This window comes from Nocardia sp. NPDC050175, assembly GCF_044459885.1.
Classification (GTDB): domain Bacteria; phylum Actinomycetota; class Actinomycetes; order Mycobacteriales; family Mycobacteriaceae; genus Nocardia.
Genome location: NZ_JBITJI010000001.1, coordinates 518,037 through 704,879, shown reverse-complemented (window position 1 = coordinate 704,879; position 186,843 = coordinate 518,037). Strand labels below are relative to the sequence as shown.

At 65.6% G+C, this 186,843-nt stretch carries 199 protein-coding genes, 2 pseudogenes and 2 riboswitches (1 of these 203 cut by a window edge); of the genes and pseudogenes, 92 read left to right on the top strand and 109 right to left on the bottom strand.

Annotated elements, in window-relative coordinates; translation table 11 throughout:
• The first annotated feature begins 232 nt into the window (after positions 1 to 232).
• Positions 233 to 709, top strand: a complete 477-nt coding sequence (locus ACIBK2_RS03200) for a hypothetical protein (RefSeq protein ID WP_396963077.1) — start codon at positions 233 to 235, stop codon at positions 707 to 709.
• Here the strand turns inward: ACIBK2_RS03200 and ACIBK2_RS03195 are convergent.
• From ACIBK2_RS03195 to ACIBK2_RS03180, 4 genes are all read right to left on the bottom strand, one after another.
• Positions 700 to 2,058, bottom strand: coding sequence for a cytochrome P450 (locus ACIBK2_RS03195; protein WP_396963075.1), 1,359 nt, complete (start codon positions 2,056 to 2,058; stop codon positions 700 to 702). The two genes, ACIBK2_RS03200 and ACIBK2_RS03195, sit on opposite strands and share 10 nt — an antisense overlap.
• A 108-nt stretch (positions 2,059 to 2,166) precedes the next feature.
• Complete coding sequence (locus ACIBK2_RS03190; protein ID WP_396963073.1) at positions 2,167 to 3,009, bottom strand: ABC transporter permease; 843 nt, start codon at positions 3,007 to 3,009, stop codon at positions 2,167 to 2,169.
• Entirely contained in the window at positions 2,969 to 3,805 is an 837-nt protein-coding gene (locus ACIBK2_RS03185) for an ATP-binding cassette domain-containing protein (RefSeq protein ID WP_396963071.1), read from the bottom strand. The genes ACIBK2_RS03190 and ACIBK2_RS03185 overlap by 41 nt, the downstream gene beginning before the upstream one ends.
• Positions 3,802 to 4,284 (bottom strand): MarR family winged helix-turn-helix transcriptional regulator, encoded by a 483-nt coding sequence (locus ACIBK2_RS03180; protein WP_396963069.1) that lies wholly within the window; start codon positions 4,282 to 4,284, stop codon positions 3,802 to 3,804. The genes ACIBK2_RS03185 and ACIBK2_RS03180 overlap by 4 nt, the downstream gene beginning before the upstream one ends.
• A gap of 214 nt (positions 4,285 to 4,498) precedes the next feature.
• Here ACIBK2_RS03180 and ACIBK2_RS03175 point away from each other — a divergent pair, with 214 nt between their 5' ends.
• The 3 genes from ACIBK2_RS03175 to ACIBK2_RS03165 all read left to right on the top strand — a co-directional run bounded on the left by ACIBK2_RS03175 (position 4,499) and on the right by ACIBK2_RS03165 (position 6,619).
• Complete coding sequence (locus ACIBK2_RS03175) at positions 4,499 to 5,368, top strand: helix-turn-helix domain-containing protein (protein WP_396963067.1); 870 nt, start codon at positions 4,499 to 4,501, stop codon at positions 5,366 to 5,368.
• The gene (locus ACIBK2_RS03170) at positions 5,365 to 5,568 is read left to right on the top strand and encodes a hypothetical protein (RefSeq protein ID WP_396963065.1); all 204 of its coding nucleotides are present in this window, start codon (positions 5,365 to 5,367) and stop codon (positions 5,566 to 5,568) included. The genes ACIBK2_RS03175 and ACIBK2_RS03170 overlap by 4 nt, the downstream gene beginning before the upstream one ends.
• 511 nt (positions 5,569 to 6,079) lie before the next feature.
• Positions 6,080 to 6,619, top strand: coding sequence for a hypothetical protein (locus ACIBK2_RS03165; protein WP_396963063.1), 540 nt, complete (start codon positions 6,080 to 6,082; stop codon positions 6,617 to 6,619).
• A 77-nt stretch (positions 6,620 to 6,696) separates the two neighbouring features.
• Here ACIBK2_RS03165 and ACIBK2_RS03160 read toward each other — a convergent pair whose 3' ends face one another.
• A complete protein-coding gene (locus ACIBK2_RS03160; protein ID WP_396963061.1) occupies positions 6,697 to 7,299 on the bottom strand; it encodes a TetR/AcrR family transcriptional regulator in 603 nt (200 codons plus the stop codon).
• Between the two features lie 120 nt (positions 7,300 to 7,419).
• Here ACIBK2_RS03160 and ACIBK2_RS03155 point away from each other — a divergent pair, with 120 nt between their 5' ends.
• Positions 7,420 to 8,250 (top strand): SDR family NAD(P)-dependent oxidoreductase, encoded by an 831-nt coding sequence (locus ACIBK2_RS03155; protein WP_396963059.1) that lies wholly within the window; start codon positions 7,420 to 7,422, stop codon positions 8,248 to 8,250.
• 160 nt (positions 8,251 to 8,410) lie between these two features.
• On the opposite strand, the gene ACIBK2_RS03150 is transcribed toward ACIBK2_RS03155, so the two are convergent.
• The 5 genes from ACIBK2_RS03150 to ACIBK2_RS03130 form a co-directional block, all read right to left on the bottom strand.
• Positions 8,411 to 9,706, bottom strand: coding sequence for an NtaA/DmoA family FMN-dependent monooxygenase (locus tag ACIBK2_RS03150; RefSeq protein ID WP_396963056.1), 1,296 nt, complete (start codon positions 9,704 to 9,706; stop codon positions 8,411 to 8,413).
• 81 nt (positions 9,707 to 9,787) lie between these two features.
• Complete coding sequence (locus tag ACIBK2_RS03145) at positions 9,788 to 11,437, bottom strand: amidohydrolase (RefSeq protein ID WP_396963054.1); 1,650 nt, start codon at positions 11,435 to 11,437, stop codon at positions 9,788 to 9,790.
• Between the two features lie 196 nt (positions 11,438 to 11,633).
• Complete coding sequence (locus ACIBK2_RS03140) at positions 11,634 to 12,563, bottom strand: ketopantoate reductase family protein (protein WP_396963052.1); 930 nt, start codon at positions 12,561 to 12,563, stop codon at positions 11,634 to 11,636.
• Positions 12,560 to 13,828, bottom strand: a complete 1,269-nt coding sequence (locus tag ACIBK2_RS03135; protein WP_396963050.1) for a glutamate synthase-related protein — start codon at positions 13,826 to 13,828, stop codon at positions 12,560 to 12,562. The genes ACIBK2_RS03140 and ACIBK2_RS03135 overlap by 4 nt, the downstream gene beginning before the upstream one ends.
• Entirely contained in the window at positions 13,825 to 14,820 is a 996-nt protein-coding gene (locus ACIBK2_RS03130; RefSeq protein ID WP_396963048.1) for an asparagine synthetase A, read from the bottom strand. The genes ACIBK2_RS03135 and ACIBK2_RS03130 overlap by 4 nt, the downstream gene beginning before the upstream one ends.
• Positions 14,821 to 15,487: 667 nt before the next feature.
• Here ACIBK2_RS03130 and ACIBK2_RS03125 point away from each other — a divergent pair.
• The 11 genes from ACIBK2_RS03125 to ACIBK2_RS03075 all read left to right on the top strand — a co-directional run bounded on the left by ACIBK2_RS03125 (position 15,488) and on the right by ACIBK2_RS03075 (position 27,283).
• Complete coding sequence (locus ACIBK2_RS03125; RefSeq protein ID WP_396963046.1) at positions 15,488 to 16,600, top strand: LLM class flavin-dependent oxidoreductase; 1,113 nt, start codon at positions 15,488 to 15,490, stop codon at positions 16,598 to 16,600.
• The gene (locus tag ACIBK2_RS03120; RefSeq protein WP_396963044.1) at positions 16,597 to 17,910 is read left to right on the top strand and encodes an MFS transporter; all 1,314 of its coding nucleotides are present in this window, start codon (positions 16,597 to 16,599) and stop codon (positions 17,908 to 17,910) included. Before ACIBK2_RS03125 ends, ACIBK2_RS03120 begins: the two co-directional genes overlap by 4 nt.
• On the top strand, positions 17,907 to 18,395 hold the full coding sequence (locus tag ACIBK2_RS03115; RefSeq protein ID WP_396963042.1) for a cobalamin B12-binding domain-containing protein: 489 nt from the start codon (positions 17,907 to 17,909) through the stop codon (positions 18,393 to 18,395). Before ACIBK2_RS03120 ends, ACIBK2_RS03115 begins: the two co-directional genes overlap by 4 nt.
• Positions 18,395 to 19,633 carry an acetyl-CoA carboxylase biotin carboxylase subunit family protein gene (locus ACIBK2_RS03110; protein WP_396963040.1) on the top strand — a complete coding sequence of 413 codons (1,239 nt, stop codon included), beginning with the start codon at positions 18,395 to 18,397 and terminating at the stop codon, positions 19,631 to 19,633. Before ACIBK2_RS03115 ends, ACIBK2_RS03110 begins: the two co-directional genes overlap by 1 nt.
• On the top strand, positions 19,630 to 21,117 hold the full coding sequence (locus ACIBK2_RS03105) for a hypothetical protein (protein WP_396963038.1): 1,488 nt from the start codon (positions 19,630 to 19,632) through the stop codon (positions 21,115 to 21,117). The genes ACIBK2_RS03110 and ACIBK2_RS03105 overlap by 4 nt, the downstream gene beginning before the upstream one ends.
• Position 21,118: 1 nt before the next feature.
• Positions 21,119 to 22,366, top strand: a complete 1,248-nt coding sequence (locus ACIBK2_RS03100; protein ID WP_396963036.1) for a methylaspartate mutase — start codon at positions 21,119 to 21,121, stop codon at positions 22,364 to 22,366.
• Complete coding sequence (locus ACIBK2_RS03095; protein WP_396963034.1) at positions 22,363 to 23,628, top strand: ATP-grasp domain-containing protein; 1,266 nt, start codon at positions 22,363 to 22,365, stop codon at positions 23,626 to 23,628. Before ACIBK2_RS03100 ends, ACIBK2_RS03095 begins: the two co-directional genes overlap by 4 nt.
• A 27-nt stretch (positions 23,629 to 23,655) precedes the next feature.
• The gene (locus ACIBK2_RS03090) at positions 23,656 to 24,996 is read left to right on the top strand and encodes a cation:proton antiporter (protein WP_396963032.1); all 1,341 of its coding nucleotides are present in this window, start codon (positions 23,656 to 23,658) and stop codon (positions 24,994 to 24,996) included.
• Positions 24,997 to 25,090: 94 nt separating this feature from the next.
• The gene (locus ACIBK2_RS03085; RefSeq protein WP_396963030.1) at positions 25,091 to 25,957 is read left to right on the top strand and encodes an SAM-dependent methyltransferase; all 867 of its coding nucleotides are present in this window, start codon (positions 25,091 to 25,093) and stop codon (positions 25,955 to 25,957) included.
• Between the two features lie 51 nt (positions 25,958 to 26,008).
• A riboswitch (cobalamin riboswitch) is annotated at positions 26,009 to 26,143 on the top strand.
• A gap of 39 nt (positions 26,144 to 26,182) precedes the next feature.
• On the top strand, positions 26,183 to 26,398 hold the full coding sequence (locus tag ACIBK2_RS03080) for a CbtB domain-containing protein (protein ID WP_396963028.1): 216 nt from the start codon (positions 26,183 to 26,185) through the stop codon (positions 26,396 to 26,398).
• A gap of 30 nt (positions 26,399 to 26,428) precedes the next feature.
• Complete coding sequence (locus tag ACIBK2_RS03075) at positions 26,429 to 27,283, top strand: CbtA family protein (protein ID WP_396963026.1); 855 nt, start codon at positions 26,429 to 26,431, stop codon at positions 27,281 to 27,283.
• Between the two features lie 65 nt (positions 27,284 to 27,348).
• On the opposite strand, the gene ACIBK2_RS03070 is transcribed toward ACIBK2_RS03075, so the two are convergent.
• Positions 27,349 to 28,470 carry an FAD-dependent oxidoreductase gene (locus ACIBK2_RS03070; RefSeq protein ID WP_396963024.1) on the bottom strand — a complete coding sequence of 374 codons (1,122 nt, stop codon included), beginning with the start codon at positions 28,468 to 28,470 and terminating at the stop codon, positions 27,349 to 27,351.
• Positions 28,471 to 28,575: 105 nt separating this feature from the next.
• On the opposite strand from ACIBK2_RS03070, the gene ACIBK2_RS03065 reads away from it, so the two are divergent.
• The gene (locus tag ACIBK2_RS03065) at positions 28,576 to 29,277 is read left to right on the top strand and encodes a TetR/AcrR family transcriptional regulator (protein ID WP_396963022.1); all 702 of its coding nucleotides are present in this window, start codon (positions 28,576 to 28,578) and stop codon (positions 29,275 to 29,277) included.
• Positions 29,278 to 29,286: 9 nt separating this feature from the next.
• Here ACIBK2_RS03065 and ACIBK2_RS03060 read toward each other — a convergent pair whose 3' ends face one another.
• The gene (locus ACIBK2_RS03060; protein ID WP_396963020.1) at positions 29,287 to 29,751 is read right to left on the bottom strand and encodes a winged helix-turn-helix transcriptional regulator; all 465 of its coding nucleotides are present in this window, start codon (positions 29,749 to 29,751) and stop codon (positions 29,287 to 29,289) included.
• Positions 29,752 to 29,837: 86 nt separating this feature from the next.
• Between ACIBK2_RS03060 and ACIBK2_RS03055 the strand changes: the two genes are divergently transcribed.
• Both ACIBK2_RS03055 and ACIBK2_RS03050 read left to right on the top strand, forming a co-directional pair.
• On the top strand, positions 29,838 to 31,073 hold the full coding sequence (locus tag ACIBK2_RS03055) for an MFS transporter (protein WP_396963018.1): 1,236 nt from the start codon (positions 29,838 to 29,840) through the stop codon (positions 31,071 to 31,073).
• A 72-nt stretch (positions 31,074 to 31,145) separates the two neighbouring features.
• Positions 31,146 to 31,286, top strand: a complete 141-nt coding sequence (locus ACIBK2_RS03050; protein ID WP_396963016.1) for a hypothetical protein — start codon at positions 31,146 to 31,148, stop codon at positions 31,284 to 31,286.
• 10 nt (positions 31,287 to 31,296) lie between these two features.
• On the opposite strand, the gene ACIBK2_RS03045 is transcribed toward ACIBK2_RS03050, so the two are convergent.
• The 3 genes from ACIBK2_RS03045 to ACIBK2_RS03035 all read right to left on the bottom strand — a co-directional run bounded on the left by ACIBK2_RS03045 (position 31,297) and on the right by ACIBK2_RS03035 (position 35,322).
• Positions 31,297 to 33,411, bottom strand: coding sequence for a prolyl oligopeptidase family serine peptidase (locus tag ACIBK2_RS03045; protein ID WP_396963014.1), 2,115 nt, complete (start codon positions 33,409 to 33,411; stop codon positions 31,297 to 31,299).
• Between the two features lie 83 nt (positions 33,412 to 33,494).
• Positions 33,495 to 34,361 carry a GNAT family N-acetyltransferase gene (locus ACIBK2_RS03040; RefSeq protein WP_396963012.1) on the bottom strand — a complete coding sequence of 289 codons (867 nt, stop codon included), beginning with the start codon at positions 34,359 to 34,361 and terminating at the stop codon, positions 33,495 to 33,497.
• A 97-nt stretch (positions 34,362 to 34,458) separates the two neighbouring features.
• Positions 34,459 to 35,322: an MBL fold metallo-hydrolase gene (locus ACIBK2_RS03035; protein WP_396963009.1), complete on the bottom strand. Its 864-nt coding sequence runs from the start codon at positions 35,320 to 35,322 to the stop codon at positions 34,459 to 34,461.
• Positions 35,323 to 35,979: 657 nt separating this feature from the next.
• Between ACIBK2_RS03035 and ACIBK2_RS03030 the strand changes: the two genes are divergently transcribed.
• From ACIBK2_RS03030 to ACIBK2_RS03020, 3 genes are all read left to right on the top strand, one after another.
• Positions 35,980 to 37,296, top strand: a complete 1,317-nt coding sequence (locus ACIBK2_RS03030) for a sensor histidine kinase (RefSeq protein WP_396963007.1) — start codon at positions 35,980 to 35,982, stop codon at positions 37,294 to 37,296.
• Positions 37,293 to 38,747 carry a cytochrome P450 gene (locus ACIBK2_RS03025; RefSeq protein WP_396963005.1) on the top strand — a complete coding sequence of 485 codons (1,455 nt, stop codon included), beginning with the start codon at positions 37,293 to 37,295 and terminating at the stop codon, positions 38,745 to 38,747. The genes ACIBK2_RS03030 and ACIBK2_RS03025 overlap by 4 nt, the downstream gene beginning before the upstream one ends.
• A 66-nt stretch (positions 38,748 to 38,813) precedes the next feature.
• Entirely contained in the window at positions 38,814 to 39,353 is a 540-nt protein-coding gene (locus ACIBK2_RS03020) for an ester cyclase (protein ID WP_396963003.1), read from the top strand.
• Positions 39,354 to 39,514: 161 nt separating this feature from the next.
• Here ACIBK2_RS03020 and ACIBK2_RS03015 read toward each other — a convergent pair whose 3' ends face one another.
• Positions 39,515 to 40,069, bottom strand: a complete 555-nt coding sequence (locus tag ACIBK2_RS03015) for a TetR/AcrR family transcriptional regulator (RefSeq protein WP_396963001.1) — start codon at positions 40,067 to 40,069, stop codon at positions 39,515 to 39,517.
• Between the two features lie 217 nt (positions 40,070 to 40,286).
• On the opposite strand from ACIBK2_RS03015, the gene ACIBK2_RS03010 reads away from it, so the two are divergent.
• Positions 40,287 to 41,999, top strand: coding sequence for an alkaline phosphatase D family protein (locus ACIBK2_RS03010; protein ID WP_396962999.1), 1,713 nt, complete (start codon positions 40,287 to 40,289; stop codon positions 41,997 to 41,999).
• A gap of 407 nt (positions 42,000 to 42,406) precedes the next feature.
• Here the strand turns inward: ACIBK2_RS03010 and ACIBK2_RS03005 are convergent, their stop codons facing one another.
• Positions 42,407 to 42,826, bottom strand: coding sequence for a DUF2000 family protein (locus tag ACIBK2_RS03005; RefSeq protein ID WP_396962997.1), 420 nt, complete (start codon positions 42,824 to 42,826; stop codon positions 42,407 to 42,409).
• A 50-nt stretch (positions 42,827 to 42,876) separates the two neighbouring features.
• Between ACIBK2_RS03005 and ACIBK2_RS03000 the strand changes: the two genes are divergently transcribed.
• Entirely contained in the window at positions 42,877 to 43,683 is an 807-nt protein-coding gene (locus ACIBK2_RS03000; RefSeq protein WP_396962995.1) for an AraC family transcriptional regulator, read from the top strand.
• Positions 43,684 to 43,779: 96 nt separating this feature from the next.
• On the opposite strand, the gene ACIBK2_RS02995 is transcribed toward ACIBK2_RS03000, so the two are convergent.
• The 3 genes from ACIBK2_RS02995 to ACIBK2_RS02985 all read right to left on the bottom strand — a co-directional run bounded on the left by ACIBK2_RS02995 (position 43,780) and on the right by ACIBK2_RS02985 (position 47,070).
• Positions 43,780 to 44,445 (bottom strand): epimerase, encoded by a 666-nt coding sequence (locus tag ACIBK2_RS02995; protein ID WP_396962993.1) that lies wholly within the window; start codon positions 44,443 to 44,445, stop codon positions 43,780 to 43,782.
• Between the two features lie 61 nt (positions 44,446 to 44,506).
• On the bottom strand, positions 44,507 to 45,382 hold the full coding sequence (locus ACIBK2_RS02990) for an LLM class F420-dependent oxidoreductase (protein ID WP_396964016.1): 876 nt from the start codon (positions 45,380 to 45,382) through the stop codon (positions 44,507 to 44,509).
• Positions 45,383 to 45,795: 413 nt separating this feature from the next.
• Positions 45,796 to 47,070 (bottom strand): cytochrome P450, encoded by a 1,275-nt coding sequence (locus tag ACIBK2_RS02985; protein WP_396962991.1) that lies wholly within the window; start codon positions 47,068 to 47,070, stop codon positions 45,796 to 45,798.
• A gap of 199 nt (positions 47,071 to 47,269) precedes the next feature.
• Between ACIBK2_RS02985 and ACIBK2_RS02980 the strand changes: the two genes are divergently transcribed.
• Positions 47,270 to 47,347, top strand: a complete 78-nt coding sequence (locus ACIBK2_RS02980) for a tryptorubin family RiPP precursor (protein ID WP_218023992.1) — start codon at positions 47,270 to 47,272, stop codon at positions 47,345 to 47,347.
• Between the two features lie 81 nt (positions 47,348 to 47,428).
• The gene (locus ACIBK2_RS02975; RefSeq protein WP_396962988.1) at positions 47,429 to 48,490 is read left to right on the top strand and encodes a cytochrome P450; all 1,062 of its coding nucleotides are present in this window, start codon (positions 47,429 to 47,431) and stop codon (positions 48,488 to 48,490) included.
• A gap of 300 nt (positions 48,491 to 48,790) precedes the next feature.
• Here the strand turns inward: ACIBK2_RS02975 and ACIBK2_RS02970 are convergent, their stop codons facing one another.
• The 8 genes from ACIBK2_RS02970 to ACIBK2_RS02935 all read right to left on the bottom strand — a co-directional run bounded on the left by ACIBK2_RS02970 (position 48,791) and on the right by ACIBK2_RS02935 (position 54,770).
• Positions 48,791 to 50,020 carry an RNA polymerase sigma factor gene (locus tag ACIBK2_RS02970; protein WP_396962986.1) on the bottom strand — a complete coding sequence of 410 codons (1,230 nt, stop codon included), beginning with the start codon at positions 50,018 to 50,020 and terminating at the stop codon, positions 48,791 to 48,793.
• Complete coding sequence (locus ACIBK2_RS02965) at positions 50,017 to 50,409, bottom strand: YciI family protein (protein ID WP_396962984.1); 393 nt, start codon at positions 50,407 to 50,409, stop codon at positions 50,017 to 50,019. The genes ACIBK2_RS02970 and ACIBK2_RS02965 overlap by 4 nt, the downstream gene beginning before the upstream one ends.
• Positions 50,410 to 50,503: 94 nt before the next feature.
• Positions 50,504 to 51,403 carry an ATP-grasp domain-containing protein gene (locus ACIBK2_RS02960; protein WP_396962982.1) on the bottom strand — a complete coding sequence of 300 codons (900 nt, stop codon included), beginning with the start codon at positions 51,401 to 51,403 and terminating at the stop codon, positions 50,504 to 50,506.
• A gap of 110 nt (positions 51,404 to 51,513) precedes the next feature.
• Positions 51,514 to 52,638 (bottom strand): serine hydrolase domain-containing protein, encoded by a 1,125-nt coding sequence (locus tag ACIBK2_RS02955; RefSeq protein WP_396962980.1) that lies wholly within the window; start codon positions 52,636 to 52,638, stop codon positions 51,514 to 51,516.
• A 198-nt stretch (positions 52,639 to 52,836) separates the two neighbouring features.
• Positions 52,837 to 53,427, bottom strand: a complete 591-nt coding sequence (locus ACIBK2_RS02950) for a DUF1877 family protein (RefSeq protein ID WP_396962978.1) — start codon at positions 53,425 to 53,427, stop codon at positions 52,837 to 52,839.
• 18 nt (positions 53,428 to 53,445) lie between these two features.
• Complete coding sequence (locus ACIBK2_RS02945; protein ID WP_396962976.1) at positions 53,446 to 53,880, bottom strand: YdeI/OmpD-associated family protein; 435 nt, start codon at positions 53,878 to 53,880, stop codon at positions 53,446 to 53,448.
• Between the two features lie 30 nt (positions 53,881 to 53,910).
• Entirely contained in the window at positions 53,911 to 54,369 is a 459-nt protein-coding gene (locus tag ACIBK2_RS02940) for an iron chaperone (RefSeq protein ID WP_396962974.1), read from the bottom strand.
• A 44-nt stretch (positions 54,370 to 54,413) separates the two neighbouring features.
• On the bottom strand, positions 54,414 to 54,770 hold the full coding sequence (locus tag ACIBK2_RS02935) for a VOC family protein (RefSeq protein WP_396962972.1): 357 nt from the start codon (positions 54,768 to 54,770) through the stop codon (positions 54,414 to 54,416).
• Between the two features lie 150 nt (positions 54,771 to 54,920).
• On the opposite strand from ACIBK2_RS02935, the gene ACIBK2_RS02930 reads away from it, so the two are divergent.
• Positions 54,921 to 57,719, top strand: coding sequence for an ATP-binding protein (locus ACIBK2_RS02930; protein WP_396962970.1), 2,799 nt, complete (start codon positions 54,921 to 54,923; stop codon positions 57,717 to 57,719).
• A gap of 9 nt (positions 57,720 to 57,728) precedes the next feature.
• On the opposite strand, the gene ACIBK2_RS02925 is transcribed toward ACIBK2_RS02930, so the two are convergent.
• Both ACIBK2_RS02925 and ACIBK2_RS02920 read right to left on the bottom strand, forming a co-directional pair.
• Complete coding sequence (locus ACIBK2_RS02925; protein ID WP_396962968.1) at positions 57,729 to 58,358, bottom strand: glyoxalase; 630 nt, start codon at positions 58,356 to 58,358, stop codon at positions 57,729 to 57,731.
• A gap of 10 nt (positions 58,359 to 58,368) precedes the next feature.
• Positions 58,369 to 58,569, bottom strand: coding sequence for a hypothetical protein (locus tag ACIBK2_RS02920; RefSeq protein WP_396962966.1), 201 nt, complete (start codon positions 58,567 to 58,569; stop codon positions 58,369 to 58,371).
• 63 nt (positions 58,570 to 58,632) lie between these two features.
• Here ACIBK2_RS02920 and ACIBK2_RS02915 point away from each other — a divergent pair, with 63 nt between their 5' ends.
• On the top strand, positions 58,633 to 59,109 hold the full coding sequence (locus ACIBK2_RS02915; protein ID WP_396962964.1) for a YybH family protein: 477 nt from the start codon (positions 58,633 to 58,635) through the stop codon (positions 59,107 to 59,109).
• A 380-nt stretch (positions 59,110 to 59,489) separates the two neighbouring features.
• On the opposite strand, the gene ACIBK2_RS02910 is transcribed toward ACIBK2_RS02915, so the two are convergent.
• Positions 59,490 to 61,460 carry a S9 family peptidase gene (locus ACIBK2_RS02910; RefSeq protein WP_396962962.1) on the bottom strand — a complete coding sequence of 657 codons (1,971 nt, stop codon included), beginning with the start codon at positions 61,458 to 61,460 and terminating at the stop codon, positions 59,490 to 59,492.
• Positions 61,461 to 61,654: 194 nt separating this feature from the next.
• Here ACIBK2_RS02910 and ACIBK2_RS02905 point away from each other — a divergent pair, with 194 nt between their 5' ends.
• Positions 61,655 to 62,350, top strand: a complete 696-nt coding sequence (locus ACIBK2_RS02905; RefSeq protein ID WP_396962960.1) for a DUF2993 domain-containing protein — start codon at positions 61,655 to 61,657, stop codon at positions 62,348 to 62,350.
• A gap of 26 nt (positions 62,351 to 62,376) precedes the next feature.
• Here ACIBK2_RS02905 and ACIBK2_RS02900 read toward each other — a convergent pair whose 3' ends face one another.
• On the bottom strand, positions 62,377 to 63,258 hold the full coding sequence (locus ACIBK2_RS02900; RefSeq protein ID WP_396962958.1) for a helix-turn-helix domain-containing protein: 882 nt from the start codon (positions 63,256 to 63,258) through the stop codon (positions 62,377 to 62,379).
• Between the two features lie 102 nt (positions 63,259 to 63,360).
• Here ACIBK2_RS02900 and ACIBK2_RS02895 point away from each other — a divergent pair, with 102 nt between their 5' ends.
• The gene (locus ACIBK2_RS02895) at positions 63,361 to 64,266 is read left to right on the top strand and encodes an MBL fold metallo-hydrolase (RefSeq protein ID WP_396962956.1); all 906 of its coding nucleotides are present in this window, start codon (positions 63,361 to 63,363) and stop codon (positions 64,264 to 64,266) included.
• Between the two features lie 28 nt (positions 64,267 to 64,294).
• A complete protein-coding gene (locus ACIBK2_RS02890; protein ID WP_396962954.1) occupies positions 64,295 to 65,740 on the top strand; it encodes a carboxylesterase/lipase family protein in 1,446 nt (481 codons plus the stop codon).
• 6 nt (positions 65,741 to 65,746) lie between these two features.
• On the opposite strand, the gene ACIBK2_RS02885 is transcribed toward ACIBK2_RS02890, so the two are convergent.
• The 4 genes from ACIBK2_RS02885 to ACIBK2_RS02870 form a co-directional block, all read right to left on the bottom strand.
• The gene (locus ACIBK2_RS02885) at positions 65,747 to 66,256 is read right to left on the bottom strand and encodes a hypothetical protein (protein ID WP_396962952.1); all 510 of its coding nucleotides are present in this window, start codon (positions 66,254 to 66,256) and stop codon (positions 65,747 to 65,749) included.
• Between the two features lie 82 nt (positions 66,257 to 66,338).
• Positions 66,339 to 67,826, bottom strand: coding sequence for an MFS transporter (locus tag ACIBK2_RS02880; RefSeq protein WP_396962950.1), 1,488 nt, complete (start codon positions 67,824 to 67,826; stop codon positions 66,339 to 66,341).
• 341 nt (positions 67,827 to 68,167) lie between these two features.
• Complete coding sequence (locus ACIBK2_RS02875; protein ID WP_396962948.1) at positions 68,168 to 68,644, bottom strand: nitroreductase/quinone reductase family protein; 477 nt, start codon at positions 68,642 to 68,644, stop codon at positions 68,168 to 68,170.
• Entirely contained in the window at positions 68,641 to 69,420 is a 780-nt protein-coding gene (locus ACIBK2_RS02870) for an SDR family oxidoreductase (protein ID WP_396962946.1), read from the bottom strand. Before ACIBK2_RS02870 ends, ACIBK2_RS02875 begins: the two co-directional genes overlap by 4 nt.
• 144 nt (positions 69,421 to 69,564) lie before the next feature.
• On the opposite strand from ACIBK2_RS02870, the gene ACIBK2_RS02865 reads away from it, so the two are divergent.
• On the top strand, positions 69,565 to 70,209 hold the full coding sequence (locus ACIBK2_RS02865; protein ID WP_396962944.1) for a TetR/AcrR family transcriptional regulator: 645 nt from the start codon (positions 69,565 to 69,567) through the stop codon (positions 70,207 to 70,209).
• A 37-nt stretch (positions 70,210 to 70,246) separates the two neighbouring features.
• On the opposite strand, the gene ligA is transcribed toward ACIBK2_RS02865, so the two are convergent.
• Together ligA and ACIBK2_RS02855 are read right to left on the bottom strand one after the other, a co-directional pair.
• A complete protein-coding gene (gene ligA / locus ACIBK2_RS02860) occupies positions 70,247 to 72,238 on the bottom strand; it encodes an NAD-dependent DNA ligase LigA (RefSeq protein WP_396962942.1) in 1,992 nt (663 codons plus the stop codon).
• A gap of 68 nt (positions 72,239 to 72,306) precedes the next feature.
• Positions 72,307 to 72,708, bottom strand: a complete 402-nt coding sequence (locus tag ACIBK2_RS02855; RefSeq protein WP_396962940.1) for a MarR family winged helix-turn-helix transcriptional regulator — start codon at positions 72,706 to 72,708, stop codon at positions 72,307 to 72,309.
• Here ACIBK2_RS02855 and ACIBK2_RS02850 point away from each other — a divergent pair.
• The 3 genes from ACIBK2_RS02850 to ACIBK2_RS02840 all read left to right on the top strand — a co-directional run bounded on the left by ACIBK2_RS02850 (position 72,702) and on the right by ACIBK2_RS02840 (position 75,196).
• A complete protein-coding gene (locus ACIBK2_RS02850; RefSeq protein WP_396964013.1) occupies positions 72,702 to 73,379 on the top strand; it encodes an SDR family NAD(P)-dependent oxidoreductase in 678 nt (225 codons plus the stop codon). The two genes, ACIBK2_RS02855 and ACIBK2_RS02850, sit on opposite strands and share 7 nt — an antisense overlap.
• A 53-nt stretch (positions 73,380 to 73,432) precedes the next feature.
• The gene (locus ACIBK2_RS02845) at positions 73,433 to 74,182 is read left to right on the top strand and encodes a HEAT repeat domain-containing protein (protein WP_396962938.1); all 750 of its coding nucleotides are present in this window, start codon (positions 73,433 to 73,435) and stop codon (positions 74,180 to 74,182) included.
• Positions 74,183 to 74,242: 60 nt separating this feature from the next.
• A riboswitch (guanidine-III (ykkC-III) riboswitch) is annotated at positions 74,243 to 74,310 on the top strand.
• A 7-nt stretch (positions 74,311 to 74,317) separates the two neighbouring features.
• Positions 74,318 to 75,196, top strand: coding sequence for an MBL fold metallo-hydrolase (locus tag ACIBK2_RS02840; RefSeq protein WP_396962936.1), 879 nt, complete (start codon positions 74,318 to 74,320; stop codon positions 75,194 to 75,196).
• A 12-nt stretch (positions 75,197 to 75,208) separates the two neighbouring features.
• On the opposite strand, the gene ACIBK2_RS02835 is transcribed toward ACIBK2_RS02840, so the two are convergent.
• Entirely contained in the window at positions 75,209 to 76,111 is a 903-nt protein-coding gene (locus tag ACIBK2_RS02835) for a class I SAM-dependent methyltransferase (RefSeq protein WP_396962934.1), read from the bottom strand.
• A 200-nt stretch (positions 76,112 to 76,311) separates the two neighbouring features.
• Between ACIBK2_RS02835 and ACIBK2_RS02830 the strand changes: the two genes are divergently transcribed.
• On the top strand, positions 76,312 to 76,503 hold the full coding sequence (locus ACIBK2_RS02830) for a hypothetical protein (RefSeq protein ID WP_396962932.1): 192 nt from the start codon (positions 76,312 to 76,314) through the stop codon (positions 76,501 to 76,503).
• A gap of 37 nt (positions 76,504 to 76,540) precedes the next feature.
• On the opposite strand, the gene ACIBK2_RS02825 is transcribed toward ACIBK2_RS02830, so the two are convergent.
• The 6 genes from ACIBK2_RS02825 to ACIBK2_RS02800 form a co-directional block, all read right to left on the bottom strand.
• A complete protein-coding gene (locus ACIBK2_RS02825) occupies positions 76,541 to 77,299 on the bottom strand; it encodes a DUF2306 domain-containing protein (protein WP_396962930.1) in 759 nt (252 codons plus the stop codon).
• 100 nt (positions 77,300 to 77,399) lie between these two features.
• The gene (locus ACIBK2_RS02820) at positions 77,400 to 78,269 is read right to left on the bottom strand and encodes an STM4011 family radical SAM protein (RefSeq protein WP_396962928.1); all 870 of its coding nucleotides are present in this window, start codon (positions 78,267 to 78,269) and stop codon (positions 77,400 to 77,402) included.
• A 3-nt stretch (positions 78,270 to 78,272) separates the two neighbouring features.
• Entirely contained in the window at positions 78,273 to 79,613 is a 1,341-nt protein-coding gene (locus ACIBK2_RS02815; protein ID WP_396962926.1) for an STM4012 family radical SAM protein, read from the bottom strand.
• Positions 79,610 to 80,416, bottom strand: coding sequence for an STM4013/SEN3800 family hydrolase (locus tag ACIBK2_RS02810; protein ID WP_396962924.1), 807 nt, complete (start codon positions 80,414 to 80,416; stop codon positions 79,610 to 79,612). The genes ACIBK2_RS02815 and ACIBK2_RS02810 overlap by 4 nt, the downstream gene beginning before the upstream one ends.
• Position 80,417: 1 nt before the next feature.
• Positions 80,418 to 81,536, bottom strand: a complete 1,119-nt coding sequence (locus ACIBK2_RS02805) for an STM4014 family protein (RefSeq protein ID WP_396962922.1) — start codon at positions 81,534 to 81,536, stop codon at positions 80,418 to 80,420.
• Positions 81,537 to 81,546: 10 nt separating this feature from the next.
• Complete coding sequence (locus ACIBK2_RS02800) at positions 81,547 to 82,506, bottom strand: STM4015 family protein (protein WP_396962920.1); 960 nt, start codon at positions 82,504 to 82,506, stop codon at positions 81,547 to 81,549.
• 152 nt (positions 82,507 to 82,658) lie between these two features.
• Between ACIBK2_RS02800 and ACIBK2_RS02795 the strand changes: the two genes are divergently transcribed.
• From ACIBK2_RS02795 to ACIBK2_RS02785, 3 genes are all read left to right on the top strand, one after another.
• Positions 82,659 to 82,985 (top strand): hypothetical protein, encoded by a 327-nt coding sequence (locus ACIBK2_RS02795; protein WP_396962918.1) that lies wholly within the window; start codon positions 82,659 to 82,661, stop codon positions 82,983 to 82,985.
• A gap of 45 nt (positions 82,986 to 83,030) precedes the next feature.
• On the top strand, positions 83,031 to 84,041 hold the full coding sequence (locus ACIBK2_RS02790) for a DUF6745 domain-containing protein (protein ID WP_396962916.1): 1,011 nt from the start codon (positions 83,031 to 83,033) through the stop codon (positions 84,039 to 84,041).
• Between the two features lie 307 nt (positions 84,042 to 84,348).
• Complete coding sequence (locus tag ACIBK2_RS02785; RefSeq protein ID WP_396962914.1) at positions 84,349 to 84,717, top strand: hypothetical protein; 369 nt, start codon at positions 84,349 to 84,351, stop codon at positions 84,715 to 84,717.
• A gap of 24 nt (positions 84,718 to 84,741) precedes the next feature.
• Here ACIBK2_RS02785 and ACIBK2_RS02780 read toward each other — a convergent pair whose 3' ends face one another.
• The gene (locus ACIBK2_RS02780) at positions 84,742 to 85,941 is read right to left on the bottom strand and encodes an FAD-dependent oxidoreductase (RefSeq protein ID WP_396962912.1); all 1,200 of its coding nucleotides are present in this window, start codon (positions 85,939 to 85,941) and stop codon (positions 84,742 to 84,744) included.
• A 155-nt stretch (positions 85,942 to 86,096) separates the two neighbouring features.
• Here ACIBK2_RS02780 and ACIBK2_RS02775 point away from each other — a divergent pair, with 155 nt between their 5' ends.
• Together ACIBK2_RS02775 and ACIBK2_RS02770 are read left to right on the top strand one after the other, a co-directional pair.
• Entirely contained in the window at positions 86,097 to 86,702 is a 606-nt protein-coding gene (locus ACIBK2_RS02775) for a TetR/AcrR family transcriptional regulator (RefSeq protein WP_396962910.1), read from the top strand.
• Positions 86,703 to 86,808: 106 nt separating this feature from the next.
• Positions 86,809 to 87,093 (top strand): hypothetical protein, encoded by a 285-nt coding sequence (locus ACIBK2_RS02770; protein ID WP_396962908.1) that lies wholly within the window; start codon positions 86,809 to 86,811, stop codon positions 87,091 to 87,093.
• Positions 87,094 to 87,277: 184 nt separating this feature from the next.
• Here ACIBK2_RS02770 and ACIBK2_RS02765 read toward each other — a convergent pair whose 3' ends face one another.
• The 3 genes from ACIBK2_RS02765 to ACIBK2_RS02755 all read right to left on the bottom strand — a co-directional run bounded on the left by ACIBK2_RS02765 (position 87,278) and on the right by ACIBK2_RS02755 (position 90,250).
• Positions 87,278 to 88,480, bottom strand: a complete 1,203-nt coding sequence (locus tag ACIBK2_RS02765; RefSeq protein ID WP_396962906.1) for a glycoside hydrolase family 76 protein — start codon at positions 88,478 to 88,480, stop codon at positions 87,278 to 87,280.
• Positions 88,481 to 88,695: 215 nt separating this feature from the next.
• Positions 88,696 to 89,259 carry a dihydrofolate reductase family protein gene (locus ACIBK2_RS02760; protein WP_396962904.1) on the bottom strand — a complete coding sequence of 188 codons (564 nt, stop codon included), beginning with the start codon at positions 89,257 to 89,259 and terminating at the stop codon, positions 88,696 to 88,698.
• Positions 89,260 to 89,887: 628 nt separating this feature from the next.
• Positions 89,888 to 90,250 carry a hypothetical protein gene (locus ACIBK2_RS02755; protein ID WP_396962902.1) on the bottom strand — a complete coding sequence of 121 codons (363 nt, stop codon included), beginning with the start codon at positions 90,248 to 90,250 and terminating at the stop codon, positions 89,888 to 89,890.
• Positions 90,251 to 90,515: 265 nt separating this feature from the next.
• Here ACIBK2_RS02755 and ACIBK2_RS02750 point away from each other — a divergent pair, with 265 nt between their 5' ends.
• The gene (locus ACIBK2_RS02750) at positions 90,516 to 91,253 is read left to right on the top strand and encodes an alpha/beta hydrolase (protein WP_396962900.1); all 738 of its coding nucleotides are present in this window, start codon (positions 90,516 to 90,518) and stop codon (positions 91,251 to 91,253) included.
• A gap of 542 nt (positions 91,254 to 91,795) precedes the next feature.
• A complete protein-coding gene (locus ACIBK2_RS02745) occupies positions 91,796 to 92,620 on the top strand; it encodes a HEAT repeat domain-containing protein (RefSeq protein ID WP_396962898.1) in 825 nt (274 codons plus the stop codon).
• A 34-nt stretch (positions 92,621 to 92,654) separates the two neighbouring features.
• Here the strand turns inward: ACIBK2_RS02745 and ACIBK2_RS02740 are convergent, their stop codons facing one another.
• A complete protein-coding gene (locus tag ACIBK2_RS02740) occupies positions 92,655 to 93,962 on the bottom strand; it encodes a hypothetical protein (protein WP_396962896.1) in 1,308 nt (435 codons plus the stop codon).
• 108 nt (positions 93,963 to 94,070) lie between these two features.
• Here ACIBK2_RS02740 and ACIBK2_RS02735 point away from each other — a divergent pair, with 108 nt between their 5' ends.
• Positions 94,071 to 94,391, top strand: coding sequence for a hypothetical protein (locus ACIBK2_RS02735; RefSeq protein ID WP_396964011.1), 321 nt, complete (start codon positions 94,071 to 94,073; stop codon positions 94,389 to 94,391).
• 29 nt (positions 94,392 to 94,420) lie between these two features.
• Entirely contained in the window at positions 94,421 to 94,699 is a 279-nt protein-coding gene (locus tag ACIBK2_RS02730) for a hypothetical protein (protein WP_396962894.1), read from the top strand.
• A 389-nt stretch (positions 94,700 to 95,088) separates the two neighbouring features.
• Here the strand turns inward: ACIBK2_RS02730 and ACIBK2_RS02725 are convergent, their stop codons facing one another.
• Positions 95,089 to 95,826, bottom strand: a complete 738-nt coding sequence (locus ACIBK2_RS02725; RefSeq protein ID WP_396962892.1) for a hypothetical protein — start codon at positions 95,824 to 95,826, stop codon at positions 95,089 to 95,091.
• Positions 95,827 to 96,047: 221 nt separating this feature from the next.
• Complete coding sequence (locus ACIBK2_RS02720) at positions 96,048 to 96,533, bottom strand: hemerythrin domain-containing protein (protein ID WP_396962890.1); 486 nt, start codon at positions 96,531 to 96,533, stop codon at positions 96,048 to 96,050.
• A gap of 271 nt (positions 96,534 to 96,804) precedes the next feature.
• Here ACIBK2_RS02720 and ACIBK2_RS02715 point away from each other — a divergent pair, with 271 nt between their 5' ends.
• On the top strand, positions 96,805 to 97,230 hold the full coding sequence (locus ACIBK2_RS02715; RefSeq protein ID WP_396962888.1) for a hypothetical protein: 426 nt from the start codon (positions 96,805 to 96,807) through the stop codon (positions 97,228 to 97,230).
• A 71-nt stretch (positions 97,231 to 97,301) separates the two neighbouring features.
• On the opposite strand, the gene arfB is transcribed toward ACIBK2_RS02715, so the two are convergent.
• Both arfB and ACIBK2_RS02705 read right to left on the bottom strand, forming a co-directional pair.
• Positions 97,302 to 97,730: an alternative ribosome rescue aminoacyl-tRNA hydrolase ArfB gene (gene arfB, locus ACIBK2_RS02710; RefSeq protein WP_396962886.1), complete on the bottom strand. Its 429-nt coding sequence runs from the start codon at positions 97,728 to 97,730 to the stop codon at positions 97,302 to 97,304.
• A gap of 178 nt (positions 97,731 to 97,908) precedes the next feature.
• Positions 97,909 to 98,835, bottom strand: a complete 927-nt coding sequence (locus tag ACIBK2_RS02705; protein WP_396962884.1) for a LysR substrate-binding domain-containing protein — start codon at positions 98,833 to 98,835, stop codon at positions 97,909 to 97,911.
• Positions 98,836 to 98,928: 93 nt separating this feature from the next.
• Between ACIBK2_RS02705 and mqo the strand changes: the two genes are divergently transcribed.
• Entirely contained in the window at positions 98,929 to 100,425 is a 1,497-nt protein-coding gene (gene mqo / locus ACIBK2_RS02700; RefSeq protein ID WP_396962882.1) for a malate dehydrogenase (quinone), read from the top strand.
• 15 nt (positions 100,426 to 100,440) lie between these two features.
• Here the strand turns inward: mqo and ACIBK2_RS02695 are convergent, their stop codons facing one another.
• The gene (locus tag ACIBK2_RS02695; protein ID WP_396962880.1) at positions 100,441 to 104,313 is read right to left on the bottom strand and encodes a hypothetical protein; all 3,873 of its coding nucleotides are present in this window, start codon (positions 104,311 to 104,313) and stop codon (positions 100,441 to 100,443) included.
• A 135-nt stretch (positions 104,314 to 104,448) separates the two neighbouring features.
• Here ACIBK2_RS02695 and ACIBK2_RS02690 point away from each other — a divergent pair, with 135 nt between their 5' ends.
• A complete protein-coding gene (locus tag ACIBK2_RS02690; RefSeq protein WP_396962878.1) occupies positions 104,449 to 105,108 on the top strand; it encodes a hypothetical protein in 660 nt (219 codons plus the stop codon).
• A gap of 107 nt (positions 105,109 to 105,215) precedes the next feature.
• Here the strand turns inward: ACIBK2_RS02690 and ACIBK2_RS02685 are convergent, their stop codons facing one another.
• The 4 genes from ACIBK2_RS02685 to ACIBK2_RS02670 form a co-directional block, all read right to left on the bottom strand.
• Positions 105,216 to 105,809, bottom strand: a complete 594-nt coding sequence (locus ACIBK2_RS02685; protein ID WP_396962876.1) for a DUF998 domain-containing protein — start codon at positions 105,807 to 105,809, stop codon at positions 105,216 to 105,218.
• Positions 105,810 to 105,911: 102 nt separating this feature from the next.
• Entirely contained in the window at positions 105,912 to 107,486 is a 1,575-nt protein-coding gene (locus tag ACIBK2_RS02680) for an AMP-binding protein (protein ID WP_396962874.1), read from the bottom strand.
• Positions 107,487 to 107,604: 118 nt separating this feature from the next.
• Positions 107,605 to 108,459 carry an MBL fold metallo-hydrolase gene (locus ACIBK2_RS02675; RefSeq protein WP_396962872.1) on the bottom strand — a complete coding sequence of 285 codons (855 nt, stop codon included), beginning with the start codon at positions 108,457 to 108,459 and terminating at the stop codon, positions 107,605 to 107,607.
• Positions 108,460 to 108,463: 4 nt separating this feature from the next.
• Entirely contained in the window at positions 108,464 to 109,027 is a 564-nt protein-coding gene (locus ACIBK2_RS02670) for an ester cyclase (protein WP_396962870.1), read from the bottom strand.
• A gap of 115 nt (positions 109,028 to 109,142) precedes the next feature.
• Between ACIBK2_RS02670 and ACIBK2_RS02665 the strand changes: the two genes are divergently transcribed.
• Together ACIBK2_RS02665 and ACIBK2_RS02660 are read left to right on the top strand one after the other, a co-directional pair.
• The gene (locus ACIBK2_RS02665; RefSeq protein WP_396962868.1) at positions 109,143 to 109,835 is read left to right on the top strand and encodes a TetR/AcrR family transcriptional regulator; all 693 of its coding nucleotides are present in this window, start codon (positions 109,143 to 109,145) and stop codon (positions 109,833 to 109,835) included.
• A gap of 236 nt (positions 109,836 to 110,071) precedes the next feature.
• Positions 110,072 to 110,851: an alpha/beta fold hydrolase gene (locus ACIBK2_RS02660; protein WP_396962866.1), complete on the top strand. Its 780-nt coding sequence runs from the start codon at positions 110,072 to 110,074 to the stop codon at positions 110,849 to 110,851.
• Between the two features lie 94 nt (positions 110,852 to 110,945).
• On the opposite strand, the gene ACIBK2_RS02655 is transcribed toward ACIBK2_RS02660, so the two are convergent.
• The 3 genes from ACIBK2_RS02655 to ACIBK2_RS02645 form a co-directional block, all read right to left on the bottom strand.
• Positions 110,946 to 111,359, bottom strand: coding sequence for an SgcJ/EcaC family oxidoreductase (locus ACIBK2_RS02655; protein ID WP_396962864.1), 414 nt, complete (start codon positions 111,357 to 111,359; stop codon positions 110,946 to 110,948).
• A 107-nt stretch (positions 111,360 to 111,466) separates the two neighbouring features.
• A complete protein-coding gene (locus ACIBK2_RS02650) occupies positions 111,467 to 112,426 on the bottom strand; it encodes an RNA polymerase subunit sigma-70 (RefSeq protein ID WP_396962862.1) in 960 nt (319 codons plus the stop codon).
• 51 nt (positions 112,427 to 112,477) lie between these two features.
• A complete protein-coding gene (locus tag ACIBK2_RS02645) occupies positions 112,478 to 112,912 on the bottom strand; it encodes a MarR family winged helix-turn-helix transcriptional regulator (RefSeq protein WP_396962860.1) in 435 nt (144 codons plus the stop codon).
• A 104-nt stretch (positions 112,913 to 113,016) separates the two neighbouring features.
• On the opposite strand from ACIBK2_RS02645, the gene ACIBK2_RS02640 reads away from it, so the two are divergent.
• The gene (locus ACIBK2_RS02640; protein WP_396962858.1) at positions 113,017 to 114,582 is read left to right on the top strand and encodes a nitrilase-related carbon-nitrogen hydrolase; all 1,566 of its coding nucleotides are present in this window, start codon (positions 113,017 to 113,019) and stop codon (positions 114,580 to 114,582) included.
• Between the two features lie 185 nt (positions 114,583 to 114,767).
• Positions 114,768 to 115,631 carry a GIY-YIG nuclease family protein gene (locus ACIBK2_RS02635; protein WP_396962856.1) on the top strand — a complete coding sequence of 288 codons (864 nt, stop codon included), beginning with the start codon at positions 114,768 to 114,770 and terminating at the stop codon, positions 115,629 to 115,631.
• A 50-nt stretch (positions 115,632 to 115,681) separates the two neighbouring features.
• Here ACIBK2_RS02635 and ACIBK2_RS02630 read toward each other — a convergent pair whose 3' ends face one another.
• The gene (locus ACIBK2_RS02630; RefSeq protein ID WP_396962854.1) at positions 115,682 to 116,257 is read right to left on the bottom strand and encodes an HIT family protein; all 576 of its coding nucleotides are present in this window, start codon (positions 116,255 to 116,257) and stop codon (positions 115,682 to 115,684) included.
• Positions 116,258 to 116,628: 371 nt separating this feature from the next.
• Between ACIBK2_RS02630 and ACIBK2_RS02625 the strand changes: the two genes are divergently transcribed.
• Positions 116,629 to 116,976 carry a GntR family transcriptional regulator gene (locus ACIBK2_RS02625; protein ID WP_396962852.1) on the top strand — a complete coding sequence of 116 codons (348 nt, stop codon included), beginning with the start codon at positions 116,629 to 116,631 and terminating at the stop codon, positions 116,974 to 116,976.
• The gene (locus ACIBK2_RS02620; protein ID WP_396962850.1) at positions 116,976 to 117,434 is read left to right on the top strand and encodes a hypothetical protein; all 459 of its coding nucleotides are present in this window, start codon (positions 116,976 to 116,978) and stop codon (positions 117,432 to 117,434) included. Before ACIBK2_RS02625 ends, ACIBK2_RS02620 begins: the two co-directional genes overlap by 1 nt.
• 95 nt (positions 117,435 to 117,529) lie before the next feature.
• On the opposite strand, the gene ACIBK2_RS02615 is transcribed toward ACIBK2_RS02620, so the two are convergent.
• Positions 117,530 to 118,201, bottom strand: a complete 672-nt coding sequence (locus tag ACIBK2_RS02615) for a winged helix-turn-helix transcriptional regulator (protein ID WP_396962848.1) — start codon at positions 118,199 to 118,201, stop codon at positions 117,530 to 117,532.
• 117 nt (positions 118,202 to 118,318) lie between these two features.
• Between ACIBK2_RS02615 and ACIBK2_RS02610 the strand changes: the two genes are divergently transcribed.
• Positions 118,319 to 119,260 carry a PLP-dependent cysteine synthase family protein gene (locus tag ACIBK2_RS02610; RefSeq protein ID WP_396962846.1) on the top strand — a complete coding sequence of 314 codons (942 nt, stop codon included), beginning with the start codon at positions 118,319 to 118,321 and terminating at the stop codon, positions 119,258 to 119,260.
• A 56-nt stretch (positions 119,261 to 119,316) separates the two neighbouring features.
• On the opposite strand, the gene ACIBK2_RS02605 is transcribed toward ACIBK2_RS02610, so the two are convergent.
• The gene (locus tag ACIBK2_RS02605; protein WP_396962844.1) at positions 119,317 to 119,712 is read right to left on the bottom strand and encodes a nuclear transport factor 2 family protein; all 396 of its coding nucleotides are present in this window, start codon (positions 119,710 to 119,712) and stop codon (positions 119,317 to 119,319) included.
• Positions 119,713 to 119,796: 84 nt separating this feature from the next.
• On the opposite strand from ACIBK2_RS02605, the gene ACIBK2_RS02600 reads away from it, so the two are divergent.
• Together ACIBK2_RS02600 and ACIBK2_RS02595 are read left to right on the top strand one after the other, a co-directional pair.
• On the top strand, positions 119,797 to 120,243 hold the full coding sequence (locus tag ACIBK2_RS02600; RefSeq protein WP_396962842.1) for a MarR family winged helix-turn-helix transcriptional regulator: 447 nt from the start codon (positions 119,797 to 119,799) through the stop codon (positions 120,241 to 120,243).
• Between the two features lie 56 nt (positions 120,244 to 120,299).
• Entirely contained in the window at positions 120,300 to 120,734 is a 435-nt protein-coding gene (locus ACIBK2_RS02595) for a VOC family protein (protein ID WP_396962840.1), read from the top strand.
• Positions 120,735 to 120,749: 15 nt separating this feature from the next.
• Here the strand turns inward: ACIBK2_RS02595 and ACIBK2_RS02590 are convergent, their stop codons facing one another.
• Together ACIBK2_RS02590 and ACIBK2_RS02585 are read right to left on the bottom strand one after the other, a co-directional pair.
• On the bottom strand, positions 120,750 to 121,625 hold the full coding sequence (locus ACIBK2_RS02590) for a TIGR03621 family F420-dependent LLM class oxidoreductase (protein ID WP_396962838.1): 876 nt from the start codon (positions 121,623 to 121,625) through the stop codon (positions 120,750 to 120,752).
• A 157-nt stretch (positions 121,626 to 121,782) separates the two neighbouring features.
• Entirely contained in the window at positions 121,783 to 122,100 is a 318-nt protein-coding gene (locus ACIBK2_RS02585; protein ID WP_396962836.1) for a DUF222 domain-containing protein, read from the bottom strand.
• A 940-nt stretch (positions 122,101 to 123,040) separates the two neighbouring features.
• Between ACIBK2_RS02585 and ACIBK2_RS02580 the strand changes: the two genes are divergently transcribed.
• Positions 123,041 to 123,616 carry a hypothetical protein gene (locus tag ACIBK2_RS02580; RefSeq protein WP_396962834.1) on the top strand — a complete coding sequence of 192 codons (576 nt, stop codon included), beginning with the start codon at positions 123,041 to 123,043 and terminating at the stop codon, positions 123,614 to 123,616.
• Between the two features lie 428 nt (positions 123,617 to 124,044).
• On the opposite strand, the gene ACIBK2_RS02575 is transcribed toward ACIBK2_RS02580, so the two are convergent.
• The gene (locus tag ACIBK2_RS02575) at positions 124,045 to 124,623 is read right to left on the bottom strand and encodes a hypothetical protein (protein ID WP_396962832.1); all 579 of its coding nucleotides are present in this window, start codon (positions 124,621 to 124,623) and stop codon (positions 124,045 to 124,047) included.
• A gap of 1,130 nt (positions 124,624 to 125,753) precedes the next feature.
• Positions 125,754 to 126,077, bottom strand: coding sequence for a putative quinol monooxygenase (locus ACIBK2_RS02570; protein ID WP_396962830.1), 324 nt, complete (start codon positions 126,075 to 126,077; stop codon positions 125,754 to 125,756).
• A 232-nt stretch (positions 126,078 to 126,309) separates the two neighbouring features.
• On the opposite strand from ACIBK2_RS02570, the gene ACIBK2_RS02565 reads away from it, so the two are divergent.
• Positions 126,310 to 127,134, top strand: a complete 825-nt coding sequence (locus ACIBK2_RS02565; RefSeq protein ID WP_396962828.1) for a hypothetical protein — start codon at positions 126,310 to 126,312, stop codon at positions 127,132 to 127,134.
• A gap of 1 nt (position 127,135) precedes the next feature.
• On the opposite strand, the gene ACIBK2_RS02560 is transcribed toward ACIBK2_RS02565, so the two are convergent.
• The gene (locus ACIBK2_RS02560) at positions 127,136 to 128,164 is read right to left on the bottom strand and encodes a hypothetical protein (protein ID WP_396962826.1); all 1,029 of its coding nucleotides are present in this window, start codon (positions 128,162 to 128,164) and stop codon (positions 127,136 to 127,138) included.
• A gap of 69 nt (positions 128,165 to 128,233) precedes the next feature.
• Between ACIBK2_RS02560 and ACIBK2_RS02555 the strand changes: the two genes are divergently transcribed.
• The 3 genes from ACIBK2_RS02555 to ACIBK2_RS02545 all read left to right on the top strand — a co-directional run bounded on the left by ACIBK2_RS02555 (position 128,234) and on the right by ACIBK2_RS02545 (position 130,829).
• Entirely contained in the window at positions 128,234 to 128,806 is a 573-nt protein-coding gene (locus ACIBK2_RS02555) for a DUF6959 family protein (RefSeq protein ID WP_396962824.1), read from the top strand.
• Between the two features lie 105 nt (positions 128,807 to 128,911).
• Positions 128,912 to 130,237, top strand: a complete 1,326-nt coding sequence (locus ACIBK2_RS02550; RefSeq protein WP_396962822.1) for a DoxX family protein — start codon at positions 128,912 to 128,914, stop codon at positions 130,235 to 130,237.
• Positions 130,238 to 130,364: 127 nt separating this feature from the next.
• Entirely contained in the window at positions 130,365 to 130,829 is a 465-nt protein-coding gene (locus ACIBK2_RS02545; protein WP_396962820.1) for a thioesterase family protein, read from the top strand.
• Positions 130,830 to 130,895: 66 nt separating this feature from the next.
• Here ACIBK2_RS02545 and ACIBK2_RS02540 read toward each other — a convergent pair whose 3' ends face one another.
• Complete coding sequence (locus tag ACIBK2_RS02540; protein WP_396962818.1) at positions 130,896 to 131,555, bottom strand: O-methyltransferase; 660 nt, start codon at positions 131,553 to 131,555, stop codon at positions 130,896 to 130,898.
• Between the two features lie 78 nt (positions 131,556 to 131,633).
• On the opposite strand from ACIBK2_RS02540, the gene ACIBK2_RS02535 reads away from it, so the two are divergent.
• Positions 131,634 to 132,245, top strand: coding sequence for a TetR/AcrR family transcriptional regulator (locus ACIBK2_RS02535; protein ID WP_396962816.1), 612 nt, complete (start codon positions 131,634 to 131,636; stop codon positions 132,243 to 132,245).
• 126 nt (positions 132,246 to 132,371) lie between these two features.
• Here the strand turns inward: ACIBK2_RS02535 and ACIBK2_RS02530 are convergent, their stop codons facing one another.
• Positions 132,372 to 132,842, bottom strand: a complete 471-nt coding sequence (locus ACIBK2_RS02530; RefSeq protein WP_396962814.1) for a GNAT family N-acetyltransferase — start codon at positions 132,840 to 132,842, stop codon at positions 132,372 to 132,374.
• A 245-nt stretch (positions 132,843 to 133,087) separates the two neighbouring features.
• Between ACIBK2_RS02530 and ACIBK2_RS02525 the strand changes: the two genes are divergently transcribed.
• Genes ACIBK2_RS02525 through ACIBK2_RS02505 form a run of 5 tightly spaced genes read left to right on the top strand, consistent with a single transcriptional unit; the run spans position 133,088 to position 135,745 of the window.
• On the top strand, positions 133,088 to 133,249 hold the full coding sequence (locus ACIBK2_RS02525) for a hypothetical protein (protein WP_396962812.1): 162 nt from the start codon (positions 133,088 to 133,090) through the stop codon (positions 133,247 to 133,249).
• On the top strand, positions 133,246 to 133,533 hold the full coding sequence (locus tag ACIBK2_RS02520) for a hypothetical protein (RefSeq protein ID WP_396962810.1): 288 nt from the start codon (positions 133,246 to 133,248) through the stop codon (positions 133,531 to 133,533). The genes ACIBK2_RS02525 and ACIBK2_RS02520 overlap by 4 nt, the downstream gene beginning before the upstream one ends.
• Positions 133,530 to 134,927 carry a WXG100 family type VII secretion target gene (locus ACIBK2_RS02515; protein WP_396962808.1) on the top strand — a complete coding sequence of 466 codons (1,398 nt, stop codon included), beginning with the start codon at positions 133,530 to 133,532 and terminating at the stop codon, positions 134,925 to 134,927. Before ACIBK2_RS02520 ends, ACIBK2_RS02515 begins: the two co-directional genes overlap by 4 nt.
• On the top strand, positions 134,914 to 135,468 hold the full coding sequence (locus ACIBK2_RS02510) for a hypothetical protein (protein ID WP_396962806.1): 555 nt from the start codon (positions 134,914 to 134,916) through the stop codon (positions 135,466 to 135,468). The genes ACIBK2_RS02515 and ACIBK2_RS02510 overlap by 14 nt, the downstream gene beginning before the upstream one ends.
• 31 nt (positions 135,469 to 135,499) lie before the next feature.
• Positions 135,500 to 135,745: a hypothetical protein gene (locus tag ACIBK2_RS02505; protein ID WP_396962804.1), complete on the top strand. Its 246-nt coding sequence runs from the start codon at positions 135,500 to 135,502 to the stop codon at positions 135,743 to 135,745.
• Here the strand turns inward: ACIBK2_RS02505 and ACIBK2_RS02500 are convergent, their stop codons facing one another.
• On the bottom strand, positions 135,746 to 136,144 hold the full coding sequence (locus ACIBK2_RS02500) for a PPOX class F420-dependent oxidoreductase (protein ID WP_396962802.1): 399 nt from the start codon (positions 136,142 to 136,144) through the stop codon (positions 135,746 to 135,748).
• Between the two features lie 279 nt (positions 136,145 to 136,423).
• Here ACIBK2_RS02500 and ACIBK2_RS02495 point away from each other — a divergent pair, with 279 nt between their 5' ends.
• On the top strand, positions 136,424 to 136,843 hold the full coding sequence (locus ACIBK2_RS02495; RefSeq protein ID WP_396962800.1) for a Dabb family protein: 420 nt from the start codon (positions 136,424 to 136,426) through the stop codon (positions 136,841 to 136,843).
• A 72-nt stretch (positions 136,844 to 136,915) separates the two neighbouring features.
• On the opposite strand, the pseudogene ACIBK2_RS02490 reads toward ACIBK2_RS02495, so the two are convergent.
• Positions 136,916 to 137,125 (bottom strand): annotated as a pseudogene (locus ACIBK2_RS02490) (epoxide hydrolase); the annotation flags it as partial.
• A 13-nt stretch (positions 137,126 to 137,138) separates the two neighbouring features.
• Positions 137,139 to 137,891 (bottom strand): transporter substrate-binding domain-containing protein, encoded by a 753-nt coding sequence (locus ACIBK2_RS02485; protein WP_396962798.1) that lies wholly within the window; start codon positions 137,889 to 137,891, stop codon positions 137,139 to 137,141.
• A 248-nt stretch (positions 137,892 to 138,139) separates the two neighbouring features.
• Between ACIBK2_RS02485 and ACIBK2_RS02480 the strand changes: the two genes are divergently transcribed.
• Positions 138,140 to 138,382 (top strand): hypothetical protein, encoded by a 243-nt coding sequence (locus ACIBK2_RS02480; RefSeq protein WP_396962796.1) that lies wholly within the window; start codon positions 138,140 to 138,142, stop codon positions 138,380 to 138,382.
• 99 nt (positions 138,383 to 138,481) lie between these two features.
• The gene (locus ACIBK2_RS02475) at positions 138,482 to 139,744 is read left to right on the top strand and encodes an FAD-dependent monooxygenase (protein ID WP_396962794.1); all 1,263 of its coding nucleotides are present in this window, start codon (positions 138,482 to 138,484) and stop codon (positions 139,742 to 139,744) included.
• A gap of 7 nt (positions 139,745 to 139,751) precedes the next feature.
• Here the strand turns inward: ACIBK2_RS02475 and ACIBK2_RS02470 are convergent, their stop codons facing one another.
• From ACIBK2_RS02470 to ACIBK2_RS02460, 3 genes are read right to left on the bottom strand one after another with little or no spacing between them, the layout of a single operon-like run.
• A complete protein-coding gene (locus tag ACIBK2_RS02470) occupies positions 139,752 to 140,663 on the bottom strand; it encodes an NAD(P)H-binding protein (protein ID WP_396962792.1) in 912 nt (303 codons plus the stop codon).
• Positions 140,633 to 141,046 (bottom strand): hypothetical protein, encoded by a 414-nt coding sequence (locus tag ACIBK2_RS02465; RefSeq protein WP_396962790.1) that lies wholly within the window; start codon positions 141,044 to 141,046, stop codon positions 140,633 to 140,635. The genes ACIBK2_RS02470 and ACIBK2_RS02465 overlap by 31 nt, the downstream gene beginning before the upstream one ends.
• A 56-nt stretch (positions 141,047 to 141,102) precedes the next feature.
• Positions 141,103 to 141,627: a MarR family winged helix-turn-helix transcriptional regulator gene (locus ACIBK2_RS02460; RefSeq protein WP_396962788.1), complete on the bottom strand. Its 525-nt coding sequence runs from the start codon at positions 141,625 to 141,627 to the stop codon at positions 141,103 to 141,105.
• Positions 141,628 to 141,734: 107 nt separating this feature from the next.
• Here ACIBK2_RS02460 and ACIBK2_RS02455 point away from each other — a divergent pair, with 107 nt between their 5' ends.
• Positions 141,735 to 142,142 (top strand): hypothetical protein, encoded by a 408-nt coding sequence (locus ACIBK2_RS02455; protein ID WP_396962786.1) that lies wholly within the window; start codon positions 141,735 to 141,737, stop codon positions 142,140 to 142,142.
• Between the two features lie 579 nt (positions 142,143 to 142,721).
• Here the strand turns inward: ACIBK2_RS02455 and ACIBK2_RS02450 are convergent.
• Complete coding sequence (locus tag ACIBK2_RS02450) at positions 142,722 to 143,684, bottom strand: helix-turn-helix transcriptional regulator (RefSeq protein ID WP_396964009.1); 963 nt, start codon at positions 143,682 to 143,684, stop codon at positions 142,722 to 142,724.
• Positions 143,685 to 143,744: 60 nt separating this feature from the next.
• On the opposite strand from ACIBK2_RS02450, the gene ACIBK2_RS02445 reads away from it, so the two are divergent.
• From ACIBK2_RS02445 to ACIBK2_RS02435, 3 genes are all read left to right on the top strand, one after another.
• Complete coding sequence (locus ACIBK2_RS02445; protein WP_396962784.1) at positions 143,745 to 144,896, top strand: epoxide hydrolase family protein; 1,152 nt, start codon at positions 143,745 to 143,747, stop codon at positions 144,894 to 144,896.
• A 163-nt stretch (positions 144,897 to 145,059) separates the two neighbouring features.
• Positions 145,060 to 146,583 (top strand): FAD-dependent monooxygenase, encoded by a 1,524-nt coding sequence (locus tag ACIBK2_RS02440; protein ID WP_396962782.1) that lies wholly within the window; start codon positions 145,060 to 145,062, stop codon positions 146,581 to 146,583.
• A gap of 35 nt (positions 146,584 to 146,618) precedes the next feature.
• Positions 146,619 to 147,284 carry an SGNH/GDSL hydrolase family protein gene (locus ACIBK2_RS02435; protein ID WP_396962780.1) on the top strand — a complete coding sequence of 222 codons (666 nt, stop codon included), beginning with the start codon at positions 146,619 to 146,621 and terminating at the stop codon, positions 147,282 to 147,284.
• A 336-nt stretch (positions 147,285 to 147,620) separates the two neighbouring features.
• Here ACIBK2_RS02435 and ACIBK2_RS02430 read toward each other — a convergent pair whose 3' ends face one another.
• Positions 147,621 to 148,487, bottom strand: coding sequence for an oxidoreductase (locus tag ACIBK2_RS02430; RefSeq protein ID WP_396962778.1), 867 nt, complete (start codon positions 148,485 to 148,487; stop codon positions 147,621 to 147,623).
• Between the two features lie 75 nt (positions 148,488 to 148,562).
• Between ACIBK2_RS02430 and ACIBK2_RS02425 the strand changes: the two genes are divergently transcribed.
• Positions 148,563 to 149,207 carry a TetR/AcrR family transcriptional regulator gene (locus ACIBK2_RS02425; protein ID WP_396962776.1) on the top strand — a complete coding sequence of 215 codons (645 nt, stop codon included), beginning with the start codon at positions 148,563 to 148,565 and terminating at the stop codon, positions 149,205 to 149,207.
• Here the strand turns inward: ACIBK2_RS02425 and ACIBK2_RS02420 are convergent.
• The 3 genes from ACIBK2_RS02420 to ACIBK2_RS02410 all read right to left on the bottom strand — a co-directional run bounded on the left by ACIBK2_RS02420 (position 149,185) and on the right by ACIBK2_RS02410 (position 151,214).
• Positions 149,185 to 149,949, bottom strand: coding sequence for an SDR family oxidoreductase (locus ACIBK2_RS02420; protein ID WP_396962774.1), 765 nt, complete (start codon positions 149,947 to 149,949; stop codon positions 149,185 to 149,187). The two genes, ACIBK2_RS02425 and ACIBK2_RS02420, sit on opposite strands and share 23 nt — an antisense overlap.
• A gap of 2 nt (positions 149,950 to 149,951) precedes the next feature.
• Positions 149,952 to 150,587: an O-methyltransferase gene (locus tag ACIBK2_RS02415; RefSeq protein WP_396962772.1), complete on the bottom strand. Its 636-nt coding sequence runs from the start codon at positions 150,585 to 150,587 to the stop codon at positions 149,952 to 149,954.
• Between the two features lie 144 nt (positions 150,588 to 150,731).
• Complete coding sequence (locus ACIBK2_RS02410; protein ID WP_396962770.1) at positions 150,732 to 151,214, bottom strand: MarR family winged helix-turn-helix transcriptional regulator; 483 nt, start codon at positions 151,212 to 151,214, stop codon at positions 150,732 to 150,734.
• A gap of 103 nt (positions 151,215 to 151,317) precedes the next feature.
• On the opposite strand from ACIBK2_RS02410, the gene ACIBK2_RS02405 reads away from it, so the two are divergent.
• Together ACIBK2_RS02405 and ACIBK2_RS02400 are read left to right on the top strand one after the other, a co-directional pair.
• On the top strand, positions 151,318 to 151,662 hold the full coding sequence (locus ACIBK2_RS02405) for an EthD domain-containing protein (RefSeq protein WP_396962767.1): 345 nt from the start codon (positions 151,318 to 151,320) through the stop codon (positions 151,660 to 151,662).
• A gap of 71 nt (positions 151,663 to 151,733) precedes the next feature.
• The gene (locus ACIBK2_RS02400; RefSeq protein ID WP_396962765.1) at positions 151,734 to 152,588 is read left to right on the top strand and encodes a DODA-type extradiol aromatic ring-opening family dioxygenase; all 855 of its coding nucleotides are present in this window, start codon (positions 151,734 to 151,736) and stop codon (positions 152,586 to 152,588) included.
• A 7-nt stretch (positions 152,589 to 152,595) separates the two neighbouring features.
• On the opposite strand, the gene ACIBK2_RS02395 is transcribed toward ACIBK2_RS02400, so the two are convergent.
• The 4 genes from ACIBK2_RS02395 to ACIBK2_RS02380 form a co-directional block, all read right to left on the bottom strand.
• A complete protein-coding gene (locus ACIBK2_RS02395; RefSeq protein ID WP_396962763.1) occupies positions 152,596 to 153,348 on the bottom strand; it encodes a TIGR03084 family metal-binding protein in 753 nt (250 codons plus the stop codon).
• 188 nt (positions 153,349 to 153,536) lie between these two features.
• The gene (locus ACIBK2_RS02390; protein WP_396962761.1) at positions 153,537 to 155,021 is read right to left on the bottom strand and encodes an MFS transporter; all 1,485 of its coding nucleotides are present in this window, start codon (positions 155,019 to 155,021) and stop codon (positions 153,537 to 153,539) included.
• A gap of 115 nt (positions 155,022 to 155,136) precedes the next feature.
• Complete coding sequence (locus tag ACIBK2_RS02385) at positions 155,137 to 156,039, bottom strand: NADP-dependent oxidoreductase (RefSeq protein WP_396962759.1); 903 nt, start codon at positions 156,037 to 156,039, stop codon at positions 155,137 to 155,139.
• Positions 156,040 to 156,099: 60 nt separating this feature from the next.
• Positions 156,100 to 156,831 carry a TetR/AcrR family transcriptional regulator gene (locus ACIBK2_RS02380; RefSeq protein ID WP_396962757.1) on the bottom strand — a complete coding sequence of 244 codons (732 nt, stop codon included), beginning with the start codon at positions 156,829 to 156,831 and terminating at the stop codon, positions 156,100 to 156,102.
• Between the two features lie 201 nt (positions 156,832 to 157,032).
• On the opposite strand from ACIBK2_RS02380, the gene ACIBK2_RS02375 reads away from it, so the two are divergent.
• Positions 157,033 to 157,611, top strand: a complete 579-nt coding sequence (locus ACIBK2_RS02375) for a dihydrofolate reductase family protein (protein WP_396962755.1) — start codon at positions 157,033 to 157,035, stop codon at positions 157,609 to 157,611.
• Between the two features lie 228 nt (positions 157,612 to 157,839).
• Positions 157,840 to 158,019, top strand: a pseudogene (locus ACIBK2_RS02370) (cupin); the annotation flags it as partial.
• Between the two features lie 49 nt (positions 158,020 to 158,068).
• On the opposite strand, the gene ACIBK2_RS02365 reads toward ACIBK2_RS02370, so the two are convergent.
• Complete coding sequence (locus ACIBK2_RS02365) at positions 158,069 to 159,061, bottom strand: 4,5-dihydroxyphthalate decarboxylase (protein ID WP_396962753.1); 993 nt, start codon at positions 159,059 to 159,061, stop codon at positions 158,069 to 158,071.
• A gap of 118 nt (positions 159,062 to 159,179) precedes the next feature.
• Between ACIBK2_RS02365 and ACIBK2_RS02360 the strand changes: the two genes are divergently transcribed.
• Positions 159,180 to 159,821: a TetR/AcrR family transcriptional regulator gene (locus ACIBK2_RS02360; protein WP_396962751.1), complete on the top strand. Its 642-nt coding sequence runs from the start codon at positions 159,180 to 159,182 to the stop codon at positions 159,819 to 159,821.
• A 70-nt stretch (positions 159,822 to 159,891) separates the two neighbouring features.
• On the opposite strand, the gene ACIBK2_RS02355 is transcribed toward ACIBK2_RS02360, so the two are convergent.
• Positions 159,892 to 160,632: a VOC family protein gene (locus ACIBK2_RS02355; protein WP_396962749.1), complete on the bottom strand. Its 741-nt coding sequence runs from the start codon at positions 160,630 to 160,632 to the stop codon at positions 159,892 to 159,894.
• Positions 160,633 to 160,815: 183 nt separating this feature from the next.
• On the opposite strand from ACIBK2_RS02355, the gene ACIBK2_RS02350 reads away from it, so the two are divergent.
• Positions 160,816 to 161,250, top strand: coding sequence for a DUF4189 domain-containing protein (locus tag ACIBK2_RS02350; protein ID WP_396962747.1), 435 nt, complete (start codon positions 160,816 to 160,818; stop codon positions 161,248 to 161,250).
• A gap of 85 nt (positions 161,251 to 161,335) precedes the next feature.
• Here the strand turns inward: ACIBK2_RS02350 and ACIBK2_RS02345 are convergent, their stop codons facing one another.
• The 3 genes from ACIBK2_RS02345 to ACIBK2_RS02335 all read right to left on the bottom strand — a co-directional run bounded on the left by ACIBK2_RS02345 (position 161,336) and on the right by ACIBK2_RS02335 (position 163,825).
• Entirely contained in the window at positions 161,336 to 162,541 is a 1,206-nt protein-coding gene (locus tag ACIBK2_RS02345) for a lipase family protein (protein WP_396964007.1), read from the bottom strand.
• Positions 162,542 to 162,675: 134 nt separating this feature from the next.
• Entirely contained in the window at positions 162,676 to 163,461 is a 786-nt protein-coding gene (locus ACIBK2_RS02340) for a glycerophosphodiester phosphodiesterase (RefSeq protein ID WP_396962745.1), read from the bottom strand.
• Positions 163,454 to 163,825, bottom strand: a complete 372-nt coding sequence (locus ACIBK2_RS02335; RefSeq protein ID WP_396962743.1) for a hypothetical protein — start codon at positions 163,823 to 163,825, stop codon at positions 163,454 to 163,456. Before ACIBK2_RS02335 ends, ACIBK2_RS02340 begins: the two co-directional genes overlap by 8 nt.
• A 170-nt stretch (positions 163,826 to 163,995) precedes the next feature.
• On the opposite strand from ACIBK2_RS02335, the gene ACIBK2_RS02330 reads away from it, so the two are divergent.
• A complete protein-coding gene (locus ACIBK2_RS02330; protein ID WP_396962741.1) occupies positions 163,996 to 164,589 on the top strand; it encodes a DinB family protein in 594 nt (197 codons plus the stop codon).
• Positions 164,590 to 164,622: 33 nt separating this feature from the next.
• Here the strand turns inward: ACIBK2_RS02330 and ACIBK2_RS02325 are convergent, their stop codons facing one another.
• The 4 genes from ACIBK2_RS02325 to ACIBK2_RS02310 form a co-directional block, all read right to left on the bottom strand.
• Positions 164,623 to 164,802: a DUF6011 domain-containing protein gene (locus ACIBK2_RS02325; protein WP_396962739.1), complete on the bottom strand. Its 180-nt coding sequence runs from the start codon at positions 164,800 to 164,802 to the stop codon at positions 164,623 to 164,625.
• Positions 164,803 to 164,880: 78 nt separating this feature from the next.
• Positions 164,881 to 165,384 carry a GNAT family N-acetyltransferase gene (locus ACIBK2_RS02320; RefSeq protein ID WP_396964005.1) on the bottom strand — a complete coding sequence of 168 codons (504 nt, stop codon included), beginning with the start codon at positions 165,382 to 165,384 and terminating at the stop codon, positions 164,881 to 164,883.
• Positions 165,385 to 165,435: 51 nt separating this feature from the next.
• Positions 165,436 to 165,987, bottom strand: a complete 552-nt coding sequence (locus tag ACIBK2_RS02315; RefSeq protein ID WP_396962737.1) for a dihydrofolate reductase family protein — start codon at positions 165,985 to 165,987, stop codon at positions 165,436 to 165,438.
• Between the two features lie 163 nt (positions 165,988 to 166,150).
• Positions 166,151 to 167,125 carry a helix-turn-helix transcriptional regulator gene (locus ACIBK2_RS02310; RefSeq protein WP_396962735.1) on the bottom strand — a complete coding sequence of 325 codons (975 nt, stop codon included), beginning with the start codon at positions 167,123 to 167,125 and terminating at the stop codon, positions 166,151 to 166,153.
• A 63-nt stretch (positions 167,126 to 167,188) separates the two neighbouring features.
• Here ACIBK2_RS02310 and ACIBK2_RS02305 point away from each other — a divergent pair, with 63 nt between their 5' ends.
• The 3 genes from ACIBK2_RS02305 to ACIBK2_RS02295 all read left to right on the top strand — a co-directional run bounded on the left by ACIBK2_RS02305 (position 167,189) and on the right by ACIBK2_RS02295 (position 168,841).
• Complete coding sequence (locus tag ACIBK2_RS02305; protein WP_379292226.1) at positions 167,189 to 167,542, top strand: YybH family protein; 354 nt, start codon at positions 167,189 to 167,191, stop codon at positions 167,540 to 167,542.
• 19 nt (positions 167,543 to 167,561) lie between these two features.
• Positions 167,562 to 168,047: a DUF488 domain-containing protein gene (locus tag ACIBK2_RS02300; RefSeq protein WP_396962732.1), complete on the top strand. Its 486-nt coding sequence runs from the start codon at positions 167,562 to 167,564 to the stop codon at positions 168,045 to 168,047.
• Between the two features lie 206 nt (positions 168,048 to 168,253).
• Complete coding sequence (locus ACIBK2_RS02295; RefSeq protein WP_396962730.1) at positions 168,254 to 168,841, top strand: hemerythrin domain-containing protein; 588 nt, start codon at positions 168,254 to 168,256, stop codon at positions 168,839 to 168,841.
• On the opposite strand, the gene ACIBK2_RS02290 is transcribed toward ACIBK2_RS02295, so the two are convergent.
• A complete protein-coding gene (locus tag ACIBK2_RS02290) occupies positions 168,842 to 169,960 on the bottom strand; it encodes a serine hydrolase domain-containing protein (protein ID WP_396962728.1) in 1,119 nt (372 codons plus the stop codon).
• A 65-nt stretch (positions 169,961 to 170,025) separates the two neighbouring features.
• Positions 170,026 to 170,895 carry a helix-turn-helix domain-containing protein gene (locus tag ACIBK2_RS02285; RefSeq protein ID WP_396962726.1) on the bottom strand — a complete coding sequence of 290 codons (870 nt, stop codon included), beginning with the start codon at positions 170,893 to 170,895 and terminating at the stop codon, positions 170,026 to 170,028.
• Positions 170,896 to 170,938: 43 nt separating this feature from the next.
• Here ACIBK2_RS02285 and ACIBK2_RS02280 point away from each other — a divergent pair, with 43 nt between their 5' ends.
• Positions 170,939 to 171,901 (top strand): threonine/serine dehydratase, encoded by a 963-nt coding sequence (locus ACIBK2_RS02280; protein ID WP_396962724.1) that lies wholly within the window; start codon positions 170,939 to 170,941, stop codon positions 171,899 to 171,901.
• 47 nt (positions 171,902 to 171,948) lie between these two features.
• On the opposite strand, the gene ACIBK2_RS02275 is transcribed toward ACIBK2_RS02280, so the two are convergent.
• Positions 171,949 to 173,028: an ABC transporter substrate-binding protein gene (locus tag ACIBK2_RS02275; protein WP_396962722.1), complete on the bottom strand. Its 1,080-nt coding sequence runs from the start codon at positions 173,026 to 173,028 to the stop codon at positions 171,949 to 171,951.
• A 147-nt stretch (positions 173,029 to 173,175) separates the two neighbouring features.
• Here ACIBK2_RS02275 and ACIBK2_RS02270 point away from each other — a divergent pair, with 147 nt between their 5' ends.
• Both ACIBK2_RS02270 and ACIBK2_RS02265 read left to right on the top strand, forming a co-directional pair.
• Entirely contained in the window at positions 173,176 to 174,627 is a 1,452-nt protein-coding gene (locus ACIBK2_RS02270; protein ID WP_396962720.1) for an amidase, read from the top strand.
• A gap of 166 nt (positions 174,628 to 174,793) precedes the next feature.
• Positions 174,794 to 176,347, top strand: a complete 1,554-nt coding sequence (locus ACIBK2_RS02265; RefSeq protein ID WP_396962718.1) for an acyl-CoA carboxylase subunit beta — start codon at positions 174,794 to 174,796, stop codon at positions 176,345 to 176,347.
• Positions 176,348 to 176,418: 71 nt separating this feature from the next.
• Here ACIBK2_RS02265 and ACIBK2_RS02260 read toward each other — a convergent pair whose 3' ends face one another.
• A complete protein-coding gene (locus ACIBK2_RS02260; RefSeq protein WP_396962716.1) occupies positions 176,419 to 177,294 on the bottom strand; it encodes a helix-turn-helix domain-containing protein in 876 nt (291 codons plus the stop codon).
• A 105-nt stretch (positions 177,295 to 177,399) separates the two neighbouring features.
• On the opposite strand from ACIBK2_RS02260, the gene ACIBK2_RS02255 reads away from it, so the two are divergent.
• Complete coding sequence (locus ACIBK2_RS02255; protein ID WP_396962714.1) at positions 177,400 to 178,344, top strand: alpha/beta hydrolase; 945 nt, start codon at positions 177,400 to 177,402, stop codon at positions 178,342 to 178,344.
• Between the two features lie 3 nt (positions 178,345 to 178,347).
• On the opposite strand, the gene ACIBK2_RS02250 is transcribed toward ACIBK2_RS02255, so the two are convergent.
• The gene (locus ACIBK2_RS02250) at positions 178,348 to 178,515 is read right to left on the bottom strand and encodes a hypothetical protein (RefSeq protein WP_396962712.1); all 168 of its coding nucleotides are present in this window, start codon (positions 178,513 to 178,515) and stop codon (positions 178,348 to 178,350) included.
• Positions 178,516 to 178,730: 215 nt separating this feature from the next.
• Here ACIBK2_RS02250 and ACIBK2_RS02245 point away from each other — a divergent pair, with 215 nt between their 5' ends.
• Complete coding sequence (locus ACIBK2_RS02245; RefSeq protein ID WP_396962710.1) at positions 178,731 to 179,144, top strand: VOC family protein; 414 nt, start codon at positions 178,731 to 178,733, stop codon at positions 179,142 to 179,144.
• On the opposite strand, the gene ACIBK2_RS02240 is transcribed toward ACIBK2_RS02245, so the two are convergent.
• Entirely contained in the window at positions 179,145 to 179,915 is a 771-nt protein-coding gene (locus ACIBK2_RS02240) for a MerR family transcriptional regulator (protein WP_396962707.1), read from the bottom strand.
• The gene (locus ACIBK2_RS02235) at positions 179,909 to 180,730 is read right to left on the bottom strand and encodes an alpha/beta fold hydrolase (protein WP_396962705.1); all 822 of its coding nucleotides are present in this window, start codon (positions 180,728 to 180,730) and stop codon (positions 179,909 to 179,911) included. The genes ACIBK2_RS02240 and ACIBK2_RS02235 overlap by 7 nt, the downstream gene beginning before the upstream one ends.
• 231 nt (positions 180,731 to 180,961) lie before the next feature.
• Here ACIBK2_RS02235 and ACIBK2_RS02230 point away from each other — a divergent pair, with 231 nt between their 5' ends.
• Entirely contained in the window at positions 180,962 to 181,774 is an 813-nt protein-coding gene (locus tag ACIBK2_RS02230; RefSeq protein ID WP_396962703.1) for an SAM-dependent methyltransferase, read from the top strand.
• Between the two features lie 7 nt (positions 181,775 to 181,781).
• Here the strand turns inward: ACIBK2_RS02230 and paaK are convergent, their stop codons facing one another.
• The 6 genes in view from paaK to paaA are tightly spaced (at most 15 nt apart) and all read right to left on the bottom strand, a layout consistent with a single transcriptional unit that may run on beyond the window.
• Entirely contained in the window at positions 181,782 to 183,089 is a 1,308-nt protein-coding gene (paaK, locus tag ACIBK2_RS02225; RefSeq protein ID WP_396962701.1) for a phenylacetate--CoA ligase PaaK, read from the bottom strand.
• A gap of 15 nt (positions 183,090 to 183,104) precedes the next feature.
• Positions 183,105 to 184,184, bottom strand: coding sequence for a 1,2-phenylacetyl-CoA epoxidase subunit PaaE (paaE, locus tag ACIBK2_RS02220; protein WP_396962699.1), 1,080 nt, complete (start codon positions 184,182 to 184,184; stop codon positions 183,105 to 183,107).
• A 5-nt stretch (positions 184,185 to 184,189) separates the two neighbouring features.
• Positions 184,190 to 184,684 carry a 1,2-phenylacetyl-CoA epoxidase subunit PaaD gene (gene paaD, locus ACIBK2_RS02215; RefSeq protein WP_396962697.1) on the bottom strand — a complete coding sequence of 165 codons (495 nt, stop codon included), beginning with the start codon at positions 184,682 to 184,684 and terminating at the stop codon, positions 184,190 to 184,192.
• Positions 184,681 to 185,640 carry a 1,2-phenylacetyl-CoA epoxidase subunit PaaC gene (gene paaC / locus ACIBK2_RS02210; RefSeq protein ID WP_396962695.1) on the bottom strand — a complete coding sequence of 320 codons (960 nt, stop codon included), beginning with the start codon at positions 185,638 to 185,640 and terminating at the stop codon, positions 184,681 to 184,683. Before paaC ends, paaD begins: the two co-directional genes overlap by 4 nt.
• Before the next feature lie 11 nt (positions 185,641 to 185,651).
• Positions 185,652 to 185,954, bottom strand: coding sequence for a 1,2-phenylacetyl-CoA epoxidase subunit PaaB (gene paaB, locus ACIBK2_RS02205; protein WP_357383707.1), 303 nt, complete (start codon positions 185,952 to 185,954; stop codon positions 185,652 to 185,654).
• Positions 185,951 to 186,843 carry the 3' portion of a 1,2-phenylacetyl-CoA epoxidase subunit PaaA gene (gene paaA / locus ACIBK2_RS02200; protein WP_396962692.1) on the bottom strand. It continues 46 nt past the right edge of the window, so only the last 893 of its 939 coding nucleotides appear in the window; its start codon lies beyond the right edge, outside the window; it ends in the stop codon at positions 185,951 to 185,953. Before paaA ends, paaB begins: the two co-directional genes overlap by 4 nt.

Sequence of the window (186,843 nt, the reverse complement as noted above, 5' to 3'; positions counted from 1 at the left end):
CTATCGGCGGATGCAGTGGCCGTAAGGCGTGCGCTCGGTGCGCCTGCATCGGGTGCTGGGGTGCGGCGCGCACCGATTCTCTCGCCGCGTATGGAATTGCTGGCGGATTCGGGCGCACGGAGCGAAACCGTGCGCGGCATGGCTCGGGCGTCGCAGTGCTGCTGTACCTGCGCGAACGCACAGATACCTTGGCACATCGCTGGGCAGCGCTCGCGGGGGTGATGCTGTTCGGATGGGGGCTGCTCGCGGCGGGGTTGTTGATGTCGCGATTCACCCACGCGGACCCGAACATCGGCGCCGGGATCCTGCAGCTGGCAGGAGCCGCCACGCCGAGTGCCACCGGTGCGGGCAGCCCACCGACTTCTTCGAGGAGTACACCCCGCTGCGCATCATCACCGACACGATCTTCGCCCTCGGGCTCGGTCGCGACGGTGAGCTGCGGCAGTTGCAGAACCGCAGCGGCGGCATCCTGAACTTCCTGCTGCACGGCGACCGCTGGCAGAGCACGCCTTCGGCCAGGCGCAACCTCACCTTGCTCTCGGGTGACTCGCCCTTGCAGAACGCGGGCTACGGCGGCCTCCTCCCTGCCAACGCCAAAATCATTCCCGGCTACCGGCACTACGACGTGGTCACCGCCGCTGAACGACAGAACAACGGAATGCCGGAGATGGCAAGCACTCTCATCGCCAATTTCCGCACTCAGCCATGAGCTGAGCGTCGGCGGTAGCGGACGCGGCATGGCTGTTGCAGCTGCACCACCATCTTGGAGTGGTCGTTGCGGTAGGTGTCCGACGGCTGGGACAGCTCGAATTCCCAGTCCCGCAACAGGATCGAGAAGATCGCTTTGAGTTGCATGAGTGCGAACGGCGCGCCGACGCAACGGTGGCGGCCCGCACCGAAGGGAATCCAGGTCCAGCGGTTGATGATGTCTTCCTGTCGCGGATCGAGGTAGCGGCTCGGGTCGAACGTGTCCGGGTCGGGGAAGTCCTCAGGGATCCGGTTGGAGATCGCGGGCGTGGCCGCCACCATGTCGCCGGGTGCGATGCGGTGCCCGCACACCTCGAATTCGTCGCGGGCGATGCGCATCAGGATGATCAGCGGCGGGTGCAGGCGCAGTGATTCCTTCAGTGCTGCTTCGAGATTCGGGATCTGGCGTAATGCGTTGTGGCTGACTTCCGAACCGTCGGCGTACAACTCGTCGAGTTCGGTGATTACCGTGCGCAATACGTCGGGGTGTCGTAGTAGTTCGATGGTTGTCCATGCCGCGGTACCTGAGGTGGTGTGGTGTCCGGCGAACATCATCGAGATGAAGATGCCGGTGATCTCGCTCGCCGAGAAGCGTGGTGCGCCGTTCTCGTCGGGCACCGAGATCAGGATGTCGAGCATGTCGCGAGAGTCCTTGCCGGACGGCGGGTTTGCCGCGCGGCCCGCCATGATCGATTGCACCAGCTCGACGAGTTGCTCGCGGGCCTCGTCGCGGCGGCGGAAGCTCTCGATCGGCGCGTAGGGATCGACGTAGGCCAGCGCGTCGGTGCCCTGTTCGAGTTCATGGTAGAGCTGCGCGAATCGGGCGTCGAGCTCGTTGCGGAACTTCACGCCGATGAGGCAGGCCGAGGAGGTGTAGATGGTCAGCTCGGCGAAGAACTCGAGCAGGTCGATTTCGCCCTCGTCGTCCCAGGTGGCCAGCATTCGGTCCACCTCGGCGGCGATGGTCGCGGCGTGCCCGCGCATGGCGTCGGCGCGCAGAGCTTGGTTGTGCAGCATCTCTTTTCGGCGTTCCGGGCTCGCGTCGAAGACCACGCCCTCGCCGAAGATCGGTGTCATGAACGGGTAGGCCGCGGCCTGGTCGAGATCGTCGTCGCCAGCTCGGAAGAAGAATTCGTTCGCCTCCGCACCCGACAGCAGGACGACATCACGTCCGGCGAGCTCGAAGGTTCCGATGTCGCCGCATTCGGCTCGGACGCGCCGCATCAGCGCGATCGGATCGGTGCGGAACTCCTCGAGGTGTCCGTGCTCGTCTGCTCCGCCGGACACTCGCTGCGGCTTGACCAGTGTCATCAGGGAATTCCTCTCCGCAAGCCTGCCCAGATACCTGCTGGACATGTGTCTGGACAGTACTGCGAAGAGTCGTCCGGTACAAGACCGATTGAAGTGTCTGCCGGGCGGCTATCGAGTCAGTCGGCCGAGAAGTGCCGAGGCGCAGGCGATTCCGAGGACGGCGGCGAAGACGAGGACGCCCATGTCGGTCCAGAGGTGGTAGGTGCCGCCGACCAATAGTCCACGCAGGGCGTCGACTTCGTAGCTGAGTGGGTTGATGTGGCTGATGACGCGCAGCCAGCTGGGCATCAGGTCCAGTGGGTAGAGGGCGTTGGAGGCGAAGAACAGTGGCATGGTGATCGCTTGGCCGATGCCCATCAGGCGGTCTCGCTTCACGACCAAGCCCGCGATGGTCATCGACAGGCACGCGAAGAACGATGCGCCGAGTAGTACGGCGACTACCGCGGCGAATAGTTTCAGCGGGTTCATCGTCATGTGCACGCCCATGATCAAGGCCAGCACCACGATGATCAGGACCTGAGAAACCGCGCGGACCCCGGCGGCGAAGCATTTTCCGGTGATGAGCGCGGCTCGCGGCGTGGGGGTGACCATCAGTTTGTTGAGGATGCCCGCGTCGCGGTCCCAGATCAGCATGATGCCGTAGAAGATGGCGATGAACAGCGCCGACTGCGCGATGATGCCCGGGGCGAGGAAGTCCAGGTAGGGCATGTTCCCGGTGGGGATGGTGTGCAGGCGGGCGAAGGTGGTGCCGAAGATCAGCATCCAGAGCGCGGGTTGTACTGCGCGCGTGACGAGTTCGGTGCGGTCATGGCGGAGCTTCTGGAGTTCGACCAGTGCGAAGGTGTTGATCCGGGAGCCGAGGGTGAGCAGTCGGCCGAGGCCGTGCGGGGCCAGGCGCAGGGGCGGGTAGTCAGCCTGCACGTTGAGCGGTTCGACGGGTGCTTCGGACACCACGCAGCCCTCCTTCGGTGGTCGAGTCCTCGTCGAGGGCGGCGCCGTGATGGCGGAAGACGTCTTCGAGGGTGGCGTCGGGGCCGAGGGCGGCCTTGAGTTCGGTGGGGGAGCCGACCGTCTGCAGTTTTCCCTTGTGCAGCAGCGCGACTCGGTCACACAGCAGGTCGGCCTCGGCCATGTAGTGGGTGGTCAGCAGCACCGTGGTGCCGAAGCGGTGGCGCAGGTCGCGCACCCGGTCCCAGACGCTGTCGCGGGCAATGGGATCCAGGCCGACAGTCGGTTCGTCGAGAATCAGCAGGGCGGGCCGGTTGACCAGCGCCTGCGCCAGTTCCAGGCGGCGGACCATACCGCCGGAGTAGCTGGCGGCCAGTCGATCTGCCACGTCGAGCAGGTCCATGGCGGCCAGCACTTCCTCTACCCGCTTGGCGCGTTCGCGGCGAGGTACGTCGAACAGGCGCGCGAACCAGGTCACGTTCTGTCGGCCGGTGAGCGCGCCTTCGATCGAAAGTTGTTGTGGCACATAGCCGAGGTTGTAGCGGATATCGATATCGCGCCGCCCGACCTCGAACCCCAGTACCCGAACCGTGCCCTCCTGTACCGGCATCAGCGTGGTCAGCAGCCGGATCGTGGTGGTCTTGCCCGCGCCGTTGGGGCCGAGCAGACCGAAGACCTCGCCGCGTTCTATCCGCAGGTTCACATGGTCCACCACGATGTGCTCGCCATAGCGGTGGGTCAGGCCCGTGCATTCGACGGCAGGGCTGTTGTGCGGTGGAGCAAGGGAATTCGTTCTCATCGCCGTGTCCTCTGTTCATGCTCGTGCAGAATTCCGGTCAGTTTGCCAACGACCGCCAGTCCGCGGATCAGCTGTTCGCGCTCGTCGGCGGTCAGTTCGTCGAGTGCGGCGGCGACCAAGCCATGTCTGCGCCTGCGGGTTTCGTCGACCGTCCGCTGCACTGGTTTGGGCAGGCTCAGCCGGGTCGCGCGCCGGTCCGCCGGATCCGGTTCGCGCACCAGCAGTTCCGCCTTCACCAGCGCAGTGACAAACGTCGACACGCTATTAGGAGCCAACCCCATCTCGGTGGCCGCCGCCTTGACCGAGATATTCGGATTACGCCCCACCAGACGCAGGAACTCCGCCTGCGAGGCGCTGACCCCGGGCTGATCGAACGATCGGCCGACCAGCCGTGCGATCTGCCGGCGGAAGCGGCCGAAGGTGTTCAGTAGTCGCCCGACCAGTTCCATCTGTGCGGCGGTCTCCAGGGTCTCTTCCACGTCGCCATATTAGCTCTGACTCAGAGGTAATTCTAGATGGACGGCCGGTCATTGCCATATCGCATCGGTTTGATGCCCGAAACGCACGCACATTTGCACGCGCATCTGCAAGTACATTTCCGTCTCGAAGTGTCAGACTCGTTGCGTGAACGCAGATCGAGCCCATGAACATGACGAACCGCCCGGAGTCTGGAGCAGCCCGAGTATCGGAGATGTGCCCACGGTTTTTCGGCGGATGCTCGGCTCGCGACTCCAGCAGTTGCGGAAAGAGCGGGGGCTGACCCAGCAAGACGTCGGCCGTGGGGTTTTCGCCTCGGTATCGAAGATCAGTCGCATCGAGACCGGGATGGTCGGGCTCGACCGTCTCGACGTGATCAAACTGCTCCGGTACTACGGCGTCACCGAGCACGAGGAATACGAGAAATACCTGTCGCTGGTGCAGCTGGGAAACCGGCCCGGCTGGTGGCACCGGGACAGCGATTCGCTACCGAAGGGATTCGAGCTGCTGAACCTGGAGTCGGCCGCGCGAACGATTCGCTGCTACGAACCCGCCGTCGTTCCTGAGCTACTGCAAACCGCCGAATATGCCAGGGCCGCAATACGATTACGCTATCCGGAGTGGCCGGAGCATGAGATCGATCGCCTGCTCGAGGTGCGACTGCGTCGGCAGCGGATCCTCGACCGCGCCGATCCGCCCTATCTGTGGATTCTGGTCGAGGAGAGCGCGCTGCGCAGGCCGATCGGCGGTACCACGGTGTGGGGCAACCAGATCGATCGCCTCGGGCAGGCGATCCAGGCCGAGAACATCGTCGTACAGGTCGTCGGCGACAAGTTGTGTGGGCAAGCGGTCGCGGGCAGCGCTTTCCTCTATCTGCGCTTCATCGAAACCCAGCTACCCGCCGTCGTCTGCGTATCACAACCGACCAGCACGCTGTACTTGGAAAGCCTCGGCGATATCGACCGCTACCTGTACATCGCGAACCAACTCGCCATGCAGGCCGCCCGACCAAGCGAAACCGCGGCCTGGCTGCAATCCCTGGAGGCCGGCCCCGCCCTGCCGAAGAACGGAACACCCCCGGCATGAGTTCCACTCCACCCCAAGAGGATCCCACCCCCCAACCTCCGCAGTCCCGCCCGCCACGCCTGCCCTGGCAGGAGTTGACGGCCGCGGTGATCGTCGCACTCCCGGTGGGTTTCCTGACCGACTACCCGACCGCCGTGGAAGCACTACTCACCGTCTTCTCCGGCATGATCAGCGTCCGCAAGGTGTCAGACCGGAGGTAGAGGGACAGTATCGACTGGGTTTCTGTCTGCCATTGGGTGAAAAGGGCAAGTTGTGCGCGTCGCCGCCTACGGACGTCGACTCGTTTACCGATGCTGTGTTCGTCGCCGAGGGCATGGATCCGAATGAGGACAAGCGTCTTCGTGGGCTGGTCCGCCAGAAGGTGATGCGCGCGTTCCAGCAAAGGTAGGGACAACCCCCGCGCCTCGCTGGCGCTACTGGACGCGATGCGCGCCGCAGGGGTCGACAAGCTGGTGTCCTCCTACATCTCTACGAGTGGCAACTCGGTAAAACTCCACATGCCGGCCGCAAAGGCCCAACGTCCGTCATCAGCGTGATGGCGCTGTGGAGCGAGGTGGCACGTTGGGGACGTCGTTGTCGTCGACCCGATTTGTTCGTTCCCATCCCAGCGGCCGACGGTGACGAATATAGGTCGGCTGGTCCTGCCGTAGGCCGGGCACCTGCCGTTTTGCTCGATCGGATGCGTGCTGACATCGAAGAAGGGATCTGGACTTGTTCACGAAACGCAGCGCCGCGCTGGGCGCGCTCATCCTGATTGCCACAGTGATTTTCGGCGTAACGGCGAGCCCCGCGGTCGCGGAAACCGTCGACGAACGTGAAGAAAAAATCGCGACCGAAATAATCGGCGAGCTTTGCGCGGGCAATGGCGCAAAGGAGCGCAGCGCGAGATGGTACGGGGAGTACATCGATATCCAGCGCCGGGCTCCATATAACTGGCGGCCGGCAGACTATGATCCCATGCTCAACACCCTGAAAGACCTCTATGGCAAATATGCATTCAATCCCTATACCCGACACAAGATGTGCAACGACCTGAAAAATTACTCTGTGCACCTCAAGGAACTCGTCACCAATCACAAGGGCAAAATCAAGGACTGCTGTTCCACCGAGAAACTCTTGAACAATTTCTTCGAAACGAAGCTGGACGACTTGCAGAAGCTCAACGCGCGCGACAACGACAACGAACCCGGGTACAAGGATAAGTGGCGCTGCGATTACCGAGAACATGAGTGCCAGACAGGTAAGTACTGACCGTCGCGGCGTACTAGGCGGCGCCCGCTCCGCGCTCCGCGCGACTTCCGCTGTCGGCCGGGCGCGGAGTGCGGCAGCTAGGTGAGTGGATGTACCGACTGCATGACGGTGTCGAGGAGATCGGGGAGCTGCTGGCTGTTCTCCTCAGCGATCCAGCGCATTTGAACGCTGTGCAGACAGGCCAGGGCGGCGCCAGCGAGGGCGTCGGCGACCATTTCTCGCTCGCGTTCGTCGTCGATGTGAGTGAGACGGGCGGCCAGTGGTTCGGCGATTGCTTGCCGCCAGCTTGCTTGTTTTGCCTCGTGCGCAGCTTGCAGGGATGGGCTTTGCATCATCAGCTTCGTGGTCGCTATGGCTTGCTCGTCTTTGGACAGCTGTGCCAGCAGCGGGTCGAAGGCGCGTCGCAGTGCTTGCCAGGGCGTTTCGTCGTCGGGGCGGACGTGCAGGGTCGCGGCGATTTCTGCTCCGGTCGCGATCATTGCCTGCACCAGCAGGTCGTCCTTGGAGGCGAAGTAGCGGAAGAAGCTGCGGTAGGACAGTCCCGCCGCTTTGGCGATCTGCTCGATGGTGGTGCCGTCGTAACCCTGGGACAGGAACAACTCGATCGCCACGGCCACGATCTCGCCCTGCACCGCGCGGCGAGATCGTTCGCGTAATCCGGGGTCCTTGGCTCCACTCATGCACCGAATTCTACACAACCAGACATGTTTGACACACTGTGCCAACTTCGTCATGCTGGGTCATGAACGTTGAACCGGCGCATCGCGCGCCTGGCCAGCACCCCCAGCAGTAGGGCAGTGATGAGCGAGAAGGAGACCGTTCTGATCACCGGAGGCAGCGACGGCATCGGAGCCGCCGCGGCCCGCCACGCGGTAGACCGAGGCCATCGGGTGGTGATCGTCGGACGCAACCGTGCCAAGACCGTGGCGGTCGGCACCGAACTGGGAATCGACCACCATGTCGCCGATTACGCCGAGCTGGATCAGGTGCGCGCGCTCGGTGAGACCTTGCTCACGGCCTATCCGCGCATCGATGTGCTGGCCAACAACGCCGGTGGGTTGATGAGCGAGCGCGAACTCACCGTCGACGGCTACGAGAAGACCTTCCAGGTCAACCACCTGGGCGGATTCCTGCTCACCAACCTCCTGCTGCCTGCGCTACTGGCCGGCTCGGCCAAGGTGATCCAGACCTCGAGCGTCGGCGCGAAATTGTTCGGCAAGATCGACATCGACGATCTGCAGAACGAACGCAAATACTCATCGACGAAGGCCTACGGTGATTCGAAACTGGCGAACATCCTGTTCACCCGTGAACTCGATCGCCGATACCGTGACCAGGGCATCGCCGCGGCGGCATTCCACCCCGGCCCCGTCGGCAGCAGCTTCGGCAGCGACACCACCAGCACCGCGATCCGACTCATGTACAAGGCCCTGCGGTGGGCGCTGATCTCGCCGGCAAAGGGTGCCGACACCCTGAACTGGCTCATCGACGAACAACCCAACCGCACCTGGGAACCCGGGCTGTATTACGTGAAACGCAAGCCCGGCACGACCTCCCGCCAAGCCGACGACGCCGAACTCGCCGCCCAATTATGGGATCGCAGCACGAAATTGGCTGCCCTGGTCCACTGACCGCGAAGTCGAGAACACACCGCGCGGCTACTGGTCAGGCGATCATGGGGAACTGAGGTTGGCATCGCCCGAGGCGGGTTCAACAGCACCAGTTCCTCGTGAGCGCTTGTCCAGCTGAGCATCCCGGCCCGTGCCGGAGATGGTCAGCGCCCGCCAGGTGTCAGGCCGGGGGTAGGGGAGGGAGTTCGAGGTTGTCGCGGAAGGTGGGGCCGAGGTAGTCGGGGGCGATGATGTTGCGGCGGTGGAGTTCTGGGAGGAGGCCGTTGAGGAGGAAGTCGCGGGTGCGGGGGTCGGTTAGTCCGCCGAGGGTGATTACGTCTAGTACGCCTGCGTTGTAGCGTTCGGCGATTGCGTCGGCTAGTTGGTCGGGGGTGCCTGCGGCGGCCCAGTGGCCGGTGTCCTTGGCGGCGATGATCAACTCGCGGAGGGTTTTTCCGGAGCGGGCGAAGCTGCTGAAGATTTCGACTCGGCCGCGGCGCCGGTGGACTGAATGCACGTCGGGCAGTAGGTGTTCCGGGATCGGCTTGTCCAAGGAGAGTTCGGAGAGGTCGATGTTGCCGCCGAGCATGTCGGCGAGCTGGATGCGGCCCGCGTCGAAATCGGTGGCCTCATCGCGCTCGCGGACCAGTTGGTGGACTTCGGCTTCGGAGGCGCCGTAGGTGGCGTGGAACGAGCTCATGATCAGGGGGAGGCCGTCCGCGCGGCCCAATTCTGCTGCGCGGGTGCGGATTTTCTTGGTGTAGGTGATGGCGTCGTCGAGGGTTGGTAGGGAGGTGAAGACGACTTCGGCGAAGCGGGCGCCGAGTTCGAGGCCTGCCTCGGATTGACCGGCTTGGAACTGCACGGGGCGGCGCTGCGGGAGTGGCGGGATGTTCAAGGGGCCGCGGACCGTGAAGTGTTTGCCCGCGTAATCGATCGGGCGGACCAGGTCGGCGCTCAGGATCGCGCCGCCGTGTCCGTCGGGGGTCAGGGCGCCGGGCTGCCAGCTGTCGAACAGTGCGTTGACGACCTCGAGTGATTCTGTGGCGCGCTCGTATCGTTCCTCCGGCGACGGTAGGTCCTGGTCGCCGTAGTTCTCCTCACCCAGTGACGAGGTGACCGCGTTCCAGGCGGCGCGCCCGTTGCTGACGTGGTCGAGGGTGCCGAACAGCCGGGCCAGGTTGTATGGATGGTGGAAAGTCGTTGTCACCGTGGCGATCAGGCCGACGTGGGTGGTCACCGCGCTCAACGCGGACAAGAAGATCAGCGGCTCCTGCGCCCCGATCGCGCCCTGCGCCCCGAAGCTGAGCAGGTCCGCGGCGAACAGCGCGTCGAATCCGTTGGCTTCGGCGAGTTTCGCGATCTCGATGGCCGAGGTCACGGTGGATTGTCCGGGATCCACCGCGGCCCCGTAAACGTCGGCCGAACCACTCACTCCGGTAACGGTTTTCAACGGCCGCCGCCGTGTAGCACCCACCCCTCGACGCTATGGTCTCCGGCCGCGCATCACGATGGTTACCTTCTGCGTGAACGAAACCCACCGGACCGCTGTCCGGTGTCAGCTCCGTGCATAGACCTGGTTGCCGTTCATCCAGGTTTCCAGGACTGTGATGGCTTTGATCTGATCGGGTGGGACGGCGCGGGGGTCTTGGTCGAGGATGACGAAGTCGGCGTATTTGCCGACTTCGAGGCTGCCGACTTCATGTTCGGAGGAGAGCTGCCACGCCGCTTCGGAGGTCACGGCGCGGATTGCCGATTCCACCGAGATGCGCTCGTCGGGTGCCAGCACGTAGTCGGGTTCTTTCCAGGTACGCCGGGTGACGGCCATCTCGATCATGTGCAGTGGGTTGGGGTCGGTGACCATGAAGTCGGAGTGCAGCGTGAACCCGATTCCCGCTGCCTCCACGCTGCGGCATCGGTCGAGCAGCAAGGCCTTCTGCGCGCCGAAGACTGTGTCGCGCATCGCAATACCCCAGTAGTGGACATGCCCGATCAGGAAGCTGGCGGATACGCCCAGGTCTTTCATGCGGGTGATCTGTTCGTCGTGCAGGATCGAGCAGTGCTCGATCCGCACTCGGACAGCGCCCGGCTCGACCCCGGCATCGCGGATCGCGTCGCAGGCATCCAGGATGTTGTCGATACCGGCGTCGCCGTTGCCGTGGATCGCGAGTGACCAGCCCTTGGTCGCGCGGTCGGCCGCCTCCGCCGCGAGCACTTTGGGCTCCATGTACGCGATTCCGTAGTTGTCGGTATTGAGATACGGCTCGCGTTGCAGGCCGGTGAAGCCCTGGTTGGAGCCGTCGGCGACGAGTTTGTAGCCTGCGATACGCACCAACGCGTCGCCATCGCCCGGCCGCACCCCAGCGGCGTCCCAGGTGTCGGTCCCGAGGGTGTAGAAGGGGTAGGCGCGGATACGGGTCTCGAGCTTGCCGGTGCCTGCCGCCTGCCGCAGGACCGTGAGGTCGTCGGGTGTGTGGCTCAAGGTGCCCAAACCCAGTTCACTCACCGTGGTCAACCCGACCTGCCGCCAACTTTCGAGTAGGTCGATCAGCGCGTCGACCGGGTTCAATCCGGCAGCGGCGTCACATTTTCCGAGGACCTGGTTGTATGCGACACCGTTTTTCATTGTCCCGGTGAGCTTTCCGTCGGCATCGCGAACGAACTCGGCCCCTTCCGGATCCTCCACATCCTCCCCGATGCCTGCGACGGCGAACGCCGCGGAATTCGCGTAGGCAATGTGTCCGGAGGCGTTGAGGACGAACACCGGGTGCGTGGTCGACACCGCGTCGAGTTCGGCGAACGTCAGCGCCGCCAGGTCCGGCTGCACCGCCGGATCGAAATTGCGGGCGAGGATCCATTTGCCTTCGGGCGCTTGACTTGCCAGCTCTGTCAGATGATCGAGTACCTCTCGCGCGGTGGCGAAGCGCGCCATGCCGACGTACTCCATCAGCGCCGCCACCATGCTGCCGGTCAATACGTGGGTATGCGCATCGACGAAGCCCGGCAACATCGTCCGGCCCGCCAGATCGATCTCCGTGGCTCCCGCTCCCACGAGCTCGCGGACCGTCGCCTCCGCACCGACCGCGACGATCCGATCGCCCTGCACCGCGATGGCCTCGGTGACCGAGAATGCCCGGTCAACGGTCAATATCGTGCCGCCCGTGAACAAGTACAGCTGTTCGCCCTCGGGAATCCCTGAAGTGTCCATCGATGTCCCCTGTTCTGGTACCTCGACGACACCATCACCCCACGTACTGCGATCGACCCGCGATATCGGGTGACAGCTCGCCGCTGTGATGAACGTCGGTCGCGGCGAACAACATTCGACGCAGCCGGGGTCGCACAGTCATTGTCCGTGAAGTGCTGCGTGGCCCGCAGGCGAACTCGAACATGCGCTGCTGTCGTCAACGCCCCGATTCGGCCGTCGATCCGTTGATCAGTGGCGTCAGGGCGGTGACCAGACGTTCGGTCAGTGGCATCGGGACGGCGTGCTGCTGGGCGATACGCAGCAGTGCGCCGCCGATGGCGTCGAGTTCCAGGGGGCGACCGGCCTCGGCGTCGCGTTGCATCGAGGACTTGGCTTCCGGTGGGAAGGCGTCGTAGAAGCGAAGGGCCGCTTCGACGTCGGCGGGGACGCCTGCGGCGCTGCTGAGGGTGGCGATCTCCGTGACGAGGTCGACCAGCTCGGTGCGGCGCTCGGTGCGCAGGTCGCCGATGGGAACCTGATGGTGCGTGGTCAGTAAGGCGAAGGGGGCGAGGAAGAAGAGCTTGCCCCACAGCATGGCGGATTCGTTGCCGCGTGTTTTCGCCTGTATGCCAGCGTCATTGAGCATCGCGGCCAGTGCGTCGAGCTGGTCGGGAGGTGTGGTGGCGCTGGCCAGATCGATCTCGACGAACGGGCTGCCGTGTTCGATGGAGCCCGGTGCGACGCGGTTCGATGCGACCCGGATCACACCGGGCACAACGAGTTCCGGGCGGTATCGCTCGCGCAGGACCGCAGGATGTTCGATCCCGTTGAGCAGCGGTACGACCAAGCCGTCGCCCAGCGCGGCGGGAGGTACCCGGTCGACGGCCGCACCGAGGACGTTCTGCTTGACCGTCACCAGACACAGATCGACAGGTTCACGTAACTCGGTGTCCGCCTCCACTTTTACCGTGAACTCACCCAACATCCCACTGCGCACGTGCATTCCGTGCTCCTGCACGGTGCGCACCGTCTCCGGTCCACTGAGGAAGGTCACCCGGTGCCCGGCGCGGGCCAGCAGCGCGCCGATCAGTCCGCCGACACCGCCAGGGCCGAGTACTGCCACGCGCCACTGTCGCTCTGTAGTCATCTGGACCTTTCGTTGGTAGCAGGGAACCATATGTCCTCGGCGGCCAGATCCGCGATCCGGTACTTACCGAGCGCGCTGATCAGGAGCCGGAGCTCCAGTTCGAACGCGGCGAGCAGGTTCGTCAGTCCATGATCGGCGTTCTCGTCGGCGGCGACCAAGGCGGCCCGCCCAAGGCCGACGGCGGACGCGCCCAGAGCCAGGCACTTGACGACTCTGGTTCCCTCCCAACATCTTCCGGAGACCAGCAGGCTGTGGTCGTGTCGATCGCGGTCGGCGACCCGGCGCAGGCATTCGGCCAGCGGCAGGCCGACATGATCGAGGAATCCGTGCGGTGCCCAGCCGGTGCCTGCCTCGGCACCATCGATGGTCACCGCGTCGGCGCCCGCGGCCCACGCGACCTCGGCTGCGTCGGCGACGTCCCGGGCGGGCGGCAACTTCACCCAGATCCGGCAGCGCGGATAGTTGTTGCGCATCAACCGGATCTGTTGACGCAGGATCTCCGCGGTGAAGGTGCCGGGCGTGGCCGAGCGCAACACCGAGGCCTCGGTGGCGTCGTAGATGTCCAGGATGTCGTACTGCGCCGACAGATGCGCGGCCCGTTCGCGGGGGATGAGGGTCATCCCGCCGATGCCGGGTTTCGCGCCCTGTCCCACCTTCAGCTCGAAGGCCAGGCGGCCGCTGGCCAGCAGCGGCTCACTCGCCGGGTCGCTGTAGACCAGGTTCCAGACCTCGGCGTCGGCGTCCTCGGTGCTCTGCTGGACGATCACGCCGCCGAGATCGTCGGCGGCCATCTTGCTGTATTCGGTGAGCCGCCGCAGCAGCGAGCTCTGCTCCTCGTCCGCCATCCGGCCGTAACCCGATACGGGCACGATGTTTTCGCCGATCACCATCGGCACACCCGCGGCACCCGCCTGCCCGGCCACCGCGACACCGAGATCGCCGTTGGCCACGGCGGTGGAGCCGAACGCCGAAACGTACACCGGCAGCGTCGAACGCAGACCGCCGATGGTGGTGGTCAGGTCCACGTCACCCGCTAGGGGTTCCCGGCCGAGGTCGAACATCTTCTCCTCGCGCAGCGGCACGAACACAGGCGGGACCAGCCGGGCGTGGTCGATCGCGTCCATGGCGGGCACGTCCGCGTGCTGCCCCTGTCCGAACAGGGTCGAGCCGTAGCGCGCATTGTCCGGAAACACCGAACCCGCCGCGGTGCGCGCCCGCGCCCGCACCTCCCGCTCGGGAAATCCAGGAGCCGACAGCACACTCATGGACGTAGCTCCCCTGGGATCTTGGGGTAGGCGGTGGCCTGCCAGACCGCGGCGAGACCGCCGAGGAACCGGGTGAACCGCTCCACACCGAGGCCGAAACCCGCACTGGGCGAAAGCCCTTCGCGCGCCACGGTGAGATACCACTCGTATTTGGCCGGGTTCTCGCCGGTTTCGCGGATGCGAGTCAGCAGCGTGCGGTAATCCGACTCGCGCTCACTGCCACTCATCATTTCGCCGAACCCGCCGGGGAAGATCAGGTCGAAGTTGCGCAACATGCCCGGCTCGTCAGGGTTTTCGCTGTCGTAGAAACCGCGCGACCCCTTGGGATAGTCGGTGATGAAGAACGGGCGGGTGGCCGCCGCGGAGATGATTTCCTCACCCTGCCAGTCGATTTCGGTGTGCTCGCGCTGGTCGTAGCCGAGGTCGCGCAGCTCGGTCACCGCGGTGGTGTGCCGCTTGCGGTCGTAGGGACCGGCGAGGACCTGCTTCAACTGTTCGAGATCGCGGTCCAGGACTTCCAATTCGCGCTGGGCGCTGCTCAGCACGTATTCCACCGCGTACTTGGTCAGGCGCTCGGCCACGTCCATGGCGTCCTCGCGCGACCCGTTCGCGATCTCCACGTCGAGCTGGTGGAACTCCGCGAGATGCCGGTGTGTCACCGCGGTTTCCAGCGGCTCGAGCCGCACGTTCGGGGCCACGTGGAAGATCTTGTCGAAGGCGAGCAGCGAGGTCTGTTTGTAGAGAATGCCGCTGGTCATCAGCTTGTAGCGGTGCCCGTAGTAGTCGATGTCGACCTGTTTCGCGCCGCGCGCCCCCGGGTCGGTCACCGGACCGATGATGGGCGGCAACAGCTCGGTGAAACCCTCCGCGGTCAAGAACTCGCGCGCGGCGGCCAGAAATCGGGCCTGCAGGGTCAACGCCGCGATGGTGCGTTTCGACGTGAGATGCGCACGCGGTAGTGGCGGTGCGGTCGGTTCAGTCAATTCAGGCACAGTCCGATCCGTTCAATAGTCGTGCGGGGGAGCTCGTCGTTCATCGGTGCGATGTGCGTCGAAACCGTGAAATAACAAGACCGGACGCGTGTGGCGTCGGCGCTCCATCCCGTATATTCGCCATCTGAAAATATGTAGGCAAGCCGATGGTGTTAACAGATGCCCGAGGATCTCCCGTAGGCAATGCGGCAACTATCGGCTAACGTATATATCCGAGATTCTTTCCAGAATACTCGGTAACTGGTGGGAAACTATTGCTTGACGGTTTACGTCGAACCCCCCGTTCCTGTCGTAACATGGTGCTAACACACTGGTAGCGGCCCAATTCTCCCCTGTCTGGACGTCGCCGTCCACCCCCCGAATGGGGGGTTTTCCGCAGAAGATCGTTTGCTGAAAGCGACAGTGTTCCGCTGGGCCGAACAATTGTTCAACTGTAACGTTGCGGGCAGCTTATACTTCTTTGACAGTGACGAACAGTCGATGTAACTTTGCCTTAACAGGGCAGGGGAGTCGCCGTGGGGATGCGACTTCCTTTGGGAGCTTCTGGGGGTACAGCTCCGGACGCGTGCATTCTGAGAGGGTGGTCTTGGATCGGCTATTGTCTGAATTGGTGCCGAAACACCTTCTGCTGCCTCCGTTGCGATACCGGAAGTGAATCCCGATAACAATGAACTACGACCGTACGAACTTCGCCCCGCTGTCTCATACCCGAAACCCCGATCATGGGGAGTTGCGGTTCCACTGGTGCGCCCCGCTGGACAGCGGGCAGCAGAAGGCGACCGAGAAGTACCGAGTCGGTGAACTCGACTTCGAGGGGATGGTGGACTTCGTACAGGAGGCGGACGCGCTGGGCGTCGACTCCCTGCTGATGGGCATCGCCGACTACATGCCCGATCCGCTGCCGATGATCGGCGCGCTGGTCAGGGAGACCGAGAACGTCACCTTCATCCTCGCCTACCGGCCCGGCCTGCTCTCGCCGACGCTGTTCACCCAGGTGGTGAACACGATCTCCTGGATGTCCGACGGGCGCATCTCGTTGAATCTGGTCGCGGGCATCTCGCCCGCGGAGCAGGCGGGCTACGGCGATTTCGTCGCGCATGACGGACGGTATGCCCGCACTCAGGAATTCCTCGATATCTGCCACCGGTTTTGGAGCGGGCAGTCGCCGCTGTCGTATGAGGGCGAGCATTACGTCATCAAAGAGGCCGCGCTCGGCCTCGGCTACAAGGGCGGTGGTCGGCCCGAGATTTATCTGAGTGGCGCCTCGGAGATCGCGCAGGAGACGGCCGCGATGTACGGCGACTGTTGGCTGCGCTACGGCGATACGCCCGAGGGGATGGGCGCGGCGGCCCGGCCGGTGCTCGACAAGGGCGCTCGGGTCGGCACTCGAATGCATATCCTGGCCAGGGAAACTCGGGAGCAGGCGCTCACCGATCTTGCCGCTATGCAGGAAAACCCCGACGAAAAACATCGGGAGTGGGTCGCGCAGGTCGTGGCCGCCTCCGATTCGGTGGCCGTGAAGACATCGTTCCGGCTGGCCGAGCAGGCCGCCGACGACTGGCTGTCGCCGATGATCTACTCCGGCTTCGTGCCCTATCGCGGCGGACCGGCGCTGTGCGTGGTCGGCAGCTATCAAGAGGTCGCCGACTACCTCTACCAGTACAAGGCGGTCGGGGTCAGCGAATTCATCTTCTCCGGCTGGCCGACTCGCGACGAGATGCGCATCTTCTACACCCATGTGCTGCCGCTCATCCGTGAACACGAGAGACGGCTGGGATGAAGCAACGGGCTGTGCCCAGGCGCGCGGGGACGGCAGCCGGCGGGGCGGGTAAGCGCCCGGGGACGGCAGCCGGCGGGGCGGGTAGGCACAGCGCGCTGTTCGCCACTGGCGTTCTGCTCGGATTGGTTGCCGAACAAGTTGTGCTGTTCGCGGTGCCGCTGTTGATCTTTCACGACACCAAGCAGGTCTCGACCCTCGGTTTCGCGTTCGCATTGGAGTGGTTGCCCGCGCTGATCGCCTACCCGTTCGCGGGTCTGCTCGCGGACCGCGACGGTGGCGCAAGGCTGTTCACCCGGGTCGCGGTGATGCGTGCGGTCATCCTGGTCATCGTCGTGCTGGTCTGCCTCACCCGGCCGGGCTGGATGGTGCCCGCGTTGATGACCGGCGGTGCGTGCCTGTCGGTCTGCGTAGCACCCATCCGGATGTCGATCGAGCGGATGGTGCCGCAGATCGCCCGCGACTCGCAGATCGCCACGGTGCAGTCGCTGGTGCAGAACATGGAATTGCTCGCGATGGCGCTCGGACCCGCCCTGGCGATCCTGGCCGCGGCCTTCCTCGGCAAGCTGTGGCTGCTGCTCGTGGCCGCCGCCGCGTTCGCGATCAGCGCGGTCACCTGGCTGCCGCTGCCCCGACCGAAGGTGCGCGCCGCCGTCGGCTGGGCGGCCCGAGAAGTGTTGGCGGAGTTGGCGATCGGCTGGCAGCTCATGGTGCGCATCCGTCCGGTGCTGCTGCTCGGCATCCTCAACTTCACCATCAACCTGGTGGTCGGCGTGCTGATCGTCTCCAACGCCGCGCTGGTCACCGATGTCTTTCACGCGCCCGACTCCGCGTACGGCCTGCTCAACGCGGCCGTCGGTGTCACCGGGCTGCTGAACCTCCTCCTGATGCCCGCCCTGCTGCGGCGCTTCGGAGTCGAACCTATTGGGGCGATCGGCTTTTGGCTGATGTGCGGCACGGTACTGATAGCCGCCCTCGCACCCTCCTATTTGGTTTATGCCCCCGCTTTTGTCGTGATGCTGGTCGGCGATGCGCTCTACAACATCTACAACCGCACCCAGCGGGTGAAGGTGATTCCCCGCGAGCATCTCGGCAAGGTGATGGGTCCCTTCTATCTGCTCAACCTGTTGTCCTATCCGATCGCGGGCCTGCTGATCGGTGGTCTGGGCGCCGGCATCGGCGCACAACGACTCGCGCTGTGGCTGGGCGGCCTGCTCTGCCTGTTCGGCGCGGTTTTTCTGCCGTTGACGATGGCCAGTTTCCGAAAAGCCTTGCTGGCCCGCGAGAACGCTAACGTTGAGGTCGTGACATGAACGCTGGTTTCCGGTGCGTGCTGTGCACCGTTGAGTCCGATTCCCATCTATGGAACCTGGTCTATCTGCAGAAGCTGCTCGAGGAGCACGGCGCGACGGTGCACAACCTCGGTACTTGTACGCCGGTGCAACACGTGGCCGACGCGATTCGCGCGGACCGGCCCGACCTGCTGGTCGTGTCGAGTGTGAACGGTCACGGCTTCCACGGTGCGCAGGTGCTGCTGTCCGGCCTGCGGGAGCGCGGGCTCGAGGTGCCGTGCGCGATCGGCGGCAAGCTGACCACCGCGGTATCCGACGACGACCGGGTCCGCCGCGAACTGCTCGAACTGGGATACACCGACGTGTTCCTCGGCGACGACGCCATCGAGCGGTTCCGCGGTTTCCTGCGTTTCGGTCTGGCCCAAGGGTTTTCGGCTTGGCGCGCGGATCGGGCGCTCATCAGTCCCTGGGACAGCGAGGACGCGGCAACGCGAGAGGTGTTCTGATGCATATCGTCATCGTCAATCGGTGGCCGCGGTTCTTCGACGGGATCCGCTGGGACAACGAGCTCACTCGCTACGAGGAGTTCGTCGATCACGAGGCCAATCAGGTCAGTTACGTCGTGGACGGTCCCGGAGCCGATGGCGTGCTTGCGGATGCGGCGAAGATCGCCTGCCAGGTGCGGGTCGAGGACGTCAACGACGTGGCGGCGCTCGGTGCGGCCGTTCGGGAGATCATCGAGCGGGTCGGGCCGGTGGACGAGCTGATCGCGCTGTCGGAGTTCACGCTGGAGATCGCGGCCAAAGTTCGTGCAGAACTGGGGATTCCGGGCCCGACCGTCGACGAGGTCGCCGTGTACCGGGACAAAGTTCGGATGAAGCAGGTGCTGGACGAGGCGGGCATCCCGGTGCCCCGGTTCGCCGACTGTTCGAGCGTCGAGCAGGTGCGGGCTTTTGCCGAATCCTGCGGCTATCCACTGATTCTCAAGCCGCTCGGCGGTGCCGCCAGCATCGGGGTGCGGCGGGTGGACAACGCCGCGGAACTGGATGTCGCGCTGTCATCGATCGTGTTGGCGGACTACGAGATCGAGGAGTTCATCGCGGGGCAGATCTACCACGTGGACGGGTTCGCGGACGATGATGCCCGCGTCCCGTTCCAGGCGGTCTCCCGTTACATCAACGACTGTCTGTCCTTCGCGCACGGCACGCCGCTCGGCTCGGTGCTGATGGGGCCTTCACCGCAACGGACACTGATCGAGGACTTCTCGAAGCAGATCATCTCGGCACTCGGCTTGCGCCGCTTGCCCTTTCACCTCGAGGTGTTCATAACCCCCTCGGGTGATCCGGTGTTTCTGGAGATCGGTGGGCGAGTGGGTGGCGCCGAAGTGCCGCACCTGCTCTACCGGGTGTTCGGCGTCAACCTGTACGAGATGTTCCTGCGGGTGCTGTCGGGTGGTCCGGTCCCGCCGGTTCCCGAGGTGGTCGACTCCTCCGGGGGTTGGCTGATCATGCCCAAGTCCGCCGAGCACACCGAACGCGTGCTGCGGGTTTCGTCCATGCGGGACCAGGTGCCGATCGTCTGGCGTGAGCTGCTGCCCGCGCCGGGCGAGGTGCTGGCGCCGGGCGGCGCGTACGACGCGCTGCATCGCGGGCGCTTCATTGTGTTGCACGAGGATGAGCACGTCGTCGAGGCCGGCATCCGAAAGATCATCGAGAACTTCGACTTCGAGGCGGAATCGCTGTGAACACTGGACATGATGCCAAAGACGACCTAGAGCGCTACGAGCAGTTGATCGGCTTCCTTACCACGGACGAGCGCCGCGGGGTGGCGGCGGTCGGCGACAAGCTGATCGAGGACGCGGGCGGACTCACCAAGCTCGCCGACTACAAGGTCATGGTGGCCTACGGCGGCGGCAAGGACAGTACCTATGTCGTGGCCTTCGTGCGGGCCGTGCAGTTGCGTCTGCAACTCGCCTACGGCAGAACGTTTTTGATGCGGGTGGCGAACATGCGGCACGCGGGCGTGGTGAGCGCGGTGATGGAGAACATCGATCGGGTGTACTCGGCGCTGGGTCTGCTCGATGACGATCGGGCCGAGTTGCTCACCATCGATCACACCGAGATCCGCCGCTTTCGGGTCGATTTGCCGCTGCCGGACAAGCTGGTGGCGATCAACCGGCTCGACGTGTTGATGAACGGGCACCGCTCGGCCGGTGATGGACGACCCACCTTCTGCAACAGCTGCAACCTGGCGGTCGCCGACTTCTACGGTCGGGCCGCCTGGTGGCGTGGTGGTGTCGACGCGATCATGACCGGCGACTCCCGACGGGAACAGGCGCTCTATGCCGCGTGGATTCTGCGGCTGGCCAAGGGGATCGGCATCGACGTCCAGCGCAAGGGGATGACGTTCCAGGACCTGCTTGCCGCGTTGCGTGGTGTCGGCGACGCGTATTTCCGTGAGCTGTTCGGTGATGACGAGCACGAGCCCGCCGAACGCGAAGTGGCCGTTGGTGATCGGTCGGTGCAGCCCACCTTCGTTTCCATCTATGACCTGGTCAGCTATCGCGTGCACGATCATTGGGATCTGATCGTCGATTTCCTCGGCTTCCGGTTCGATGATCTGGCGTTCAGTTTCACCGAATCCGATTGCGCCAACCCGACTCTCATGGCGCACCTGCGCGGGCTCCGCGTCGAGTACGTCGAGGGTCGAACCTATCAGGCCGGGATCTCCGAGTATCTGGAGTTCGCCGAGACGATGATGCGCCGGAAGGAGATGCCGGACAGCCTCATCGCGCTCGCCCTCGGTCGCTACGAAACGCCGGAGAAGGTCGTCAAACAGCGTGACGTGGCGGCCACCTACGCCGAGAACGCGTTTGGGCTGGGCGAGGATGAGTTGGTCGCGATGGTCTTCTCGCCGTTCACCAATGAAGGTGCGCGACTGGCGGAATTCGTCGAACGGTGCCATCCCGAGCGGGTCGACGAGGTGCCGGCTTTGCACGCCGCGTTGCGTGGCGAGCCAGGGAGCGACAGCGCGGCCGGGTGGCTGGCGGAGGTGTCCGGACTGTCCATCACGCACCTGCGCACGCTGTATCGCAGTGCGCTGGTTGACTTCGCGGCCGGTGACACGGTGATGGCGAGGGTGCGCGCGGGCGATCCGCACAAATCCCAGGTGCACACCGTCGACGCGCGCTCGGGATTGCCGACGCTCGAGCTGATCTCGGGTCGGTGACGTGGCTGGGTTCTTCGACAGTTTCGTGGCGGACCGCGCCGCCGCCGGGCAGTTGGTGGTCCAGCCGCGGATGGGCATGGGCAGCTTGTCGGCGATGCGGTCCGGTCTCGCCCGGGTGGCCCACCTGGATTTTCCGGTGATCGGCACGCTCACGCTCGACAGCTACACCCGGGTCGGCGATTACCAGAGCCCACTGGAACGCCTCGCCGCAGGGGAGGAGCTGAACGGTTATCCGCTTGTCTCCCACTCGATCGAGGAGACCAAGAAGGTGCTCGCCGACCTGTACGGGCCGACGTTCCCGGTCCAGGTGCGACACGGTACTGCGTTGCCGCTGCGGGTCTTTCAGCGGTTGGTCGAGGTCGGCCTGGACGCGACGGAAGGTGGGCCGGTCTCGTACTGCCTGCCCTACAGCAGGCTGCCGCTGCGCGATGCGATCGAGGCGTGGGCGGAGAGCACCAGGTTTCTCGCCGACGCGGCTGAGTTCGGGCACATCGAGAGCTTCGGCGGCTGCATGCTCGGCCAGCTGTGTCCCCCGTCGCTGTTGGTGGCGATGGGGATTCTGGAGGGGTGTTTCTTCCGGCAGCACGGCCTGCGGTACATGTCGTTCAGTTACGCGCAAGGGACACTGGCCGAACAGGATCGGGGCGCGTTGCGGGCGTTGCGGACCCTGGCCGCCGAGTATCTGGGCGATGTGACCTGGCATGTCGTGTTCTACACGTACATGGGCCTTTTCCCGAGGACACCCGACGGCGCGACTCGACTGATCCGCGACAGTGCCCGGCTGGCCATGGCGACCGGGTGTGAACGGATGATCGTGAAGACGGTGTCGGAGGCGTGGCAGATTCCGTCTGTCGCGGAAAACATTGCGGCGCTGCGTATTGCGTCAGTAGAGGCGGACGGGCCACTGGATCCGGCGTCGCCGGCCGAGGCGCAGTACTTCGGTGAGGTGCTCGATGAGGCGCGGACCCTCATCGATACGGTGCTCAACCTCGACGCGGACGTCGGGGTGGCGCTACTGCAGGCCTTCACCGAAGGGCTGCTCGACGTCCCGTTCTGTCTGCACACCGACAACTTCGGGGCCACCACCTCCGTTATCGATGAGCAGGGCGCGCTGCGTTGGGGGAAATTGGGCCGACTTCCGTTGCCCGCCGGTGCCGGTCGCGAGGATCTTGCGCGGCTCGGCTCCGACGCGCTCTACGGGATGCTCGACCACGTGGCGAATAGTTATGACAGCAGGCTGATTCCATGACCGAACCAATGAGAGATGCCATGCCCGAGGATGATTCGTCCATTGTCGTACTGGTGGATGCGTTTTCCACGGGAGCGCTGCTCGCGCAGCAGGCGCGGCACCAGCACCGGCTGATCCATGTCCAGTCTCGTTCCCATCTGCCCGCGACCTTCTCCGCGAGCCTGCCCGCCGAGTTGTTCGCCGAGGACCTTTCCTACGCGGACCAGGCCGACGACGTCCTGCGCAGGCTTGGCGAACTGGGACCGGTCGCGGTCATCGCGGGCAGCGAATACGGCGTCGAGGTGGCCGACGAGATCGCCGCGAAACTTGGCCTGCGCGGTAATGATCCGGCGCTCTCGCACGTGCGGCGGGACAAGTTCTACATGCTGGAAGCGGTGGCCGGTGCCGGGCTGCGGACCGCACGGCAGCGGCGCGGCAGCGATGCGGCGCGGCTGTTGGAATGGCGGCGGGCTGAGGGGCTCGGGCGGGTGGTGGTCAAGCCGCTCGACAGTGCGGGATCCGATGACGTGTTCATCAGCGACTCCGAGGCGGAGGTTCAGGCCGCGGTCCAGGCGATCATCGGTAAGACGAACCTGATGCTGCGAACCAATGCGGCGGTGCTGGCGCAGGAGTACCTGGTCGGGGACGAGTTCATCGTCAATTCGGTCAGCCGGGACGGCAAGCACTGGTTCACCGACGCGTGGATCAGCCACAAGGTGACCGTGCGGGACAACCGTCGGATCTATGACTGCGAAGACCTGCTGTCGCAGGACGATCCGCGCTTCACCGACATCATCGACTACGTTTCGGGTGTGCTCGACGCGCTCGGCATCGCGAACGGGCCCGCGCACACCGAATTGATCTATACCGCAGCGGGTCCCGTGCTGCTGGAGACCGGGGCACGGCTCTCGGGGCTGGCCGATCCACGAGCGCTCGATCGCGGCACGGGCGTGAATCAGGTCGACCTGACGATGGACTGCTACCTCGGTGAGGGACGCGCGCTGGCGGCGCAGCCGTCGGTGTATTCGCGGCGGGAGCAGGCGCGCTGCGTGAATCTCATTGCCCACCGGGAGGTTCCGCTGCCTGCCCAGGCGTTGCGGGCGGAGCTCGAACGGCTGCCCGCTATCGAGAGTGTTCGGTTCCGGATCGCCGATCAGGCGATGACCAGGCCGACGGTCGATCTCAATTCGTCGCCGGGCGTGGTGTTTCTCGTGCATCAGGACGCCGCCGAGATCGAACGGTCGTACCGGACGCTGCGGCGGCTGGAGCACGAGCTCTTGTAGGCGCCGCCGGACAGACAGAGAGCATCGATGACGAATACGCAGCTGGGTCAAATCCTTCTCGCCATCCTGTTACTCCTGCTGGGGGCCAACCTGCTCGGTCAGCTGTTCCGCCGACTGCGTCAGCCCAAGGTCGTCGGCGAGATCCTGGCCGGAATTCTGGTCGGCCCAACGGTTCTCGGGAAGATCGCGCCCGGCTTCGCGGCTGAGATGTTCGGCGGCGACAAGGGTGATCCCAGCGCGGTGGTGCTCGGGTTCCTGTACAACCTCGGCCTGTTGATGCTGATGTTCGTGTCGGGCTGCGCCGCAAAGCACCTGTTGGGCAGGCAGAATCGCACGGCCACCGCGTGGATTCTGGGGATCGGCACGCCGCTGCCGTTCCTCATCGCCCTCTTTGCCGCGCCGCTGCTGCCGCTCGAGGATCTCACCGGTACCGCGGGGAGTGAGCAGGCCGTCGTGCTCGTCTTCGCGGCCGCCACGGCGGTGACCTCGATCCCGGTCATCACCAAGATCTTCTACGACCTCGGCATCCTGCACACCCGATTCGCCAGCCTGCAGCTGGGATCCGCTGTGCTGGAGGATATTGCGCTGTGGGGAGTGCTCTCCGTCGCCACCGCGATCGCGGGCGCCGCCCTCGGCGCGACCGGCGACGAGCTGACCGCGACCATCGGCGGGCACATCGCGGTCAACGCCGCCTACGTGATCGTCGCGCTCACCGTCATGCCTGCCGTGCTGCGCAAGCTGTCGCGGGCCGAATGGAATGTGGTGGCGCGCAATTCGCCTGTCGCGTGGATGCTCATCGTCTTCCTGGGTTATGTCTCACTGGCCGCCGCCCTTGACGTGACGCTGGCATTCGCCGCGTTGCTGGCCGGCTTCGGCGTGATGGGCGGCATGAAAGGCACTGAGCAGGAACGGTTCCGGGACCCGATGCAGTCCATCAGCGATGTCTCAGGGCACTTCTTCGTTCCGCTGTACTTCGCCATCGTCGGCTACCGGCTCGACCTTTCCAAGACGTTCGACCCACTCATGCTCGTGGGGTTCCTGGTCGGCACGTCGCTGGTGGTGTTCCTGTCCGTGGGGCTCGGCGCCAAGCTGGCCGGGATGAGCCGCCTCGACATCGTCAATCTCGCCATCACCCAGAATGCCCGCGGCGGGCCGGGCATCGTGATGGCCTCGGTGGCCTTCGACGCGGGCATCATCAACGCCATTTTCTACACAACCCTGGTACTCACCGCCGTGCTCACCTCCCAGGCCTGCGGCTGCTGGCTCGACTACGTCCTGCGCAAAGGATTGCCGCTGCTGTCCGGCGCCGACCTACGCCGCCGGGGCATCGAGCCAGCGCCCGAGGAACTGTCGCCGCAGCGGGGGTAACTCGACGCATTTTGGTCGCGCGCACGGCTGATGAGTCTCACGTGGTCGGAGGTGTGGGTTCGGGTGGAGTGGTTAACTCGTTAGGGAGACTTCGGTGTCGAGTGCGGAGGGTGTCATGGCGGAGGCGAACGGGATGACCGATCTGAAGCAGGGGCAGCCGCACAGCGCCCGTATTTATGACTATTTCTTGGGCGGCAAGGACAACTATGCGGCCGACCGGTTGGCTGCCGACAAGATCGAGCAGGCCATTCCCAATGTTCGACTGGTCGCGCGGGAGAATCGCGAGTTCATGCGTCGCGCGGTCGGCTACCTCGGCGAACAGGGCATCCGCCAGTTCGTCGATATCGGCACCGGCATCCCCACCGAACCCAATCTGCATCAGGTGGCCCAGGAGACGGCTTGCGATGCGCGGGTGGTGTATGTCGACAACGATCCGCTCGTGCTCGCCCATGCCCGCGCGCTGCTCATCGGGACGCCGGAGGGGCGAACTCGGTACATCGAGGCCGATGTCACCGAACCGGCGAAAATCCTTGGGGCGCCGCAACTTCGCGAGACCATCGACTTCGCCGAGCCGGTCGCGCTGAGTCTGATCGCGTTGTGCCACTTCGTGCCCGGCGAGCAGATGTACGAGATCATCGATACGTTGCTGGAACCGCTTGCGCCAGGCTCGTTTCTGGTGATGACGCACCTCACCGCCGACCTCGATCCCGAGGCGGTCCAGGGCACGGTGCGCGCCTACGAGGCGAGCGGTATCAGGATGGAAGCACGCACGTATGACGGGGTAGCCCGCTTCTTTTCGGGTTTGCAACTGATCGAACCGGGCATCGTGCCGATCGGCCGGTGGTACCCGGACGGCACCGCGCCGGATTCGACCGCCGTTGTCCCGCTGCCTGTCACGGATTTCGGCGCCGCGCCGAAACCGCCCGCTGCCGGATATGCCGCGGTCGGGCGTAAGCAATAAGGCGTTTCGGAACACGCTCGGGTAACGGCACTCGGCGATCCTTGACCGGTCGTTTCGGCCGCTTCTAGAGTTGACGTCTGCTGGGTATGAGGAATCTGGTGTAAATCCAGAGCGGTCGCGCCGCTGTGAACATGCTGTGAATAGCGGTGTGTGAGTCAGAAACTCGGCTCGGCAGGAGTTTTTATTCTGGACGTAGGGACGCGTAATCCCTGGAAGGAGTCCCTCATGGCCACTTATGTTCCGCATGCCGGTGTGACGGTTCGTCCGCTCAGTGCCTCGGTGTCGAGCACGCTCTGGTTGGTCGGCACGGTGCTCGGGGCACTGCTGATCTACTACTTCATCGGTATCGATCAGGGGGCGGTGTCGATTTTCGGCAGCGATACCCACGTCCACGAATTCGTGCACGACGCACGGCATTTCCTCGGCTTCCCGTGCCATTGAGTCGGCTCGGCCGGAGCGAGTGGTAGCGGTATGGAGAAGCAGATAATCGGTCGCGGCCTGCTGGCGGGCGCGATCGGTGGGTTGTTGGCGTTCGTGTTCGCGCGGATCTTCGCGGAGCCGGTGATCCAGCGGGCGATCGACTACGAAAGCGGTAGGGACGAGGCGCAGGAGGCGTTGGACAAGGCCGCTGGCCACCCGATGGGGGACATGGGCGCGGAGGTGTTCACTCGGTCGGTGCAATCCAATGTCGGGATCGGCCTAGGGATGATCCTGTTCGGTGTCGCCATGGGTGGACTGTTCGCGGTGGTCTTCGCGCTCAGCGTCGGCCGGGTCGGCAAGGTTTCGGCGCGTAACCTGGCGCTGCTGCTGGCCGGGGCGTTCTTCGCGGCGGTGTATCTGGTGCCGTTCCTGAAGTATCCGGCGAATCCGCCCTCGATCGGACACTCGGACACGATCAAGGACCGGACGGCGTTGTATCTGACGATGGTGGTGTTGTCGTCGCTGTTCCTGATCGGGGCGGTGCTGTTGGGTCGGAGACTGGCGGCACGCCTTGGTAATTGGACTGCTAGCCTGGTCGCGGCAGTTGCCTTCGTGGTGGCGATCGGTATCGTGATGCTGCTTTTGCCACAGCTGGGGCATCTTTCGGCGAATACCGCCGAGTTCGGCAGGCAAGCAACGGAAACGCCGCAGCCGCTGCGGGATTCGTCGGGTGCGATCGTCTATCCGGGATTCCCGGCCGATGATCTCTATCTGTTCCGGCTGTATTCGATTGGTGCGCAGGCGATCCTGTGGCTGGCCATCGGGCTGGTCTTCGCGACGTTGAGCGGGAAACTGTTCGAGCCGACGCGTAGATCAGCTGCTGCGGAAGCAGGTATCGCCAAATAGGAAGCGCCACAACGGCGTTGTGATTCTCGCCGGATCGGTGTTGATGCGCCGATCCGGCGGGTTTACTAGTGCCCGGTGAACATGGTGACCAGGCTGTGTGGTGCGTTGTCGCCGGACATGATCTCGTGCAGTTCGGCGCCGTCGAGGGCGATTTCGGCGCTGCGGGGGAACATGGCGAGCTCGTATTCGGTGATCGCGGCCTCGATGTCGTCGGGGTGGGCGGCGAGGGCTTTGCCGAGTTCGGCGCCGTCGAGCATCGCCAGGTTGGCGCCTTCGCCGTTCGGGGGCGCGAGGTGGGCGGCGTCGCCGACCAGGGTTACGCCGGGCACTCGGTCCCATTGGTGGTCGATCGGCAGGGTGTAGTGGGGGCGGAAGACCGGTGCGGTGTCGGCTTCGGTAATCAGTGCGGTGAGTTCTGGTGCCCAGCCGTCGAATTCGTGGACGATGCGCGCCCTGGTTGCGGCGGCATCGGTGAAATCGATTGCGGCGAACCAGTCCAGCGATCTGGTCAGCGACACATAGGTGTGCAGGGTGTCGCCACTTTCGCGGTGCGCCTGGATCCCCTTGCCCGGTGCGGGCGCGATCAGTGACCCTCCGCCGACTGCTTTCGCGGCGGCGGGGTGGCGGGTGTCGGCGTCATACAGGTAGGTCTCGATGTAGGAGATGCCGGTGTATTCGGGTGTGGCAGTGGACAATAGGGGCCGGACCTTTGACCACGCGCCGTCGGCGCCGACCAGCAGGCTCGTCGTGATGGTGCTGCCGTCGGTGAAGGTGACCTCGTGGCGGCCTTCGCCGAGTGCACGGGTACCGCTGACCTTGTGCCCCCATTGGATGGTGCTGGCGGGGAGCGAGTCGATCAGCATCTGTCGCATCTCGCCGCGCTGCACCTCGGGGCGGCCGCCGGTGCCGTCGTCGGGTTGGTCGAACAGGATGGATCCGTCGCGGTCGAGGACCCGTATCGCCTGACGGCCTTCCAAGATGAGGGTGCGGAACTCGTCCGACAGCCCGGCCGCTTCGATGGCGAGCTGTCCGTTGTAGTCGTGGATGTCGAGCATGCCGCCCTGCGCACGGGCCGTTGGTGAGGGCTCTGCCTCGTAGACCGTGACCGGGATGCCGTTGACCTGCAGGACGCTGGCGAGGGTGAGTCCGCCGAGTCCGGCGCCGATGATCGTGACTGGAGTGGGCATGGTGGGCTCCTTCGGGATCGAGGCCGGTGCGGTCCGGCGGCTATGGAATGCCGTTCCAATCTAACACAGGTTGGAACGGCGCTCCAGGCGTGCCAAGATGGCGGTATGGCATCGCGGGCGGGCAAGGAGAAGCGGCGGACGGACGCGCTGTCCCGGGAGCGGATCGTCGAGGCGGCCGTCGAGCTGCTCGACACGACCGGCGAGGGTGGGCTGACATTCCGGGCGCTGACCGAGCGTCTTGCCACCGGGCCGGGGGCGATCTACTGGCATGTGGCGAACAAGGGGGAGTTGCTCGCCGCCGCGACCGACGTCGTTGTCGCCGCGGCGCTGGCCGTCGAACCCGTCGAGTCCGCGGCTTCCCCGCAGGATGAGATCCGTGCTGTCGCGCTCGGACTGTTCGACGCGATCGACGAACACTCGTGGCTCGCCACGCAGCTCGCCGTGCAGTTCTCCCGCAGTCCATCGGGGTCGGTAGCGCCGCGGATCATCGAAAGCATCGGGCGACGGGTCCAAGCGCTCGGTGTCCCCGAGGGCAGCTGGTTCACCGCGACCTCGGCACTGGTGCACTACATCCTCGGCGCGACCAGTCAGTACGTCACGAACAGTCACGTTCTGGAGGCCGAATTGGATCGCGGCGAGTTCCTCGGCGACGTAGCGAAGGCGTGGGAGGAGCTCGACCCCGCCGACTATCCGTTCACCCGTGCGGTCGCGGGCCAGATGCGCGAACACGACGACCGGGAGCAGTTCCTCATCGGGATCGATCTCGTGCTCACCGGCATCGCCGGTCTCCACCGGACCAAGGGGTAGGCGTTCCGGTCACCGAGATGACTTGGGCACCTTGCGAACTCGGGTGGTCGCCGCGGTGACGCGGTTGCCCTCGTGGTCCTCGGTGCGTAGGCGGGCGACGGGTCGGCCGTCGTGGTCGACGAGGGTCGAGTGGGGTTCGTTGCCGGTGAAGGCGTGGCGTTCGCCCCATTGGCGCAAGGCCACGACAGTGGTGAAGAGGTCTTGGCCTGCGTCGGTGAGTTCGTAGCTGTGTCGCTTGCCGCCGGGGGCGGTGCTGGTGGTGAGGATGCCGTGGTCGACGAGCTTGCGCAGGCGGTCGGTGAGGATGTTGCGGGCTATGCCGAGGCGCTGCTGGAAGTCGGTGAAGGTCGCGGCGCCGTCCATGGCGTCGCGCACGATCAGCAGGCTCCAGCGGTCGCCGACGAGGTCGACGGTTCGCGCGACCGGGCAGGTGGGGTCGGTCCAGTCGCGGCCGGTGCCGGGTGTCGTGGTCATGCGCCTCCGTTCAATCAGTTGCACTTTGAAACCATTATGCCCTATCGTCAAATGGTTGCATTTTGCTACTAATTTCGGGAGGTGTTGTGGCCGTAGGAGTCACAAGGTCGCAGCGGTGGGTGCTGGCGCTGGTGTGCGCGGTGGCCGTGTCGACGATCTACGCGATCCAGCCGGTGTTGGAGACGGCGGGCACCGGGTTGGGGTTGGCGCGCGAATCGTTGGGCTGGCTGGTTGCTGCTGGGCAGGTTGGTTACTTTGTCGGTCTCGTCTTGCTGGTTCCGCTCGGTGACGTGCTGAATCGTCGTCGGCTCATCACTGTGCATCTGGTACTTACTGCCGTGGGGGCGGCGGTCGTGGCGGTTGCGCCTAACGGTGTCGTCGCGGTGGTGGGGCTGGCGGTCGCGGGTCTGTTCGCGGTAGTGGTTCAGGTGACGGTCGCCTATGTCGCCGCCGTTTCCGCACCAAGCGAGCGGGGTCGCAATATCGGTGCGGTCACCTCCGGTGTGGTGATCGGCATCCTCGGTGTCCGTGTTCTTGCGGGCGTCCTCGGTGACACGGTCGGCTGGCGTGCCGTGTACGCGCTGCTCGCCGTGTTGTGTGTGGTGCTGGCGTTCATCGTTCGCGCGACGCTCGACTCGGACGGCAGAACGCCCGGGGCGCGGTACGTACAGGTTTTGGCATCGATGGGGCGGCTCGTGCGCACGGATCGGCTCTTCCTCAGCCGAGGGCTGATCACCTTCTTCCTCTTCGCGTCCTTCGGAACCCTCTGGAGCGGGCTCGCCCTGCCGCTCGGCACCGATCCATGGAACTTCGGCACCACACAGATCGGCCTGTTCGGAGTGGTGGGCTTGGCCGGAGCGCTCGGTGCCGCCCGCGCGGGACGATGGGCCGATTCCGGCCGCGCGCAAGTGATTACGGGTTCCGCGCTGGTGTTGCTCACTGCCTCCTGGTCACTCATCGCCCGAACCGAATCAACCCTGTTGCCGCTCATCATCGGCATCGTCCTGCTCGACTTCGCCGTCCAGGCGGTACACGTCAGCAGCCAGCACCTGCTGACCGCAGCGCACCCGAACCGAGCCAGCAGCGTGATCGGCGCCTACATGGCCTTCTACTCCCTCGGATCAGCCCTCGGCGCGATCACCACCACCTGGGCCTACAGCACGTGGGGTTGGTCGGCCACCTGCTGGCTCGGTGCCGCCTACTCCCTCTCCGCACTGGTCTTGTGGGGACTGGCCCAGGTCACCGGCATCACCCGGCACCCTGCTGCGAGTTCGCCTGAGCCCCAACCGAAGTCGCGAGAAGCGGCAACGCTGCAATGCTGATCAGGGCTGAACAGCGCGAGCTGTCCCGGTGCGTCGCGCCGGTCGGCGCAATGGGCAAGACAGGCTGTCGTGGTGTTGTATGTGCTCGCGCTGGTCGCTGTTGTGGTTGGCGTGGATGTCCTGTTCTTCAGGCATCAGTTTTGGGCGCGGCTGATTGTGAACGTCGGAATCGTGTTGGTGTTCGCGGCGTTCTATTTGCGGTTTCCGAAATAGGTCTGCTCGGCTAGGAGAGAGAGCGTCGCAGGAATTCCAGTTGGAGGAGGAGTAGGTTTTCGGCGACCGACTCCTGGGGGGTCATGTGGGTGACGCCGGACAGGGGGAGCACTTCGTGTGGGCGGCCGGCGGCCAGTAGAGCCGAGGACAGGCGGAGGGAGTGGGCTACTACCACGTTGTCGTCGGCGAAGCCGTGGATGATCATCATCGGGCGGTGTGGGTCGGCTGCGTCGACCAGGCCTGCGTCGTCGATGAGTGAGTTGCGTCGATAGATTTCTGGCTGCTCGTCCGGGTGGCCGAGGTAGCGTTCCATGTAGTGGGTGTCGTAGAGGCGCAGGTCGATGACCGGCGCGCCCACCACGGCTGCGTGGAAGACGTCCGGGCGGCGGAGGGCTGCGAGCGCCGCGAGGTAACCGCCGAAGGACCAGCCGCGGATGGCGACTCGGTTCAGGTCGAGGGGGAAGTCGTCGGCGAGCGCCTGCAATGCGTCCACTTGGTCTTCGAGGACGACTTCCGCGAGGTCGTCGCGGATTTCTTTCTCCCAGGCGGGGGAGCGGCCGGGGGTGCCGCGGCCGTCGGCGACCACGACGGCGAAACCGTGGTCGGCGAACCACTGTGAGGTGAGATGCGGATTGTGCGCGGCGAGTACTCGCGGGCCGTGTGGTCCGCCGTAGGGATCCATGAGGACAGGGAGTGGGGTCGTGCCGTCGTAATCATGAGGGAGGAGGACGGCGCACGGGATGCGCCGTTTGCCTGCCTCGGTCAGGGTTACCCGTGGGGACAGGCCGGGATCGGCTGCGTACGAGGCGATCGTCGCCACCTGCGTCCCGTCGCGAAGCACCTGCACATCGGCGCCCGGACGGTCGAGCGTGGCGGATACCAGCACGGTGACGCTCCCGGCACGCACCGCCGAGTGCACGCCCGGCTCCTGCGAAACACGTTCCAGGCCAAGCTCGTTGACGCGATAGACGTGAACCTCGCCGGTTTCGGGCGCATCAGCCTCGGCGCCGGCCGACGCGGTGATCAGCACGTCGGCCGACCCGACGTCGAGTACCGCGCGGAGGTGCAACTGAGGACCGGTCAGCGCGCGTTCACCGACCGCGAGGACCCGTGCGTCGCCCTCGTCGGCAATCCGTACGAGCTGTCCTGCGGAGTTCCAGCAGGGCACGCCGGGGAAAAGATCGAGCCACACCGGATCTTCGTCGGTGTACACGGTCCGGGTCACGCCCGTCTCCGGCGACACCGCCAAGTACAGCTGGCTGCGCTGATCGCGTGCCTGTACGAGCAGCAGCGGAGCACCGGCAGCTGACCAATGCACCTGCGCGAGGTACGGATAACGCGCCCGGTCCCAGACGACCTCCGTGCGCGCCCCGTCCAGGCCGATCACGAACAGCTGTACATCCGCGTTGTCGGTGCCCGCCGCCGGGTAGGCGACCTGTCGTGGGGCATCCGCCGGCCGGGCCGGGTCCGCGATCCACCAGCGCTGTACCGGTGTGTCGTCCACGCGCGCGACCAGCAGCCGCTGCGAGTCCGGCGACCACCAGAAGCCTCGATAGCGGCTCATCTCCTCCGCCGCAATGAACTCGGCGAGACCGTAGGTGATGTTGGCCGACTCCGGCTCGGCGAGCGCGCGCTCGTCCTTGCCCTCGACACTCACGACCCGCAGCGCACCGTGCGCGACATAGGCGACGTGCCGACCGTCCGGGGATGGGCGTGGGTCGATCGCCGATCCGGCGGCCGGGAGTTCACGTGCCGTGCCAGCCTTCAGGTCGGCCACGAACAACCGGCCTGACAAAGCGAAAGCCGCCAAGTCCACGGCTGTGTCGGTGGCGTAGCCGACGATGCCTTCGCCGCCCTCGCGGCTGCGTTCGCGACGCGCGAGCTCTTCGGGCGGCAGGTCCTCGGTCGCGCCGCCCAGCAGGACGCGCGGATCGGCCGCCACTCGCTCCTCGCCCAGCGCCAGATCGAGGATCCACAGGGAGCTGGCCCGGTCCGTACCCGAGGTGGAGCGCAGGAATGCGACGCGCGTGCCGTCGGGTGCGACGGTGAAAGCACGCGGTGCGCCGAGCGTAAATCGCTGGGTGCGCGCACTTAGACGGGGGAAGGAGTCGGGCGTCGTCGACATGTCCCCGACCCTACTGGCCCTGCCGGAGGTACTTCCAACCGCACGGGAATTCTTCTGTCGGTGAGTGTTTCGGCGGAATCAAATCAGGCGCCCCGGCAGCGATCCCGGGTTTCGGGGAGTTGCTGAAAGCCGGCCGACTTGTACGTGGCGACGGCGCCGATATTGGCGCTCGGGGTGCCGACTAGCGCGCTCGACGCGCCGAGTTGCCGGAGTGCGGCCGCCGCGGCGAGGGTGATGGCCTTGCCGTAGCCGTGACCGCGATGTGCTCGATGCACGCCCATCGGCTCGAGCAATCCGGGCTTGTCCGGGCCGGCCGACCACACCGTTACCGCGGCCACCGCGTTGGCCTGATCGTCGTAGGCGACCAAACACCGGGCGTCGGCATAGGGCAATCCGGTCGCCATCGCGTGCCAGCGGTCGTCGGTGAACGTCGACCTGTCGAACGAGGCACGATGTACGGCGGTCCGCGTGTGCGCTTGCGCTGGCCCGATCACCTCGATTCGCACGCCTGGATCCGGCACCGGCTCCGCGAGGTCGCGGCGCAGCGGCGTCCACGCCTCACCGGTTTTCCAGCCGTGCTCGGACAACAAGTCTTGGACCAACGCGTCCATCGGCGTTTCGATGCACACCTTCCCGGTCATCAGTACGCCACGCTCAGCGTCGGTCACGTCCGCAACCAGCCGCTGTGCCAGCTCCTCGTCTCGCCGAACGTCTGGAGCGATCGTCAGCCGCAACAACTCAGGCCCATCCAGCAGTCCGACGGCGAGAAGCTGTCCGTCCCGGCTCCAGGTCCGGACCGCCGCGGCGGTCGCCTCCGCCCCGAAGCGCCAGAACCAGCCCAGATCGCCTGGATGCAGTTGCATCGGCGCGCCGTCGTACTGCCATTCCCGCAGTACGAGCACAGCGGCCCTCAGTCCGTCGACTCCTGGCGTGCTCAACACGATCGGCATACCTGTGATCACACACCACGCGCCGACCGTCCGCACTTGGTTCTCAGCGTGTGTCGCGTCGTTACGCGGTGCCCGAACTACTCGGCCGAGTGGCCGATCATGCAGGGGTGGCGGCCTTTTCCCGGGCGAACACTCTTCGCACGGACACTCGCAAGGCGTCGGGGTTGACGCGGTCGGGGTAGCGGGCGAGCATCGCATCGACGAGTTCGGCTGGGTCGCTGGCTTTGTCGAGCAGCAGGTCGAAATCGGTTATGTAGGAGCGCGTTTCGCCGATTGCCTGTGGTGAGTCCGGCGCGCCGGGTGCTTTGTGACCGGCGACCACTCGCCTCGGATGCAGGGCTTCGACCTGGTCGACTGCCGCGATCCATTGTTGCCGTGAGGCTTTGCTGGTTTGGGCGAGGTATTGGTGCACACCGTTGTAGATGATGTCGCCCGCGACGACGAGGTCGAGCGAGGGGACGTGCAGGAAGGTGGTGTCGTGGGTATCGCTGTAGCCTGCCTCGACGGCGCGTAGTTCGTGGCCTTCGAGGTCGATCACTCCGTCGGTCAGGGGCTGGGCCACCTGGAGGTCTTTCGGGAGTTGGCCGGGGAAGGTCGATCCCCAAAAGGATTGGAAGAACTCGGGTTCCAGCTCTTGGTGCATGTGCGCGATGGTGCCTGGGGTGGCGACGGCGCGGGCGCCGGGGAACCGCTGTAGCAGTGGCGTCATGCCGAAGAAGTGGTCGCCGTGGCCGTGGGTGAGGTAAATGGTGGTGAGGTTCTTTCCCGAAGCCTCGATCCAGTCGCCCAGGTCTCGGGCTTGATCCTCGGTCAGGAAGGCGTCGACGAGAACCGCGTCGCGCGTACCAGAAATCAACGTGGCCGACATGGGCGACCAGATCGACTTCTGGCCGGGGACGCCGGTCTCCGCCGGGATCGTCGGAGTAACGAAAACCTCTGCTGTCAAAGCGCTTTCAGACATGATCGAGCTCCTGTTCAGAAGTGGGGTCGATATCTCATCTCCGCGCGGCTGACCTGTTTCGATCTGTTCGCGACCTTCTCCTCTTCGGCCAGAGAGCCATGAGCCCGAAGTAGGTCGGATCGTTTGGTACAACTCCAGTCTATTGTCCCAATCGGTGGGTTCAATGTGTCGTGCGTCACTCGGAAACGGCTCAGTTCTACGCGCCCGGCCCTGGTCCCTACAAGCTGACGCCCGGTACGTCAATCGAAATCTTGGAGAAGCTATCCGCAGGGGAATTTCTTTACCAAATTTAAATGTCTTACCTCTTGCAATGTCCGCGATTCGGGATTTCGGTCAGTTGTCCAACTGTGATCTGATGGATAAATCGTTAACTGGCGGCGAATCGAACCCGTGGATCCGTGTGAAGCGCTCGTCAACGTGCGATAACATGACGAAGTTGGGCGTGTTCTCCCTGTTCGAGTGCACATCACGCCACCACCGTGGCACTGCAAGCGGTGTGGCGAAATTCATAGACAATAGCTATTGCCGCATTTTGGACATTGTTCTTTAATTAGGCAGCTACGGTCAGGCAAATAACATTGCATGCGGTTTTCATTTATCAAGTCTGCTCCGCATGCGCCCCTGGAGAGCGGTGCAGAAATGCAAAACTTGTCACAGATGTTGAAGTCGTCGAACGGCGAGTTCGAGGAGTACGCCAGGGCTGCGCGCGCGCTGTATCCGGCGGCGTTGGTGTGCGCTCTCGTGAGCATGGTTGTCGTAGTGGCCGCCGTGGCCACCGCGCCTGCGGCATTCCGGGTCCCGCTCGCGCTGGGCGCCACCGTGGTCTCGATAGTGCTGTGCGTCGCGGTGGCCGCTGCTGTGCACTACCGGCAGGCCGCCGCATCGTCGGCCACCGATGCGGCCGTCCGAATCGAGGCCGCGAACGCGGCTGCGGCCGGGTGGGCGCGGGAGTCGGCGGATAGTGAGGGCCGCCGGGTCGCGGCGATGGCCGCGTTCGCGGTCGTGGCGGGCCGCCTGCAGGCGATGACCACCGGCATGCTGGCGGAGCTGCGCGCGATGGAGGACCGGCACGACGATTCGCGTGTGCTTGCCGACCTGTTTCAGCTGGATCATCGCTCCGCGCAGGCGGGCAGGCTCGCCGACAGTCTCGCCGTGCTGAGCGGGGGTCGGTCAGGGCGTCGGTGGCCCAACCCGATTTCCGTCGAGTCGATCGTGCGTGGCGCCATGGGGCGCGTGGCGGGTTATCAGCGGGTTCGGCTGCGGACCGCGATCGATATCGCGATCGCCGGCCATGCGGCGGAGGGCGTGATGCACACCGTCGCCGAACTTCTCGACAATGCCTGCAACTTCTCCCCGCCCACCACCGAGGTCCAGGTGTATACGGCCGAGATTCCCGCCGGGCTGGTGATCACTATCGAGGACAGTGGATTGGTCATGAGCGAATCGGCGCTGCGGCGGGCCGAGCTGCTCGTATCAGGTTCGGACCCGGGGGACAGCAGGCACGGTGCCACCTCCGATCATTCCTCGTTGATCGGCACCCGGCTCGGTCTCGCGGTGGTGGGATCGCTGGTCCGCAAGCACGGACTCACCGTGTCGTTTCGCCCCTCCGCCATCGGTGGGACGGCAGCGGTTGTGCTGGTGCCGCGGGATCTGACCACCCCGGTGAATGGCTCGCCCGCGTCGATTCCCGCGGCCACCGCACGGGAGTCGCTGCCGTCGGTCATCCGGCCGCACGCGACTGCGCCGGAAGACGCACCAGACGTCACCGATTCGAGGCAGCCGCAACAGCGGGGGCGCACGCTGGTCGGGCTCCGGCCCGTATCCCCGGACGGCATGTCGATCCATGGGGCTTGGGCCCCCCGCCCGCGCGTGCCGGTCGGTCTCGAAACCGACAGCGCCCCTTCGTCTTCCGCGATGAACGACGACTACCTCGGGTCCTCGCCGCACGCCGGAAACGGGGAGGTGTCCCAATGACCGAACACGCGATCGGCACGGCCTTCGGGCCGTACGAAGACGAGCGTCCGCACGGCCGAGAGGTGAGCCGGACCGCCCGCGACGATGTCCAACGCGATGCCGCTGTGCAGCACCGGCCGTCGCGGGCTGATGACAGCACCGAACCCAGCGGTTGCCCGGTTCGCCCGGAGTCGACACTGGTGTCGTTGAGTGACAACGGTTTCCGCGCCGACCCGCACGAGCTGTATCGGACGATGCGCCACGAGCACGGGCCGGTGGTCGCCGTCGAACTGCCAGGCGGTGTTCCGGCGTGGCTGGTCATCGGCTACCTCGAATTGCATCAGGTCACCGGCGATCCCGTGTTGTTTCCCCGGGACAGCAGACTGTGGAACCAGCGGGCGAACATCCCCGCGGGGTGGCCGCTGCTTCCGATGATCGACCACCCGAATCCGTCCATTACGTCTACCGTGGGTGCGATTCATCGCAGTCGGGTCGCGATGGTGGAGCCCGCGCTGGAGTCGGTCGACCTCGTCGCCTTGCGGCGCACCTGCGAGCACCTGGCCGACCACCTCATCGATACCTTCTGCGGAAGGGGCACAGCCGATCTCGTCGCCGACTTCGCCGAACCGCTGCCGATGTCGGCGCTGGCCTGGCTCTTCGGCTTCACCGAGGAGGATGGGGCGCAGTTCATCGAGATGTTGAAGGCGCTGACCGACGGCGGTCCCGACGCGGGGTCGGTATACCCGCGCCTCGCCGAGCGGATGCAGCAGTTGCTCGCTGCCAAAAGAGCCAGGCCCGGTGCCGATCTGGTGTCGCGGATGCTGACCTATCCCGCGTCGTTCACCGATGCGGAATGTGCGCTGGATTTGCTGGCGGTCGTCGCCGCCGGGTATCTGCCGACCGTCGACTGGATCGGGAACTCGATCCGGCTGATGCGCACCGACGAGCGATTTGCCGGGGCACTCGGCGGCGGGCGGCACAGCGTGGAGCACGCGATGAACGAGGTGCTGTGGGAAGACACTCCGATCCAAATCTTCCCGGGTCGCTGGGCGGCTAGCGACACCAGGCTCGGCGACAAGGACATCCGAGCAGGGGACATGCTGCTGCTCGGATTGGCCGCCGCCAACGCCGACCCACACGTCGGCAGGCAGCTCACCGAGAACAGCGCAGCGGCCGGCACCGGAAACAGCGCACACTTCGCTTTCGGCCACGGGGAGTACCGGTGCCCGTTCGCGGCCCAGCAGATTGCCGAGATCATTGCGCAGACCGGCATCGAAGTGCTCCTGGACCGGCTGCCCGATCTCGATCTTGCCGTGCCCGCGGCGAACCTGGTCCGGCGTCCGTCGCCCTTTCTACGCGGAATCACGTCCCTGCCCGTCCGTTTCACACCCGTTCGCACGACCGGAACTCCCCCGTTGGCGGGCAATGCGCACACACCGGACCTCTGGCGATCGACCAACCTGCAGTATTAAACGAAGCGTTCGTTGCGGGCGATAGATAGTGGAGACAAGTTGCCTGTATTCGATTGCGAGGTCCTCATGGACAGCACTTCCCTGGCCGCGGCCGATATCGCGCGCACTGTGGCCATCCGCTCGGTGGAGATCATGGCCGACGGTGAGCTCGCCGATTTCGACGCGATAATCCACCCGGCGGCGACCAATCGGGAGGCCAAGGCCGAGCCGCCTGCCGCCCGGGGGCGCGGGGCCGCCGCGTATTACGCGACGGCGCTGTGGTTGCGCGCGGCGTACGCGGATCTGCACCACACGGTCGAGGCCGCGGTGGTGGACGGTGAACTGGTCGCGCTGCACACCACGATGCACGGGCGTCACGTCGGGCCGTTCGTGGCGTACGGCGAGGACGGGCAGGTGGATCAGGTGTTTCCGCCGACCGGTAAGACTTTCGCTGTCACACAGTCGCATTGGTTGCGGATCGTGGACGGCAAGGTGATCGAGCACTGGGCCAACCGGGACGATCTCGGGCAGGCGATGCAGTTGGGGTGGGTGCCGCCGACCCCGATCTATCTGCTGCGGATGGCGCGGGCCAAGCGTAAGGCTCAGCGGGAGAACGGGACTCGCTAGTCGAGGACGACGGCGTCGTTGAGGCCGGAGTTTCAGTGGTCGGTGCGCCGGTGGACTGTGGGGGCGAATGGCTCGGGCTCAGCCTGCGCTACTTCCTGGTGCACGGCCATCGACCCGTTGCGGCTGCCCCTCGACCCGGATCCGATGCGGCACGGGCGATATCAGATCCTTTGTGCCGCAGAATCTTCCGTAGCGTCCATGGGGTGCCAGCCGATGGTTGCGAAGGCGATACGCAGCATCGCGGCTTTGATTTCCTGACGTCGGCCGGGGTGCAGCCTGCACTCGACGCAGCCTGCCTGGAATGCGGCCAACGCCATGCTGATCAGCTCAGGTGCGGGGATGGCGCCGGGGGGTGCGGGGATCAGCGAGACCATCACGCCGGCGACCGTCGCGTTCGTCGGTGAGTGCAGCCCGGCACCGTGATAGACGAGTAGCGAGTCGCCTGCCGCGATGCCCCAGTCCAGGTAGGCGTCGATGGCTGCGGCGACCTTGTCGGGTAGATCGTCGTGCTTGCCGACGGCCCGTTCGATCCGCGCACGCAGTTGCTGGTTGCCGTCGGCGACGAGCTCATCCAAGGCGGCAGTGCTGTTGGGGAAGTACTTGTAGAAGGTTGGCTTCGAGACATCCGCGGTGTGCGCGATCCGCTCGGCGGTTAGTCCGGACTGGCCGTGGGTGGCGTACACCGATGCGGTGGCGTCGAGGAGTTTCCGGCGCATCTGCTCGCGCTGACCGGCCGATTTCGGCGGTCGGCCGCGTTTGCTAAGAAGTGGCCCATTGACATCCATCTATAAAAGTTTACATTTACGTAGTCGGAAACAAAAGTATCGAAGCCGGCCGCGGAGACGTTCCTCGACACGCCTGAGCGCGCCCAGGACGTCAACCGTCCGACCAGTACCGTCTATCGCAACAGTCCACTGCTCAGCGAGGAGTGCCTTGTCTACCGATGATCGTCGCGACCACTTCGACACTCCTCTCGCCCGCCGACTGTTCCTGACCGGCGCTGCCGCGATCGGCGCGACGGTCGCGATGCCCGGATTCTCGGCCGCCGCGCCTGGCGGTCCGATACTGCGTCAGGCTCCGGACGATCGGGGCAACCTGTTGCGAGATGTGGCGTTCGGCAACGGGGTGATGGCGGGCGTGCCACGCACCGACGGCGCCACCCTGTGGACCCGGGTTTCCGGCGGTCCGTTCGGTACCGGCAGCGCGGGCACGGGCGTGCCCGATACCGGCAGCGGCGGCTCCGGCAGTGGCACGGGCAGTGGAAGCGGTAGCGCGGGGTTGGACGGCAGGCTCGCGGTCATCGTGTCCCGCAACGAGAACCTGTCGAGCCCCGACATCGCCGAGCAGGTCACGGCGCGCGGAAATGCCGACGGGACAGTTCATTTCGATGCGACGGGCCTGCGGCCGGGCGAGCAGTACTTCTACCAGTTCCGCGCACAGGGCACCGAGTCGCCGGTCGGCCGGTTCAAGACGTTGCGGCCCGCGGACTCCAACGAGCCGGTGCGGATCGGCTGGTTCACCTGTCAGGGCTTCGAGGAGGGCTACTACGCAACGCATCGCCACCTCGCCGACGAGGACCTCGATTTCGTTGTGTGCCTTGGTGATTACGTCTACGAGTTCACCGCTCCCGGTGTTCGAGGTGTCGAAGTCAACGCCTACCCGCAGGTTTTGGAGCAGATGCGGGAGAAGTATCGGAAATACCGTTCCGACGCCGACCTGAAGCTGATGCACAGCAAGCACGCCTTCGTCCCGATCTGGGATGATCACGAATTCCGCAACAACTACACCAAGGTCGGCTGGACCTTTCCCCTTCTCGCGCAGGCGGATACGGCCGTCGGGTTCCAGCAGAAGAAGCAATGGGCGTGGCAGGCGTGGTTCGAGCACATGCCGGTGCCGCGGTTCGCCGGTGACCCGCTGCGCACGTATCGCACCGTGCGGGTCGGCAAAACCGTCGAACTGTTCGCGCAGGATGCACGGCAGTACCGCGACATTCAGGGCTGCGGCGACTCGCTCACCCCGATCGTGTGCGCGGATGCCGACGATCCCGCACGATCCATGCTCGGTTCGACGCAGAAGAAATGGCTACTCGACGGCATGGCCGGGTCCGACGCCACCTGGAAGGTGATGGCGAACGCGAACATGATGATGGGAATGGTCGTCGACGATCAGGGCAAGCGCGCATGGCTCGACACCTGGGACGGCTACGGCGCGGAACGGACCGACATCCTGTCGCGGGCCGCCAAGGACATCAAGAACATGGTCGTGGTCACCGGTGACGATCACGACGGGTACGCGGGCGAACTCTGGGATACCGGATTCGCGCCGGGCACGCCGAGCGCCGAGCAGGTCAACGCGCCCGGAACCGCCCGCGCCGGTGTGGAATTCGTCGTTCCGTCGGTCACCTCGCACAACACCGGCGACACCTCGGAGTCGGGCGCGCACACCGAGGAAGCCAATCGGCTGGACAAGAACCCGCACGTGAAACACATCGACATGGTCCGGCACGGATACGGCGTGCTCGAGGCGGTGTCGAGTGAGGTGCGATTCCATTTCCGCGACGTGGACAAGCTGAATCAGAACGCGGGTGTCAGTACGTCGAAGTCGCTGCGCGTGCCCTCGGGACAGGCGATCCTCGAAGAGACGTAACCTGCCGTCGGAGCTCGGCTACAAATCCGGGCGTAGCGCGCAATCTGCTGACGGAACCCCTGGTATCTCTGAGAAGATGGGGCGGTTGTAAAACAAATCGCAATAGCCCCGGGGGGATGCGCTCATGTCGCGCACAGAATCAATTGCCTTGCCATATGTTCGATGGAACAGACTTTCCTCGATCCTGACAACGGTGCTGGTCAGCGCTATCGTGGCCGCCGTAGTAGCGGGAGGCGTTACGCCACGCGTCGCCGACCCGGCTGTTTCGACGACCGGCAGCTCGTCGTGGCGCTGGCCATGGCGATGGTCTTGGACGTGGCGATGGTCGTGGGATTTCAAAGTGGTTGTGGGAGCGGCTGATACGAAGGACTCTTCTGCTTGAGCGATGCCGAGCTACGGGTTCGGTTTCACGGATGCATTCGCGCGCCTTTGAATATCTTGTCCACGACGTTGCGCGGTCCGTATACGGCGATACCGACGAGGTCCAGGTCGGCCGCGCCGACCGCTCGTACCGCGGCCCGGTTGTCATGGTCGTTTCCGGTGGTGAACAGGTCAGAGGTGAAGATCGCCGCCCGCAGTCTCCGTGTCAGCGCCTTGCTGTGCGCGCTGCGCAGTACCTCCTTGGTGCCCTCGAAGACGAGGACCGGCTGCCGGAACATCGGAAGGTAGCTTGTCGCGTCCGCGTCCTCGTATGGTTCGCCGATCACCTCCGGTTGTGCCGTGCCGAGGCCGCTGACCAGAAAGGCCGTCACGTTCAGCCGCTGCCAGGTCGGCAGGTCCTCGCGCAGCAGTACTGCGATCTTGGTGTCGAATCGTACGTTCTCCATGCCGATGACTCTGCCGCCGACCGGCCCGCCGAGGCTTGTACGATCCTGGCATGGTTGGCGGCGCGGTCGAGCAGGTCAGGGCCTGGCAGCCGCGGGTGCCGGGCATCGTCGAGGTCTTTCATGCCCGTTTCATCGGGCACGTCTACCCGATGCACGCCCACGACTCCTGGACGCTGCTGATCGTCGACGACGGCGCGGTCCGCTACGACCTCGACCGGCACGAACACGGAGCCCTCGGCTCGGTGGTCTCGCTGCTGCCGCCGCATGTTCCGCACAACGGCCAGGCCGCGACCGCGCACGGATTCCGCAAGCGGGTGCTGTACCTCGACGACGCCCATCTGCCCGAGGAGATGATCGGCCGAGCTGTCGACAGCCCTACCTTCACCGACCCGCTGCTGCACCGTCGCGTGCGCGAGTTGCACACGGCACTCGGCCACGTCGGCGACGAACTAGAGGCCGCCAGTCGCCTTGCGCTCATCCACGACCGGCTCGGCGACCTGCTGCGCGGCACCGAACCGCCGGCCCGGCGCGCCGAGCCCGGGTTGGCGCACCGACTGCGCGAACTGCTCGATTCCCGTACCGCGGAAGGTGTTTCGCTCACCGAGGCCGCGGCCGTGTTGCACGCCGACCCCACCCACCTCATTCGGGCGTTCAGCCGCGAGTTCGGCATGCCGCCGCACCAGTATCTGATCTCCCGTCGGGTCGATCATGCTCGCCCACTGTTGCTCGGCGGCATGTCTGCGCGAGATGTGGCCGCAGCCACCGGTTTTCATGACCAACCGCACTTGATCCGGCATTTCAAACGCATTCTGGGCACGACGCCCGGGCACTATGCGCGTAGTGCTGACCTGCGCTAGGGGCAGTGCCTGCAGTTCCACGTCCAGCGCGAGTCCGATGCCTCGGTGCCACGAAGGCGTAGCTCGTGTGGTGATCTCCCGCGGCGTACGGAGCTTCTAGGGCGTAGCGCGTGCGGTGATCTCTCGGGGCGTGACCACGCGAGTGTCGGATCCGGACGCTGCGACGGCGATCATGGCGCGACCGATCTCGCGGTTGTCGTTGACCACATTCGGTGCCAGCCGTTTGAGCAACGGGATCAGTGGGCCGGTGACGGCGTAGGCGGCGCGATACAGCGGGGTCTTGGAGACCACGCCGTCCATCGGCTGTACGAATCCGGGCCGGAACATGTACGCCTGGAAGGGAAGTGCCAGCAGATCGTTCTCGGTCTTTCCTTTTACTCGCTGCCACATGGTGCGGCTCCGCTCGGTGCTGTCGGTGCCCTGTCCGGAGACATAGATGAAGACCAGCGCCGGGTTGGCGGCCGCGAGTGTGCGGCCGACTGTCAAGGCCAGGTCGTAAGTGATCCGGCGGTAGTTCTCCTCTTTCATGCCGACGGAGGAGACGCCGAGGCAGAAGAAGCAGGCGTCGTATTCCGGCAGCTCGTCGGCGATCGCGGTGAGGTCGGTCGGATCGGACTGGACCAGCTCGCGCAGCTTGGGGTTGTCGATGCCCAGCGAGCTGCGCCCGACGGCGAGGACCTGCTCGACCCGCTCGTCCCGCAGGCACTCGTTGAGCACCCCTTGCCCGATCATGCCGGTCGCGCCGAAGAGGATTACCTTCATGTCTGGCATCTTGCCTGATGGCACGCGACATTGCGGGGATCCGCCGCTCCGACGTGGGGCGCTACCCGAGTTCGGTGAGCTGCGGGACGGCAGGTGCCATGCCATCGATCCACGCCGCCGGTGCGCCGCCCATCGGGATGACGAGGACTTCGTGTACGCCGAGTTTCGCGTAATCGGCCATCCCCCGGACGAATTCGTCGCGGGTGGCGGGGGTCGGGCGTGGGTTGCTGGCGACGATTGTGGTGCGGATTTCGTTGTAGTCCCTGCCGACGTCGTCGCAATGGCGGCGCAGGATGTCGAGCTTGTGTCCGACATCCTCGGGAGACGAGCCGACGAGGTTGCAGGCGTCACCGTATTGCGCGACCAGTCGTAGGGTCTTACGTTCGCCGCCACCGGCGATGAGGACCTTGGGCCGGTTGATCGGTTGTGGTGAGCAGAGGGTTTCGGCCAGTTGATAGTGCTTGCCTCGAAATGGCTTGTTGCTCTGTGGATCCCACATCTGTGCACAAATACGCAAGGTCTCTTCCAGTCGCTCGAACCGTTCCGCGACCGGCGGGAAGGGCACGCCGAGCCCGCGATGCTCGCGTTCGAACCAGGCGCAGCCGAGGCCGAGTATCGCCCGGCCGCCGGACAACACATCGAGGGTGGACACAATTTTGGCGAGCAGGCCGGGATGCCGATACGTCACGCCGGTGACGAGTAGGCCGAGGCCGATCGTCGAGGTGTGCGCGGCGAGATAACCGAGGGTGGTGTACCCCTCCAGCATGGCAGACTCCGCCGGCAGGCCGGTCAGCTCGATCTGGAAGTAATGGTCCATGAACGACAACCAGGTGGCGCCCGAGGCTTCTGCCGCCGCACCGACCCGGGCCAGTTCACCGGCGATAGCGGCAGTACCGCCGTCGATTTCGAAATCGGAAAGGTGAAAACCGAGATCCATGAAATCCCCCCGTGCATGGATGATCTGTACCGCCACGGTAGATCCTGTGGGCGTAATTCGCCATGCTTCGCGCAGGAACAGTCGAAACCGCACCTGCCGGTACCGGGTTGCGTGGCGGTCCGTCGCCCACTGATCCGGCGATGATCGAGAACTTTTGCGGTGCAAAGGCTTCGGCCTGCCGCGAACCTCGCGAAAGTTCAGCGCGTGGGCGGGTGGCCGGAGGACGACAGTCGTTGTGGGGGCCGCCCCGGCCGTCACGTTCGCACGCGGAGAACGGCCATAGGCGGTGCGGGTCGGTGGCCTCGCGCCGAGGAAGGGCGCGCATCATGGCTGCCGCGAAGGCATGTCAGGGGTAGTGAGCAGCCTTGCCCAGGATCCGCGTTCGAGCGCGCGGATCCTGGGCAGGTGCGGCGTCACCGTTCGGGCGCTGAGGCCTCCGGAACGGGTTCGACAGGTGCGCGGCGCGGTGCTTCGGTGCGCCCCAGTCGGACTGGCAGTTCGATGAGGGTGGCGAAGCCGAAGTTGTTGTGCCAGGCCAAGTCCGAGTAGGGGCAGGCCAGTCGCAGGTTCGGGAAGCGTTGGAGCAAGGCCGAGAAGGCGACTGTTGCTTCCATTCGCGCCAAGGGGGCACCCACGCAGAAGTGGGCGCCGTGACCGAAACCCAGGTGCTGGCCGGCATCGCGGCCGATATCGAGGCGATCGGGCTCGGGGAAAATTGCCGGGTCGTGGTTCGCGGCGGCGACGGCGATGTGCACGAATTCGCCGGCTGGGATTTCCGTATCCCCGATCAGTATCGGTTCCGCGGTGTAGCGGATTGTGGAGAAATGGATCGGGCCGTCGAACCGCAGGAATTCGTCGACGGCTGCGGGGAGCGCGGAAGGGTTGGCGCGCAACGTATGTGAGAGCGAATCGTCGCGCAATAGTGCGAGCGAACCGGTGGTCAACAGATCGACCGTCGTTCCGTGCCCGGACACCAGCAGCATGACGGCCATGTCCAACAGCTCGACTTCGGAGAGCGAGTCGCCGTTGTCGCGGGCGTGTATCAGCTTGGACAGCAGATCGACACCAGGGTGAGCTCGTTTTCGGGTCACCAATCCTCTTAGATACGAGCGCAACTCGCGGAAGGCCTCGGCGCGCTCGTCGCCGACGACCTGGAACAGCTCTCGTGCCCACTGCTCAAATCCTGGTACGTCGCTGCGCGGCACTCCGAGCATGTCGCAAATCATTCGGACCGGCAGCGGCAAAACGAATGCCGCGAGCAGGTCTACCTCGTCGTGTTCGGCCATCTCGTCGAGGAGCGACTGGGTGGTCTCCTCGATGTGTGGACGCAGCTCGGCGATGGCTCGGTGCGTGAAGGCTTTATTGACGAGCTTTCGCAGCCGGATGTGCTGGGGCGAGTCACTATTGGCCATGTTGTGATCGAGGTTGGCCAGCGGCGCATTCGCCGGTGCCGCCGGATACTTTTGGCGGAAGAGCTCTTCGATGCCGTCCGCGCTCTTGTGTAGTCGCGGATCTCGCAGTGCCGCGCGGGCTTCGGCGTAGCCGACGACCAGCCAGCTCACTACCCCCGAGGGTGCGTGGATGCGCAGTACGGGTCCCTGTTCGCGCCACCGGTGGTAGTACCGGTGCGGGTTGGCGTGAAAATCGTCGTCCAGCGTTTCGATCCGAGTCGAGGCCGCGAGATTCATAGTGCGCCTTCGTTATTCGCCGCGTATGCATTGGTCAATGTCCACGGTAAGTAGGACGCGTAATTTATGCGTCACAGGACCATCATTCGGTGCTAACTTCTCCGAAACGCACCTGAGCGCAACGTGTTTCGCTTACGCTCGATGAGTGCCTGCGATCCAGGCACATTCACCGGACACGCTCACAACCGGAGGTGGAGTCATGACTCTCGTACGTATGGTCAAACGGATGAAGCAGCAAAAGAGCCTGAAGAAGTACGCCTGGTACGGGTGGATCTGACGCTCCCAAGCAGTTGTTGCACTCGCGCCCGCTGGTTACCGTAGCGGGCGCGAGTCCCGTCCAGTCATCCGGGAGTTCGTCATGTCCATACGGCACAGTGCCGGAGATATCCGGACCGTTGTGTTTGCGCCGCGAATCGCCGAACTTTTCGAAAAGTACCGTGGCGAGGACCTTTTTCGCCTCGAGCCCGACACCATCGGCATTGCCGGAGCCGATCTGCTGGACGCGGTGCTCGGCGCCAGGCCCGCGCGGCACGACGAACGACCGACCTTCAAGCCCGTGCATCGACGGCTGGTCAGCCGGGCTGATTCCGCCGCATTCATGCAGGCCGTCGGCGCGGATGTGCGCTCTGCCTTGAAGGCTCCGCTCGAGGCCGATGGTCCGCTCGTCGGCATCTGGCCGCAGCGACCGCACGATTATGTTCGTGATCTCGTCTTCGGCGGTGAAGATCTCCGATTCCGGCTGCTGGTTGACCGCAGGCTCGAGTTGACGCCGAAGCTGACCTGGTCGGCGGTCACCTCAGGCGCCGCGCTGATCGGCCGGACCGGACAGCAGCGACCGCTGTCGAAGCTGGCGACACAGGTGTTCCAGGCCAATGGTTTTCGCGATCGCCGGTACGCCATGTACCTCTATCGCCGGGTCGCGGCGCCGGTGTGTTTCACGGTGGCCGCCCTGGTCACCAGCGCGCTCTGGCTGGCGTCGCCGCTGGATCCGGAAACCTCGAATCGCAACATTCTGCTCGAGACCCTGCGGTTGTTGCCGCCGTCCTGGAATATTCTGCGCCTCAAGGGATCTGAGTATCCGGCCGTCGACGCGCGGATCGGTGGGGGAGACGACCTGCTGTTGCTGCCCTTGCTCAGCCACCGCGACCCGCGGCTCTGGGCGGCGCCGGACGAATTCCGTCCCGAGCGATGGGACGGACTCGACCCCGAGAATCACCCCGGTTACCTCCCGTTCGGACCTGCGTCGGAACGATGCTGGGGGCGTCACATGGTTATGCCGCTGGCCGAACGCATCCTCGACCTCGCTCGCCGCGACGGGCTTCGGGTCGAGCCGGAGCAGACTGTCGGTAAGGTCGAACTCGACGGGTTACTCGAGATCGCTTCCGTGCGGGTGTGTGCTGGATCGACTGTGGGGCAGTAGGTTCCGAGTGTGCTGCGGCCGACCTGATTACGGTGTTTCGTATCGAGAACTGGCCGTGACTCCCGACTACCGGACAATTCGGGCTTAGGTTGTCGGATTTCACTGGTACGGTCTTGCGCGTGGGCCGGGGGCGGAGCATGTCGCCCCTGTATGGAAACAAGGGGTGGGACCTTGGTGGAGTTCGGGAAAAACGCAGGGGCCGGGGAGGATTCGGTGGGCTCTGCTGCGGAATGGAATCCGCCGGAGCGGGCGGCGGACGGCTCGTTTGTCGGGCATGTTCAAGCGGCCGCGGTGGGTGTACTAGGCCGGGTCGGTGAGGCGGCGGACGCGATCGTTGAGGTAACGCTGTTCGGGGACGCTCGCGGTGAGTTGTGCGGCGCGCCGGTAGCTTTCGATGGCACCGGCCTGGTCGCCGATCATCTCCAGTAGGTGTGCGCGTACCGCGTGGGTTCGGTGATGACGGCGCATGGCCGGGTTGTCGAGCAGGGGTGCGATCAGGTCCAAACCGTGCTTCGGGTCGTCCGCCATGCTGATGGCGACTGCTCGGTTGAGGGTCACGATCGGGCCGGGTGCGACTCGGTCGAGCATGTCGTAGAGCACGCTGATCTGCCGCCAATCGGTGCTCGCCCAGGTGGGTGACTCCGCGTGTACGGCGGCGATCGCCGCCTGCAACTGGAACCGGCCGACGTGGCCGCGGGGCAGGACTCGCTCCAGGATGCCGACGCCCTCCGCGATCAGATCGCGATCCCACCGGGAACGGTTCTGCTCGGCCAGCGGGATCAGGTTGCCGTTTTCGGTGCGGGTGGCGGCTCGGGAGTGGGTGAGCAGCATGAGCGCCAGTGCGCCCGCGACCTCGTCGTGATCCGGTATCGCGCAATGCAATTGGCGAGTCAGCCGGATCGCTTCGTCGGTCAGGTTCCCGTCCACCAGTGCGCCACCGGCGGAACGGGTGTGGCCCTCGGTGAACAGCAGATGGCATACATCGAGGACGGACGCGATGCGTGCGGGCAGGTCCGATCGGCTCGGCAGTTCGAACACCGCACCGGCCGTCCGCAAGGTCGACCGGGCTCGGGTGAGCCGTTGCGTCATGGTGCGTTGCGGAACGAGGTAGGCGGCGGCGATCTCGCCGACGCCAAGCCCGCCGACGGCGTGCAGGGTCAATGCGACCTGGGAGGAGCGGCTCAGGCTCGGATGGCAGCACAGCACGAACATCTGCAGCATGTCGTCGCCTGGTTCCGCCGACGGCACGAGATGTGCGTCGCTCGGCTGTGCGACGGCCACTGCCTCCTCGCGCCCGGCTCGTGCGCTGTCGGCTCGGAGCCGGTCGATCAATCGTCGCGACGCCACGGTGATCAGCCAGCCACGTGGATTCGCGGGCAACCCGTCGCGCGACCACTGCACCGTCGCCGCCTCGGCCGCCTCCTGAGCGGCGTCCTCGCAGTCACCGAGGTCGCCATGCCTGCGCAGCAGGGCGGCGAGGACATGCGGCGACTCGAGCCGCCACACGTCCTCCACCGCCCGATTACTCACTGATCGTCGCCGCCCGGCCACATCGTCGGCCGCAGTTCGACGGTTTCGCCAGGACCGGCGAACTGTGCGGCGATCTCCTCGGCGCGAGCGTGGTTTTCGACATCGATCAGGAAGAACCCGGCCAAATGTTCCTTGGCCTCCGAATACGGACCATCGGTGGCCAGCGGCTTCCCGTCAGCCCACCGGTACAGCCGCGACGACTCGGGTGCCCCGAGCGCCTCGCCCGTCACCAACTCACCCTTCTCCTGCATCTCACCCAGCAACTTCTCGAAATCGGCGGTCATCCGCTCCCGCTCTACCTGCGGCATCGCCTGGAACTCGGGCAGATAATCACCCGTCGGATGCCCCCAAGGCTGTGGGTTCGAGTGAATCAGGATCACGTACTTCATCGCAGCTCCTCGGCGATTACGGATGCGTCCGGCTGACCCATCCATACCCGAACGTCGGAGCCGCCGCCACGATGTCTACATTCTGGTGCGCATGTCAGTACTGGTTCGGGTCGTTGGGGTGCGGGGCATTGAGTAGTGCGGTGATGATGAGGTTGGGGTCGGTGTTTGTGGGGAGGTCTGAGACCTGGGCGTCGCCGACTTCGATTACCCGCCAGACGCCGTCGGTGCGTAGGGCGAGGTCTGTGGTGATGAAGCGTGCGGCGAGCTGTTTTACGTGATCGGCGATGTTGTCCAGTGCTGGGGTGGGGTGTTGGTCGGGGGTGTCGGGGTGGGCGCCGACCAGCAAGGGGGTTCCGTCGAGCCACCACACTCTGGCCTCGGCGGCCCTTTGGTCATCGGTGGTGAATGGCTCGAAGGTTCGTAGCACGATCCCGCCGGCCAGGTATGAGCCTTGTTCGGCGATGAAGGCGGCGACTATCTGGCGTAGGCGGGTGGTGTCGGCGAGATCGGGGATGTAGCAGGCGGTGTCCCAGGCGTGTTTGGCTGATTTGACGTAGTCCTTGACGATGCCGGGGCCGGGGCCGAGTGTGGCGGCGAGTGCCGAGAGCGTGGCGGTGTCCGGTACCTGGTCCGGCGAGTTGGGCTGCCAGCGGCTTGGCGGGGTCAGGGGTGCGAATGTGGGGTACCAGCCGGGTAATTCGTGTGCTGCCTGGTAGGACGCCGGGTCGACGATCAAGGGGGTGCCGCGGGCCGCGAGGGCGGTGGCGAGCGCTGCGTATGCGGTCGAGGGGATCATCCAGCCGCGATACCAGGCCGGTCCGCGATCGCGTGGCACGGAACGTACCGCCGCGGCGGCGTCGCCGGCCAGCAGCAGATCGTGGTCGATCAGCCCGATGTCCGCGCCGAGCGCTCGGGCGGCGGCTGTCTCGGCGGCGAAATGGGGATCGGTGCGGCGCTGGTTGAGCGGATCCATACACGAGAGCAGGGTGGGCATCGGATTATCATCCTGCGTTGGCTGTTTCGGACGCACCGCATTTCTTCAGTGGTCATGCCGATCCCTAAGGCCGGCGGAGTTTGTCTGCTGCCGAGACATCTTCGGGATGGTCACCCGCACAGTGCGTGGTCCAGCAAGCTGCCGATGTCCAGGGTCGTGGGTGTGCCGGTGAAGGAGATGGTGACCGCTCGGCTGGCTGCGGTGGCGCCGGTGATGGCGGTGAAACCGTGGACGCCACCGACATTGCCGACATATTGTGCGCCGCAAGGTAGTTGGGTGTATCCGATGCCGAGTCCGTAGGACATGCCGTCGCCGTTGCCCATGTCGCTGCCGTCGAGCATTTGCCGCAGTAGGGTCTGCGGTACTACCTGCCCGGCCAGCAGCGCGGTGAAGTATCGGTTCAGGTCTGCGCCGGTGCTGATCAGTGCGCCCGAGGCCCAGGGCAGCGAGGGTTCCATGAGCGTCTGGTCGGTGACGGTGCCGTCGACGGTGTCGTAGCCGGTCAGATGCGGGTCGCGCAAACCGGTTTCGCCGGTGTCCGGTAGGTAGGTGTGCGACAGGCCCAGCGGAGTGAGGATGCGGGTGCGCAGCTCATCGGTGTAGCGGTGTCCTGTCACCGCCTCGATCAGCATGCCGGCGACGATGTAGTTAGTGTTGGCGTATTGGAATCGGGTACCGGGGGCGAACTGCGCGGGATGTTGCAGGGCGAGGGCGATTTCCTTTGCGGGAGTGTAGGTTCGGCCGTCCTGTGCCGCGGTGTGCTCGTTCGTCGCTGGGGATTCGGCCGGTTCGGGCAGACCGCTGCGATGGCCCAGGATCTGGCGGACGGTGATGGTGCGTCCGTCGACGCCGTCACCGGTGAGCAGTCCGGGCAGATACGTGTCGATCGGTTGGTCGAGGTCGATTCGGTGTTCGGCCACCAGCTGCAGCGCGATCGCGGCGGTGAAGGTCTTGGTGATGCTGCCGATCCGGACATACTCGGGATGGTCGGTCGGGATCGGTGTTCCCGCAGTGATATCGGTGCGGCCGGCGGTCACGACGGTAGCGGTGCCGTTGTCGGTGAGGGTGGCGATGGCGCCGACCGCACCCGTCCCGATCAGCGCGTCGAGGTCGCCGCGCACCTTGTCCGCGCGGACGAGCGCAACCGAAGGGGCGGCGTCGGCCGGGTGCGTCGTGCAGGCGGACAGGAGCACCGCGGCCGTGCAGATCGGGAGAACGAAGGTGTGTAAACGCATGATCCGACGGTAGGAACGCAAGGACCGCAGACACATTGGACTGCGGTACTACCGCACATCAGACTCCGGTACCACGCACAATTACCAGGCGTCGTCGCTCAGAGCGGATATCCGACCAGACCATCCCCGATACGACACGCCGCGGCAGATGGTTCTCGGGGCGCATCGGGCTGCCGGGGCAAGGGCCGATCACCTGGTTCAGTCGAGTGTCACCAGCACGCATTCGTCCAGGTCGGCGGCAAGCCGATACAACTTCGCATACTCGGCCAGCAGATCAAGAAGGTATTCGCGCTTCTGCGCACCTTTATAGACACCGGACGCCACCATCGCGTCAGCGTCGAACAGATGAGCCGCGCTGTCCACACTGTTCTCCACATAGTCGGCGACGGTCCGCGCAGTGGTCGGGCGGACAAATCGGAGCGTAATCCCTTGCCCCGCAGTCGCACCCGACGCAAACGGTTCGGCCCCGAATACGGTGATCTCGGCCAGCCCGCTCGGATTCCGCTCGGCGCCCTCCCGCCGGTTCGGCGCAAGTAACCAATAGACGGCATCCCACGCCCGCGTCGAGAAGTTTCGATCGAGGATGCCGGGTCGCTCGCGCACTAGCTGCCGAGCGATGGGTGCCAGCTCCCGCCAGAGGGGATCGTCCCGGTATTGCGAATTGGCCAGATCCTCGGTTGCCAACCTGCTGAACAACACAATCGCATCCTCGGCCGCCGCACGATCGTGCATCGCACGTTCCAGCAGCGGATCGTAAGGAATCGCCTGATATCCAGCGTCGAGGCCCATCCGCAGACCATAGAACTTTCAGCCCCGCAGGGTGGCGATGGCCTTCTCGATCCGCCGTTGACGCGTGTCGGGCTTCTTCGCGCTCTCGATGGCGTGCACGTGCTCGCGCTTGCGGCTATGGGCGAGGTTGTCGTAGGCGGCGCGGGCGACGGGGTCGTCGTCCAGGGCCCGGGCGAAGTCCGGCGGCTCGACGACGACGCGCGGCTGCGTGTCGAGCTCCAGCTCGACCTCGATCTCGTCGCCGATCTCGACTCCCGCGGCCTGCCGGTTGGCGTGGCTGAGGCCGAGCAGGTGGCGGCCGCGCATGAGGGCGACCCGGCTCTGCCAGGAATGCCCGTTGATGGTGATCGTCACCGGTGGCCGCGCGCCCGCGCCGAGCGCTGCGACCACCTCGGGTGGAACTTCCAGACCGCGCATAGGTTCGGGCGGCTCGACGTGGGTGCGAAACTTCATGATCTTTCTCCTTATTGTTCGGCCGAGGGCTCAGCTCGCGGCTTTCGCCACCAGTGCACCGATCATCTGTTCGTCGGCGGGAGTGAGGCCGGTGAGGGCGAAGGAGGTGGGCCAGACGGTGCCCTCGTCGAGGGTGGCTTTGTCTTCGAAACCGAGGGTGGCGTAGCGGGATTTGAACTTCTCGGCGCACTTGAAGAAGCAGACGATCTTGCCGTCCTTGGCGTAGGCGGGCATGCCGTACCAGAGCTTGGGGGTGAGGTTCGGGGCGTGTTCGGTGACGATGGCGTGGATGCGTTCGGCCAGCGCGCGGTCGGAGTCGTTCATTTCGGCGATCTTGGCGAGGACGTCCGCGGTGCCGTCGGCCTTGGTGGCGCGGGCGCCGCGGCGGGCGGCGGTCCCGAGTTCCTGGGCGTGGTCCTTCATGGCGGCGAGCTCTTCGGCGGAGAAGCCGACGGTGGGCTTGTTCTTGGGGGCGGTGCGAGTGGTCATTGCTGTTTCCTCCGTGGGATTTTCGGGTCGGTTTCGGTGGGGGGTCAGCGATCTTGGAGCAGACCGATGACATTGCCGTCGGGGTCGATGACCTCGGCGACTCGGCGGCCTTGGCCGACATCGCGCAGGGCCTGCTGCACCGTCGCGCCGGCGGCGGTCAGTTCGGCCAGCTTGGTCTCGATATCGGGCACCTCCCAGTAGATGACCGGGGTGGTGATGGCCTGCGGGCCACCGTCCGGGACCAGGCCGATGTGGTGACCGTCGATCTCGAAGCCGACGTAGTAGGTGCCTTCGATCTGCGGCGGCACACCGAGCAGGGCGGTGTACACGGCCGTGGCCGTGGCCAGATCGGAGACGGGGTGCAGCACGGTCTTGATGCCCTTGGCTGCGGTGGCGGTCATGTTCACTCCTGTGTTTGTGCTGGTCGGTATGGGATATACGTTATTTCCGGCGAGACGGCGTGACATCCGTGGTGACCACGGAACGCACTACTGAGTGGCCCACCCGGGTGCTCCCGCGCGTGTGAAATGGCAGTACGTGAGAATGAGGGCGTGTCGAAGTCGAAGCTTGCCGCCGGGATCTCGGACCGTGAGGCCGAGGTGCTCGCCCTGGTGGGGCAACATCGCAGCAATGCCGAAATAGCTGCGCAGCTGTTCATTTCCGTGCGCACGGTGGAGACCCATGTGTCCTCGCTGCTGCGCAAGGTCGGTGTTGCGGACCGGCGGGCGCTGGCCGGCCGGGCGAGCGAGTTCGAGCAGGCGGCGGACAGTGGCGCGGCGGTCGCCGTGCTGCCCGCGCCGCTGACGTCGTTCGTCGGTCGCGAGCGGGAACGCGCCTCGCTGCGCGAGGCGGTGCGGACGCATCGCCAGGTGACCGCGCTGGGGCCCGGGGGAGTCGGCAAGACGCGGCTGGCCTTGGCTGTCGCCGCGGACGTTTCCAGCGAATTCACCGGCGGCGCATGGTTTGTGGACCTGGTGCCGGTGACCGACCCGGCGATGGCCGGGGCCGCGGTGGCGCGGGCGCTCGGGCTCGGCGAACAGCAGGGGCGCGGCCTCGACGACTCGGTGTCGGCCGCGCTGGGTGAGCGTCGGGTGCTGCTGGTGCTCGACAACTGTGAGCATTTGCTCGACGGGGTGGTGCCGTTCATCGAAGACCTGCTCGCGCATTGTGCGAACGTCACCGTGCTGGCCACCAGCCGTGCGCGGCTCATGGTGCCGTTCGAGCAGGTTTACCCGGTGCCGCCGCTGTCGCTCGGCGATGACGCCGAAGACGCCGTGGCCTTGTTTCTGGATCGGGCCGCGGCACTGGGCTGGTCGGTGGACGCCGAGCAGCTGGACCAGGTGCAGGAGATCTGCGGACGGCTCGACGGGCTGGCGTTGGCCATCGAACTCGCGGCCGCTCGGCTGCCCACCCTCGGACTCGACGGACTCGGCGCGAGCCTCGCGGATCCGTTGCGGCTGTTGGTCGGTGGCCGCCGCGCCGACGAACGGCATCAGTCCGTGCGGGCCACCCTGGATTGGAGCCAGGCGCTGCTGACCGCCGAGGATCGGTGCGTTTTGCGGCGGGTCGCGGTGTTCGTCGCGCCGTTCACCGCCGCCGACGCGATGGCGGTGGCGGGATCGCCGGAACTGGATCCGATCGCGGTCGCCGACGGGCTGGCTCGGCTCACCGAACAAAGCCTGCTCACCGTGGTGCGCGCCGCGCGCGGCACCCGGTACCGGGCATTGGAGACCATTCGCCAATACGAACGCGAAGAACTGGCCACCGCCGGTGAACTCGACGAAGTCCTTGCGCACCACCTGAATTGGTGCGCGGCGACCGCTGATAAGCTAGTCGCCGATCCCGCGCCGACCACCCGTGAATGGCGCTCCGCGTTCGATGCCGTCGCCGACGATATGCGCGCGGCATTGACCTGGGCGGCGGTGCTGCCCGAACGTCGGGCCGACGCGCACGCCCTGGCGATTTCCCTGGCGCAGTTGGCTTTCCGTCGAAATCTGATCGGTGAGTCCCAGCGACGCTACGAACAGGCGGCGGCGCTGACCGATGACCCGGTCGCCGCCGCTGCGGCGTTGCGGCGGGCCGCCGAGGTGGCCGGTTGCCGGATGCGCGGCGAGGACATGTACCGCCTCTATCGCGCCGCCGCCGAAACCATCGGCGGTGCAGGCGATTCCGCGGCGTCAGCCCGGGATCTGGCGACCGCCGCGATCACCGTTTATCGCATGTCCGACACCTTCGCGCAGCCGGTTGCGGCGGGCGAGGCCGCGGCGCTGCTGTCCGAGGCGCGCGAACTCGCCGGTGCGGACCCGGCCGCGGTTGCCGCCGTGGCCCTCGCCGAATGCGGTGTGCTCGTCGATCTCGCCGTCGCCGAGTCGAAAACCGTTGCGTCCGAGGCGATCCTATCCACCGATCTGTCAGAATCGGAAACGCTTGTCACCGTGGCGATCTCGCTCGCGCAACGGGCGGTCGAACTGGCCGATCACACCGGCGACCCGCTCGCCCGCAGCGCGGCGCTCGACGCCCTCGCCGCGGCCCAGTGCTGGGCCGGGGATGTCTTCGCCGCCGCCGAGACCACCCGTCGGCGGGTCGCCTTACTGGCCGCCTTGCCGGTGACGCCCGCCAGCGCCCTCGAACGCGTCAACGCGTTGTCCGAGTCGGCCGATATCGGTATCGGAGTCGGCGACCTTCGGGATGCCCGCCGCTGGGCCGAACAGCTGCGTGACCTGCCGTTGCTGGCCGAGCGCGGCGATTTCGCCGGCTCCGCGCTGCTGGTCGTGGACGCCCTGCTCGGTAATCTCGATGAAGTACTCACCGGCAGTGGACAATTCGTCGATTCCTGGGAGCTCTCCGGCCGCCCCCGCGTCCCCAGTCTCGCCCCGGCCGCCGCGGCCGTCGCGATGGCGCACGGTCTGCGCGGTGACGACGCCGCCCGCGCCGAGTGGCTGGCCATCGCGGATGCCCTCGGCGGTACGTCCGACCGTCAGGTCGCCTACCGCGCCGTGTTCGACGCGATCGTGCTGCTCGATCGTGGGCAACCCGAACGGGCACTGGCCGAACTGGCCACCGAGCCAGACGAATTGGACGAGCAAACCATTTGGATTTGGCGACACTGGTATGTCGCCCTTCGTGCCGAAGCCGCGGTCCTGGCCGGCCATCGGGATGCGCGCGGCTTCGTCGCCGCGGCTCGGACCACGGTGTCCGGCAACCCGATAGCCGGTCCGATCGTCGAACGGGCGGGTGCCCTACTCGATGATGACCGCGGCCGACTGCCCGCCCTCGCGGCGGAATTCGAACGCGCCGACTGCCCCTATCAGCAGGCGCGGAGCCTGTCCCTAGCAGCTGACGGGGCCTGATCGACCAGCTCAGGCGGTGGTATCCCACACGTACCCGTCCGCGTCGGTGAACGAGCCGAGGCCGCTGTCCATGACGAGGCGGTGCGATCCGCTGCCTTCCAGGGCGACTCCCGCCTCCTTGGCTGCAGCCTTGCGCGGGTACAACGCCAGGGTGACCGGTGAGCCCGGCTTCGCGAACTCGGCGTACTTGCCGCCGAAGCTCCTCGACGCGGTCAAGCCGCGATCGACATAGAACTGCTTGCTGGCCTTCACATCCGTCACACCCATCAGCAACACCATGTCGTCGATCTCGCGGGTGAACGGGCCCTCGTCCTTCTTCTTCGAGGTGGCGATCTTCCAGATCGTGCCTTCCGGCGCCTGCAGCACTGCGCCGTAGCCCCAGAGGCTTTTCTTCGCGGGCTTGAGGACGGTGAACCCGGCGTCGACCGCGGTGCCGAGGAGGCTGTCGACGGTGGAGGGCTGCGACACCACCAGGGACAAGATGAAGCCGCGGAAGCCGGTCGTCGGTGCCTGTGCAGCCCGGAACCCGAGCCGGTCACCGAGTCCGAACGCGGCGTCGTAGATCGCGGCGGCGGCCTGGGGGTCGGCCACCTCGAGGTGAATGTTGATGTCGGTGCTGATGTTTGCGTTGATTTCCATGCTCATAAAGTTAGATTCGGGCCGCCACGGTCACATCCGTGCCGACCACGGAACACACCACTGAGTTGAGACCGAGGGAGTACGGACAGCCCGCCGCCCCGACGTACGACGCTGTGGCGATCGGGAGCTTGCCTGCCTCGTGATCCGTGGGTAGGTGCTCCACTACCAGGAGGCGCGCGGCCTGGTGGTCCGGCTGTTCGCTGCCGATCATCGACGGATGAGACGAGCAGCGAATGATGCAGAAGACCGGGTCTATGCCGACGGTGTCCGCGCTGTGACCGCCGTGGAAACCGTTGCGGCGGCCCATCTGCGGTGGCTGTGGGGCTGGGACCGCAAGCAGGGTGACCCGCCGTTCGACTTCCGTGTAGTCCAGGGCGAGTTCTACGACTGGGAAGCCGAGGACGTTCTGCTCTATGACGACGCCGACCCTGAGCACCGCGTGGCGCGCAGTACCGAGGAATACCGGTCACTGTGGGAGCCGGTCTTCGAGCAGCTGGTGGTGGCGGACCATCGACTCGCCGACGGTCCGCACGTGCTGGTGTCCGGCGACCTCGCCGCCTCGCGGTTGGTCTTCATCGCGCGGCTCGTGTCCGCCGACGGCACCGAGACCGGCTTGCGCGCAACCAGCTCACTGACCTGGCGGCGCGCGACCGCAGGCTGGCGGATCGTATGGGACCACACCTCTTCCGTCACCGTGGATAGGAAAACCCTTGCAGCCCTGATGGACTCGTTACCTGGCTCGGATCGCTAGCCCAACGACCCGCGTGATGTCGTATGCTCCTCTGTTCTTTTGTTGCGACTCTGGAGGTTCGGTGCTCATCTACGGCTGGCAGCGGCAGGTTTATACGCTCGCCACACTCACGGTCTACTGCGGCACTTGCCGGTGTAGTGGGCCGCACGGGTTGCGCAAGTTCGTCACCAAATTCACGTTGTTCTTCGTTCCGCTCTTTTCCGTGAGTGCCGATCATTATCTGGAATGTCCAGTGTGTGGGGTGCGGTCGACCGTCCCACCTCGTGATATTCCAAATCTGGTGGCGCAGGACAACATCCAGCCCCCGCCCGGCGAGATGATCCGAACCATGTCGCATTCCGGGGAGCCGGCCTGGCCTCCGCTGCCATAGTCGGTGGGTGTCAGGTGAGGTTTTCTACGGTTACCGGGTCGATGTTTTCGGCCGGGGGTGGCTTGAATCCGAAGACCTGGGCGTAGAAGCTCAGTTCGGCGTCTAGGGCGCGGCGGATGTTCTCGGCGCGGCGGAAGCCGTGTTGCTCGCCTTCGAAGACGAGGAAGGCCACCGGGATTCGTCGTTCTCGTAGGGCTTCGACGATCATTTGTGACTGGTTGAGTGGGACTATCGGGTCGTCGCTGCCCTGCAAGACGATCAGGGGTTTGCGGAGTTGGTCTACGTGGTGGATGGGGGATCGGTCGCGGTAGATGTCGCGGTGGGCAGGGTATTGGCCGATGAGGCCGTCGAGGTATCGGCTTTCGAATTTGTGGGTGTCGGCGGCGAGGGCTTCGAGGTCGGCGACTCCGTAATGGTCTGCGCCTGCGGCGAAGGGGGTGTCCGGGCGGGCGAGGGCGGCGAGCGTCGTGTAGCCGCCTGCCGAGCCGCCGCGGATGGCGAGCCGTTGTGGGTCGACTCGGCCGTGCTCGCCGAGCCAGCTGGCCGCGGCGATGCAGTCGGCTACGTCGACGATGCCCCACGCGTCTTTGAGCAGGTCGCGGTACTCGCGGCCGTATCCGGTTGAGCCGCCGTAGTTTACGTCGACGACGGCGAATCCTCGGCTGGTCCAGTATTGGGTGCCCAGCGACAGCGTGGGCAGCGCGGAAGCCGTTGGGCCGCCGTGGATTATGACCAACAATGGTGGCAGTTCCCCTGCCGGGCCGCCGTATTGGTTGCTCGCGGGTGGGTAGAACAGTGCGTGCGCGGTCCGTGGTGCGCCGGTGCGGTCCGTCGAGGGGAAGGAGATCGGCTCGGGCACCGAGATCGCTGCGGGGTCGAGGCCGAGCTCGCGTGGCGGGCGGAGGGGTTCGACCTGTGGTGTGCCAGCGCCGAATTCGACGCGGTAGACGCCGAATTCGGTAGTCGGCGTGGCCGCCACGACGACAACGGCGTTCGCATCGGCACGCGCGATCGCGGTGATCGTGGAGAAGGGCAGGTCCAGGTCGGCCACCGCGCCATCCGGGTGGCGTACTCCGAGGCCGTCATAGCCGTCGCGCCAGCGGGCGAAGACGATGCTGCCGTCGTCGAGGACGGTGTAGCGGGACGAGCCCAATTGCCAAGCGGGCATACCGATCTCGGCATCGAGCTCGATCACGCGGGTGACGGTGCCGCCGGGTGTCCAGCGGTAGAGATTCCACCAGCCACTGCGGTCGGCGAGGAACAGCAGCGAGCCGTCGGGCTGCCAGCGCGGTTCCATCACCGATTCGCCCGGCCCGCCCGCGATGACGGTGTCGGTGCCGGTTGCGAGATCACGCACCCGCAGTACGGTGTCGTCCCACGGCATGGACGGGTGATCCCACGACACCAGTGCGAGCGAACCCCCATCCGGACTCAGCCGGGGTGCGACGACGAAATCCGGTCCGGTCACCAAGACTTCCGGCTGCGACTCGCGGTCCGCGGCCAGGCGCACGATCTCGTTGCGAACATCGATCGCGCCGCGTCCATCGGCCGGATGGCTTTCGCGGACGGCCAGGACGGTACTGCCATCAGGGGCGAGCTCGCCGTCGCCGTATCGGTCGCCGCGGGGCGTGGCGGGGACCGGGGTGAGCGGCACGGGCACATCGCCGGGCTCGAGCCGGTACAACCGCTGGTCGGCCCAGTTGGTGAACCAGAGCACGCCGTCACGCACGAACCACGCCGCGCCGCCGTATTCGTGGACCGCGGTGCGCGCGTCCATGCCCTCGGGCAGCAGGTCGGTGACGGTACCGTCGGCGCTGCGGCGCACGATCTGGGTCCGGCCGCCCTCGGCCGGACGGCCCTCCGACCAATAGACATCGGTCCCGTCCGCCCGTACCTCCCACAGCCGCACCGCGGCCGTGACGACAAATTCGGAGGTGATAGCGGTCGGCCATGACCCGAAGGGCAGCTCTGTATCAGTCACCGGGCCCAGGCTAGTCGTGGGCAGTGAGGTCAGCGTCCGGCGCCGAATATCTCTCACTGTCCACGACAACGGTCCCTGGATCACCCCAGCTCTTCGGGCCGATCCGGCCGATCGTGTCCATCGACACCCCCGCCGGAGCGGAGATGTACTCGACCGGGCAAGCATGATGGTGGGATGACCGAGCCGGTGAGCGCATGCGCGCATTTCTGATATTGATCATTGTGCTGGCGATCGCGCTGGTCGTCGGCGACCGGGTCACGGTCGTGCTGGCGCAGAACGAGATCGGCCGCAAGATCGCGGCAGACTACAAGCTTCCGCAGCAACCGAGCGTCGATATTCGCGGCGTTCCCTTCCTGACCCAGGCGCTGGACGGCAAGTATCACGACATCGGCATCCGGGTGGGCGACTGGAGCGAGCAGAACCTCTCCGTGCGCAACCTCGATGTCACGCTGACCGACGTGGCCGCGCCGCTGACCGACCTGCTCAACAACCGGACAGCCAATCTTGTTGCGGCGACGGCGATGGCGACGGCCGTGGTTCCCTACGACACCGTAAAGGGTTACGCGCCAAAGGGAGTGGAGTCGATGTCCGACAGCCCGGACGGGCTGCGGGTCACCGGGACCTTCTCGGTGGAAGGTATCCCGGTGCCCGCGACGATCGTCGTCACCGTCGCGCCGACCGACGACGGGATCGAGGTCACGCCGGTGTCGGTGCAGTCGGCGGCAGGTGGACCAGCGATGCCCCTGGCGATGCTGCGCCGAACCCTCACCTTCGTTGTGCCGCTACAGAAGCTGCCGCTCGGCGCGAAGCTGACGGCCATTCAGCCGGGCCCCAACGGGCTTCAGGTGACCGCCGTAGCGCACGACGTGCACTTCTCCGACCTGCCATAAACATCCAAACCGCTTGCAGCGCTGCGTTATACAGTCGCTGACGTCGTCCGGGTAACGCTCTCGCTCGCCTGTCGGAGCAATGCGAGGGCTTCCTCGGCGGGCGAACCCGCGGGGGTCGTGCACACGATCAGCGCCTGGTCGGGGGCGCGGGCGATCGAGAGGGTCTGCTGCGTCACCGTCATGGTGCCGACGACGGGATGGTGCAGTTCGTAAGACGCCGCGTCGCAGGGTGTCACGCGGTGATCGCCCCAAAGTGCCACGAACTCCGGGCTTTTCATCGTCAGCTCGCCGATCAGTTCCGCGAGCAGCGGGTCGTCCGGGTGCTTGCCGACGGCGATGCGCAGGTTGCCTACTACCGCGCGCGCCTTGCGTTTCCAGTCCGCGTACAGCTCGCGGCAGTGCGGGTCCAGGAAGACGATCCGGCTCATGTTCGGCCGCCGCGCCGGGTCGTCCGGGCTGTGGAAGTCCAGATGTCCGGCGAGCAGGGCGTGTCCGAGGGCGTTCCACGCGAGCACGTCCGTGCGTCGGCCGAGCACCAGCGCCGGGACGCCGTCGACGGCGCGCAGCAGGTCGCGCGTCTCGTCGACGAGTTTCTCGGGCCGTGGTCGGCGCACCCGGGGGGTATGGCGCGCGGCGTCGGCGAGGCGGTCGAGGTGTTCGCGCTCGTGGTCGTCGAGCAGCAGCGCGCGGGCGACCGCGTCGAGTACCTCGGCCGAGGCCCCGCGCGACATCCCCTGTTCCAGCCGTGCGTAATACGAGACGCTGACCCCTGCCAACTGGGCCAGTTCTTCGCGGCGCAGACCGCTCACCCGCCTGCGGGGTCCGGTTTCGCGCAATCCGACGTCCTCCGGCCGCAGCCTCGCCCGTCGGGCTTGGAGGAAGTCGCCGAGTGGTCCGGGTCCGTCCATTTCTCCAGTATCCCGGGACGGGTCGGGGCGCAGCCACACCCTGCCAGTGGTAGGACAAAGCGGGAGTGGTTGGTCCGCGTCCCGATGTCCAGGCTTGACCACATGGAACAGATCACGCTTGGTGACGTCACCGTCACCCGCATCAAGGAGTTTTACGGCACGGTCGAGATGGGCCCCGACCAGTTCTTCCCGGACAGCCCCGAGGGCTCGTGGGAGGAGCACCGCGACGAACTCGCACCCGACTTCTGGAACCTGGAGACGGGCGAGTGCCACTCGGCGCTGCAGACCTGGCTGCTGCGCAGCGAGGGGCGCACGATCCTCGTCGACACCGGCGTCGGCAACCACAAGGACCGGCCGTACGCACCCGTGTGGAGCCGCCTCGACACGAACTACCTCGACAACCTCGCCGCCGCCGGGGTGCGCCCCGAGGATGTCGACGTTGTCATCAACACCCACCTGCACATCGACCACGTCGGCTGGAACACCCGCCTCGACGGCCGGACCTGGGTACCTACCTTCCCGAACGCCACCTACCTGATGCCGTTGCGGGACTTCGAGTTCTGGAACCCGGTCAACGAGTCCGACACCGTGTTCGGCCGCGGTAACCAGAACGTCTTCGAGGACAGTGTCACGCCGATCCACCAGGCGGGGCTGGCCCACCTGTGGGACGGGTCGTACCGGATCGACAAGAACCTGCGGCTCGATCTCGCGCCCGGCCACACGCCGGGTTCGTCCGTGCTCACCCTGGAGTCGGGCACCGACCGGGCGCTGTTCGTCGGGGACCTGATGCACACCCCGCTGCAGATCGTGGAGCCGGACATCAACTCCTGCTTCTGCGAGGACCCTGCCGAAGCCGGCGCCACCCGGCACAAGCTGCTCGGCAATGCCGCCGAGACCAACGCGCTGGTCTTCCCCGCGCACTTCGGCGGCCAAGGTGCGGCGACGGTCGAGCGCACCGGGTCGAAGTTCTCGATCAAAGAGTGGGCGGGCTTCTCCCGCATCTCCTGAACTCTCCCCGATTAGGAAGTGTTTCCCGATGCCTTCATATCCAGACCCGGTCGTCGAAACCCCGGCAGGCGCCGTGCGTGGCGGGCGCGACGAGTCCGGTGAGTTCTTCCGTGCCATTCCCTATGCTGCGGCCCCGGCCGGAACCCGTCGTTTCGCACCGCCCGCGCCGCATCCGGGCTGGTCCTATGTCCGCGACGGCACTCAGTCCGGGCCGACGGCTCCCCAGCCCGCCCGCGATTTCGGCAAGCTCGACATGATTCCCTACTTCGGACCGGGCTGGGTGCGGGGCGCGGAGTACCTGACCGTCGATGTCCGCACGCCTGCCGCCGACAGCGGCAAACGACCCGTCATGGTTTTCGTGCACGGCGGCGGGTTCGTCACCGGCTCGACCCGGGCCGCGCTCTACGACGGCAGCGCCTTCGCTCGCGACGGCGTTGTCCTCGTGACGGTGAATTACCGCCTCGGCGTTCCTGGTTTCCTCGACCTGGAAGGTGCTCCGGCCAACCGTGGGTTGCTCGATGTGGTTGCCGCGCTCGGCTGGGTGCGCGACACGATCGCTACGTTCGGCGGTGACCCGGAGAACGTCACGGTGTTCGGTCAGTCCGCGGGTGCGACGATCGTCGGCGCTCTGCTCGCGGCACCGGAGGCGAAGGGTCTGTTTCGTCGGGCGATCATCCAAAGTGGTAATGGCACTGGTGCTTTCACGCCGGAGCAGGCGCGGCGGGTTACCTCGGCGGCGGCCGCCGCGCTGGGTGTCGCACCGACTGCCGAGGCGTTCGCCGCGATTCCGGACGAGCGTTTCCTGGCGATACTGCCTGCCTTGGGCGGCTTGGACCTGCGCACCGACACCGCCACGGACCCGTTGGTCGGTCTCAGCCCGTTCAGTCTGGTGCTTCCGGTTCAGCCTGCCGACGGTCTGGCCGATGGCCCGGCCGGTGACGTCGATCTGCTGATCGGCACCAACACCGAGGAGGGGCGCTTATATGTCGTGCCCGCAGGCAATTTGGAGTCCTCGACCGAGGCCGATCTGCTCGCTGTCGCCGCTCGCGTGTATCCGGACCCGGATGCGGCGGTTGCCGAGTTCCGTGCGGAACGGCCGGATGCGACACCGGGCGAGCTGCGTTCCGCAGTGCTCGGGGATGCCCTGTTCGAGACCGGGACGGCGCGAATGGTGCAGGCGCACACGCGGATTGCGGCTGGTCGGACACACGTCTACTCGTTCGGGTTCCGGTCGACGGCTCTGGACGGGCGGCTCGGCGCTACTCACACCGTCGAGCTGCCGTTCGTGTTCGACACGGTCGACGAGCCGTGGCTGCGCGGGGACACCGGCCTGCTCGGTCCCGGTGACGTGCCGGTCGGCCTCGCGGCCCAGATGCATTCCGCCTGGGTCGCTTTCGCGAAAACCGGGAACCCCGGCTGGGTCGCATACGACCCGCAACGACCAGTCGTGCAGATATTCGCCGACGCACGCTGACGCCGCCTATCGCCCGCCGTCCGGGGTGAGTCCGACCGGGCGGGGTGCGGCGGCGCGGCTGCTGGTCGCCGCATAGACGATCGACGCGACGAACAAGGCAACGAACGCAATCCCCAACGCGGGCATAGCGAGCGCTTGCGCTTGGTTCAGGTACTCCGGCGTGCGGCTGTTGTACCCATCCACCCCCAGCAGCCGCCCGGCGGGGGACTGCCAATCATCGGCGTCCCCGCCGTCGGACATAAACCAGCAGAAGATCGTCAGCCCGACCAGATACACCCACAGCAGCGTCAACACGACTATCCGAGGGAACTTCGCCGCACCCGCGAAAGCGCCAGTGGCTGAGAACATTCCGTGCGCCATCCAGCCGAGAACGGCGAAACTCAGCAGCCAGACCGGTCCGCCGAAGACGAACAGAAAGGCGAAAATCCAACCGGGAGCCACCAGGAGCCGCGCCGCCAGATCCAGCACCTGAACCGCGAGAATCGCGGCCGCGGTAACCACGGTCCACTTCCGCATTCCACTCATTACCGCAGCCCTTTCCCTGTCTTGCTTGCGGTTTCGAGTGTTCAGGGAATCCCAGATCGGATCATGAGTATTCCTACTGGGCAGTGAGCGGTGCTTCCACCCCCACGCGTTTGGGCAGAAGGAACATCAAGGCCCACATGACGATCAAGACGCCGCCGACCCACCACAGCACACCGGTGAACGCGTCGCGGTTGGGCGCACTCGCGGACGAGCCGCCGGTGACGGCGAAGAACACGAGCCCGGTCAGGGCGACGCCGAAGGCTGCGCCCAGCTGTAAGGCGGTGTTGAACAGGCCAGAGGCCGAACCGGCGCTGTCGTGCGGAACCTTCGCCAGCGTCAGGTCGGCGATCGGTCCGCCGATCATGCCGAGACCGAACCCGAGCAGCAGCACGGGGACCGCCATCGCGAGCAAGGTCAGATCGGACCGCCCGCCGCTGATCTGGATCCCGTAGGCCGTCACCGCGGCGAGGGCGATCAGCGCGCCGGTCTGAGGCAGGCGGCGTGCGAAGCGACCGGCGGTCTTCGTCGCGGTCATCGCACCGGCCAGCTCGCCGAGCGAGAGCAGCACGAACGCCATGGCGGCCATCAGCGGGCTCATGCCCAGGCCGCGCTGCAGGTACAGCGTCCAAGTCATGAAGAACAGGCCGCACAGCAGACCCACCATCAGCTGCGCGGACAAACCACCGGAGAACTGCTTGCCCTTGAACAGCGACAGCGCCACCAGCGGGGCATCGTCCTTATGGCGCTGCTGGTGACGCAGGAAGACACCGAGCACGAGCAGGCCGCCGACGAACATGGCGAAGCACCACAGCGGCCAGCCGTGGGCGTGGCCCTCGGTGAGCGGGAACACGATCAGCACCATCGCGATCGCGGACAGCAGCACGCCAGCGAGGTCGAGGCGGTCGGCCTTCGCCGCGGTCGACTCGGTGATGAACTTGCGTCCGAGGACGATCACGGCAAGGCCGACGGGCACGTTGATCAAGAAGATCGGCCGCCAGGACAGCCCGAACAGGTCGGCCTCGGTGAGCACGCCGCCCAGCACCGGACCCGCGACGTTGGCCATCGCCAGGACCGCTCCGAAGAGGCCGAAGGCCCTGCTGCGGTTCGCGCCGTCGAAAGTGACGTGAAAGGTTGCCAAGACCTGCGGGATCATCACGGCGGCCGCACCGCCTTGGAGCACCCGGGCGGCGATCAGCAGGCCGGGGCCGGCCGCGAGGCCGCACAGCAGTGAGGCGAGGGTGAACCCGACGGTGCCGAGCAGGAAGATCTTGCGTCGGCCGAAGATGTCGCCGAGCCTGCCACCGGTGATCAGTCCGAGAGCGAAGGTCAACGCGTAGCCCGCGGTAACCCACTGCACCGCGCCCGATCCGGCGCCGAGCGACTGTTGCAGGCTAGGGATGGCCGTCAAGACGACCGAATCGTCGAGGATGTTCATGAGTTCGCCGGTCAGCAAGACCGCGAGGGCGATCTTGGCGACGGTCGGCATCTTCGACGACGCCTCGGATGGGATATGAGCCGACGGCTCAGGGGTTTGCTCGTCGTCGAGCGCGCGGGAATTCACGGTAGGACTCCTGGTTCAGGAATCGGGGAACTCGCCGTCCGCCGCACGAAAACACGAAACTCGGGGCAGTCGGCAGAGCTGCACCCGGAAATGAAAAGGCAGGGATGGGTGACGGCAACTCAGGCCAGCGCGACGTCCGCCCCGAACACGTCAGAAATCAGGACGTGGGGGTACACGGACGGTTACATGGCCTGGGATATAAGTCACCACCTCGAATCCTCTACAGAATGAACAGGAGTCCGAACCGCCGCCGAAGGATTCTTCGGGGCGGGGACTCAGCCACGATACGGCACCCGCCGGGCCGCGCGCACGCGAGATATGTCCGACCTAGAGTTCCGCGATCACGGCCGATGGCGGAAGCTGATGCGCATCAGCCGACTGTCAGCCCAGTCTTCGAGCCGAGTCGGCCGAATGGTGCCGGGGTCGTGGGGCTGATTGAGATCCGCGACGATCTCCGCCAGCACGGCCTGACGTTCAGCTGGGTCGGTGACAGGCGTGGCCCGCGCCGGCAGATCTGCACGGATCCCGTGCTCGAGGTGGAACGTGAAGGTGGGATTGGCGAGAAGGTTCGCATACCAGTCGGTCGCGCCACCGCCGGCGCCGCTACACAGGTAGGTGGTGCCCGCAGCTCGGTAGAAGAAGATCTCGATGCGGCGTGCTCGGCCGGTGCGGCGCCCCAGCGTCGTGATGTCGATGATCCGTTCGCCGGTGCCCGCGGCGGGGGTGATCTCGATGGCTCGTCGGATGTGGTTGGGCAGGTGGGATAGAGACGCGTCCCGTCCGGAGTCGTTCGACCCGGTCGTGTCTGGAGTGCTCATGCGGTCTCGGCCTGAAGGGCGGGGCCGAGGAGGAGTCCACCGTCGATGACGTACTCCGAACCCGTGATGAACGATGCGTCTGATGACGTGAGGAACAGGAGAAGACGGGTGACGTCGGTCGGCTCCCCGAGTCGGGGGATGGCGAACGGCTCGGGTGAGTAGAAGTCGGCGATTGCCGCGGTGGCGCCGGCTGCTGGTTCGAGGATGAAGGGGGTCGCGATCACGCCGGGGTGGATGGTGTTCACCCGGATGTGGTCGCGGCCGAGCTCGAGTGCTGCCGTTCGGGTGAGGCCGCGCACGGCCCACTTGCTGGCGATGTACGGCGCGTAGTGCGCCGTGCCGCCCAGGCCCATGATCGAGGCGATGTTGACGATGGCTCCCCCTGCTGCGCGGCGCAGAGCGGGGGCTGCGACCTTGATGCCGAGGAAGGTCCCGGTGAGGTTGACGTCGAGGATGCGCGACCACGTGGCCTGGTCCGTGTTTTCGATTGTTGCAGGCGGATTCTGCACGCCCGCGTTGTTGACGAGCACGTTCAGCGCGCCGAAGGCCTCCTCGGCGGCTAGCACAGCGGCGGACCACGAGCTCTCGTCGGTGACGTCGAGGCGGGCGAAACGAGCGCGGGTCCCGAGCTCGTCGGCGAGAGTGGCGCCGCGTTCGGCGTCGATACCGCCGATCACCACGTTGGCTCCCTCCGCGTGAAAGGCGCGCACGTGGCTCGAGCCCTGGCCGCCGGTCCCACCGGTCACGAGCACGGTCTGGTTGTCGAAGCGGGGCATCAGATGTTCCTTCGGTACGTGGGTGAATGACCGGGATCATCGGTGATGAACGGCGGCCAGTGGTGAGCCGGTCGACTCACCATCGCCTCGACATTAGGCCGGTGGCAGTGGTGAGTCAAGCCACTCACCTCGTATACTCGGTCCATGAGCAGTGTCGTGACGACATACCACCAGCGCGTCGCCGAGGAGAAGCGCGCGCTGATCGTGACGGCCGCGACCGCACTGTTTCTCGAGTTGGGCTACGACCGGACGTCACTGGCCCGGATCGCAGAGCGCTCGGGCGTTTCGCGGGCCACCTTGTTCAAGCAGTTTCCGAGCAAAGCCGCCCTGTTCGACGCCATCGTGACCGAGTCCTGGTCGACCGCTGACGAGGTGGATCCGCCGCCGGCGGGCAACGTCGTCGACGGGCTCAGCATCATCGGTCGCCGCTACGCCGAGCTGTTAGGCCGTGCCCAGATGACCGACCTGTTCCGGATCGTCATCGCCGAGCTGCCGCGGTTCCCTGAGCTGGCCCATGCGCAGTTCTCGCACGGGAAGATGCCCTATTTCGAGTCCGTACGCAGCTACCTCCTGGCCGAGCACGCGGCGGGAACGGTACGGGTCGAGGACGTGGACCTCGCGGCCACCCAGTTCCTGGGCATGATCTCCAACTACGTCTTCTGGCCGACACTTCTGGTGCCGGGCTGGGAGGTGAGCGCCGAACGTGTCGCTCAGGTAGTCGACGAGGCCGTCCGCACCTTCGCCGCCCGGTACGCCGCGACTGGACCAGGGGCATCCACCAACGACTGAGTCCCGCCGACCGCGACAACATGCGGCCCGGCGAGGCCTAGACGACTTTGGCGTCGATCAGCAGGTTCCAGATCTCGCCCTGGTCGACGACCTCGACGCCGAGCTTCTCCGCTTTGGTCAGCTTGCTGTCGCCGACTCCCGCGCCGGTGATGAGCATGTCGGTGTTCGCCGAAACCGAGGATGCTGCCGTCGCGCCCGCCTGCTCGCACAGGCGTTGGAACGTTGGGCGGGCGACCTTTTCGCCGGAGCGTGGGTCGCTGATGGCGCCGGTGATTACCACCGTCTTGCCTGCTAAGGGCGCGCCAGCTGCGATGACCGGGGGCAGGTCCTCCTCGCGTACGTCGAGGGAGACGCCCGCTTCGCGCAGCCGTTCCAGTTCCGGACGCAGGCGGGTGAGGTGTGCGACGAGGGAGGCGGCGACCTTCGGTCCGATATCCTCCACCGCGACCAGGCGTTCCTCGCCCGCGTCGGCGACCTCTTCCAGCGAGCCGAAGCCCGAGCGGGCCAGGCGCGCGGCGGTACCGTCGGAGGCCATCGGGATCGCCAGGCCGATGAGCGCGCGGCGCAGGCCGACCTGGCGGCTCGCGTCGATCGAGTCGATCATGCGCGCGGCGGAAACCTCGCCGATGCGGTCGAATTCGAGCAGGCGCTCCGCGGTCAGGGTGTAGAAGTCCGACGGGTTCTCCAGGATGCCCGCCTCGGCAAGGCGTTCGATCCACACGCCACCGATCGCGTCGATGTCCGCGGCCGCCCGCGACGCCCAGTGGATCAGCCTGCGCACCGTCTGTGCGGGGCAGGCGACGTTGGTGCAGAACAATTCTCGACTGTTGCCCTGCTCGGTCACCGGCTGCTCGCACGAGGGGCAGACGGTGGGCGGCACGATCTCGAGCTCCTCGCCCGTGCGTTTGGCGGCATCGAGCACGCCTGCGACGAACGGGATCACGTCACCCGCGCGGCGGACCAGCACCGTGTCGCCGACCTTGATGTCGCGGGCCTTGATCACCTCTTGATTGGCCAGCGTCGCTTTGGTGACCGTGGTGCCGCCGACGAATACCGGCTCCAGCCAGGCGACCGGGACGATCTTGCCCGTCTTGCCGACGTCCCAGATCACCTCGCGCAGCAACGTGGTCTTCTCTTCTGCGGCGAACTTGAACGCGAGTGCGCCGCGCGGGGAATTCGATCGAGTTCCGGCCGCCGCGTAGGCATCTCGGTCGGCCAGTCGCAGTACCGCGCCGTCGAGGTCGTAGTCCAGATCGTTGCGGCCCTGTTCGATCGCGGTGATCGCCGCCTGCGCCTGCTCGGCGTCGGCACAGTGCCGCATCTGCGCTCCGGCGATCCCGAGCGCCCGAAGGCCCTCTTCCAGATCGACGGCAGCATCATCGTCAGCGGTATCCAGGTCGAAGCCGAAGAATTGCAAGCGTCGTTCGGCGACCGTGGCCGGGTCCTTCGCCCGCAGCGTGCCTGCTGCGGCGTTGCGCGGATTGATCAGCGGCTTGTCCGGATGTGCCGTGTTGTAGGCGAGGAAGGTCGAACGCAGCATCACCGCCTCGCCACGCACCTCCACCCGGCCGGGGACGTCGATCCGCTCGGGGATGCCGTCGACCAATGCGCGGACCAGCATGGTCACGTCGTCACCGGTGGTGCCGTCGCCTCGGGTCACCGCACGGGCCAGCCGCCCGTCCTCGAAAACCAAAGCCAGGGACAGGCCGTCGAGCTTCGGCATCACCACGACCGACTGGCCGGGGAAGCGGTTGAAGAACGCCTCGACCTGCTCGGGCTTGGTCGCCTTCTCGAGCGACAGCATCGGCCGCGAGTGCCGGATCGGGGCGTGCGGCACGGCGGGCGCGCCGACCTGATCCAGTGGATTCGGATCCGGCGTGAGGTCGGGGTTCGCCTCGATCAGGGCACGTAGTTCGTCCTCGATCGCGTCGTAGTCGGCGTCGGCGACCAGCGGCGAGCCCTGATAGTAGGCATCGCGCAGCGCCACGATGCGGTCCGCGAGCTCTTGGATATGTTCCCCAGTTTCCACAGCACCAGACGCTACCGATACCCACCGACACCTGCGCGCATTGGCGGCCGGGTGCCGCGGATCGGCTGCTACTGGTTGGCCACGATCACGGTATGCAGGTCGTGCTTCAGCCGTTCGGCGGCCGATTCGCCGAGCGCGGCCAAGAACATTCGTTCGCACTCGTCGATGATGCGCATGCCGCGTCGCAAGATGTCGCGTCCCTTTTTGGTGAGGCTGACGGTGTTCTTGCGGCGGTCGCCGGGATGAGGACGACGCTCGACCCAGCCCTTGACTTGGAGCTGGTCGATCAACGCGACCATGGTTGTGCGGTCGATTCCGAGCAGCTCTGCCACCTCTTTTTGGGAGCGGCCATCCTGCTCGTTCAGGCAGTTCAGCCCCGCCCACTCCTGTGGGGCGATGCCGATCGGCGCGAGTTCGGTCGAAGTCAGTGCTCCGTAGCGCAGGGCCGCGTGTTTGAGCAGGTATCCCAACCGGGGGACTTCGCCTCGGTCAAGCCGTCGCGCATCGCTACGCACAAGACGGTTACGACGTGGTGCTCGTCGCCAGGCGTCGAGAACCTCTCGAGTTATTCGCCAAGGAGTTGGGTGCGACAGCGCACATCATCACCGCCGATCTGGCCGACACCGACGCCGTTCCCGCACTGGCCGCACAGATTCGCGCGACAGTCGGCGACCTCGACGCGTTCTATTACGGGGCCGCGGCCGACGGGTTCGTCCCGGTGCTCGACCTGACGCCGCAGCGCGTGCAAGACCTCATGCGGCTCGGCGTCTACACATTGCTCGAGCTGGTGCGAGAGTTCCTGCCTGCCATGCTCATTCGCGGAGACGGTGCGATCCTCAGTGCGCAAGGAGCCAGTGCCATGCAGGGCAATCCGCGCGTCGCGGGCGGGCTTACCTTGGCGGCACAACGCAACTATCTCCAGGCGTTGCATGCCGAGGTGGCCGAGAAAGGCGTCTACGTCGGCGGCCTTTATATCGGTGCGGGCATCGAGAACAGTGCCTGGCACGCCGAGATGGAGCGGGCCAAGGCCGCGGGTGAGCCGTTCTGGGAGGTGCCTACCGTCGACCCCGCTCATCTTGCCGACCTGCTCTGGAATATGCACCACGCTAAAGACGAAGGGGACGCTCGATACCCTGCGTAGGCATCGCCTATATCGGCTGGGATCCATCGCACAAGATCGTTACGGTTAGTGCTATGGCCCTGTTGGTGCACCTGACACCGGAGAAGAACGCTCGGCGAATCCGCCGTGCGGGCATTGCCACGTCCGGTTATGGCGGCGGGGTGTTCTGTATGCCGGTGATGCCGTCCTATGTGCTGTCGAATCAGTGGTTGCGTGAGTTGCGGCGCGGGGGACAGCGGCTGATCGTCGCGGTGCATTTCCGGATATCCGACAACGAACTCGTCCGTGTCGGGCACTACTCGGCAGCCGGGACGGAAATGACTGCGGCTGAGGCTGTTTCGCTGATCCTGCACGCCGAGGACGCGCGCGGATATGAGATCGTCGTACCCCGTCCGATCGCCCCCGCCGAGCTGCATCGGGTTCGGCACGTACGGCAGGTGACGGGGTGGCGCTATCACCCGAACGCGCACGGTCGTCGGCCGTGCGCCTGTCCGGCCTGTCTGGGGCGCGGGGCATTCAAGGCCGCCGATCTCCGTCGCAGGCTCTCCATCGACTCCCCGGCACTCACGAAACCGCAACTGCTGGACAACCTACGGAACGCGGGCGACGATGACGACCTGATCGACGCCCTCTACGGCTTGGCCCGGCGCAGCCGTGGCGATGTCGGCGACATCGCATACCTGATCGACCATCCGAACCCTGAAGTCCGTTATGTGCTCGCGTTGGCGTTGCGCAAATATCGTGGCGGCGCGGCCCGCCGACTGCTGGCCCGCTTGGCCGCCGATCCCGATTCCGATGTCCGTGCTGCCGCGGCGCGACCGTAGCGGTCGTGGATCTGTTGGCGGGCACGGCATTCGGCCGACCTACAGTGCCGTGCTAATTTCGCAGCGGCGGCTGTACGCGCCTGCCCCGGACGAGATGCGCCGTACCCGGCCTGCCAAGACGACGCACGAGGCGTCATGAGCGCGGGCACATCGCTGATCGATTTCGCTGGGAGAACGCCCCAGCGTCGTGCGTTGGACGTCCGGTGGATCCACGGCTCGGAGTCGGCCAAGCACAATACCGACGACGACATCCAGGTTCATCGCTACGACGAGCACACCGTCATCCTCCGGCAGAACATGGCGGTCAATTACGAAGCCCCATTTCTGTTTCTGCTGTTCGGAAACGCGCGTGCGGTGCTGATCGACACCGGTGCCACCGCGTCTGCCAAGTTTTTCCCGCTGCGCCGTGTGGTCGACGAGTTGATCGAGGGTTGGCTCGTGCGTAATCCGCGGCAGGGGTACGAGCTGCTGGTGTTGCACACTCACTCGCACGGCGATCACGTCGCGGGCGACGGTCAGTTCACCGACCGACCCGACACCACGGTGGTCGGCGCTGATCTGGCCACCGCCTGGAAGTACTTCGGATTCAACGAGAATCCCGACGCGGTGGTGCAGGTCGATCTCGGCGGGCGCGTGCTGGAATGCCTGGCGACTCCCGGCCACCACGCGGCGGCGGTCACGTTCTACGACCCGTGGAGCGGGTTCCTGCTCACCGGCGACACGGTCTATCGGGGTCGGCTCTATATCCAGGACTGGTCGGCCTTCACCCGCAGCATCGATCGACTGATCGAATTCGCCGACCGGCGACCGGTCACGCACGTGCTCGGCTGCCATATCGAGATGACCACCGAACCGGGCGTGGACTACCCGATCCGTACGACCTATCAGCCCGATGAGCCGCCACTGCAGATGACCGTCGACCAGCTTCGTGAAATCCGAGCCGCGATCAACGAGATCGGTGACCTGCCTGAGCGGCGCGCGTTCCCTAGCTTTGTCCTGTGGCCCATCGAATGAGTGCGGACCAAGTCACGGAGTTGTGCGCGGTTTGGTGACCGTCACCCAGCGCGAGCTGTGGAACATCGGCGCGAGCGGTTCCGGAATCGGCGGCAGTTCGCGGTGGTAGCGGGCGGCCAGTGCCGGCACCTTCTCCGGTTTCGCCGACCAGTCGCGGGCGGCGAACCAGTCCTCCGGCTCGATGCGGTGATCGGTGTAGAACAGCTCGCTCAGATCGATCTCGGCCATCGGTGAGTTCTGGGTGTTGTCGCCCTGGTGCTCGGTTACTTGATCCAGATTCTGATAGTCGCCGATCCAGTCGAAGGCCAGATGGCTTCCGGGCGCGGACATCTCGGTGATCTGCTCGAACAGGCCCTCCTGCGCCGCGCCGGGCAGGTACGGCAGCAGGCCCTCCGCGAGCCACGCCGTCGGCGCGGACGCGTCGAACCCCGCGTCGAGCAGTTCGGCGGGCCAGTCGGCGCGCAGATCCGCCGCGACCTCGCGTCGATCCGCCGACGGCTGCGCGCCGTTGTCGATGAGTACCCGGCGCTTGAATTCGAGCACCTCGGGCTGATCGAGTTCGAACACGACGGTGCCGGTGGGCCACGGCAGCCGATAGGCGCGCGCGTCCAAGCCCGCGGCCAGAATCACCGCCTGGCGTACTCCGTCGGCGGCCGCGGCGAGGAAATGGTCGTCGTAGAACTTGGTGCGCAGGCCGATCATGCCCGAGCCGAGCAGCCAATCATCCTGTGCCGCTGGGCCTTCGAGCATGGCGATCATTCGCTCGTGACCGGAGGCTCGGACGAAGAGCGCGGCGTACTCGTCGCGCACCAGCGGGTCGGATTTGGCGGTCTCCATGGCTCGGGCGGCGGCGATGCCTAGTGCGGTGGCACCGACGCTGCTCACGATGTCCCAGGAGTCTCCCTCAGCACGCACGGCATTCCTCCGATAAGCAGCTATGGCACAGCACAATACGAACGGTCGGCACGACCTTAGGTCCGCTGACCAAACTACGCCCATCTGGAATCAACCAGGTGTGCCCGCAACCTGTTTCGCGCGTGGGAGGGCTCGGACGCGCGTAACGCAGTGGCGTCAGACGCGATTCAGCTGGTATCGGCCGGCGATAGGGGTACGCGATGAGCAACGCGCAGCTGAGGCTCATGATGGGTCTGTCGATAGGAGTGGCGATCGGCATCATCGCGCTGCTGGCTGTCATCGGGGCCATCCAGGATGCATACCAGGCGAAACCCGGGCCAGGGCTCTGCTTTCCAGTGGTCACGCTGCCGCAGCCGCCGGACCAAGGGCCATTCTGCCGGTACCGGCCGTAGCCATCCGCAGCGCCGATCGACCCTCTCGATCTGGACTTCACGCTTCGCCCACTTTCGCGACGCCTTGCAGGACTACCTTCCGGCGGACTTCACCTGAGTGAGCCTCTGGGCGATCGTGCTGCCGCCGCTCCCGGCGGGCCAATGGCGCCAGCGTGCGCTGGATGATGAAGTATTCCGCGACAAGGACATTGCCAAGGAGGGAGGCCCATGCGCTCGCGGTATAGATGTCTCGGTACTCCAGTGACGGGATGAACTTCGCCACTTCCGTACCGGCAAGCAGGTATAGACGCAGCGTGACCGCCGCGAAGGTCAACGCGTAGTTGCGGATCATCCAGATGCGGTGCAACTGCACTTCACGGCGGCGGATCGTTCGATAACCCTTCGCGGCCGTGTACAACCATGCCACCACCAGCATGTAAAACGCGACCTGCAACGGGAAACCGCTCGGCGTCACCGCGGCGGCGTACGACGCGGCGGCCGAGGCGGCTACGACCGAGACCATGTACACCCGGCCAGCTATCCGGTGTAACCGAGGGAAACGAATTCGCAACTGCGGCACGAACTGCCACGGCCCGATGATCAACGCCAGACCGGCCGGCACTGCGTGCACCACCAGGCTCGCGTAGTACCCCACGATGCCCCGGTCGATCGGCACGGTCGAACTGCCGAACAGGTACGGCGTCACGAAGAAGGCTGCGATACCGATCGCCAGCGCGGTCAGCAGACCCCACAAGAACCACCACCAGCGCCGACGAACTGCCTGTGACATGACTGCGGACATACGAAGAACTCCCATGCTGCGATCCTCTGACGTAACGCATGTAAGGCTACGACTGTAAGCCGATCTGAGGCAAGAGGTAACAGCTGTAAGTTTTGCAACGTAATGAGAACGAGCCTCAGGCGCGGATCGCGAGGTCGGTGGTGGCTCGGGTGGGGATGCGTTCGAGGACGCCGCCTGCGAAGACGTCGTAGAGCGGCAGTGTTTCCAGGTGCACGTAGCCGATGTGGCAGTCGCAGACGGCGAGTGGACAGGCGCGTGGCGTCAGTGCGCTGCGGTATGAGTTGTCGTAGAGGTTTCCCAAGGTGTCTCGCACGAAATGACAGCGGCGGACGGTGCCGTCGCCGTCGACGGAAATGACCGACGAACCGGTTCGGCACGCCCGTCCGGCGGAGTTGTGCGGGTGACGGCTGAAGGGGAACAGTGGGTCGAGCGCGGTCCAGTGCTCGGCTTGGTCATCGGTGTAGGTGTGGCCCTCGGCGGCGTTCACCCAGAGGTAGATGTGGCCGGGGAGATCGGCCCGCAGCCGTTGCGCGTGCTCCAAATGCTCAGGCATGCCGACTATTCCGACGCTGAAGCGGAGGTCGGAACTGGCGAGCCGTTCGGTCTTGTCGAGAAAGCGTTGGTACGGAGTCTGTCCTGGGTGGTAGGTGCACCAGAGGGCGATGGTGTCGGGGTCGGCGTCGGACAGCCAGTCGGTGCGGCAGCTGAGGTTGGTCTGGATGGCGACGCGGTCGATATGCGGCGCGTGCGATAGCTCGACCAGTGCTCGCCGATACCAGGAACGCACCAGTCCTTCGCCCCACGGCGTGAAGAGGATGGAGAGCCGGTCATCGGTCTGCTGGTGCGCCCAGGTGGTGAATCGTTCGAGGGCCGCACGATCGGCCCGCAATTGCTCGGTGCTGTCCCGGCGTTTGGCGAACGGGCAGTACGGGCAGTCGTAGTCGCAGGATGCGAGTGGACCGCGGTAGAGAATCGTCAGGTCCACGGGTCACCGCAGTTCGTAGGCGGCCATCGCCGCTTGCACTGTGGGAGAGAAGAATTCGGGGCCGATCGCGTCGGAGTAGGCGAGACCGGCATCGGTGAGTCGCAGTCGGTCGGGTTCGGTGTCGGAAAGCCAGCCGCGGTCGCCGAGCACCTGCAACTCGGCGGGGAAATCTTGCCACGGGTCGTTGCCGAACTGCCGTCGATAGTCCGCGATGGTGAAGCCGTCCGCTTGCAACAGGGACTGGAGCAGATACCTGCGCTTCGCCTCGTCTCGATCGATCGCTCGACCATGTATCGCGCTGCTGAAATCGGTTGTGGCGGTGTAGGTATCGATGATGGTGCGCACCTCCCGCATGGAGACCGCGTAGTCGAAGGAGTAGTGCAGTCCAGAGGTGTACGAGCGTGCGCCGCACCCGAGTCCGATCATGCCGTCGGTCTGGCAGGCGTAATCGTCGGGTCCCTGCGGCGGGGCGTCGGTGCGACGGAACATGCGCATGGAGACCTGCTGGTAGCCGTGCGCGAGCAGATGATCACGGCCCTCGGCGTACCGGCGCAACCGCTGTTCGTCCCAATCCAGGTCGGCGACAGCGGGATCGGCATGTCGGCCGAGCCCGGTCAGCGGGCGCACGTAGAGCGGATAGAGGTAGATCTCCTCGGGTCGCCAGGCCAGCGCCGCGTCGAGGGATAGTCGCCAACTCGATTCGGTCTGTCCGTCGATGCCGTAGATGAGGTCGATATTGAGGACCGGGATGTCGGTGTCGCGGATGCGCCCGAGTGCCGCCTCGACCTCCGAGCGCCGCTGGGGTCGCACGGCGGCGCGAGCCTCTTCGTCGACGAAACTCTGTACGCCGATGCTCAACCGGGTGGTCCCGCGCTCGGCGAGTACGGCGAGTCGATCGGCGGTGGCGGTGCTGGGCGAAGTCTCGACCGACAGGGGAATGGACCGCAGATCGGCGCCCATGAGCACCTCGGCGATATCGCACAGCCGCGACAACTCGGCGGCCTCGAGATAGGTCGGTGTGCCGCCGCCGAACGCGGCAGTCGCGAAATGTACGGGTTCTCGGTCACCGAGTGCCGCTCGCACGGCCTGGGCTTGCCGGGTGAGGGCATCGAGGTAACGGCCGGTTAGTCCGTCCGGCGCGCCGACGCGGGTGAACAGATTGCAGAAGCCGCAACGCACTTCGCAGAACGGGATGTGCAGATACAGCGAAAGTGCTTGTCGCGGTTGACCTGCCCACAGATCCGCGAGGGCAGGCTGCGGCATCAGCGGCCGGTACGCCGTCTTATGTGGGTACGCGTACACGTAGTTCTGGTAGGGCCGGGGTAGCGCGACGGTGTCGATCATGCGGAGGACTCCAAGAAGAAATGGCCGTAGGGGACGGTCCAAACGGATTCGTGGCCCAGCCGATGGCCGGTGTAGCCGCCGTCGCCGTAGGCGGTGCCGTGGTCGGAACAGACGATCGCGAAACAGCGCCGCCGGGAACGCATCGCGTCGAACAGGCGGCCCACCTGTTCGTCGATGTATTGCAGTGCGGCAGCGTGCGTTTCGCGACTGTCGCCGGTTTCGCGGGTGGCTCCTGGCAGGTAGAACCAGTTGGGTTGATGGAGCGCGGAGGCGTTGAGGAACAGGAAGAGTCGCTGCTCGGCGGGGAGGTCTGCGACCACTTTCTCGGCGCGGGCCACCTGAGCTTCGAACGAATTCGGCGATGCCACGGAAAAGTCCGGCTCCCAATGACTTTCCGCGAACAGCCCGGGCAACACGTTGCCGAGCGCGCCCTGTTTGTTGAAGAACCCCACGCCGCCGATACACACCGTGTGATAGCCGCGGTCCGCGAGCGCGGTCACGAGATCGGGGGAGTCGAAGACGAAAGTGCCGTCCGTAGTCGTTTCACTGCCTGCGAATTGTGCGGCGAACAGCCGAGGGTGCGGACCAGGTGCCGCGGGCGTCGGCAGGAACCCGGCGAACATCGCCTGATGGGAGGCGAAGGTGAAATTGCCCGGGGCGTGTCGCTGTTCCCACTTCCCGTCGGGCAGGTGAGCGGACAGGGTGGGCAGTTTGCCTGCGGCCGCGAGCTCGACCGCAACGTCGTAGCGGAGCGTATCGAGGGTGAGTAGCAGCAGGTCATCGCGGCCGACAACCTCGTTCATATCAGGCCGGTGCATAGCTCACCTCCGGTGAATTCAATTGCGGAGCAATAAAATAGGGCGCTGCGCGCAGCTGTGCGGTGTAGGTGTCGATGCCCGCGGCGGGACCTTCCGGTAGTCCGGTGAGGCGCGGAAGGAGGTCGCCGAACGCGTTGACCTCGCCGATCGTGAAGCGACGCCAGCCGATCGAGGGCAGCAAATCGACACCGACACAGAGGGTGCCAGGGAAGCACGCCGCGGCCCGTTCGCAGACCGCCAACGCCTCGTCCCAGCGATTGCCCGCCGCCGCGCGAACGGCGTCGAGGTCGCCGCGGGAACCGCCCAGATGCAGGTTGGTCATCGGTGCCCGGCTCGTGCGGACCACGGCGTGGGTGGCGCGGCCCGCGATGACGAGCACCCGCAGATCGGCGGTTCGGCCGCCCAGCGACGCCTTCGGCACCCACTTTTCGATGTGCAACCCGTCAGGTGCGAGTCGGTCGACAATCGCGGCGATCTCGGATTCGCTGGTGTAGCAACGGATCTTGAGGGAGTTATGTAGTAGGCCGTCGGTCGCGACCTCCACCGATGTGGTCGCCTGCCATCGGCCCGTGCCGTTCGATTCGATCGCCAGCACGCCTGATGCGGAGGATCCGTGCGCGAGTTTCACGAACACCCGGCGCATGCCCGCGTCCCGCATGCGGTCCCGCACGTCGGCCCAGCCCGCTGCCGGCGTTGCGGCACCCGAGGTAGGGGACGGTGGCACCGGCACCGCCGCGGCGTCGAGGCGGGCATGGCACAGCCGCTTGTCGAACAACACGGCCAGTTCGGCCGGATCGTCGAGCCGGATGCCGCCGCGCAGGGACCCGACCGCGTCGAGGAACCGCGCGTACCACCGTGCCGAACCTTCCACGCGGGTCGGATCTTTCACGTCGCGCAGCAGTTCGTCCACCGCCGGGTGCTCGCCGGGAGAATCGAGTCGAACGATCTCGTCCTCGGCGAAGTCGTGCCCGCCGTCGCGCAGTACGTCATGCCATTCGACGACCCGCGGCGCGGGCATACCGGCCGACCGCGCGGCGTCGATGAACAGCCCGACCCGGCGATTCTCGCCGTTGCCGACGACGACCCAGCGCGGCGGCGGTCTCATCGACCTCGATTCATTCACTGACGGCGACGTAGCGCCAGACGGAGCCGTCGTCCTCGTCCTCCTGTTCCTCGGCGTCCTCGGGATCCAGATTCAGCCGCACCCCGGCGGGTTCGAGTGCCTCGGTCAGCCGAGTACGCATCTCCGCAGAGAGGTAATTGTGGTGCAGGTCAAGGAAAGTCAGATGGCTGAGGGGTTGTCCGGTGAGCAGGGCGGCCGCGCCATCGTCGGTGAGCACACCCATGGAAACGTCGAGGATCTCCAGACGAGCCACCACCGGCGCTGAGGCCAGCGCGGCGCAGATCTCGTCCTGGATCTCGCTGTTGCGCAAGGCCAGATACTTCAGGCTCGGCAGCCTGGTCCCGGCAAGGAAGGGGGCGAGATCGGTGGCGTCGGCATCACCGCCGTATTCCGCGACGCCGAGCCACAGGTCGAGATGGGTCAGCGCGGGCAGGTCGCTCGCGGCGATCCCGCGTACCGCCTCGGCGCCCAAACCACCGGTTTCCACGGTCAGCTTTCGCAGGCACTCGTGGCGTATCGCCGGGAACTCCAGTTCTTCGCCGCCGCGCACACCGAGTTCCGTCAACTCAGGGAAGGCTTCGAGCAGCACCGTCGGTGTCCCCTGATGGATCCAGGAGATCTCGCACTCGTCGGAGGACATATCGCCGACGAACAAGGCGCGCAGCGCGGGCAGCCGATCCTTGGCCGCGATTATCGCGTCGAACAAGTCATCTGGCCTTTTGCTGTAATCATCGCCCCAGCAACCGATGATCAGCGCCTGCACCTGAGTGCTGTCGACAGCGTCGAGGAACTCGTCGAAGGCCGCTACCCAGGGATCGTTCTCATCGAAGACAGAGATGCGCCAGGCGACCGAGTCCGGCGCGGGCAGCTTGTCCGCGCTGTCCGTATCGTCGGTCGGAAAGTCGAACGCGGGCAAGCCGCCGAACTCTTCCAGGTGTTCCCCAACGGTCATGCGTCGCCGCACCTTTCGCCCTGTGTCGATAGTGATCAGCTGCTTTCTACCAAGCCCCACCGACAAGCCGGGAACCGGGCACGGTTTGTCGGTGCCCGCCGCTACGGTCTTCGGCATGGCACCGATTTCGGGCCGTGGTGGGAGGAGAAAACATGTATCGGCAAGGCGACGTTCTGATCGTTCCGCTGGCGGACAGCGCGGTGCCCGAAACGGCCGTGCACGCCGCGTCGGAACCCCGCGACGCCCGCGGACGATTGGTCCTCGCGCTCGGCGAAGTCACCGGCCACGCACACGCGATCCCGAGTCCCGGCAGGTTGATTCGCGAGGCGAGCGCGTTCGGGCCGATGCTGCTGCACCTACCCGAGGGCGGGCGCGTCGTCCACGAGGAACATGCGGCCATCACGTTGCCGAAGGGGTGGTATCGGGTGGTGCGCCAACGGGAGTACGTGCCGGGTTCGGTACGGATCGTCGCCGACTGACAGCCGGTCTCAGAAACCTCGAACGAATACAGGAAGAGCGAAGACGTGACGGAACACAATGTGTGGCGGTCGATTTCGGCGACGACCGGTGCCGGCGATCGGCCGGCGGCGGAGGCCGGGGTGCGTTCGGCCTACCGACTGGCGGGCCTGCGTGAGCCCGCGCGAATCGTGTGGGCTGGTTCGCCGTTGGCAGCGGTGCGGATGCTGTCGGACGGGGAGCTGGGGGAGCGCGGCGCCAGTGTGCGCGAAGCACTGCGCAGCGCGCCGTGGGCGGCCGAACGTGCCCGTCTGCACACCGAATTGGGGTCGAAAGCCTTCAATGAACATTGGCAGACCACCGGCGCGGACCTATGGGAGCTGACCAGGACCATCGTCGACCGAATCCGCGACGGCGTCATCGATGCCGCGGCAAGCGAGCGCAAGGAACGCACCCGCGTCCAGTTGTTGCTGCTGGATGCGGTACTCGGCCAACACGATGCCGCATGGCTGTGCGCCTTCGACACCGGCGCGGACTCGCCACTCGGTGGATTGGCCGCGGTCGCACAGGAAGCAGGCTGGTGGTGGCCCTACGAGAACATCGCCCTGATCAGCGAACGCCCCACCGAACTGCACCGCGACGAAGCGGGCCGCCTGGACCGCGGTGACGGCCCCGCGCTGGCCTACGCCGACGGATTCGAACTACACGCATGGCGCGGCATGTCCGTCAGCGCCGAATTCCTCGACAGCCTGCGGTCATTGACGCCCGAGCGGATCCGCGAGGAAGAGAATGCCGAACTCCGGCGCATCATGCTCGAGTACTACGGCTACGACCGCTATCTCGACGAATCGGGCGCGCGGCCGATACATCGCGACGAGACCGGGGTGCTGTGGCGGATCGAGCTCGTCGGAGATGAGGATGTGGTGATGGTCGAGGTCGTCAATTCCACTCCGGAACCCGACGGCACCCACCGCACCTACTGGCTACGAGTACCGCCGGCGACGCGCACCGCTCGCGAAGGAGTGGCATGGACGTTCGGAATCGAGGCGGAGGTTTACGAGCCGGTTAAGCAGACCTGAATACTCGTCACTGTGACGGATATTTGCGCGTAGGTCGAATCCCGAAGACCCGGCTCCGGTGCGAAGTGGGGACGGGGGTATGGAACGAGTGTGGCGGTACTAGGGGAGAATGCGAATGTGCGTGATGTGAGCAGGACGAAGTTCGGAGATCAGCTCGGGGTACCGACGGTCGTGGCGTCGGCGGGTGCCATGGCACTCGTCGGCTGGTAGCTCGATGTCGGAGCGGGAAAATCCGGGATCTTTGCCCGGGCCAGGGGAAAACAGATTCGATGCGGTGGAACGTTTGCGCAGGAAGCTGGAAGGTTTGATGGCGACCGAGACCGGTCGGGCCGAGGCGGGCGACGGCGCGTCGAAACTCATTCGGCTGCCGCACCGCCCGCGGCGTATGACGGAGGACGCCAGCGAGCGTCCGCGCAAGACGTGGCGTTCCGAGGGCGGCTCCCACTTCGACCCGGCACCGACCAGACCCGTGACACGATCGGAACTGCAGGGTGAGACGGGAGCCTGGCCGGTCGACCCCGCCCGCGCACCGGAGCATGATCCGAGCGGAGCCGAGCAAGACGCGAGCGTCATCGACCTCGCCGCATTGCGCCGGAAACGAGCCAGTGACGACGCCCCGGCCGCTGGCATCCGGCGCATGGGCAAGCCCCGCAGAATCCGACCCGACACCCCATAGTTCTGAATTCTGGGGGATCGGTTGCTATGCGTTTTCGGTTTGCCTGCGCCGATATTCGGCAGCCCTGGCCTCGTAGTTCTTGTGCTCCTGCGCTTGGTCTGGGGGAAGGTGTGGTGCGTCGGGGGATGTGGTGGCGAAGAACTTGGTGAGCGCGGTGTTCGAGCCCACGGCGATTTCGGCGGATCGTGCGAACATCGTTGTCTCGTAGCGTGCGATCGCGTCATCCAGGGTGTTCTCTTTTTTGATGGCGTGTGCGAGTTCCGCGCCATCGAGTAGCGCGAGGTTGGTGCCGTGGCCGCCGAACGGGGCCATCAGGTGGGCCGCGTCGCCGATCAGGGTGACACCGGGGGTGTGGTTCCAGGTGAGCGGGGCGGGTAGGGCCCAGAAGCTGCGCTGTATGTAGTCGCTGTCGTTGTCGGTGATCAGCGGGCGCATGATCGGGGCCCATTCGCTGAATTCGCGCAAGAGGTAGGCCCGGACGGCCGCGCGGTCGGTGATGTCCACGCCTGCCGTGACATACCAGTCGAGTTCGGCGCGGAAGGCCACGTAGCCGCGGACCACGCCGTTGCTGTTGCGCTGGACGATCACCGCGCGGCCTGCGCCGTCGGTGGAGAACATGTGGCCGTCGCCGACGATCGCGGCGATCTCGGGGTGTTTGGTGTCGACGTCGTCGAATCGGGCGTCGAGAAAGCAGACGCCGAGGTACTCCGGCACCGCGTCGGTGAGCAACCGGCGAATCGGCGACCATGCGCCGTCGGCGCCGATGACGAGGTCGACTTCCGTGCTGGCGCCGTTGGCGAATTCCAGTCGGTGCGTGCCGTTTTCGGCAGGGGTCGCCTGCAGGAGTTTGTGTCCCCAGTGGACCGTGCCGGGTTGCAGATGTTCGTAGAGCATGGTCCGCAGTTGGCCGCGGTCGATCTCGGGAGCCGCCTCGTCGCCCTCGTCGGGAGTGAACGCGGCCAGGACGGTGCCGTGCTGGTCTCGGCGGGTTTTGGCCTGGCCCTCGACCCGGGCCAACGCCCGGAAGGCGTCCATCAGCCCGGCGTCTTCCAAGGCGATCTGGCCTGCGTCGGCGTGCAGGTCGAGTGTCCCGCCCGGGTCGCGGGAGTCCACGGCGGCGTCGGCGTCGTACACCGTCGGCTGGATGCCATGTCCCTGCAGGATGCGTGCGCACATCAAACCGGCGGGGCCGCCGCCGATGATGGCGATTCTGGGTGTGGTCATGCGAGTGGAACCTTTCCGAACGTGTTGCGGCGGTGTGGTTGTCGCCGCTGAGTGCAGGCCCGGGTGGCCCGCCTCGTCCAGGATAGGTTGATCGGTTCTAAAAGTGCAACCGTTCTACATTTATATTTGTTCTACCCAGGAGGTAAGGTGAGCTCATGACCGAGCCCGGACGCCGCGAGCGCAAGAAGGCCGCCAACCGCCAAGCCATTGCGGACGCGGCAGTGAAGCTGTTCCTGGAGCGCGGCTACGACGCGGTCGGCGTGCGGGAGATCGCGGACGCCGCCGACGTCTCGGTGGCCACGCTGTTCAAGCACTTTCCCGACGGGAAGGAAGCACTGGTCTTCGACCAGGACGAGGACCGCGAGGCAGCCCTCGTCGCCGCCGTCCGCGAGCGTCCCGCCGGGCATTCCATTCCGCAGGCGCTGCGCCAACTGCTGCACGATGAGCGTTCCCGGCAGGTCCGCACCGACCCTCGCTTCGCCGACTTCCTGCACCTGATCGACTCCACTCCGGCGCTGCGCGAGCACGCTCGCCGCATGTGGCTGCGCCACGAAAACGCCGTGGCCGCAGCGATTGTCGCCGAGACCGGACTGCCCGAGAGCGACCCCGTCGCCCAGGCGCTGGCCCACTTCGCCCTCGAAGCTGTCACCCTTGTGCACGGACAAGACGACCCGGAGTCCGCACTCGACGGAATCTTCCGCCTGCTCGACGCCGGATGGGCGGCCACGGTGCGGGAATCAACACGGCGCGATCACACCTGACCTGCGGGTTGTCAGCCTGTCGGAACGGCTGAACGAGGTTTGCTCGGTACCCTAGGCCCCGCACGCGGTACCCGGTGCTCCCGATTCCACGCGAGAGGATCTCACTGTGAGGCTTGGGTTTTTCGGCAGCGTTTCGGCTGCCGTCGGTGTTCTGCTCGTTGCTCCGGCCATAGTTGCCGCGCCCGCGGCGACGGCGGCTGTCGTGACCGTCACGCACCTACAGTCCCCGAAGAAGAACGGCGACTCCGGCTGGTACGGCCACGACCATCCCGGCGCGAAGGCTCCCGATGATCCCACGGCAAACGAGTGGAACTGTGACCGAAAAGGCAAGTGGCACAACGACCCGGACGACTTCTCCGGACATTCGGACAGCCGCTGCAAGAAGTGGTGACCAGGTAACCGGGTCGGCGGGGCCCGGAGTGGACCCCGCAACCAGTTGTGGTGTGCCGGAACCGCGTTTGTCATGCGTCGAGGGCTGCGGTGATCTTGCGGGCCATCGCCGCCGCGGCGGGCTCGAATCGCCCTTGCGGGGCCGGGCTGGCGACAGCTCGAGAATTCTTGCAGCCGTTGAATTCTCAGAGGCCCGCGGCAGTGAGCTGGTGATCCGCTTCGAGCAGGATCCACCCGCTCAACTGCACTGAGAGATCGTGGCTCAGGTTCGTCGACGCCGCGGCCGGGCGGGTGAGCTGGGTGAGGGTTCCCGGCAGCTGCGGGACGGTGACCGGACGAGTCCAGTCCGGGCCGAACAGTGGTAGCCCGTCCACCTCGGCGCGGTTCTCCCAGGCCGCCCGGGCGGAGGCGTGCACGATGTGCGCGGCGGTGGTGTCGCCCAGGGCCAGTGCGGCTTCCGCGAGGTATCTGGCGAGGATGCCCATGAACAGCCCGGAGTCGTCCCCGGAGGCCGCGGCGATCACCCCGGCCTTCGTGAGTCCCTTGCCGGTCGCGGCAATGAGGTCAGTCGCGCGCTTGCGATGGTCCGATTCGCCTGTGCGCAAGGCTAATTCGGTTTCCAGACCGATGGCGACGCCCTGGCAGTAGGTGTGCACGGTCCGCTCTACCCGTCCGCCGGGCTCGTGGACGCCGTCGAGGATCAGGCCGCTGCCGGTGTCGCGCAATCGGGTGTGCATGAAATCGGCAAGTTCGGTGGCGCGGGACAGTTCACCCAACCGCGCCATCGCGATACCGGTCGGGCCGATCGCGGGGGTGTTGTAGTACTCGTCGCCCGCGCGCCAGGGCACCGCGCCGACGGACGGGTTCCAGCCGTCGATCAGGTCGGCCTTCAGTTCGCCGACCGCGCCGCCGAATCGGATACCGAGCAGCCGGTCGGCGCGTTCGAGGGCCAGCACCAGCCAGGCCATATCGTCGTAGTACCGGTTGGTCCAGCCGGTGAGATTGCGGGTCCGGATACCGCGGGCGATGGCGGCGACCCGGCCGACCCGTTCGGGGGTGCGGGTGCGGTACGCGGCGTCCACCGCGCAGTCGAGCAGGTGGGCTTGCCACCACATGCACCATTTCACGAACGACCGGTCCACCAAGGACGCGGGCCAGAAGAGCATCCCGAGTCGCATCTGTGGTTGGCCCCAGAGCGTGCGCACGTGTCGCTGCACGATCGCCTGTTCCGCCAGGCTCGCCCGCTTGGCCGGCTCGTCGGGACCCGCGGCTATTTTCCGCGTGATCGTCATCGCTTCCGTCGGCTCGGCCAGCACGGTGAGTGCGATCGAGGCGCCACCCGCCACCAGCACACTGCGCCGGCTGATTCCCTTGCTCCGGCGATCCATCCGCTCGGACTCCCTTTATCGAACGATCCCGCAGCCGGAAATCATGCAGCTACATTCTATCTCGCAACGACCACCGCAGCGTGTCGACCGGCTGCGCCAGGAGCGGGCGCCGACCATCGGTTCAAGATCGGGAATACCGTTTCGCCGCTGGTCAGGCCGCCCCCGCGACCTCCATGGGCGGCGCGACGCCGGCCCATGGCGGTCGGACTTTCCGCTTATTTCTTGATCTCGTAGCGCAGAAGTACCAATCCGTTTTCGAACCCGGCGGCCTCGATGAGCGCCAGGTCGCGCCGATCCTCGAAGAGGCGTGTTCCCTTGCCGCGCGCCGCTGGGCTGACCAGCATCCGGACTTCATCGATGAGGCCAGCGTCGAACAGGAAGCGCATGAGGGTCAAGCTGCCCCACAGCCAGATGTCCTTGCCGCTGTGCTCCTTGAGTTCCCGGATGGTGGCGGCCGGGTCGCGCGTCACGGTCGCGGCGGGAAAGTCGCCCCAGGGGGCGTCCGTCAGCTTCGATGAGGCAACGAACTTGGTGAGGTTGTTGAGCTTCTCGCCGTACTCGCCCTGATCCTCGGCGTACGCCCAACCCGTGGACTGGGCGTAGGTATTCGCACCGAGGATCATCGTGTCGACCGAGTCGATGAGCCCCAGCACGCTCGCGTTGAACACAGGGTCGGTCGACTCGGAGAAGGACTCCCCGGACACGAAGCTGAGCCCGCCGTCCTCCTCCGCGGCAATGTTGTCGACGGTAACCCACTGCTGGACTACGAGCTTGCGCATGGCGTGATCCTCCTTCGTCGCGCGGCCCGTTGTGGCCGCTGTCCCCCTGGGACGGAGCTATCGCTGCGTTCTCGACATCCGGCAGCATCAGCCGCACTCACTCTCGGGATCTGCACTCGCAATAGGGCCCTAGAGCGAGTGCAGATCCCGAGAGAAAGTGCGGCTGGTAGCTAGCCTGGGTACTGCGGAGCGAAACACCATTGAATTGGGGGCAGCTGTGTGTGCAACGTGCCCACTTCGATTGCCGATTAATCCACCATGATCACTCGTAAACTTATGGCAGGCGGATTGCTTTGTGCTGCCGCACTTTTCATTGCGGCTCCGGCGGCTCAGGCGGGAACGGGCAGCTCAGGGTCCGGTTCGCTCATCAATGTCGGCTGCCTGCTGCAGTCCCTGTCCGCCCAATCTCCGACCGCCGACTGCCATCCCGTGCAGGTCCCGACCGCCGGAATCGACGACGCCCCCGCGCCCGCCGCGCGCTGAGTCGCTAGCACCGAACACCCTTCCAGGATTTGAATTTCAAGGTCGCCGCTGTCGCGCAACTGCAATCACAGGGTTCGATGGCGGCGATCGCAGTTCTCGCCAACTGCTCGGCAGCGAACGCCCGGTATTGCCTGCGCGAATCGGGTTACCAGTCGTCCGTCGTGGCACCTTCGAGCAGTTCGCTCACGTGAAAGTAGCCGACGTGGCGCGGGCCTTCGGTGACGACGACGGAACCCGCCCGGACCGCGTGGGCACCCGTGTTCGCGACGGCCAGCCACCCAGCACTGGCGGGTGAGCGCCACGCTGATCGGTCGTCGACTCGCAGGACGAACGAGGCCAGCCCGTCGTCCAGGCCGTGCGGAGGGACGAATGCTGTTGCGGCATAGTCCTGTTCGGTCGGAGTGGGTGGTGGTCCCGACGGCCGGCCGCCTTGATCGGCAGTAAGCCAAACGATAGTGCCGCGAAACGGCAGACTGCCCCGGAAACGCATGAGGACATCCTGCCGCATCGAGCGGACCTCTCGGTTCAACGAATACGACCGACTCATCCGATGAAAGAGAACAGCAGGCTCTGCGAAAGCGCCGCACCGGGCCCTCCGCGAAAACCTGTTGGCGGACAACGGCGATCACTGCTACTTTTCAGGGGCCGTGCGACAGAACGAGGAGGTGGTACCCGTGAACACAGTATTGACATGGGTGCTCCCCTCTGGGGTCACGGTCGGGCGATAGGTCGTCTGGGAGCGCCGTTAAACAGCATTCCCGAAAGGCACGACCATGCAATTCACTTCTGAAAAGCGCCTCGACAACGACAGCGTCCTCGAGCGCGAATTCACTCTCGGCGAGATCCCCGGCATCCTGTGGACGCCCGCATCCGCCGCCACACCGGCCCCGTTGATCTTGCTCGGCCCTCCTCCTCTCGGCCTGCGCAAGGTGTACCCGCGACTGTTCGCCCGAGCCCGGCACGCCGTGGCGGAGGGTTACGCCGCGGCAACCATCGAGCTCCCCTGGAGCGGTGATCGGCCTCGTTCGGCCGCCGCCGATCAGGCCCTCGCCGACCTGCATCGGGCGCTGGCGGCCGGCGGGCGGGTCGACGACGACATCGTCGACCGGCTCATCCTCCCGCTGGTCGACAAGGCGGTCCCGGAATGGCAGGCCATCCTGGACGCCCTGCTCGCGCTGCCGGAGATCGGCGGCCCGGTCGGGTATTCGGGCGGGGTGATCTCTATCGGCGTCCGGCTGGGCGTGGTCGAGCCGCGCATTTCCGCCGCCGTGCTGTTCGCGGGAAGTTTCGTGCCCCGCGCCATTATCGAGGAGGCCCGGCAGGTCACCATTCCGCTGCACGTCCTGCTGCAGTGGGACGACGAAGGAAACGACCGGCAGATGGCCCTGGACCTGTTCGACGCCTTCGGCTCCAAGGAGAAAACGCTGAACGCGAATATGGGCGGGCACACCGGCGTCCCGCAGCACGCAGGGGAGGAGGGGAACCGGTTCTTCACCCGGCACCTGAAGTAAGGCCGGCCGACAGCAGCCGATAGGAACTGTTGCCCAGGATGCCGTCATCGAGGAGAGGTCCCGGCCCTCCTCGATGGCGGTGTCCAGCCGCACAATCTATGAAGCGGTCCGGACCTTCTGAAGATCGTAGCGATCAAGGGCTTGTACCGCTCGGCCCACACGAGGTCCAAGTTGAGCATCGCCTCCGCGAGCGCGCCTTGCTGCTCGGCCGGCGAGAGCTTGTCGAAGGCAGGCCCGATGACGAGAACCGGCTGCCTTTTGCGGAACCGCGGTTGCACCCCATCCACATACCAGTCCGGTACGTCGCCCGACTCGACATGCGGAGTCAGCACACCGAATCGCGAGGCCAGTTCTGCGGTCTGCGTGCTGATTTGATCTGAATTCACCCGCACATGATTCTGTCAGGGGCACACGAACCGCCAACTCACCGAGGCAGCCACCTCGGCGTAACTCCCTTCGAATCGGTTCGCGTGTGGTCGGGACGGTGTTGACCACCCGGAACGTGGTCGGGGGAGGAGATTGTCGCCAGGTACCGTTGGGCGGTGAACCCAGCTGATGTGCGCCTCCTCAAAGATGGTGATCTCGAGACCCGCGAGGAGAATCTGCGGCTGCTGCTCGTGCGGGCCGCTGATGGCGACGCATCCGCCAAGGAAGCACTGTGCGCGCTCGTGCGCGACTATTCCGACTACCACCGGTCGCTGTACAGCCGGGCGTTGAACCGGGCGGCGGTCTTCGGCGACGACACGCTGCGGGCTCCGCTGCTCGCGTCGCTGGCCGACACTCGATACAACTGCCAGGCCTGGGCGGCGATGGGCTGCGCGGCGCTCGGCTTCCGCGACGCGGTTCCCGGTTTGGTCGCGATGCTGGACCACTCACAGCAGATGGCTCGCGAGCAAGCGGTGATCGCCCTGGGCACGCTCGGCGACGAATCGGTCGTCCCGGCGCTCACACCCGTGCTGCAGGATTCGATCGTCGGAATGCGCGAACGTGCCGCCGAGGCCCTCGGCCTGATCGGCGGCGATGCGGCCCTGGCCGCACTTTGGGACGAATTCGAGCACCGCCGGTACTACCGCATCGGCTATATCGCCAGTGCCCTGGCCACATTCGCCCCGGACATCATCCCGCGACTGTGCGCGGCGGCGGACAGCGACGACCCGGACCAGCGCTACTGGGCGGCTGTCGCGCTCGGTTCGACCGGCGACGATCGTGCCGTGCCGACGCTGGAACGGTTGATGGCCAATGACCGGGGCGCCACAGTCTTCGACGGCATGGTGAGCGTTGCCGCGAAGAAGGGCCTACGCACCCTACGACGAATCCAAGCCGCCATCGCCGCCCGCGAATCCGGAACTGGTTCCGCAGTAGGGTAATTGGTGGCGCGACCGGTGGTCATACTCGGGTCTCTCAGCGCCGCTGCATGATTCGATCTGTGGCGGCTCGCCGGTTGTCGTCTTCCTCGGTCGGGTCGTCGGCGATTCGACCGAGGCGTGCACGGATCGCGGGGACGGCTAGGTTCGCGTGCGTGATGCCGAGCTCTCGGGTCTCGGGTTCGCAGTCGTCGAGGCATTCGACCGCTCGCTCGTCGGCGAAGGCTGGTGCCAGACGGCTCAATGCTGTTGCGCATCGGATGCGCAGATACGAGTAGAGCGTGTTGTCGAAGATCTCGTCGATCGTCGCGCGGACGGCGGCATGGTTCAGGCGGCCGAGTGCGGAGACAAGGTCGCACTGGTCGTAGAGGTAGTTGTTGCCACGGGATACGGCTTCGGTGAGGAACTCGAACACTCTTGGGGCGTCGGATGTTTCGGCGAGATCGGCGAACTGTGACAGGGCGGTGCGTCCGACGGTGTCGTCTAATGTGGCGTAGGTTCGGGCCCAGGTCAGCGCCTGCGGTGAGCGGAGTTTGCGCAGGGCCTTGCGCACTGCGATCGGTATGACACGCGGGGTTGCGTTGTCCTGGAGCAGGTTCGGCGCGATACGGAGAAGCGTTGTCTCCCAATCGTCTTCGGTCAGCTCCGATATCGAAGTGACAAGGTTCGCCTCAGCTGCGGCTTGCAACACCCGTTCGCGGTTCGTCGCCTCTCGACCGGTGCGATCGAACACTTCGGCGGATTCTCGAATGTGCTTCGCCGCCACGACGACTCGCTCGATGCTGGCGCTTGCACGCCGCCAGGCCGGCCAAGGCGGCGCGGACAAATCGCGCAACTGCCCGAACGGAGCAAGGACGGACCCCAGCTGTTCGTCGTCGGCCACCTCCAGTACGTCGTTGAGGAGTCCCTCGGCCTCGGGATGCTCGGCGAACGGGATCAGACTGTCCAGCGCCTGATCGAGGTCGCGTCCCGACCGCAGATAGTGCCGCAATTCGGTGACAGCGCCATCGACACCACGCCGGGCAAGCCGTTCGAGAACGCCGGTGGCGAGCCAGGCGTCGGCGTCTCCCGTCGGATCCGCCGGTCCGTCATACGCCGCGCGCAACCGAGAAAGTTCGACCCCCACGTCGGCGACGAGCGTCGCGTACAGCCAACTACGTTGTTCGACTTGATGATCCCATCGAGGATCGTGAACGATGCACTCGACCACAAGGTTGCCCGCCACCACAGGCTCCGCCCGCGCCTCGCGGTAACAGGCTCCACGCCCGCGTTGCATCATGCCCAGCAACGTGCCCGGCTCCGCCCACAACTTTGGGACGTCCGTATCGTTCTCGAGTTCAGGCACGACGTGACCTTAGAGTTCCGAAACCCGAACTGCCACTGTGCTGTAGGCGCCGTAGGGGTTATCCTTGATCTCGTGCCACACCGTTAGGTTCCTCTCCGCCGCCTCTACCTGGTTACCCGTGCCGATCTGGCACCGGGGATACAGGTCGCACAGGCGGCGCACGCCGCATTCGACTTTGCCGTCGCCCATCCCGACGTGGTCACTGGCTGGCACGCTACCTCGAATGTGTTGGTGGTGCTCACCGCACCTGACGAACTGTCCCTCGGTTGGCTGTGCGCCGACGCCGCTGCGGCCGGCCATCGACTGGTCAGGGTCCACGAACCCGATCTCGACGGTGCTCTGACGGCCGCCGTGTTCGAGCCAGCCGCCCGTCGGCTGGTCGCCCACCTCCCTCTCGCCTTCGCTGAACGAGGGGAGGTGAGAACATGACTGATTCCATCGATACTTAGCTGAGCGACTTGCGTGCCCAACTCGTCGAACTCGCCGCCGAGCGGGACGCGCTGCGCGCCCAACTCGTCGGGGACCTGCCTACGGCCACCCGCTGGCTGCAGCGCAAGGTGTGGCGGCAGACCGCCGCGCTCGACGTGCTGAACCGCCGCGTCGTCACGCAACGGTTCGTGCTGCGGACGCTCGACGAGCTCGGGCGATCCCTGACGGCCGAGGAGTACCGAGCCGCCAGAGCCGCGACCGCGAACGCCGAGCTGCGGGACCGGATCGACGATCCGGACGCAGCCTGATCGGTCATCATGTGGGGTGGCCTGTGCCGGCCACCCCACCTCAGCCCCAGATGCTCGACGGCCGAGCAGCCGCCTCTAAAGCGGCCTGGAGCGGGTTCGACTCCCGCCTGGGGCACCCCTTGGCCAACTGCCAAGTCCTGGAACGCTTTTGCGCGGGCCGAGACCGGCGATCCGGTCTCGCAGCGGCTGCTCGACACCGTGGTACCTGCGCGCGGACTGGCCTGAAAACGATCACGGTCGCCGCACCCCTCAATCGAGAGGGGTGCGGCGACCGCGTGCACCCGAGAGGTCGGGTCGGCGCTATTCGCGTCTCTACCGGAGAGTGTTCTCCCGGCACCTACTCTGGGCGCCGAGGCGCTGGATCCACCGCACCTCGTCCTGCCATGCCGCTAGGACGCGACGGGGCAGGTGGTCGGGCCGTAGGTGAAGTTCCAGCCGGGGCCGGATTCCGCGGCATAGAGTCGGTGGGTGCCGGTCGTCGTGGGAGTCCACTGGACGCTGGCGGTGGTGCCGACACCATCCGCGACCGCGACCGGAGAGCCGATCGGGACGCTCGTCCCGTCGGGGCCGACGGCACTGAAGGCGATGGTGGTGTTCGGATTCAGTACTGCGGCGCTGACGGTATAGGTCGAATTCACTTGCGGAGTCGTGCTGGATATTGCCGGTTGGTTGGCCGGGTTCGACCCCGAGGAGTAGGTGCAGCCCGCTGGCGCGACGCCGCAGGTCGTGGGGCCATAGGTGAAGTTCCAGCCGGGGCCGGATTCCGCGGCATAGAGTCGGTGGGTGCCGGTCGTCGTGGGAGTCCACTGGACGCTGGCGGTGGTGCCGACACCATCCGCGACCACGACCGGAGAGCCGATCGGGACGCTCGTCCCGTCGGGACCGACGGCACTGAAGATGACCGTGGTGTTCGGATTCAGTACTGCGGCGCTGATCGTGTAGGTCGAATTCACTTGCGGAGTCGTGCTGGACACCGCGGGTTGGTTGGCCGGGTTCGACCCCGAAGAGTAGGTGCAGCCCGAGGACGATTGGTCGGCCTCGGCCGTCGCCATCGTTCCGCCCACCATCACCATCACCATCGCGACCGCCACCGCGGCCGCGATTCCATATCTGACGACCGCGTGCATCGGCCGTCGCCCCTGTGATCCCATAGTGTCCCCCACTATCTACCCCGATGTCCGGGGCGTCGAAATATCAAGCATTGCAACCGTATTGCCGCAACATGATGCAACGTACCGCAGGGGACCGACAAGTCAGCGCGGCATCGCGACGGGCGACCGGAGCAGGCGTACCGGCGGACGACGACACCCGCCGAATCCCTGATGGGTCGACCGCACCTATCGGGACATCATTGCCTGCGGCTGAACAGCTTCGCTGCGGTGTACTCGGCGCTCGGCAGCTCGTCCAGGGCGGCCGTGATTCGACGTTCCTCCCACTGAAAATGGGATTCCATAATGGCCGATAGCCCCGCGATCTCGCCGCGCACTGTCGCTAGATTCTCGGCGCTGAGCTCGGCGAGGGCGGTGGTCATTCGGGTCAGGATGTCTGCGACCAGATGGTGGTCGGCGGAAAGCTCGGTGAGTACTGGGGCCAGGTCCGGGAAGCGCTGGGCCAGAACGGGAAACGCTGTCTCGTCCTCGCTGGTGTGATGGTCGGTGAGGGCCTGGCAGAAGGCCAGGCAATGCGCGTGCAGGTCTCGGAGCGGGCCGATCGGCTCGTCGCCCCGATAGACGTCCAGTGCACGGGCGACGCGGCGTAGTTCGCTACGCAACCAGTCGTGAGTGTCGATCAGTTCGCGGCCCAGGGCGTGGGCGCGTTGGGGATGGGTGGACATGGAGATCTCTTTCGCGAAGCGGGCGGGAGGCGGCCTTCGCTGATGGTAAGAATGCGCGAAGGTCTGAAAAGTGTTGGGGCAGCGGTTGTTACGTGCCCGGTGTCAACAGGGCAGAAAAAGTGGACCCATGACTGCCTCCCGAAAATGCGGTGCCTCCATGCCGACGCCGTCCACCCGGCGCGCACACGCGACACCACCACATCCTATGCGGAAGTGCGCGCGGGTCAGTCGGCGTGCGCGAGGTGTCGGTGCTCCGTGCCACGATCCTCGTATGTCACTGGAGTTCTTCAATGGGTTGTCCGGGACGTTGGCGATCGTGCTGACGGAACCGACCGAGAATGTCGCGGCGAACCTGTCCAATCAGCGCGCAGCCGCAACCGCAACGATCACAGAAGTCTCGTTTGCGCCGAATGTGTTCGAAGATGGGGACTTTCGTGACTTGACCGACGACGAGTTCGACCGCGTCGTCCTAGACCTGCCCGCGCTGAACTTGCGCGGGTTCGGCGATCCCGTTGAACACCGAGCGCCTAACGGTAAGTGCTTCACGGTGCGTGACCTTGTCGCCGCTATCAGCGAGACGGAACGAAGCACTCGCCAGCAGTCGCAATGGTTCGGCGGCATCGACGTGCATCACATCTTCTTCGAAGGCATCCACGAGGGAGACGACGGAGTTTGGGAGATCTATTGGGGGTCCTGAACATCCGGTCGATCTTCATCTGAACGCGTGTGTTCTGACGGCCGCCGTTCGCAGCTGACATCGGTTCCCGGCTAGTCGTCGGGGGAGGCGCGACGATTGCGTTTGGTGACGCCGCGCCGCTTCTTCGCAGCGATGCGACGTTCCTTTGCTCCGCGCGAGGGCTTGGTGACGCGGCGCACGGGTGGCGGGGCGGCAGCGGCGTCACGCAGTAACGCGGCCAGGCGTTCGCGGGCGGCCGCGCGATTCTGCAACTGTGCGCGTTGTTCCGATGCGGCGATGGTGAGCACCCCGTTGACCAGGCGGGTGGCCAGGCGGTCGAGCATCCGGGTGCGCAGCCACTCCGGCACGGAGGGCGAGTTGGCAAGGTCGAACGACAGCTCGACCCGGCTGTCGGTGGTATTGACGTGCTGCCCTCCCGGACCGGACGACCGAGAGAACCGCTCACGCAACTCGGACCCAGGTATCACCAGCCCCCGAGTCACGGTCAGGTCCTCTGCCATGATCCGACGCCGCTCTTTCCTGTCCGCGAGTCGACTAGCCGTTCTACTTTCGACTGAATGGCGACCTCGTCCTTCACGATAGCGACGACCTTGTCGACGTGTAACAAGCAGGCCGTCGGCACATGCCGCGACCTGCGTCGGTCGGGTGAACGTACGCCCATGCCTGGATGAGGCGACATCAGCGGAGCGTCGGGACGTGTGGTCTGTTGATGTGTGCCAACGCGTTGTGGGCGATGTAGCTGTAGAGCCGTGCGACGGCAGGGGTGGGTCGGTGGTGGCCGGAGACGAGACCGATCGTGCGGTCGTGGGTGGTATTGAGGGCGATACGGTGCAGGTCGGGATGCGGTGTTTCCGGTTCGGGGAGAAGCGCGACGCCGAGGCCGTGGGCGACGAGCGAGCGCAGGGTTTCGAATTCGGTGATTTCGAATGCGACGTTAGGGGTGAATCCTGCTTCGGCGCAGCAGGTGTCGAGCATGCGGCGCAGATGGTAGGTCGGCGGGTTGGCGATGAAGGTTTCGCCGGCTACCTCGGCGAGGTCGATCGTGTTGCGATCGGCGAAACGGTGGTGGGCTGCGACGTAGAGGTGGATGCGTTGGTGTCCGAGGGCCCTCGTGGGCAGGTCGGTCGGTGCGGGGATCATGACGGCAAGATCGAGCCGACCCTCGCGGATCATGGTGGCAAGTGCTTCGCCATGTGCCTGGGTCAGATGGAGTCGGATTCGAGGTGCGTCGGCGTGAAACTCGGCTAACAGTGCAGGCATGCTGACCGGTCCCAAAGTGAGGGGGAATCCGAACCTCACCAGCCCGCCCTCAGGATCTGCGTTACTGCGAACGACACTGACGGCGTCATCGAGGGAACGCACGAGTCCTCGTGTGCGTTCGAACAATTCGCGTCCTGCGGCAGTGAGCGTGATGCCGCGCCCAGCAGGCTGGAACAGTTGGACCCCGAGTGTCTTTTCGACGGCTTTCAACCGTCGGCTCAGTGAGGACTGCGGGATTCCCAGCAGCTGCGCAGCGCGTGTGATGTGGCCCTCACCGGCCGCGGCATCGAAGGCCGCCAGCAGCGGCACCAACGTCTCGACCTCGGCCGACAGCAATTCATCCATTATCGGATGATAACCAGCCGATATTGCTCATGGACGGATGGATCGTACGCGCGTGATGATTCCCCCGACACCGCTTCAGGGGAGGGAACCGACATGCATGCAGCTCGCATCGACAGCACGAAACCGGTTGGACCGGAAGGGATTCTCGACGTTGTACTGATCGGCGGCGGCATCATGTCTGCGACGCTCGGAGCGATGATCGCCAAGATCCAACCCGACTGGTCCATGCTCATGTTCGAACGTCTCGGACAACTCGCCGCGGAGAGCTCCAACGCGTGGAACAACGCCGGAACCGGGCATTCAGGGTTGTGCGAATTGAACTACATGCCTGACCCTGACGATTCGTTCAAGGCCGAGCAGATCGGCGAATTGTTTCACCTGTCGCGACAGTTCTGGGCCGCACTGGTCGCGGACGGCGACCTCAGCGACCCAGCGGGGTTCGTGAATCCCGCGCCGCACATGGACGTCGTGTTCGGTGACCGCGACGTGAACTACCTGCGTCATCGATTCCAGACCCTGCGGTCACTGCCGCTGTTCTCGGCGATGCAATACACCGAGGATCCCGCAGTGATTGCCGAGTGGGCGCCGTTGCTGATGGCTGGTCGCGACTGCACTGTGCCGATGGCCGCAACCCGGTACGCCGCCGGTACCGACGTCGATTTCGGCGTGCTGAGCAGAACCCTGATCGAGGTCATGACCAAAGCCGGCGCACGCGTGCAAGTCGACCACGAGGTGACCGGACTGCACCGTGCCGCCGATGGGATCTGGACGGTTACCGGAAGAGATCGTAATACTAAGCAGCGCTTCACTGTTCGTGCCAAGTTCGTGTTCGTCGGCGCAGGCGGCTACGCCCTCAGGCTCCTGCAGAAGGCAGGCATCCCCGAGGTCCGCGGGTATGCGGTGTTTCCCTTCGGCGCACAGTTCCTACGAACCGACAACCCCGAAGTGGTCTCGCGCCACGATGCGAAGACATACGGCCAGGCTTCCCTCGGCGCGCCGCCGATGTCGGTGCCGCACATGGACAAACGCGTGGTCGACGGCCAGGAATCGTTGTTGTTCGGTCCGTACGCCACCTTCAGCACCAGACTCCTCAAATATGGCCGCCGCACCGATCTGTTCACCACCCTGCGCGTGCGAAATGTCGCGGTCCTGCTCGCGGCCGGCATCCAGAACCTGACTCTCGTTCGATACCTGATCGGCCAGCTTCTTTCGACCCGTGCCCGGAAATTCGCACAGCTGCAACGGTTCTATCCAACAGCCGACCCCGACGACTGGCGTCTGGTCCAGGCAGGACAACGCGCACAGTTGGTCAAACCGGACGCTCACCACGTCGGCGTTCTCACCTTCGGCACCGAATTGGTCACCGGGGCCGACGGCACTATCGCAGGGCTGTTGGGCGCCTCTCCCGGTGCCTCGACGGCCCCGGCAATAATGATCGATCTGCTCGAGCGATGCTTCCCCCGACAAATGGCCGGCTGGAGTCCGATCCTGCACACGTTGATGCCTGCCCTGGCTGCGCCAGTGGGTGTCGACCAGCGCCGCGTGGATGACAATCTGGCCAGGACGGACCAGGTCCTGGGTTTGGCCTAGAACACCTGCTGACGGTCAGTGGCAAGGGGGTTGGTAGGGGAGGTCGGGGAGGTGGATTTGCCATTGTTGGCGCGTGATCGTGCCGTGGGTTATTCGGCAGATGCGCTGGGCCGCGTGGTCGGTGTCGAGGTCGAATAGGAGGATGGTGTCGGTGCCGTCGGCGTTGACCATGGTGTGTCCGTCGGGGCTGAAGGCGAGGTCGAGTGGTGCGTCCGCGCGGGTGGCTACCGGTTGTCCTTCGGGTTCGGGTTGGGTCGGGTCGGTGACGTCCCAGAATCGGATGGTGTGGTCGGTGCTGGCGCTGGCGAGGGTTTTGCCGTCGGGGGTGAAGGCGAGGGTGTTGACTCCGTTGGTGTGGCCGGTGAGTAGTGCTATTGGTGTGGGTTGGGTGGGGTTGGTGACGTTCCAGAGTCTGATGGTGTGGTCGGTGCTGGCGCTGGCGAGGGTTTTGCCGTCGGGGGTGAAGGCGAGGGTGTTGACTCCGTTGGTGTGGCCGGTGAGTAGTGCTATTGGTGTGGGGTGGGTCGGGTTGGTGACGTTCCAGAGTCTGATGGTGTCGTCGGTGCTCGCGCTGGCCAAAGTCTTGCCGTCCGGGCTGAATTCGGTCGAGGTGATGTAGCTGCTGTGGCCGGTGAGTTGTCCGAGCGGCGCGGGGTGGGTCGGGTCGGCGACGTCCCACAGTTGCGCGGTGTTGTCGTCGTGTCCGGTCGACAGCGTTCGTCCGTCGGGGCTGAACGCGAAGAAGCTGGCGTGTCTGGTGTTCAGTTCCAGCGTCGGTCCAAGGATCGTCGGGTGGGCCGCGTCGGTGACGTTCCATAGTTGGACGATTCTGGCGTAGCTGAGCACGGCGAGAGTTCGTCCGTCCGGGCTGAATCGCACGTAGGTGTTGCAATTGCTACAGGACTGCAAGTAGCTGGGTGCTGCGGGGATGCGGCCGGACTGGATCGGCTGCGTCGGATCGGTGGTGTCCCAGAGTTGGACTGTGTTGTCCTCGGCGCCGGCGGCGAGCAGCGTGCCGCGCGGGTTGTAGGAGATCGAATTCACGGTGGCCCGGTGCCCGGCCAGGACGGTCATCGGCAGGGACCAGAGCCGGATCGTGCCGTCGGCACTGCCGGTGGCCAGGGTGCGGCCGTCGGGGCTGAAGCCGACTGTGTAGACGGTGCTGTTTCCGTCGGCGAGCGGCACGGCCAATGGTCCCGCATGTGCCGGGTCGGATACGTTCCACAGCCGGGCGGTGCCGTCGTCGCTGCCGGTGGCCAGCCGACGGCCGTCGGGGCTGAACGCCACCGACCAGATGCCCGCGGTGTGGCCGGTCAACGGCAGGCCGGCCGGGATCGGGCCGGCCGGGTCGGTCACATCCCACAGCCGGAGGGTTCGGTCACCGCTCGCGGTGGCGAGCAGACGATTGTCGGGGCTGAATGCCACCGAGAGCACGATGGCGGTGTGCCCGGTCAGCGCAGGGCCGACGCGCGTGACATGGCTCGGGTCGGCGACGTGCCAGAGCAGGACAGTGGTGTCGTCGCTGCCGGTGGCCAGGGTGTGGCCGTCCGGACTGAACGCCAGTGAGCGCACCGGTCCGGTGTGACCGGTCAAGGGCGGGCCGGACGAGGTCGGATGGGCCGGATCGGCCACGTTCCACAGTCGGACGGTGTGGTCGTCGCAGGCGGCCGCGAGGGTGCGTGCGTCCGGGCTGAAGGCCACCAGATAGATCGAGCCGCTACCGACTGTGAGCGGTGGCCCGAGACCGGTGGTGTGTTCGGGGTCGGCGATGTTCCACAGTCGGATGGTGCCGTCGTCGCCGGCGGTCGCCAGCGTGCGGCCGTCCGGGCTGATCACCGCCGCGGACACCCAGCTGGTGTGGCCGGTCAGCGGCTGGCCGATCGGCCGCGGCTGCGCCGGGTCGCGGACGTCCCACAGCCGCGCGGTGTGGTCTTCGCCGGCGCTGGCCAGCGTGTGTCCGTCGGGGCTGAAAGATGTCAGCGTCACTTCGCCGCCATGCCCGTGGACCGCGGCGGCCAATGGCGTGTTCTGGGTGGCGACGAGTCGGTTGCGGCTGTTCGGATCGGCTGGTCGCAGGCGCGCGGCCACCAGATCCAATTGCGCGGCGAGCGACGGCTCCCGCTCCGTTATCCGGTCGGCCTCGGCCATCACACTGCGATAGACGACATCGTCGCGCTGGTGCAGCGCGGTCGATCGCTGTTGTACGGCAACGAATGCGGCGGCGGTGGCCAGCACCGCGAAGACCACTACCGCAAGGGTGAGCAGGCGGGTGACGCGAGACCGCCGGTCCGATCTCGCCTGCTCGTCGATGCGAGCCCGGATGCTGGCCTGCAGAAACTGCCGCTCCCGATCGGCCATGCTGTGGCGGCCGGAGTGCGACCACGCGCTGGCATGAGCCAGGCGAACGCCCTGATACAGCAGCGTCGGATCCCGGTTCAGCGACTCCCACGCCTCGGCCGCCTCGGCCAGCTGGCGGTGAGTGCGCAGTCCGTCCCGGTCCTCGTCCAACCAGGTTTGCAGGCGCGGCCAGCCCCGGATGAGGGATTCGTGCGCGAGTTCCACGCCGTGCTCGGTCACCGTGACCAGTCGCGTGGCGGCCATCCGGTCGAGCACCGCGCGCGTGACCTCGTCGTCGAGTTCGTCATGCGCGGCACGGCGTTTGGTGTCCTCGGTGCCGTCGCCCGGCGCGATCAGCCGCAGCAGCAGGTGTTTGGCGGCCACGCGCTGGGAGATGTCGAGGCCGGTGTAGAAGGTCTCGGCGGTTTGCGCCAAGGCGCCGTCGACACCGCCGACGCTGTGGTAGCCGGACAGGGTCAACGTCGTGCCGCGGCGGCGCCGCCACGTTTCCAGCAGCGCGTGCGACAGCAGCGGCAGCGCGCCCACCTGCCCGGCGGTCGTCGCGATCAGCGCCGCCAGCAGCGGACCTTCCACCACGCACCCGGCCCGCGCTGCCGGACCGGTGATGGCTTGGCGGAGCTCGTCGACGCTCATCAGTCCGACCGGCATCTGCGCGTCGCGCAAGGCGGCCACCAAACCTGGATGCGTGGTGAGGCGGCCGTAGAAGTCCGCGCGCACGCCGATCACCACGCGACAGCGGCTGGTCGGTGCCTGCGCCGCGGCCAGCAGCGTATCGATGAACTGCTCCCGTTCCACGCGATCGGGACAGACGGTGAACACCTCTTCGAACTGATCGACCACCAGCACGAGCTCGGCCTCGGCGGGTTGCTCGGCCAGCGCCTGGCGCACCAACCGGTGCAGGCCATGAGCGTCGGCCAGCAAATCAGCGTGCACGCGGCCGGGTGTGTGGCCGACGAGTCTGGACAGCGTGATCGCGCACTCTTCCATCGGGTGCGGTCCCGGTGTGAACACCAGCGCCGTACCCGACGGGGTCGCGCCCGCGCGGATGCGGGCGATCAGGCCGGCGCGCAGCAGCGAGGATTTGCCCGACCCGGACGCGCCGACGACGGTGAGGAATCGGTGGCGTGGCAGCTGCGCCAGCACGTCTTCGATGAGGTTGTCGCGGCCGAAGAAGCGGTCGGTGTCCGGTGGCTCGAATGCCGCCAACCCGACATACGGCGCCTGCCCGCCGTTCGCGAGTGCGGGCGAAAGCTCCTGGGCTGCGGCGAGTTCGGCGGCCAGCGCGCGCCAGCGCTGTTCCCATGCCGTCACGTCGCCGTCACATGCCCGCACGTACGCCAGCGTTACCGCGAGGCTCGGCAGCTTGCGGCCGGACGCCGCCTCGGACAGTGCCGCCGCCGAATAGTGTGCCCGCCTTGCCAATTCGCGGTAGGTCGGCCCGCCCGCCTTCGCTCGCAGGCCGCGTAGATCCATCGCCAGCAGGCACAATTGCCCGCCATCCGCGTCGAGCAGGCGTTCCGAGCGTGGCACCGTGACCCCTCCGCATCCCACCCCGTTGTTCGGCAATTGTTGTTCAGCGCAAGGAGATCGACGCTGAACAACGAATCCGGGCTAAACCTAACGCAGTCCACACCGCAAGACCTTCAGGGGAATCCCCACTTGGAGATGGCCGCCGATGTCGTCGACAGCCTTCGGGAGGGGAGTGGGCTGAGGTTCCGAGCCCTCGACGTGTGTCGAGGTGCGACGCCGATCATCAGCAAGGAATTCACGATGAATGTGTTGTCCACAGTCAAGGTAATTGCGGGCGCATCCGCGCTCGCCGCGATGGTGATGTCGATGAGCTCCGTACCCGCTCAGGCCGCGCCTGCCGGGTCGGCACCCCCGAGCGCCGCGGAGCTACGCAATACAGATTGTCCAGTCAGCAACCCGCTGATCACCTACCGGGTCCACGTGCAGGACTATGGCTGGTTGGGCCAGTCCTGTGACGGCTACGTGGCCGGCACGACCGGCGAATCCCGTCGGATCGAGAAGCTCGAAGTACATGCGAATATCGGCTATCTCTGCCTCAAAGGCCACATCCAGGACCAGGGCGACGATCCTTCTTGGAGCTGCCAGAACGGAAGCACCCCCGCGGTGACCGGAACCGAGGGGCTGGGCCGGCGCCTGGAGGGCGTCCATATCTACATTCTCGATTCCCCGCCCATTTGTGCCGAGGCCCATGTGGAAGGCGACGGGTGGCAGGAGGCCAGATGCGGTACCGATCTCTGGGTGGGTACGTCGGGGCAGGGCAAGCGGATGGAAGCCATCAAGATCTGGAAGCAGTAAACAGCCCGGTGTAGCCGAATTCGGGTGTCGCCGAAGGTGACCCGGCGCGATGCGTGTTCGAGGCAGGGCTGGCTCCCACTATCGGGCACGCATTGCGCCGAACCGGGCTACGGCGTTCGCGAACATATCTCCGCCACCACCGCGACCGAGCCGAGTTCGACTGCGGTCGCGAGCAATAGCCGCACGCTCAATCCGGACATGTTCGGCCACGCGACCAGCACCAGCACCAGCACTGGTGGAATCGCGCTGATCCATCGCCACGCAGGGGTCGGCGCGCGGAGGATCACCGAGGTGGCGAAGATCAGCCACCCGATCTGGGACAAGGCGAACCCCACCTCGTGCAGGATTCCGTGCCAGCTGAAGTCGTCGGGTGCCCCCTCCGGCGCACCGGGCGGGAACCCGGCGCCCGGATCGGTGATGCACAATCCCGCCATCACCAACCCGAGGCCGATCTCGGCCACCGCAGCCGGAATCACGTTGCCGACCGAGCCCATTCGTTGCAGCCCCACCCCGCAGACCACGCACAGCACGCCCGTAATGGCAAAGTTCAGCACCTGGATCCAGCCGAACGGACCCAGACTCAACAGGCTGATCGGATGCCGCCCCAGATCGAATCCGGCTCGGGTCTGCGCCTGGATCAGCACCGTCACGATGAACAGTGGTCCGGCAACAACGCCGCACGCCAGGAACACTCTTGTCATCGTCGGCGTCGCCCTGTTCTGCCACATCGGCCACTCGCCTCGCTTCGTTCGATCGGACTCCTATCCGGTACGTCGAAGCCGACAAGTCGATCCGGACATCGATCATCCGTCGATGAGCGCCCCGGATACGTCTGCGGCGTAACGGCTTCGGAGCTGACGCTTGTAGACCTTGCCGCTGTCGTCGCGAGGGAGGGACTGCACGATCTCGATGCGGGCGGGCACCTTGTAGTTCGCGAGTTGACCGGACAGTGTTCGGCGGACCGCGTCGGCGGTGAGGTTCGCACCGGGGCGGGGCAGAATGTGCGCGGCCACGAGCTCGCCGAGGTCGCCGGTGTCGGGTATGCCGAACACAGCTACATCCTCGACGCCGTCTATGGCGGCAATGGCGTTCTCGATTTCGGCGGGGTAGATGTTCACTCCGCCTCGGATCACCACTTCGGCATCCCGGCCGGTGAGATACAGGAAGCCGTCTTCGTCGAGATAGCCGAGATCGCCGACCCACAGCATGCCCTCGACGGGGGAGTGCGGTGCGCCCTGGTTGAGGTACTCGAAGCGAGGCCAGTAGTCGGCACCGCGCACCCAGACGCGGCCGATCTCGCCGACAGGCAGTGCGTTGCCCTGTTCGTCGCCGATGTGCACGGCCGAGCCGTCGGTGGCGCGGCCGACGCTGCCGGGGTGGTCGAGCCAGTCCGCGGCACTGATCCAGGTGATCGTGCCTGCCTCGCTGCACCCGTAGAACTCCCAGAGCGCATCGCCGAACAGGTCGATGGCGGCCCGCTTGAGGGCGGGCGGGCACGGTGCGGCGGAATGAATGACGTGGGTGAGACTCGAAAGGTCGTAGGCCGCAAGGATTTCGGCGGGCACGCTCAGAATGCGCGAGACCATCGTCGGCACGATCTTGACCTGCCGGATGCGGTGGTGGTCGACCAATCGCAGGAACTTGTGGGCGTCCCATTTGGGCATGATCACGATGTCGGCGCCCATCCGCAGTCCGAGCACGGCGACGGCGTTGGGGGAGGTGTGATACAGCGGTCCGGCCACCAGCATCGGCACGCCGGGGGCCAGGCCCATCCGCTCGGCGGTAGCGCCTGCGATGCTCAGCAGCTGGTGCGGTGTCATCTGTTCGCGTGCAACACCTTTGGGTTTGCCCGTGGTGCCTGAGGTATAGATGACGCCCATGGATTGGGCGATCGCCCCTTCGATGTGCCCGACGGGTTCGGGGTGGGCGGCGATCCAGTCTTCCAGCGAGTCGTGGCGACCGGTGGGCTCGGCCAGGGCGAGATTCCAGCCGCCCTCGGTGAGAAGCTCTGGAGGCATGGCGATTTCGACGATGCGGGCGGTGCTGCCCGCCAGTTCGCGAGCGGCTTCGAGGACGGGCACGAACTCGGTGTGCGAGAAGATCAGGCGCACTTGTGCGTCGGCGAGGACGTGCGCGACTTCGCTTGCCGTCCAACGCGTGTTGATCGGCAGCGGGTTGGCCCCGGTGGACGCGATGCCTACCGAAACCTCGAGGAATTCGAGGTCGTTGCGAGCCATGATGACGCATTTGTCACCGCGCTCGATGCCGGTGGCCAGGATCGCCGACCCGAGCCGACCTGCGCGAAGCAGGGCTTCGGGCTGGGTGCGGGTGCGGGCGCCGCAGACGAGGGTCGGCGTTTTCGGCGGGGTATCGATCATGTCTGGGAGTCTGCCATCTCAACGATCGTGAGATTTCGGCTGTATACGAAACCTGTTCAGCGTCGACGGCATCAGCCGACATCGACTCTGTCGCAGCATGTTCCGCGCAGAACGAGAACTAGCCGCCTGGTTGTCGAAGCCGATCGTCCTGGCGTCTGATCGCTGCGGGCTCGTTGATCACGTCGAGTTGTTGAGCGCGGTGAAGAAGAACAGGATCGTGCGCGTTGACGAGGAGTAGGTCGGGCGTCGGTGTCGCCCACAGTTCGGCGAGGCGCTCGTGGTTGGCCCGGACATCGGCCATGCTGTGCGCGACGACGCGCTCCAGCATGGTCAGCGCCCGTGGTGTCCGGCCGGTGCCGTCGATCTGCCCGTGGTGGTAGAACGCGTCACCGGCGTGCAGGATCCACCGTTTGCCGGTGTCGATGGCGACAGCGGCATGGCCACGGCTGTGTCCGGGCAGGCTGATCATGACAACGCCGGGCGCGATATCGGTGAGCTCTTCGGCAGTGGTGAAACCGTGCCACGGCTCGCCGCGTCCGGGTGTATGCAGAACGTACGTGGGGTGGTGGTCGTGTTGCGTTGGCAGATACCGCCCTTTTTCGACGAAACCGCTCGGATGGAGTGCCGCATTCGCCTCGACGGCGGTGAGATGAACTCTGGCCCAAGGGAAGTCGGCGAGCCCGCCACTGTGGTCGGCGTCGAAATGAGTGATGACGACATCGCGGACATCGCGCGGGTCGAAGCCGAGGCGTTCGATCTGCCGGATGGCGGTTTCGTTCTCGTCGAACCGCGGGCGGACGAAGAAGCGGCTCGGCCCGAACCGAGCGCCCGGATCGGCGACGTCGCGCAGACCTAGTCCGCTATCGATCAGTGCGAGGCCGGTGTCGGTTTCCACCAGCAGGACGTGGCAGACCAGGCCCTCGGGTGTGCCCAGCGGGCGCATGGTGCCGCAGTTGAGGTGGTGAACCTTCATCCGGTCACGCACCGAGGTTCGGTGGTGTGGTGGTGAGCAGTCGGGGATCCGGCGGGGCGCCTGCCGTGGCGACGGCGCCTGCTGCTGCTCGGGCGAGCGTGAGCAGTTCGCGGGGGTTGCGTTTGTCCAGTCCGCCCAGCAGTTGCTTCAGGATGGTGAGCTGGTCGAAGTAGATGCGTTCGACGGCCAGGTTCTCGTGTTCGTCGAAGACGAAGTAGGCCGTCATCCTGGTCCGGTGGGTCGAGCCCGTCGGTGGGATCTTCCCCAGTGGGCCTAAATGTGTTCCGAGCAGCCAGAATTCGACGATCACCGCGTCGTGACTGTGTCGCAGCGCGATGATCTCGTGGTCCTGGTCGGGAAAGGCGCGGCGGGTGTCGCGGTAGTAGTCGCGGACCTCGTCGTCGCCGTCGTGGACGACCATCGGCGCGATCAGCTCGTAGTGCGGGTGCGGGAACGTCGAAAGTGTTGCGTCCCAGTCCTGGAGCACCTCGTCGTGGAAATGGTCGAGGACGAGTTTCTCTCGTGCGCGCAGGATGTCTTCGGGGGGCAAGGTGAATCGTGTCGACATCAGTGACTCCTGGGAGACGCACGTGGGGCTTCGATATCCACAGCGTGGGTTTACGTACCGCCGACCATATACCCACGGTGTGGATTTAATCAACGGGTTGCGGCAAGATGGGCTGATGACCAGTCACGCTGCACCGGCGCGCCGCGGGCGACCCCCGAAAGGTGCCGGGCAGCTCAGCCGTGCGGGGATCGTCGAGGCGACGCTCGCGGTGATCGGCGACGAGGGAGTTGGCGCTGTCGGCATGCGAGCGGTGGCTCGAGTGCTCGGAGTCGATCCGAAAAGCTTGTACAACCACGTCGATGGCAAGGATGGGTTGCTCGACGCGGTTGCCGAATATCTCCTTGGCTCGATCGAATTGCCTACGCGCACTGGTGATCTCCGCGCCGATCTGCGTGCCATCGCGGACGCTTTCCGTCAGCGCGCGCTGCTGCACCCGGCGGCCGCGGCGTTGGTGCTCACGCGGCAATTGGGATCGCGGGAGGGGTTGGCGCCGACCCAGGCGGTCCTGGGGGTGCTCCTCGCCGCGGGATGCGCCCCGGACCAAGCGGTCCATCTGCTGCGAACGATGCTGGCGACCCTTGTCGGCACGCTGCTGCGGGAGGTGAACGCCGGGCCGACCTACGGAACCGGCGACATCCCGGGCATCGCCGCGCGGCGAGAGTCGTTGGCGCAGTCAGGATTGCCCGCCGTCGTCGAGGCTGCCCCCTACCTGGCGCGGTTCGACAGCCAGGCGGAATTCGACTTCGCGATGGACCTGACGCTCGACGCGCTCGTCGCCCGCATCAACGCCTCGGTGCCGAACAACTGAACCATTGTCACCTGATTCGGGGGCATGTCAGGTCCGGCGCATGAATGCGATTGTGTAGCGAACGTTCTGGATGTTCCGCTCGACCGCGCTGACCAGCTCCTACGGTTCGCGCAACTCGATGCCGGTGACTAGATAGACGACCGCTCGGCAGGTCGGAAGCAGTCTTGCACAAACGTCTTGCACATATGTCTAACACGGGCTAGTGTTCTCCTTGTTCGACACTGAAGGAGATTGAAATGACCACCACCCGAGCCGCTTTCGCCATCGATGGCCGTAACCTGTCCTACCTGGACTTCGGCGGCGCCGGGCGCCCGCTGCTGGCGCTGCACGGACACATGTCCGATGCCGCCAGCTTTGCCGGGTTGGCCGAACGGCTCGCGCCCGGCTGGCGGCTCATCGCACTCGACCAGCGTGGACACGGTTTCTCCGACCGCGCGGACGACTACTCCCGGGCCGGTTACATCGCCGACATCGCCGCGCTGCTGGACCACCTCGGCCTGGACAGCGTTGTACTGCTGGGTCATTCGCTCGGCGGCATCAACAGCTACCAGTTCGCAGCCCGGTACCCCGAGCGTGTCGCGGCGTTCATCGACGCCGACGGCCCGGCCAGCCTCGGCCTCGACGGCCACAACCCGTTGCAGTTCGTGCTCGCCCTGCCTTACGAGGCGCCCACCCGCCAGGAACTCGTCGACGCCATGGGCCCGATGGCCGCCAATTTCGGCGGCCTGGTGCGCGAACGCGCCGACGGCAGCTGGAGCCTGCCCTTCTACCCCCGCGACATCGTCGACTCGGAAGACCAAGTGCACGGCGACCATTGGGCCGACTGGACCGCCGGCACCTGCCCCGCCCTGCTCATCCGCGCCACCCAGGGCGTAGTCCCCCGCGAACAGGCCGACGCGATGATCCAACGCCGCCCCAACACCCGCCTGGCCGAACTCGACACCGACCACTTCATCTACACCAGCGACCCCGACGGTTTCGCCAAAACCGTCAACGAATTCCTCGCGGACCTCTGACCTAGGCATTCGGCACGGCCTGCCCTATTGCCGAGCCGGATGGCTCTCATCCGCATCGGCGGACGAGAGCCATCTGGTCAGTTCACGCCGCGGCTCACTGAGCAGGCGCCAGTACCGGGCTGTTGTGATAGGCGGCGATCAGCCACTGACCGTCGCGCTTCTCGAAGACCCACGTCGCGTTCACCTTTCGCTCGTCGCCGGGAATTTCGGTTTCGCCGGCGAACAGGATGGCGGACTCACTGATGACGAGCGCGGCGTCCTGGCCGAGGAATCGGATGCTGAGCTGCTTGTTGTAGGTCGAGCTGCCCGCGAGCGGCCCCTCGAAGGCCAATGCCATGTTCTGGCGGATCACCTCGCGGCTGTCGCGGAGCGAGCCGGTCATGATGGCGGTCGCGTCGGCGGTGTAGTCGGCGACCATGGCGTCGGCGTCGCCCGCCTCCCACGCCTTGTAGGAATCAGCAAGCACGGCCTGGATCGCGGCCTCGTCTGCGGCACGATTGTTCGACATCGAAGTCTCCCTTGTTGATCGGCTCGCTGGAGTGTTCCGGCGAACTCGGGAGTACATACCGGCGGCGGCGCCCGAACTCATCGCGCTTGCCGGAAAAAATCTTGGATCTAATCGTCGAGTCGGGCCGCTAGTCCGAAAGCTGCGAAAACCGCGGGATCCTGGAATACCGAATTCCGGCTGATGCCTTCGGCGGTGACGGTGAAGATCTGGAGCGTGTGCAGCTCGTACCGATCATCGACGCGCAGGTAGGCGGCGAATCCGGGTTGGCCGCCGTTGGCGGTGACCCGCTCGAGAGACCAGTCCTTCCCGGCCGCTTCGAAGACCCATTCCATGAAAAGGCCGTAGTTGCCGCGGCCCGCGAACCAGTTGAGCATCGGCGGCATCTCCATGATGACGTCCTCGGTGAGCAACCGCTTGAGGCCCTCGACGTCGGCGTGCGCGAACGCCGTCATATAGCGCTCGACCCAGGCGCGCTGCTCGGCCGTGGACGGCTCGCTGACCCGTTCCAGTCCGACCCCGATCCCCTTCAGGCGAGCGCGCGCCCGCTGCAACGAGCTGTTCACCGAAACGACGGTGGTGCCGAGGATTTCCGCCGACTCGGCCGCGGAGAAGCTGAGCACCTCACGCAGGATCAGTGCACCGCGCTGCCGGGCCGACAGGTGCTGCAGAGCGGAGGCGAATGCCAAACGCAGGGTGCTGTGATCGATCGCGGTCCCGGCCGGATCGCCGTTGTCCAGCAACGAATCCGGTAGGGGCTGCAGCCAGGCGTGCTCTCCCCGGACGAGCGGCCCGAGCGGATCCGCCGGGGCCACCAGGCCCGACGGCAGCGGACGGCCGCCGCGACGCTGCAGCGCGGTCAGGCAGGCGTTGGTCGCGATCCGATAGAGCCAGGTGCGCAGTGAGCTGCGCGTATCGTCGTACTGCTCGCGCGCCCGCCATGCCCGTAAATACGTGTCCTGGACCAGGTCTTCCGCGTCGTGCGCCGAGCCGAGCATGCGGTAGCAGTACGCCAGCAGCTCCGTCCGGAACGGTTCGATCCGGCGATCGAAGCCGTCATCCCTCGTCATCACGCCTCATCTCCACTGCCGCCGCCAGCACCATACCGGTTTGGCCTCCGCCTATTTCGGTCGTGCGGCCTTGGTCAGTAGTCGGCTGAGTTGACGCTGCTCCGTCGGGCTGAGATGGGTAATGGGTGACTGGGTGCGCATTGCCGTGGCGAGTTGTCGCCGGACTTCGCGGCCGCGCTCGGTGAGGGTCACGATCTTGGCGCGTCGGTTCGCCGGATCGATCTCTCGGGTGATCAGGCCCTTGTCCTGGAGGCGGTCGGCGAGGAAGGTCACCGTGGACGGGTCGCAGCCCAGGCTGGCGGCGAGTTGCCGCATCGACAGGGTCGCGGACGGCTCGATCTTCCACAGGGTGTTGGCCATGACAGCGGTCAGCCCGAGGTCTCCGACGGTGTCGGCGAGTAGCGCATTGGTCTGCTCGGCCACGGCGAAAACCAGGTCCAGCACGTCATAGATCAGCGATTCTCCCGTGTCTGCTTGCTTCGCCACAGCTCGACAATACTTGGTCACTCAAACACTTGACAACTCCAAGCATTGACGTGAGAGACTGCCGACACTTGGATGATCCAAGCATTTGATTCAGGAGATCTCGAATGGCCACGGGCACAAGCAATCTGCGATCCGACCCCGTCGACACTGGCGCCAATGCGCCGTCCAGCACTTCGCCGAGTGTCGGACGACCGCCGGATCGGTGGCGTTATCTATGGCTGGGCTCTGGTGCGGTCCTGTCGTTGTTCGCGGTCAACGGCCGATGGGATATCCCGTTGGCCGCGTGGCTGTTCTCGATTCTGCTGCTGCGTTTTTCGCGAACCAGCCGGGTGGCCGTTGGCGTCGGCCTGGTCTGGCTGGTCAGTGTCGGAGCGGCGATGTTCTTTCTGTGGCACGTGGCTGTTCCGCTGACGGGCATGACAGCGCTGGGCGGGGTGGGCTTCGGTACGGTGCTCGCCCTGCCCTACCTGGTGGACCGCCTGCTCGCGCCGCGGCTCGGCACGGTCGCCGGCCTGCTGTTATTTCCGATGCTGCTGGCCGTGTGCGAGTTCGTGATGGGAGTTTTCGCTCCGTTCGGCACGGCCTACGGTCTGCTCGCCGACACTCAGTACACCAATCCTGCTCTGCTGCAGGTGATCTCACTGACCGGTCCGTACTCTGTCGGTTTGCTCATCGGCGCCCTCGCCACCGTCGTGAATTATGTGTGGGAGCGTCCGCTGTCCTGGCGCACCGCCCGCGTGCCCGTCATCTACGCGGCAGTGCTCGGCGTCGTAATTATCGGCGGCAGTGCACGATTGGCGTTCTTTCCGGTATCTACCGCCCAGACCGTTCGCATCGCCGGTATCAATCCCAGCACAGCGGCGTTGGACGTGGAAATGAAGGCACTCGGCCAACCCGGATTCGACCCGCTGAACATACCTCGGTTCGACCCGGCCACGGTGCCGCTGGAATCGAAGGCGGTGATCGACGACCTGTTCGACGAAACCCGGCGCGCCGCGCGAGCCGGCGCGAAAATCGTTGTCTGGTCGGAGAATGCGGCCAGGATTTCGGTCTCGGACGAATCGGCGTTCCTCACCGCCGCGCAGGCCGTCGCCCGAGACGAGCAGCTGTATCTGGACGTCGCCGTCAACGTCTACCTGCCGACCGCACCCTACGGCCGTGACGAGACACATTTCATCGGCCCGGACGGGGCGCTGCTATGGACCTATCAGAAGGCCCATCCCATTCCGGGCTTGGAGACCTACACACCCGGCGACGGAAACGTGCCCGTGGTGAGCACCCCGTACGGTCGAATCGCGAACGTAATCTGTTACGACGCAGACTTTCCCGCCATCATGCACACCGATGCCGACATCATGCTGGTGCCGGGCGGTGACTGGCCCCAGTTCGGCCGACTGCACACCCAGATGTCGAGCCTGCGCGCAATCGAGAACGGCTACTCACTGGTCCGCCAGGACTTCAACGGCTGGTCGTCCGCCTACACCCCACACGGCCAACCCATCTCGACCCAGGACACCACCGTCGATCACGACCCATGGATCGTCGACGTCCCCACCCACGGCACCACCACCCTCTACCAACTAACCGGCGACATCTTCGCCTGGCTATGCCTAGCAGGCACACTCGTACTGACTGGCATCGCAGTGATCCCGCGACGCTCGGCAATTTGACACGCGAGGGCCGCACTTGCGCCACGCGACTCCCGAAAGGTCAACGGGCCGGGAACATCTCGGCCCGTTGACCCGCAAGTGGGCGAAGAGAAGGGCGTGGATGGTGTTTCAGGAAACACGCGCCCTTGACGCGAACGACGTACCACACTGGATCAGGAAGACGAGCTCGAAGAATATTAGGAGCAATGTTGATCCAATTCACGGACTTCTTGCCCGTTCCGAAGCCCGACCTGACCAAGGTGAAGTTCAACATCCGGGCGGGCACTGGCGGTCCAGAGGCATGGGACCTCCTCCTCGCCGACGACCCAGAGGACTGGCTGAACATGAATCGCCACCGAGAGCGGCACCAGAACAACAACCTGGGCCCTGCTCAATTTCTGTTGTCCTTCGCCCAGTACTACCCGTACGGTCCTCAATACTTCATTTTTGGAGGCTTTTTTCAGGTAAGCGCGGTCGTTCCCGAACTGATCGGCGGGCCTGGGTACGCGCTGGCCCCACTGGACGAGCACTCGGAATACATCAAACGACTCATCGTCAAGCTGGAAAGACCGGTCGGCCGGGATCTATATCTGCGTTGGTACGAGACATTGCAGGGCAGCAAGCTCAACCCCGCGGTGTACGAGCTTGCCCCGGATACCAAACTCGGCCCGTTTCCCGGTTTCCAGAACGTCAGGCTCAAGCACCATGAGCTGCAGCGCATCATCGCGAATGATGAGCCGAACTGGAAGGACGCCCTTTCGAGCGTGAAGGGCGTTTATGTCATCGCCGACCTCAGCAGCGGCCAGCTGTATGTGGGATCTGCTTCGGGTGAGGCGGGCGGTCTGTGGCAGCGGTGGTCCAGCTACGCGAACCTGGGGAACCTGACTGGCGGCAACCGGGGACTCGAGAACTTGCGAGCGGAGCTCGGCGGCGGCCACATCGTCGACAATTTCCAGTACTCGATCTTGGAGATCTTCGACCCGAAGACGAAGGCGGAGACGATCCTGTTGCGGGAGTCGTTCTGGAAGCTTGCCCTCGGCAGCCGCGTGCACGGCATGAACCGGAACTGACGGGTTGGACGACGCCGAACTCGACACGCCGGGGCTGGCGGGTACGCCCGCTACTTGTTCGGCTGGGCGAGGGCGGTCATACCGGCTCCGACCCGCTGTGCCAGTTCGTCGCGCTCGGCCTGTGCGATGACGAGGTAGTCGGGTTTGTCGACTGCGGCGAATTGCTGTTCGCGGAACGGGATTCCGGGTGGGAGCGGCGCTAGGTGCCAGTGCACGTGAGCGACGCCCTGCATGCTGCCGAAGCTGAACACGTAGAGGCGTTCGGTGGGTGTGATCTGGGTGAGGACCCGACCGAGGCGATGGATACGCAGCTGTAGTGCGAGGTAGTCGTCTTCGGTGAAGTCCGAGACGACGTTTGTCGCGTGGCGTCGGGGTGCGAGCAGGCGATAGGCGTAGAGGCGAGGGTAGGGCGGAATGAACACGATGCAGTGTTCGTCACGGTAGGCGACGGTTTCGCGGGGGCGGGTTGTCTGTTCGTCGGTCAGTTCGCAGATGAAACACTGACCGGCGGCGTTTTCGGCTTGAACTCTGGCTATGTAGGCGTCGGCATCGATCGTCCCGGTCTGCCTACCGACGACCGTGCTGGATGTTTCAGGGCGTTGTACCGATGTGTTCTGTGGCTCCATGACTATTGTTGCTCCCTTTCGCGGTGTGGCCGGGTGCCTGATCTCCTGCTCGGTCGCTGGCACGACTCCTGGAAGATCAACGGGTCGAGGCTATCTCGGCCCGTTCGCCGGCCGAGGCGAGCTATTTCGATTTGCTCATCCGGTTGTCCGAGGTGGAGGAATCGGTTGGCGCCGAAGGCAAGTCGAGTTTCGCCGCGATCGCCCACGATATGTGGATGCCGCGGTCCTCGCCGGGAACTGAGCGGGGGACAGCAGCAGCGATCGTGCCGGGCCGCTCACCGTCACATCGGCCGGCTGGGTTCCGCGCTGCCACGTCGGCCCATCAGCTCGGGTCGCTGGAAATCGGAAATGGTACTAGTCTTATTGGCACCATGCTTTGGCATATCGATCAGACCTCCAGGGTGTCGCTGCAAGACCAGATCGCGGCGTGCGTCCGACGTGCGGTCACCACGGGGGAGTTGTCGGTCAACGAACAGCTCCCGCCCGCAACAGAATTGGCGCACGCGCTGTCCGTCGACCGTAATACCGCGCTGGCCGCGTATCGACTGCTACGGGAGGAAGGGGTCGTGGATTTCCGGCGCGGACGTGGAGTTCGGGTTACCGCGACCGCCCCTACCTCGGCACCGGTGGAGCAGGCCGCCCGCCAGTTGATCGAGTCCGCACGTACTAACGGTTACAGCAAGGCCGAGGTGCTCGGCTTGATCGAGGAGTTGATGTAATGCCCGCCGCGACGGTCTACACCTGCCGCGTCACGAACTGGCCGATATTGTGGCTCAGCATCTTCTGTACGGTTGTCTGCATCTTCAATGTCGCGGTATCGGACGGAGGAGCGCTCTTCCTTTTTGTCGTCGTGCTCTGGTGCATCGTGCTGGTGAAAGCGGTGGTGCAGGCAAGTCAGCGCGTCAGCGCGGGCCCAGTCGGTCTCGCCGTAAATCTCGGTCCCTTCGGCTTCCCACGCGTCACCGTCGCCCGCGCGAACATCGCCCGCGCCGAGATCATCGATATGCCGGTCACGCTGCGGAGCCGTTGGGGCGTGTACTGGACGCGAAAACGCGGATGGTTCTTCACCCCGAACATGGGCCCCGCGCTGCGTTTGCACTTGACCAACGGCCGCAATATCACCGTCGCGATGCCAGAACCCGCTGCCGCGATATGGGCGATGGGTATCGCACCGTAAGCGACGGCCGTTCTTGCGGCACGCGTTGGTCGATAACCCAAACCGGCTGGCTGACAGCGCTTCTCACCCGCATCTGCCGATCTCAACGCCGACAGTCAGCGGCCGGTTCGGGTTGCGGTCGCGCCGAGGGAGTCCGGGGTGAATAGGTAGCGGGTGAACCAGCGCGGCATCTGGCGTCGCAGCGCGTGGTCACCGTGCACTTGGACTCCGGGTTGTTGTAGCAGTTGCGGCCACGACAGCTCGCCGAGCCACCATTCGGTCGCCGCTCGGGTCGGTGTGGTGAACCAGATATCGACGGGTGCGCCGGTGTCGTCTCGGCACAGGTCCACGCTGGTCCGGGACAGATGTAACCAAAACCTGTTGTCAGCGGGCCGGTCGGTGAATTCGATGGCGAGCACGACCCGGCGATCGGGCAGCGCGGCGGCATCGACGCGTCGGCGCATGTCCCAGGTGAGGGCGGCGGTGTCGAGATCGTCCGCACCCAGCGCGGCGCTGTCGGTGGTGACAGCCCATCGAGCCAGTTCCCGGACCACCGGGGCGAGTGCGGCACCGGCATCGGTGAGGCGATAGCCGTCGATGACGCCGGCGGCACGCAGCGTCCGTAGCCGCGCCGACAGGGTTGCCCGGGGGATCCGCGGCAGCCCGCGACACAGTTCACCGAAGCTCGACGCGCCGAGCAGCAGTTCCCGAACGATCAACAGCGTCCACCGCTCGCCGAGCACATCCAATGCCCGCGCCACGGCGCAGAACTGTCCGTAACCACCCACACCGGCAGCGTACGTACTGGACGACCGTGATTGTGGTTCAAGGATTGAACTTCCCGCTCCGACGCGATGTGCCGATGATCGACAACGTCGATGTACACGTCAGAAAGGCGAGCAGTCATGGAAATCGGTACCAGCGTGTTGACGGCGATCGGCCACACACCGCTTGTGCGATTGCGCAGGGTGGTGCCCGCTGACTGCGCGACCATTCTGGTCAAGGTCGAGGGCCACAACCCGACCGGCAGCATGAAAGACCGGATGGCGCAAGCCATGCTGGCCGCCGCCGAGGCCGACGGCCGGCTACGGCCTGGCGATACCGTCGTCGAATACACCGGCGGCAGCACCGGTGCCGCGCTGGCCCTGGTCTGCGCGGCGCGGGGGTACCGGCTCCGGATCGTCAGCTCGGCGGCGTTCAGCGCGGACAAGCTGATCCAGATGTCCGCGCTGGGTGCCGAACTCACCCTGGTTCCGAGTGCGAACGGCCAGATCACCAAGCAGCTGATCCTCGAAATGATCGACACTGCCGCCGAATTCGGCCGCGAACCCGATACCTACTGGACCGACCAACTCACCAACACCGCAAGCATCACCGGCTATCACGCCATGGGCGAAGAGATATGGGAACAAACCGGTGGCCGCGTCGACGGCTTCGTCCAAGCGGTCGGCACGGCGGCATCGCTGCGCGGAGCGACCGCACCGCTGCGACAGCACAATCCCCGACTGCGGGTGGTAGCGGTCGAACCGGCCGAATCCGCAGTGCTGTCCGGCGGCCGCCCCGGCGCCCACCGCATCGAAGGCATCGGCATCGGCTACCAACCCCCGATGTGGGACCCGAACCTCCCCGACGAGATCATCCCCGTGCCTACCGCCGACGCCGAAGCCATGGCTCGACGACTCGCGACGGAGGAAGGGCTGTTCACCGGAACCTCCTCCGGCGCCAACGTCATTGCAGCCATCGAACTCGGGCAACGACTCGGGCCCGCCGCCACCATCGCCACCATCCTGGTGGACTCGGGCCTGAAATACCTCAGCACGAACGTGTTCCGGACAAGCCGGGTCTGAAACAACCGCACCCAGCCGTCCGCCGCACCGTGGCCATCCGCGCACCGGCGAACGGGTCAGCGGGCACTGCCCAGGTGCTGATCCCCTTCTCGTCCGGACAGCATGCTGGTTGTTTCGATGATCTGCTGGAAACGGCCGTCGGGGGTCAATTCGGCGAAGACCAGCACCTCGAAGGCGACTTCACTGCCGTCGACCTTCTTGGCGTGGACGGTGTGCCGGTCGGCGTAGCGATCGCCGACGATCAGTTCGTCGTGCACCTCGACGTGTCCGCCGACGAGAACCTCGCGCAGGTGCGTGATGTGCGCGGCGAATTCGGTGCGGTCGCTCCACACGCCGTCGGTGCGTTGCCGATAGCCGTCGGCGAAGTGACGCGTGACCGCGGAGTCGACATCGAGCTGCCGGTCGAACAGCAGGTCGTTGAGCGCGGTGGCAATGCTGGTGGTACTGGACATCGGAACTCTCCCATCAGGTGCGTGCATCGTGCACGCATATCAAGCTACAGCATATGCGTGCTCGATGCACGCTATTCTTGAAACATGTCACACCAGGGACCCGGTGCCCACGTCGCCGACGCCATCGCGGAGTTGCTGCGCAGGCGCACGAGGGAGGGGATCTACGCCGAACTCACCGAGGGACTGGACCCGGCGGTGGACACGACGACCTATCCGGTGCTCAGCGCCCTCGGACGCTTCGGCCCACGCAGTGCGGCCGCGCTGGCTGCCGAGATCGGCCTGGATCGGTCGGTAACCAGCCGCCACGCCACCCGACTCGAACAGGCCGGGCTGGTGCGACGCGCACCGGATCCTGACGACGCCAGAGCCACCCTGCTCAGCTTGACCGAACCCGGCCAGCGAGCAGTCGATGTGATGCGCGACCGGCTCGCCCGCCGCTTCGACCAGCATCTCGCCGCGTGGCCCGAGTCCGAAGCGCAGGCGTTCGCCGCGGCACTGACCCGGTTCGTCCGCGAGGAACCATTCGGCTGAGCCAGCCCATCGCGTGAAGCGCATACTGGAAGAGATTGGGGGCGAAGGAGTTTCCGATGTCTACGATCTCACCGCATCTGGTGGTCAAGAACGCGATCGACGCCGCGCGGTGGTACGGCGAAGTGCTCGGCGCCGAGGAGATCAGCAGGCTCGAGCTGCCGGGCGGTCAGGTCCTCACCATCGGGTTGCGGATCGGGGACACCGAGGTGCACCTCGCCGACGAACACCCCGATATGGGAATAGTGTCGCCCGCCACGCTGGGTGGTACGTATCTGGCATTGCAGGTCGAAATCGACGACGTCGATGCAACATTCGAGCGGGCACTCACCGCGGGCGCCACCCAGTTCCATCCGCTGTCCGACACGTTCTACGGCGACCGGGCCGGACAGTTCATCGATCCGTACGGCCACCGATGGGGCGTGTTCAAACACGTTCGTACGGTCGCACCGGAGGAGATCGCCGCCGCGGCGGCCGAGATGTTCGGTCGGTAAACGCTGAAGCAGGACCTACTTCAGGAGTTCGATCACGGGCGCGAAGGCGTCCATGTCCGTTTCCATCATCGTGAAGTAGGTGACTCCGTAGCGGTCGCGGCATTCGCGCACACGGTCGGCGATCTGCTGGGGCGTGCCGACCAAAATGCCTGGTGCGGTGCGGATTCGGTCCTCGGTGAAGCCGGGCTGGAACTGGCGCAGCCGATCGATCACGGTGTCCCACTCGGCCGGGGCGCCTACCGCCCACACCAGGAGGTTGAATTCCACTTGATCGCGGCGTTCGCCGAGCAGGCCGCGGACATAGTCGGCGCGTTCGGCGAGTTCGTCCGGGGTCATAGCGTTCGGCAGGCCGGTCTTGGGCAGCGCGGCGCCGGGTAGGGCGATCACGTCGGCGTGCTGAGCGGCGATGCGTAGCAGGCGGTTTCCCGATCCGGCGATCATCAGCGGCGGGCCTTGCGGCCGGGTGGGCGCCGGTTGATAGTCGAGGTCGGCGTACAGCTTGCGCAGGGTGAGCACGGTCTGCTCGAGGTGCTCGACGCGGGCGCCCGGGCTGGGCATCGGGATCCCCGCGGCGTCGAATTCCGCCTTGACATATCCCGCGCCTAACCCCAATTCCAGTCTGCCACCGCTGAATTGGTCCAGCGCGGCAACGTCACGGGCCAGCAGCGTCGGATTGTAGAACGGCGTGTTCAACACGAAGGTGCCCAGCGTGATTCGCTCGGTCGCCTCCGCCGCCAGCGACAACGCCGGAAAGGGCGCGATCAGCCCGAGATGGTCGGGCACCGACAGCACGTCGTACCCGAGCGCCTCCGCCCGGCGAGCCTTGTCCACCCAGTTGGCATGCGAGCCGGGCAGAGCCATGGTGATACCGAAACGGAACTCATTGACCATGATCTTGAACGTAGTAAGCGGCGACAACCGACGAAACCGGTCAACTGGTTGAATAACTCCGCCGACTGGAGGGGCGGACTGGCCGATCAGCGAGGCGCGTTCTCGGCCGCGACGGCGAGCAATCGGATCGAAGGTCAGAAGGGGATGCGGCCGGGCCTCAGCTTGCGGCCGCTAGCACCCGCCACACCTTTCTGGCACGCGGGCGAGCCTGCGGAGCCGCGTATCCGATTCGTCGGCGCGCTTCATGAGCAGTGATCCGCAGCAGATCGGTCAATAGCTCCACGGTGTCCCGATAGCCGGTGTCCGCAGCGAGGCCGCGACGCTCGGCTTCAGCGACGGCCGCGCGCATGGCGGCATCGAGCTGCCTCCGGCGGCGTTCGGTTTCGACGAGGGTGCGCAGCAAGTCGACATCGGCCAGTTTCGGCCATCCTGACGTTTGAGCATCCGGCGCGAGCGCGATCGAATGTATGTTCACGCGAGCCACCCTACCGCAGAATAGAACATATGTTCGACTATTCGGCTTGCCGGGCGTGCCCGAGTCGGCGTCACTGTCTGTGACGACAGACCTTAGTTGTCACAATGCAGGCGATAGTTGTCACCGCCCGTTCCGGGGTCGCCTGCCGGTCTCCAGTGACGAACCGCAGCCGCATCGGCTGGGACAACACATCAACTACCCCGCCGGCGAAATCCAGCATCGTCAACAACCGTGCCTCGGCGAGCGACTCGAACCCGTGATGGCGGCCCGTGCTCACCATGTACTGCAACCCGCACCGATGCCGCTGCGACCGAGCCCACGAAAACTGCCGCACTGGAGCGCATCCGGTCACCGGCAACGACCCCAACGCCCGCACCGGCGCCGTCACTTCCCCAGCCCCCATATGGCAACTCGCTGTCCGTCGACCCGGCCAGTCCGAGTCCATCACCAGCCCCGCCGACTCGGCATCCGGCACCACCGTCAGATCAGTCCAACTACACGTATGTGACCACCTGGCCACCGCCTCATCCATCGCAGACATCCAAGCCCACCGATGATCACAACAGGCCTGATTCGACGAAAACCCATGTACCACAAGCATTTCCCACGGCATGTTGTCAGTCGACACGCCGACTATCCACCCCAATGTGACAACGACCCCGTCGTCGCACCATCGTGGGACTGACCGACATTCCGGCACTCGACCATCGAACCTGACTGACGGGCCGGGCAAACTAGGGTCTCGCCGGTAGCGGCGTCGGTGCGCCAGAATGGCGCCACCCTCGAGTTCGTTCGGGGGCTGTCGCGGGCTGAACCGCCTCGACTGCATGACCGCCAGTCAGGAGAGTCCGTTGCGAATCGCCGGTGCGATCCCTCATACCTATACGGGCTTGTACCGATGACCCGGCGACGTACAACCGCTTTCCAGGATCTCCCTGCCATGAGTACCGTGCCGAGTTCGGCAGTCATGCCTCGACGCTCACGTTTTCGCTGGTTCTGGGCCATCCTGACGCTCGTGACGTGCGGGGCACTGTTGTGGGGATGCGCTGCTGTCTTCGTCATCCCGACACTGGACACAGGTCTGTCCCCCGAAGAGGCGCAAAGGAAATTGGACAAGGTCCATATCCGGATACCTGAATCGTTCGAATTGGTCAGGATGCGGCGATTCGACTGTCCGGGGTGGGCACCAGGTATGTGCGGTTACATAGGCAGCTATGTCGGGCCAGCGGATCAATTACCGGACCACCAGACGATTTTCACCGATCCGACCTATCACCAACCCCTCCGGCCAGTGACATGCGCCGAGCTGAGGAAGCAGCTCGGCTTCGAACTGACGCGCGGTATGCCGTTTACAAGGGCCAAGTCAGGTGACAACGACTGGAAGTTCGATTGCGCGAACGCAATCGAATTGTTCGCCAGCGAACCCTACGCCGGGCGCGAAAATGACTACCCCGAACTCACGATCGCGCGCGACTCGCAGGTCGCCACAATCTACTTCTATGAACGCCCATCCTGACCCATGACCCATGACCCATGACCCATGACCCATGACCGATGGGCGACGGCGTGCTCGAGTCCGGGGACAGCCGCAGTAGGAGCCGTGGCACTGGGGGCGGCAGACGCCGCGACGCTTCGGAGCCAGAGAGACCCGTCCGCCCAACGTCACATAATCGGCATGTGCGGGCGTTGGGAAGCGCTGTCAGCCAATCGATTTGGACGGCCGACCAACGCGCGCCCAGTGGCATTATTGCTCACTCTACCTAATCGAAGTCAGCTTGGATGGATGCGGTGCGGAACGTCTTATACTGCTGGCGGACGTTTGATCCGTCGATCAAACGCCATGATGGCCCTACTAATCCGAAGATTTCCCTGTAGCGGTCACCGCAGGCGGTCCGGACCGATCGTCTAGGCTCAGCTTATGCAACACAGTACTGTGCGCGAGGTTTAAAAGTTTCCTTGTTTAATCCACTTGGCGAGAGAATCCTTGAATTTCTGAAACTTGTTGGTCCAGAAGGTGTAAACAGGGTCCTCTTCTGGTAAGCCCTTGTCATCGACAAATTCGTCGCCATAGGTAAAACCGGCGCTGGCCATGCGATCAACGAGAGCCTTCACGTACTTGGTCCTCTTGGTTTCGGATGTGCACAGCATTTTGCGAGATTTATTCGTGAATTCTCCGACCCCTGTTGCATCTTTCAGGGCTTCGGAGATCGGATCCTTGGGATTCTGCTTGGTCCCGAAGTATCCAGGCACCGACCGGTATACTTTAACGACTCGGTTCAGATCGTATTCGGACATGTCATCGTTGGTGCAGAACCCCTCACCGAAAACTTGGAATTCTTCCGGTGTGAAGAACATGAGTTCTATGGTGTCGGCGGGCGGCGGGAGCGGCAAAAACATCATGTTCCCTTTCGTGGCCGGGGAAGCAGGCTCAGCGTCGGCGGAGCCGACGTTGAGTACCGAAGGCGCGGCGAGAACAGTGGCGATCAGCAGTGCGTATGCGGATGAGGTGCGGGTCGACCGCATGCGAGGTGCCATAGCAGAGCAGCTCCTGAGTGGTTGCCGACAGGCTGTCGAGATAGACAGCCTGGTACGGAGGTTCGTAGACGAATTCGCAAAATGTGGCGGTTGGGCGGGCCGCTCCGCCGGGATGAGTCAGCGACTGAGCGAGGTCCCTCATCTATTCGTTGCCGCGGCGAGTAGGGATTGGTGCCTTAAAGGCGAGCAGGCGAGCCGAGGCAGCAAAGCCCGGTAGGCGGCACTGGCGGCGCGTTGCGCATGACAGTTCGCTGCGTTGGCATCCACGGCCTGCTCTTCGGAACTTGAGCACAACGGTGGAGGGAAGTGGGCTCGGCTGCGGAGGCCGGGGCACCCCGGGAACCGACATCAGTGCGCAAATCGTGCTCAGGATGTCGGCCGTCGCTACTTGCTGACCAGTTCGAGGCCGGCCACCGTCCGCTCCGAAACGCGCGCTCCGCGGCAGATGCGGACGTTCGCTGTCAGTTCGTCGACACTCCCATCCGGAATTGTCGCAGGTTCGAATACGTGGAAGTACGTGGCTGGTCTACCCGACGGATGGAAATCACTATGTGCTTGGATCGAACCCGAATCGCCGCTCTGCTCACCGCCGTTGCGGTGCCACTTGCGGGTTGGGTAGCTGCCGCGTCCCCCGCGTATGCCGACGGACCGCCGACATACGGCTGCCAAAACGTGTCACCAGAATTTGGCCACTCTCCCTTGGTTGCTAGGAACTGCGTGGCATCTGGCGGGGCACCCACCACGAGTCAAGGAACAGCCAAGTCTGTGCTAATTCTGAATTATAAAACTGGTGCCGCATACAGGTGCGAGAACACAAAGTATTCTATCCCGCCCTCGAAGCCAGGAAAGCCCCCGACCAAGCCGGTGTTATACGGCTGGGGCTGCGTCAAGTTCAGGTAGCAGACCGATCTTCTTACCGATCTCTGCCTGAGATACCGCCAAGCGAACGCTCGATAGTGCTGCGACGCAGCCCAGGCCTACCGCGGAGCCAGGGACACCCGTACGTCCGGCGTCACATAATCGGCAGAAGCGCGCGTCTACATGGATGCGCGCTTCTCGGCAGATCCGGACGTTCGCGAACGCGCGGGTCGCCGCATGACCGGACGACTTGTGCCTCGTCATCCGTAGGTTCGACCGTGAACATGGATGGCCTGGCCGTAGCAGCCTTCGGGTTGCTGAGCCAGGAGCGGAGGAATCTGGCGACTCACTGCGGCGACCGGCTCGGAACGGGTGGTCATGTCGTGCGCTTCCCTGTCGATCCACAACTGTGTCAGCCAAATCGTGTCCGGATCGTCAAGGGCGGTGTTGATGCTGAACGAGAGCAGACCGCCACCCTCGTCGCCGGCGCGGAACCCCTCGAGAAGCAAGGCAATCAGCTCGTCACGTCGACCAGGCAGTGCGGTCATTCGTCCGTAGACACTGAACATATTCTCGCCGGCCATGGTTCGCCCCTTCGCCCGATCTATCCGCGCTCGAGCCTACTCTCGACCGCCCGCTTGCCGTGTGCCCGCGAGCTGGCCGAAGGCGTTCCGAGCAGGCATTCGCCAGGTGCTCGTGCCGGGTCGAGCGAAACCTAGCGGCCACCAACCTATTTGGATGTCTGACCAACGGCACGCGGCAGATCGGTGCTTTCCCGCCACGCTGCTACGTTGGACTCAGCCGACGGGAGAGACGATGGCCAGCGAACCTGTGATGACGCTTTATGACTACCAGCTAGCGATGTTGCACGTGATGTGCGCTACCGCCCCGGCTCAGGCCACGGAGCTGCTCAATCGGATCGGTGCCACCCACGCCGACGCCGCAGCCGCCGACAAACGGTGGCGATCGGAAGAGGTGGTGAATAACTTCGGATCGCTCGCAGGGTACGTAACAACTTGGGGCGCACCGGCTTCAGAGGATACGCACACAGACGGAGTGCGCGTTGCGCGATACGCGCGGTGGGATCTGTCGTTCTGGCCCGGCCTGCAGATCGAGCTCATGGTGGCACCCCGGGGTCCGCATCGGGTTTTCCGGCGACTGCTCCGAAAGCCTGGGATTCCGCAGCCGCCGTTGGACTCGGTCGCCGACTTGACCCCTTGGTCGTGCACACAGGACGAGTTCGAGGCCTGCGGGCTGGGCCCATTCGAGCAATTCGATGGATTCGGCGACATCGGGGTCATATTGGTTTTCGAGGCCGTCGACGCCGAGTCCGGACGCAAACGCCGCTACCGAGCACGTTTCGAACGGGGCCTGCTGCAGTCGATCGAGCCGCTGCTCGTGCGGCTCGGCAAACGAAATCATGTGGTCGCCACCGACGCTGACGAACTATCGATCGACGATCTCATCCTTACCGGCCGAACATACCTCGCAGTCAAGCGGATCAAAGCGGAGATCGAGGGCAACGGCTCCGCCGCAATCAGCGAGTACCAGCAGCGTTATGCACGCCTTGCGCGGGAGCGATCGAACGACTTTGTGCCTGACCTCGAACCGGAGCAACAGGGGCGTGATCGACCGAGATGATTCAGTCCTCGGCCGGCTCACCCGCGCCGTAGATGAAGACCTCTGCCTTGGCCAGCGCCGCGAGTTCGATAAAACGCTCGAGCTTGTCGGAGGGCAGGAAACCTAGCGCCAGTTCATCTTTGCCGGTGAAGACGCCGATCAACGCGGTGCCGACCGTGCGGCACTGATCGGCCAACAACCGTAGGTAATTCTGGAGATCGGTTTCGGTCTTACAAGACCCGGTATCGCCGTCGTACCAGTCCCACTTCAATCCTTCCGGGCAGGTGGACAGCTGGGCTAGATGACTGCGAATCGTGCCGGGACCGGCGATCACGCGATCGAAGTAGGCCAAGGCGCTGTCGATGCTGTCGAACAGGGCCTCGATCAGCGCGTCTTCGGGATCGAACGCTGACCATGACGCATTGTCGAGGACGTATTCCACTCTGCCACGAGCCTTTTCGACGTCGGGTGCGAGGAGCTCGACGAGGTCGAAAAGCGCCGCCCGTTGCGCCGCGGCGATGTGCGCGCTCTGGAACCTGTCGAGGGGCGCGGGAAGGAAGTCGATGACCACTACATAGGCTCGGCCGCGGTCGAGGTTCTCGAATAACCAGCTCCAGTCGTCATCGGGCCGGATCCGATGAAACCTGAACTTGCCGTTGGTTTCGTTGGTGGCAATGACGCATCGCAGTGGAATCGGCGCGCTCAGTTCACCGGCCAGTCGCCCGACCTCCCGAGCCAGAGCGATCCCTTGTCGAAGCAGGATCAGTTGCGCGTCGACACCGACGAGCGGGCCACCGGCATACGCACCGTCCACGGGCACAAAACTTCCGAGATGGACGTCATTGTGAAACTGTTCCCAAGCGATGAGATCGAAGAAGCGCCCCGGTGCTTCGTCAGCGTCCTCGGGAATCGGGGCCCAGGACACCACCTCGCCGCGGCCTTCGATCCCGCCGTCCACCCAGGTCCGCAAGCCAGGCGCCAAACCCTCTTCCGGATCCAGACCACCGAACCCGCCCCGCGCACCGAGCACCCGCGCCGCTCGGTCGTTCATCGTCATCGTAAGCACGAACAAACCTATCGCTCATACCGACATCGAGCGATCGTCGACCATGATGGCCGGATGGAACGCGTCGAAGTCGAATTGCTGGCCCCGCGAGGCAATGTCACCGTCATCCGGTTGCCTTGGCGCAGGTTTCCCGGCGTTTTCATTCAGGGCGACTCGTTCTCGATCCTCGAGGTGGCCGCCCGTGCGGCTGCGCGGACGGTGCCCGAAGTCCGGGAGCTTGCTGATGACCTGTCCAATATCCTGGCCTTGTACGCCAGGACGCTCACCGAGCACGGCATGTCCCTGCCCTACACGGCTGCCCCCGCCGAGGGCAGCACAGAGTTGCTCGCGTCCGGCCGGATCCTTTCGCAGGACCTCCGCCTCTTTCTCGAACTCGCCAGCAGCTACATCGATTACGACTTCGACAACTCGGACTGGACGGCGGTCACCACTGCCATCCAACAGACACCGGCGCTGGACTATCCGTTGATCGGCTCGGCTTCGCTGACCGCCCGAGTGCGGCAAGAAGACGGTCGAGCGAACGTCTCGGTCGTGATCACCGGAACGCCGAACGAGGCGCTGCGAATCCGGCTGGACACTCTCTTCGACGTGCTCACCCACGAGAGCCGCCGCGATCGGGACCAGTAACAGTCCTCGTGAGACGGCAACGCGGCTTGTTAAGCGGACTGACCGGTCCTCGTTAAGGATCCGCGCCTACGGTCACGACGCAATGTTGTCGACAGGGGAGGTTCGGTGCCGCAGGAGGATGGGGGAGTAGTCGAGGGATGCTGGCATCCGTTGACGCGCATCGGGTTTCGTTTCGGGGTTTGTTATTTCGGTGCGCTGGGGCTGGCGTGTGTGCTCGGGTTGACGCCGATTCTGTTGGCGGGCATCGGGATCGGGGCGGGCTCGGTGTTGCATGTGTTGACCTTCGCGCGCCCGCCGATCGAGTGGACGGCCACCCATGTGCTCGGTCTGCATGTGACCAGCACGCAGGTGGGCAGCGACAGCGCGTTTCAGTGGACCGCACTGTTTCTGCTGATGGTGCTGTCGGCGGTGGCGACTGCGGTGTGGTCGGTGCTGGATCGCAGGCAGGCGTACGCCCGGCTGTTCGCTTGGACCCAGGTGTATCTGCGGTTCATGCTGGCGCTGGCGATGTTCTATTTCGGGATGGCCAAGGCGATCCCGACCCAGATGCCGTTCGTGCTGAATCGGTTGGTGGAGCCCTACGGCAATTTCAGCCCGGAGGGCGTGCTCTGGTCGCAGGTGAGTGTGTCGCAGCCGTACGAAATCGCGCTGGGCGCAGCGGAATTGCTGGCCGGCCTGCTGTTGCTCGTGCCGCGGGCCACCGCGGCGGGGGCGCTGTTGTGTGCGGTGGATATGACGCAGGTGTTCCTGCTGAACATGACCTACGACATCCGCCTGAAAACGGTCTCGTCCCAGTTCCTGCTGTTGAGCCTGTTCCTGCTCGCGCCCTATGCGCGCCGGTTGCTGGCGGTGCTGTTCGGCGGCCAAGCCCTGCCCGCGAGTCGGCCCGTGCCGCTGTTCGGTTCCGCGCGGGCCAACCGGATCGCGCTCGGGGCGCAGCTGGCGGTCGGGCTGCTCCTGCTCGGTGTGATCGGTGCGCAGAACTGGCAGCAATGGTCGAAGGAAACACCCAACCTGTACGGCATCTACCGGGTGGACGGCTTCTCCTCCGAGGGCTATCCCCGCGACCCCCTGCTCACCGACGAATTACGTTGGCGCCGAGTCATTATCGACCGCCCTTTCCACGTCTCCGACCCGATGGTGCTCACCATCCAGCACATGGACGACTCCTTCGAGGTGTACGGCGGCACCATCGACCCGAAGCGCCACTTCATCGACCTGCACCACCGAATTGCCTTGGGCACCTACGAGGAAACCCCGGTCCGGGTACGCCTCACCTACTGGTGGCCGAGCCCCGGCCGCATGGTCATCGACGCCGACGACTATGCCGACCATCGCATCCATACCTCGTTCACCCAACTCGATCCGAAGTCCTTCCCGCTGCTCGAACGCGGTTTCAGCTGGGTTCAGGAACAGCCGTACAACCGTTGAGTCGAAGATCCAAAGAGGTTCCGCAAGAACAAGGTTCGGGCAGGGTTGAGACGGCCTCGGTTGCCCCAAGCGACCGCTTGGTTGTATTTTGGCAGGTAACTGCTGACAGCGTGGGGAAGGTGGCGGTTTGCGAACCCTCGAATGTGACGTCGATGCGACGTGGATCGATATCAACGACCATATGAACGCCCAGTACTACGGGATCGTGGTCTACCGCGCACATGCCGCGTTCACCGACGCCCTCGGTCTCGGCGACGAGTATGTCCGGAAGACGGGGTTCGGAAAGGTCGTCGTGCAGACCGCCATGACCTACGAGCGTGAGGTACTGCACGGGTCACGGCTAGCCGTCGATTCCTGGTTGCTCGGCGTGGATGCCAAGCGGCTGCACTTCTTTCACGAAGTACACAATCTCGGCGACCGGGCTCGGGTGGCAGTCTCCGAACACCTGGACCTGCACGTCGACCTCGGGACGAGAAGAACCGCCCCGCTGCCCGCCGACGTCCGCGACCGGCTCACCCGGTTCGCCGCCGAACAGCGGGCGGCAGGCCATCCCGACGGTGTGGGGCGCACGATCAAATTCCCTCGGAGCTGACCCCGAGAAACGCGTGCCGGACGGCTGGCGGCCACCCGCTGATCGGTTGGCCGCCAAGGGTTTCCGTCAGGCGGAAGCCGTGCGGCAGCTGATCTCCATGCCGTCCTCCACGGGATAGTCGACCGAGGCGTAGCCGTTCGCTGGATCGCGGACGTAGTTCAGGTAGTCGCCCATGGAGGCCATGCTGGTGTCGTCGGCGACCACGATGGCGCCGGGTGCGAGCCGATCCTCGAGAAGCCGAAGAACCGGCAGGCACAGGTCTTTCCAGCCGTCGAGCAGCACGAGGCCGATCGGCCCTGGAACTTCGGCCAGGGTGGTCAGCGCGTCGCCGGGCAGGATCGTCACCGCGTCGGCCACTCCCGCCTCGGTCAGGTTCGCCTGCGCGGCAGCAATTTTCGCCGTGCTTAGCTCGGTGCTCAGTACGCGGCCGACGCCGTTGTCGGTGACCGCGGCGGCCAGGTAGATGGTCGAGATCCCGAACGAGGTGCCGAACTCCACGACCGTCTCCGGCCGCGCGGCTCGGATGAGCGTGTAGAGCAGGGTGCCGCCGCGCGCGGAGATCGGCATGAGGACGCCGGCCAGTGCGTCCGCGCGTTCCTGTGCGGAGGCGTCGGCGTACGAACGGCCTGCGGGCCACCCGGAAGGGTCTTCGTCCTCGACGGCGGCCGCGGCGAACAAACGGTCGAGCACGGTCAGTACTGATTCGCTCTGCAAGGTGTTGGTCATACCGCTAGAGTAGACGCAACGTTGCGTTGCGGCTAGGGCTGAGTACGCTCACCCCAGTACTCGGAGAGGAGAACCCGAATGGCAGGCGACACCAGCCGCGCCGCCCACCACGGAAACCGGCACCGGCGCAGCGCGGAAGCCCGCCGAGCGGTACTCGAAGCGACCGACGATCTGCTGGTCGAGCGCGGGTTCGCGGGGCTCACGATCGAAGGAATCGCGGCCAGGGCCGGCGTCGCCAAGCAGACCATCTACCGCTGGTGGCCGTCCAAAACCGAGATCCTGATGGACGCCTTCACCGACGACGCCGCACAGCACCTCACGCCGCCCGACAGTGGCGACCTCGGCGAAGACCTGCGCCGTCATCTACGGAACCTCGCCGAATTCCTGACGACTTCCGACGCCGGAGCCGTCTTTCGCGCCCTCGCAGGACAAGCGCAGCACGACCCGGAGGTCGCGACCAGGCTACGCACGGACCATCTCGGCAAGCAGCGCGAACGCGATCGCCTGCCCCTGCGGCGCGCACTCGACCGCGGTGAACTGCCGCCCGACACCGACATCGACTTCCTGGTGGACGAGTTGGTCGGTCCGATCTACTACCGCGTGCTGGTAACCGGCGAGCCTGTCCCGCAGGAGTTCACCGACCGGCTCGTCGCGCACGTACTGCGTCGACCTCCGGTTGCGACCCCCTGAACGTCCAACGGTGCCGCGCCTTTCATCGCCGTAGGGGATGCAAGATAATCCCTGCTTCGCCTGTGACTCAATTGAATTCGGGAACGTCTCGATACTCGGGCGCGTGAGTATCGCGGCAATTGTGGCTCATCGATCCGAGTCGTCGGCCAGGTTCAGCTTGAAACCCACGTGACTGGCCTCGAATCCGAGCTTTCCGTAGAAGCGATGTGCTTCCACTCGACTGCCGTGCGAAGTCAATTGCACCAGGGCGCAACCGCGTTCGCGGGCTCGCCGCACGCACTCCTCGATCAGCTGCGATCCGAGACCGTGGCCACGCAGTGGTCGATCCACCCGCACCGACTCGATCTGCGCCCGTACCGCTCCCTTGTGAGCCAGTCCGGGCAACATGCTCAGTTGCGCTGTTCCGACCACGGCACCGTGGCGTTCGGCGACCAGCAGCTCCTGTCGCGGATCCTTTTCGATCTCGGCAAACGCCGCGCGATACACGCTCAGATCGTCTGCGGACTCGCGGGCACTGCCGAGTGTGTCGTCGGCGAGCATCGTCACCAGCGCTGAAAGGTCATCGATCGTCGCGGACCGGAAGGTGATCTCGTCCATGCGCCAATTCCATCATGAGCCGCGGTCTCGGCTGATCTCGGTAGCGCTGCGAGCGGATCGCTGACCTCGTATCACCCCGGGCAACTCCCTGCGCGGTATGCGGGAAGTATTCCAGCAGAATGTCTTTGACGAATCTCTTCGCGTGAAGCCCCCGGAATCAGGGGCAAGATGTGGATCTCGATGAGCGATAGCATCGTGCCCACGCACTACATAGTCAATTGATAGTGCGCCAGGGGGAAAATTCCATGCCAGACACGAAGATGCAGGCCGACAACGACGCTATGCATAGTCTGGCCGACCGGCTTGCCGCTGCGGCAGCGGTTATTCGCAATGTGCAGATTCGATCGCCGATGAGCCGCAAGGTTTTTCGCGGAATCGATGACAGGGATAGAGGTCACGGACTGTGAGTGGGTTCGAGGTCCAGATCGATCAGCTGCGGGAGGCGGCCAAAGCGGCAGGATCAGCCGCGACACAGGCCGGGGAGGTGGATCCGGGCACCGGCATGGCGGCGATCGCGACAGCATTGCCAGGTGGCGAGGTGGCCAAGAAGGCGCCGACCTTGGCGACGACGTTCAATGAGCGCGCGAAGGGGTGGTCCGGCGAGATCGGCCGGTGGAACGAAACGATCACGGCGGCCGCGAAGTTGTACTCCGAAAATGAGGCCGAGGCGGCAAGGGCTTTCGGGCGATGACTATCGGCTACGACGACGTCCGCAAATGGGACGCCGGAGCGCTCGATACGTCGGCGACAAATCTGCGTGGGCGGCGGGACAAACTCATCGGGCTGCAGGACGAGCTCGACGACGCCCGGAAGCTGCCCGAATGGCACGGCCCCGCAAGCGAACTCGCCCGCAGTTCGCTGGGAAAGACACGGGATAACGCCGAGATCCTGGTCGCGGAGCTGTCCGCCGTCGAGCGGGCTCTGCAGGATGCCTCGGACGACGTGTCCGCCCTGAAAACCCGTGTCGCCAACAATGATTCGCTCGCCGACACCTACCAATATCACATCGCCAACGACGGCACGATCGTGGACAACAAACCCGCCGACCCGCCGCCGAAGTCGCGGACCGAGGCCGAAGACCGCGCCGAGACCCAGCGGTACCGCGAAACCATCAAAAGGCAGCTGGAGCAGGAAACCAAGGCGATCCTGACGACGGCGAAAAACATCGACGCCACCGTCGCCGGGGTGATGCAACTCGCGCTGGACCACAAGATCGGTGACCACGGCGCGACCAACCTGGCCGACGCCATGAAGGGTGGCGAGCTCGACGCGCAAGTGGCCGAGATGGAGCAGGCGCTGCGCGACGCCGGGCTGCTGACCGGGCCGCCCGTGTCCGGCTACTACCGGCAGTGGCTGGAGAACGCCGTGCGCCGGGGCGTATCGATCGACACGATCAAGCAGATGATCGCCGAACACCACATCACCCCAGAGGATTTCAAGATCCTCGAGGGCATGGAAGAGATCCGCGAGGACGAGGACGGCGACGGAATCTTCAAGTCGTTCTTCCTGATGCCGACCAACATCAGCGGGGACGACGCCGCCAAGGCGGTGCGGATGACGTATATCTTGAACGCAGGCACCGACTATGGCACCGAAGGCGAATCGACCGACTTCAAACCGACCCCATACGGATCCGCGGAACTGCAGCGAATCATCGACCGGCAGAAGAAGAACTCCTGGAGCTACGACGACGATGTGAGCTTCGTGCACGGCAACGGTGGGCGGTTGGTGACCACCCCGAACGGCATGATGATGGGGTTGGGCGGCAACCTCATTCAGGACCAGTTCAGCCAGCACGGCGGAACGACCTGGGGCGACACGTTCATGCTGAACGTCGACGACCCGAAAGATCCGGCGCAACAGATTCGAGAGGTGGTGAGGTCGGGATACGCGTGGTACGACGGCGATAATGGCCCGTACCGAGGAAATCTCGACTTGGATCGACTGATGCACCACGAGGAGCGCCACTCCCAGCAATGGGCGCGCGAAGGTTATACGGGGTTCCTTGCCTCCTATGTGTGGGAGCAGATAACCGGCGGCGACGAGACGGAAAAGGACGCGGGACTTTCCGATGGTGGATATTAGGTGGCTGCGCGTCGCCTGCGCTGCGTTCCTACTAGCGGCGGTGACCGCGGCGTGTGACACCAAGGCGCAGTTCGCGCCGTCGTTGCCGCCTGCGGCCGGGTTCCGCGTCGACGACGGCGTGCTGAAACTGTGGACAGGGACTCCGTGCGATGGCGTCATCCGCCTGACGTTGATCTTCGACTCCGGCACCAAGGAGAGCGCCGAGCAGGTGTGGACCGCGCCGCGGCCGGGGGTACCGGTGGAGCGCATCGACCTGCTGCGGACCGCTGGGGGATCCGCCCCGGACACCGGTGGACCGCTCCAGCTCCAGCAACCGCTGCCCGCGGACTACGACTGGACGAAAGCGGGTTCGCTCAACTTCTCCGTTGACGGCCCGAAAGCCTACGGTGCCAGAGTCGATGTCGCCCAGGTACTGCGCGAGTCGGCCCAGCATCCGTCCGGGAGTTACCTGTTCGGCCAGCGCGGCTGGCTGGACGCGCCGGAAGTCCAACGCGAGAACCAGAAGTCGTTCCTGACCGTCTGCACTCCCGACCCGAAGTGATTGCGGCACAATCTGATCCACGGAGCCAAAGATGGAAAGCCCTAGCCGCACAAGCACTTTGTGGACAGCGCTGCGACGCGTCGTCCTGGGCGCGTTCGCCTGCACCGCCACGTTGATCGTGCTGCTCGTCGGCGAGGTAGTGCTCAGCGTTACCGGATTGTCCTTCGATCCGCACGGTTACGGAATGTTCGCCGGAATCCTGTTCGCGGCCGTCCTGACGCCGGTCGCGCTGGCACTGTGGCTGCTGTACCGATCAATGCGACGACGCGCTCGTTGACTACTCGGCGGCGCGACTGACGAAGTCGAAGGATCCGCCGTCGATGCCCCAGGAGATGATCTGTTCGGGGCGAATTCGGATGACCGCGCGTTCCTGGGGTGGGAACGGTGGCTCCTCGTCGTTGAGCGCCGCGGCCGTGCCGCGTACCTCGATGCCGCGAATGACGTAGGGCTCCAACGAAACCTGTTGGTCGATGACGAACGACACCCGGCTGCCCGCCTCGACATTGCGGAACTTTCGACTGGCCCGCATCCGCATGCCCCCGATGTCGATCGAGCCGTCGGCGTTCACCCGGTAGTTGGTCGGGTTGTTCTGCACGACGCCGTCGGGCGACACCGTGGCCAGCCGGCCGATCCCGGCCTCCGCGAGGAACTGCTGCTCGTTGCTGGTGAAGGTCATTTCGGTTACTCCTCAGTGCATTTCGGTTTTCTAGCAGCGCTAGCAACTGGAGCAACGGTAACAGTCATTGGCTAGCTTGTCTAGCGTTGCTAGATTTTGGATCGACACCGCGCGGGATCGCCCTCGGATGAGCAAGCTGCCGCACCTACCTAGTCGCCGACTCGACTACGTATCTAGGTAGGAATCACCGACGCGGATACCGGTGCGCGGATGGAAATCTCGATGTCAGCAAGCGAGCACGACCTGCCGGACACCGGCCCGAATGAAGGATGAAAGACAATGATCTACCACGGCAACCGCTTCACCCTCCGCGCCGACGCCACCCCCGAAGCCGTCGAGGAAGCCCTCGAGAGCCTGCGCAACCAGGGCCGCTCCATCCCCTCGGTGAAGTCGTTCGTGGTCGGCCCCGACTTCGGCGGCGAATACCAGTGGGGCGCGGTGTTCGTCATCGAGGACCTGGCCGGCTACTGGGAGTACCTGATCCACCCGGCCCACCGCAACACCGACCGCGTCGGTCTGCCCCTGGTCGACAAGTTCGCCTCCTTCGACATCACCGACGACGAAGACCCCGCGATGGCGGAGAAGATCGCCGAACTGCACCAGCGTCGCTACGACAGCGACCCCGAACTCACCAAGCTGGTCTCCGACCTCGGCGAATACAGCGGTAGCGCCGCACCGGGGCACCACGGCGAGAAGTGAACCATCCCGAACCCCCTGCCGGACAGCCTGTCCGACAGGGGGTTTCGCGTTACCCGCGGTCGGCAGCCGCGTTCACCGATCAGCGGCCAGCACTGCCGCGAGACCTTCTCGCAGATCCTTGACGAAATACTCGGGAACCTCCAGAGACGGGAAATGTCCCCCGGTTTCGGGTGAGTTCCACCGGACGATATCTCGGTACCGCTCCTGTGCCCAGGGGCGCGGATATTTCTCGATGTCGCGGGGATACACGGTGATTGCTGACGGCACGTCGACCCGAATCTGGACTATTGGACGGCTATTTGCTGACGTCGGTGCCGAAGTACTTCTCGGAAATCTTCGCCAGCGTCCCGTCGGTGCTCAGGGTCGCCAGCGCCTTGTCGACGTCGGTCATCAGCGCATCGCCCTTGCGGGCCGCGAACGCCTGCAGGCTGGCAGCGCCGGTCTTGCCCGCGATTCGCACGCTGGTATCGCCGGTCTTCTTGGTGTACTCGGCGACGGCGAGGTTGTCGTTGACGGTGGCGTCGACCCGGCCGATCTTCAGCAGCTGAATAGCCTGCACAAACCCTTCCACCGCTTCGATTTTCGCGCCCGCGTTCGTGGCGACCTTGGCCCAGGTGGTTGTCGCGGACTCAGCGCAGGTCTTGCCGTTCAGGTCGGCGAGCGTGGTGATCGCGTTGTTATCGGTTCGGGTGACAATCACACCCTCGGAGAACGTATATGGCTGCGACAGAGCGTACTTCGTCTTGCGCTCGTCGTTGACCGTCACCTGGTTGGCGATGAGGTCGAAGCGCTTCGACTCGAGTCCGGCGAAGATCGCATCCCACGGAATCTGCACGAATTCGACCTTCTTGCCGAGCTTTTCGGCGACCGCCTGCACCACCTCGATGTCGTAGCCGGTGAGCTTGCCGTCGGGGCCCTGGTAGCTGAAGGGAGCGTAAACGCCCTCGGTGCCGATCTTCAATACGTTCGGATCGGCACTGCCGCAGGCACTGAGCCCGGTGGCAGCGAGGACGATGAGCATAACGGCGGCGAACAGCTTGCGACGCACGGGATTCCCTCTCTTCGGTAGGCGGACACCAGACACGTCCACCCACCACACAAACCCGACTCAGGAAACTCCGAGGCGATCTGATCGACGGTATCCCCATCACAGTGCGCCCAGTGCTTCTATGCGGAATTGGGCCGATAAAGAATTCGACGCGCAGCGGAATCCCCGCCGAGCATGCCCCGTTACCGTGTTATCTCTGCGCTCATCCGGGCGCCGCCGAAGATCTCGCCGATGACCGCAGGTGTCGGATGGAAGACGTCGGCACCGGTGCGGCGGGCTGCCTCTTTGGAGAATTCGCCGGGCAGCACACCGGCATCGAGGAGCTCGACCTCGGCAGGAGTTCGCCGGAGATCGTCGCCCAGAACCCAGCACTCGACAGCAGCCCTACGGTATGGCCGGCGTCGACCGCGGCCCTGCACGCGCGGAGCCAAGGGCAGGATGTGACCGAGGTGTTTGCAGGAGAGTGGACACGATTTCGGTTGGACCGATGAATCCGGTGTGGATACGTAGTCGGTATGGCTGGATACACCGATAGCGGTGGGCCTGTGCCGGGGCTGTTCCGGTGCGGGAGGAAACGTATGGAGGCAGTGATGAGTGTCGACAACTCCGAGCGGGAGCACACGAACCGGACGGGCGGTCCCAGGGTGCTGGTGGCGGGGGCGAGCATCGCGGGACCCGCGCTGGCGCACTGGTTGCGTCGGTGGGGCGCCGAGGTGACCGTGGTGGAGCGGGCTCCCGAGCTGCGTCCGGGTGGGCAGGCGGTGGATGCACGTGGTGTGGCCAAGGAGGCCATCCAGCTGATGGGGCTCGACGCGGCGGTACGCGCGGCCTGCACTGACACCGCCGGCGCGCACACCGTGGACGCGGACGGGAATGTGCTGGAGACCTTCCGTGCCGATGACAACGGTGGTGACGGCTACATCGCGGAGATCGAGATCCTGCGCGGGGACCTGTCCCAGGTGCTCTACGACGACACCCGCGACGGCGTCGAGTACATCTTCGGCGACCGCATCGCCGAGCTCACCCAGGACGCGGACGGGGTCGACGTAACCTTCGCGGGCGGCGACCGGCGGCGCTTCGAGCTGGTGGTCGGGGCCGATGGTCTGCACTCGGCGCTGCGCGCGATGGTCTTCGGGCCGCACGAGCAGTTCGTCCGCCACCTCGGGCTGGTGCTGGCCTTCTACAGCGTGCCCAACGAATTCCAGCTGGACCGTTGGCTGCTCGACTACCAGGAGTCCGGGCGCTCGGCCAGTCTGCGGCCCATCCAGGACGCCACCCGGGCGATGGCCATGTTCTCCTTCCCCTCGGCCGACTTCGATGTCGACTACCGCGACGTCGAGGCCCAGAAGCGCTTGCTGCGTGAGCGAATCGCCGACCTGGGCTGGCTGACCCCGGACATCCTCGCGCATCTGGACGACACCCCGGACTTCTACCTCGACCAGGTCGCCCAGGTGGTGATGGACCGCTGGTCGAGCGGTCGGGTGGTGCTGCTCGGGGACGCGGCGTTCAGCGCGTCGCCGATGTCCGGGGCGGGCACCGGGCTCGCCCTGGTCGGCGCCTACCTACTGGCCGGAGAACTGGCCGCCGCCGGGTGGGATCCGGAAGCCGGGTTCGCCAGTTACGAGCGGCAGATGCGCCCGTACGTCGAGGCCAACCAGGAGATCGGCCGGTTGCACACGCGCAGCCGCGACGGCTCCGAGCCCGACGCCGAGCCGGAGATCGATTACGCCGGCGAATGGTTCACCGAACTGATCGAGCGCGCGATCAACGGCGTCGAGTTGCCCGACTACGCAGAGGCACCGGACTCCGCAGCCCCGGCCGGACCGGTGATCACCGCGTCGGCCAAACCGTAGGTGTCACTTAACGTTTCGGGGGCTCAGTTGGCGGATGTCGGAAGGTGTCGAGGTTTTCGGCGAGGAAGGACTCGAGGGTGCGTGGGGGTTTGCCGAGGATGTTGGTGACGGTGTCGGTTGGGTGTTCTGGATGGGCGATGGCCAGTTGTTGGATTTCGGTGATGTGGTCGGCCAGCCAGGGTGGTAGGCCGGATTGTTCGGTGAGGAGTTGGCGGAAGTCAGTGGGGGATAGGTCGATGTACTGGATCGGGGTGTCGAGGATGGAGGTGAGCAGGGCTGCCAGTTGTGGGTAGCTATAGGTTTGTGAGCCGGTAAGAAGGTATGTGCCACCGGCGATTTCGTCTCTGGTGAGGGCTGACGCGGCTACGTCGGCGATGTCGCGGCAGTCGATGTAGTTGCAGGCTGCCTCGCCCATGGTTCCGGTGATGCTGCCCTGGGTTGCTACCTGGGGGCCGAGGAGGAGCAGCTTTTGCATGAATGCATAGGGGCGCAGGATGGTTCGGGTCAGGTCGGTGGCGCGTAAGGCCTCCTCGATGGCGTAGTGCCAGCGCGCGACTGTCACCGGCGAGTTGGCTGCGACTGCTGGTGCCGAGAGTTTGACGACGTGTTCGATACCGCATGCCGCGGCGGTTTCGATTGTGCGCGTTTCGAGTTCGACCTGGGCGGGGCTGTTGGTCATGGTGAGGAAGAGTTGCGTCGCGCCTTGGAATGCGGTTCGCAGCGAGGCTGGGTCTGCTGCGTCGGCGTACCGGATTTCGGCTGAAGGTAAATGTCCATTGGCGCGCAGGCGATCTGGGTTCCGGCTCAGTGCTCGGCAGGGTACTCCGAGGTCGAGCAAGCGGGTCAGGAGCGCGTTGCCGGTCGCGCCGGTGGCTCCCATGACGACGATCATGTGCAGGCCTTTCGTTGGATCGCGCACCAGCGCCAGGTGATGATCGTGGCGGCCAGTGCGGCGGCGATCGGGAAGTCGATGCGAATGCGGTCAGGGAATGATGTTGTGATGGTGAGGATTTGGGCCACCAACGCGGCGAGCGCGGCCGCGCCGAGTCCGAAGGCCGCCGTAAGGGCGACGGCCGACGCGCGTCGTAGTCGTGGGCGCCGAATTCCGCTGTACCGCAGCCACATTCCCAGCAATAGAGCTACCAGCGCGGATGTCCCGGCGATCGATGTCACCGCGGCGCGGAGTAGATCCGCCTGCCCGGTGATCAATCCGCCCGCGCCCGCGCACACCGCCGGGGCCAGGTAGGCGAACAGCACCTCTTGCCACAGTATGAATCGAGGAGGTGCAGTAGCTGTTTTCATTTGATTAGGTCCCTAACTATATGGGCATGCGAAAAACTTCGAACAGTAACCGGCGGTCAGTCCGCCGTGAGTGCACTCATACCGTGGCCGATGCGCTCGAGCAGGTTGAGGAAGACCGTGCGTTCCGCGCGGGTCAATCCGCCGACCATCGACTGCAAGCGCCCGAAATGTTCGGCGGCCATATCGCGCAACAGCTGTGCGCCGCGAGCGGTGAGCACCACCACCACGGCGCGCCCGTCCTCGGCCGAAGCGCGCCGGCACACCAGCCCCTGCTGCTCCAAGCCATCGATCAGCCCGGTAACCGTTGCGCGCGTGACCCCGAGGCTCGCCGCCAACTGCGAAGGCGACTTCTCGCCGTCCGCGTCCTCGAGGTCGGCCAGCAACCGATATCGCCCGGTAGACAGCCCGAATCGCGCGAAATGCGTCTCGGTCGCCTGCCCGAGCCGCGCCCCCGTCGCCAGCAGCCGCACCGCGACCAGTACCGCCTGCGGATCGATCTCAGATTCCAGCCCGTAGCGCCGCAACTGCGTCCGCGCCTGCCCCAGCGTAGGTGTTTCCGGGGCTCCCGGGTCCGTCGTCATGAAAGTAATATGGCACCTAATTATCTAACCGTCAAAGTTGCTTCCATCACAGCGGGAAAGCTCGGCCACGGCGAGATTTGTCGGTGGCGGATGGCATCCTGTGCCCCATGACAGTCTGGGACCTACTCGCCATCGACAACGCACTACGCGCGAGCTGGGCCGCCGACACCTGCTCCCCGGACGACCTTGCCAGGGCCGGCTGGCAGCCGGACAACCCGGCATGGGGACAGTGCGACATCACCGCCTTGATCGTCAACGACATCTTCGGCGGCGATCTCCTGCTCGGCGAGGTGCGTTCAGCGGGCGAACAGCACGGTTTCCACTGGTGGAATCGCCTACCCACCGGCATCGAACTGGACTTGACCCGCAGCCAGTTCCGCAACGGTCAGCTCATCACCAACGCCCGAGCCATCCAGCGCCCGCGCGGTCCCTCCCCACGCCGATGGGATGAGTACCTTCTGTTGCGCCAGCGCGTAATCAACCACCTCGGTCACCTACCATCACCCGACAGCTGACCACCGACACTGGTCCGGGCAGCAGATCTCAGCCCGGCGAGTGCCGGATCGGCACCGAAGGTGACCATCGCGAGTTCGGCCGTGGCCCGAAAAGTGAAGTACCACATCGGTGTTCCTTCTCTTCCCCAAGCGGCCGGTGCCGCTCAGTACTCCTGTGAGGTGTCGGGCCTCATCTGTCCAGCGGCGATCAGTGCTCGTCGTGCCGCCGCCTTGCGAGGGCGCGTGTCCGCGCGACAGTCGCGATGCTGCTGCATGATCCTGTGGGCTTCGAGAACGCCGAGTTCGTAGTCCGGGGCCTCATGCGGCCATCCCTGTGGCCACATGCTCGTGTCGGAGGGGTGGTCATCCTTGGCCCGGTCGCGTCGGCGCTCGGCTCTCCATTCGGCCTGTACGCGGTCCACGATTTCTTGCACGGATGTGCCGTCCGGCTCGCCTTCTCGCCACCAGTTGAACCCCATCGATCAGCGCCCACGATCATCCGAACCCGCGAAGCGGCAGGCCCCGGCGACTCAGATTCGCTGACTCGAATTCAGCGAGCGCCCAGCGCGACCCGAATTCGCGCGGCTCGCAGCGGCTGATCTAGTCCTTGCTCGTGGCGCGGGTGAAGCGGCCGGCGAGGGCCTGGAGGTGGGTTGCCAGTTCTGGTGGGGATTCGACTTCGAATTCTACGTCGAGCATCCCGACTACCAGGGCGACCAATGCGTAGGAGTCCGAACCCATTTCGAGGCGGCAGGTGTGTTCGTCGATGGGGGTGACGAGGCCTTCGACGCGGCCGATGAGATCCTCGGCGGGGACGTGCACGCGCAGGACGGAACGGTATGGCCACAGGGCGAAGCCCATGGTGTGGCGCAGGTAGGCGACGACGTCGCCGCCGGGGGAGGGGCGGTGGGTGAAGCGTCGGCCGTTGGGGGTACGCAAGGACATTCGGTCGACCCGGAAGGTGCGCCAGTCGGCGCGGTCGGTGTCCCAGCCGACGAGGTACCACCTGTGGCCCCAGTGCGCGATGCGGTGTGGCTCGACGCTGCGCCGGGTTTCGCCACCGGCATGGCTGAGGTAGTCGAAACGCAGCGTCTCGGCGGCGCGGATGGCGGCGGAAATAGTGGTGAGCGTGGCGGCGTCTACGGCGGGGCCGGGACCATACCGGGGTGGCATCGCCACCACCGCGCTGTGCAGGGCGTCGACGCGGTGCCGCAGCCGCGTCGGCAGCACCTGCTCTACTTTGGTCAGCGCGCGTAGCGAGGCTTCTTCGATCCCGGTGACGCTGCCGGTCGCGTTGGCCTGCAGACCGAGCGTGACGGCCACCGTCTCGTCGTCATCGAGCAGCAGCGGGGGTAGCGACGCGCCCGGGCCGAGCCGGTATCCGCCGACGGGACCCAGCACGGCATGGACCGGATACCCCAACTCCCGCAACCGATCCACGTCACGGCGGACGGTGCGGGTCGTGACGTCGAGTCGTTCGGCCAGTTCGGTTCCGGTCCAGTCTTGATGCATCTGCAGCAACGACAGCAGCCGCAGCAGGCGGGCGGAGGTGGTTTCCGGCATGAACACATCTTCTCGCATGAGTAGGACCGTTCCTGTCCTATACAGGGAGATGCTTGAGTGATGACCACAACGGCGATCACGCCCTTCCGCATCGACATTCCGCAGGCTGCCCTCGATGAGCTGAATGACCGACTCGACCGCACCCGCTGGCCCGACGCGCTGCCCGATGTCGGCTGGTCCTACGGGGTCGCCCAGGACTACCTGACCGACTTGGTCGAGTACTGGCGCAAAGGCTACGACTGGCGGGCGCACGAGGCACGGCTGAACGAGATCCCGCAGTTCACCACCGAAATCGACGGGCAGACAGTGCATTTCCTGCACGTCCGCTCACCCGAACCGGACGCGACCCCGCTGATCCTCACCCATGGCTGGCCAAGTACACCGGCGGACTTCCTCGACATCCTCGGACCGTTGACCGATCCGCGGGCACACGGCGGGAACCCGGCCGACGCATTCCACGTGGTTGCCCCGTCGGTGCCAGGCTTCGGGTTCTCCGGCCCGACCCGCGCCACCGGCTGGGACGTGACGCGGATCGCGCGGGCCTGGGCGGAGCTGATGGGACGGCTCGGCTACCAGCGCTACGGCGCGCAGGGCGGCGACTTCGGCAGCCTCATCTCGCCCGCGCTCGGGCGGGTGGCGCCGGAAAATGTTATCGGCGTCCACGTCAACGCACTCGCCGACGCGGCGACGGCGACCGGCTCCGGACAGGGGCTTGCGGAATTGTCGGAAGCAGACCGAGCCAAGGCCATCGCCAATCAGATGTGGTGGTTCGGGCACAACGGCTACGCGACCCAAATGTCGTTGCGCCCACAAACCATCGCCTACGCCCTCAACGATTCCCCGACCGGCCAACTGGCCTGGAACCTCGAATGGTTCGTCGACTGGGACCCGACCGCCACCGAGCAAACGTCCATCGACCGCGACACCATCCTGACCAACGTCACGACCTACTGGCTGACCGGCACCGCCGGTTCGGCCGCCCGCCTATACCGGGAGTCCGGATCGTCATGGGGCAGCAAGCCCGCGCCCTCCGGCGTACCGACCGCCGTCGCGAACTTCCAGGGTGACCGCGCCGTCCGCGGCCTCGCGGGCCTGGCGCACACCATCGTCCGCTGGATGGAGTACCCGGTAGGCGGGCACTTCGCCTCCCTGCAAGCGCCCACCGAACTCGTCACCGACATCCGCGAGTTCTTCCGCTCCCTCGGCCGATAGGGCCGATCGAACCGACCTGCAGTGCCAGGGAATTCGTCCGTGTAAGTGCGAGCAGGGATTCGGTCCGCCGCGCCGCGATCGGCTCGGTATCGCAGGTGCCTGCGCAAGCGCTCCGCAAGCAGCGTGCCAGGACGGTGCAAGAGTCCTCGAAAATCATTGATTCATGGACGAATTCGATGTCGTGATCGTGGGGGCCGGACCGGTTGGGCTTTTCCTCGCTTGCGAGCTCGGTCTGGCGGGTTGCGCTGTGCTGGTGCTCGAGCGGGAGTCGGAGCCGCATTCGCCGTGGCGGGCGGCGCCGCTGGGTATGCGGGGCCTGTCAGCGAGTTCGGTCGAGGCGTTCTATCGCCGCGGGATGCTGCCTCCGTTGCTGACGGCGTCAGGTGTCGACGATTCCGGCGTGGCCGCCGACTCGGACGAGCTGTCGTTGCCACGTAGCGCGGGGCACTTCGCCGGCCTGGTGCTCGATCCGGCCAGGATCGACCTCGCCGCGCTGCCGTTCCGGTTACCAAGTCCGGCATCGGAATTCATGATGACAAGCCTGGAAGCGGTCGAGACGGTGCTGTCGGAGCGGGCGACCAAGCTCGGGGTGGCGGTCAGGCGTGGGGTCGCCGTTTCAGCGGTCACGCAGGGCGACGAGAGCGTGATCGTAGCGGCCGGTGAGCACGAATTCGTGGCCCGCTGGGTTGTCGGTTGCGATGGCGGTCGCAGTGCGGTGCGTCGACTCGCGGACTTCGAATTCGTCGGCACCGAACCACAATTCACCGGCTACACGATGCTCGCGACCGTCGATGATCCGGAGAAGCTGCGCCCCGGGATCAACCTGACGTCGACGGGCATGTACATCCAGATGAGCAGGCCGGGGCACATCGGGATGAACGACTTCGACGGCGGCGCGTTCGATCGGACGCGGCAGCCGACCCGCGAGCGTCTCCAGGCGGTGCTGCGCCACGTGTCGGGCACCGATGTGACGCTGAGCGAGGTCCAACTCGCCTCGACCTTCACCGATCGGGCGATGCAGACGGCGACCTACCGGCAGGGCCGCATCCTGCTCGCGGGCGACGCCGCGCACATCCACTCGCCGCTCGGCGGGCAGGGGCTCAACCTCGGCCTCGGCGACGCCATGAACCTGGGGTGGAAGCTGGCGGCGACCGTGCGCGGGAACGCGCCGGACGGGCTGCTCGACACCTACACCCGTGAGCGTCATCCGATCGGTGCCCGGGTGCTCGACTGGTCGCGCGCTCAGGTGGCGATCATGCGGCCGGACCCGCATTCCCGGGCGGTCCAAGGAGTGATTCGCGACCTGCTCGGGACCCGTGACGGAACGACCTACGGGTTCGAGCGGCTCTCGGGTTCGTCGATCCGGTATGACCTGGGCGATGAGCATCCGCTGGTCGGCCGTAGTGTCCCGGACTTTCGTTTCGAGGACGGCTCTCGTCTCGGCGACTTGATGCAGGACGGACGAGGCGTTGCGCTCGATTTCAGCATCGACCGACGGCTGCACGATTCAGCGATGGTGTGGGAGAACCGGATTCGGTATTCGGCCGGAGTGGCGAGGAATGATCTCGGATTGGGTGCCGCGTTGGTTCGACCTGATGGCACCGTCGCCTGGGTGAGTGATCGCGACCCCGATCTCGAAGCGTTCGAGCGGGTCGCACGCCACTGGTTCGGCAGTCCTGCGTTGTGAATCATTCTTTCCCCCAATAAATTTCAGGAGCAGATATGACGATCACCCTTCGCCCAGGAACCACCGTAGTGTTCAGTGGCGATTCGATCACCGATCCCGACCGGCTCGAGAGCGAAGACGGCGGCAGGTTCGGCTACCCGCTGCGCATCGCGGACGAGTGGGGACGCAGGCACCCGGAGCGGGCCGTGACCTGGCTGAACTCCGGGATAGCGGGCAGCAAAGTGATGGACCTCGAATCCCGTTGGCAGACAGATGTACTCGACGCGCGCCCGGACGTGGTGTCGATCCTCGCCGGTATCAACGACGTCGGCTGGCACACACTCGACCCGGACAACGGCTACGTGATCCGGGCACAGGACTATGCGGCCGGTTACGACCGGCTGCTCGCGCCCCTGGCCGAGGCTGGTGCCGAGCTGATCCTCATCGAGCCGTTCCTCCTGCCCATTCGCGGCGTCATCGAGAAGCGTGATGTGCGCATCGACGAGGAGGTCCGAAAGGGTTGGCGCGCAGATCTGGACCTGAAGATCCAAGTCGTACACCAGCTCGCCGACAAATACGACGCACACCTGCTCGCCGCCGACGACATGTTCGCCAGGCTCACCGCGACAACCGATCCGGAGCACTGGTCCGCCGACGGCGTGCACCCGACCCCGGCCGGTCACGCTGCCATCGCGGACGCCTGGCTCCATCTGGTGGTCTAACCCTGACCGACGTCCATGCCGGGAGTAGATGCTGTTTTGGGCAACCATTGGAGGCGCCGTGCTCCTTGTGCTGCTGTTGCTCTGGGCGACGGCACGGGCCATGGATCCGCGCGGCCGGAAAGAGCGGCGCCGCAACGTGAATAGAGCTGACTCACGTGGACCTGTGCCGCAACGGGAGTGGCCGCAAGCCGCCCGCCCGGATTCCCGCCGCTAGGCAAGTGAGCCTGGCCGGGAACCGAATCCACGCCGCTCTCGATCCCCACTACAGCTGACCTTCGGCGCGCATGCGTCCAGCACTTCGTCAGAATTGAGGGCGCGGTACGGCCGCCTGCCGGGTCAGCCCGGCAGTTGCGCTCCGTCGGCGAAGTCTGTGGTGCGCGAGAGGTCGGCCCATTTCTCGATCTCGGCGTCCACGGCCGCTCGGCCGGCCTGCACCAGTCGCAGGGCGTCCGAGCCGAGCACCAGGTGCGCCGGTGGGTCCGCGGCTTCGATAATCGAAAGTATCGCGGCCGCAGCCTTTTCCGGATCTCCGAGTTGATTGCCGTCGGCGGCCTGGCGGCGTGCGCGCACCGGATCCATCAGCTCGTCGTAGTCCGGGATCGAGCGTTCGGTGCGGACCATGGATCGTCCGGCCCAGTCGGTGCGGAACGAGCCCGGCGCGACAGCGGTGACGTGGATACCGAATCCGGCGACTTCCTTGCCGAGCGTCTCGAGGATGCCCTCCAGGGCGTACTTGCTGCCGTGGTAGTAGGTCAGGCCGGGCACGGTCATCAGCCCGCCCATGGAGGTGATGCCCAGAATGTGGCCCGATCGCCGGGCCCGCAGGTACGGCAACACCGCCTGGATGGTGGCGACCGCGCCGAAGACGTTGACCGCGAACTGGTTTCGAAGTTCGGCCAACGGTGATTCCTCGAATACTCCTTCGTGGCCGTAGCCGGCGTTGGCGATGACGACGTCGATCGGGCCGACGGTGGATTCGATGTCGCGCACAGTATCCAGAACCGCACCGTCGTCGGTGACATCGAGAACGCGCGCGATGGCGCGGCCGGGATGCAGCGCCCGGAATTGCGCGGCGTCGGCTTCGCGCCGGACCGTGCCGACCACGACGTGGCCGTCCTGGATGGCCTTGCGTGCGATCGCCTGGCCGAAGCCGGAGCTCACGCCGGTGATGAGGAAGGTCTTTCCGGTGGTTCGATCAGTCATATCGAATAATCTACGCCCTGTCAGATAAAATCGACAGAGTGTAGAAAATAGTCATCTTGGAGTAGAATCGAGTCCGTGCCCGAGACCCGAACCACCCGCGGTCGCCGCCGCGTCTCGCCCACCAAGGGGGACCAGCGCGAGCGAGAAATCCTCGATGCCGCCGAAAAGCAGCTGGAGACAATCGGATTCGATGCGATGACGATCGAGACCATTGCCAAGGCGGTCGGCATCACCCGTGGCGCGTTCTACTTCTACTTCGCCTCCAAGAACGCCGTCCTGGCCGCCTTGGTCGAACGAACCGTGGCCATGTTGCGCGCGGACATCGAAGCCGCCGACGCCTCCGGTGAACCGGCGCTCGCCCTGCGCCGCAGCATCGACCAGACCCGCGACATGTGGCGCGACCACGGCAACGTCATGCGCGCGGCCGTCGAGCTCACCCCCACCGTCGCGGCCGTGGGCGAGAGCTGGCATTCGGCTGTCACTGCCATCCGCGACATCACCCGAGCCATCGCCGAGCGCGCCGGGCTGCCCGACGACGACGGCCCGACCGGCGCGCATGCCGTGACGACCGCACTCGTGTGGATGACCGAGCGCGCGTTCTATCAGGCGTCGAAGACCGGCATCTCACTCGACGACACTGCGGTGACGCTCACCCATCTGTGGCTCAATGCGGTGGGCGTGGTACCGGGTCGCGTTCCTACAGTCCGACGCCGCCGGTGACGTCGAGCTTGGTGCCGGTGATCCAGCGAGCGTCGTCGGAGGCCAGGAAGGCGATCGCGTCGGCGATATCCGGGACCTGGCCGATCCGGCCGAGCGCGGTCAGGCCGATGTTGCGCTCGACGTTCGCCGGATCGGCCAGCACCGCGGCGGTCATGTCGGTGTGGGTGAAGCCGACCGCGACGGAATTGACGGTAATACCGCGCGGGCCAAGGTATTTGGCCAGAGTGTGGCTGAAGACGTCGAGCGCGCCCTTGGTGAGCGGATAGGCGATGCCGTGGGCCGAGGCGATCCGGGTGGAGACCGACGAGATGTTGATGATCCGGCCACCGTCCCGCAGCAGCGGCAGCATCCGCTGGGTGAGAAAGAACGGTGCCTTGACGTTGACGGCGATCATCCGGTCGAACTCCTCGGGAGTGAGCAGCTCGATCGGGCGGCCCATGAGGTTGACGCCCGCATTGTGCACCAGAATGTCGATCGCGGATTTCCCGTGTGCGCGCAACCCGGTTTCGAGTCCGGTCATCAGTGTGTCCACGTCGCCGGGGATGCCCAGCTCGGCGGGCACGACGAACGCCTGACCACCGGCCTCGACAATAGCCTCGGCAGTCTCCTTCGCCGCCGCTTCGTTGCTGCCGTAATGGACCGCGACCAAAGCGCCGTCGCGGGCCAGGCGTTCGGCGATGCCGCGCCCGATGCCGCGGCTGCCACCGGTGATCAGCGCGACCTTTCCGCTGAGATTGCCCATGTCTAAGCCACTTTCACGCAGAGTTCGGTGCCACCGTGCAGCGGCAATGTCACCGACAGGAAGCCGTTGGCCGGATCGCGGACGTAGGCGAGGAAATCGGGTTCGGCGTTGTCGTTCATGACATAGGCGCCGATGCGCAGTTGCGGCGCGATGATCTCGATGACCTCGCGGGCCAGCGACGGTTCGGCGCCGAGCCAGCCGTCGATCAGCGCGAAGTCGACCGCACCGCCGAGGTCGCGCAGTGTCATACGCGCGTCGCCCTCGCGGATCTCGGCGTAGTCGGCGAGTCCGGCCTCGGCGAGATTGGCCCGGGCGACGGTGACTTTGGTCGGCACGATCTCCGATCCGATCACCGTGCCACCGCCGTTGTCGCGCACGGCGGCCGCCGCGTAGAGCGTCGACATGCCGACGGAGGTCGCGAATTCGACCGTCCGGGTGGCGCGAATGCCGCGGCACAGCAGATAGATCAGGTCGCCCTGCTCCTGCGCGATCGAGTAGCCGTACTTGCTGTAGTCGTGCGGATCGCGCGCGCGACCGTCGCGTGGATCATTGGGCCGATACTGCTGCGCCGCAGCAAGCCTGGCGATGACGGCATCGACTGCGGGGTCGCGGAGCGGGCGGTGCGTGTCAGTCAGCATCAGGTCTCCTAATCCGTTGCGGCCCAAGGTGAATCGGGCGGCATCCATATCAGCTTGGTTGTAAGGCAAGGCTAATATGGCGGATTGGCGGCGGACGGCCATCTAAGACCCCGAAACGGCCAACCTTGCGTGCGGCGGGTGCGCCTATTCGGTAGGGCTACCGGCGGTCTCTCGCCGCACCGTCTCGGCTATGCCCGAAAGTGCCGTACTCAGCTGGCGGCGTTGCGCGGTGGTCAGCGGGTCGAACACGAGTCGCCGTACTTGCGCGACATGTCCCGGGGCGCTGTCGACCACCTTCTGCCGACCGCTGTCGGTCAGCGTCGCCAAGGTGTAGCGACCGTCGCTCGGATCGATCTTGCGAACGATCCACTCTCGAATCTCGAAGCGGTCCATCAGCTTCGACAGCCGGGGGAGCGTGCTGTTGCAGAGCCTGGCCAACTCGCTGAGCCGCATGGTCTCCTGATCGGCCATCGACAGCCGGGCGAGCACGCTGTACTCGAAGTTCGAGATGCCCGCGTCGCGCTGCAACTGCCGGTCCAGGGCTGTGGGTAGCGCGATCACGACGGTGAGCAGGTCCTGCCAGAGGGCCTGCTGTTCGGCGTCGAGCCAGGGCGTCGGTTCGTCCATGCGGTCTACCTTACTTGACCGGGCAAGAAACATTGGTTGCCTAGGCAAGTGAATCGGTCTACTGTTTGAGTTGCCCAGGCAAGTCAATCTCGAGGAGTTCTCCATGATCAAGCTCAGCGTCTTCCTGACCCGGCGGGCAGACCTTACCCACGAGGAGTTCGTGGAGTACTGGACGCAGAAGCACACGCCGCTGATCGCGAGCGTGCCCAGCGGCGAGGTTCCGGTGCGGCGCTATGTCCAGTTGCTGCCTACCGACGACGAGATCCCCGGCATCACCACCGCCTACTACGACGGTGTCGCCGAGGTGTGGGTGGACGACATCGCCGACGCCGCCCGCTGGTTCACCTCCGACACCTACACCACGACCATCGCCACGGATGAGGAGAACTTCATCGACCGCTCCCAGACCCGCTTCCTCTACACCACCGAAACCCCGATCTTCGGTTGAGCCCCAACGACTCCGGGCGATCTGACGATCAGGCCGCCCGGAGTCGCACCCGCTTCCGATAAAGGAACGACATGACCACTTCCCACCTCCCGGCCGGGGCCTACGACGACCACCTCGCGCGGGTTCTCCCTCAGGCCGCCGAGCACCGGCTCTGGGTCCCCGCCGATGGCGCGCTGCCGAGCCTGTTCATCAGCCACGGCGCACCGTTCACCCTCGACGACCCGCAATGGCTCGACGACCTGTTCACCTGGGCGCAGTCCATGCCCAAACCGAAAGCCATCGTGATCATTTCGGCACACTGGGAGGACGCGCCTGCCGCGATCTCGGGCGCGGCCGCGGGCACCCCGCTCTACTACGACTTCAGCGGCTTCCATCCCCGCTACAAGACCCTGCCTTACGCGACCCCGGACGCGACCGACCTCGCCCGTCGGCTGACGGCCACGCTCAGTCCGGCGACCACGGTGCACGAGCACGCCGACCGAGGCCTCGACCATGGTGCGTTCATCCCACTCATGGCGATGTATCCCGCGGCCGACGTTCCGGTCGTCCAACTGTCGATGCCCAGCCTCGATCCCGCGGCGTTGGTCGAGTTCGGGGCGCGTCTGCGATCTCTGCGCGACGAAGGCGTGCTGGTCATCGGCTCGGGCTTCATGACCCACAGCTTCGCGGTGTTCCGCCGCCCGGACCTCGCCGCACACACCAAGGCTTTCGATGAGTGGGCCGTCGACGCGCTCGGACGAGGCGATGTCGACGCCCTGACCGACTACCGGCGCAAGGCACCCGGCGCCGCGGTCGCGCACCCGACGGCCGATCACTATGTGCCGCTGCTGGTCGCGGTCGGCGCCGCGAGCGATCCTGGCAGTGCCCTCAGCGCGATCGACCGCATGGTCATGGGCAACTCCATCCGCTCGGTGCAGATGAACTGAGGGAGCTTCAGAGGAAAATACGGGCGATGTCGAGCCACTTCTGGGCGTCGGCGCCGACCGCGGTGAGGTCGGTCTCGGCCAGGGTCCTGCGCTGGGTGACGCGGAGGCCGAAGTCGAGGGCGCTGCCCTGCACCCGTTGCTCGGCATCCGCTGGGCCCCACGCCCAGATCGTGCCGTCGGGGCCGGTCAGTTCGACCCGGAAAGGCTCTGCGGGAGTTGGCAATTCGGCCGTGTAGAAGGACAGCTCTCGTCCGGCGACGCCCATCGAGGCTATCGGCCGGAGCCGACTCGTCGCATGGCGGGTGACACCCAGCGTGTCGAAAATATCCTGTCCGTGCGCCCACGTTTCCATCAGCCGAAGCGGCACCGCGAGCTTCGCGGTCAGCTCCGAGCCGTACCACGGAAACGGCTGGTCCAGCGGAATGTCACGGAGCGCCGCCGCCACCTCGATCCGACCGGCGCGCCACTGTTCCAGCAGTTCCGCTCGCGGCAGGGCCGCACCCTCGGCGGCATCGATGTCACGGTATTGGGGGCCAAGGGTTTCCGCGTGCTTCAACACGGCGTCGAACGCCTCCGGGGTCCGGATGGCGATGAGCACGTTCGCGTCAGCGGAAGCGAGATGGGCGATCTGGTGGGCGATCGTCCACCCCACCGCTGGCGTGTCCTTGGACCAGTCGGCCTGCGCCGATACCAGGGCGTCGAGCTCGTAGCCCTCGGCCACCAAGTCGGGCAGTGCGACGTCGCGCTGCACGTCGGACATGTCAATGCCGTAATCCAACATCCCAGTAGCACTTTCACACGCGTTGACGGCAACGGGTTTATCCCGAGGCCTTGCTCGTTTCCGAGCCTATGGGTGCTGACCAGGGCCTTGCAAACCCTGTGACCTGCAGTGTTACTGAAAACTGACGGGCGACTTCGCCGGAGAACCGTTCGCGGACATCCGCTTACTCAGTGCACCGCGACGTTGGGATTGGCGGGTAGCAGGCCCGTGCGGAAGAGCAGCGCGGCCAGCGCGGCACCGCCGAGGAACACTGCTGCGGCAATCCAGAACACCAGGTGGTAGCCGCTGATCGTCGCTTCGGCGATGGTCGCGGTCGCGGCGTGCGTGGTGAGGTAGTTGTTGATCGCGGTCGTGGCGAGCGAACTGAACACGGCCAGCCCGATCGCCCCGCCGATCTGCTGGGCGGTGTTGACCGTCGCGGAGGCCACGCCGGCGTCATGCGGTGCGACGCCGCTGGTCGCGGCGTTCTGGATCGGGCCGAAGATGAAGCCGAAGCCGAGGCCGGTGACGAGCAGTGCGGGCAGCACGCCGGTGACGTAACTGGAGTCGGTGCCGATGCCGGTGAGCAGCGCCATTCCGGTCGCCGCGAGCAGGCAGCCGCCGGGGATGAGCGGGCGCGGCCCGGTGCGTGGCAGCAGCGCTGTCCCGGAGAAGACCGCACCCACCATCACCATGGCGATCATTGGAAGGAACGCGGCGCCGGACTGAATCGGACTGAACCCCAACGTGTTCTGCAGGTAGTAGGTGAGGAACAGGAAGACCGCGAACATCCCGGTGCCGGTGATCGCGACGGTCAGGTAGGCCGAACCGCGGACGCGGTCGAGCACCACGTGCAGGGGCAGCAGGGGATGCGGGGTGCGGCGTTCGATGAGCACGAAGGCGGCCAACAGCAGGATTCCCGCGATGATCGGCGCGAGCGTTGCGGGGTTGTCCCAGCCGTGTGATTCGGCGTTGCCGAGTCCGTAGACGAGACCGGCCAGGCCCAAGACCGCGGCGGCTGTGCCCGCGATGTCGGGCCGGACTCGTTCGGGGCGGTCGCCGTCACGCAGGAACGCCAGCGCACCGGCGAATGCGATCGCGGCGATCACGATGTTCACGTACAGACACCACCGCCACGACAGTCCCTGGGTGAGGATCCCGCCGAGCATCAGTCCCAATGCGCCGCCCGCGCCGGAGATCGCGCCGAAGATGCCGAACGCACGACCGCGTTCTTTCGCGTTGTCCGCGAAGGTAACTGAGAGCAGGGACAGCGCGGCTGGCGCGAGCAGCGCACCGAACACGCCCTGGGCGACCCGTGCGACGAGCAGCATTTCCAGACCACCGGCCGCCCCGCCGAGCGCCGAGGCGGCGGCGAATCCGCCGACGCCGATGAGGAACATTCGCTTGCGTCCGAAGAAGTCCGAGAGCCTGCCGCCGAGGAGCAGGAGGCTGCCGAAGGCCAGCGCGTAACCGGTGACCACCCACTGCCGGTCGTCGGTGGAGAAGCCCAGGTCGTGCTGGGCGCTGGGTAGGGCGATGTTCATGATGGTGTTGTCGACGATGTCCATCAGCTGGGCCAGGCTCAGCACGACCAACGCCAGCCAGCGGTTTCGCCCGGCATGGTCGTTGGTCGTCGGGTGGTCGGATCCGGTCGATGAGATGACAGAACTCATGGTGACCTCTCAGTCATGTGGGCAGGAGTCAGCGCCGATGCGGGCAGGCGGCATCGCGAATCATGTTGTGGGCGTGACACACTCGGGTCACGCAGAGTTGTCTCGGTAGTGGAGGTCAGTGGGGGAGCAGCACGAGCTTCGCGCGTACCTGCCCCGACTCTCCGGCGCGGTGCGCCTCGGCGACCTCGGCCAGCGGGAAGGTCTGCACGGCGGGAAGGGTGAGCTGTCCGGACTCGACCAGCTCGCCGATCTGGTCGAGTACGTAGAGTGCTCGGCCGGAAGATCCTCGGGAGAACCGCACGCCGTATGTCTCAGCGCCGGTGAAATCGGCGAGTGTGATGACGTGTTGCGGACCTCCGGCTAGCTCGATCAGTTCGGGCAGCACACCGCTGCCCGCGATGTCGAGCGCCAGATCGACACCCTCGGGCGCGATCGCGCGGACTCGTTCGCTCATGCCCGCGCCGTAGGTGACGGGTTCGGCGCCCAGCGAGCGCAGCAGGTCATGGGAGGCCGGACTGCCGGTGCCGATCACCCGCGCGCCGCGGGCCACCGCCAACTGCACTGCGGCACTGCCGACCGTGCCGGACGCACCGTTGATCAGCACCGTGCGACCGGCCTCGACGCCGAGTTGATCGAGTGCCCGCGCGGCCGTCTCCATGGCTGCGGGCAATGCGGCGGCCTCGGCGAATCCGACAGATGACGGAATGGGTGCGTAATAGGACAGCACCACCAGTTCCGCCTGCGCGGCGCCTTCGGAGCTGAATCCGAACACCCGGTCGCCGAGCGCGACGTCGGTGACGCCCGCGCCGAGCTCATCGACCACGCCGGCCGCCTCGTAACCCAGGGTCTGCGGAAGTTCCTGATCCATCAGCCCTTGACGTTTCTTCCAGTCGCTGGCGTTGACGCCCGCGGCTTGGACCGCGATCCGGACCTGGCCGGGGCCCGGGTGCGGGTCGGGTAGATCGACGATTTCCAGGACCTCGGGGCCCCCGAATCGGTCGAAACGAGCTGCCTTCATGATTGTCGTCCGTCCTCGGCCCGAGTGTGGGGCCGGTCGATTGTCGTGGTCTGTCGCGTCCTAGTCCAGTCCGCGAAACAGTTGTTCGAGGGTGAAGTCGAACCGCTCGTGTCCGTCGCCGGTGGTCAGCTCGTGCGCGTAGCTGACCATGTTCGGAAAGTGGCTGGGGGGCAACATCTTCAGTCGAGCGATATGCTCGGCTTGATCCAAGACCCGCCCGTCGGTATCGGTGACGGGGTCGCGGCGTAGTGACGCTTCGAAGCTGTACGCGGCGACGTAAAGCACTGCGGAGTCGACCGCCCACGCGGCGTTCTGCGGTGACACCCCGGCGGCCAGCAGGATCGCCAGCATGCCCTCGCCGATCCGCAGCGTGTCCAGGCTGTTCGGTGCCGCCGATAATGCCGCGCGAGATATCCCCGGATAGCGCAGATATTGGTCACGCAACTGCCCGCACACGTCAGCGATCTGCGCGCGCCAATTCGCCGGATCCGGCTCGGGGAGCGCCACTTTCCGGCACAGCTGCCCGATCAGCAGATCATCCAGCTCCGCCTTGTTCCGCACATGCGCATACAGCGCACCCGGACTGGTTCCGAGCGCCGCGGCGACACGACGCATCGTCAACGCGTCGAAACCCTCGGTCTCGACCAGTCCGAACGCCGCCGCCAAGATCCCGCCGATCGTGATCGGCTCCTTGCGAACGCGCCGCGGCGCTTCCGTCGTATCGAGCGCCGCGATCTGCGCTTCCCACTGATCACGCGTAACAGCCCTGCTCGGGGGATTCTTCTCGGCCACAGCCCAACCGTAGCACAGCGGACGAACACTGTTCAATAGGTGAACAGTGTTCGTTGATGAACAGTGTTCAGCTGACAATTCCGGCCTGTGACTTGGCGTCATGCGGGGCGATCGGACTTCAAGAGTCGAACGCCGATGAGTTTCGCCGTGGCGGCCCGTCTCTATCGATGTACCCGATCAACCGCATCTGAGGAGAACTTCATGACCGCCACATACACCTTCGACGTCTTTTCCAGCCTCGACGGCTTCGGCGGTGTCAGCGGCGGCGACTGGGGTGGGTACTGGGGCAAGCAGGGCCCCGAACTGCTCGACCACCGCCTCGCCATGTTCGCGGCCGAGCAGCGAATGGTCTTCGGGGCCAACACCTATCGGATGTTCGTGGAGGTACTGGCCGCGGGCCTCGAAGAGACGATGGGTGATCCCTGGGTCACCCGGATGCTGAACCTGCCGGCGACGATGGTGTCGAACACGCTGCACGAACCGCTCGACTGGCCGGACGCGACTGTGGTGAGCGGTGACGCCGTCGACGTCGTCGCCCGGCTCAAGAAGGAGTCCGACGTGCCGTTGCGCTCGCACGGCAGCCTGTCGATGAACCGGGCGCTGATGGCCGCCGGCCTGGTCGACCGCGTGCAGGTGACGGTGTTCCCGGTGATCACCGGCCAGAACGGTGCCGCCCCGATCTTCCAGGGCGCGGCCGACTTCGACCTCGAGTTGATCGAGAGCCGCACACTCGACGGCAACATTCAAGAACTCGTCTACCGGCCCACCCTGCACGCCTGAGTTGCCACAGTGCCGAGTGCGTCGAAGCGATTCAGTCGTTGACCTACCAAATTACGAGTAGCACCCTTCCGGCCCGAGAACCTTTTCGCGCAGCGCTGCGGCCACTTTGGTGTAGATCTCGTACCGCTTCTTCGCCTTGGTGCTGTCGCCGCCTGAGCACTCGAGTGCGCCATTGATCGCTTTCGTGGTGGCTGCCGCTTGTTGCGGGTCGCTCGCGGCAGCATATTCTTCTTCGACCAGCCGACTCCCGCCGATATCGGCTACCGAGCCTCGATGAGCGCCTACTCGCGCAAGGTCCTCGCCGCAACGTTCGGCGTCGCACTGGAGGACCTCCCCGACCTCCCCTTCACCCCGGCCGACCCGCTGCTGGTCACTCGCCGCAACCCGCTCGATCCCATCGCCGACTGAGCACGACCCCAGTCGGCTGGCATGGCTCACGCGGCAAAGATGAAGAGGCTCAATAGGTCCCGGGGACGAAGATATCCGCGGAGTCGAGCAGGCGCTTGGACAGGCCTTGCTCGTGGTGATAGCGGAGGAAGGTGTCGACGGCCTTGCGGTTGGCATCGAGACCGTAGGGCCACCAGTCCTCGCCTAGCAGCGCGCGGTTCTCCGCGAACAGCTCGCTGAACCATGGGGTGATCACGGCCATGTGCTGCTTCGCCGCATTGGCCCGATAGTGCTCCTGCACAATGTCCTTGGCCTGGCAGAACGCCCGGTAGACCGAGGTGACCAGGCCGGGCACCTCGGCCAGTTCCCGGCGGATCGCGACGACGTGCATCATCGGAAAGACGCCGGTGCGGCGGTAGTAATCCCGTTCCACCGCTTCATAATCGACGAATAGTCGCCGGATCTTCTTCGTCGAGCCGTCGAGCAGACTCTGCGGCACGTCGACCGACAGCAGGGCATCGATCTCGCCCGCTTCGAGCATCGCGCCCAAGGTCTGGTCGCCGTCGGTGTGGCGGACTCGGACGCCGTCCGGGACCGGCTGCGGGATCCAGTCGAACGAGGGGATGGGGTGGTCGGTGCCGCCGATCACCCAGTCGATCTGGTCCGGCGTCACCCCGTGTTCGTCGGCCAGGATGCCCTTCACCCAGACACCAGGGTCGGACCCGTACAGCGCGAACTCGCCGACGGTCTTGCCCGCGAGGTCCTCCGGCCGTTCGATTCCGCTGTCGACATTCACGAAAAGTGCCGAGTGGCGAAAGTTGCGGTTCGGGAAGATCGGCAGGGCCAGGAACGGCGAATCGGCCAGGTCGAACGAGCGCAGGAAGTAGGTCAGCCCGTACTCGGCGATGTCCAGTTCGCCCTTGGCCATCCGTTGGAAAACGTCGGAGATCAGCGGCGAGGTGTTCAGGTGTGCGTCGACGCCGTCGATCGCGACTCGCCCGTCGAACAGCGGCTCGGTGTGCTCGTACCGGTAGACGCCCAGCTCGAGCTGCAGATCGGTCATGACAGAACTCCTTCTCCCGGCCGCTTCCGTGAACGACCTTTCATTTTTATCGTTGCGGGAGAAGGCTGTTACTGTCAAGGCGAATGATCGTTCATTCACGGAAAGAAGGAGGGGTCCCGTGCCACGCCTCACCGACGAACATCGGGCAGCGAACCGGTCGCAAATCGTGGCGGCGGCCCGTCGCTGTTTCTCGCGGGACGGGTTCCATCAGACATCGATGCCCGATATCGCGGCCGAAGCGGGCGTCTCGGTGGGCGCTCCCTACCGCTACTTCGCCAGCAAGGAAGAGATCATCGTCGAGATAGCCGGCGACGCGTTCCGGGTGATGTTCGCTCCCGTCGAGCGTCTCGTCGAGGTGGACGGCGATATGACGGTTGCCGATCTGGTCGCGGCGGCGGTCGACCCGGTGAGTGGTGACGTCGCCGTCGACGCGACGGGCCAAGCCATCCCCGTCGACGAGTTGCTGCGGGTAGCCGTCCAGGCTTGGGGCGAGTTGCTGCGTCATGAAGGGCTGCGACAGCAGGCCAAGGCGGGCTTCGAGCAGGTGCGCGGACGCATCGCGGACGCACTCCGCAATGGTCAGCGGGCGGGCAGTGTGTCGACCGAGCTGGATCCCGATCGCGGCGCACGGGTGGTGATGGCGTTGCTGCACGGGTTTGTGTTGCAGCACACGGCTTTTGGGCTTGACGACACCGCTGGTTTCGCGCACGACGTCCGCGTCGTACTGAACGATGCCGGACTACTCCGTGGTCCTCGCTGACATAGTCGGCCCTTAGCGGTTCGTCCTGTCGAGAACTGTTGCAGCACAATACATTCTGCTAGCTGCTGCGTCAGCGTCCCGGGCCGAGGAGGCAGAACTCGTTGCCCTCCGGGTCGGCCAGCACCGTCCACGGCACGTCGCCCTGGCCGAGGTCTCGGTCGATGGCGCCCAGAGCCCGCAGTCGGGCGGCTTCCGCCGCTTGATCGTCACCGGCGTACGGCAGGAGGTCGAGATGGACGCGGTTCCAGACGGTCGGCTCACCGGACCTGCGGATGAACTCCAGATAGGGGCCGACACCCTTGGACGAACGAAACGTCGCGTGATCATCGGTCACCTCGTGCAGGGTCCAGTCCATCGCCTCGCCCCAAAATCGGGCCATGGCACGGGGATCCGCGCAGTCGACCACCACTGCGGCGATCGGCCCGGTGTCCCGGTAGATTTCCCGAGGTTCCAGCACGCAGAACAGATTGCCCTCCGGGTCGGCCAGTACCGTCCACGGGACGTCGCCCTGGCCGATGTCGGCGGGCGTCGCGCCGAGATCCTTCAGGCGCGCAACCCATTCCGCTTGATGGGCCACGGAAGTGGTGGCGAGATCGATGTGCACCCGATACTTCACCGTTTCGGGGTCCGGGACGGTGACGACATCGATGTAGAGGGCACTGGGGTCCGGCCAAGTCAGGCCCGCGGGTTCGACGTTGGTCACGCCGGGGCCCTCGCTGGAAATACTCCAGTCCAGCGCGTCCGCCCAGAACCGGCCGAGCGCGGAGTCGTCCCGAGCCTTGATGTTGACTTGCACAAGCCGTGTCGCCATGTCGGCGATCCTATGCACACCGGCCCGTGACGACATACCCGATTACCGTCGACGAACAGTTGCGGTGATAGCCGTCGGCGGGCAGTGTGATCCTGCCAGGACGAATTGCGCGAATCGGACAGCGATCCGCCATGATTCGTCGGGTCAACGTCCGCTACACGTGTTCACAAAGGAAAGTGCTTGATGAAGTTCATGGGTAAGGCCGTCGTCGCGATCGCGTCGGTGGGTCTTGCGGCCGGGTCGGCGTTCGGTGCCGGCACGGCGAATGCGGCCAGTCTGCACGGCGCGATCGCGTTCAGTGCCTCGGACTGGAGCTACGGCACCAGCATCGACGCGCTGAGCCGGGAGGAAGCCGTCGACGAGGCGCTCGCCAACTGTGGTCTAAGCGGCGTCACCGACTGCATCGTGTTGGTGGACTGGTCGAATGGTTGTGGCGCGCTGGTCTACACCAAGCGTGCCGTCGCCGCCGGCGCGGGCACCGACCGCCAGCTCGCACTGTTCGCCGCCTACACCAGCCTCGCCCGGGTCTACCCGCCGGCGATGCTGGCCAATGTCGGTTCCGCGGACAAGTCGGGGGCCGAGGTCAGCAAGGTGGTCTGCACCGCCAACGCGCGCTGACGCAGTCGGCTCGGAAGACCCGGGACCTGTTGGGGGCCGGGTCTTCTCGGCGTCGGTGCATCGTCCGATCTCGATTGAGTGTCCGTCAGCAGGTGCTGGGAGCGGGCTTTCCGGCGAAGCGGTCGGCCAGATAGGTCAGGGCCGCGGGAAGCCCGGTGGCGGCTTCGGTGCCGTGCTCGCCGATCGGATCCTCCACTCGTTGCACCGGAACCCCTGCGGCGCAGTACTTTCCGGCGAGCGCCCGGGCAGCGCCGATGGGAGCGAACTCGTCGGCGATCGCGTGATAGAGCAGCACCGGCGCGGTGGGGGAGCCTTCGCGGAAGAGCGGGCTGGCCCTGCGGACGACGCTGCTCAACTCGGCGTTGTTCGTGATCGAACCGGGCCAAGCCTCCAGATCCGCCGCGTTGAGAAACGGGTACGCGAGCGCGGCATCATGCAGGCAATCTGTTTGACCGGCGGCCAGCATCTCGCGGCCCGATTCATTCAGGTACTGAAGCACATTCGCCTCCGGATAGGACCGGTTCAGGCCGACCAGTCCCACGACGACCGCGCCGCCCGCGATGCCGCCACTGAAGCCCGACATGGTGGCCTCCAGATCGGCGACCACCCCACCCAGCGCCGCACCGGCCAGCCGCAGTTCCGGAGCGTAGACGCGCTGCGCTTGGGCAGCGACAGCGGTGGACTGCGCCCCGCCGGAGTACCCCCACAGGCCGATCGGTGCGGCGTGGTCAATAGCCGCCGGCGCGAACGACTTGGCGGCGCGAATACCATCCAACACGCCGTGGGCATAACCATCGGCACCGGAGAAGTCCGAATCGGGCCCCTGATAGTCCGGCACCACCACCGCCCAACCTTGTAGCAGCGCAAGACGAATCACCCCGGTCTCGGCAAACGCGTTACTCGGCCCGCCGCCGAGCCCACCGCGCAACGCATAGGACGGTGCGCATTTCGAGCCGACCCCGTCTTCCGCGACCTGATACGAGACCAGCGGACGAGGACCGATACCGGTCCACTCTTGCTGCGGCACAAGAATTGTGGCGACGTAAGCGCTGGGCCGCCCATGATTATCGATCGTCTTGTACTGCACCTGCCACGCGTCTGCAGGCAGCGGCATCAGAAAGGACTCCGCCTCGATCGCCCGAGACGCGACCACTGTGCCATTAGGCAGGTCCGCAATACCGGAAGGTGCGGCGTAGAACGAATCCTGATCCGGCAGCGGCACCGCCACAGCCCACCCAGCACCCGTCACCACCAGCCCGAAAACCACGGCGACAACCCCAGCCCGCAACATCACGATCCACACTGTCCGCATAGCGCCAGCCCCCCCTGAGAACCTGTTCTAGTTCGCGTGTCCGGAAGCTTAATGCACCAGTCAGTTCGCCGTGCCAATACTTATCGCGCAGTTCGCGTTTCGGAACCAGGCGATCAGCGGGAGCGCACGATGTCGAGCAGGAGCTCCGGAAGATTGGTCATAATGCCGCTGACACCAGCGTCGACAAGACGACCGAGATCATCCCTCGGCGCGTCGGCCCTGATATCGCCGTAGAGGGTATCGGCGCAAGTCCACACCGGCGTCCCCAGCTCGAGAACCGTCCGGACGAGCTGTGCACCTTCATCGGTGAGAATCCACGCCGGCCAGAGCCGGATGAGATCTGCTCCCGCGTCAACGAATTCCGTGATGACGGACAAATCTGGTGGCACATCCTGACGTCCGGGCACCAACGCCACCGCACGCAGCCGAGGATCGAGCTTCTTGAATGCAAGCAAGTCGGCGACCGTGCGCGGCCCGACGATCACCTCGCGCGATGCAGAATAATGCGCGGTGACGTCCACTACCGCCGCTATCGCGTCGAGTGGACAGTCCTTGATGTCCAGCAGCAACTGCATTCGACTGCCCTGCAGCACCTCGAGCACTTCCCGATAGGTCGGCACTCGTTCGCCACCGAACTGCGGACCGGCATAGCGCCCGGCATCCAGCGCCTTGATCTCGGCAAGCGTCAAATCGACGACCCGGCCATGACCATCGGTCGTCCGATCCACCGTGTCGTCGTGCATCACGACGACCTGTCCATCGGCGGTCACCCGAAGATCGATCTCGATACCGTCCACCCCAAGCGCGGCCGCGCCCCTGAACGCCGCCAACGTGTTCTCCGGGAGGCCAGCCGCCAGACCACGATGTGCAACAACCGTGACACCCTGGGACTCAGTCATACCAGGCCTGAAATCCGGCGACCAGCACCGCGATCATGCCAACCGGTAGGTAGTACACCAAGGCGGCGAACACGGTATCGGCCGCAGGCAACGCAAGGAGTGAACCGATCACCAAAACGCCTGCGACCACCCATGACAGGCCGCGGGTGACGCGCAGTGCTGGCAGCGCGCACAGTGCGACCGGCACCGCCAGCAAGAGCACAAGCCCCGCTCCGTAGCGGGCGGCTATCGAGGCGCCGCATTCGGCGTCCACCTGCACGACCTCACACGATGAGATCTGATGTAGCGGTTCGGATGCGACGAATACTCCCCACACGACGGTCGCTCCAGCCAGCAGTAACCAGGCCACGCGCGAGAGTCCCACGTCCGCAATCATCACATCGATCGACGGAACCCGAACGCGGACACAGGCATCGGAGCTATCGGCCCAGGCCGGTCGAGACGTCTGCCGAGGCCGCGTCTGTCGGGTGGATGCTGTTGGCGGCGAAGGGAATTCGGTCGGAGGTGGGCGGGGGTTCTGGCAGAGTGCTCGGCATGACAGTTTCTGACCCGAAATCGGATCTGCACCGGTATCTGCGGGATGCTCGCGCAGTCATGCTGTGGAAGCTCGATGGGCTGTCCGAGTATGACGTTCGCCGACCCGTAACCCCTACCGGTACAAACCTGCTCGGCCTGGTCAAACATCTCGGCACCGTCGAGTTCGGTTACTTCGGTGACACCTTCGGCCGACCGAACGACGAAGCCATCAATCAGCACGATTTCGCGGCCGACCCCACCGCCGACATGTGGGCCACCGCCGAGGAATCGCGTGCGGACATCATCGGGTTCTACCGGCGGGCTTGGGCGCACGCCGACGCCACCATCGACAGCCTCGACCTCACCGCCGAAGGTTCGGTTCCGTGGTGGTCGGCGGACCACCGAACCGTCACGCTGCACCGGGTTCTGGTGCACGTGACCGCCGAAACCAATCGGCATGCGGGACATGCCGATATCCTCCGCGAACTCATCGACGGCGCCGCAGGTCTGCTCGCCGGCAACGACAACATGCCCATCAGCGACCCGGCCTGGTGGCAGCAGTATCGGTCCAAACTAGAGGACGCCGCGAAGCAGGCTGCCGGACTCGGCTGACCGGGACTCCTCGTATTCGGTGCCGAGACAGACTCAGGCTGCGACGTCGAACAGCGTCAACTCTCGTGCGGCGGCGCGCTGTTCGGCACGCTCACGGATCGCGCAGGTCGGTCCGATCCCCAGCGCTACCGATTCCGTCGACAGCAGCCAACCGTGGCAGCGCCGACAGTGCGCAACGAGTCTGGCCTCGGGCTTGTTGTCAGTCTCGGCCATCCAACTCTCCTCCGGCCGTGGGTCGATATGTTCCCAGCCTGACACAGGGCACCGACACATAACGTTGCGAACTGCGCGCTAGGACACGGCGTCCCTGGCAGCTTGCACAGCCGCTGGGACTTGCTGGAGATACAGGCGGAATCCCTCTGCTTCTGGCTCGAAGCCCAGCGAGGTGTAGAGCCGATGCGCTCCGTCGGCGGCGTGGCGCTTATGGGATAAGAGTTGAACCTTGTTGCACCCGGCCGTTCGCGCGTCGCTGAGCAGGCGCCGCATCATCGCGCTGGCGATTCCCCGGCGGCGGTAGCTGGATTCGACGACGACGGCCTCGATGAACGCCGTTGGCGCACAGTTGTAAGTCACGTGCGGCATCAGCAGCTGAGTGGCGGTCCCCACCGGCTCGCCGTCGATCTCGGCGAGGTAAACGGTGAGATCGTCAGACCGCCGCATCATTCGGGCCCAGGTTCGCTGCTGAAGATCTGTCGCCGAGTGGCGCGATGCGTCGTCGGATTTGAGCTGGTCGTGGATTGTCAAGACAGCCAACAGATCTCCCGGGCCTGCCGTCCGGATTGCCAGGTCTCTCATGCGGGCAGTATGCCCGAGCTGCATCGGCGACGGCTCCAGCCGTGTCCGGCCTCAGGCGACGCGATATCGGTGCATCACCGCGGTGTCGAAGTGCTTCGTCTCGGTCAATTGGAGCTGGATGCGCTTGTCCAGCAATGGGAGGAACGGTGTGCCGCCGCCGAGCACCACCGGCATGAGGAATATCTGGTACTCGTCGATGAGGTCGTGGGGTATCAGTGCGGCTGCGAGGCCGGCGCCGCCGACCTCCATCACACCGTCGCCGCCGGCCTTGAGTTTGCGGACCTCCTCGACCGCGTTCTCGCTGACCAGCGTGCTGTTCCAGTGGACTTCGGTGAGCGTCCGGGAGAAGACGACCTTCGGCTTCGACGTCCAGAGCCCGGCGAACTCACGCTGGATAGGCGGCGCGTCCTCGGGTACGTGCGGCCAGTGCTCGGCCATCAGCTCGTAGAGGCGGCGGCCGTGCAACGAGATCTCGATCTCGCGGTACCGGTCGTTGTGGAACTGGTGCAACTCGTCATCCGGGTCGGTGTAGTCGATGTTGCCGTCGCGGTCGTTGATGTAGCCGTCCAGGGACACGCTGAACCCGTAGATCAGTTTCCTCATGACCGGTTAGACCTCCTGCGCGCTCGAAACTCATCGGCGGACATCGATATGATGCTTTGTCACTGTCGGTTGGTGGTGGATATCGAGGTCATCGGACGGACTTGCCCGATCATGCCGGTGAATGGCTTGAACTTCGTCGAATCCAACGAGCACGCGACCACTTTCAGGATGACGCTTCGTAGCGGGTGGCGATTTCGGCGGCATGGTTGTGCATAGCGGTGCGTAACCATTGGGGGGCAAGGGCTTCCGCGTTCGCACCGAGCTGCCACAGCGCCCATTCAGCGTGTTTCGGATCTTGGAAGGTCACCTCCAGCCGCAGCCAGCCGTCTGCGTCGGTTTCGTCGGTGCGGACGGCGAGTGCGGTGCTCAACAGTTCCGCCCGCTGTGCCGGGTTCACCCGTATCAGTACGGAGACTTGGTCGCCGGCGGTCCGGAACTGCGTGCTGCGTTCCTGCCAGGCCCGGTCCAGATCGACCCGGTCCGGTCGCTGTGCGAGTTCGGGGAGTTCCTCGGCGGCCAAGATCCGCGACAGCCGGTAGGTGCGGTCCGCGCCAGATCTCGTGGCCAGCAAAAAGCCCTGGTCGCGCACGGTGACCAAGCCGATCGGATCGACCGTGCGCCACTGCGGGAGCTGGTCCACCGCTGCGTAATGGATGCGCAGCTTGTGTCCGGCCAACACCGCGCGCCGGACCGCGGTCACGACGGCGTCGGGCACCTCCTCCGGGACGAGCTTGCGCGCGAAGAGGTCGGTCTCCGGGTCGATGAGCAATCGCTGGGCCGCGCCGGTCGCGGTGTCCCGATAGCTTTCGGGTAGCGCGTCGACCACCTTGCGGATGGCCGAGGCGAGCGCCGAGCCGAGTCCGAAAGCCTGTGCGCCGCGCCGTGATCCGGCGACGAGCAGGGCCAGTGTCTCGTCGTGGTTCAGTCCGATGAGCTCGGTCTGAAAACCGGGCAGCAGCGCGAAACCACCGTGCCTGCCGCGTTCGGCGTAGACCGGGACGCCTGCCGTGGACAGCGCCTCGATGTCACGCAGCACGGTGCGGGTGGATACCTCGAGCTCGCGCGCCAGCGCGGTTGCCGACAGCTGACCGTGCCTGCGCAGGAGCAGCACCAGTGACACCAACCGGTCCGCTCGCATGTGAAAAACTTTAGCCGGGATACACGACACAGGATGTCGTGATTCGTTGGCAGGCTTATCGGTATGACAAACAAGATCGTGGCCACCGAACCGAACGACCTGGGCAAGTACTTCATCGAGCGCGCCAACGCGGGCGACGTCGACGGACTGGTGGCGCTGTACGAGCCGACCGCGGTGCTGGAATTTCCGCCGGGCAACCTCGTGACCGGACATGCGGAGATCCGCAAGGTGTACGAGCAGTTCGTCGCGGCCGCACCGGTGCTCTCGCCGGGTCGGCAGCATCCAGCGCTGGTGAGCGGCGACCTGGCATTGACCGCGTCCACGCTGACCAGCGGTGAGGTGACCGTCGAGGTCGCCCGCCGCCAGCCGGACGGGTCCTGGCTGATTGCCGTTGACCAGCCGAACCTCGTGCCGTAGCGGCGAGCCGGGTGCTGCGATGAGGCGCATCGTGACGATCGGCGTGTACGGCTTCACCGTCGAAGCCTTCGTCGAGCAGCTCACCGGCGCGGGCGTGGGGTTGCTACTGGACCTCCGCCAGCGCCGCGGCGTGCGCGGCCACGAGTACTCCTGGGCGAACTCGGCCCGGCTCCAACTCGCGCTTGCCACAGCGGATATCGACTACCGCCACGTGCGGGAGTTGACGCCGACCACCGATATGCGGCAGGCCCAGTACCGCGCGGACGACCGCCAGGGCGTGGGCAAACGCAACCGCATCGCCCTGGCCCCCGAGTACGCCGAGCGCTACACCCACGAGATCCTCGACCCGTTCGACCTCGGCCCGCTCGTCGCCGAACTCCCGAGCGACTCGGCAACCGCCCTTTTCTGTGTCGAGTCCGACCCGGAGGCCTGCCACCGCTCGCTCGTGGCCGAACGCCTCCGCGTCGACCACGGCCTGTCGGTCACGAATCTCCGCCCGAGCTGAGCCATGTCGATCACCTGCCTGGCCCTGCGGAACGTCCGGTATCGCCTGCGGGTTCAGGCGGTCAGCGGTTGAGATCCGCAGCGCGATTCGAATGGCGAGTGGCGGTGGGCATCGGGCCGGTACGTTATCGTCGGCTCTATCGGGGATCGCCAGCTGCCCCAGCGAACCGTCTGTGCTGACCTGAAATGCGGTATCACGGAGGAATTGTGGATATTACCGAGCTGATTCTCGATGACCATCATGAGCAGCGGCGACTGTTCGCGATCCTGGAGCAGATCGATCGGGCGGAAACCGGTGTCCTGTCCGCGATTTGGGGCAGGCTGTCGACGTTCCTCGAGCTGCATGCGAAGGCGGAGGAGGAGATCTTCTACCCGGCGCTGCTCCAGGTTGGCATCGCGGCCAGGCGTACGGGCCGGGTGGAGGACGAGACGCTCGACGCGATCCACGACCACAACGAGATCCGGGATGCGATCGCCGAGGCCGGGCGTCATCGGGTCGGCACCGACGACTGGTTCGCGGCCGTGACGGCCGCGAACCTGGCCAACAGCGATCACATGGCCGAGGAAGAACGCGAGGGCCTCACCGACTTCCGTCGACTGGCCGGACTGCCGCGTCGCCATCAGCTGGCCGTCGCCTTCGCCGCGTACGAGGCGCGGAACTACGCGGGCGTCAAGCCGGTCGACCAGGATCCCGCCGAGTACGTCCGCGCGGTAGAGGAGAAGCTGCCGACTACGGAGCAGCCGCCGACCACGGGGAGCGGGTCGCTGAGTGTCGGCAGCCTGAAGCCGAACTGATCAAGCACCCAGCGCGAGCTGGATGAGCGCTTGCAGCGCGCCGTCGATGGGATGCGGCTGCGGCAGGCCCTCGGCGTCGAGCCGGTTCCACCGCTGCAGATTCACCGCGATCGACAGCTGCCGGGTGCCGTCGGCACTGGTCATCGATATCGCGCCGCCGCCCCAGACGGAACCGTCATGGCCCCAATAGATTCCGCGACCGGGCACGGTCAGCTTGTGCAGACCGAGACCGTACTCGATGGTCTTGCCCTCGAAAGAGATGACCGGACCCGTGCGTTGCATCTGCGCCAGCGACGATCGGCTGACGATCTCCCCGGCCAGCAGCAGACCGAAAAAGCGATTCAGATCGGCGACAGTCGATATCAGCGAAGCCGCACCCCCCACCCACGACATGTCGAAGACGCTGTAGTCGCGCGGCGGATCGATCATGCCGAACCACGCCTCGTAGAGCAGCGAATGCGACCCGTCGATATACGGTCCGTCCGGGAGTTCGGTATCCCGCAGCCCGGCGTGCTCGATGACATCGCGGGTGATACATTTCTCCGCCGACGTACCGCTCACCAACTCCAGAAGTTGGCACAGGAGAAGGTAATTGGTGTTCGAGTACACCCCGGGCGTGCCACCCGGCGTGCTGCAAGCAGGCGTCGAGACGCCCATCTCGATCAGCTCGGTCGGATGAAACTTGGTGAACCGGTGGTCATCCAGGCTCTGCGGCGTCGTTTTCCCCACGGCGGGAAAGGCCGCGAGCGACGGGTAGGCCCGCGGAAGATATTCGGTGAGACCGCTGGTGTGATTGATCAACATCCGGACCGTGATCGCCGCACCGCGTTCGCCGGGAACCAGCTTCGGCAGGTAGTGGCCGATCGGTGTGTCGAGGTCGATTTCGCCATTGTCGACCTGCTGCAGCACGGCGGCGGCGGTGAACGTCTTGGTGATGCTGCCGACGCGGTGCCGCATATCGGCGGTGACGGGGCGGCCGGAGTCGACATCGGCGACTCCCGCTGCGCCACGCCAGATGTCGTCGTGGTCGCGCACTTCGGCGAATACGCCGGGCACGCCTGCCTGGTGCAGGGTCTCCAGGGCGGTCCGCAGGTTCGCGGGATCGAGGGTGTTGGTCACGACGCGTGTCCTCTCGCTGTCGATAGGTGACGAGTGGCGGTCGGCTCGCCGACCGCACCCGATCACTATCGACCGAGCGGTCCCGCACCGTATTGGAAGAATTTCCCCCACGCCTGGTACCGATGCTGGGCGATGGTCGGCAGGTAGTGCCTCGTCAGCGCACCCGGCGTGTGGTCCGCGAAGATCGACACGTCTCGGCACAGATGAGCCTGATCGGTGTACCCACAGTCCATCGCGACGTCGGCCGCGGGCCTGCCCGCCAGCAAACCGTCGACCGCGTGCCGGAATCGGACCAGCATCGCCGCCCGCTTGGGCGCCAAGCCGATCTGCGACTCGAACCGCGACAACAGCCGCTTATGGCTCCAGCCAACGGATCCGGCGAGCTCGCCGATCTTCACCTGGCCGTGCGAGGTGAGTATCCGATGCCAGCCGGCGAGCACCTCCGGGTCCGGCGTCAGCGGCCTATCACGCTGTGTCAGAAACGATTTCGTCAATGCGAAACGCTCGTCCCAGGTCTGGGCCGACGCGAGTCGCTCGCGGAGTTGCTGAGCTCGCTGGCCGAGCAGATCGTCGAGCGCGACCGCGCCCCGGCCCAAATCCGTTGGGGAAACACCTAATAGCGAGTACGCCTGAATCGGCGACAACCGAATCTCGATGCACTCGGCCCGCTCACTGCGAATACGCATGGCCTCGACAGGCAGCCCGACAACGAACCCGCCGAGCGCCCGCTGCCCGAGCACATCGTCGACGATCACCTCGCGCCCACCGAATTCGATCACCACGGTGACCGCCGCCGTCCCGGCGACCCGAAGGTCCAACCCGGCCCCGCCCACATCGCGGTATCCGATCATCGCCACACCCCGCGGCACCGCCTCGGCCGGACCCGCGAAATCCCATGCCACATCAGGCTCGCGCCCGAAGTCCACAGCTCCCACCCATCCAGGCTACGGAAACATGCGAACACCGTAGGGTCGCGGCATGCTCGAGACGCGCCTTGATCTGGACCGAATCCACGCGGCCCGCCGCCTGATCGACCCGATATTCCAGAACACGCCGATGTATCAGTGCGAGGCGCTTGGCCGCGAACTCGGCTGCACCGTGAGCATCAAACTGGAAACGGCAAACCCGGTGCGCAGCTTCAAGGCCCGGGGCACCGAGCTCGTCGCGAGCCTGCTGGCCGAGCATGGCCGGACCGCCGCGGTGTGTGCCAGTGCGGGCAACCTCGGCCAGGCCCTCGGCTGGTCCGGTCGCCGCCGCGGCCTCGACGTGACGGTCGTGGCATCGCGCCGGGCGCCCGTCGCCAAACTGGATCGGATCCGCGCGCTGGGCGCGGAGTTGGAACTGGTGGACGGCGACATCGAAACGGCCCGCGAGCGCGCCGCGAATATCGCGCGGTCGCGCGGCATTCGGCTGGTCGAGGACAGTCTGGATGTGGAGACCTGTGAGGGCGCTGCGACGATCGGCCTCGAGCTGGTAGACGAGAAATCCGCTTACGACGCCGTCCTGATCGCCCTGGGCGGCGGCGCGATGGCCACCGGTGTCGGCTACGTCCTGAAGACCCTGCTGCCCGCAGTCGAGTTGGTCTGTGTGCAGCCCTCGGGTGCGCCCGCGATGACTCGGTCCTGGCACGAACGTCGAGTCGTCACCACCGAATCGACCGACACCATCGCCGACGGTGTCGCCGGGCGATACCCCATCCCAGAGGTTCTCGACGATCTCCTCGCGGTGGCCGACGACGCCGTGCTCGTCCAGGAGTCCTCGATCATCGCGGGCATTCGGTTGCTCCTGCGGCACACCGGCCTGATCGTCGAGCCCTCGGCCGCGCTCGGCATCGCTGCCGTGTTGGAGGACCGTGAACGCTTCGCCGGCCGCCACATCGTCACCGTCATCTGCGGCAGCAACGTCGACCTGGATGCTTATCACCGCTGGGTCTATCAGTGATCCGCGCCGAGCCTGACCGCCGGCGCGCTGAACCGCTGGTATGCCCGTCAGTCAGTGTGCAGGATACGAAAATGATGGCGTGCCAACGGATCTCGATCAACGACTTGAATCGGCGGGCGAGCCCATTGCCACACACTGATGCCCGGCGTGCGAGAGAACCGGATCTGCCCACGGGTACCTTCGACTGCAACGTGCGCCCAGGATTCGGCGATCCGGTCCGCGCCGTGCGACCGCAGCACCTCGGCGAGCACGGCGATCGTGTCGTAACCCTCGAAGGCGACGAAGGATGGCGGTGCGGACAGCCGCTCGCGCAGGGCCATCTCGACTCGCGTGCCGAGTGGGCCGAGGCGCTCAGGTAGGTAGCGCAAGAACGGGATCGCGGTGCTGTCGTCGCCCAATAGTGTTGCCCACTCGGCGAACTCGGGTTGCCCTGCCGGAGCACCGAGGGTGATCCCGGCGAGCCGCTGGTCGCGACGGACGGACTGGACGATCGACACTGCCGGGTCCGGGAAGCCGACCAGGAGCAGGAGCGCTGTCGAGCGATTCTCGACGAGCTCGTCGCACACGGCGGCGGGAGAGTGCGCGCGCATGTCGAGTTCGAGGACGGTGCCGCCGCGCGGCGCGAGATAGTCCCGCAGAATCCGAGTCCCGGATGCCCAATAGACGCTGGGCTGGGTTGCTACGGCGATCCGACGGTGCCCCGCGCTGAGCAGGAAGTCGGCGTAAACCCGCCAGCCCCGCGACTGTGGCGGAGCAAGCCGCGCAACCCATTCCGTCGGCCGCTCGGTGAGCGTATCGAGAACCGCCGACGAGCACAGAAACGGCATCCCGAGGTCATCGGCCCTGGCGGCAGCGGCGCGAGCGACGACGCTGTGATACTCACCCGCCAACGCGACCACGCCAAGATCAGCCAATTCATCCACGGCCGCCACGGCCCGCTGCGGATCCGCCGCGGTATCACGAACCACCAGCTCGACCGGTCTTCCGCCGACCCCGCCCGCCGCATTGACTTCACGAACCCCCAACTCGAGCCCCGCGAGCAAGTGTCGCCCGGCCTCCACCCACCCGGGCCGAGTCAACGGAACAAGAGCCCCGATGTGGACCGAAGTTCCGTCAGCACGCACCATGCCGCACATTGCACCGCCCACCATCGCAGCCAGTCAACCGATTTTCGAGGCGCTGACCTGCGAGGTTCGCCGAACATCGAGACGTCGAATCCTGTTGCGCAAAGAATTTCTTTATGGCTGCTTCAGACCGTCGGTACGGTCGATTTCATGGAATGGAGTTTTACTGCGGCCGAGGATCTTTCGACTGCGTTACGGGCTGGTGAAGTGACCTCGGTGGAGTTGACCGAGGCGGCGATCGCGCGGATCGAGCGCGACGACAAGGCGATCAACGCGATATGCGTACCGGATTTCGACAATGCGCGGGTCGCCGCCCGCGAGGCCGATCAGGCGCGGGCCGACGGCGAAGATCGACCGCTGCTCGGTATCCCGGTGACGGTCAAGGAGTGCTACAACATCGCCGGGCTGCCGACGACCTGGGGCATGCCGCAGTTCCGTGACTTCATCCCGGCCGAGGATGCGGTCCAGGTGGCACGGGTGAAGGCGGCGGGCGCGGTGGTGCTCGGCAAGACCAATGTGCCGCTGATGCTGCAAGAGTGGCAGAGCTTCAACGAGATCTACGGCACCACCAACAATCCGTGGGATCACGATCGCTCGGCGGGCGGCTCCTCCGGCGGCTCCGCGGCGGCCCTGGCGGCCGGCTTCGGCTCGCTGTCCCTCGGCACCGACATCGGCGGTTCGTTGCGCGTCCCCGCGCACTACTGCGGCGTCTACGCGCACAAGCCGACCGTTGGGCTGGCGGCGATCCGCGGCATGGTCCCGCCACCCGCGCCGGCTTTGCCGGTCGAGCACGATCTCGCTGTCGTCGGTCCGATGGCGCGCACCGCACGCGACCTCACGCTGCTGCTGGATGTGATGGCCGGACCGGACCCGCTGACCCGTGGCGTGGCCTACGACTTGCGGTTGCCGCCCGCACGGCACGAGCGGCTCGCCGATTTCCGGGTCCTGGTCCTCGAAGAGCATCCGCTCATTCCGTCCTCGGCCGCGGTGCGCGCGGGGGTGAACCGGGTGGCTGACGCGCTGATCGACGAGGGTGCCCGGGTCGAACGGCACAGTGCGCTGCTGCCCGATCTGAGCGACGCCGCGACGCTCTACATCCAGCTGCTGGTTTCCAACGTGGCCGCGGGCTATCCGGCGGAGCGGTACGAGCAGGTACAGGCCGGCTTCGCCGCGCTGAGCGACGACGACCACAGTGCCAACGCGACATGGTTGCGCAGTATGGCGTTCAGCCACCGCGACTGGGTGCAGGCGAACAACCGTCGCGAGTTCCACCGGGACGGCTGGCGGCAGTTCTTCGCCGAGTTCGATGCCGTGGTGTGTCCGATCGCGTCGACGCCCGCCTTCCCGCACGACCACGAGCTCGGTCTGTACGAGCGGCGGATCGATATCGATGGTGTCGAATACCCGTTCGTCGCCCAGATGGCCTGGGCCGGTCTGGCGACCATGCCCGGCCTGCCCGCCACCGCCATTCCGGCGGGCCGCTCACCCGAGGGCCTGCCGGTGGGTGTGCAGCTCATCGGTCCGATGTTCGAGGACCGCACCCCGCTGCGGCTGGCCGAACTGCTCGAGCAGAAGATCGGCGGCTTCCAGGCGCCGGAGTAGGGCGTAGTGCCGCTTTCGTCCCGTACGCGAGCTGTTCGGAGTGCCATACGAATTGGGCCCCCACTGTGACCTGTCCCGCATCTGCCGCTGGATAATGCGTTCTCGTGTCTGTACCGCTTAACGTCGCGGAGGCACAACAGCGTTGGTAGGGAAGGTGGCGGCGGGCGTGGTGGATACCCAGGCGAAGCTAGATGAGTTGGTCAAGATCCTGGCGATCGCCGAGGAACCGGCGGGTGAAGCCGGTATCGCCAAGCGGGAGAAGAAGGGCGTCCCGAGCGTCCGGCAGCGGATGCGCATGCTGCTCGACCCCGGGACGTTCATCGAGACCAATGCCTTAGCTCGTCAGCCCGACCAACCCGACGCCCTCTACGGCGACGGGTTGGTCACCGGTCGTGGCTTGATCGCGGGCCGCCCGGTGGTGGTGATCGCCCATGATCAGACGGTGTACGGCGGTTCGGTGGGTGTCACCTCCGCCCGCAAGTTCATGCGGGCGCTGCAGTTCGCGTTCGACAACGCGTGCCCGGTGGTGACGATCAACGATTCCGGCGGTGCGCGCATTCAGGACGCGGTCGGCTCGATCGCGTCGTTCGGCGATATCTCCCGGGTGCTGGAGAAGCTGTCCGGCTATGTGCCGCAGGTGTCGATCATTCTCGGCAAGTGCGCGGCGGGCTCGGTGTACGGGCCGATCAACACCGACGTGCTGATCGGCACCCGGGATTCGTACATGTTCGTCACCGGGCCCGAGGTGATCAAGGCCGTCATGGGTGAGGACATCACGGCCGAGGCGCTCGGCGGCGCGGAGGTCCAGGCCAAGCGCGGCACGCTGCACCACGTGGCCGACACCGAGCAGGCGGCCTACGACTGGGCCCGCCAGTACCTGAGCTACATGCCGACGAGCTGCCTCGAGCAGCCGACGGTCGTGAATCCCGGCCTGGAGCCGGAGATCACCGCGACCGATCGGGAACTCGCGAAGATCATCCCGGATTCGGATCGCGCCGGCTACGACATGCACGAGATCCTGCTGCGGATCTTCGACGACGGCGAATTCCACGAGGTGCGTACCGAATTCGCGCCGAACCTGATCACCGGATTCGCGCGGGTCGATGGCTTCCCGGTCGGTGTGATCGCCAACCAGCCGCTGGTGCTCGGTGGTTCCATCGACGCCGCCTGCTCGGACAAGTCGACGTACTTCATCCGGCTCTGCGACGCGTTCAACATTCCGCTGGTGTTCGTCGTCGACACCCCCGGCGTGCTGCCCGGCCTCGAGCAGGAAGCCAACGGTGTGATCATCCGCGGCGGCCGGGTCCCGCGCGCGATCATCGAGGCCACCGTGCCGATCATCAACCTGGTGGTGCGCAAGTCCTACGGCGGCGCGTACGGCATGATGGCGGCCCGGCAGGTCGGCGCCGACATCAGTTTCGCCTGGCCGACGGCCCGGATCGCGGTGATCGGCGCAGAAAGCGCGGTCGACCTCATCGGCAAGCGGCAGCTGGCTGCGGTCCCGGAGGAACAGCGGGCGGCCGCGCGCGAATTCATGGTCAACCACTACAACGAGACCATCGCCACCCCGTGGATCGCGGCCGAACGCGGCTACATCGACGCCGTCATCGAACCCGCCCGCACCCGCCTGGAGATCCGGCACGCGCTGAACCTGCTGCGCGACAAGCCGCCGGTGAAGCCGGGATTCAATCCACGAAAGCATGCCGTATACCCGATGTGAGTCCCGGCGGCGGCACGACAGCGCGACGAGATCGCTTACCACATTTAAGGTTTCGCTGTGCTGTCGTGCCGCTAGTCGCTCTGGTCTCCAGTGGTCGAGATCGCCTGTTCGACGTTCCAGGACAGCAGGATTCGGAGCGCGTCGTGCGAGGGTGTGCCCGGCTCGCAGGTGAGGACGAGCAGGCGTTGACCGGAGCCGTCGGGGCTGAGCCAGGTGTCGCAGTCCAGGGTGAGGTCGCCGACGACGGGATGCCGGTAGCTCTTGGTGCCGAAAGTCGCGGTGTTCACCTGATGTTCGGCCCACCAGGTGCGGAAGTCCTTGTCGCGCAGCGATAGTTCGCCGACCAGGCGGGCCAGCTCGGGGTCGTCGGGATCCCTCGCGGCCTCCATTCGCAGTGCTGCCACGGCCGTGCGAGCGTCGTGGGCCCACTGCGTGTGCAGGCTGCGGAAGGTGGGATCGGCGAAGAGCAGGTACACGTAGTTGCGTTGGGGTGCGGGGACTTTCGCGAAGTCGAGGTACAGGGCGCTCGCGCCGGAATTCCACTCGACGATGTCCATCCGCTGTCCGAGCACGAGGGCCGGTGTTTCGGTGAGCTGATCGAGCAGTCGCCGCATGGCGGGGCGAATGCGCTGGACAGTTCGCCGACGCCGCGGCCTGGCATCGGTCTTACCGGCCAGCTCGTAGAGGTAAGTCTGCTGATCCTCGTCCAGACGCAGGGCGCGCGCGAGCGTGCTGAGCACCGAGGCGGATACCCGCACGCGTCCCTGCTCGAGCCGCGTGTAGTACTCGACGCTGATGGACGCGAGTTGGGCCACCTCGGTGCGGCGCAGGCCGCGCACCCGGCGTCGGGTGCTCGTCTCGGGCAGCCCGACCTCGCGCGGGGTGAGTTGGGCCCGGCGTGCCTTGAGGAAGTCGCCGACCTGACCGGAGTCGGAGGGGAGCGTCATGGGTCCATTGTGGACTCGGGTGCGGTGCGAGTAGCAGGGCCACGATTGTGGCCAGTCACATTCGGGGCTCTTTTGCCCAGGTCACAGTGCCGCGACTGTGGAGGAATGACCAAGACAGATGTTCTCTTCGACAGTGCGGGTATCACCCTCGCCGGGCACCTCTACCTTCCCGGCCCGTCCCATGACCAGCCACGCCCCGCGATCGTCGTCGGACACCCTGGCAGCGGCGTAAAGGAACAGGCCGCTGGACTCTACGCGGCACTACTGGCCGAAAAAGGTTTCGTGGCGCTCGCTTTCGACGCTGCTTACCAAGGCGAGAGCGGTGGTGAGCAGCGTGGACTCGAGGATCCGGCCCAGCGCGTCGAGGATCTCAAAGCGGCCATCTCATACCTGACGACCCGGCCGGAGGTGGACGCCGACCGCATCGGCGCGCTCGGTATCTGCGCATCCGGCGGTTACGCGCTGGCCGCGGCAGGCAGCGACCATCGAGTGCGCGCGGTCGCGACCGTCAGCGGCGTGGATATCGCCCGCCAGTTCCGGCTCGGTGCCGACGGGACGCAGGACCCAGCGGTGTTCCAGAGCATGCTGGATGCCGCTGCGTCCGCGCGAACCGCGGCGGCCGGCGGTGCGAAGCCGGATCCGCTCACGCTCTTCCCGGAGACGATCGAGCAGGCGCGGGCGCTCGGCGGTGCGCACGGCGCGGAAGGTTTCGAGTACTACCGCACCCCACGCGGGCAGCACCCGCGCTCGGCGCGCTTCTTCGACTGGCGCAGCATCGACAAGATGGCCACCTTCGACGCCTTCGCCGCAGTGCCGTTGATCGGACGACGTCCGCTGCTCATGATCGTCGGTTCGCGCGCGGTCACCGTCTGGATGAGCATCGAGGCTTTCCAGAAGACGTTGGGTCCCAAGGAGATCCACTGGATCGACGGCGCGAGCCACGTCGACCTCTACGACAAAGAGCAGTACGTCGGCCCAGCGATCGAGAAACTAGCCGACCACTTCACGCAAAACCTCGGACCGAGCGCTCATCAGCCGGACCGACCCTGAGGGTCAATTGCCTTGGCCAGGCCAATGATCCGGCGGCAACGGCTTCACGACCGGATCTGTGTTGATGATATAGAAGGGCGAGGTCGGTTCGTGCTCATTGCTCTGATCGACCACCGTCAACATGCCGATGATGAGCGCCAGTGCCGCTATCGTACCGACCAGTGGCCGCACCCACCGTAATTGTGTCAATCGCCAGAGGCGCCACAGGTGCGCTAACCGCCATAGTCGCCACAGCTGCCCTAGCCGCCATAGTTGCCATTGCCGCACTTCGTCCATGCCACAGTCCCGTCGCCGCACTGCATAGGGTGAATCGCGCTGGCGGCCAGCGCGTTACAGCGGGCGCGTCGAACCGGCGGGTAGGGCGGCGATGTGCAAGCATCGGTCGCATGTCGATTGCAGCGGAATCCATTGCGCATCTGCGTCTCACGGTCTGTGACATCGACCGGTCGCGGGCCTTCTACGAAAAGGTCTTCGGCTGGCCGGTGGCATTGGAGATTCCGGCCGATGCCGACGACGAGACTCGGCAGCGGCTGGATTTCCTGCACGGCGGGGTGATTTATCGGATGCCGCACGGAATGCTCGGACTGCGCCCCGCGGCCACCGATCGCTTCGACGAAAACCGCGTCGGCCTCGACCATCTCGCGTTCGCGCTCGGCTCACTCGCCGAACTGGAAACCGCCGCCGCACATCTGGATGCCTGCGGCGTGGTGCGCGAGGAAATCAAAGACATCGGCGTCAGTTACATCTTGGAGTTCCGGGACCCGGACAATATCGCCCTGGAGCTGGTCGTTCGGAAGTAGTTACTTCGGAGCCGAACGCACGAGCTCGGTCCAGCCGGTCCAGCCCTGCTTGTTCAGCAGCTCGATCAGTCGACGGGTCGGTGGTGCGGTGTCGAATGCCAGGGTGTCGAGCAGTTCGACCAGCGACGGATCGATGTCGCCGCTGACGTGGTCCTGGCCTTGCTCATCGGCCAGTTGGGTGAGGTAGGCGGCCAGCCTGTCGACGAGTTCGATCAGCATCAGGTCGTTGTCGGTTCGGTCGAGGGCCTCGCTGAGGGTGAGATAGAAGTCGATGAGTGGTGGGTGCGCGATTTGTACTCGCTTGCGTGCGATCAACTCCGCGGCGCGCTCGGGGGAGCGCGCGGCCAGCGGAATCCAACCGTCCCGTTCGACCTGCACGATCCGTTCGTCGACCCCGAGTGCCCGCAGGTGATCGAGAAACTCGACCACCTGTGGCGGCAATGCCAGATTGTCGCCTGCCGCGAGCCGGGCGATCCGTTCGCGATGTTGCTGCCGCTGCCGGATCTCTGCTTGTAGCCGCTCATCGATGTCCGCGACGGCCGTGGCAAACTCCGCCGGGTCGGCTCGGAGCAGCTCCCGCACCCGGGCCAACGGCACGCCGGCCTCGGCGAGGGACCGGATCTTGATCAGCTCGACCACCGCACTCGCGTCGTACCGGCGATAGCCGGAGTGGTCGCGCTCCGGCTCCGGCAGCAGCCCTTTGGCGTGATAGTGCCGCACCGCGCGCACCGTGACTCCGGCGTACGCGGCCAGCTCGCCGATGGTCAGCATCGATCCAGTATGAGCTCGGCGACTTCCGGTACCCGGTCGACGACCAATGCGTGCGTGGCATCGAGCCACGATATGGCGATGTCCGGTTGCTCGCGGACGAGCCGTTCGATACCCGCCCGCCAGAGCCGATTGTGCCGCGGTGCACGACCTTCGCCGCTGTCGCCCGCCATCGAGGACGCCATGATCATGCGAATCGGACGATCGATCTTGCGATACCGGTCGAGGATGCCGGGCCCGACCATATCGATATCAATATCAATTCCGGACCGCAGCACGTCCAGCTCGAGATTGAGATCGAGGATCTCTTGCGCGGTCAGCGACACATGACGTGGAGTGCCTTTGATCGTCTCCTGCCACGCCGCCAGGTCCTCCCAGAGTGCACGAAACCCCGGCAGATCAGCCGCAGTAATGAACGGTGCGGGAATCGGATTCGCCCCGTCGATGAGAACGAGCTCCCCGACGGTCTCGGGATACTCGGCCGCATAATGCACAACCAGATCCGCACCGTACGAGTGGCCCGCGAGCACCGGCGCCGAGCCGAAGCCGAGCCGTCCTACCTCCGCCAGCACGGCGACGAAATCCCCGAGAAACGCCTCGAACGAATACCGGTCGCCACCCGAGGAAAGCCCATGCCCTCGTAGGTCGAAGCTCACCACATCGAAGTCCCGGCGCAACACCCCGATGAGCTCATGCAATTCGGCCTGCGTCGAGGTCAGCCCCGGGCACAGCACCAACGGCCGCCCTTCGCCGCCTCGGGACACCGAGATCGTCACCCCATCGTGGCGAACCGTGAATTGATCGATTTCCGTAGTCATGCCGACCATGTTGAAACGTTGACCCTGCGTCAGTGTCAACCCCGCGGTTACTTACTCGCGCCGAGTCAGCCGCGCGGTTCGCCCGCAGACGCGGAAGATGTTGCAACACAGTAACGATGGCCCCCAGACGGCGCGCGAATCCGAACTGGACTGCTGGATTTTGTCGGGTCGATTGTCTGGATGCGGTATACCTCGGTAGGTACACATCCCAACGTGCAAGGAGACTTCGGCGTGTCCGATGGCCCTATCGACCTGCATACAGACGTGGCGCACCCGGCGCGGATGTATGACTATTTCCTCGGCGGCAAGGACTCCTACGACGCCGATCGTGTGGCCGCCCAGCAGGCGCTGCGCGACTTTCCGCATGTCCAGTTGACCGCTCGCACCAATCGCGAGTTCATGCGGCATGCCACGCGCTACCTCTCCGGGCAGGGGATTCGGCAGTATCTCGACATCGGGACCGGCATCCCGACCGAGCCGAACCTGCACCAGGTCGCGCAGGAGCAGGCGCCCGAGTCCCGGGTGGTGTATGTCGACAACGACCCCCTGGTGCTCGCGCACGCGCGGGCGCTGCTGGTGAGCACCTCCGAGGGGCGCACCACCTACCTGCAGGCCGACGCCGCGGATCCGACGGCTATCCTCGATGCTCCGGAATTGCATGCGACGCTGGATCTTTCGCAGCCGGTGGCGGTTTCGCTCATGGCGGTGGTGCACTTCGTGCCCGGCGACGTCTACGAGATGGTGAAGACCTTACTGGAGCCGTTGGTGCCGGGGTCTTACCTGGCGATGTCCCATGTCACGACGGATTTCGACGAAGGTGACGCGGACCCGGAAGGTATGGCACGGCTGCTGCAGGTCTACGCGGATCGTGGGATTCCGGTGCGGCCGCGGACGCGCGCCGAGGTTGCCCGGTTCTTCGACGGGCTGGAACTGGTGGATCCGGGTGTCGAGGTGATCCACCGCTGGCGGCCCGAGGGCATCGAACGCCCGAAGAGTTATGACAAGCGGGTGTCGCTGTACGGTGCCGTCGGCAAGAAGGTCTGAACGGTCCTTATCCTTCAGGGCGATTATCGATCAGCCTGCGCGCCTTACCGAGTGATCGTTCCAGCGCGGCTGGCGCCATGACGTCGATGGCCACGGTGACGCCGATGCGGTTCTTGATCAGCTCTCGCAGGCTTTCGGAGGCGACCGAGTGCTGGTCGCCCGGGACTCCGGGTCGGGTCTCGACCCGGATGATCAGCGTATCCAACCGACCGGTTCGTTCTAGTACGCACTGGAACTGCGGAGCCAGCGCAGGTACCGCGAGGATGAGTTCCTCGACCTGAGTCGGGAAGAGATTGACCCCGCGCAGAATGATCATGTCGTCGGTCCGCCCGGTGACCTTCCGCATGCGCCGCATCGTCCGCGCCGTCCCCGGCAGCAGCCGAGTCAGGTCACGGGTGCGGTAGCGAACGATCGGCATCGCCTCCTTCGACAGCGAGGTGAATACCAATTCCCCCTCCGCGCCGTCCGGAAGAACGTCACCGGTCACCGGATCGATGATCTCCGGATAGAAGTGGTCTTCCCAAATGTGTGGTCCGTCTTTGGTTTCGACGCATTCCATCGCGACACCCGGACCCATCACCTCGGACAGCCCGTAAATGTCGACGGCGTCCATCTCGAGCGTGTGCTCGATTTCCTTGCGCATCTGCTCGGTCCACGGTTCGGCGCCGAATACCCCGACGCGCAGCGAGGTGGCGGCGGGATCGATGCCCTTGGCGATCATCGCGTCGGCGATGGTGAGCATGTAGGAAGGCGTGACGAGGATGGCGTCCGGCCGGAAGTCGGTGATGAGCTGGATCTGGCGGTCGGTCATGCCGCCCGACATCGGAATCACAGTGCAGCCCAAACGTTCCGCGCCATAGTGCGCGCCGAGCCCGCCGGTGAACAAGCCGTACCCGTAGGCGACGTGCACCTTGTCGGACGGCTTCACACCGCCCGCGCGCAGGCTGCGTGCCACGAGGTCGGCCCAGTTGTTGATGTCGTTGGCGGTATAACCGACCACGGTCGGCCAACCGGTGGTGCCCGATGACGCGTGAATGCGCGAAACCTGACTCTGCGGCACCGCCAGCATTCCGAACGGGTAGTTCTCCCTGAGTTCCTTTTTGGTGGTGAACGGGAACTTCGCCAGATCCGCGAGATCCTTCAGATCACTCGGATGGACGCCGGCGGCGTCGAACGCCCTCCGATAATGCGGCACATTGGCGTAGGCGTGCTGCAGCGACCATTGCATTCGTTCCAGCTGCAGCGCCGAAATGCGGTCGCGGGTAGCGAATTCGATATCGGGGGTGCTGGTGGGGGAGGGCAAGACGCCGGTCATGACGGAGCTCCAGGGTCAGGCGTCGAAATCGACGGTCAGGGTATCGCTGAGGGGGAAGGACTGGCAGATGAGCACGAAGCCCGCGGCGACCTCGGACTCTTCGAGTGCGTAATTCCGGCGCAGGTCGACCTCGCCGTGAGTGACCTTGGCGCGGCAGGTCCCGCAGACGCCGCCTTTGCACGCGAACGGGAGATCCGGTCGCAACTGCGCACCCGAATCGAGCACCGACTGATCGCGGGGGAGCATCCCCGTCACCGCGCGACCGTCGAGTGCGAGGGTGACCTCGCTGGTGGGTCCGGTCGGCCCGGGCTCGCGATGCCGCGCCATGGGCGGCGGGACATCGTCGACGTAGAACAGTTCGTGGTGGATCCTGCTCTTGTCGACGCCGAGCGCGGTGAGTACCTCTCTTGCGTCGGTGATCATGCCGTACGGCCCGCACAGCCAGAAGTCGTCGATATCGTCGGTGGGCACGGTGTCGAGGATCGCGCGCAGGCGTTGCGCGTCCAGTCGGCCGCTGAACAATTCCACCTCGCGCAGTTCCCGGGACAGCACGTGGATGACGTCGAGGCGGGCACCGAACTGGTCCTTGAGATCGGCGATCTCCTCGACGAACATCACCGACCGCGTACGCCGATTGCCGTACAGCAGAACCACTTCCGCGTCCGAATTGGTGAGCATCGAGCCGGCGATCGACAGCATCGGGGTGATGCCGGACCCGGCCGCGATCAGGACGTGCCGACCGCCCTTCGCCGGATCGGCGGCGAACGTCCCGCTCGGCGCTTGCACGTCGATCTTGTCGCCCGCCTTGACCTGATGGACCAGCCAGGACGAGAACAGTCCGTCGGTGACCTCGCGAACGCCGACCCGTGGCGGTGCACCGACCGGTGCGCAGATCGAGTAGGAACGGCGGTGCTCGACGCCATCGACCGTGCGGCGCAACATCAGTGACTGGCCGGGCTGGAAGTCGAACTCGTCGGCCAATTCGTCGGGAACAGCGAAACGGACGGCAACCGCGTCGTCGCAGAGTGATTCGACGTCGGCGACGGTCAGCGTGTGGAACGCGGACCTTCGCGAGGCGGGCACCGGGGCTGCCATGGCGGTCAGATCTCCTTTACGTGTTCGAACGGTTCCAGGCAGTCCGAGCAGCGGTACTGGGCTTTGCAGAGGGTGGCGCCGAACTCGGATGTCAGGAGGGTGTTCGACGAACCGCACTGGGGGCAGTCGATGGCACGTGGCGTGGCCGTCAGTGTCAGGGGGACGGGTCCTGACGTGCGCTTCGGTGTCGGGCCCGGCACCGAATAACCTGCCGCGCTGAGCTTTCGGCGACCTGTGGCGGAGATCCAGTCGGAACTCCATGCGGGCGTCAGGCGTGTCCTGATCTCGACCCGGTCATATCCGTAATCGCGGAGCCGGTGCGTGATGTCGTCGCGCATCGTGGCCATCGCGGGGCAACCCGAGTATGTCGGGGTGAGGGTGACGAGCACACTGCCGTCCACCACCGTGACCTCGCGCAGCACGCCGAGGTCGGCGAGGGTCAGCGGCGGCAACTCCGGGTCGGTGACCGAGGCCGCGATGTCGAACTCTCTCGTATTCACCACAGCCCCTCCGGATAAGTGCGTGCGACGCTTTGCATTTCGGCGAGCAGCGGGCCCATTGCCTCGGTGTGGATGCCGTGCCTGCCTGCGCGGCCGCCGACGGTGCCGACGCTGCGGCCGTCTGGTGGTACCAGTTCGGCGGCGTGCAGGACCTGGGCGAGTATCGAGTCGAATTCCTCGCGTACGTCACGGGGATCGACGCCGACCGCGATCTTCGCGAGGGTGATCTCCTCGTCCGTGGGGACGAACAACTCGTCGACATACGGCCATACTCGGTCCAATGCATCGCTCGTGCGCCGCATGGATTCCTTTGTGCCGCAACCCAACGTGACCGTCCACCGCGCCGCGTAGTCGCGATGGTAGGTCAGCTCCTTGACGCCCTTCTGGGCCACTGCGGCGAGGACCGGGTCGCGCGAGTCACGGAGCCGGTCGAAGATCGCGAGACGCCACGTCGAGAAGATCAGCAGTCGGATCATCGACTTGGCGAAGTCGCCGTTGTCGAGCTCGCACAGGCGTGAGTTGCGGAATGCGTGCTCGGGCCGGAAGAACGCCAGCGCGTCTTCAGCGGGCACCGGGGACGTGTCGGAAATGAACGGCACCATCGAACCATCGGCCGCGGCGGCGCGAGCGAGCAGCAGCCGCGCCTGCCCGAGCAGGTCAAGGCCGACATTCGCCAGCGCCACCTCCTCTTCGAGTTCCGGTGCGCGCGTGGACCATTCGGCCAGTCGGTGGGCGCTGATGAGCGCGTCGTCACCGAGCATCAGGCAGTACGTCGCGAGCGCGGGCAGGTCGACATCGTCCGGGACCGTGGTGTCGACACCGGCGAGCGGGTCGTCGAAACTCGTACCGAAAGCCCACTGGCCGTGCGAGTCTTCGTCGACCAGGCCCTCGTAGGCGTTGTCGTGCTCATACCCACCCGCCGCCCGGCCACCGCCGCTACGCGATGCTTCACTCATCAGTGCACCGCTCACATGTGGGGAACATTGTCGGGGATGTCGTAGAACGTCGGATGCCGATACACCTTGTCGCCGCTCGGGGCGAAGAACGGATCCTTCTCCGCCGGGCTCGACGCGATGATCGAATGCGAAGGCACCACCCAGATGCTGACGCCCTCATTGCGGCGGGTGTAGACGTCGCGTGCGTGGCGCAAGGCCATCTGGTCGTCGGCGGCGTGCAATGATCCGACGTGCACGTGGTTCAGCCCGCGCTTTCCGCGCAGAAAGACCTCGTAGAGCGGCCAATCCGCTTTCACCGCAGAGCTTTCGGTCATGATGCCCGCTCCCGTGCGGCGAACGCTGTCGCTGCCTCGCGCACCCAGGCGCCGTCCTCGTGCGCCGCGCGGCGGTTGGCGATGCGCTCGACGTTGCAGGCGCCGTTGCCTTTCAGGACGGCCATGAACTCGCTCCAGTCGGGTTCGCCGAAGTCATGTGCCTTTCGCTCCGGATTCCACCGCAGTTCCGGATCGGGGAACGTCACGCCCAACGCCTCGGCCTGCGGCACCGACATGTCGACGAAGCGTTGGCGCAGTTCGTCATTCGTGTGCCGCTTGATGCCCCACTTCATCGACTGCTCGGTGTTCGGCGACTCGTCGTCGGGCGGACCGAACATCATCAGCGCGGGCCACCACCACCGGTTCACCGACTCCTGCACCAGCGCGCGCTGCTCGTCGGTGCCGCGCATCATCGTCGACAGCAGTTCATAGCCTTGGCGCTGATGGAACGACTCCTCCTTGCACACGCGGATCATCGCGCGGGCGTAAGGGCCGAAAGAGCTGCGGCACAGGGGCACCTGGTTGCAGATCGCGGCACCGTCGACCAGCCAGCCGATGGTCCCGACGTCGGCATAGGTGAGTGTCGGGTAGTTGAAGATCGAGGAGTACTTCTGTTTGCCCTCGATCAGTTGCACCGTCAGATCGCCGCGCTCGGCACCGAGGGTTTCGGCGGCGGAATAGAGGTAGAGACCGTGACCGGCTTCGTCCTGCACCTTGGCCAGCAGGATCGCCTTGCGCCGCAAGGACGGTGCGCGGGTGAGCCAGTTGCCCTCCGGCTGCATCCCGATGATCTCGGAGTGCGCGTGCTGGGCGATCTGCCGGATCAGCGTCTTGCGGTAGCCGTCGGGCATCCAGTCGCGGGGTTCGATGCGCTGCTCGCCGGCGATCG

What these genes read in the sequence shown, in the direction of transcription:
- ACIBK2_RS03200 (WP_396963077.1), top strand. Translation starts at nt 233, where the DNA reads ATGGGGGCTGCTCGCGGCGGGGTTGTTGATGTCGCGATTCACCCACGC.
- ACIBK2_RS03195 (WP_396963075.1), bottom strand. Translation starts at nt 2,058, where the DNA reads ATGACACTGGTCAAGCCGCAGCGAGTGTCCGGCGGAGCAGACGAGCAC.
- ACIBK2_RS03185 (WP_396963071.1), bottom strand. Translation starts at nt 3,805, where the DNA reads ATGAGAACGAATTCCCTTGCTCCACCGCACAACAGCCCTGCCGTCGAA.
- ACIBK2_RS03170 (WP_396963065.1), top strand. Translation starts at nt 5,365, where the DNA reads ATGAGTTCCACTCCACCCCAAGAGGATCCCACCCCCCAACCTCCGCAG.
- ACIBK2_RS03160 (WP_396963061.1), bottom strand. Translation starts at nt 7,299, where the DNA reads ATGAGTGGAGCCAAGGACCCCGGATTACGCGAACGATCTCGCCGCGCG.
- ACIBK2_RS03155 (WP_396963059.1), top strand. Translation starts at nt 7,420, where the DNA reads ATGAGCGAGAAGGAGACCGTTCTGATCACCGGAGGCAGCGACGGCATC.
- ACIBK2_RS03145 (WP_396963054.1), bottom strand. Translation starts at nt 11,437, where the DNA reads ATGGACACTTCAGGGATTCCCGAGGGCGAACAGCTGTACTTGTTCACG.
- ACIBK2_RS03140 (WP_396963052.1), bottom strand. Translation starts at nt 12,563, where the DNA reads ATGACTACAGAGCGACAGTGGCGCGTGGCAGTACTCGGCCCTGGCGGT.
- ACIBK2_RS03135 (WP_396963050.1), bottom strand. Translation starts at nt 13,828, where the DNA reads ATGAGTGTGCTGTCGGCTCCTGGATTTCCCGAGCGGGAGGTGCGGGCG.
- ACIBK2_RS03125 (WP_396963046.1), top strand. Translation starts at nt 15,488, where the DNA reads ATGAACTACGACCGTACGAACTTCGCCCCGCTGTCTCATACCCGAAAC.
- ACIBK2_RS03120 (WP_396963044.1), top strand. Translation starts at nt 16,597, where the DNA reads ATGAAGCAACGGGCTGTGCCCAGGCGCGCGGGGACGGCAGCCGGCGGG.
- ACIBK2_RS03115 (WP_396963042.1), top strand. Translation starts at nt 17,907, where the DNA reads ATGAACGCTGGTTTCCGGTGCGTGCTGTGCACCGTTGAGTCCGATTCC.
- ACIBK2_RS03110 (WP_396963040.1), top strand. Translation starts at nt 18,395, where the DNA reads ATGCATATCGTCATCGTCAATCGGTGGCCGCGGTTCTTCGACGGGATC.
- ACIBK2_RS03095 (WP_396963034.1), top strand. Translation starts at nt 22,363, where the DNA reads ATGACCGAACCAATGAGAGATGCCATGCCCGAGGATGATTCGTCCATT.
- ACIBK2_RS03090 (WP_396963032.1), top strand. Translation starts at nt 23,656, where the DNA reads ATGACGAATACGCAGCTGGGTCAAATCCTTCTCGCCATCCTGTTACTC.
- ACIBK2_RS03080 (WP_396963028.1), top strand. Translation starts at nt 26,183, where the DNA reads ATGGCCACTTATGTTCCGCATGCCGGTGTGACGGTTCGTCCGCTCAGT.
- ACIBK2_RS03075 (WP_396963026.1), top strand. Translation starts at nt 26,429, where the DNA reads ATGGAGAAGCAGATAATCGGTCGCGGCCTGCTGGCGGGCGCGATCGGT.
- ACIBK2_RS03070 (WP_396963024.1), bottom strand. Translation starts at nt 28,470, where the DNA reads ATGCCCACTCCAGTCACGATCATCGGCGCCGGACTCGGCGGACTCACC.
- ACIBK2_RS03065 (WP_396963022.1), top strand. Translation starts at nt 28,576, where the DNA reads ATGGCATCGCGGGCGGGCAAGGAGAAGCGGCGGACGGACGCGCTGTCC.
- ACIBK2_RS03060 (WP_396963020.1), bottom strand. Translation starts at nt 29,751, where the DNA reads ATGACCACGACACCCGGCACCGGCCGCGACTGGACCGACCCCACCTGC.
- ACIBK2_RS03045 (WP_396963014.1), bottom strand. Translation starts at nt 33,411, where the DNA reads ATGTCGACGACGCCCGACTCCTTCCCCCGTCTAAGTGCGCGCACCCAG.
- ACIBK2_RS03040 (WP_396963012.1), bottom strand. Translation starts at nt 34,361, where the DNA reads ATGCCGATCGTGTTGAGCACGCCAGGAGTCGACGGACTGAGGGCCGCT.
- ACIBK2_RS03035 (WP_396963009.1), bottom strand. Translation starts at nt 35,322, where the DNA reads ATGTCTGAAAGCGCTTTGACAGCAGAGGTTTTCGTTACTCCGACGATC.
- ACIBK2_RS03030 (WP_396963007.1), top strand. Translation starts at nt 35,980, where the DNA reads ATGTTGAAGTCGTCGAACGGCGAGTTCGAGGAGTACGCCAGGGCTGCG.
- ACIBK2_RS03025 (WP_396963005.1), top strand. Translation starts at nt 37,293, where the DNA reads ATGACCGAACACGCGATCGGCACGGCCTTCGGGCCGTACGAAGACGAG.
- ACIBK2_RS03020 (WP_396963003.1), top strand. Translation starts at nt 38,814, where the DNA reads ATGGACAGCACTTCCCTGGCCGCGGCCGATATCGCGCGCACTGTGGCC.
- ACIBK2_RS03015 (WP_396963001.1), bottom strand. Translation starts at nt 40,069, where the DNA reads ATGCGCCGGAAACTCCTCGACGCCACCGCATCGGTGTACGCCACCCAC.
- ACIBK2_RS03005 (WP_396962997.1), bottom strand. Translation starts at nt 42,826, where the DNA reads ATGGAGAACGTACGATTCGACACCAAGATCGCAGTACTGCTGCGCGAG.
- ACIBK2_RS03000 (WP_396962995.1), top strand. Translation starts at nt 42,877, where the DNA reads ATGGTTGGCGGCGCGGTCGAGCAGGTCAGGGCCTGGCAGCCGCGGGTG.
- ACIBK2_RS02995 (WP_396962993.1), bottom strand. Translation starts at nt 44,445, where the DNA reads ATGAAGGTAATCCTCTTCGGCGCGACCGGCATGATCGGGCAAGGGGTG.
- ACIBK2_RS02990 (WP_396964016.1), bottom strand. Translation starts at nt 45,382, where the DNA reads ATGGATCTCGGTTTTCACCTTTCCGATTTCGAAATCGACGGCGGTACT.
- ACIBK2_RS02985 (WP_396962991.1), bottom strand. Translation starts at nt 47,070, where the DNA reads ATGAATCTCGCGGCCTCGACTCGGATCGAAACGCTGGACGACGATTTT.
- ACIBK2_RS02980 (WP_218023992.1), top strand. Translation starts at nt 47,270, where the DNA reads ATGACTCTCGTACGTATGGTCAAACGGATGAAGCAGCAAAAGAGCCTG.
- ACIBK2_RS02975 (WP_396962988.1), top strand. Translation starts at nt 47,429, where the DNA reads ATGTCCATACGGCACAGTGCCGGAGATATCCGGACCGTTGTGTTTGCG.
- ACIBK2_RS02965 (WP_396962984.1), bottom strand. Translation starts at nt 50,409, where the DNA reads ATGAAGTACGTGATCCTGATTCACTCGAACCCACAGCCTTGGGGGCAT.
- ACIBK2_RS02960 (WP_396962982.1), bottom strand. Translation starts at nt 51,403, where the DNA reads ATGCCCACCCTGCTCTCGTGTATGGATCCGCTCAACCAGCGCCGCACC.
- ACIBK2_RS02955 (WP_396962980.1), bottom strand. Translation starts at nt 52,638, where the DNA reads ATGCGTTTACACACCTTCGTTCTCCCGATCTGCACGGCCGCGGTGCTC.
- ACIBK2_RS02950 (WP_396962978.1), bottom strand. Translation starts at nt 53,427, where the DNA reads ATGGGCCTCGACGCTGGATATCAGGCGATTCCTTACGATCCGCTGCTG.
- ACIBK2_RS02945 (WP_396962976.1), bottom strand. Translation starts at nt 53,880, where the DNA reads ATGAAGTTTCGCACCCACGTCGAGCCGCCCGAACCTATGCGCGGTCTG.
- ACIBK2_RS02940 (WP_396962974.1), bottom strand. Translation starts at nt 54,369, where the DNA reads ATGACCACTCGCACCGCCCCCAAGAACAAGCCCACCGTCGGCTTCTCC.
- ACIBK2_RS02935 (WP_396962972.1), bottom strand. Translation starts at nt 54,770, where the DNA reads ATGACCGCCACCGCAGCCAAGGGCATCAAGACCGTGCTGCACCCCGTC.
- ACIBK2_RS02925 (WP_396962968.1), bottom strand. Translation starts at nt 58,358, where the DNA reads ATGGAAATCAACGCAAACATCAGCACCGACATCAACATTCACCTCGAG.
- ACIBK2_RS02920 (WP_396962966.1), bottom strand. Translation starts at nt 58,569, where the DNA reads ATGATCGGCAGCGAACAGCCGGACCACCAGGCCGCGCGCCTCCTGGTA.
- ACIBK2_RS02905 (WP_396962960.1), top strand. Translation starts at nt 61,655, where the DNA reads ATGCGCGCATTTCTGATATTGATCATTGTGCTGGCGATCGCGCTGGTC.
- ACIBK2_RS02900 (WP_396962958.1), bottom strand. Translation starts at nt 63,258, where the DNA reads ATGGACGGACCCGGACCACTCGGCGACTTCCTCCAAGCCCGACGGGCG.
- ACIBK2_RS02895 (WP_396962956.1), top strand. Translation starts at nt 63,361, where the DNA reads ATGGAACAGATCACGCTTGGTGACGTCACCGTCACCCGCATCAAGGAG.
- ACIBK2_RS02890 (WP_396962954.1), top strand. Translation starts at nt 64,295, where the DNA reads ATGCCTTCATATCCAGACCCGGTCGTCGAAACCCCGGCAGGCGCCGTG.
- ACIBK2_RS02885 (WP_396962952.1), bottom strand. Translation starts at nt 66,256, where the DNA reads ATGCGGAAGTGGACCGTGGTTACCGCGGCCGCGATTCTCGCGGTTCAG.
- ACIBK2_RS02875 (WP_396962948.1), bottom strand. Translation starts at nt 68,644, where the DNA reads ATGAGCACTCCAGACACGACCGGGTCGAACGACTCCGGACGGGACGCG.
- ACIBK2_RS02870 (WP_396962946.1), bottom strand. Translation starts at nt 69,420, where the DNA reads ATGCCCCGCTTCGACAACCAGACCGTGCTCGTGACCGGTGGGACCGGC.
- ACIBK2_RS02865 (WP_396962944.1), top strand. Translation starts at nt 69,565, where the DNA reads ATGAGCAGTGTCGTGACGACATACCACCAGCGCGTCGCCGAGGAGAAG.
- ACIBK2_RS02845 (WP_396962938.1), top strand. Translation starts at nt 73,433, where the DNA reads ATGGCCCTGTTGGTGCACCTGACACCGGAGAAGAACGCTCGGCGAATC.
- ACIBK2_RS02840 (WP_396962936.1), top strand. Translation starts at nt 74,318, where the DNA reads ATGAGCGCGGGCACATCGCTGATCGATTTCGCTGGGAGAACGCCCCAG.
- ACIBK2_RS02830 (WP_396962932.1), top strand. Translation starts at nt 76,312, where the DNA reads ATGAGCAACGCGCAGCTGAGGCTCATGATGGGTCTGTCGATAGGAGTG.
- ACIBK2_RS02825 (WP_396962930.1), bottom strand. Translation starts at nt 77,299, where the DNA reads ATGGGAGTTCTTCGTATGTCCGCAGTCATGTCACAGGCAGTTCGTCGG.
- ACIBK2_RS02815 (WP_396962926.1), bottom strand. Translation starts at nt 79,613, where the DNA reads ATGATCGACACCGTCGCGCTACCCCGGCCCTACCAGAACTACGTGTAC.
- ACIBK2_RS02810 (WP_396962924.1), bottom strand. Translation starts at nt 80,416, where the DNA reads ATGAACGAGGTTGTCGGCCGCGATGACCTGCTGCTACTCACCCTCGAT.
- ACIBK2_RS02805 (WP_396962922.1), bottom strand. Translation starts at nt 81,536, where the DNA reads ATGAGACCGCCGCCGCGCTGGGTCGTCGTCGGCAACGGCGAGAATCGC.
- ACIBK2_RS02800 (WP_396962920.1), bottom strand. Translation starts at nt 82,506, where the DNA reads ATGACCGTTGGGGAACACCTGGAAGAGTTCGGCGGCTTGCCCGCGTTC.
- ACIBK2_RS02795 (WP_396962918.1), top strand. Translation starts at nt 82,659, where the DNA reads ATGTATCGGCAAGGCGACGTTCTGATCGTTCCGCTGGCGGACAGCGCG.
- ACIBK2_RS02785 (WP_396962914.1), top strand. Translation starts at nt 84,349, where the DNA reads ATGGCGACCGAGACCGGTCGGGCCGAGGCGGGCGACGGCGCGTCGAAA.
- ACIBK2_RS02780 (WP_396962912.1), bottom strand. Translation starts at nt 85,941, where the DNA reads ATGACCACACCCAGAATCGCCATCATCGGCGGCGGCCCCGCCGGTTTG.
- ACIBK2_RS02775 (WP_396962910.1), top strand. Translation starts at nt 86,097, where the DNA reads ATGACCGAGCCCGGACGCCGCGAGCGCAAGAAGGCCGCCAACCGCCAA.
- ACIBK2_RS02765 (WP_396962906.1), bottom strand. Translation starts at nt 88,480, where the DNA reads ATGGATCGCCGGAGCAAGGGAATCAGCCGGCGCAGTGTGCTGGTGGCG.
- ACIBK2_RS02760 (WP_396962904.1), bottom strand. Translation starts at nt 89,259, where the DNA reads ATGCGCAAGCTCGTAGTCCAGCAGTGGGTTACCGTCGACAACATTGCC.
- ACIBK2_RS02755 (WP_396962902.1), bottom strand. Translation starts at nt 90,250, where the DNA reads ATGCGGCAGGATGTCCTCATGCGTTTCCGGGGCAGTCTGCCGTTTCGC.
- ACIBK2_RS02750 (WP_396962900.1), top strand. Translation starts at nt 90,516, where the DNA reads ATGCAATTCACTTCTGAAAAGCGCCTCGACAACGACAGCGTCCTCGAG.
- ACIBK2_RS02725 (WP_396962892.1), bottom strand. Translation starts at nt 95,826, where the DNA reads ATGCACGCGGTCGTCAGATATGGAATCGCGGCCGCGGTGGCGGTCGCG.
- ACIBK2_RS02720 (WP_396962890.1), bottom strand. Translation starts at nt 96,533, where the DNA reads ATGTCCACCCATCCCCAACGCGCCCACGCCCTGGGCCGCGAACTGATC.
- ACIBK2_RS02715 (WP_396962888.1), top strand. Translation starts at nt 96,805, where the DNA reads ATGTCACTGGAGTTCTTCAATGGGTTGTCCGGGACGTTGGCGATCGTG.
- arfB (WP_396962886.1), bottom strand. Translation starts at nt 97,730, where the DNA reads ATGGCAGAGGACCTGACCGTGACTCGGGGGCTGGTGATACCTGGGTCC.
- ACIBK2_RS02705 (WP_396962884.1), bottom strand. Translation starts at nt 98,835, where the DNA reads ATGGATGAATTGCTGTCGGCCGAGGTCGAGACGTTGGTGCCGCTGCTG.
- mqo (WP_396962882.1), top strand. Translation starts at nt 98,929, where the DNA reads ATGCATGCAGCTCGCATCGACAGCACGAAACCGGTTGGACCGGAAGGG.
- ACIBK2_RS02690 (WP_396962878.1), top strand. Translation starts at nt 104,449, where the DNA reads ATGGCCGCCGATGTCGTCGACAGCCTTCGGGAGGGGAGTGGGCTGAGG.
- ACIBK2_RS02685 (WP_396962876.1), bottom strand. Translation starts at nt 105,809, where the DNA reads ATGACAAGAGTGTTCCTGGCGTGCGGCGTTGTTGCCGGACCACTGTTC.
- ACIBK2_RS02680 (WP_396962874.1), bottom strand. Translation starts at nt 107,486, where the DNA reads ATGATCGATACCCCGCCGAAAACGCCGACCCTCGTCTGCGGCGCCCGC.
- ACIBK2_RS02675 (WP_396962872.1), bottom strand. Translation starts at nt 108,459, where the DNA reads ATGAAGGTTCACCACCTCAACTGCGGCACCATGCGCCCGCTGGGCACA.
- ACIBK2_RS02670 (WP_396962870.1), bottom strand. Translation starts at nt 109,027, where the DNA reads ATGTCGACACGATTCACCTTGCCCCCCGAAGACATCCTGCGCGCACGA.
- ACIBK2_RS02665 (WP_396962868.1), top strand. Translation starts at nt 109,143, where the DNA reads ATGACCAGTCACGCTGCACCGGCGCGCCGCGGGCGACCCCCGAAAGGT.
- ACIBK2_RS02660 (WP_396962866.1), top strand. Translation starts at nt 110,072, where the DNA reads ATGACCACCACCCGAGCCGCTTTCGCCATCGATGGCCGTAACCTGTCC.
- ACIBK2_RS02655 (WP_396962864.1), bottom strand. Translation starts at nt 111,359, where the DNA reads ATGTCGAACAATCGTGCCGCAGACGAGGCCGCGATCCAGGCCGTGCTT.
- ACIBK2_RS02650 (WP_396962862.1), bottom strand. Translation starts at nt 112,426, where the DNA reads ATGACGAGGGATGACGGCTTCGATCGCCGGATCGAACCGTTCCGGACG.
- ACIBK2_RS02640 (WP_396962858.1), top strand. Translation starts at nt 113,017, where the DNA reads ATGGCCACGGGCACAAGCAATCTGCGATCCGACCCCGTCGACACTGGC.
- ACIBK2_RS02635 (WP_396962856.1), top strand. Translation starts at nt 114,768, where the DNA reads ATGTTGATCCAATTCACGGACTTCTTGCCCGTTCCGAAGCCCGACCTG.
- ACIBK2_RS02630 (WP_396962854.1), bottom strand. Translation starts at nt 116,257, where the DNA reads ATGGAGCCACAGAACACATCGGTACAACGCCCTGAAACATCCAGCACG.
- ACIBK2_RS02625 (WP_396962852.1), top strand. Translation starts at nt 116,629, where the DNA reads ATGCTTTGGCATATCGATCAGACCTCCAGGGTGTCGCTGCAAGACCAG.
- ACIBK2_RS02620 (WP_396962850.1), top strand. Translation starts at nt 116,976, where the DNA reads ATGCCCGCCGCGACGGTCTACACCTGCCGCGTCACGAACTGGCCGATA.
- ACIBK2_RS02610 (WP_396962846.1), top strand. Translation starts at nt 118,319, where the DNA reads ATGGAAATCGGTACCAGCGTGTTGACGGCGATCGGCCACACACCGCTT.
- ACIBK2_RS02605 (WP_396962844.1), bottom strand. Translation starts at nt 119,712, where the DNA reads ATGTCCAGTACCACCAGCATTGCCACCGCGCTCAACGACCTGCTGTTC.
- ACIBK2_RS02600 (WP_396962842.1), top strand. Translation starts at nt 119,797, where the DNA reads ATGTCACACCAGGGACCCGGTGCCCACGTCGCCGACGCCATCGCGGAG.
- ACIBK2_RS02595 (WP_396962840.1), top strand. Translation starts at nt 120,300, where the DNA reads ATGTCTACGATCTCACCGCATCTGGTGGTCAAGAACGCGATCGACGCC.
- ACIBK2_RS02590 (WP_396962838.1), bottom strand. Translation starts at nt 121,625, where the DNA reads ATGGTCAATGAGTTCCGTTTCGGTATCACCATGGCTCTGCCCGGCTCG.
- ACIBK2_RS02580 (WP_396962834.1), top strand. Translation starts at nt 123,041, where the DNA reads ATGAGTACCGTGCCGAGTTCGGCAGTCATGCCTCGACGCTCACGTTTT.
- ACIBK2_RS02575 (WP_396962832.1), bottom strand. Translation starts at nt 124,623, where the DNA reads ATGCGGTCGACCCGCACCTCATCCGCATACGCACTGCTGATCGCCACT.
- ACIBK2_RS02570 (WP_396962830.1), bottom strand. Translation starts at nt 126,077, where the DNA reads ATGGCCGGCGAGAATATGTTCAGTGTCTACGGACGAATGACCGCACTG.
- ACIBK2_RS02565 (WP_396962828.1), top strand. Translation starts at nt 126,310, where the DNA reads ATGGCCAGCGAACCTGTGATGACGCTTTATGACTACCAGCTAGCGATG.
- ACIBK2_RS02560 (WP_396962826.1), bottom strand. Translation starts at nt 128,164, where the DNA reads ATGAACGACCGAGCGGCGCGGGTGCTCGGTGCGCGGGGCGGGTTCGGT.
- ACIBK2_RS02555 (WP_396962824.1), top strand. Translation starts at nt 128,234, where the DNA reads ATGGAACGCGTCGAAGTCGAATTGCTGGCCCCGCGAGGCAATGTCACC.
- ACIBK2_RS02540 (WP_396962818.1), bottom strand. Translation starts at nt 131,555, where the DNA reads ATGACCAACACCTTGCAGAGCGAATCAGTACTGACCGTGCTCGACCGT.
- ACIBK2_RS02535 (WP_396962816.1), top strand. Translation starts at nt 131,634, where the DNA reads ATGGCAGGCGACACCAGCCGCGCCGCCCACCACGGAAACCGGCACCGG.
- ACIBK2_RS02530 (WP_396962814.1), bottom strand. Translation starts at nt 132,842, where the DNA reads ATGGACGAGATCACCTTCCGGTCCGCGACGATCGATGACCTTTCAGCG.
- ACIBK2_RS02525 (WP_396962812.1), top strand. Translation starts at nt 133,088, where the DNA reads ATGCCAGACACGAAGATGCAGGCCGACAACGACGCTATGCATAGTCTG.
- ACIBK2_RS02515 (WP_396962808.1), top strand. Translation starts at nt 133,530, where the DNA reads ATGACTATCGGCTACGACGACGTCCGCAAATGGGACGCCGGAGCGCTC.
- ACIBK2_RS02510 (WP_396962806.1), top strand. Translation starts at nt 134,914, where the DNA reads ATGGTGGATATTAGGTGGCTGCGCGTCGCCTGCGCTGCGTTCCTACTA.
- ACIBK2_RS02505 (WP_396962804.1), top strand. Translation starts at nt 135,500, where the DNA reads ATGGAAAGCCCTAGCCGCACAAGCACTTTGTGGACAGCGCTGCGACGC.
- ACIBK2_RS02500 (WP_396962802.1), bottom strand. Translation starts at nt 136,144, where the DNA reads ATGACCTTCACCAGCAACGAGCAGCAGTTCCTCGCGGAGGCCGGGATC.
- ACIBK2_RS02495 (WP_396962800.1), top strand. Translation starts at nt 136,424, where the DNA reads ATGATCTACCACGGCAACCGCTTCACCCTCCGCGCCGACGCCACCCCC.
- ACIBK2_RS02480 (WP_396962796.1), top strand. Translation starts at nt 138,140, where the DNA reads ATGGAAGACGTCGGCACCGGTGCGGCGGGCTGCCTCTTTGGAGAATTC.
- ACIBK2_RS02475 (WP_396962794.1), top strand. Translation starts at nt 138,482, where the DNA reads ATGAGTGTCGACAACTCCGAGCGGGAGCACACGAACCGGACGGGCGGT.
- ACIBK2_RS02465 (WP_396962790.1), bottom strand. Translation starts at nt 141,046, where the DNA reads ATGAAAACAGCTACTGCACCTCCTCGATTCATACTGTGGCAAGAGGTG.
- ACIBK2_RS02460 (WP_396962788.1), bottom strand. Translation starts at nt 141,627, where the DNA reads ATGACGACGGACCCGGGAGCCCCGGAAACACCTACGCTGGGGCAGGCG.
- ACIBK2_RS02455 (WP_396962786.1), top strand. Translation starts at nt 141,735, where the DNA reads ATGACAGTCTGGGACCTACTCGCCATCGACAACGCACTACGCGCGAGC.
- ACIBK2_RS02450 (WP_396964009.1), bottom strand. Translation starts at nt 143,684, where the DNA reads ATGCCGGAAACCACCTCCGCCCGCCTGCTGCGGCTGCTGTCGTTGCTG.
- ACIBK2_RS02445 (WP_396962784.1), top strand. Translation starts at nt 143,745, where the DNA reads ATGACCACAACGGCGATCACGCCCTTCCGCATCGACATTCCGCAGGCT.
- ACIBK2_RS02440 (WP_396962782.1), top strand. Translation starts at nt 145,060, where the DNA reads ATGGACGAATTCGATGTCGTGATCGTGGGGGCCGGACCGGTTGGGCTT.
- ACIBK2_RS02435 (WP_396962780.1), top strand. Translation starts at nt 146,619, where the DNA reads ATGACGATCACCCTTCGCCCAGGAACCACCGTAGTGTTCAGTGGCGAT.
- ACIBK2_RS02430 (WP_396962778.1), bottom strand. Translation starts at nt 148,487, where the DNA reads ATGACTGATCGAACCACCGGAAAGACCTTCCTCATCACCGGCGTGAGC.
- ACIBK2_RS02420 (WP_396962774.1), bottom strand. Translation starts at nt 149,949, where the DNA reads ATGGGCAATCTCAGCGGAAAGGTCGCGCTGATCACCGGTGGCAGCCGC.
- ACIBK2_RS02415 (WP_396962772.1), bottom strand. Translation starts at nt 150,587, where the DNA reads ATGCTGACTGACACGCACCGCCCGCTCCGCGACCCCGCAGTCGATGCC.
- ACIBK2_RS02410 (WP_396962770.1), bottom strand. Translation starts at nt 151,214, where the DNA reads ATGGACGAACCGACGCCCTGGCTCGACGCCGAACAGCAGGCCCTCTGG.
- ACIBK2_RS02405 (WP_396962767.1), top strand. Translation starts at nt 151,318, where the DNA reads ATGATCAAGCTCAGCGTCTTCCTGACCCGGCGGGCAGACCTTACCCAC.
- ACIBK2_RS02400 (WP_396962765.1), top strand. Translation starts at nt 151,734, where the DNA reads ATGACCACTTCCCACCTCCCGGCCGGGGCCTACGACGACCACCTCGCG.
- ACIBK2_RS02395 (WP_396962763.1), bottom strand. Translation starts at nt 153,348, where the DNA reads ATGTCCGACGTGCAGCGCGACGTCGCACTGCCCGACTTGGTGGCCGAG.
- ACIBK2_RS02390 (WP_396962761.1), bottom strand. Translation starts at nt 155,021, where the DNA reads ATGAGTTCTGTCATCTCATCGACCGGATCCGACCACCCGACGACCAAC.
- ACIBK2_RS02385 (WP_396962759.1), bottom strand. Translation starts at nt 156,039, where the DNA reads ATGAAGGCAGCTCGTTTCGACCGATTCGGGGGCCCCGAGGTCCTGGAA.
- ACIBK2_RS02375 (WP_396962755.1), top strand. Translation starts at nt 157,033, where the DNA reads ATGACCGCCACATACACCTTCGACGTCTTTTCCAGCCTCGACGGCTTC.
- ACIBK2_RS02365 (WP_396962753.1), bottom strand. Translation starts at nt 159,061, where the DNA reads ATGACCGATCTGCAGCTCGAGCTGGGCGTCTACCGGTACGAGCACACC.
- ACIBK2_RS02355 (WP_396962749.1), bottom strand. Translation starts at nt 160,632, where the DNA reads ATGGCGACACGGCTTGTGCAAGTCAACATCAAGGCTCGGGACGACTCC.
- ACIBK2_RS02350 (WP_396962747.1), top strand. Translation starts at nt 160,816, where the DNA reads ATGAAGTTCATGGGTAAGGCCGTCGTCGCGATCGCGTCGGTGGGTCTT.
- ACIBK2_RS02345 (WP_396964007.1), bottom strand. Translation starts at nt 162,541, where the DNA reads ATGTTGCGGGCTGGGGTTGTCGCCGTGGTTTTCGGGCTGGTGGTGACG.
- ACIBK2_RS02340 (WP_396962745.1), bottom strand. Translation starts at nt 163,461, where the DNA reads ATGACTGAGTCCCAGGGTGTCACGGTTGTTGCACATCGTGGTCTGGCG.
- ACIBK2_RS02330 (WP_396962741.1), top strand. Translation starts at nt 163,996, where the DNA reads ATGACAGTTTCTGACCCGAAATCGGATCTGCACCGGTATCTGCGGGAT.
- ACIBK2_RS02325 (WP_396962739.1), bottom strand. Translation starts at nt 164,802, where the DNA reads ATGGCCGAGACTGACAACAAGCCCGAGGCCAGACTCGTTGCGCACTGT.
- ACIBK2_RS02320 (WP_396964005.1), bottom strand. Translation starts at nt 165,384, where the DNA reads ATGAGAGACCTGGCAATCCGGACGGCAGGCCCGGGAGATCTGTTGGCT.
- ACIBK2_RS02315 (WP_396962737.1), bottom strand. Translation starts at nt 165,987, where the DNA reads ATGAGGAAACTGATCTACGGGTTCAGCGTGTCCCTGGACGGCTACATC.
- ACIBK2_RS02310 (WP_396962735.1), bottom strand. Translation starts at nt 167,125, where the DNA reads ATGCGAGCGGACCGGTTGGTGTCACTGGTGCTGCTCCTGCGCAGGCAC.
- ACIBK2_RS02305 (WP_379292226.1), top strand. Translation starts at nt 167,189, where the DNA reads ATGACAAACAAGATCGTGGCCACCGAACCGAACGACCTGGGCAAGTAC.
- ACIBK2_RS02300 (WP_396962732.1), top strand. Translation starts at nt 167,562, where the DNA reads ATGAGGCGCATCGTGACGATCGGCGTGTACGGCTTCACCGTCGAAGCC.
- ACIBK2_RS02280 (WP_396962724.1), top strand. Translation starts at nt 170,939, where the DNA reads ATGCTCGAGACGCGCCTTGATCTGGACCGAATCCACGCGGCCCGCCGC.
- ACIBK2_RS02275 (WP_396962722.1), bottom strand. Translation starts at nt 173,028, where the DNA reads ATGGTGCGTGCTGACGGAACTTCGGTCCACATCGGGGCTCTTGTTCCG.
- ACIBK2_RS02270 (WP_396962720.1), top strand. Translation starts at nt 173,176, where the DNA reads ATGGAATGGAGTTTTACTGCGGCCGAGGATCTTTCGACTGCGTTACGG.
- ACIBK2_RS02260 (WP_396962716.1), bottom strand. Translation starts at nt 177,294, where the DNA reads ATGACGCTCCCCTCCGACTCCGGTCAGGTCGGCGACTTCCTCAAGGCA.
- ACIBK2_RS02255 (WP_396962714.1), top strand. Translation starts at nt 177,400, where the DNA reads ATGACCAAGACAGATGTTCTCTTCGACAGTGCGGGTATCACCCTCGCC.
- ACIBK2_RS02245 (WP_396962710.1), top strand. Translation starts at nt 178,731, where the DNA reads ATGTCGATTGCAGCGGAATCCATTGCGCATCTGCGTCTCACGGTCTGT.
- ACIBK2_RS02240 (WP_396962707.1), bottom strand. Translation starts at nt 179,915, where the DNA reads ATGCTGACCATCGGCGAGCTGGCCGCGTACGCCGGAGTCACGGTGCGC.
- ACIBK2_RS02235 (WP_396962705.1), bottom strand. Translation starts at nt 180,730, where the DNA reads ATGACTACGGAAATCGATCAATTCACGGTTCGCCACGATGGGGTGACG.
- paaK (WP_396962701.1), bottom strand. Translation starts at nt 183,089, where the DNA reads ATGACCGGCGTCTTGCCCTCCCCCACCAGCACCCCCGATATCGAATTC.
- paaE (WP_396962699.1), bottom strand. Translation starts at nt 184,184, where the DNA reads ATGGCAGCCCCGGTGCCCGCCTCGCGAAGGTCCGCGTTCCACACGCTG.
- paaC (WP_396962695.1), bottom strand. Translation starts at nt 185,640, where the DNA reads ATGAGTGAAGCATCGCGTAGCGGCGGTGGCCGGGCGGCGGGTGGGTAT.
- paaB (WP_357383707.1), bottom strand. Translation starts at nt 185,954, where the DNA reads ATGACCGAAAGCTCTGCGGTGAAAGCGGATTGGCCGCTCTACGAGGTC.